At 74.5% G+C, this 226991-nt stretch carries 203 protein-coding genes and 3 pseudogenes (1 of these 206 cut by a window edge); 108 read left to right on the forward strand and 98 right to left on the reverse strand.

Going from position 1 to position 226991, the window contains the following annotated elements; translation table 11 throughout:
* Positions 1-11 precede the first annotated feature (11 nt).
* Positions 12-215 (forward strand): hypothetical protein, encoded by a 204-nt coding sequence (locus BS73_RS06315; RefSeq protein ID WP_037570353.1) that lies wholly within the window; start codon positions 12-14, stop codon positions 213-215.
* Positions 216-245: 30 nt separating this feature from the next.
* Here BS73_RS06315 and BS73_RS06320 read toward each other — a convergent pair whose 3' ends face one another.
* Both BS73_RS06320 and BS73_RS06325 read right to left on the reverse strand, forming a co-directional pair.
* Complete coding sequence (locus BS73_RS06320; protein ID WP_037570355.1) at positions 246-1424, reverse strand: site-2 protease family protein; 1179 nt, start codon at positions 1422-1424, stop codon at positions 246-248.
* Between the two features lie 6 nt (positions 1425-1430).
* Complete coding sequence (locus BS73_RS06325; protein WP_152617533.1) at positions 1431-2018, reverse strand: Rv1733c family protein; 588 nt, start codon at positions 2016-2018, stop codon at positions 1431-1433.
* Between the two features lie 309 nt (positions 2019-2327).
* On the opposite strand from BS73_RS06325, the gene BS73_RS06330 reads away from it, so the two are divergent.
* The 3 genes from BS73_RS06330 to BS73_RS06340 all read left to right on the forward strand — a co-directional run bounded on the left by BS73_RS06330 (position 2328) and on the right by BS73_RS06340 (position 3892).
* Positions 2328-2663: a hypothetical protein gene (locus BS73_RS06330; RefSeq protein WP_037570357.1), complete on the forward strand. Its 336-nt coding sequence runs from the start codon at positions 2328-2330 to the stop codon at positions 2661-2663.
* A gap of 203 nt (positions 2664-2866) precedes the next feature.
* On the forward strand, positions 2867-3214 hold the full coding sequence (locus BS73_RS06335; protein WP_037570359.1) for a hypothetical protein: 348 nt from the start codon (positions 2867-2869) through the stop codon (positions 3212-3214).
* Between the two features lie 30 nt (positions 3215-3244).
* Complete coding sequence (locus tag BS73_RS06340; protein WP_037570361.1) at positions 3245-3892, forward strand: UdgX family uracil-DNA binding protein; 648 nt, start codon at positions 3245-3247, stop codon at positions 3890-3892.
* 456 nt (positions 3893-4348) lie between these two features.
* On the opposite strand, the pseudogene BS73_RS39255 reads toward BS73_RS06340, so the two are convergent.
* A pseudogene (locus BS73_RS39255) lies at positions 4349-4792 on the reverse strand (SRPBCC family protein); the annotation flags it as partial.
* 199 nt (positions 4793-4991) lie between these two features.
* Here BS73_RS39255 and BS73_RS06350 point away from each other — a divergent pair.
* On the forward strand, positions 4992-6350 hold the full coding sequence (locus BS73_RS06350) for a dihydrolipoyl dehydrogenase family protein (protein ID WP_037570363.1): 1359 nt from the start codon (positions 4992-4994) through the stop codon (positions 6348-6350).
* A 22-nt stretch (positions 6351-6372) separates the two neighbouring features.
* Here BS73_RS06350 and BS73_RS06355 read toward each other — a convergent pair whose 3' ends face one another.
* The 3 genes from BS73_RS06355 to BS73_RS06365 form a co-directional block, all read right to left on the reverse strand.
* A complete protein-coding gene (locus BS73_RS06355; RefSeq protein ID WP_037570366.1) occupies positions 6373-6849 on the reverse strand; it encodes a DUF3291 domain-containing protein in 477 nt (158 codons plus the stop codon).
* 32 nt (positions 6850-6881) lie between these two features.
* Positions 6882-7574: a helix-turn-helix transcriptional regulator gene (locus BS73_RS06360; RefSeq protein WP_051939567.1), complete on the reverse strand. Its 693-nt coding sequence runs from the start codon at positions 7572-7574 to the stop codon at positions 6882-6884.
* 86 nt (positions 7575-7660) lie between these two features.
* The gene (locus BS73_RS06365; RefSeq protein ID WP_037570367.1) at positions 7661-8209 is read right to left on the reverse strand and encodes a TetR/AcrR family transcriptional regulator; all 549 of its coding nucleotides are present in this window, start codon (positions 8207-8209) and stop codon (positions 7661-7663) included.
* A gap of 83 nt (positions 8210-8292) precedes the next feature.
* Here BS73_RS06365 and BS73_RS06370 point away from each other — a divergent pair, with 83 nt between their 5' ends.
* The 5 genes from BS73_RS06370 to BS73_RS06390 all read left to right on the forward strand — a co-directional run bounded on the left by BS73_RS06370 (position 8293) and on the right by BS73_RS06390 (position 13435).
* Complete coding sequence (locus tag BS73_RS06370; RefSeq protein WP_037570369.1) at positions 8293-9165, forward strand: NAD(P)H-binding protein; 873 nt, start codon at positions 8293-8295, stop codon at positions 9163-9165.
* Between the two features lie 80 nt (positions 9166-9245).
* On the forward strand, positions 9246-11360 hold the full coding sequence (locus BS73_RS06375) for a 3-hydroxyacyl-CoA dehydrogenase NAD-binding domain-containing protein (RefSeq protein WP_037570372.1): 2115 nt from the start codon (positions 9246-9248) through the stop codon (positions 11358-11360).
* 82 nt (positions 11361-11442) lie between these two features.
* Complete coding sequence (locus tag BS73_RS06380; RefSeq protein ID WP_037570374.1) at positions 11443-11835, forward strand: GntR family transcriptional regulator; 393 nt, start codon at positions 11443-11445, stop codon at positions 11833-11835.
* Positions 11832-12737 (forward strand): ABC transporter ATP-binding protein, encoded by a 906-nt coding sequence (locus BS73_RS06385; protein ID WP_037570376.1) that lies wholly within the window; start codon positions 11832-11834, stop codon positions 12735-12737. The genes BS73_RS06380 and BS73_RS06385 overlap by 4 nt, the downstream gene beginning before the upstream one ends.
* Complete coding sequence (locus BS73_RS06390) at positions 12737-13435, forward strand: hypothetical protein (protein ID WP_037570377.1); 699 nt, start codon at positions 12737-12739, stop codon at positions 13433-13435. Before BS73_RS06385 ends, BS73_RS06390 begins: the two co-directional genes overlap by 1 nt.
* A gap of 59 nt (positions 13436-13494) precedes the next feature.
* On the opposite strand, the gene BS73_RS06395 is transcribed toward BS73_RS06390, so the two are convergent.
* From BS73_RS06395 to BS73_RS06415, 5 genes are read right to left on the reverse strand one after another with little or no spacing between them, the layout of a single operon-like run.
* On the reverse strand, positions 13495-15156 hold the full coding sequence (locus BS73_RS06395; protein ID WP_037570378.1) for an NAD(P)-binding protein: 1662 nt from the start codon (positions 15154-15156) through the stop codon (positions 13495-13497).
* 9 nt (positions 15157-15165) lie between these two features.
* Positions 15166-16176 carry a thiamine pyrophosphate-dependent enzyme gene (locus BS73_RS06400; RefSeq protein ID WP_037570379.1) on the reverse strand — a complete coding sequence of 337 codons (1011 nt, stop codon included), beginning with the start codon at positions 16174-16176 and terminating at the stop codon, positions 15166-15168.
* Complete coding sequence (gene porA / locus BS73_RS06405) at positions 16173-17405, reverse strand: pyruvate ferredoxin oxidoreductase (protein ID WP_051939569.1); 1233 nt, start codon at positions 17403-17405, stop codon at positions 16173-16175. The genes BS73_RS06400 and porA overlap by 4 nt, the downstream gene beginning before the upstream one ends.
* Positions 17389-17979 carry a 2-oxoacid:acceptor oxidoreductase family protein gene (locus BS73_RS06410; protein WP_051939571.1) on the reverse strand — a complete coding sequence of 197 codons (591 nt, stop codon included), beginning with the start codon at positions 17977-17979 and terminating at the stop codon, positions 17389-17391. Before BS73_RS06410 ends, porA begins: the two co-directional genes overlap by 17 nt.
* Before the next feature lie 18 nt (positions 17980-17997).
* Positions 17998-18684, reverse strand: a complete 687-nt coding sequence (locus BS73_RS06415; protein WP_063836928.1) for a flavodoxin domain-containing protein — start codon at positions 18682-18684, stop codon at positions 17998-18000.
* Positions 18685-18837: 153 nt separating this feature from the next.
* Here BS73_RS06415 and BS73_RS06420 point away from each other — a divergent pair, with 153 nt between their 5' ends.
* Positions 18838-19587 (forward strand): response regulator transcription factor, encoded by a 750-nt coding sequence (locus BS73_RS06420; RefSeq protein ID WP_235215324.1) that lies wholly within the window; start codon positions 18838-18840, stop codon positions 19585-19587.
* Positions 19584-20975 carry a sensor histidine kinase gene (locus BS73_RS06425; RefSeq protein WP_152617534.1) on the forward strand — a complete coding sequence of 464 codons (1392 nt, stop codon included), beginning with the start codon at positions 19584-19586 and terminating at the stop codon, positions 20973-20975. Before BS73_RS06420 ends, BS73_RS06425 begins: the two co-directional genes overlap by 4 nt.
* A 236-nt stretch (positions 20976-21211) precedes the next feature.
* Here BS73_RS06425 and BS73_RS06430 read toward each other — a convergent pair whose 3' ends face one another.
* The gene (locus tag BS73_RS06430; RefSeq protein WP_152617535.1) at positions 21212-21391 is read right to left on the reverse strand and encodes a hypothetical protein; all 180 of its coding nucleotides are present in this window, start codon (positions 21389-21391) and stop codon (positions 21212-21214) included.
* A 140-nt stretch (positions 21392-21531) separates the two neighbouring features.
* Here BS73_RS06430 and BS73_RS06435 point away from each other — a divergent pair, with 140 nt between their 5' ends.
* The 6 genes from BS73_RS06435 (at position 21532) to BS73_RS06460 (ending at position 26388) form a co-directional block, all read left to right on the forward strand.
* A complete protein-coding gene (locus tag BS73_RS06435; RefSeq protein WP_037570384.1) occupies positions 21532-22500 on the forward strand; it encodes an FAD:protein FMN transferase in 969 nt (322 codons plus the stop codon).
* Complete coding sequence (locus BS73_RS06440) at positions 22497-23057, forward strand: ferric reductase-like transmembrane domain-containing protein (RefSeq protein ID WP_037570386.1); 561 nt, start codon at positions 22497-22499, stop codon at positions 23055-23057. The genes BS73_RS06435 and BS73_RS06440 overlap by 4 nt, the downstream gene beginning before the upstream one ends.
* Complete coding sequence (locus BS73_RS06445) at positions 23054-24376, forward strand: NADH-ubiquinone oxidoreductase-F iron-sulfur binding region domain-containing protein (RefSeq protein WP_063836929.1); 1323 nt, start codon at positions 23054-23056, stop codon at positions 24374-24376. Before BS73_RS06440 ends, BS73_RS06445 begins: the two co-directional genes overlap by 4 nt.
* Positions 24373-24591, forward strand: a complete 219-nt coding sequence (locus BS73_RS06450) for a ferredoxin (protein ID WP_037570388.1) — start codon at positions 24373-24375, stop codon at positions 24589-24591. The genes BS73_RS06445 and BS73_RS06450 overlap by 4 nt, the downstream gene beginning before the upstream one ends.
* A gap of 58 nt (positions 24592-24649) precedes the next feature.
* Positions 24650-25300 carry a hypothetical protein gene (locus BS73_RS06455; protein ID WP_037570390.1) on the forward strand — a complete coding sequence of 217 codons (651 nt, stop codon included), beginning with the start codon at positions 24650-24652 and terminating at the stop codon, positions 25298-25300.
* Between the two features lie 137 nt (positions 25301-25437).
* Complete coding sequence (locus BS73_RS06460) at positions 25438-26388, forward strand: SDR family NAD(P)-dependent oxidoreductase (RefSeq protein ID WP_051941339.1); 951 nt, start codon at positions 25438-25440, stop codon at positions 26386-26388.
* Here BS73_RS06460 and BS73_RS06465 read toward each other — a convergent pair.
* Positions 26378-26740: an iron chaperone gene (locus BS73_RS06465; RefSeq protein WP_235215325.1), complete on the reverse strand. Its 363-nt coding sequence runs from the start codon at positions 26738-26740 to the stop codon at positions 26378-26380. The genes BS73_RS06460 and BS73_RS06465 overlap by 11 nt on opposite strands.
* A 78-nt stretch (positions 26741-26818) precedes the next feature.
* Between BS73_RS06465 and BS73_RS06470 the strand changes: the two genes are divergently transcribed.
* The 4 genes from BS73_RS06470 (at position 26819) to BS73_RS06485 (ending at position 31016) form a co-directional block, all read left to right on the forward strand.
* Complete coding sequence (locus BS73_RS06470; protein ID WP_084703842.1) at positions 26819-27145, forward strand: putative quinol monooxygenase; 327 nt, start codon at positions 26819-26821, stop codon at positions 27143-27145.
* A gap of 144 nt (positions 27146-27289) precedes the next feature.
* Entirely contained in the window at positions 27290-27877 is a 588-nt protein-coding gene (locus tag BS73_RS06475; RefSeq protein ID WP_037570394.1) for a (2Fe-2S)-binding protein, read from the forward strand.
* On the forward strand, positions 27874-28875 hold the full coding sequence (locus tag BS73_RS06480) for an FAD binding domain-containing protein (protein WP_037570395.1): 1002 nt from the start codon (positions 27874-27876) through the stop codon (positions 28873-28875). The genes BS73_RS06475 and BS73_RS06480 overlap by 4 nt, the downstream gene beginning before the upstream one ends.
* Positions 28872-31016 carry a xanthine dehydrogenase family protein molybdopterin-binding subunit gene (locus BS73_RS06485; protein ID WP_037570396.1) on the forward strand — a complete coding sequence of 715 codons (2145 nt, stop codon included), beginning with the start codon at positions 28872-28874 and terminating at the stop codon, positions 31014-31016. The genes BS73_RS06480 and BS73_RS06485 overlap by 4 nt, the downstream gene beginning before the upstream one ends.
* Positions 31017-31110: 94 nt before the next feature.
* Here BS73_RS06485 and BS73_RS06490 read toward each other — a convergent pair whose 3' ends face one another.
* A complete protein-coding gene (locus tag BS73_RS06490) occupies positions 31111-32394 on the reverse strand; it encodes a hypothetical protein (RefSeq protein WP_152617536.1) in 1284 nt (427 codons plus the stop codon).
* A gap of 210 nt (positions 32395-32604) precedes the next feature.
* Between BS73_RS06490 and BS73_RS06495 the strand changes: the two genes are divergently transcribed.
* Positions 32605-33798, forward strand: a complete 1194-nt coding sequence (locus tag BS73_RS06495; protein WP_037570398.1) for an FAD-dependent oxidoreductase — start codon at positions 32605-32607, stop codon at positions 33796-33798.
* Between the two features lie 102 nt (positions 33799-33900).
* On the opposite strand, the gene BS73_RS06500 is transcribed toward BS73_RS06495, so the two are convergent.
* Both BS73_RS06500 and BS73_RS06505 read right to left on the reverse strand, forming a co-directional pair.
* A complete protein-coding gene (locus BS73_RS06500) occupies positions 33901-37284 on the reverse strand; it encodes a pyruvate carboxylase (RefSeq protein ID WP_037570400.1) in 3384 nt (1127 codons plus the stop codon).
* A gap of 163 nt (positions 37285-37447) precedes the next feature.
* On the reverse strand, positions 37448-38401 hold the full coding sequence (locus BS73_RS06505; RefSeq protein WP_051939576.1) for a helix-turn-helix transcriptional regulator: 954 nt from the start codon (positions 38399-38401) through the stop codon (positions 37448-37450).
* Between the two features lie 158 nt (positions 38402-38559).
* Here BS73_RS06505 and BS73_RS06510 point away from each other — a divergent pair, with 158 nt between their 5' ends.
* The 3 genes from BS73_RS06510 to BS73_RS38105 are packed head-to-tail and all read left to right on the forward strand — an operon-like array spanning position 38560 to position 40543.
* The gene (locus BS73_RS06510) at positions 38560-39387 is read left to right on the forward strand and encodes a sugar phosphate isomerase/epimerase family protein (protein WP_037570402.1); all 828 of its coding nucleotides are present in this window, start codon (positions 38560-38562) and stop codon (positions 39385-39387) included.
* Between the two features lie 26 nt (positions 39388-39413).
* Positions 39414-40391, forward strand: coding sequence for a Gfo/Idh/MocA family protein (locus tag BS73_RS06515; protein ID WP_051939578.1), 978 nt, complete (start codon positions 39414-39416; stop codon positions 40389-40391).
* Positions 40388-40543 carry a hypothetical protein gene (locus BS73_RS38105; RefSeq protein ID WP_161789650.1) on the forward strand — a complete coding sequence of 52 codons (156 nt, stop codon included), beginning with the start codon at positions 40388-40390 and terminating at the stop codon, positions 40541-40543. The genes BS73_RS06515 and BS73_RS38105 overlap by 4 nt, the downstream gene beginning before the upstream one ends.
* Before the next feature lie 513 nt (positions 40544-41056).
* On the opposite strand, the gene BS73_RS06520 is transcribed toward BS73_RS38105, so the two are convergent.
* Positions 41057-41872 carry an SDR family oxidoreductase gene (locus BS73_RS06520; RefSeq protein WP_200886655.1) on the reverse strand — a complete coding sequence of 272 codons (816 nt, stop codon included), beginning with the start codon at positions 41870-41872 and terminating at the stop codon, positions 41057-41059.
* A gap of 106 nt (positions 41873-41978) precedes the next feature.
* A complete protein-coding gene (locus tag BS73_RS06525) occupies positions 41979-43031 on the reverse strand; it encodes an alcohol dehydrogenase (RefSeq protein ID WP_037570405.1) in 1053 nt (350 codons plus the stop codon).
* 120 nt (positions 43032-43151) lie between these two features.
* Here BS73_RS06525 and BS73_RS06530 point away from each other — a divergent pair, with 120 nt between their 5' ends.
* Positions 43152-43724, forward strand: coding sequence for a TetR/AcrR family transcriptional regulator (locus BS73_RS06530; RefSeq protein ID WP_037570406.1), 573 nt, complete (start codon positions 43152-43154; stop codon positions 43722-43724).
* 91 nt (positions 43725-43815) lie between these two features.
* A complete protein-coding gene (locus BS73_RS06535; RefSeq protein ID WP_084703845.1) occupies positions 43816-45306 on the forward strand; it encodes an APC family permease in 1491 nt (496 codons plus the stop codon).
* A gap of 117 nt (positions 45307-45423) precedes the next feature.
* Here BS73_RS06535 and BS73_RS06540 read toward each other — a convergent pair whose 3' ends face one another.
* The 4 genes from BS73_RS06540 to BS73_RS06555 form a co-directional block, all read right to left on the reverse strand.
* On the reverse strand, positions 45424-46605 hold the full coding sequence (locus BS73_RS06540) for an aldose epimerase family protein (protein ID WP_235215326.1): 1182 nt from the start codon (positions 46603-46605) through the stop codon (positions 45424-45426).
* A 102-nt stretch (positions 46606-46707) separates the two neighbouring features.
* A complete protein-coding gene (locus tag BS73_RS06545; RefSeq protein WP_084703846.1) occupies positions 46708-47571 on the reverse strand; it encodes an ATP-binding cassette domain-containing protein in 864 nt (287 codons plus the stop codon).
* Complete coding sequence (locus BS73_RS06550; protein ID WP_200886656.1) at positions 47568-48590, reverse strand: ABC transporter permease; 1023 nt, start codon at positions 48588-48590, stop codon at positions 47568-47570. Before BS73_RS06550 ends, BS73_RS06545 begins: the two co-directional genes overlap by 4 nt.
* On the reverse strand, positions 48587-49762 hold the full coding sequence (locus tag BS73_RS06555) for a substrate-binding domain-containing protein (RefSeq protein ID WP_063836930.1): 1176 nt from the start codon (positions 49760-49762) through the stop codon (positions 48587-48589). The genes BS73_RS06550 and BS73_RS06555 overlap by 4 nt, the downstream gene beginning before the upstream one ends.
* A 256-nt stretch (positions 49763-50018) precedes the next feature.
* Between BS73_RS06555 and BS73_RS06560 the strand changes: the two genes are divergently transcribed.
* The 5 genes from BS73_RS06560 (at position 50019) to BS73_RS06580 (ending at position 57308) form a co-directional block, all read left to right on the forward strand.
* Positions 50019-52454, forward strand: coding sequence for an ATP-binding cassette domain-containing protein (locus BS73_RS06560; protein ID WP_037570407.1), 2436 nt, complete (start codon positions 50019-50021; stop codon positions 52452-52454).
* 570 nt (positions 52455-53024) lie between these two features.
* Positions 53025-54704: a purine-cytosine permease family protein gene (locus tag BS73_RS06565; protein ID WP_037570408.1), complete on the forward strand. Its 1680-nt coding sequence runs from the start codon at positions 53025-53027 to the stop codon at positions 54702-54704.
* 122 nt (positions 54705-54826) lie between these two features.
* Complete coding sequence (locus BS73_RS06570) at positions 54827-55621, forward strand: GntR family transcriptional regulator (RefSeq protein ID WP_084703847.1); 795 nt, start codon at positions 54827-54829, stop codon at positions 55619-55621.
* On the forward strand, positions 55618-57072 hold the full coding sequence (locus BS73_RS06575; protein ID WP_037570409.1) for an amidase: 1455 nt from the start codon (positions 55618-55620) through the stop codon (positions 57070-57072). The genes BS73_RS06570 and BS73_RS06575 overlap by 4 nt, the downstream gene beginning before the upstream one ends.
* Positions 57073-57101: 29 nt before the next feature.
* The gene (locus tag BS73_RS06580) at positions 57102-57308 is read left to right on the forward strand and encodes a hypothetical protein (protein WP_037570410.1); all 207 of its coding nucleotides are present in this window, start codon (positions 57102-57104) and stop codon (positions 57306-57308) included.
* A 122-nt stretch (positions 57309-57430) separates the two neighbouring features.
* Here the strand turns inward: BS73_RS06580 and BS73_RS06585 are convergent, their stop codons facing one another.
* Positions 57431-57736, reverse strand: coding sequence for a hypothetical protein (locus BS73_RS06585; RefSeq protein ID WP_037570411.1), 306 nt, complete (start codon positions 57734-57736; stop codon positions 57431-57433).
* Positions 57737-58171: 435 nt separating this feature from the next.
* Between BS73_RS06585 and BS73_RS06590 the strand changes: the two genes are divergently transcribed.
* Positions 58172-61579: a glucodextranase DOMON-like domain-containing protein gene (locus BS73_RS06590; RefSeq protein ID WP_200886657.1), complete on the forward strand. Its 3408-nt coding sequence runs from the start codon at positions 58172-58174 to the stop codon at positions 61577-61579.
* Positions 61580-62092: 513 nt separating this feature from the next.
* Here BS73_RS06590 and BS73_RS06595 read toward each other — a convergent pair.
* The 3 genes from BS73_RS06595 to BS73_RS06605 all read right to left on the reverse strand — a co-directional run bounded on the left by BS73_RS06595 (position 62093) and on the right by BS73_RS06605 (position 65842).
* Entirely contained in the window at positions 62093-64006 is a 1914-nt protein-coding gene (locus BS73_RS06595; protein WP_152617537.1) for a S8 family serine peptidase, read from the reverse strand.
* Between the two features lie 101 nt (positions 64007-64107).
* A complete protein-coding gene (locus BS73_RS34435; protein ID WP_051939582.1) occupies positions 64108-64881 on the reverse strand; it encodes a hypothetical protein in 774 nt (257 codons plus the stop codon).
* Positions 64882-65317: 436 nt separating this feature from the next.
* A complete protein-coding gene (locus tag BS73_RS06605) occupies positions 65318-65842 on the reverse strand; it encodes a GNAT family N-acetyltransferase (RefSeq protein ID WP_037570413.1) in 525 nt (174 codons plus the stop codon).
* 123 nt (positions 65843-65965) lie between these two features.
* On the opposite strand from BS73_RS06605, the gene BS73_RS06610 reads away from it, so the two are divergent.
* Both BS73_RS06610 and BS73_RS06615 read left to right on the forward strand, forming a co-directional pair.
* Complete coding sequence (locus BS73_RS06610; RefSeq protein WP_084703848.1) at positions 65966-66685, forward strand: TetR/AcrR family transcriptional regulator; 720 nt, start codon at positions 65966-65968, stop codon at positions 66683-66685.
* A 96-nt stretch (positions 66686-66781) separates the two neighbouring features.
* The gene (locus BS73_RS06615) at positions 66782-67711 is read left to right on the forward strand and encodes a TauD/TfdA dioxygenase family protein (RefSeq protein ID WP_037570414.1); all 930 of its coding nucleotides are present in this window, start codon (positions 66782-66784) and stop codon (positions 67709-67711) included.
* Between the two features lie 281 nt (positions 67712-67992).
* Here BS73_RS06615 and BS73_RS06625 read toward each other — a convergent pair whose 3' ends face one another.
* Positions 67993-68457 (reverse strand): Lrp/AsnC family transcriptional regulator, encoded by a 465-nt coding sequence (locus BS73_RS06625; RefSeq protein WP_037570416.1) that lies wholly within the window; start codon positions 68455-68457, stop codon positions 67993-67995.
* Positions 68458-68681: 224 nt separating this feature from the next.
* On the opposite strand from BS73_RS06625, the gene BS73_RS06630 reads away from it, so the two are divergent.
* Positions 68682-72215 carry an indolepyruvate ferredoxin oxidoreductase family protein gene (locus BS73_RS06630; protein ID WP_037578490.1) on the forward strand — a complete coding sequence of 1178 codons (3534 nt, stop codon included), beginning with the start codon at positions 68682-68684 and terminating at the stop codon, positions 72213-72215.
* Here BS73_RS06630 and BS73_RS06635 read toward each other — a convergent pair.
* From BS73_RS06635 to BS73_RS06685, 10 genes are all read right to left on the reverse strand, one after another.
* Positions 72203-72994 (reverse strand): class II aldolase/adducin family protein, encoded by a 792-nt coding sequence (locus tag BS73_RS06635; RefSeq protein WP_037570417.1) that lies wholly within the window; start codon positions 72992-72994, stop codon positions 72203-72205. The two genes, BS73_RS06630 and BS73_RS06635, sit on opposite strands and share 13 nt — an antisense overlap.
* A gap of 771 nt (positions 72995-73765) precedes the next feature.
* On the reverse strand, positions 73766-74263 hold the full coding sequence (locus BS73_RS06645) for a DUF1990 family protein (protein ID WP_037570418.1): 498 nt from the start codon (positions 74261-74263) through the stop codon (positions 73766-73768).
* Positions 74264-74317: 54 nt separating this feature from the next.
* Positions 74318-75964: an APC family permease gene (locus BS73_RS06650; protein WP_037570419.1), complete on the reverse strand. Its 1647-nt coding sequence runs from the start codon at positions 75962-75964 to the stop codon at positions 74318-74320.
* A gap of 79 nt (positions 75965-76043) precedes the next feature.
* Positions 76044-76313, reverse strand: a complete 270-nt coding sequence (locus tag BS73_RS06655; protein ID WP_051939586.1) for a lipopolysaccharide assembly protein LapA domain-containing protein — start codon at positions 76311-76313, stop codon at positions 76044-76046.
* A 40-nt stretch (positions 76314-76353) separates the two neighbouring features.
* Positions 76354-76617: a hypothetical protein gene (locus BS73_RS06660; RefSeq protein WP_051939588.1), complete on the reverse strand. Its 264-nt coding sequence runs from the start codon at positions 76615-76617 to the stop codon at positions 76354-76356.
* A 104-nt stretch (positions 76618-76721) separates the two neighbouring features.
* Entirely contained in the window at positions 76722-77198 is a 477-nt protein-coding gene (locus BS73_RS06665) for a DUF7144 family membrane protein (RefSeq protein ID WP_037570421.1), read from the reverse strand.
* Positions 77199-77334: 136 nt separating this feature from the next.
* Positions 77335-78678 (reverse strand): chloride channel protein, encoded by a 1344-nt coding sequence (locus BS73_RS06670; protein ID WP_037570422.1) that lies wholly within the window; start codon positions 78676-78678, stop codon positions 77335-77337.
* 186 nt (positions 78679-78864) lie between these two features.
* Positions 78865-79761 carry a DUF3626 domain-containing protein gene (locus BS73_RS06675; RefSeq protein WP_051941345.1) on the reverse strand — a complete coding sequence of 299 codons (897 nt, stop codon included), beginning with the start codon at positions 79759-79761 and terminating at the stop codon, positions 78865-78867.
* Positions 79762-79851: 90 nt separating this feature from the next.
* Positions 79852-80568, reverse strand: coding sequence for an HAD family hydrolase (locus BS73_RS06680; RefSeq protein WP_051939590.1), 717 nt, complete (start codon positions 80566-80568; stop codon positions 79852-79854).
* Entirely contained in the window at positions 80565-81380 is an 816-nt protein-coding gene (locus BS73_RS06685) for an SDR family oxidoreductase (protein WP_037570423.1), read from the reverse strand. Before BS73_RS06685 ends, BS73_RS06680 begins: the two co-directional genes overlap by 4 nt.
* A 120-nt stretch (positions 81381-81500) precedes the next feature.
* Between BS73_RS06685 and BS73_RS06690 the strand changes: the two genes are divergently transcribed.
* On the forward strand, positions 81501-82226 hold the full coding sequence (locus tag BS73_RS06690; protein WP_235215327.1) for a TetR/AcrR family transcriptional regulator: 726 nt from the start codon (positions 81501-81503) through the stop codon (positions 82224-82226).
* A gap of 6 nt (positions 82227-82232) precedes the next feature.
* Here the strand turns inward: BS73_RS06690 and BS73_RS06695 are convergent, their stop codons facing one another.
* Together BS73_RS06695 and BS73_RS06700 are read right to left on the reverse strand one after the other, a co-directional pair.
* Positions 82233-82664, reverse strand: coding sequence for a VOC family protein (locus tag BS73_RS06695; protein ID WP_037570424.1), 432 nt, complete (start codon positions 82662-82664; stop codon positions 82233-82235).
* 14 nt (positions 82665-82678) lie between these two features.
* Entirely contained in the window at positions 82679-83134 is a 456-nt protein-coding gene (locus tag BS73_RS06700) for a nuclear transport factor 2 family protein (RefSeq protein ID WP_037570425.1), read from the reverse strand.
* Between the two features lie 168 nt (positions 83135-83302).
* Between BS73_RS06700 and BS73_RS06705 the strand changes: the two genes are divergently transcribed.
* Positions 83303-84778, forward strand: a complete 1476-nt coding sequence (locus tag BS73_RS06705; RefSeq protein ID WP_037570426.1) for an MFS transporter — start codon at positions 83303-83305, stop codon at positions 84776-84778.
* Positions 84779-84856: 78 nt separating this feature from the next.
* Here the strand turns inward: BS73_RS06705 and BS73_RS06710 are convergent, their stop codons facing one another.
* The 3 genes from BS73_RS06710 to BS73_RS06720 form a co-directional block, all read right to left on the reverse strand.
* Entirely contained in the window at positions 84857-85732 is an 876-nt protein-coding gene (locus tag BS73_RS06710; protein WP_037570431.1) for a class I SAM-dependent methyltransferase, read from the reverse strand.
* Positions 85733-85851: 119 nt separating this feature from the next.
* Entirely contained in the window at positions 85852-86433 is a 582-nt protein-coding gene (locus BS73_RS06715) for a helix-turn-helix domain-containing protein (RefSeq protein ID WP_037570432.1), read from the reverse strand.
* A 58-nt stretch (positions 86434-86491) separates the two neighbouring features.
* The gene (locus tag BS73_RS06720) at positions 86492-87352 is read right to left on the reverse strand and encodes a helix-turn-helix transcriptional regulator (protein WP_037570433.1); all 861 of its coding nucleotides are present in this window, start codon (positions 87350-87352) and stop codon (positions 86492-86494) included.
* A 141-nt stretch (positions 87353-87493) separates the two neighbouring features.
* Between BS73_RS06720 and BS73_RS06725 the strand changes: the two genes are divergently transcribed.
* From BS73_RS06725 to BS73_RS06740, 4 genes are all read left to right on the forward strand, one after another.
* Positions 87494-88204, forward strand: a complete 711-nt coding sequence (locus tag BS73_RS06725) for an SDR family oxidoreductase (protein WP_037570434.1) — start codon at positions 87494-87496, stop codon at positions 88202-88204.
* 143 nt (positions 88205-88347) lie between these two features.
* Positions 88348-88908 (forward strand): VOC family protein, encoded by a 561-nt coding sequence (locus BS73_RS06730; protein ID WP_051939592.1) that lies wholly within the window; start codon positions 88348-88350, stop codon positions 88906-88908.
* Between the two features lie 158 nt (positions 88909-89066).
* On the forward strand, positions 89067-90698 hold the full coding sequence (locus BS73_RS06735) for an AMP-binding protein (RefSeq protein ID WP_322987244.1): 1632 nt from the start codon (positions 89067-89069) through the stop codon (positions 90696-90698).
* 90 nt (positions 90699-90788) lie between these two features.
* Complete coding sequence (locus tag BS73_RS06740) at positions 90789-91610, forward strand: siderophore-interacting protein (protein WP_051939593.1); 822 nt, start codon at positions 90789-90791, stop codon at positions 91608-91610.
* Between the two features lie 84 nt (positions 91611-91694).
* Here BS73_RS06740 and BS73_RS06745 read toward each other — a convergent pair whose 3' ends face one another.
* Positions 91695-92249 (reverse strand): NUDIX hydrolase family protein, encoded by a 555-nt coding sequence (locus tag BS73_RS06745; RefSeq protein ID WP_407674970.1) that lies wholly within the window; start codon positions 92247-92249, stop codon positions 91695-91697.
* 115 nt (positions 92250-92364) lie between these two features.
* Between BS73_RS06745 and BS73_RS06750 the strand changes: the two genes are divergently transcribed.
* Positions 92365-92640, forward strand: coding sequence for a GlsB/YeaQ/YmgE family stress response membrane protein (locus BS73_RS06750; protein WP_051939595.1), 276 nt, complete (start codon positions 92365-92367; stop codon positions 92638-92640).
* 170 nt (positions 92641-92810) lie between these two features.
* Here the strand turns inward: BS73_RS06750 and BS73_RS06755 are convergent, their stop codons facing one another.
* A complete protein-coding gene (locus tag BS73_RS06755; protein ID WP_037570436.1) occupies positions 92811-93731 on the reverse strand; it encodes an NADP-dependent oxidoreductase in 921 nt (306 codons plus the stop codon).
* 243 nt (positions 93732-93974) lie between these two features.
* Here BS73_RS06755 and BS73_RS06760 point away from each other — a divergent pair, with 243 nt between their 5' ends.
* From BS73_RS06760 to BS73_RS06790, 7 genes are all read left to right on the forward strand, one after another.
* Complete coding sequence (locus BS73_RS06760; RefSeq protein ID WP_235215328.1) at positions 93975-94538, forward strand: DoxX family membrane protein; 564 nt, start codon at positions 93975-93977, stop codon at positions 94536-94538.
* Positions 94539-94626: 88 nt separating this feature from the next.
* Entirely contained in the window at positions 94627-95961 is a 1335-nt protein-coding gene (locus BS73_RS06765) for a serpin family protein (protein ID WP_051939597.1), read from the forward strand.
* Between the two features lie 45 nt (positions 95962-96006).
* Positions 96007-96270, forward strand: coding sequence for a hypothetical protein (locus BS73_RS06770; protein WP_037570437.1), 264 nt, complete (start codon positions 96007-96009; stop codon positions 96268-96270).
* 30 nt (positions 96271-96300) lie between these two features.
* On the forward strand, positions 96301-96936 hold the full coding sequence (locus tag BS73_RS06775) for an AAA family ATPase (RefSeq protein ID WP_037570438.1): 636 nt from the start codon (positions 96301-96303) through the stop codon (positions 96934-96936).
* 33 nt (positions 96937-96969) lie between these two features.
* On the forward strand, positions 96970-97470 hold the full coding sequence (locus BS73_RS06780) for a low molecular weight protein-tyrosine-phosphatase (RefSeq protein ID WP_037570439.1): 501 nt from the start codon (positions 96970-96972) through the stop codon (positions 97468-97470).
* A gap of 5 nt (positions 97471-97475) precedes the next feature.
* A complete protein-coding gene (locus BS73_RS06785) occupies positions 97476-98369 on the forward strand; it encodes a fructosamine kinase family protein (protein WP_037570442.1) in 894 nt (297 codons plus the stop codon).
* Positions 98370-98545: 176 nt separating this feature from the next.
* Positions 98546-100696, forward strand: coding sequence for a glycoside hydrolase family 31 protein (locus tag BS73_RS06790; RefSeq protein ID WP_084703850.1), 2151 nt, complete (start codon positions 98546-98548; stop codon positions 100694-100696).
* Between the two features lie 65 nt (positions 100697-100761).
* On the opposite strand, the gene BS73_RS06795 is transcribed toward BS73_RS06790, so the two are convergent.
* The gene (locus BS73_RS06795) at positions 100762-102186 is read right to left on the reverse strand and encodes an MFS transporter (RefSeq protein ID WP_051939599.1); all 1425 of its coding nucleotides are present in this window, start codon (positions 102184-102186) and stop codon (positions 100762-100764) included.
* Positions 102187-102406: 220 nt separating this feature from the next.
* Between BS73_RS06795 and BS73_RS06800 the strand changes: the two genes are divergently transcribed.
* The 5 genes from BS73_RS06800 to BS73_RS06820 all read left to right on the forward strand — a co-directional run bounded on the left by BS73_RS06800 (position 102407) and on the right by BS73_RS06820 (position 107506).
* Positions 102407-103456, forward strand: a complete 1050-nt coding sequence (locus BS73_RS06800; protein WP_037570444.1) for a trypsin-like peptidase domain-containing protein — start codon at positions 102407-102409, stop codon at positions 103454-103456.
* Positions 103457-103622: 166 nt separating this feature from the next.
* A complete protein-coding gene (locus BS73_RS06805) occupies positions 103623-104753 on the forward strand; it encodes a hypothetical protein (RefSeq protein ID WP_037570445.1) in 1131 nt (376 codons plus the stop codon).
* Entirely contained in the window at positions 104753-105370 is a 618-nt protein-coding gene (locus tag BS73_RS06810) for an Ig domain-containing protein (protein WP_037570446.1), read from the forward strand. The genes BS73_RS06805 and BS73_RS06810 overlap by 1 nt, the downstream gene beginning before the upstream one ends.
* Before the next feature lie 43 nt (positions 105371-105413).
* Complete coding sequence (locus BS73_RS34440; RefSeq protein WP_051939601.1) at positions 105414-107150, forward strand: SUMF1/EgtB/PvdO family nonheme iron enzyme; 1737 nt, start codon at positions 105414-105416, stop codon at positions 107148-107150.
* Complete coding sequence (locus BS73_RS06820) at positions 107138-107506, forward strand: CU044_2847 family protein (RefSeq protein WP_051939603.1); 369 nt, start codon at positions 107138-107140, stop codon at positions 107504-107506. Before BS73_RS34440 ends, BS73_RS06820 begins: the two co-directional genes overlap by 13 nt.
* Before the next feature lie 120 nt (positions 107507-107626).
* Here BS73_RS06820 and BS73_RS06825 read toward each other — a convergent pair whose 3' ends face one another.
* Genes BS73_RS06825 through BS73_RS06835 form a run of 3 tightly spaced genes read right to left on the reverse strand, consistent with a single transcriptional unit; the run spans position 107627 to position 111688 of the window.
* Positions 107627-108781, reverse strand: a complete 1155-nt coding sequence (locus tag BS73_RS06825; protein WP_235215329.1) for an ABC transporter permease — start codon at positions 108779-108781, stop codon at positions 107627-107629.
* Positions 108778-110457 carry a sugar ABC transporter ATP-binding protein gene (locus BS73_RS06830; RefSeq protein ID WP_084703851.1) on the reverse strand — a complete coding sequence of 560 codons (1680 nt, stop codon included), beginning with the start codon at positions 110455-110457 and terminating at the stop codon, positions 108778-108780. Before BS73_RS06830 ends, BS73_RS06825 begins: the two co-directional genes overlap by 4 nt.
* A 7-nt stretch (positions 110458-110464) precedes the next feature.
* Complete coding sequence (locus tag BS73_RS06835; RefSeq protein WP_084703852.1) at positions 110465-111688, reverse strand: substrate-binding domain-containing protein; 1224 nt, start codon at positions 111686-111688, stop codon at positions 110465-110467.
* A 624-nt stretch (positions 111689-112312) separates the two neighbouring features.
* Between BS73_RS06835 and BS73_RS06840 the strand changes: the two genes are divergently transcribed.
* The gene (locus BS73_RS06840; protein WP_037570449.1) at positions 112313-113068 is read left to right on the forward strand and encodes an HAD family hydrolase; all 756 of its coding nucleotides are present in this window, start codon (positions 112313-112315) and stop codon (positions 113066-113068) included.
* Between the two features lie 18 nt (positions 113069-113086).
* On the opposite strand, the gene BS73_RS06845 is transcribed toward BS73_RS06840, so the two are convergent.
* The 6 genes from BS73_RS06845 to BS73_RS38110 form a co-directional block, all read right to left on the reverse strand.
* Positions 113087-114094 (reverse strand): aminoglycoside phosphotransferase family protein, encoded by a 1008-nt coding sequence (locus tag BS73_RS06845; protein WP_235215330.1) that lies wholly within the window; start codon positions 114092-114094, stop codon positions 113087-113089.
* A gap of 255 nt (positions 114095-114349) precedes the next feature.
* Positions 114350-114898 (reverse strand): DUF1062 domain-containing protein, encoded by a 549-nt coding sequence (locus BS73_RS06850; protein WP_037570450.1) that lies wholly within the window; start codon positions 114896-114898, stop codon positions 114350-114352.
* 435 nt (positions 114899-115333) lie between these two features.
* A complete protein-coding gene (araA, locus tag BS73_RS06855; RefSeq protein WP_037570455.1) occupies positions 115334-116845 on the reverse strand; it encodes an L-arabinose isomerase in 1512 nt (503 codons plus the stop codon).
* Positions 116845-117636 carry an L-ribulose-5-phosphate 4-epimerase gene (locus BS73_RS06860; RefSeq protein WP_235215331.1) on the reverse strand — a complete coding sequence of 264 codons (792 nt, stop codon included), beginning with the start codon at positions 117634-117636 and terminating at the stop codon, positions 116845-116847. The genes araA and BS73_RS06860 overlap by 1 nt, the downstream gene beginning before the upstream one ends.
* Entirely contained in the window at positions 117633-119384 is a 1752-nt protein-coding gene (araB, locus tag BS73_RS06865) for a ribulokinase (protein WP_084703854.1), read from the reverse strand. The genes BS73_RS06860 and araB overlap by 4 nt, the downstream gene beginning before the upstream one ends.
* Positions 119385-119524: 140 nt before the next feature.
* On the reverse strand, positions 119525-120772 hold the full coding sequence (locus BS73_RS38110) for a LacI family DNA-binding transcriptional regulator (protein ID WP_037570457.1): 1248 nt from the start codon (positions 120770-120772) through the stop codon (positions 119525-119527).
* A gap of 490 nt (positions 120773-121262) precedes the next feature.
* Between BS73_RS38110 and BS73_RS06875 the strand changes: the two genes are divergently transcribed.
* A complete protein-coding gene (locus BS73_RS06875; RefSeq protein WP_051939607.1) occupies positions 121263-122972 on the forward strand; it encodes a sodium:solute symporter family protein in 1710 nt (569 codons plus the stop codon).
* Between the two features lie 17 nt (positions 122973-122989).
* Positions 122990-123292, forward strand: coding sequence for a hypothetical protein (locus BS73_RS06880; protein WP_037570458.1), 303 nt, complete (start codon positions 122990-122992; stop codon positions 123290-123292).
* 191 nt (positions 123293-123483) lie between these two features.
* On the opposite strand, the gene BS73_RS06885 is transcribed toward BS73_RS06880, so the two are convergent.
* The 4 genes from BS73_RS06885 to BS73_RS06900 all read right to left on the reverse strand — a co-directional run bounded on the left by BS73_RS06885 (position 123484) and on the right by BS73_RS06900 (position 127550).
* On the reverse strand, positions 123484-125124 hold the full coding sequence (locus BS73_RS06885; RefSeq protein ID WP_037570460.1) for a solute symporter family protein: 1641 nt from the start codon (positions 125122-125124) through the stop codon (positions 123484-123486).
* Positions 125121-125483 carry a DUF485 domain-containing protein gene (locus tag BS73_RS06890; RefSeq protein ID WP_051939608.1) on the reverse strand — a complete coding sequence of 121 codons (363 nt, stop codon included), beginning with the start codon at positions 125481-125483 and terminating at the stop codon, positions 125121-125123. The genes BS73_RS06885 and BS73_RS06890 overlap by 4 nt, the downstream gene beginning before the upstream one ends.
* Positions 125484-125651: 168 nt before the next feature.
* A complete protein-coding gene (locus tag BS73_RS06895) occupies positions 125652-126851 on the reverse strand; it encodes a PP2C family protein-serine/threonine phosphatase (RefSeq protein WP_084703855.1) in 1200 nt (399 codons plus the stop codon).
* A gap of 114 nt (positions 126852-126965) precedes the next feature.
* Positions 126966-127550 carry a DUF2269 domain-containing protein gene (locus BS73_RS06900; RefSeq protein ID WP_152617539.1) on the reverse strand — a complete coding sequence of 195 codons (585 nt, stop codon included), beginning with the start codon at positions 127548-127550 and terminating at the stop codon, positions 126966-126968.
* Positions 127551-128044: 494 nt separating this feature from the next.
* Here BS73_RS06900 and BS73_RS06905 point away from each other — a divergent pair, with 494 nt between their 5' ends.
* Together BS73_RS06905 and BS73_RS34445 are read left to right on the forward strand one after the other, a co-directional pair.
* Positions 128045-129013 carry a DUF4190 domain-containing protein gene (locus BS73_RS06905; RefSeq protein WP_265736882.1) on the forward strand — a complete coding sequence of 323 codons (969 nt, stop codon included), beginning with the start codon at positions 128045-128047 and terminating at the stop codon, positions 129011-129013.
* A 178-nt stretch (positions 129014-129191) separates the two neighbouring features.
* Positions 129192-129740, forward strand: coding sequence for an STAS domain-containing protein (locus BS73_RS34445; protein ID WP_051939611.1), 549 nt, complete (start codon positions 129192-129194; stop codon positions 129738-129740).
* Here the strand turns inward: BS73_RS34445 and BS73_RS39265 are convergent.
* Positions 129737-130411 (reverse strand): aggregation-promoting factor C-terminal-like domain-containing protein, encoded by a 675-nt coding sequence (locus BS73_RS39265; RefSeq protein ID WP_063836931.1) that lies wholly within the window; start codon positions 130409-130411, stop codon positions 129737-129739. The two genes, BS73_RS34445 and BS73_RS39265, sit on opposite strands and share 4 nt — an antisense overlap.
* 674 nt (positions 130412-131085) lie before the next feature.
* Here BS73_RS39265 and BS73_RS06920 point away from each other — a divergent pair.
* Positions 131086-132099 (forward strand): zinc-binding alcohol dehydrogenase family protein, encoded by a 1014-nt coding sequence (locus BS73_RS06920; protein ID WP_037578540.1) that lies wholly within the window; start codon positions 131086-131088, stop codon positions 132097-132099.
* Positions 132100-132137: 38 nt separating this feature from the next.
* On the opposite strand, the gene BS73_RS06925 is transcribed toward BS73_RS06920, so the two are convergent.
* Positions 132138-133016, reverse strand: coding sequence for an SCO6745 family protein (locus BS73_RS06925; protein ID WP_037570463.1), 879 nt, complete (start codon positions 133014-133016; stop codon positions 132138-132140).
* Positions 133017-133125: 109 nt separating this feature from the next.
* On the opposite strand from BS73_RS06925, the gene BS73_RS06930 reads away from it, so the two are divergent.
* Positions 133126-134214: an EamA family transporter gene (locus tag BS73_RS06930; RefSeq protein ID WP_051939612.1), complete on the forward strand. Its 1089-nt coding sequence runs from the start codon at positions 133126-133128 to the stop codon at positions 134212-134214.
* A 166-nt stretch (positions 134215-134380) separates the two neighbouring features.
* Here BS73_RS06930 and BS73_RS06935 read toward each other — a convergent pair.
* Positions 134381-135370, reverse strand: a pseudogene (locus tag BS73_RS06935) (LacI family DNA-binding transcriptional regulator); the annotation flags it as partial.
* Positions 135371-135660: 290 nt separating this feature from the next.
* On the opposite strand from BS73_RS06935, the gene BS73_RS06940 reads away from it, so the two are divergent.
* From BS73_RS06940 to BS73_RS06960, 5 genes are all read left to right on the forward strand, one after another.
* Complete coding sequence (locus tag BS73_RS06940; RefSeq protein WP_037578543.1) at positions 135661-136941, forward strand: extracellular solute-binding protein; 1281 nt, start codon at positions 135661-135663, stop codon at positions 136939-136941.
* A gap of 7 nt (positions 136942-136948) precedes the next feature.
* Positions 136949-137950 (forward strand): carbohydrate ABC transporter permease, encoded by a 1002-nt coding sequence (locus BS73_RS06945; RefSeq protein WP_084703858.1) that lies wholly within the window; start codon positions 136949-136951, stop codon positions 137948-137950.
* 8 nt (positions 137951-137958) lie between these two features.
* On the forward strand, positions 137959-138801 hold the full coding sequence (locus BS73_RS06950) for a carbohydrate ABC transporter permease (protein ID WP_037570464.1): 843 nt from the start codon (positions 137959-137961) through the stop codon (positions 138799-138801).
* Complete coding sequence (locus tag BS73_RS06955; protein WP_037570466.1) at positions 138798-141254, forward strand: beta-xylosidase/alpha-l-arabinosidase; 2457 nt, start codon at positions 138798-138800, stop codon at positions 141252-141254. Before BS73_RS06950 ends, BS73_RS06955 begins: the two co-directional genes overlap by 4 nt.
* A gap of 274 nt (positions 141255-141528) precedes the next feature.
* A complete protein-coding gene (locus BS73_RS06960) occupies positions 141529-142455 on the forward strand; it encodes an acyl-CoA thioesterase (protein WP_063836932.1) in 927 nt (308 codons plus the stop codon).
* 25 nt (positions 142456-142480) lie between these two features.
* Here BS73_RS06960 and BS73_RS06965 read toward each other — a convergent pair whose 3' ends face one another.
* Positions 142481-143197 carry an SAM-dependent methyltransferase gene (locus BS73_RS06965; RefSeq protein ID WP_037570467.1) on the reverse strand — a complete coding sequence of 239 codons (717 nt, stop codon included), beginning with the start codon at positions 143195-143197 and terminating at the stop codon, positions 142481-142483.
* A gap of 115 nt (positions 143198-143312) precedes the next feature.
* Between BS73_RS06965 and BS73_RS06970 the strand changes: the two genes are divergently transcribed.
* The 4 genes from BS73_RS06970 (at position 143313) to BS73_RS06985 (ending at position 148501) form a co-directional block, all read left to right on the forward strand.
* Positions 143313-143936: a helix-turn-helix domain-containing protein gene (locus tag BS73_RS06970; protein ID WP_037570468.1), complete on the forward strand. Its 624-nt coding sequence runs from the start codon at positions 143313-143315 to the stop codon at positions 143934-143936.
* Between the two features lie 204 nt (positions 143937-144140).
* Positions 144141-145943 (forward strand): glycosyl hydrolase family 18 protein, encoded by a 1803-nt coding sequence (locus BS73_RS06975; RefSeq protein ID WP_084703859.1) that lies wholly within the window; start codon positions 144141-144143, stop codon positions 145941-145943.
* 167 nt (positions 145944-146110) lie between these two features.
* Positions 146111-147277, forward strand: a complete 1167-nt coding sequence (locus BS73_RS06980) for a Gfo/Idh/MocA family protein (RefSeq protein ID WP_037570470.1) — start codon at positions 146111-146113, stop codon at positions 147275-147277.
* Positions 147278-147436: 159 nt separating this feature from the next.
* On the forward strand, positions 147437-148501 hold the full coding sequence (locus BS73_RS06985; RefSeq protein WP_037570471.1) for a sigma-70 family RNA polymerase sigma factor: 1065 nt from the start codon (positions 147437-147439) through the stop codon (positions 148499-148501).
* Here BS73_RS06985 and BS73_RS06990 read toward each other — a convergent pair.
* On the reverse strand, positions 148471-148986 hold the full coding sequence (locus tag BS73_RS06990) for a mycothiol transferase (protein WP_037570472.1): 516 nt from the start codon (positions 148984-148986) through the stop codon (positions 148471-148473). The two genes, BS73_RS06985 and BS73_RS06990, sit on opposite strands and share 31 nt — an antisense overlap.
* Positions 148987-149085: 99 nt before the next feature.
* A complete protein-coding gene (locus BS73_RS39270; RefSeq protein ID WP_235215333.1) occupies positions 149086-149592 on the reverse strand; it encodes a hypothetical protein in 507 nt (168 codons plus the stop codon).
* Positions 149593-149943: 351 nt separating this feature from the next.
* Here BS73_RS39270 and BS73_RS34455 point away from each other — a divergent pair, with 351 nt between their 5' ends.
* Positions 149944-152229, forward strand: a complete 2286-nt coding sequence (locus BS73_RS34455; RefSeq protein WP_265736883.1) for a PKD domain-containing protein — start codon at positions 149944-149946, stop codon at positions 152227-152229.
* 106 nt (positions 152230-152335) lie between these two features.
* Here BS73_RS34455 and murQ read toward each other — a convergent pair whose 3' ends face one another.
* The gene (gene murQ / locus BS73_RS07005) at positions 152336-153352 is read right to left on the reverse strand and encodes an N-acetylmuramic acid 6-phosphate etherase (protein ID WP_051939618.1); all 1017 of its coding nucleotides are present in this window, start codon (positions 153350-153352) and stop codon (positions 152336-152338) included.
* Entirely contained in the window at positions 153330-154136 is an 807-nt protein-coding gene (locus BS73_RS07010) for an N-acetylglucosamine kinase (RefSeq protein WP_051939619.1), read from the reverse strand. The genes murQ and BS73_RS07010 overlap by 23 nt, the downstream gene beginning before the upstream one ends.
* Before the next feature lie 276 nt (positions 154137-154412).
* On the opposite strand from BS73_RS07010, the gene BS73_RS07015 reads away from it, so the two are divergent.
* The 6 genes from BS73_RS07015 to BS73_RS07040 all read left to right on the forward strand — a co-directional run bounded on the left by BS73_RS07015 (position 154413) and on the right by BS73_RS07040 (position 161188).
* Positions 154413-155276 carry a MurR/RpiR family transcriptional regulator gene (locus BS73_RS07015; protein WP_051939621.1) on the forward strand — a complete coding sequence of 288 codons (864 nt, stop codon included), beginning with the start codon at positions 154413-154415 and terminating at the stop codon, positions 155274-155276.
* 21 nt (positions 155277-155297) lie between these two features.
* Positions 155298-156572 carry an exo-beta-N-acetylmuramidase NamZ family protein gene (locus BS73_RS07020; RefSeq protein ID WP_084703862.1) on the forward strand — a complete coding sequence of 425 codons (1275 nt, stop codon included), beginning with the start codon at positions 155298-155300 and terminating at the stop codon, positions 156570-156572.
* Positions 156569-157696: a serine hydrolase domain-containing protein gene (locus BS73_RS07025; RefSeq protein ID WP_051939623.1), complete on the forward strand. Its 1128-nt coding sequence runs from the start codon at positions 156569-156571 to the stop codon at positions 157694-157696. The genes BS73_RS07020 and BS73_RS07025 overlap by 4 nt, the downstream gene beginning before the upstream one ends.
* A gap of 145 nt (positions 157697-157841) precedes the next feature.
* Complete coding sequence (locus tag BS73_RS07030; RefSeq protein WP_200886660.1) at positions 157842-158723, forward strand: carbohydrate ABC transporter permease; 882 nt, start codon at positions 157842-157844, stop codon at positions 158721-158723.
* A gap of 53 nt (positions 158724-158776) precedes the next feature.
* The gene (locus BS73_RS07035) at positions 158777-160120 is read left to right on the forward strand and encodes an ABC transporter substrate-binding protein (RefSeq protein ID WP_084703863.1); all 1344 of its coding nucleotides are present in this window, start codon (positions 158777-158779) and stop codon (positions 160118-160120) included.
* Between the two features lie 195 nt (positions 160121-160315).
* Positions 160316-161188, forward strand: coding sequence for a carbohydrate ABC transporter permease (locus BS73_RS07040; protein WP_200886661.1), 873 nt, complete (start codon positions 160316-160318; stop codon positions 161186-161188).
* Between the two features lie 82 nt (positions 161189-161270).
* Here the strand turns inward: BS73_RS07040 and BS73_RS07045 are convergent, their stop codons facing one another.
* On the reverse strand, positions 161271-162287 hold the full coding sequence (locus BS73_RS07045) for a zinc-dependent alcohol dehydrogenase (RefSeq protein ID WP_037570476.1): 1017 nt from the start codon (positions 162285-162287) through the stop codon (positions 161271-161273).
* A gap of 267 nt (positions 162288-162554) precedes the next feature.
* Between BS73_RS07045 and BS73_RS07050 the strand changes: the two genes are divergently transcribed.
* From BS73_RS07050 to BS73_RS07060, 3 genes are read left to right on the forward strand one after another with little or no spacing between them, the layout of a single operon-like run.
* Positions 162555-163592 (forward strand): sugar ABC transporter substrate-binding protein, encoded by a 1038-nt coding sequence (locus BS73_RS07050; protein WP_037570478.1) that lies wholly within the window; start codon positions 162555-162557, stop codon positions 163590-163592.
* A 13-nt stretch (positions 163593-163605) separates the two neighbouring features.
* Positions 163606-164601, forward strand: a complete 996-nt coding sequence (locus BS73_RS07055) for an ABC transporter permease (protein WP_084703865.1) — start codon at positions 163606-163608, stop codon at positions 164599-164601.
* 19 nt (positions 164602-164620) lie between these two features.
* Positions 164621-165442, forward strand: coding sequence for an ATP-binding cassette domain-containing protein (locus BS73_RS07060; RefSeq protein WP_037570479.1), 822 nt, complete (start codon positions 164621-164623; stop codon positions 165440-165442).
* Between the two features lie 88 nt (positions 165443-165530).
* Here BS73_RS07060 and BS73_RS07065 read toward each other — a convergent pair whose 3' ends face one another.
* From BS73_RS07065 to BS73_RS07085, 5 genes are all read right to left on the reverse strand, one after another.
* Positions 165531-165836 carry a DUF5808 domain-containing protein gene (locus tag BS73_RS07065; RefSeq protein WP_037570480.1) on the reverse strand — a complete coding sequence of 102 codons (306 nt, stop codon included), beginning with the start codon at positions 165834-165836 and terminating at the stop codon, positions 165531-165533.
* Between the two features lie 217 nt (positions 165837-166053).
* A complete protein-coding gene (locus BS73_RS07070; protein ID WP_037578567.1) occupies positions 166054-166959 on the reverse strand; it encodes a crotonase/enoyl-CoA hydratase family protein in 906 nt (301 codons plus the stop codon).
* Complete coding sequence (locus BS73_RS07075; RefSeq protein ID WP_037578569.1) at positions 166956-167750, reverse strand: enoyl-CoA hydratase/isomerase family protein; 795 nt, start codon at positions 167748-167750, stop codon at positions 166956-166958. The genes BS73_RS07070 and BS73_RS07075 overlap by 4 nt, the downstream gene beginning before the upstream one ends.
* A 73-nt stretch (positions 167751-167823) precedes the next feature.
* Positions 167824-168966, reverse strand: coding sequence for an acyl-CoA dehydrogenase family protein (locus tag BS73_RS07080; RefSeq protein WP_037570481.1), 1143 nt, complete (start codon positions 168964-168966; stop codon positions 167824-167826).
* A gap of 3 nt (positions 168967-168969) precedes the next feature.
* Complete coding sequence (locus BS73_RS07085) at positions 168970-170262, reverse strand: acyl-CoA dehydrogenase family protein (protein ID WP_063836933.1); 1293 nt, start codon at positions 170260-170262, stop codon at positions 168970-168972.
* Positions 170263-170423: 161 nt separating this feature from the next.
* Here BS73_RS07085 and BS73_RS07090 point away from each other — a divergent pair, with 161 nt between their 5' ends.
* The 6 genes from BS73_RS07090 to BS73_RS07115 all read left to right on the forward strand — a co-directional run bounded on the left by BS73_RS07090 (position 170424) and on the right by BS73_RS07115 (position 175193).
* Complete coding sequence (locus BS73_RS07090; protein ID WP_037570483.1) at positions 170424-172079, forward strand: long-chain-fatty-acid--CoA ligase; 1656 nt, start codon at positions 170424-170426, stop codon at positions 172077-172079.
* A gap of 160 nt (positions 172080-172239) precedes the next feature.
* Complete coding sequence (locus BS73_RS07095; protein ID WP_152617542.1) at positions 172240-173019, forward strand: hypothetical protein; 780 nt, start codon at positions 172240-172242, stop codon at positions 173017-173019.
* 88 nt (positions 173020-173107) lie between these two features.
* Positions 173108-173716, forward strand: a complete 609-nt coding sequence (locus BS73_RS07100) for a putative glycolipid-binding domain-containing protein (protein WP_037570484.1) — start codon at positions 173108-173110, stop codon at positions 173714-173716.
* 94 nt (positions 173717-173810) lie between these two features.
* Positions 173811-174125 carry a nuclear transport factor 2-like protein gene (locus BS73_RS07105; RefSeq protein ID WP_037570485.1) on the forward strand — a complete coding sequence of 105 codons (315 nt, stop codon included), beginning with the start codon at positions 173811-173813 and terminating at the stop codon, positions 174123-174125.
* 54 nt (positions 174126-174179) lie between these two features.
* The gene (locus tag BS73_RS07110) at positions 174180-174689 is read left to right on the forward strand and encodes an FBP domain-containing protein (RefSeq protein ID WP_037570486.1); all 510 of its coding nucleotides are present in this window, start codon (positions 174180-174182) and stop codon (positions 174687-174689) included.
* Positions 174690-174770: 81 nt separating this feature from the next.
* Entirely contained in the window at positions 174771-175193 is a 423-nt protein-coding gene (locus BS73_RS07115) for a pyridoxamine 5'-phosphate oxidase family protein (RefSeq protein WP_037570488.1), read from the forward strand.
* A gap of 46 nt (positions 175194-175239) precedes the next feature.
* Here the strand turns inward: BS73_RS07115 and BS73_RS07120 are convergent, their stop codons facing one another.
* Complete coding sequence (locus tag BS73_RS07120; protein WP_037570489.1) at positions 175240-175932, reverse strand: TetR/AcrR family transcriptional regulator; 693 nt, start codon at positions 175930-175932, stop codon at positions 175240-175242.
* Between the two features lie 158 nt (positions 175933-176090).
* Here BS73_RS07120 and BS73_RS07125 point away from each other — a divergent pair, with 158 nt between their 5' ends.
* Both BS73_RS07125 and BS73_RS07130 read left to right on the forward strand, forming a co-directional pair.
* The gene (locus BS73_RS07125) at positions 176091-176978 is read left to right on the forward strand and encodes an AurF N-oxygenase family protein (protein WP_037570491.1); all 888 of its coding nucleotides are present in this window, start codon (positions 176091-176093) and stop codon (positions 176976-176978) included.
* 63 nt (positions 176979-177041) lie between these two features.
* Complete coding sequence (locus tag BS73_RS07130) at positions 177042-178448, forward strand: FAD-dependent oxidoreductase (protein WP_051939626.1); 1407 nt, start codon at positions 177042-177044, stop codon at positions 178446-178448.
* A 43-nt stretch (positions 178449-178491) separates the two neighbouring features.
* On the opposite strand, the gene BS73_RS40290 is transcribed toward BS73_RS07130, so the two are convergent.
* Positions 178492-178917: a hypothetical protein gene (locus BS73_RS40290; protein ID WP_152617543.1), complete on the reverse strand. Its 426-nt coding sequence runs from the start codon at positions 178915-178917 to the stop codon at positions 178492-178494.
* 35 nt (positions 178918-178952) lie between these two features.
* The gene (locus tag BS73_RS07140; RefSeq protein ID WP_037578577.1) at positions 178953-179846 is read right to left on the reverse strand and encodes an NADP-dependent oxidoreductase; all 894 of its coding nucleotides are present in this window, start codon (positions 179844-179846) and stop codon (positions 178953-178955) included.
* Between the two features lie 70 nt (positions 179847-179916).
* Between BS73_RS07140 and BS73_RS07145 the strand changes: the two genes are divergently transcribed.
* Positions 179917-180486: a TetR/AcrR family transcriptional regulator gene (locus tag BS73_RS07145; RefSeq protein ID WP_037570492.1), complete on the forward strand. Its 570-nt coding sequence runs from the start codon at positions 179917-179919 to the stop codon at positions 180484-180486.
* Between the two features lie 18 nt (positions 180487-180504).
* Here BS73_RS07145 and BS73_RS07150 read toward each other — a convergent pair whose 3' ends face one another.
* Entirely contained in the window at positions 180505-181302 is a 798-nt protein-coding gene (locus BS73_RS07150) for a class I SAM-dependent methyltransferase (RefSeq protein WP_037570493.1), read from the reverse strand.
* Positions 181303-181364: 62 nt separating this feature from the next.
* A complete protein-coding gene (locus BS73_RS07155; RefSeq protein WP_037570494.1) occupies positions 181365-183098 on the reverse strand; it encodes an IlvD/Edd family dehydratase in 1734 nt (577 codons plus the stop codon).
* A 359-nt stretch (positions 183099-183457) separates the two neighbouring features.
* Here BS73_RS07155 and BS73_RS07160 point away from each other — a divergent pair, with 359 nt between their 5' ends.
* Positions 183458-184402 carry a TauD/TfdA dioxygenase family protein gene (locus tag BS73_RS07160; protein ID WP_037570496.1) on the forward strand — a complete coding sequence of 315 codons (945 nt, stop codon included), beginning with the start codon at positions 183458-183460 and terminating at the stop codon, positions 184400-184402.
* A 33-nt stretch (positions 184403-184435) separates the two neighbouring features.
* Here BS73_RS07160 and ku read toward each other — a convergent pair whose 3' ends face one another.
* Complete coding sequence (ku, locus tag BS73_RS07165) at positions 184436-185521, reverse strand: non-homologous end joining protein Ku (protein WP_037570497.1); 1086 nt, start codon at positions 185519-185521, stop codon at positions 184436-184438.
* Positions 185522-185587: 66 nt separating this feature from the next.
* Entirely contained in the window at positions 185588-186655 is a 1068-nt protein-coding gene (locus BS73_RS07170) for a hypothetical protein (protein WP_037570498.1), read from the reverse strand.
* A 58-nt stretch (positions 186656-186713) separates the two neighbouring features.
* On the opposite strand from BS73_RS07170, the gene BS73_RS07175 reads away from it, so the two are divergent.
* Positions 186714-187229, forward strand: coding sequence for a MarR family winged helix-turn-helix transcriptional regulator (locus BS73_RS07175; protein WP_084703866.1), 516 nt, complete (start codon positions 186714-186716; stop codon positions 187227-187229).
* Here the strand turns inward: BS73_RS07175 and BS73_RS07180 are convergent, their stop codons facing one another.
* Both BS73_RS07180 and BS73_RS07185 read right to left on the reverse strand, forming a co-directional pair.
* On the reverse strand, positions 187230-188876 hold the full coding sequence (locus tag BS73_RS07180) for an MFS transporter (protein ID WP_051939631.1): 1647 nt from the start codon (positions 188874-188876) through the stop codon (positions 187230-187232). It abuts the gene before it with no gap.
* A 135-nt stretch (positions 188877-189011) separates the two neighbouring features.
* Entirely contained in the window at positions 189012-189554 is a 543-nt protein-coding gene (locus BS73_RS07185; RefSeq protein ID WP_037570499.1) for a methylated-DNA--[protein]-cysteine S-methyltransferase, read from the reverse strand.
* A 156-nt stretch (positions 189555-189710) separates the two neighbouring features.
* On the opposite strand from BS73_RS07185, the gene BS73_RS07190 reads away from it, so the two are divergent.
* A complete protein-coding gene (locus tag BS73_RS07190) occupies positions 189711-191723 on the forward strand; it encodes a heavy metal translocating P-type ATPase (RefSeq protein WP_407674971.1) in 2013 nt (670 codons plus the stop codon).
* Between the two features lie 109 nt (positions 191724-191832).
* On the forward strand, positions 191833-192543 hold the full coding sequence (locus BS73_RS07195) for an HAD-IA family hydrolase (protein ID WP_037578585.1): 711 nt from the start codon (positions 191833-191835) through the stop codon (positions 192541-192543).
* A gap of 80 nt (positions 192544-192623) precedes the next feature.
* Here the strand turns inward: BS73_RS07195 and BS73_RS07200 are convergent, their stop codons facing one another.
* From BS73_RS07200 to BS73_RS07215, 3 genes are all read right to left on the reverse strand, one after another.
* On the reverse strand, positions 192624-193502 hold the full coding sequence (locus BS73_RS07200) for a putative protein N(5)-glutamine methyltransferase (protein ID WP_037570500.1): 879 nt from the start codon (positions 193500-193502) through the stop codon (positions 192624-192626).
* 893 nt (positions 193503-194395) lie between these two features.
* Positions 194396-195070 carry a DsbA family oxidoreductase gene (locus BS73_RS07210; protein ID WP_051939633.1) on the reverse strand — a complete coding sequence of 225 codons (675 nt, stop codon included), beginning with the start codon at positions 195068-195070 and terminating at the stop codon, positions 194396-194398.
* 104 nt (positions 195071-195174) lie between these two features.
* Positions 195175-195885 (reverse strand): maleylpyruvate isomerase N-terminal domain-containing protein, encoded by a 711-nt coding sequence (locus BS73_RS07215; protein WP_037570503.1) that lies wholly within the window; start codon positions 195883-195885, stop codon positions 195175-195177.
* 108 nt (positions 195886-195993) lie between these two features.
* Between BS73_RS07215 and BS73_RS07220 the strand changes: the two genes are divergently transcribed.
* A complete protein-coding gene (locus BS73_RS07220) occupies positions 195994-196689 on the forward strand; it encodes a pentapeptide repeat-containing protein (RefSeq protein WP_051939635.1) in 696 nt (231 codons plus the stop codon).
* Between the two features lie 199 nt (positions 196690-196888).
* Here the strand turns inward: BS73_RS07220 and BS73_RS07225 are convergent, their stop codons facing one another.
* Complete coding sequence (locus tag BS73_RS07225) at positions 196889-197371, reverse strand: carboxymuconolactone decarboxylase family protein (protein ID WP_200886662.1); 483 nt, start codon at positions 197369-197371, stop codon at positions 196889-196891.
* 199 nt (positions 197372-197570) lie between these two features.
* Between BS73_RS07225 and BS73_RS07230 the strand changes: the two genes are divergently transcribed.
* From BS73_RS07230 to BS73_RS07240, 3 genes are all read left to right on the forward strand, one after another.
* Positions 197571-198335 carry a 3-hydroxyacyl-CoA dehydrogenase gene (locus BS73_RS07230; RefSeq protein WP_037570504.1) on the forward strand — a complete coding sequence of 255 codons (765 nt, stop codon included), beginning with the start codon at positions 197571-197573 and terminating at the stop codon, positions 198333-198335.
* Positions 198336-198471: 136 nt separating this feature from the next.
* Positions 198472-200265: a glycoside hydrolase family 3 protein gene (locus BS73_RS07235; RefSeq protein ID WP_037570506.1), complete on the forward strand. Its 1794-nt coding sequence runs from the start codon at positions 198472-198474 to the stop codon at positions 200263-200265.
* Positions 200266-200334: 69 nt separating this feature from the next.
* Positions 200335-201756: an MFS transporter gene (locus tag BS73_RS07240; RefSeq protein ID WP_051939638.1), complete on the forward strand. Its 1422-nt coding sequence runs from the start codon at positions 200335-200337 to the stop codon at positions 201754-201756.
* Here BS73_RS07240 and BS73_RS07245 read toward each other — a convergent pair.
* Positions 201699-202286 carry a YbaK/EbsC family protein gene (locus BS73_RS07245; RefSeq protein WP_037570508.1) on the reverse strand — a complete coding sequence of 196 codons (588 nt, stop codon included), beginning with the start codon at positions 202284-202286 and terminating at the stop codon, positions 201699-201701. The two genes, BS73_RS07240 and BS73_RS07245, sit on opposite strands and share 58 nt — an antisense overlap.
* Before the next feature lie 284 nt (positions 202287-202570).
* Here BS73_RS07245 and BS73_RS07250 point away from each other — a divergent pair, with 284 nt between their 5' ends.
* Positions 202571-203248: an Rv1733c family protein gene (locus BS73_RS07250; protein ID WP_037570509.1), complete on the forward strand. Its 678-nt coding sequence runs from the start codon at positions 202571-202573 to the stop codon at positions 203246-203248.
* Between the two features lie 88 nt (positions 203249-203336).
* On the opposite strand, the gene BS73_RS07255 is transcribed toward BS73_RS07250, so the two are convergent.
* Positions 203337-203942, reverse strand: a complete 606-nt coding sequence (locus tag BS73_RS07255; protein WP_037570511.1) for a GNAT family N-acetyltransferase — start codon at positions 203940-203942, stop codon at positions 203337-203339.
* Positions 203943-204021: 79 nt separating this feature from the next.
* Here BS73_RS07255 and BS73_RS07260 point away from each other — a divergent pair, with 79 nt between their 5' ends.
* Complete coding sequence (locus BS73_RS07260) at positions 204022-206184, forward strand: DUF5107 domain-containing protein (RefSeq protein ID WP_051939640.1); 2163 nt, start codon at positions 204022-204024, stop codon at positions 206182-206184.
* Here BS73_RS07260 and BS73_RS07265 read toward each other — a convergent pair.
* Both BS73_RS07265 and BS73_RS07270 read right to left on the reverse strand, forming a co-directional pair.
* Positions 206174-207037, reverse strand: coding sequence for an SAM-dependent methyltransferase (locus BS73_RS07265; RefSeq protein WP_051939642.1), 864 nt, complete (start codon positions 207035-207037; stop codon positions 206174-206176). The genes BS73_RS07260 and BS73_RS07265 overlap by 11 nt on opposite strands.
* Before the next feature lie 145 nt (positions 207038-207182).
* Positions 207183-207800, reverse strand: coding sequence for a TetR/AcrR family transcriptional regulator (locus BS73_RS07270; RefSeq protein ID WP_037570513.1), 618 nt, complete (start codon positions 207798-207800; stop codon positions 207183-207185).
* Between the two features lie 126 nt (positions 207801-207926).
* Here BS73_RS07270 and BS73_RS07275 point away from each other — a divergent pair, with 126 nt between their 5' ends.
* The 3 genes from BS73_RS07275 (at position 207927) to BS73_RS07285 (ending at position 210514) form a co-directional block, all read left to right on the forward strand.
* Entirely contained in the window at positions 207927-209162 is a 1236-nt protein-coding gene (locus BS73_RS07275) for a thiolase family protein (protein ID WP_235215334.1), read from the forward strand.
* Positions 209163-209237: 75 nt separating this feature from the next.
* Positions 209238-209678: a Zn-ribbon domain-containing OB-fold protein gene (locus BS73_RS34460; protein WP_235215632.1), complete on the forward strand. Its 441-nt coding sequence runs from the start codon at positions 209238-209240 to the stop codon at positions 209676-209678.
* Positions 209675-210514, forward strand: a complete 840-nt coding sequence (locus BS73_RS07285) for a TIGR03084 family metal-binding protein (protein ID WP_051939646.1) — start codon at positions 209675-209677, stop codon at positions 210512-210514. The genes BS73_RS34460 and BS73_RS07285 overlap by 4 nt, the downstream gene beginning before the upstream one ends.
* A gap of 4 nt (positions 210515-210518) precedes the next feature.
* On the opposite strand, the gene BS73_RS07290 is transcribed toward BS73_RS07285, so the two are convergent.
* The 4 genes from BS73_RS07290 to BS73_RS07305 all read right to left on the reverse strand — a co-directional run bounded on the left by BS73_RS07290 (position 210519) and on the right by BS73_RS07305 (position 214840).
* Positions 210519-211547 carry a LysR family transcriptional regulator gene (locus BS73_RS07290; protein WP_037570514.1) on the reverse strand — a complete coding sequence of 343 codons (1029 nt, stop codon included), beginning with the start codon at positions 211545-211547 and terminating at the stop codon, positions 210519-210521.
* A gap of 181 nt (positions 211548-211728) precedes the next feature.
* Positions 211729-211986, reverse strand: a complete 258-nt coding sequence (locus tag BS73_RS07295; RefSeq protein ID WP_037570515.1) for a hypothetical protein — start codon at positions 211984-211986, stop codon at positions 211729-211731.
* Between the two features lie 87 nt (positions 211987-212073).
* On the reverse strand, positions 212074-213882 hold the full coding sequence (locus BS73_RS07300; RefSeq protein ID WP_051939650.1) for a thiamine pyrophosphate-requiring protein: 1809 nt from the start codon (positions 213880-213882) through the stop codon (positions 212074-212076).
* Between the two features lie 52 nt (positions 213883-213934).
* Complete coding sequence (locus BS73_RS07305; RefSeq protein ID WP_037570517.1) at positions 213935-214840, reverse strand: alpha/beta fold hydrolase; 906 nt, start codon at positions 214838-214840, stop codon at positions 213935-213937.
* A gap of 171 nt (positions 214841-215011) precedes the next feature.
* On the opposite strand from BS73_RS07305, the gene BS73_RS07310 reads away from it, so the two are divergent.
* Positions 215012-215908 (forward strand): glycoside hydrolase family 16 protein, encoded by an 897-nt coding sequence (locus BS73_RS07310; RefSeq protein ID WP_037570519.1) that lies wholly within the window; start codon positions 215012-215014, stop codon positions 215906-215908.
* A 21-nt stretch (positions 215909-215929) separates the two neighbouring features.
* Here BS73_RS07310 and BS73_RS07315 read toward each other — a convergent pair whose 3' ends face one another.
* Positions 215930-218704 (reverse strand): glycosyl hydrolase family 65 protein, encoded by a 2775-nt coding sequence (locus BS73_RS07315; RefSeq protein ID WP_037570521.1) that lies wholly within the window; start codon positions 218702-218704, stop codon positions 215930-215932.
* A gap of 105 nt (positions 218705-218809) precedes the next feature.
* Positions 218810-219517, reverse strand: coding sequence for a TetR/AcrR family transcriptional regulator (locus BS73_RS07320; RefSeq protein ID WP_235215335.1), 708 nt, complete (start codon positions 219515-219517; stop codon positions 218810-218812).
* A 153-nt stretch (positions 219518-219670) separates the two neighbouring features.
* On the opposite strand from BS73_RS07320, the gene BS73_RS07325 reads away from it, so the two are divergent.
* The 3 genes and pseudogenes from BS73_RS07325 to BS73_RS07335 all read left to right on the forward strand — a co-directional run bounded on the left by BS73_RS07325 (position 219671) and on the right by BS73_RS07335 (position 224804).
* Positions 219671-221293, forward strand: coding sequence for an acyl-CoA mutase large subunit family protein (locus tag BS73_RS07325; RefSeq protein WP_051939652.1), 1623 nt, complete (start codon positions 219671-219673; stop codon positions 221291-221293).
* A 71-nt stretch (positions 221294-221364) separates the two neighbouring features.
* Positions 221365-222975: an acyl-CoA carboxylase subunit beta gene (locus BS73_RS07330; protein WP_037570524.1), complete on the forward strand. Its 1611-nt coding sequence runs from the start codon at positions 221365-221367 to the stop codon at positions 222973-222975.
* A gap of 54 nt (positions 222976-223029) precedes the next feature.
* Positions 223030-224804: pseudogene (locus BS73_RS07335) on the forward strand (acetyl/propionyl/methylcrotonyl-CoA carboxylase subunit alpha).
* A gap of 64 nt (positions 224805-224868) precedes the next feature.
* On the opposite strand, the gene BS73_RS07340 reads toward BS73_RS07335, so the two are convergent.
* The 3 genes from BS73_RS07340 to BS73_RS07350 all read right to left on the reverse strand — a co-directional run.
* The gene (locus tag BS73_RS07340; RefSeq protein ID WP_037570525.1) at positions 224869-225444 is read right to left on the reverse strand and encodes a hypothetical protein; all 576 of its coding nucleotides are present in this window, start codon (positions 225442-225444) and stop codon (positions 224869-224871) included.
* A 21-nt stretch (positions 225445-225465) separates the two neighbouring features.
* On the reverse strand, positions 225466-225975 hold the full coding sequence (locus BS73_RS07345; RefSeq protein WP_152617544.1) for a hypothetical protein: 510 nt from the start codon (positions 225973-225975) through the stop codon (positions 225466-225468).
* A 116-nt stretch (positions 225976-226091) separates the two neighbouring features.
* A protein-coding gene (locus BS73_RS07350) for an APC family permease (RefSeq protein ID WP_051939654.1) crosses the window boundary here: on the reverse strand, positions 226092-226991 show its 3' portion. 678 nt of this gene lie beyond the right edge of the window; 900 of the gene's 1578 nt are visible here — the last part of the coding sequence; its start codon lies off the right edge, out of view; the stop codon is at positions 226092-226094.

The following is a 226991-nucleotide window of genomic DNA, read 5'->3' on the forward strand; positions in this document are numbered from 1 at the left end:
GGGGTCCGGCCATGGACGTGATGGTCCGTCATCTGCTGGCGTGGTTGGCCGAGTCGGTGCTCTACGTGGTCGCCGTGCTGGCCCTGGTGATCGCGGTGGGGCTGGCGGTCTCGGTGATCGGCCTGCCGGCCGCGCCGTTCGTCGCGCTGTTCGCGATGCTGCTCTTCGGGCTGGCCCGGAAGATCGCCCACGCGGACCGGGCGGCCCGCGGCTGAGGCGGTCGGGTACGGCCTCCCGGCAGCCCGTCACCAGGCGTTCTCCCACCTCCGGTGGGGGGACGCCGGCACGTCCAGGGCCCGTCCGCGGAGCAGGTTCCGCACGTCGTGCTCGGTGACGATGCCGAGCAGCCGGCGGCCGGCCGCCGGTTCGTCGACCACCAGCAGCCGGGTCCCGGTCTCCGGGGTGCACCGGGCCAGGGCCGGCGCCAGCGGCTCGCCCGGGATCGCGAAGGCGCAGCGCCCGGCCGGTACGGCCAGGTCGCGGACTCGCACCAGCGCCCGCCGCTCCCCCGGTACGGCCGAGATCCGGGCCGTGGTGACCAGCCCGGAGCAGCGGCCCACCACATCGGTCAGCGGCACCGCCGAATGCCGCCGCGCGCCCGGCACCTCGGCGACGAACCGCTCCAGGTCGAACCAGTCCGGCCCGGAGTCCACCGGCGTCGACATCGCCTGGCCGACCAGGACCCCGCGCAGTGCGGCGGCCAGCGTCGCGGACCTCCGCTCGGCACCGGCCGCGCCGCTCAGGAACACCCCGATCAGCGCCAGCCAGAGCCCCTGGACCGCCGCGCCGGTGAACGTCGAGAGGAGGCCGAGGACCACCAGCGCGATGCCGAGGAACCGCCCGGCCGCGGCGGCCTGCGCGGCGCTCCGGTCGGGGTCGCCGCCGCGCGCCCACAGCACCGCCTGGAGCACCCGTCCGCCGTCCAGCGGCGCGCCCGGCAGCAGGTTGAAGCCGCCGAGCAGCAGGTCGACCCAGCCGAGCCAGGCCAGCACCGCGGCCGTCAGAGCCCCGCGGCCCCCGGTGGACCCGGCACCGATCCCGGCCGCCGCGCCGAGCGCGGCGCCGCCCACCACCAGGCTGGCCAGCGGGCCGGCGAGGGAGATCGCCAGCAGCGCCCGGGGCCGCTCGGCCCGGCCCATCCGGGTCACCCCGCCGAGCGCCCACAGCGTCACGTCCTCGACCCGGACGCCGAACCGGCGGGCGGTCAGGGCGTGCGCGAACTCATGCGCGGCCAGCGCCGGGAGCAGTGCGGCGGCGGCCACCAGGGCGGCCAGCCCGTACGCCGCGCCGGAGCGGCCGGGCGCCCAGGCCGGCAGGGTGCCCCGGCCGAGGCCGTAGCCGAGGAAGAGCACCAGCAGCGGCACCGTCCAGTGCAGCCGGAGCGGGATGCCGAACAGCCGCCCGCAGGGGATGGCCCCGTTCATCTCCGCTCACCTGAACCGCCCGCGCCCGGACCAGGAGGGCTCCACCCGCTGCCACTCCCGCTCCCACGCGCGGTCCGCGCGCCGGTTGAGACGGTGCCGGGCCAGCAGGTCGGTGGAGCCGACCAGGACGCCGGCGCCGATCCAGGCCGCGGTGCCGACCAGGATGCCGTCCAGGGTGGCGGCGGACGCCGTGGTGGGAGCGCCCACCGCGGCACCGGTTCGGTCGGTCCAGGTGTGGACGCGGCCGCCCACCGGGGTTCCGTCGGGGACGGCGATGGTGGCGGTGTGGCGGTGGCCGTCCGGGCCGGTCCAGGCGGCGGTGGCGACCGAGGCGCCGCTGCCGCCGGTGACCGGCTGCGCGCCGGCCGGATAGGCGGGAGACGTGGTCACCGCGGTGACCAGCCGGCGGGTCGCGGCCTGGTGCGCCGCCAGGCTCTGCTCGCTGTGCAGCGCCAGCAGCCCGACCAGCAGGCCGACGGCCAGTGTGCCGAGCAGCAGTACCCCGGTGATCAGTCCCAGCGCGCTGCGCGCCCGGTCGATCGGCCGGACCAGAGGGCTGCGGTCGCGGCCCGCGGCCCGGCGCAGGTCCGTCACGAAGCGCGAGCCGCGTCCGTGGTGAACGGAAGCGGAACTCGGCTCCTGGTGCCGGTGATGATGATGGGCGGCCCCGGGCATCGACACACCTCCTTCGACTCTTCGCCTTACCACTCATGGTCGGAGTAACGGTGTCTTCCGGACAGGATCCGCCGGGGCAGCGGAGGAGGGCCGGTCGGCCGTACCCGATACGGCCGACCGGTCACCGAGCGGGACCGGTGGCCCCTCCCGCGCGCGCGGGAGGGCGGGCAGGGTCGACAGTGCAAGGAAGAGCGAGAGTGATGACCGACTCCGTCGCAGGGGGCGCAGATGTACGCGTTCGGCATGACGGTGCTGCTCGGGCTGGCGATCGTGGTGATCGCCAAGATCGCCGCGCGGTACCTGTCCCTGGCCCAGGAATACTGGGCGTTCGTGCTGGTGGCGCTGGGCGTGGGCGCGTCCTGGCTGGCAGGCTTCGACCTCTTCGCGGCCTGGCACCTCGCCGTCCGGAACGGTGACATCGGGATGACGGTGACGGGCCTCGCCATCGCGGGCGCGGCCTACTTCTGGCGGGTCATCCTGGACTTCTTCTACGGGATCTCCCGCAAGTTCACCGACGAGGCAGCGAGCCTGGAGAAGTCCCAGCAGCTGCGCCGGGTCGCCTGACCGAGGAGGCGGACGGCCCCTCGGGGGCGTCCGCGGCGCGACCCGATCCGGAGAGCGGCCGGTGGAGGGAGTGCTCCCCTCCACCGGCCTCTCCTTGTGTCGTGGCCGGCGGCGGAGGGCGCCGTTTCGGGTCGGGTCGGCGTGGTATCCGCAGCAGGATCGGCGGAGACCGCCGATCCGCCTGCTTGGAGAGGAGGCCGGAGATGACCGGGCATTCCGACGATCTCCCGCTGCCCGAATACGACCAGCTCTCGGTGAGCACCATCGCGCAGCGGATCCGCCCCCTGGGCGGCGAGCAGCTGGAGGAGCTGCTCACCCACGAGGGCGACCACGCCGCCCGGCCCGCCGTCCTGGAGGTGCTGACGGCGCGGCTGCACGAGCTGGAGAGCGGGGCCGAGCCGAGCCCCGGCGGGGAGGATCCGGCGGCCGGGCCGCCCGGACGGCCGGCGGGGGGCTCGCCCGTCTCTCCGTCCACCGCCCGCACGCCGGTGCATCCGCCGCCGCACGGCAACCCGGCGCAGCCGGCCCGCCCCAAGGGCGACCGGGGGTAGCAGCAATGGAGGAAGAGGAGGTGCTCCGGGGTGCCCGGTGAGGAGTACGACGCCGGACCGTTCCTGCCGGCCGGGGGCGGCCGCAGCCTCACGGCACTCCGCCGGGCCGCGGCCGACTGCCGGGGCTGCCCGCTGCACGCCGACGCGACCCAGACCGTCTTCGGCCGGGGAAGCGCCGGCGCCCGGGTGATGCTCATCGGCGAGCAGCCGGGCGACCAGGAGGACCGGCGCGGCGAGCCGTTCGTCGGTCCGGCCGGAGGGGTGCTGCGCAAGGCCCTGGACGAGGCCGGGCTCGACCCGGACCAGGCCTATGTCACCAACGCCGTCAAGCACTTCAAGTTCAAGCTGGGCGGCAGCGGCGGCAAGCGCAGGCTCCACCAACCGCCGACGCTGCGCGAGGCGGCCGCCTGCCGCCCCTGGCTGGAGGCCGAACTGCGGCTGGTGGCCCCGGAGTTGCTGGTGGCGCTGGGCGCCACGGCCGGCCGGGCGCTGCTCGGCAGCGGCTTCCGGGTCACCCGGGACCGCGGCCGACTGCTGGAGGCGGAGGGCCGGCCGCTGATCGCGACCATCCATCCGTCCGCGGTCCTCCGCGCCGACCGGGACGCCCGCGAGGCGGCCCGCGAGGGCCTGGTGGCCGACCTCGAACTCGCCGCGAGGACCCTGGCCGGCGACGCCTGAGCCACGGCGCTCGATGAGCCCACCCCGATGAGCCCGCGAGGCCCACGGCACGCGAGCCGATCGCGCGGCACCCGAGCCGATCGCGCCCGCACGCTCCGGCCCCGGCCGCACGCCCCGTCAGGGGTGCGGCCCGGGGCCGGAGGCGGGTCAGTGGGCGGGCCGGTCCCGGTCGTCCAGGGCCTCGTCGACGTTCCCGGGGTCGCCGAGTCCGCCGGCCCCCTCCGCGGCGATCGCCTCCTCCTCGGGGGAGGTCACGTCGTCGGCGGCGGCGTGCGGCGGGCCCGGGGCCGGGCCGGGGTGCGGGGCGCCGGAAGGCTGCTCACCGGCCGGCGCCGGCGGGTAGCCCGGCGCCTGGGTGGCGTAGGGGCCGAGCGGCGGTGCGGGCTCGGGGCCGGCGTCCGCCTCCTCCTGGCGCCTGGCGCGGACTTCGTCCGGCGCCAGCTGGGTCGGCGGCTCGACGCGGCCGCGCCACGCGCCGGTCTCCTCGCCCCGGTCCTCGATGAACCGCTTGAAGTTCTTCAGGTCCCCCTCGATCCGCGAGCTGACGAAGCCGAGCTTGTCGCCCACCTGCTCCAGGACCCCCTGCGGGGCGAACTCCATCTGCACCATGATCCGCGTACGGAGGTCGTCAAGCCGGTGGAAGGTGACCACCCCGGCCTGCTCGGGGCCCTCCACCGCGTGCCAGGCGATCCGGTCGTCCGGGATCTGCTCGCTGATCTCGGTGTCGAACTCCCTGTCCACCCCGGCGATGCTGGTCACCCAGTGCATCTGGGTCGGGGTGCGCTGCTCGATCCGCTTCACCCCGCGCATGAACGCCGGAAACTCCTCGAACTGCGTCCACTGGTCGTACGCGGTACGGACCGGGACGGCGACGTCGATCGACTGCTCGACGCTGGCCACAGGTCATCACTCCCCTTCTGCGCCTGTACTGCCTGCGTCCTGTCTCGGGTACCCCCGACCCGGCCGCCCACACGACCGACCGGGGTGACCTCCTCCACCCCGCGCGCGTCGCGGGGTTGCGCTTCCGGGCGCGTATGCGAGTCTCTCGGCGGGGTAGCGGAAGAGTCGGCCGCACGAGGCGCGCGCAGGAGGCGACGGGATGTCCGAGGTTTTCGACGCGGTGGTGGTGGGCGCCGGTCCCGGCGGCGAGGTGGCGGTCAGCCGGCTCGCGGCGGGCGGCCTGCGCACGGCGCTGGTGGAGAAGGAGCTGATCGGCGGGGAGTGCGGCTACTACGGCTGCATCCCGTCGAAGACACTGCTGCGCGGGCCGGAGGCGCAGGCCCAGGCGGAGCGGGTGGCCGGGCTCTCCCGGCCGGCGCTGGACTGGCCCGCCCTCCGCGACTACCGGGACGTGATGGTGCGCCATCACGACGACTCCCGGCAGGTAGAGGAGTACCGCAAGAACGGCGTCGAGGTGGTGAAGGGCTCCGCGCGGTTCGTCGGCCGCGACCCGTGGACGCTGGCCGTCGGGGACCGGGTGCTCGCGGCCGAGCACGTGGTGCTGGCCACCGGCTCGCAGCCGGTCCGGCCGGACATCCCCGGACTCGACCGGGTCCCGGTGTGGACCAACCGGGAGGCGACCAGCCTGCGGGAGATCCCCGGGCGGGCGGCGCTGATCGGCGGCGGCCCGGTCGCCGTCGAGCTTGGGCACTTCCTGGCCCGGATGGGCTGCGAGGTGACGCTGCTGGTCCGCGGCGAGCGGCTGCTCGCGCGGGAGGACCCCAGGCTGGGCGAGGAGGCGGCCCGGCTGCTCTCCGCCGACGGCGCCACCGTGCTGACCGGACGTCAGGCCCGCTCGGCCCGCCCGTCCGGCTCGGGCGGCGCGGTGCTGGAACTCGACGACGGCCGGGAGCTGACCGTCGACGTGGTCGTCCTCGGCACCGGCCGCCGGCCGGGGACCGCCGGGCTGGGCCTGGAGGACGTCGGCGTACCGGTCGACGTCCGCGGCGCGCTGCCGGTGGACGACCGCTGCCGGGCCGCTCCCGGACTGTGGGCGGTGGGCGACGTCACCGGGCGCCCGGCCTTCACCCATCTCGCCAAGTACCACGCGCGGGTGGCCGCGGACACCATCCTGGGCAAGCGGCGGGTGCGCAACGACGCGGTGCATCCGCGGGTGGTCTTCACCGAACCGGAGATCGCCGCGGTGGGGATGACCCCCGCCGAGGCGGAGCGGGCGGGGATCGACGCCGCCGAGGCGACGGTGGACCTGGCCGCGGCGCTGGCCCGGCCGTGGACCTTCGACACCGAGCCGCACGGCCGGCTCAGCCTGCTGGCCGACCGCGAGCGGCGGGTGCTGGTGGGCGCCTGGGCGGTGGCCCCGATGGCCGGCGAGTTCATTCACTACGCGGTGCTGGCCATCCGGGCCGCCGTGCCGATCGACGTCCTCCTCGACGACATCGCCCAGTTCCCCACGTACAGCGAGGGGTTCCTGAACGCGCTGGAGCAGTTGGAACTCTGAGTGGGAACTCTGAGGCGGCGGGTCAGGCCGTCGGCGCGGGCTCGCCGCTCGGGGCGGGGAAGGGCTCGCGGAAGGTGAACGCCCGCTGGGTGGGCCCGAGTTCGCGGAGGAGGGCGAGCCGCGCGGTGGCCTCGGGGACGGTGGGGCGGTGGCCGGCCGGGACCCACCACAGGGCCTGGTGCGCCTCGACGTGCCGGACGAACCACTCGCGGCGGCGGCTGAGCACTCGCAGGTGGGCGCTCTGGTAGACGTACGCCCGCAGCGCCGCCAGGGACTCCCAGACCGAGCAGTTGAGGAGGAGCAGCCGGTCCGCGCTGTCCGGACGCAGCATGGTGTTGTCCGCGCCGCCCTCGTCCACCATCCGCCAGACGAAGCCCGGCGAGCCGTCGGCGAGGGCGTTGATCTCGGGGAGGTTCGCGACGAAGTCGGCGAGTTCCGGGGACTCCAGCGGAGCGACGATGTGCCCGACGTTCACCTGGGCGAGTTGATAGCCGGTCATGGGCCAAGCATGGCAAGGCCGTTGCTCTAACGTCAATCACTATTCGTTTTAGAGTGGAGGGCCACGCAGCAGCCGCCGGGCGCCGGGTCCATCTCGGCGGACCAGGGCGCGGCGGCCGCGCCTCCGCCGCCCGCCAGCAGGCCCCGGACCAGCGCCAGGTTCATCCCGCAGACCAGCGCGGGGAACTCCTCGGCGAGGGCGCGGAAGGGGCAGTTGTGGAGCCGGACCGCGCCTTCGCCGTCCGCGTACGGCTGATAGCCGCGCTCGCGCAGGAGCGCGAGGACGTCGGCCTCCGCGCCGGAGTCCGCGGCCCGCGCCCCCACCGCATGCGCGGCACACTGCAACTCCCGGTCCAGGCCCGCCTGTTCGACCACCTCGGCGAGGAGGCGGCCGGCGTCGCCGTAGCTGCGGGGCGGAACCGTCACGGCGTGCTCGCCCGCCGCCCGCCGGTACAGCTTGGCCGGGCGGCCGGCGCCGGGGCCGGAACGGCCGGAGAGGCGGCGGTAGGAGACCTCCAGCAGGCCCGCCTCGACCAGCTTGTCCAGGTGGAAGGCGGCCAGCGAGCGGGACACCCCGGCCGCCTCCGCCGCCGCCTCCCGGCCGCTCTCCCCCGGGCGCCCCGCGACGAAGCGGTACAGGGCCCGGCGCACCGGATCGCCCAGCACGCCCAGCGTCGTGAACTCCTCGTCCTCGCCCCCGACTTGGGGTTCCACCGCGTCAGCCATCCAGGAATTCTATGACCAACGGGTGTTGACCGGCACGCATCCGGGCGAGCCCTGCGCACGGTCGGCGCGCGCCCGCGCGGCGCGGGTCATCCCGGGGAGCGCAGGCCCGCGACGGCGATCTCCAGACCCAGGCCGCGGCGGGCGGGGGGCAGCCGGCCCTCGGCGGCCAGCACCCCGGAGAGGATGGCGTGCAGCTCGGCGGCGGTGACGTCGCGGCGGACGCCCCCGGCCCGCTGGGCGGCCGCGAGGAGGGACTCCAGGGCGGCGGCGAGGCGGGCGGCGGAGGCCTCGCCCTCGGTGCCGAAGGTCCCGTCCAGCGCGGAGGCGAGCGCGAGGTTGTCCCGGGCGGAGTCGGTCAGCTCGGCGAGGAAGGCGAAGAAGTCCCCGACCGGGTCGGCGCCGTCGAACTCGGCCGCGCGGTCCGCCAGCCGGTCGAGGCGATCCGCGATCACCGCCGTCACCAGGGCCTCCTTGGTCGGGAAGTGGCGATGGACGGTGCCGGCGCCGACACCGGCCCGCTCGGCCACGGCGTCCAGCGGGACGTCGACCCCGTCGTGGGCGAAGGCCTCACGGGCCGCGGCCAGGATCCGTGCCCGATTGCGGAGCGCGTCCGCGCGGGGGGCCCGTGGAGCCATCTTCTTTCCCTCCCTGTTAAGCGGGGCGCGCGCCCCGTATAGTAACCGGGGTCATCGCCCCGCTTACAGTCTAGGAGTAGCGGATGACCATCGCAGTCACCGGCGGCAACGGCGCGTTCGGATCGGCCGTGCTCGCCCATCTCCGCCACCGCACCGATGAGAGGCTCGTGGCCACCGTGCGGGACGTCGCCGGGTCGGCGGCCCACCCGCCGCGCCACGAGGACGTCGCCTACCGGTTCGGCGACTTCGACGACCCGGCGGCCCTGCGGACGGCCCTCGCGGACGTGGACACCGTCCTGCTGAACGCCACCTTCTTCGGCCCCGACCCCGGCCTGCGGCTGCCCCGGGTCACCGCCGCCGTCGGCGCGGCCGCGGACGCCGGGGTCCGCCGGATCGTCCTCACCAGCTGGCCCGATCTGCCCAATGCCACAGTGCCGGTCGTCCAGGACTACCACCGCCTGGAGGCGGCAGTGCGGGAGGCCGGGCCGGACTGGACCGTCCTCCGGCTCAGTGCGGGCATCGCCGACGCGATCGCCCGGGACGTGGTGTGGGGCCGGAGCAGCGGAGAGGTGGTGGCGCCCGCGGCGGGCGCCCGGGCCACCCCGGCCGCCGCCGACGACCTCGGCGACGCGGCCGCGGCCGTCCTCGCGGAGCCGGAGCGGCACCGCGGCCGGATCCTCGAACTGACCGGCCCGGACGCGATCGGCTGGGAGGAGGTGGCGAAGGCGGCGGGCGTACCGTTCCGCGCCGTCGGCGAGGAGGAGTACCTCCGCCATGTGCGGGAGAGGTTCGGCGTCCCCGAGTCGACCGCCCGGCAGCTGGTGGAGCTCTACAGAGACTTCCGGGGCCCGTGGGGCAGCACCCCGACGGCCACCCTCACCGAGCTGACCGGGCGGCCGGCACTGCCCGCGATCGAGGCGGTGCGGCAGCGGGTGGCAGCCTTCCCGGCCGGCTGAGCGCCGCAGCCGGGCGGCCCGCCCCCCCGGAACCGGTCCGGCCTTGACCCGCGGGTGGTCGAGGCGGATTACTGAACCGCATGACGACCCAGAAGACCGAGTACCGAGTGGACGGACGCGCAGCGATCATCCGCATCGACAATCCGCCCGTCAACGGGCTGGGACACGCCACCCGCAGCGGGATCCTGGCGGGCCTGGAACGCGCCCTGGCGGACGACGCGGTGGAGGCCGTGGTGCTGACCGGCGGGGGCGGGGTGTTCTCGGCCGGTGCCGACATCACCGAGTTCGGGACGGCCAGGTCCACCGCCTCGCCGAACCTCGGCGAGGTGATCGCCGCCGTCGAGGACGCGGCGAAGCCGGTCGTGGCCGCCGTCGGCGGCACCTGCCTGGGCGGCGGCCTCGAGCTCGCGCTCGGCGCCCACTACCGGGTGGCGACCGCCGGCAGCCGGATCGGCCTTCCCGAGGTCGGCCTCGGGCTGGTGCCGGGCGCCGGCGGCACCCAGCGGCTGCCGCGCGCCCTCGGCGGGGGCACCGCCCGGGAGATGATCACGGGCGGCGCCCCGCGCACCGCCCGGGCGCTGGCCGCGGAGGACGGGCAGCGGCTGCTGGACCTGGTGGTGGAGGACGGCGAGGACGTGGTCGCCGCGGCGGTGGCGTTCGCCGGCCGGATCGCCGGGAACCGGCCGCTCCCCCGGCTGCGGGACCTGACCGCCCGCCCGGAGGACCCGGCGGCCCTCGGCGCCGCGCGCGAGCGGCTGCGGCGCCGCAGCCGCGGGTTCCGCGCCCCGCTCGCGGCCCTCGACCTGGTCGAGGCGGCGGCCACCTCGCCGTTCGAGGAGGGGCTGGCCGAGGAGCGCCGGACCTTCCTGGAACTGGTGGCGAGCGAGCAGTCGGCGGCGCTGCGGCACGCCTTCTTCGCGGAGCGGGCGGCCCGCCGGGTCCCGGACATCGCGGAGGACACCGCGGCCCGGCCGGTCGAGCGGGTCGGGGTGATCGGCGCCGGCACCATGGGCGGCGGGATCGCGATGAACTTCCTCGACGCAGGGATCCCGGTGACCATCGTGGAGACCGGCAAGGAGGCGCTGGACCGCGGGCTCGGGGTGATCCGCCGCAACTACCGGATCCAGGTCGAGCGCGGGAAGCTGACGGCCGATCAGCTCGAACAGCGGATGGCGCTGCTCACCCCGGCCGTCGAGTTCGCCGACCTCGCCGACGCGGACCTGGTGATCGAGGCCGTCTTCGAGGAGATGGCCGTCAAGCGGGAGGTCTTCGGCCGGCTGGACGCGATCGCCAAGCCCGGCGCGGTGCTCGCCTCCAACACCTCGACGCTGGACGTGGACGAGATCGCCGGCGCCACCGGCCGCCCGGCCGACGTGGTCGGGATGCACTTCTTCAGCCCCGCGAACGTGATGAGGCTGCTGGAGGTGGTGCGCGGACCGCGGACCGCGGACGACGTGCTGGTCACGGCGATGGCGGTGGGCCGGAGGATCGGCAAGACGGCGGTGGTGGCCGGGGTCTGCGACGGGTTCATCGGCAACCGGATGCTGGCCGGGTACCGGGAGGCCGCGGCGGTGCTGCTGCGCGCCGGCGCGGCCCCGGCCGAGATCGACTCGGCGGTCGAGGGCTTCGGCTTCGCCATGGGCCCGTACCGGATGGGCGACCTGGCCGGCCTGGACATCAGCTGGGCGATCCGCAAGCGGCGCTACGCCGAGGACCCGGAGGCGCCCCGGGACGAACTGGCCGATGCCCTCTGCGAGTTGGGCCGATTCGGGCAGAAGACCGGCGGCGGCTGGTACGACTACCCGGAGGGCGGCCGGGAGGCGCGGCCGAGCCCGGTGGTGGAGGAGCTGCTGGCCGAGTACCGGCGGCGGAACGGGATCGAGCGGCGCGCCTTCGACCCCGAGGAGATCGCGAACCGGCTGGTCTTCGCGCTGGCCGACGAGGGGGCGCGGATCCTGGAGGAGGGGATCGCGCTCCGCGCCTCCGACATCGACGTGGTCTACCTCTCCGGCTACGGCTTCCCGCGGCACCGCGGCGGCCCGATGTTCCACGCCGAGGCGGTCGGCCTGCCGGCGGTGCGGGACGCCCTGCTGCGCTACCACGCCGAGGCGGGCGACCCGGACTGGCGCCCGGCACCGCTGCTGACCCGACTGGCGCGGTCCGGCGAGGGCTTCGCCACGGCCGGACGCGGCTGAACCCGGGCTTCGGCGGCGCACCCCTTGCCTGCCTCGTTGGTTCATTAGTAAAGTAAGGAACCAACGAGGCAGGGGAGGGTCGATGTCGCAGTTGGATGGCGGTTCGCCGATCTTCGTCCAGATCGCGGACGAGCTTGCGAACCAGATCGCCGACGGGAGTGTCGGGGAGGGGGAACGGGTCGCGTCCAGCAATGAGCTGGCGGCGTACTACCGGGTGAATCCGGCGACGGCCGCGCGCGGGCTGACCGTGCTGCTGGACGAGGGGCTGGTGGAGAAGCGGCGGGGGGTCGGGATGTTCGTCGCGCCCGGGGCGCGGGAGAAGCTGGTGCGCGCCCGGCGGCAGCGGTTCACCGAGCGGTATGTGCGGCCGCTGGTGGTCGAGGCGGCGCGGCTCGGGATCCGGCGGGAGGAACTCCTCGGGATCGTCCGCGAGGAGCAGGACTCGGCCGAGGTCACGACGGGGGCGAAGGCGTGACGCCGCCGACGGTCGCCCTCGACGGGGTCGAGCGCCGCTACCGCGACCACCAGGCCCTGGCCGGCGTCGGATTCGAGCTCGACGGGCCCTGCGTCGCCGGACTCCTCGGCCGCAACGGCGCCGGGAAGACCACACTGCTGCGGCTGCTCTCCGGCCAGGAGTTCGCCACCGCCGGGCGGGTGCGGGTCTTCGGCGACGATCCCCGGGAGAGCGGCGCCGCACTGCGCCGTACGGTGCTGATCCGGGAGGACCAGACCTACCCCGACCTGCGGGTGCGGCAGGCGGTCCGGGCCGCCGCACTGCTCTACCCGAACTGGGACGAGAAGCTGGCCGGCACCCTGCTGGACGCGTACGAGCTGCCGCCGTGCCGGCAGGTCAAGAAGCTCTCCCGCGGGATGCGGACCGCCCTCGGCATCGTCATCGGGCTGGCCGCCCGCGCCGAGCTCACCCTCTTCGACGAGCCGTACTCGGGCCTGGACGCGGTCGCCCGCACCTTCTTCTACGACCAGCTGCTGGCCGACTACGCCGCCCATCCGCGCTGCATCCTCCTCTCCACCCACCTCATCGACGAGGCCGCCGACCTCCTGGAGCGGGTGCTGGTGCTGGACCGCGGCCGGCTGGTCCTCGACGCGCCCGCCGACGACCTGCGCGGCAGCGCCACCGCCGTGTCCGGCCCGGCCGACGGGGTGGAACGGTTCGTCGCCGGGCGGACCACGCTGAGCCGGCGCGCGATCGGCGCCCGGGCCAGCGTGGTGATGGCCGGCCGGCTGGACGAGCGGGACCGCGAGCTCGCCGGCCACCTGCGGCTGCGGCTGGAGCCGGTCACCCTCCAGCAGCTCGCCGTGTACGCGGCCGAGCGGGCCGACGACCCGTCCGGACTCCTGACAGCGAGGGCCTCCTGATGCGTTCCACTTCTGTCGTCCCGGTCGTGCGCTATCTGCTCCTGGACCGCTTCACCTATCTGGTGCTGCCCTGGGAGTGGGCCGGATTCGGGTTCGTCCTCGACGCGGTGATCCTGCGGCTCACCCCGGCCGGCGACGGCGGCCAGCGCTGGGTGGGCGGGCTGGCCGCGGCGTTCCTGGTGGTCTTCGTCATCGGCCTGCAGTCGGTGGCCAAGGCGCTGCCGTTCGCGATGGCCCTCGGCGTCGGCCGGCGTACCTACCACCTCGCCGCCGGGGCGGTGGCGGTCGGGCTCGGGGTGTGCTTCGGGCTGGTCGTCACCCTCGGCCGGCTGGTCGAACGGGCCACCGGCGGCTGGGGGTTGCGGATGGCGTACTTCCGCGTCCCGTTCCTCCTGGACGGGCCCTGGTACCTCGCCTGGCTCACCGCCTCGGTCTCCTTCGTCCTCCTCTTCGCCTACGGCATGGCGTACGGGTTGGTGCACCGCCGGGCCGGGCTGACCGGGACGATGATCTTCGGGGCGGGGCAGCTCGCGGTCCTGACGCTGGCCGCGGTCGTCACGACCTGGCTGCACGGCTGGGCGGACGTCGGCCGCTTCCTGACCGGTCTGACGGCCGCCGGGCTCACCGCCGTGCTGGCCGCGGTCGCCGCCCTCCTCCTCGCCGGAGGCTACGCCGGCATGCGGCGGCTGACGGTGTGAGCCCGCCCGGCGGGAGGCCGGGGCCGGCGCCGGCCGTGTTCTCGGCCGCCCTCGGCGCGCTACGCCCGCGGCTCCGGGATCATCTCGATCGCGCCGCAGGGGCATTCCTCGGCGCAGAGGCCGCAGCCCTTGCAGTAGTCGAGGTCGACCGAGAAGCCCCGGCCGGGGCCCAGCTTGCGGATGGCGTTGTCGGGGCAGACCGCGTAGCAGTTGTCGCACTCGAAGCAGTTGCCGCAGGAGAGGCAGCGCCGAGCCTCGTAGAGGGCGGTGCTCTCGTCCAGGCCCTGGGCGATCTCGTCGAAGGTGCCGGTGCGCCGGGCGAGTTCGAGCCGGGGCCGGACCGCGGCCGGGGCGTCCGAGTAGTACCAGGTGTTGAGGCGGTCGTACTCGGCCGGCGGCCGGTCCGCGGGGGCCGCCCGGTGCGGCACCGGCCCCGCCAGCCGCTCGTGGATGGCACGGGCGGCCCGCGCGCCGTGGCCCACGGCGTGGGCGGCGGTGCGCTCGCCGGGGATCATGTCGCCGCCGGCGAAGACGCCCGGCAGCCCGGTCCCGAGGTCCGCGCCGACCTGGAGGACCCCGTCCCGGACCGTGAGCCCGGCATCGTCGCCCAGCAGCGAGAGGTCGCTCTGCTGGCCGAGGGCGAGGATCACGCTGTCCGCCTCCAGCGTCTCCAACTCGCCGGTGGGCTGAGGGAATCCGGTCTCGTCGAGGGCCATCCGCTCGACGGTGATCCGGCCCTCGTCGGCGTGGGCGATGGTGGAGAGCCAGCGCATCCGCACGCCCTCCTCCAGCGCCTCCTCCAGCTCGCTGTCCTGGGCCGGCATCCGGTCCCTGGTCCTGCGGTAGACGACGACCGCGTCGCTCGCGCCGAGCCGGCGGGCCGTACGGGCGGCGTCCATCGCGGTGTTGCCACCGCCGTAGACCGCGACCCGGCGGCCGAGCAGTGGGGGCTCGCCGTCGGCGGTGCTGTGCAGCAGGCGGACCGCGTCCAGGATCCGCGCGCTGTCCCCCGCCGGAAGGTACGCGCGGCGGCCGAGGCCGGCGCCGACGGCCAGGAAGACCGCGTCGTAGCCGCCGTCCTCCTGGCGGGCGGCGGCCAGGTCGGCGACCCGGTCGTCGGTGCGCAGCACGATGCCCAGGCCGAGCAGCCGCTCGATCTCGGCGTCCAGCACCACCCGGGGCAGCCGGTAGGCGGGGATGCCGTAGCGGAGCATCCCGCCGGGGCGGTGCTCGGCCTCCCGGATCGTCACCTCATGGCCGAGCAGCCGCAGCTGGTAGGCGGCGGAGAGCCCGGCCGGACCGGAGCCGACCACCAGCACCCGCCGGCCGGAGTCCGGGCGGCTGGGCCGGGGCAGCTGCCAGCCGTGCCGGATGGCCTCGTCGCCGAGGAAGCGCTCGATCGAGGAGATCCCGACCGCCTGGTCGAGCCGCGCCCGGTTGCAGGCGGTCTCGCAGGGCCGGTAGCAGATCCGGCCGAGGACGGCGGGCAGCGGATCGGCGGTGGCCAGGATCCGCCAGGCGCGCTCGTAGTCCCCGCTCTCGGCGTGGTACAGCCACTGCTGGATGTCCTGCCCGGCCGGGCAGGCGCCGTTGCAGGGCGGCTGCAGGCTCACATAGCGCGGGCGCTCGGTGCGCCAGGCGCCGGTGAGGTTGGCGGTGCTGGAACCGGGCCCGAGGGTGGTGGCGAAGGGCAGCCGGCCGGGACGGGACGTGTCGGTCATGACGGCTCATCAACTTCCTTGCGCGGCTTGCTCGTCAGGGTCCAGGAGGTGGTAGCGGACGATATTGCGGTCCGCGGCCTGCTGGATGCGGGCGATCACGTCGGGCCGCGGCTCCGGCTTGAAGAGGTGGGCGTAGCGGCGCTGCGGTCGCAGGTACTCCTCGACCGGGACCGGCCGCCGGATCCGCTCGACTCCGGTGATCTCGCCGTCCACGGCCTCGAAGACCGGGAAGACCCCGGACTCCACGGCCAGCCGGGCGATCCGGACCGCCTCCCCCGAGCCGGTCCCCCAGCCGAGCGGGCAGGGCGAGAGGACGTGGAGGTAGCGGGCGCCGTGGAGGTCCATCGCCCGGGCCGCCTTGGCCTCCAGATCGCGCAGTCCGGCCACGGTGGCGGTGGCCACGTACGGGATGCCGTGCGCCAGGGCGATCCGCGGCAGGTCCTTGCCCTGGCCGAAGGGGGCTCCGGGGTCCCCGCCGACCGGCAGGGTGGTGGCGGTGCGGGCGGCCGGCGGGGTGGCGCCGGAGCGCTGCACCCCGGTGTTCATGTAGGCCTGGTTGTCGTAGCAGACGTAGAGGACGTCGTCGTTGCGCTCGAACATGCCGGAGAGGCAGCCGAACCCGATGTCCACCGTGCCGCCGTCGCCGCCCTGGCCGATCACCCGCACCTCCGTGCGCCCCTGGGCCCGCAGCGCGGCGGCCACCCCGGCGGCCACCGCCGGAGCGTTGCCGAAGAGCGAGTGGAGCCACGGCAGCCGCCAGGCCGACTCCGGGTAGGGCGTGGAGAAGACCTCCAGGCAGCCGGTGGCGTTGACGGTGACGATCCGGCCGCCGGTGGCGCGTTCGGCGGCGTCCAGCACATAGCGGGCGGCCAGCGCCTCGCCGCAGCCGCGGCAGGCGCGGTGGCCCATGGTCAGGCTGTTCGGCCGGCCGGCCCTGGACTGCTCCGCCCGGCTCGCCGGGTCCAGCAGCCGGTTTCCGGCGGCGTAGCTGCCCACCTGGTAGAACCTGGTCCCGGTCACGTCGCGCCCTCCTCGTCCGGCGCCTTCTCCAGCAGCCCCGACTCCCGTTCCACCACGTCCCGTTCGAGATCGAGGAAGAGCAGTTCGGGCAGTCGCCCGGCGGTCGCGTCGGCCAGCATCCGGCAGAGCGACGCCTTGGTGATCGGCCGCCCGCCGAGGCCGGCGATCACGGTGCGGATCTCCGGCGGGTCGGGCAGCCCGTGCAGCGCGGCGGCCAGGTCGGCGCTGACGATCCCGCCCACGCCGGGGGCGAGCGCGCGTTCCAGCACCACCACCCGGCCCGCCCGGGCCAGCGCGAGACGCAGCGCCTCGGCCGGGAACGGCCGGTACAGGGTCAGCCCGAGCAAGCCCACCGGCAGCCCCTCTGCCCGCAGTTCGTCGACCGCGTCGGCCAGCGTGCCCAGCACGGAGCCCATGGCCAGCACGACGGTGCCGCCCGGTTCCAGGTGGGCTTCGCCGAGGACGGCGTGCGGGTCGCGGCCGAAGGCCGCCCGGAACTCCTCCGCCAGCCGGGGCAGTACGGTCAGCGCCCGCAGATGCCGGGTGTGGGCGAGATAGCGGACCTCGGTGAAGGCCTCAGGACCGACCATCGCCCCGATGGTCATCGGCTGCTCCGGGGCCAGCAGCTGGGCCGGCCGGAAGGGCGGCAGGAAGGCGTCGACGGCCTCCTGTCCGGGGAGCTCGACCCGCTCGACGGCGTGGGTGAGGACGAAGCCGTCCATGCACACCATCACCGGCAGCGAGAGCTCCTCGGCCAGCCGGAAGGCCAGCGGGTGGAGGTCCACGGCCTGCTGGTTGTCCCGCGCGTAGAGCTGGATCCAGCCGGAGTCGCGCTGGGAGAGCGAGTCGCTGTGGTCGTTCCAGATGTTGATCGGCGCGCCCAGCGCCCGGTTGGCCACCGTCAGCACGATCGGCAGGCCGAGGCCGGAGGCGTTGAAGAGCGCCTCCGCCATGAAGAGCAGCCCCTGGCTGGCCGTCGCGGTGTAGGCCCGGGAGCCGGCCGCGGAGGCCCCGATGCACATCGACATGGCGGCGAACTCGGACTCCACGTTGACGTACTGACAGGGCGTCAGCTCACCGGTCCGGACCAGCCGGCTGACCTCCTCGACGATGTGGGTCTGCGGCGAGATCGGGTACGCGGCCACCACCTGCGGCCGGCAGGCGGCGACGGCCCGCGCCACGGCCTTGGACCCCTCGATCTGCTCGATCCGCTCAACTCGCGAAGCCACCGCGGGCCTCCCCCACCCGTACCGCCGCGTGGTCGCGCCCGCGGGCCCGCTCGCGCACCCAGGCGTAGGCCTCCCGGGCCGCCGCCACGTTGCCCTCGAGCGCCGGCCCCTCGAACCGCTCCGAGATCGCGGTGACCAGCGAGGCCAGCGAGACGCAGCCGGTCTGCGCGGAGAGCGCGCCCAGCAGCGCGGTGTTGGGCAGCGGCCGCCCCAGGCAGCGCAGGGCGATCCGGCTGGCCGGCACCGCGACGCTCCGGTGGGCGGCGTCGGCCGGCGCGGACTCGCCGTCGATCAGCGCGCAGCCGTCCGGGCGCAGCCCGGCGAGGACGTCCACCCGGCCGAGCAGCGTCGGGTCCTGGACGATCACCGCGTCCGGTTCGCTGACCGGCTCGCGGGAGCGGATCGGGCGCGCGTCGATCCGGCAGAACGCGGCGACCGGTGCCCCGGTGCGCTCCGAGCCGAAGCTCGGGAACGCGAGGGCGTAGCGGCCGTCGTGGAAGGCCGCGATGGAGAGGAGATCGGCCGCGGTGACCGCGCCCTGCCCGCCTCTGCCGTGGATCCGCACCTCGAACATCTCGCTCTCCCCGCCCTCTCAGGCCCCGCTGTCCTGCGCCCCGCGCGCCCCGCCGTCCTTCGCCCCGCCGTCCTTCGCCCCGCCGTCCTTCGCCCCGCCGTCCTTCGCCCCGCGGTCCGGGCCGGCCGCGGACTCCTTCGCGAGGGTCCTGGCGATCTCGTGGCCCCAGGCGCGGATCTGCTCGGGGTTGCGGTAGTCGCCCTCGACGCCGCGCCGGGCCATGTTGCGCCCGATCCGCCCGGCGTCCTCGGAGTTCAGCCGCCCGCCGAAGGTCCGGTGGCCGCGGGCGTGCAGCCGGCTCATGATCCGCAGCACCCCGGCGATCGGCGGGATGTCCTTCTCCTCCGCGCTCCGGTCCAGCGGCCCGCTGCTGAAGATCCACACCGGCATCCGGCGCAGCTCGGCGGAGTGCCGGCGGGCGAACCTGCGGGCGTCCCGGTGCCAGCGGTACATGTACAGGGCCCCGCCGAGGACCACCGCGTCGTACGCCTTGAGCTCGCCCACCACGGTGGCCGGCAGCACGTCGACGGCCAGACCGTCCTCGCGGAAGGCCTCCCCCAGCTCCACGGCGATCCCCCGGGTCCCGCCGCGCCGGGTGCCGTACGCGACCAGGATCCGTCCTCCGCCCTGGTCGGCCGCCGGGTCGGTGCCGCGCTCGGGGCCGGGCTCGGGCTCGGTGCCGCGCTCGGGCTGACGATCGTTCATGGGTCACTCCTCACCGGGAGTCGGAGGCGCCCCCGCGCTGTCCCTGCCAGCCTCGCCGCCGGCGGCCCGGCGGGGGCAGGGTCCGTTGGGCTCCGGGACCGGGTCCGGTGGGCCCTGCCCGCAGGACCCGCTCGCGGGCCCTACGATGGCGGCGTGCACGTGCTGGTGGTGGAGGACGACAAGGGCATCGCCGACTCGCTGGTGCGCGGGTTGGAGCGGGACGGCTACCGCGCGCGGACGGTGGGCACCGGGCAGGAGGCGCTGGAGGCCTCGGGCGAGGCGGACGTCGTCCTCCTCGACCTCGGCCTGCCCGACCTGGACGGGGTGGAGGTCTGCCGGCGGATCCGCACCCGCTCGGACGCCGCGATCATCGTGGTGACCGCGCGCGGCGAGGAGGCCGACCGGGTCGCGGCACTGGACGAGGGCGCCGACGACTACCTGGTCAAGCCCTTCGGCCTGGCCGAGCTGCTGGCCCGGATCCGGGCCGTGCTGCGCCGCACCCGCCCGGCCGAACCGGAGCTGCTGCGGCACGGGCCGCTCGCGGTCGACCTCCGCACCCGCAAGGTGCTGGTCGACGACCGCGAGATCGCCCTCACCCCCAAGGAGTTCGACATCCTGGAATGCCTGGCCACCGACCCCGGAAGGGTGGTCACCAGGCAGGAGATCCTGGAGCGCGCCTGGGACGCCCACTGGTACGGGCCGACCAAGGTGCTCGACGTCCACATCGCCGCCCTGCGCCGGAAGCTGGGCGTCCCCGGCCTGGTCGAGACGGTGTACGGGCGCGGCTTCCGGCTCGGCGACCGCGACCAGTGGCCCGACTCCGGCTCCGGACCCGACTCCCGCTCCGGCTCCGGGCCCGCCTCGCGGCCGGGCTCCGCGGGTTCGACCTCCGAGCCGCGATGACCCGCCGGATCGCGCTGGTCGTCCTGGCGCTCATCGCGGTGCTCCTCACCGCCGCCGTGGTCCCCCTCGGCCTGTCGCTGAGCGGGCGCGAGCGGACCTCCTTCCGGGACGAGACGGCCGGCACCGCCCGCTCCATCTCCTCGGCCGCCGAGGAGCATCTCTCCGACCATCAGAACGCCCCCTCCCTCCACGAGACCCTCGCCGAGGCGGAGGAGCACGGCCAGTGCGCGGTGGTCTACGACACCCGGATGCGCCTGGACGCCGCGACCGCCTGCCCGTCCTCCGCCGACGGCGGACCCGGCCAGTCCGACCGGCTGGAGGACCTCTCCCGCCAGGTGCTCGCCCACCCGGAGACGGCCTTCGCCCAGTACGGCGACCGGCTGCTGGTGGCGGTGCCGGTCGGCGACGAGACCCGTCCGGTCGGCGCGGTCGCGCTCTCCCGCTCCGCCGACCCGCTGGACGACCGGATCGGCGCGATGTGGATGCGGCTCGCCCTGATCGGCGCCCTCGGCCTGGTCGCCGGGGCGCTGGTCTCGGTGGCGCTGGCCCGCTGGGTCGGCCGCCCGCTGCTCGCCGTGGACGCCGCCGCGGACCGGCTCGGCGAGGGCGACCTGGAGGCGCGCGCCCCGGACGACCACGGGCCGGCCGAGGTGCGGCGGCTCGGCAGCACCTTCAACACCATGGCCGCCCGGCTGGAGGCCCTGGTGCACGGCCACCGGGCGGTCGTCGCCGACGTCGCCCACCAGCTGCGCACCCCGCTGGCCGCGCTGCGGCTGCGGTTGGACCTGCTGGCCGCCGACGCCGAGCCGGGCGCCGACGCCGAGCGCGAGCTGACCGCCGCCCAGGAGGAGATCGCCCGGCTCTCCCGGCTGGTGGACGGCTTGCTCGCGGTCGAGCGGGCGGAGAACGCCGTGCCGCGGCCGGTCACCGTCCGGGTCGACCGGGTGATCATGGACCGGGTGAGCGCCTGGGAGCCGGTCGCCCAGGAGCGCTCGGTGGCCCTCGAGGTACGCCGCCGGGAACCCCGGCTGGCCGCCCGGATGGGCGAGGGCGACCTGGAGCAGATCCTGGACAACCTGATCGCCAACGCCCTGGACGCGCTCCCGGAGGGCGCCCACGTCCGGATCGGCGCCGAGGCGCTGCCCCGCCGGGGCGCGGTGGTGGTCCGGGTGGTGGACGACGGGCCGGGGATGAGCGCCGAGGCCCGGAGCACGGCCTTCCACCGGTTCGGCAATCCGGAGGCCTCCGGCAGCGGCCTCGGCCTGGCCATCGTCCACCGCCTGGCCACCGCCAACGGTGGCCGGGTCCGACTGGCCGACACGCCCGGCGGCGGGCTCACCGCGGTGATCGAACTTCCCGCGGAGCGCGGAATCTTTACCGGTTCTTAGGAGGTCCCGAACGGGATCCCGAGGAGCTCCCTCGCAGGCTGTAACTCGGATCGGCAGGACGAGAGCCGTGCCGGTCCGAGCCCTGGCAGCCTCTCGGAAGGAGCCTCCGTGACCAGCGAGCACGCCCCCTTCGGCCAGGCCGTCCGCAGACGCGACCGCGGACTGCGCCGAGTCCGCGGCACCACCCGTCTCGCGGCCCTCGCGGCCGCCGCGGGGACCGCGGCGCTGGGTGTGGGCTACGCGCAGGCCGTCCCCGGCAAGACCGGCGGATCCGGCAGCACGACCGGCACCACGAGCACCAGCAGCCCCACCCCGTCGGCCGCGCCGAGCAGCGCCCCCGCCTCCGCCCCTGCGAGCAGGCACCCGAGCCCCTCGCGGACGGCCGGCACCCGGCACCACTCGACGAGGACGTCCACGGGCACCTCGTCCGGGAGCGGCCTGCGGGCCCCGACCCACGCGCCGACGGCCGCCCCCACCACGCAGGCCCCGCGCCCGCACCGACCACGCAGGCCCCGGCGCCCGCACCGGCGCCGACCCACACCCGCTCGGGGGCCTCGTGACGGCCGCGGTCTTCCGCGCCCTGGGCACGAACGCCGAGGTCCACACCGCCCTCCCGGACCGCCGGGCGCTGGCGGCGGCGGAGGCGGAGGCACGCGCCGAACTGTCCGCGATCGACCTGGCCTGCAGCCGGTTCCGCGCGGACTCCGAGCTCTCCTGGGCGAACGCCGCCGCCGGCGGCGGCCCGGTCTCCGTCGGCCCGGTGCTGGCGGAGGCGCTGGACGCGGCCTGGCGGGCGGCCGAGCTGACCGGCGGAGCGGTCGACCCCACGGTCGGCCGGTCCGTCGCCGCCCTCGGCTACGACCGGGACTTCTCCCTGGTCGCCGCCCGCCGCCCGGAGGAGTTCGGCCCGCTGACGGCGGCCCGTCCGGCCCCCGGGATCGCCTCGGTGGACTGGGACCCCGCGTCCCGCACCCTCACCCTCCCCGCCGGCACGGCGCTCGACCTGGGCGCCACCGCCAAGGCCCTGGCCGCCGACCGCTGCGCCCGGCGCGCGGCCCGCGCGGCCGGCTGCGGGGTCATGGTCAACCTCGGCGGGGACCTGTCCATCGCCGGGGAGCCGCCGGAGGGCGGCTGGCGGGTGGAGATCGCCGACGACCACGCCGCGCCGGACCCCGAGCCCGGCCCGGTGGTGGTGCTCCGCGACGGCGGGCTGGCCACCTCCGGCACGGCGGTACGCCGCTGGCAGCGCGCCGGCGGCGGCACCGTCCACCACATCGTCGACCCCCGCACCGGCCGCACCCCGCCAGCGGTCTGGCGCACCGTCAGCATCGCCGCCGCCGACTGCGTGGACGCCAACACGGCGGCCACCGCGGCCCTGGTGCTCGGCGAGGACGCGGCCGACTGGCTGCGCGGCACGGGGCTGCCGGCCCGGCTGGTCCAGGAGGACGGCGCCGTCCTCCGTCTCGGTGACTGGCCGGAGCCCGAGCGGCTGTTGGAGCAACACACGAAGGGAGGCCGCGGATGACCTGGCTCTGGTATGCCACCCGCGCGGGCGGAACCGTCGCCCTGGTGCTGCTCACCGCGACCGTGGTACTCGGGATCGCCGCCGGAGGGCGGTACGCCCCGCGCAGGATCGCCCGCTTCGAGGTCTCGGCGCTGCACCGCAACCTGTCGGTGCTGTCGCTGGTCTTCCTGGCCCTCCACATCACCACCGCGATCGCGGACAGCTTCGTCCCGATGACCTGGACGGACGCCTTCCTGCCGTTCACCTCCGCGTACCGCTCGTTCTGGGTCGGGCTGGGGGCGGTGGCCCTGGACCTGCTGCTGGCGGTCGCGCTGACCAGCGCGGTCCGGCTGCGGCTCGGCCGCCGCCGCTGGAAGGCCGTCCACTGGCTGGCGTACGGCGCCTGGCCGGTGGCCATGCTCCATGGCTACGGCATCGGCACCGACAGCAAGCTCGGCCCGCAGCTGGTGCTCTACCTGATCTGCGCGGCGGCCGTCGGCTTCGCCGGTGTGCTGCGGCTGCGCCGGGCCCGCCCGGCCCGGCAGCGGAGCCGGTCCACCGAAGGGAGCCGGGCATGACCTCCTACGCCCAGACCGCGCGCCCGAACGGCGGGCAGCCGAGGCCCGCCGACGGCCCGTACGGCTCCCGGCTGCTCGCCGGCTGGTACGAGACCGGGCGCAGCGCGGACCTGACCGAGCATCTGCGCCGGCACGGCGCGCCGCCCCGCTACCCCGCCGAGGTCCTGCTGGACGCCGTCGAGCGCTCCGGGCTGACCGGGCGCGGCGGCGGCGGCTTCCCCACCGGCCGCAAGCTGCGCACCGTCGCGGCGGCCGGCGCGCGCCGCCGCCGCGGGGTGCCGGTGGTGGTCGGCAACGGCATGGAGAGCGAGCCGGCCAGCCGCAAGGACGACACCCTGCTGGCCATCGCCCCGCACCTGGTGCTGGACGGGCTGGTGCTGGCCGCCGCCGCGGTCGGCGCCGACGAGGCCCATCTGTGCCTGCCGCGGACCGAGCCGGAGCGGATAGCCCAGCTGGAGGCCGCCGTGGCCGAGCGCGAGCGCCGCCGGGTGGACCCGTCGGGCCTGTCCGTCCAGGTGCACGCGCTGCCGCACCACTTCGTCTCCAGCGAGGAGACCTCGCTGGTGCGCTGGCTGAACGGCGGCGAGGCCCGTCCGCTGGCCACTCCCCCGCGCCCGTTCGAACGCGGGGTCGGCAAGCGGCCCACGCTGATCGACAACGTGGAGACCCTCGCCCAGCTCGCCCTGATAGCCCGTCACGGACCGGACTGGTTCCGGGCCGTGGGCACCGCCGAGGACCCCGGCACCGCACTGGTGACGGTCTCCGGAGCGGTCGCCGTGCCCGGCGTCTACGAGGCGCCGCTGGGGACCCCGGTGGCCGGGCTCCTCCAGCTGGCCGGCGGGGTGACCGCCGCTCCGCTGGCGCTGCTGGCCGGCGGCAGCTTCGGCACCTGGCTGCCCGCGGACACCCCGCAGGCCACCGGCCGGCGCGGGGCGGGCATCCTGACCGCGCTGCCGCAGGGCGCCTGCGGCCTGTCCGAGACCGCGGCCATGCTGCGCTATCTCGCCGGGCAGAGCGCCCGGCAGTGCGGGCCGTGCCGCCTCGGGCTGCCCGCGGCGGCCGAGGACTTCGCCCAACTGGCCTGGGGCTCGGCCGATCCCGAGCTGCCGTACCGGCTGCGCGAGCGGCTGGGGCTGCTGCCCGGGCGGGGCGCCTGCCGGCATCCGGACGGCGCCTCCCGGCTGGCCGCGTCCGCGCTCGAGCTGTTCGCCGAGGACGCCCAGCGGCACCTGTACCACGGCCCCTGCCCGGGGGCGCACCGTCCGATCACGGTGCCGCTGCCCGAGGTGGCGGTCCCCGGAGAGGATGAGTGGCGATGAGCCAGTCCACCGGATACCGGCTGACCCTCGATCAGGTCGCCTGCGAGGGCCACGGGCTCTGCGCCGAGCTGCTGCCCGAGCTGATCGACCTGGACGAGTGGGGCTACCCGGTGTTCCGCGGCACCGAGGTGCCCGCGGAGCTGCTGGCGCACGCCCGGCGTGCGACCGCGGCCTGCCCCGTCCTGGCCCTGCGCCTGGACCAGGCCCGGTCCTGACGGAGGGTCGGCCGGCCTGAAGAAGTTCTTAACCACCGCTACGGGAGACTGCCCGATCGTGATCACCAGTTCGACCAGGGACGCCCGGGAGACGGAGCCGGCACCCGCCGGGGGAAGCGGCACGGCGGGGCCCGAGGGGAACGAGCGGCTCACCGCGCTCACCGGTGCCGTGCTGCTCGTCCTCTTCGCCGCCCAGGGCGTCACCCTCCTCTCCATCAGCTCCCTGCTCACCGAGCACTTCTTCATCGGCCTGCTGCTGGTCGGCCCGGTCTGCCTGAAACTCGGCAGCACCTGCTACCGGGCGGTGCGCTACTACACCGGCCATGCCCCGTACCGCCGCAAGGGGCCGCCGGCCCCGCTGCTGCGGCTGGTGGGGCCGCTGGTCGCGCTGCTCAGCATCGCGGTGCTGGGCAGCGGCCTGCTGCTGGCCTTCGGCTGGCGGGAGATCGGCCCGTTCCCGGTGCTCTTCCTCCACAAGGCGAGCTTCTGGGCCTGGGCCGCCGTGATGGCCGTGCATGTGCTGGCGTACATCTGGCGGCTGCCCCGGCTGATCGCCGCCGACCTGGGCCGGCGCCGCGGCTCGCGGCACGGGGCCCCGGGACCCGGCCGGGCGGGGCTGCGCTGGTCGCTGGTGGCCGCCTCGCTGGCCGCGGGGACACTGCTGGCCATGGCCGAGGTGCACCTGGTCACCACCTGGCGGCAGGGCTAGGGCCGCGGGCGGGGCGGGCGGACGACGGCCGCGGCCGGCTGTCGGCGATCCGTCGGCGATCCGTCGGCGTCATGTCGGCGGCCGCCGGCACTCTCGCCCTGAACAGCGAGAACGCCAGCAAGAGGAGCGCCGCCGCCATGTCGTCCGCATCCCCCGTCCCGCCCTGGGACGTCCACCGCCCGCCGGCCGCCGAGGGCAGGGTCTTCCTGGTCACCGGCGGCAACGCCGGCATCGGGTACTTCACCGCCGAGCAGCTGGCGGCGACCGGGGCGACCGTCGTGCTCGGCAGCCGGAGTCCGGCCCGGGCCGAGGCCGCCGAGTCCTCGATCCGGTCCCGCGTCCCCGGGGCGCGGGTGCGCTCGGTACGGCTGGACCTCGCCGACCTGTCCTCGCTGCCGGGGGCGGTGGAGTCGCTGGGGGTGGCACGCCTGGACGCGGTGGTGCACAACGCCGGCGTGGCCCTCGACCACCCGCCCCGCCGGGAGACCGCGGACGGCCACGAGCTGATGTTCGGCACCAACCACCTCGGACACTTCGCGCTCACCCGGTGGCTGATGCCGCTGCTCTCGGCCGCGCCCGCGGCCCGGGTGGTGACCGTGGGCAGCTTCGCGGCCAAGTCGGAGCGGCTCGACCTGGACGACCTGCAGTCCCGGCGGGGGTACCGGCCCAAGCGCGGCTACGGCCGCTCCAAGCTGGCGCAGATGTACTTCGGGCTGGAGCTCGACCGCCGCCTCCGCGCCGCCGGCAGCACCGTGAGCAGCGTGGTGGTCCATCCCGGCGGGGCGCTGGACGGCCTCGCCCCGGCCCGGCCGCCGCTGCACCGGCCCACCGCCGGCGCGCGGCTGCGGGCGGCCCCCGCGGCCCTCCTCGTCCAGGGGAAGCAGGCGGGCGCGTGGCCGGCGGTCCGGGCGGTGCTGGACCCCGCGGTGCGCGGCGGCCGGTTGTGGGGCCCGCGGGTCCTCGGGCTGCGCGGCCGGCCGCGAGCCGAACCGCTGTGGGCCCAGCTGACCGAGTACTTCGTCGCGGAGCGGCTGTGGGCGGCCTCCCGCGAGCTGACCGGGGAGGACCCGGGGGCCGTCACGGTTTGAGCAACTCCCGGAAGAGCTCCCGCAGTTCGTCGTCCGGGATGCCCTCGGCGTCCCGGTCCCGCAGCCGCAGGGTGGCCTTTCCCGACAGCAGCTCCGGATGCCGCCCGGCGAATCCGCCGTCCCGGCCCTGCCAGCCGTAGAGGGACACCCCGTGCGCCCACACCCCGAGGTGGAACCGGCGCGGGCCGGCGGTGTAGGTCGGCATCCGGTAGGCCAGGGTGACGGCGGCCTCCGGATGGACCTCCAGGATCAGCCGGTGGATCCGCTCGAAGAGCGCCCGCTGCTCGGGGGCGATGCCCTCGATGTAGGCGCGTACCTCGTCGTCCGGGTCGCGCATGCCGTCCGTCTCCACCCCCATATTCTGCGCCCCCACGCGGCCGGCGGCCGGGTAGGCTCGCAGGCGGATCGCGGCGGCGAAGGGGGAGCGCACGTGTCCGACCAGGAAATGTTCAGCGTCTACGGGCGGATGACCGCCCTGCCGGGGCGGCGCGAGGAGCTGGTCGACCGGCTTCTCGACGGGTTCCGCGCCGGGGGCACCGACAGCGGGCTGCTCGCCTTCAGCATCAACACCGCCCCCGACGACCCGGACACGGTCTGGCTGACCCAGCTGTGGAAGGACAGGGCGGCGCACGACGCCGTCACCCGTTCCGAGCCGGTCGCGGCGGCCACCCGCCGGGTGCTCCCGCTCCTGGCCCAGCCGCCCGAGGGCTCGTACGGCCATGCCCTCCACGTCCACGGCTGGGTGCCCGGGGCCTGACGGAACGTCAGCCGCCGGTCCCGCCGCACTCGGCCGCCCGGCCGTCGTGCGCGGTGGTTACGATGCCGACGAGCGATCTCAAGAGCAGGACCGGGACCGGCATCCGGAACCCCGGGGACCCCGGAACACCAGAGAAGGACGAGCATGCCCCTGCCGAGTGAATCCGGCGGCATCACCATCACCCTGACCATCAACGGCGAGAAGCGCACCCTTCCCGTCGACTCCCGCAGCACCCTCCTTGACGTGCTGCGCGAGCGGCTCGACCTGACCGGCAGCAAGAAGGGCTGCGACCAGGGCCAGTGCGGCGCCTGCACGGTGCTGCTTGACGGCCGGCGGGCGCTGTCCTGCCTGCAGCTGGCGGTCGCGGCCGAGGGCCGCGAGATCACCACCATCGAGGGCGTCGCCGACGGCGACACCCTCCACCCGGTGCAGCAGGCCTTCCTCGAACTCGACGGCTACCAGTGCGGATACTGCACTCCCGGGCAGATCTGCTCGGCGATAGCCGTCCTCGACGAGCACGCGGCCGGCTGGCCCTCCGCGGCCACCGAGGACGTCCGCCCGGAGGCCGGACCGCCACCGCTGACCGCCGAGGAGATCCGCGAGCGGATGAGCGGGAACCTCTGCCGCTGCGGGGCGTATGTGTCGATCGTCAAGGCCGTGCAGCAGGCGGCGGGCGCCGGCGGCGGCAAGGACGGTAAGGACGGCAAGGGCGTCAAGGAGGCCTCCGCGTGAGGGAGTTCGCATACCGCAGGGCCACCGACCTGGACGGCGCCCTGGCGCTGCTGGCGGAGGCGCCGGACCCGGCCGAGGCGCGGTTCCTCGGTGGGGGCACCAATCTGGTGGATCTGATGAAGTCCGGGGTGGAGCGGCCGTCGCTGCTGGTGGATGTGCGGGAACTGCCGTTGGGCGGGATCGAGTCGACCGCGGAGGGCGGATTGCGGATCGGGGCCACGGTCAGCAACAGCGACCTGGCCGCAGATGGGGAGGTGCGGCGGCGCTATCCGCTGCTGGCGCAGGCGGTGCTGGCCGGGGCCTCGGGCCAGCTGCGCAACATGGCCACGGTCGGCGGCAACCTGCTGCAGCGCACCCGCTGCGGCTACTTCGCCGACGTCAGCCGCCCGTGCAACAAGCGGGTCCCGGGCAGCGGCTGCCCGGCCATCCAGGGCGAGCACCACAACCACGCCATCCTGGGCGCCTCCCCGCACTGCGTGGCCGTCCACCCCTCCGACATGGGGGTGGCGCTGGCCGCGCTGGACGCCGTGGTGACCTACCGCACCGCGCAGGGCGAGGGGCGGCTCCCGCTCACCGACTTCTACCTCCCGGTCGGGGACTCCCCGCACCGGGAGACCGCGCTGCCGCCGGGCGCCCTGATCACCGGTGTGGTCCTGCCGCCGGCCCCGGTCGCCGCCCACTCGCGCTACCGCAAGGTGCGCGAGCGCGCCTCCTACGCCTTCGCGATCGGCTCGGTGGCGGCCGCCCTGGCGGTCGAGGGGGGCACGGTGCGGCAGGTGCGCCTGGCCCTGGGCGCGGTCGCCTCCCACCCCTGGCGGGCCCGGGCCGCCGAGGCGGCGCTGACCGGCCGCCCGGCCACCCCCGCCTCCTTCGCGGCCGCCGCCGAGGCCGAACTGGCCACCGCCGCACCCCTGCCCCACAACGGCTACAAGGTCACCCTCCTCCACAACCTCATGGTCGCCGTCCTGACCGAACTCACCCAGGAGGCCACCCGATGACCGTCAGCACCGGTGTCACCGGCACCGCCGCCACCCGCCTCCGGGAGGTCGGCGCGGCCCGCACCCGGGTCGAGGGCCTGGCCAAGGTGACCGGCGCGGCCCGCTACGCCGGCGAGCACGAGTTCGCCGAACTCGCCCACGGCTGGCTGGCGCTGTCCACCATCGCGCGCGGCCGGATCACCGCCCTGGACGACGGGCCGATCCTCGCCATGCCCGGCGTGCTCACCGTCCTCCACCACGGCAACGCCCCGCACCTGGAGCCGACCGAGAACCGGTTCGGCACCGACCCGACGCTGATGCTGCTGCAGAACGACCGGGTGCCGCACGCCGGCTGGCCGGTCGCGCTGGTCGTGGCGGAGACCTCGGAGCAGGCCCGGGAGGCCGCCGAGGCGCTGGCCGCCCACATCGAGTACGAGGAGGAGCCGCACGACACGGTCCTCACCGCGGACCACCCCGGCCTGCGCTCCGACGACTCGCGGCAGACCGAGAAGGGCGACGTGGAGGCCGGGCTCGCGGCCTCGGCGGTGGTCGTGGACGAGGAGTACACCACCCCCGAGGAGCACCACAACGCGATGGAGCCGCACGCCAGCACGGCCCGCTGGGAGGGCGGCCGGCTGGAGGTGGTGGACTCCAACCAGGGCTCCTTCCTGGTCGCCCAGGACCTGGCGAAGATCTTCTCGCTGGACGCCGCCTCGGTCCGGGTCCGCGCCGAGCACGTCGGCGGCGCCTTCGGCTCCAAGGGCTCGACCCGCCCGCAGGCGGTGCTGGCGGCCATGGCCGCGACGGTCCTCCAGCGTCCGGTACGGGTGGTGCTGACCAGGCGTCAGATGTTCTCGCTGGTCGGCTACCGCAGCCCCACCGTGCAGCGGGTCCGGCTCGGCGCCGACGCCGACGGGCGGCTGCGCGCCTTCGACCACACCTCGTCCTGCCTGACCTCCTCCGTCTACGAGTTCGTCGAGCAGTGCTCGGCCTTCGGCCGGGTGATGTACGACGCGTCGGACGGCCACCGCACGGCGGACCGGGTGGTGCCGCTGGACGTCCCCACCCCGCGCTGGATGCGGGGCCCCGCCCAGGCGCCCGGCTCCTTCGCGGTGGAGTCGGCGCTCGACGAGCTGGCCGAGAAGTGCGGGATCGACCCGGTCGAGCTGCGGGTGCGCAACGACCCGGCCGCCGGGCCGGTCTCCGGACTGCCGTTCAGCACCCGGCGGCTGCCGGAGTGCTTCCGGGAGGGTGCCCGCCGCTTCGGCTGGGCGGACCGGGACCCGCGCCCGGGCGTCCGCCGGGACGGCCGCTGGCTGCTCGGCACCGGCACCGCCGCGGCCGTCTACCACTCCAGCGCGGCCCCCTCGACGGCCTCGGTGACGGCGGAGCCGGACGGCGGCTTCACCGTCCGGATCACCGCCGCCGACATCGGCACCGGCGCGCGCACGGCGCTCACCCAGATCGCCGCCGACGCGCTGGAGGTGGCGCCGGGCCGGATCCGGATGCGGATCGCGGACAGCGACTTCGGCCCGGCGATGATCGCCGGCGGCTCGATGGGCACCCGCTCCTGGGCCTGGGCGATCACCGCGGCCGCGGCTGAGCTGCGCGAGCGGCTGGCGCTGCTGGGCCCCGGCGGAGCGGTGCCGCCGGAGGGGATCACCGTCCGCTCGGACACCACGGACGCCATCCGCGCCCTCGCCCAGCGCGAACGGCACACCTTCGGCGCCCAGTTCGCGGAGGTGGCGGTGGACCCGCTGACCGGCGAGGTGCGGGTGCGGCGGATGCTCGGGATGTTCGCGGCCGGCCAGGTGGTCAACCCGCTGACCGCCCGCAACCAGCTGGTCGGCGGAATGATCTGGGGCATCTCGATGGCGCTCCACGAGGAGGCCGTCCGCGACCCGGCCACCGGCGCGCTGGCCAACGGCGATCTGGCGGGCTACCACGTGGCGGCCAACGCCGACGTCCCGCTGGTCGAGGCGGACTGGGTGGACGACCCGGACCCGGAGGACCCGGTGGGGGTGAAGGGCGTCGGCGAGGTCGGCATCGTCGGAGTGGCGGCGGCCATCGCCAACGCCGTGTGGCATGCGACCGGCGTCCGGCACCGGCGGCTTCCGCTGCGCCCGGACCGGATCCTGACGGCGGGCACCGCCGTCGGCTGACCGGTCGCGGCCCGTTCCGCTCCCGGGGTCGACGCGAGGTCGACGCCGGGAGCGGGCCGGCCGCCGGTCGGGGGCGAGCGGCCGGAACCGGCGGTCAGCCCTGCCGGCCGTCGATCGAGCGGAACTCGTCGAACCAGGTGAGGTTCCGGCCGGGCAGCCCGTCCGAGCCCTGCTGGACGGTGTGCGGGCAGAAGACGCTGTTCAGCACCCACGGCGTCTTGTGCGGCCCGAACTGCGAGGACATCGCGGCGTCCTGGCTGATCCCGTAGCCGGCCACGGCCAGCTTGCCGGTCTTGCGGAACCGCGCCATCTGCGCGGTCAGGAAGCTCCGGTGGGCCTGGAACCAGTCGCAGGAGTCGACGAACTCGTTCCACTTCTGCTCGCTGAACGGCTGCTTCAGGGCGTCCTGGATCACCTGCCAGACGAGGGTGCCGGCGGGCAGCCCGTAGCGCTTGGCGAAGTCGCTCGGCGCCGGGTCGGAGAGGTGCGCCTTCCAGAGCTGCACCAGGGAGAACTCGGTGGCCAGGAACCGCTGGTCGTCGCGGAGGTAGGGACGGACGTAGTCCACGTACTCCTGCGCCTCGGCGGCGCTGGCCACGTGCGGGTGGATGTCCACCCCTGAGATCGCGCGGTTCTGCGCGACGAAGGTCATCCAGCGCTTGGTCTGCGGGGTGCGCTGCTCGGGCTTGTCGAGCCCGGTGAGCGCGCCCATGTAGATCCGCGTCCGGGAGCCCGAACCGAAGTGGGCGTCCCGGTACTGGATGACGTGCTGGGCGAGGGACTCGTAGAACTCGTTGATCCGGCTGCTCTCGCGGTCGGCCTTGGCGGTCTCGTAGAAGGGCTCGTTGCCCACGCCCAGGATCGAGACCTTGTCCATGGCCACCGCGAGCACCTTGTCCAGGCGGTCCAGGGCGGTCCGCATCTCCGGGCTGCCGGGGGCGGGGAGGCCGCTGTCGTAGTTGAACTTCAGGGTCAGCACCGTGCCGTAGCCGCGGTCGACGGCCTCCAGCAGCTTCCGCATGCCGGTCTGCCCGGCGACCGTGCCGTGGTCGGCGTCCTGCATCAGGTAGAAGCAGCGCACCCAGGTCGCCGAGACGGCCTCCAGCTCACTGAAGTCGATCGCGTCCAGGCTCTGGTTGTAGTTGGCCGCCAGCACGCCGGTCGCGGCGGGCGCGGAGACCCTCGCCGTCGCGTCCGCCCCCGTGCTCGCGCTCGCGGAGGGCGAGCCGCCGGCGCCTCCGCCCTGCGCCGAGGCGCAGCCGGCCGCGCCGAGGGCGACCGCCGCCCCCGCTCCCGCCGACCATCCGAACACCCGCCGCCGCGAGGGCCGTCGCATCGCCGACCCGATCGGGCCCTCGCCCGACTCGCCGTCTCCCACCGCTACCGTTTCCTCTCCGCCTCCGACTCAAGAACGCGGTCACTCAACCGCGCCCGGTGCCCGGCGGACCGGGCGACACGCGGAGCGCGGCCGCGGCGTGACGCCGCTCACGTCGAGTTCCGACCTTTCCGCGGGGAGGGCATGGCGGCCCCTCGAAGATCCTGCGAAGCCCTAAGCTGGCGGGCATCGACGAGGGTGAGGGGGCCCGGGGTGGGCGATGTGCTGGTGATCGGCGGGGGGATCGCGGGGCCGGCCACCGCGCTCGCCCTGCAGCGGGCCGGCCTCGACGGGATCGAGGTCTTCGAGGCGCAGCCGGAGGGCGGGGCGGACGCCGGCGCCTTCCTCACCCTGGCCGGCAACGGGGTGTTCGCCCTGGACCAGTTCGGAGCCGCCGGGCTGCTGGACCCGCTGGGCTTTCCGGTGCTGCGGATGAGCGTCCTCGGCGCGGACGGCTCGGCGCTCGCCGAGGACGTCCCGCTCGGCGACGCCGGTGACCCGCTCACCCACTACCGCTGCCTCCGCCGCGCCGAGCTGGCCCGGGCGCTGCGCGAGGAGGCGGTCCGGCGCGGCATCCCCGTCCGGCACGGCGCCCGGCTGACCGGGATCGCCCCGGACGACTCCGGAGAGAGCGTCACCGCCCTTTTCGCGGACGGCGGTTCGGCGACCGGACGGCTGCTGGTCGGCGCGGACGGGCTGCGCTCCGCCGTCCGCGCGGCGCTCTCCCCGGACGCGCCGGACGCGGCTCCGGCCTACGCCGGCCAGCAGGTCTACTACGGCTACACCGACCAGGCCGATCCCCCGCACCGGGACTCGGCGCGGATCACCATGGTCCGGGGCAGCGGCGCCGCCTTCGGCTACCTCGTCTCGCCGGCCGGCGAGGCGCTGTGGTTCGCCAGGGTGCCGGGCCCGCCGCTCGGCCCGGAGGAGCTGGCCGGGAACGGACCCGACGACTGGCGCCGCCGGCTGCTGCCGCTGCTCGCCGGCGACCGCACTCCGGCGGCCGGCCTGGTGGCCGCGACCGGTGCGGAGCTGATGGCCACCAACGCCTGGCAGCTCACCCCTGGCCTGGTCTGGCGCGGTCCGCGCACGGTGCTGATCGGGGACGCCGCCCACGCCGCCTCCCCGGCCACCGGCCAGGGCGCCTCGATGGCCCTGGAGGACGCGGTGGTGCTCGCCAAGGCGCTGCGCGAGCTGCCCGTCCGGCAGGCGCTGCCGCGCTTCGAGGAGCTGCGCCGGCCGCGGGTGGAACGCAATATCGAGGTGAGCGGCGCCCTGACGGCACGGCGGCCCGCCGACCGCGGCCCGGTGGCCGACGCCGAGCGCGGTTCCCGCGGCCCGGTCACCCGGCTCGATCCGGAGCTGCGCGAACTCCTGGACTGGGGCCGGCAGTTGCCGACCCGCTGAGCGGTCCCGCGGGCTCCCGGCCGGGCCGCCGGCAGCGGCCAGGAGAGCCCGCGGTCAGGACAGCCGGCCGTCAGGACAACCGGCGGTCAGGACAGCCCGCCGTCAGGACAGCTCGATCAGCAGGTCGCCGCCCTCCACCTGCTGGATCCTGGTGATCGCCAGCCGGCCCACGGTGCCGGCCTGCTGGGCGGTGATGCCGGCCTCCATCTTCATCGCCTCGATGGTGCCCACGGTCTGGCCCGCCTCCACCCGGTCGCCCTCGGCGACGTTGAGGGTGACCACGCCCGCGAACGGGGCCGCGACCTGCCGGGGGTTCCCCGGGTCGGCCTTCTCGGTGGCCGGGATGTCGGCCGCCGCCGAGCGGTCCACCACCTGGATCGGCCGCAGCTGGCCGTTGAGGGTGGCCATCACGGTCCGCTCGCCGCGCTCGTCGGCCTCGCCGATCGCCTGCAGGCCGATCAGCAGTCGCACCCCGGGCTCCAGGTCCACGGCGTACTCGGTGTCCGGGGCGAGACCGTAGAAGAACTCCAGCGACTCCAGCACGCCGGTGTCGCCGAACTCCTGGCGGCGGGCCAGGAACTCCTTGTTCGGGCCGGGGAAGAGCAGCCGGTTGAGGGTGCCGCGGGGGTCCTTCTCCAGGCCCTCCCGGTCCTCGTCGGTGAGCTCGCGCATCGGCTTGGCCTCGGCCCGGCCGCGCAGCGCCCTGGTCCGGAACGGCTCCGGCCAGCCACCGGGCGGGGTGCCCAGCTCGCCGCGGAGGAAGCCGATCACCGAGTCCGGGATGTCGAAGCGGTCCGGCTCCCGCTCGAAGTCCTCGGGTGCCACCCCGGCCCCGACCAGGTGGAGCGCGAGGTCGCCGACCACCTTGGAGGACGGGGTGACCTTGACCAGCCGGCCGAGCATCCGGTCGGCCGCCTCGTACATCGCCTCGATCTCCTCGAAGCGGTCGCCCAGGCCCAGCGCCTTGGCCTGGGTGCGCAGGTTGGAGAGCTGCCCGCCGGGGATCTCGTGGTGGTAGACCCGCCCGGTGGGCGCGGCGAGACCGGCCTCGAAGGGCGCGTACACCTTGCGGACGCTCTCCCAGTACGGCTCCAGGTCCTCCACCGCAGCCAGGCTGAGCCCGGTCGGCCGCTCGGAGTGGTCGGTGGCGGCGACCAGCGCGGTCAGCGAGGGCTGCGAGGTGGTGCCGGCCATCGAGGCGACCGCCCCGTCCACCGCGTCCGCCCCGGCCTGGATCGCGGCCAGGTAGGTGGCCAGCTGGCCGCCCGCGGTGTCGTGGGTGTGGATGTGGACGGGCAGGCCGAACTCCCGGCGCAGCGCCGAGACCAGCTTGGTCGCGGCGGGCGCGCGGAGCAGCCCGGCCATGTCCTTGACCGCCAGCACATGCGCGCCGGCCTGGACGATCCGCTCGGCCAGACGCAGGTAGTAGTCCAGGGTGTAGAGCCGCTCGGAGGGGTCGGAGAGGTCCGAGGTGTAGCAGAGGGCGACCTCGGCGACGGCCTTGCCGGTGCCGCGCACGGCCTCGATCGCCGGGCGCATCTGCTCGACGTCGTTCAGCGCGTCGAAGATCCGGAAGATGTCGATGCCGGTGGCGGCGGCCTCCGCCACGAAGGCGTCCGTCACCTCGGTCGGGTACGGGGTGTAGCCGACGGTGTTGCGGCCGCGCAGCAGCATCTGCAGGCAGATGTTGGGCACCGCCTCGCGCAGCGCGGCCAGCCGCTCCCAGGGGTCCTCGGCCAGGAAGCGCAGCGCCACGTCGTAGGTCGCGCCGCCCCAGCACTCCAGCGAGAGGAGCTCGGGGAGGGTGCGGGCGACCACCGGGGCGACCGCCAGCAGGTCCTTCGTCCGCACCCGGGTGGCCAGCAGGGACTGGTGGGCGTCCCGGAAGGTGGTGTCGGTGACGCCGACGGTCGGCGACTCGCGGAGCATCCGGGCGAAGCCCTCCGGCCCGAGCTCCACCAGCCGCTGCCGGGAGCCGGCGGGCGGCTCCGAGCCGTCCCCGCCCGCGACCGCCGGCAGCTTGGCGGTCGGCGCCAGCAGCTGCGGCCGGCGGCCGTGCGGCTGATTGACCGTCATGTCGGCCAGGTAGGTCAGCAGCTTGGTGCCGCGGTCGGCGGAGTGCCGGGCGGTCAGCAGCTGCGGCCGCTGCTCGATGAAGGAGGTGGTGACCCGCCCGGCCTGGAAGTCCGGGTCGTCCAGCACGGCCTGGAGGAACGGGATGTTGGTGGCCACCCCGCGGATCCGGAACTCGGCGACGGCGCGGCGGGCCCGGCCGATGGCCGCCCGCAGGTCGCTGCCCCGGCAGGTGAGCTTCACCAGCATCGAGTCGAAGTGGGCGTTGATCTCCGTGCCGGCGTGGGTGGTGCCGCCGTCCAGGCGGATGCCGGAGCCGCCCGGCGAGCGGTAGGCGCTGATCCGGCCGGTGTCCGGGCGGAAGCCGTTGGCCGGGTCCTCGGTGGTGATCCGGCACTGCAGCGCGGCCCCGCGCAGCCGCACGGTGTCCTGGCTCAGGCCGAGGTCGGCGAGGGTCTCGCCGGAGGCGATCCGCATCTGCGCCTGCACCAGGTCGACATCGGTGACCTCCTCGGTGACCGTGTGCTCGACCTGGATCCGCGGGTTCATCTCGATGAAGACGTGGTTGCCGTCCCGGTCGACCAGGAACTCCACGGTCCCGGCGTTGCGGTAGCCGATCTCCTTCGCGAACCGCACCGCGTCCCCGCAGATCCGCTCGCGCAGCGCCGGGTCCAGGTTGGGGGCCGGCGCCAGCTCGATGACCTTCTGGTGGCGGCGCTGCACCGAGCAGTCCCGCTCGAACAGGTGGATGACGTTCCCCTCGCCGTCGGCGAGGATCTGCACCTCGATGTGGCGCGGCTCGACCACGGCCTTCTCGATGAAGACGGTCGGGTCGCCGAAGGCCGAGGCGGCCTCGCGCGAGGCCGCCTCGATCGACTCGCGGAGCACCGCCGGGTCCTCCACCCGGCGCATCCCGCGGCCGCCGCCACCCGCGACCGCCTTCACGAACACCGGGAAGCCCAGCTCCTCGGCGGCCCTGGCCAGCTCGTCCACGTCGTCCGAGGGCTCCGAGGAGCCGAGCACCGGAACCCCGGCCGCCCGGGCGGCGGCCACCGCCCGGGCCTTGTTGCCGGTCAGCTCCAGGGTGCCGGCGTCCGGCCCGACGAAGGTGATGCCGGCCTCCTCGCAGGCCCGGGCCAGCCCCGGGTTCTCGGAGAGGAAGCCGTATCCGGGGTAGACGGCGTCCGCGCCGGCCCGGCGGGCCGCGCCGACGATCTCCTCCGCCGACAGGTACGCCCGCACGGGGTGGCCCGGCTCGCCGATCTCGTAGGCCTGGTCGGCCTTCAACCGGTGCAGCGAGTTGCGGTCCTCGTGCGGGAAGACCGCGACGGTGCGCGTGCCGAGCTCGTAGGCGGCGCGGAAGGCGCGAATCGCGATCTCACCGCGGTTCGCGACCAGTACCTTGCGGAACATGGCTCATCGGCCCCTTCTGTCGATGGGCGGCATCCGTCACACGACGTGAGCTGCGGCGGACGGCCGCCCGGCTGCGGGCCCGCCGGGCCGCTCCCGGCGCCGCCATCCCGGAAATTGACTGCCCGGGATGTCTACACGTAAGCCCGGACCGTCGAAACGTGGGTCAGGACACACCGGTATCCGGTACATCGGGGTTCGCTCCGGTGAGCCGGCGCTCGGCGGACCGCTCGGCGGCCGCCCGCCGGCCCGCCCCCCAGGCCCGGCGGCGGTACTCGCGCGGCGGCAGCCCGTAGGCGGCCGCGAAGCAGCGGGAGAGGTAGGTGTGGCTGGCGAAGCCGCACCGCTGGGCGATCGCGGTCACCGGCTGCCGCGTGGCGCAGAGCAGCCGGGCCGCGTGTTCCAGCCGCAGCACCCGGACGTACTCGGTCGGCGTGGTGCCGTAGTGCTCGCGCATCGAGCGGGAGAGGTGGGCGGGGCTGACCGCAGCCAGGCGCCGCAGCCGCGGCACGCCGTCGCGCAGCGCCTCCTCGGTCCGCATCGCCGCGCAGGCACGGGTGAGCCACTCCGGCCGCCGCACCTCGGCGGGGCGCAGGCCCGCCGCGGCCTCCTCGGCGTACGGGGCGGTCAGCTCGGCCAGCTCGGTCCAGAACCCGACCAGGTCCAGGGCGCTCGCCCCGCGTTCGTACCGGCCCAGGTACTTGCGGAACACCCGCTCGGCGCGCCGGGCCGGACGCCCCGTCAGATGCCAGCAGGGCGGCAGGGCGCCGCCCTCCCAGCGGTACGGCTCCGGGAGGTCGGCCAGCTCGATGAAGCCGCGCCAGGCCGCCGCCGGAAAGGCCAGGTTGACGTAGAGCATCCCCTCCGTGCCGGTGCCCCGCAGGGCGTGCCGGTCGCCGGGGCCGACCAGCACCACGTCGCCGGCCCGGAGCCGCTGCACCCCGTGCGACAGCAGCTGGACCCCGGTTCCGCGCAGCACCCCGACGAACTCGAAGTAGTCCGCGTGCCCGTGGATCTCGGGCGCCGCCGCCCGCGCCGACCGCCCGACCAGCGCCGCGTGGTACGGGCCGCCCTGGGCCTGGTCCGCGATGCGCAGCAGGGGGACGGGACTGGGTGCCATGGCCGCCAGTAGATCAACACAGTGCACAAACCTGCAATCCCCTGACTAGTGCCCGTTCCCTCCGCGCGGTGACCATGGCTGCCGTTGCCGCCGGTGGGCGCCCGTGCCGTGCACAGCGGGTCGAACCACGCCTCCGTCACCACCAAGGAGCGACCTCCATGTGGACCCTCTCCGGCTTCGCCGACGAGATCTCCCCCGACCTCGACGAGCAGTGCCGGGTGCTGCGCGAACTCGGCATCGGCTACGTCGAGTTCCGCAGCGCCTGGGACACCAACGTCCTGGACCTGGACGACGGGCAGCTCGAACTGGTGGCCAAGACCCTCGGCGACAGCGGGCTGCGCACCTCCTCGGTCGGCTCACCGATCGGCAAGATCGACATCACCGGCGACTTCGACGAGCACCTCCGCCGCTTCGACCGGGCCCTGCGGGTGGCCGAGCGCCTGGAGGCGCCGTACATCCGGCTCTTCTCCTTCTTCCTGCCCGAGGAGGACGACCCGGCCGCGCACCGCACCGAGGTGCTGCGCCGGATGTCCGCCCTGGCCGAGCGCGCCCGCGGGCACGAGGTCGTCCTGCTGCACGAGAACGAGAAGCGGATCTACGGCGACACCCCGGAGCGCTGCCTCGACCTGGTCGAGTCGGTCGGCTCCGAGCAGCTCCGACTCGCCTGGGACGCGGCCAACTTCGTGCAGTGCGGAGTCCGGCCCTTCACCGAGGCGTACCCGATGCTCCGCCCGCACCTGGAGTACATCCAGATCAAGGACGCCGATCGGAGCAGCAGCGAGCCGGTGCCGGCCGGCGAGGGTGACGGCGAGATCAGGGAGACGCTGCGCGCGCTGCACGAGGACGGCTTCGACGGCTTCTTCTCCCTCGAACCGCATCTGGTCGCGGCCGGGCCGATGGGCGGGTTCAGCGGGGCCGAGCTGTTCGGCACCGCGCACCGCGCTTTCACCGGGCTGCTCGACGAAGCGCGTCTGGAGTACAAGTGAGCACCGCGGCACAGCGGGGAGAGCCGATGCGATTCGCGATCATCGGCGCGGGCGTGATCGGCGGCACCCACGCCGCCGCCGTCCGCTCCCTCGGCGAGCGGGCTGAACTGGCCCTGGTCGTGGACCGGCTGCCGGACCGGGCCCGCAAGCTGGCGGCCGAGCACGGGGCGGAGCATGCCGACTCGGCCGAGGCGGCCTTCGCCCGGGAGGACATCGACGCCGTGGCCGTCTGCACGCCGAGCGGCCACCACGCCGACCTCGCGGTGGCCGCGCTGGACGCCGGGAAGCACGTGGTGGTGGAGAAGCCGCTGGACGTGAGCCTGAAGGCGGCCTTCCGGGTGGCCGAGGCGGAGCGCCGCAGCGGCCGCACGGTGACGGTGATCAGCCAGCACCGCTTCGACCTGGCGAGTCGGCTGGTCCGCCGGGCGGTGGAGGACGGCCGCTTCGGCCGGCTGACCTCGGCGGTGGCCAGCCTGGCCTGGTGGCGCAGCCAGGGCTACTACGACTCCGGTGACTGGCGCGGAAGTTGGGCGCTGGACGGCGGCGGGGCGCTGATGAACCAGGGCGTCCACACCATCGACCTGCTGGTCTGGATGCTGGGCGACCCGGTCGAGGTGTACGCGCAGACCGGCTGCCTGGCGCACGAGCGGATCGAGGTGGAGGACACCGCGGTGGCCACGGTCCGGTTCGCCGGCGGCGCGCTGGCGGTGATCCACGGCACCACGGCGGCCTACCCGGGCCTCACCGCCCGTCTGCAGATCCACGGCGACCGCGGATCCGCGGTCATCGACGACGACCGGCTGGCGTACTTCCACTCCGCCGACGACGCCGCCGGCGGCGAGTCCCCCGCCTACGGGGCGGGCGAGTCCGCGAACCAGGCCGCGGACCTCCTCGCCGCGCACGGCGGCGGCGCGCCGGCGGCCCCGGCGGGGCCGCGGCCGCGGCCGGCCTCGCGAGCGCGGGCGCCCACGCCGACCAGTACCGCGACTTCGCGGACGCCGTGACCGAGGGCCGCCCCCCGGTCGTCACCGTCGCCGAGGCCACCAAGACCCTGGCGGTGGTCCGCGCGATCTACGACTCCGCCCGGAGCGGCCGCCCCGAGCCGGTGACCTGGCGGGACGCCCCGCTGGACGGGCCGGAGCAGGCTCACTCCTGAGCCGTGCGGCCGCGGCCGGCCGGCCTGCTCCCGCCCCGGCCGCGGTCCCCCTCTTGGCGCCGGCTGGGGCGGCCCCAGCGTTCCGCCGACAGCCGGGGCCGTGCGGGCGTCGCGTCGGCCGTGCGGGCGTCGCGTCGGCCGCGCAAACCGGTCAGCTCAGCCCCAGTTCGGCCAGCACCTCCTCGGTGTGCCGGCCAGGGGCCGGGACCGGGCCGCTGCCGTCGCCGCGGCCGTATGCGCGGCTGCGCCGGGATCGCGAAGGACTCGCCCTCGGCGGTGGCGGACCGGGTGAAGGTCTCGTTGGCGAGGACGTCCGGCGACTCCAGCACCTGGTCCTAGCCGCGTACCGCGCCGGTGACCAGGCCGGCCCCGGAGAGCTCGGCGACGCACTGATCGGTCGTCAGGTGGCCCAGCCCGGCGGCGATCCGCTCCTCCACGTCCGCTCTCCCCTCCCCGCCATCCCGGACGGCGGCTCACGCGGGCCCGCCGCCGGACGTCCGCCGCGCCGGGCGGTCAGCGCCCGCCGGAGACCGTGACCGTGGTGCCGGTGACGAAGGAGGCGGCCGGCGAGGCCAGCCAGGAGACCGCCTCGGCGATCTCCTCCGGCTCGCCGATCCTCCGCATCGGGACCTGGGTGCGCGCGGCCTCCTCGGCGAACTCGGTGGTCATCTCGCTCCGCACCACCCCCGGGGCCACTCCCACCACCCGGACGCCCTCAGCGGCCACCTCGTTGGAGAGCCCGTGGACGAAGCTGTCCAGGGCGCCCTTGGTGGCGGCGTAGGAGACCAGCCCGTCCAGGCCGCCGGTGCGCGCGGCCACCGAGGAGATCAGCACGATGGTGCCGCCGCGGCCGCCGTGCCGGGTGGACATCCGCAGGACGGCCTCCCGGGCGCAGAGGATGGTGCCCAGGACGTTGACCGCGACCAGCCGGCGGATCCCCTCCGGGGTCTGCGCGTCCACCCGGTTCTTCTCGCCCAGCACCCCGGCGTTGCCGACCAGCAGCCCGGGTGTCCCCAACTCGCCCTCCACGGCGGCGAAGAGCGCCTGCACCTCGGCCGGCTCGGCCTGGTCCGCCCGGTAGGCGCGGGCCGTGCCGCCGGCCGCCTCGATCTCCGCGACGGTCCGCTGTGCGCCCTCGGCCCCGCTCGCGTAGCCGACCGCGACGGCGTAGCCGTCCGCCGCCAGCCGGCGGCAGATCCGCCGGCCGATCCCCCGGGAGCCGCCGGTCACCAGCGCCACCCGCCGCTCGTCGCCCATCAGCGCCAGCCCTCCCGCACCGTCCGCACCGTCCGCACCGTCCGCGCCGTCCGCGCCGTCCGCACCCGCCATCGCCGGAACGGGGGACAGCCTCCGCCCCGGCGGCGTGGTCTGGCAAGGAGGCGCGGCGGGCTGAGCCGGGACCCGCGGTCGGGGGGCCGGTGGCCGGGGGCCCGGGTCAGGTGGCCGCGGTCAGCACGATCCGGCCCGGTACCGCCCCCCTGGCGAGGTCGTCCAGCGAGTCGTTGACGGACTCGGCGGTCAGCGGCCGGCTGATGATCGGGGTCCGGGGCAGCCGGCCCGAGCGGGCCAGCTCCACCACCGCGCGCAGCTCCTCCAGGGTGCCGACGTAACTGCCCTGCAGAGTCAGCCGCTTGAGCGGCATCAGGTTGGTCGGCAGGGCCATCTCGCCGCCGAACAGGCCGACCTGGACCAGCTTGCCGTCCCGGGCCAGCGAGTCGAGGGCGAACCGGGCGGTGGCGCCGCTGTTCACGAAGTCCACGATGCCCGCGGCCCCGCCCCCGGTGACCGCGCGCAGCCGCTTGCGGGCGGCGTCGGTCGAGCCGTCGACCGGCGAGCTGTCGACGGTGTCGGCCGCGCCCAGTTCGCGGGCCGTGGCCAGCCGGTCCCGGTCGACGTCCACGGCGGTGATCCGGCGGTGGCCGAGGGCCTTGAGCACCGCGACCGCCATCAGCCCGACCCCGCCGGTGCCGAGGACCACGATCTCGTCGTCCGGGCGGCCCTCCCGCAGCACCTTGCGCACCGCGGAGTACGCGGTCAGCCCCGAGCAGGCGAGGGTGGCCGCCCAGGCGGTGTCCACCCCCGCGACGTCCAGCAGGTAGCGCTCGTGCGGGACGTGCACCATCTCGGCGTAGCCGCCGAACCGGCGGACGCCCAGGTTGCGCTGGTCCGGGCAGCGTTCGTCGTGCCCGGCCAGGCAGTCCTCGCACTCGGCGCAGCCGGTCCACGGGAAGACCAGCCGCACGTCGCCGACGGCGACGCCGGTGACGGCCTCGCCGACCGCGACCACCTCGCCGGCCATCTCGTGCCCGGCGACCACCGGCTCGTCGCCGAGGGAGGCGCCGAGCTGCCCGTCCCGGATGTGGACGTCGCTGTGGCAGACCCCGCTGTGCGTCAGCCGCAGCAGCACCTCGTGCCCGACCGGGGCCGGCGTCGGGATCTCCCGCTCGCGTGCCTGACCGCCCGCTCCCTCGAAGGCGTAGATCTTCACGGTGACCCCTCGTCCTCTCCTGCGCCGCCCTGGACTCCCGAACCGCCCGGTCCGGGTCCGGCGCACGCTACTCCCGGACCAACTGGTTCGGCAACGGTCCCGCTGGCTACACTCCGCCGCATGCGCCGAGCCGGTCACGCCACCCGCAGCCGCCTGCTGGCGGCCGCCCGCCGGGAGTTCGCCGAGCACGGCCCGGCCGGGGCCCGGATCAACCGGATCGCGGCCGAGGCCCATGCCAGCAAGGACCGGCTGTACGCGTACTTCCCCAGCAAGGAGGAGCTCTTCGGGGAGGTGATCCGGCAGTGGCTGCTGGAGTTGGAGGCCGCGGCCCAGCCCTCCCCGGACGACATGCCGGGCTACGTCGGCCGGCTCTTCGACCACTTCGTCGAGCACCCGCGGGACGGCCGGCTCGCCGCCTGGGCCCAGTTGGAGGCCGAACAGCACCTCCTCGGACCGGACTTCGACATCCTCGGCAGCGCCGTCGAGGCCGTCCGGGAGGGCCAGCGCGGCGGCACCGTCGACCGCGCCTGGGCCCCCCGCGACCTGGTGCTGCTGCTGATCGGCATCGCCCGCGGGATGAGCGTCCCCGGCTGGTCGCACCCGCCGTCCGGCGCCGGGCGGCAGCCCACCGTCGACCGGCGCCGGGCGGCGGCGGTGGAGGCCGCGCGGCGGCTGATCACGGCGGCGCCGTAAGCCGCACGGTCGGCGTTCTGGCGCGCCGGGCGGGTGCTCCCTACTCTGCTCCCATAGTTGCCGTCACCAGTGGCGCCGGGGGCCTAAGAGAATGACTGACGAAACGTCAGGCGCCGTGGGCGCCAAGCCGATCGGCACGGCCTCCGGCCCCGCCGCGCGCGGACTGCGCCGGGACGCGGTGGGGCTGCGCGAGGTCCTCTTCCAGTCGATCACCGCGATGGCGCCCGGCGCCGCGGTGGCCGCCTCCATCCCGGCCGGCGCCGCCTGGGCCGGCGGCAGCCTTCCGCTCGCCGTGCTGGCCGCACTGGTGGCCTGCCTCTTCACCGCCAACTCGGTGGCCGAGCTGGCCCGGCACATGCCGGCCGCCGGCTCCGTGGCCACCTACTCCGCACAGGGCCTCCACCCCGCCGTCGGCTTCCTGGTCGCCTGGGGCTACGTGGCCGTACAGGCGATGATCCCGACCCTGCTGCTGCTCCAGCTCGGCTTCACCACCGCGGGCACCCTCAGCACCGAGTGGCACGGCTACCCGGCCGGCCTGTGGTGGCCGTGGGCGCTGGCCGGCGCGGTGGTGATCGGCCTCGCCGGGGTGTACGGGATCCGCGGTTCGGCTCGGCTCGGCACCGTGCTCGGCGCCTTCGAGATCGCCGTCTTCGTGGTCTTCGCCGTCCTGCTGATCGTCGACGCCGGCGGCCACAACACCCTCTCGGTCTTCGGCACCGGCCACACCCCGGCCGCCCACCACGGGCTGAGCGGCGTGATCGCCGGATCGGTCTACACCGTGCTGGCCTTCGCGGGCTTCGAGGCCGCCGCCCCGCTCGCCGAAGAGGCCGCGGACCCCCGGCGGACGGTACGCCGGGCGGTGCTGGGGGCGGCGGTCGCGATCGGCGCGGTGTACGTCCTCACCACGTACGCCATGGACGTCTACTTCGGCCCCGGCCGGTTCTCCGGCTTCGGCACCGACGGGCCCGCCTCCTGGGGCGGGGTGGCCCGCGCCTCGTACGGGCTGCTGTGGCTCTTCGTCTTCCTGGCCGTGGTCAACTCGACCATCGCCAACGCCAACGCGGGGGCCAACGTCTCCACCAGGACCGGCTTCGCGCTGGGGCGGATCGGCGTGCTGCCGCGCGGCTTCGCCTACGTCTCCGAGCGGCACCGCTCGCCGCTGGTCGCGGTCGGCGTGCAGTTCGCGATCGCGGTGGGCGCGACGCTGGCGATCGGGCTGGGATTCGGCCCGGTGAACGGCTTCCTGCTGGTGGCCACGGCGATCGTGGTGGTCGTGGTCTCGGTCTACATCGTGGTGAACCTGGCCTGCGTCGGCTACTTCCTGCGCCGCCGGCGGTCGGACTTCCGGGTGCTGCGGCATCTGGTGCTGCCGGTCCTCGGCGTGCTGGTGCTGATACCGGCGCTGCTCACCGCGGCCGGCATCCCGGCCTTCTCCTTCATCGCCCGGCTCACCGCCCCGGTCTCCTACGCCGGTCCGGCGGTGCTGGTCTGGATGGCCCTCGGCGTGCTGCTCCTGGCCTGGCTGTGGGCCCGTCACCGGCAGTCCGTGCTGGACACCGCCCGGGTGCACGCCGAGGAGTGACGGCCGGCGCCGACGACGGACGCCCGTCGAGCCACGCGGCAGCGGGCCCGGCCCCCGTGGTCAGCCTGTGGGGACCGGGCCCTGACGTTGCGTCACCGATGGTTGTTCAGCCGGCGCTCAGCCCGCGCTCAGTCCGAAGACCGTGGTCTGGTCGTAGACCTGGCCCGGCCGCAGTTCGGTGGACGGGAAGTTGCCGTGGTTCGGGGAGTCCGGGTAGTGCTGGGTCTCCAGCGCGAACCCGTCGCCCTGCCGGTAGGTGTGGCCGCTGATCCCCACCAGTGACCCGGTGAGGAAGTTGCCCGAGTAGAACTGGACGCCCGGCTGGGTGGTCCAGATCGTCAACCGCCGCCCGGAGGACGGGTCCGACGCCTTCGCGGCCAGCGAGAGCCCGCCGCCGGAGCGGTTGAGCACCCAGTTGAGGTCGTAGCCCTGACCCGTCAGCATCTGCGGGTCGCTGGAGTTGATCCGGGCACCGATCGCGGTGGGCGAGGTGAAGTCCATCGGGGTGCCCTTGACCGTGGCGATCTGCCCGGTCGGGATCTGCGTCGTGTCGGTCGGGGTGTACTTGTCGGCGTTGAGGTACAGCCGCTGGTCGTAGACGTCGCCGGAGGCCTCGCCCGCCAGGTTCCAGTAGGTGTGGTTGGTCAGGTTGACCACCGTCGGCTTGTCGGTGGTCGCCTGGTAGTGGACGGTCAGCTTGTTGTCCTGGCCCAGGGTGTAGGTCACCTCGCTCTTGAGCGTCCCCGGGTAGCCCATCTCGCCGTCCGGACTGGTGTAGTCGAGCTTCAGGCCGACCGAGCCGTCCTTGCCCTTGACCTCGGTCGCGGACCAGATCTTCTTGTCGAAGCCCACCGTCCCGCCGTGGAGGCTGTTGCCGTTGTTGTTGACCGGGACGTGGTAGGTCTTGCCGTCCAGGGTGAAGGTGCCCTTGGCGATGCGGTTGGCGTACCGGCCGATGAGCGCGCCGAAGTACACCCCGCCGCCCGCGGTCGGGCTGTTGTACTTCACGTAGTCGTCAAGGGTGCGGAAGCCCAGCACGACGTCGGCCTCCCGGCCGTGCCGGTCCGGCGCGTCCAACTGCTGGATGATCCCGCCGTAGGTCAGGATCCTGACGGTGACCCCGTGCCCGCTGTCCAGCGTGTAGCGGTACACGGACTGCCCGCCCGTGCTGCCGAAGTACTGCTTGCCGATGGAGGCCGGGCCACCGCCCCCGTGGCCCTCACCTCCCCTGTGCGCGGCGGTCGGTGTGGTGGCCGCCGTGGCGCCGACCACGGCGGCCACCGCCGCCGGCAACGCCACGGCGGCGACCAGGCCCCGCCGCCCCCTCGGCAGTCTCGCTGTCCGGAGAAGTCGTACCCGCACTGCCCCCTCCTCAGATAGGTCGCTAGCTTCTCTGCCCTCTCAGTCGTCCACCCGGTACTCGGCGTGGACGAGCTCCAGCAGTTCGGCCACCGAGGTCTCCTTGGTCGGCCGATCGAAGGTGATCTCTCCGTGCTGGAGCAGGTTGACCCGGTCGCAGATGTCCACGACCTGGGCGTAGTTGTGGGCGATCAGGATGATCGCCAGGTCCCCGCGCTCCTTGAGCCGGCGCAGTAGCCGCAGGATCAGGCCGGCCTCCTTGGCGCCCATCGCCGCCAGCGGCTCGTCGAGCAGCAGCAGCTTGGCGCCCTCCGCGTACACCGAGCGGGCCACCGCGATCGCCTGCCGCTGGCCGCCGGAGAGCTGGCCGACCTCGGTGCTGACGTTGGGGATGCGGATCCCGATCGAGTCCAGTGCCTGCCGGGACTGGCGGCGCATCTCGGCCCGGCGCAGGAACGGCAGCGGACGGTAGGTCAGCTCCCGGTTGAGGAACAGGTTCAGATACACCGGCAGGTCGTTGACCATGGCCAGGTCCTGGTACACGGTCTCGACCCCCATCGAGCGGGCGTGCACCACGGACCGGAAGGAGGCCGGCCGCCCCTCGAAGCGGATCGTTCCCGAGTCCGGCTGGTGGAAGCCGGAGAGGATCTTGATCAGGGTGGACTTGCCCGCGCCGTTGTCGCCGATCAGGCCCAGGATCTCGCCCCGGTGGGCGCGCAAGGTGATGTCGTGCAGCGCCTCGACCGGGCCGAAGCGCTTGGACACGTGCTCGACCGCGATCACCTCGGGGCCGAACTCCTCCGTCCCCTCCGGACGCTGGTCCGGGATCCGGCCCTCGGCCCGGCCGTGCTCTCGTGCCTGGTCCTGGTCCTGGCCCTGGTCCTGCTCCTGTGCGTTGTCGCTCATCTGCTCGCCCGCTTCCGCGCGATGCTCAGGTACACGTTGAGAAGCATGGCCACCACGATCGCGACTCCCAGCACCACGTCGAAGGCGTTGGCGTTGACGCCGGTGAGGTTGAACCCGTCGTAGACGATCCCCAGCAGCAGCGCGCCGAGCAGCGCGCCGACCACGGTCCCGGAGCCGCCGAGGAGGGCGGTCCCGCCGATCACGGCGGAGGCGACGGCCAGGAACATCGTCTCGTTGCCGCCGTTGGTCGGGTCGAAGGAGCCGACCCGGATTCCGTCCAGGATTCCGCCGAAGCCGGCCAGCGTGCTGGCCATGATGAAATTGATGATCTTAATTCGGTTGATCCGGATTCCGCTTTCCGCGGCCCCGATCGGATTGCTGCCCACCGCCTGACTGCCGATTCCGAACCGGGTCGCGGAGAGCACGACCTGCATCACGGCCACGATCGCCAGCGCCCAGATCAGCTCCGACCACCGGGCCTTGCCGAGCACCTGGACCAGCCAGCCGCTGGCCGGCGCCGCCACCGGCTGGGCGTTGGAGGCGATCAGCGACATCCCCTCCAGGAAGAAGCCCATCCCCAGGGTGACGATGAACGAGGCCAAGTTGAAGATCGTGTGCACCAGCCCGTTCACCAGGCCCACCCCGGCGCACAGCAGCAGTGCCACGATCAGCGCGGCCAGCAGCGGCAGCCCGTCCCCGGTGAAGGTGGTGACCAGGAACGGGGCCAGGGTGAAGACGAACCCGGCCGAGAGGTCGATCTGCCCGCAGACCAGCAGCATCGTCTCGCCGCAGGCGACGATGATCCACGGCGCCACGTACTGCGCGATGGTGTGGTAGTTGCCGGTGCTGGTGAATCCGGTACTGGTCACCGCGAAGTACACCGCGGCGGCCAGGCACACCACGAAGATGCTGAGCTCGCGGCGGCGGACCAGCCCCCGGCCGGTCGCCGCCGCGATCTCCCGCACCCGGTCGGTTCCCCGTGCCCGTTCGGTTCCCCGGGCCTCGTCGACCCGGGTCACAGCTGGACGGTGGACGCGGGCGGCAGCGGGAGCGTACTCGGCATGTTGATGATCCCCTTGCTGCTCCCGCCCTCGAAGGCGCTGTTGGCGCTGGCGTAGATCCCGGCATTGGCCTTGGTCACGAAGGTGAGGCCGGTGTCGGTGGCCGGCGGCGTGACCAGTGTCCCGGACAGCCGGTAGAGGTAGAGGTAGAGCACCGGCAGGAAGCCCTGGAGGTACGCGGACTGGTCGATGGTGAAGTCCATGGCCCCGGACTTCACGCCGTTGATGGTGTCGGTGAGGGTGTCGAAGCCCCCCGCGTGCACCTTGCCGATCAGGTTGTGGGTGGTGATCAGCTGGGCGATGGAGGCGGTGCTTCCGGCGTCCACCGCGTACAGCCCCTTGGCCCCGGGGTGGCCGGAGTACGCCGCCGTCATCGCGTTCAGCTCGCCGGCCTGCGCGGCGCCGGTGTTGATCGAGGTGATCTTGACCCCCGGGGCCTTCTGCTTGAGGGCCGCGGTGAGACCGTTCAGCCGGGGCTGGACGTTGTTGCCGCCCGGCTGCGAGATCCCGACCAGGATCTCCCCCGAGGTGATGGACTCCGCGATCCGCAGGCCCATCTGGAAGCCGGACTGGTAGAGGTCCTGCCCCACATAGGTCAGCGGGTAGTTGTTCGGCGCCGTGGCGTTGTAGGCGATGACCGGGATGCCCTTCTGGAAGGCCGCCTTGGTCGGCCCCACGAAGGCGTTGTTGTCGGTGAGCGAGATGGCGATGCCGTGGGCGCCGCTGTCGATGGCGGTCTGCATGGCGTTGGCCATCTGCGAGACGTCACCGCTCTCCGAACCGGTCCACTGCGGGGTGGGCAGCCCGAGCAGTGCCGCCGCGTCGGCCAGGCCGGTGCGGGTCGGGCTGAAGAAGGAGTTGGTGGTGACGTGGTTGACGAAGACGAACTTCCACTTCGGGGTGGACGGGAAGTTGCCGGCGCCGCCGCCTCCGGAGGAGCTCGCCCCCCCACCGCCGCCGCCGCCCGAGCTGGTGCATGCCGAGAGGAGTCCGGCGGCGCCGGCCGCCGCGGCGCTTCCGCCGAGCCAGGCGAGCGCCCTGCGGCGCGCTATACCCCTGCTCTCCGGCTCCTCCGCCGCGTCGAGTCTTTCGAGCTCAACGGGTTCCTGGGAATTCTGATGATCTCTCATCTCGCCGCCCCCAAAAGGGAGTTGTCGTGTTAGCGCTCACAATTTGGCACTGAGCCCCCGGGGCGTCAAGACACATGACGACTACCGTGCGGCAACAGATGAGAAGTCGTAAGCGGGCCCCCGGATATCGCCTGCCGCCTCCGCTGCCTCCCGGGGCCGCCGAAGCGGTCAGGATCGGAGAAGCGCCCTCCGCCCGCCCCACCTAGCATGGGAGCGCTTCCAGGCGTACGGGTGGACGGACGGAGACGCGAGGGTCATGGCAGGTAGGGCGGACAGAACGGACAGGGCCGGCGACCGGGACGGGACGGCCGGCGGGGCGCCCGCTCGGCAGGCCGCCGACAGCCACGACCTCATCCGGGTGCACGGCGCCCGGGTGAACAACCTCAAGGACGTGGACATCGAGATCCCGAAGCGCCGGCTGACGGTCTTCACCGGGGTCTCCGGCTCCGGCAAGAGCTCGCTGGTCTTCGGCACCATCGCCGCCGAGTCCCAGCGGCTGATCAACGAGACCTACAGCGCCTTCGTCCAGGGCTTCATGCCGACCGTCGCCCGCCCCGAGGTAGACGTGCTGGACGGCCTGACCACCGCCATCCTGGTCGACCAGGAGCGGCTGGGCACCGACCCCCGCTCCACCGTCGGCACGGCCACCGACGCCAACGCCATGCTGCGGATCCTCTTCAGCCGCCTCGGCAAGCCCTACGTCGGCGCCCCGCAGGCCTTCTCCTTCAACGTCCCCTCCGTCAAGGCCAGCGGCGCGATCACGGTGGAGAAGGGCGGCCGCACGGCGCAGCGGGTGTCCTTCTCCCGCACCGGCGGGATGTGCCCCCGCTGCGAGGGCATGGGCACCGTCTCCGACCTCGACCTCACCCAGCTCTTCGACGAGTCCAAGTCGCTCGCCGAGGGGGCGATCATCGTCCCCGGCTGGACGGTGGACAACTTCTTCGTGGTCAAGCCCTATCTGGAGGGCGGCTTCCTCGACCCGGACAAGCCGATCCGGAAGTACAGCAGGAAGGAGCGGCAGGACTTCCTCTACCACGAGCCGACCAAGGTCAAGGTCAACGGCGTCAACGTGACCTACGAGGGCCTGGTGCTCCAGGTCCAGCGCCGGTTCCTGGCCAAGGACCGGGACTCCCTCCAGCCGAAGGTCAGGGAGTTCGTGGAGCGGGCGGCGACCTTCGCGGTCTGCCCGGAGTGCGCGGGCACCCGGCTCAGCGAGCCGGCCCGGACGTCGAAGATCGAGGGGATCCACATCGGCGAGGCCTGCGCGATGCAGATCACCGATCTGGCCGCATGGGTCTCCGCGCTCGAGGAGCCCTCGGTGGCCCCGCTGCTGGACTCCCTCCGGCACAGCCTGGACTCCTTCGTCGAGATCGGCCTCGGCTACCTGTCGCTCGACCGGCCCTCGGGCACCCTCTCGGGCGGCGAGGCGCAGCGGGTGAAGATGATCCGCCAGCTCGGCTCCTCGCTCACCGACGTCACCTACGTCTTCGACGAGCCGACGGTGGGCCTCCACCCGCACGACATCCGGCGGATGAACGACCTGCTGCTGCGGCTGCGGGACAAGGGCAACACCGTGCTGGTGGTGGAGCACAAGCCGGAGGCGATCGCGATCGCCGACCACGTCGTCGACCTGGGCCCGGGCGCAGGCTCCGAGGGCGGCACGGTCTGCTTCGAGGGCACCGTCGAGGGCCTGCGGGCCAGCGGCACGGTCACCGGCCGGCATCTGGACGACCGGGCCGCCCTCAAGGCCGAGACCCGCCCACCGTCCGGCGTCCTGGAGATCCGCGGCGCCGACACCCACAACCTGCGGAACGTGGACGTGGACATCCCCCTCGGGGTGCTGACCGTGGTGACCGGCGTGGCGGGCTCCGGCAAGAGCTCCCTCGTGCAGGGCTCCCTCCTCAAGGGCCCGGTGGCGGCCGAGGCCGGGGTGGTATCGGTCGACCAGAGCGCCATCCGCGGCTCCCGGCGCAGCAACCCGGCCACCTACACCGGTCTCCTCGATCCGATCCGCAGGGCCTTCGCCAAGGCGAACGGCGTGAAGCCGGCCCTGTTCAGCGCCAACTCCGAGGGGGCCTGCCCGAACTGCGACGGGGTCGGCGTGGTCTACACGGACCTGGCCATGATGGCCGGCGTGGCCACCCCCTGCGAGGTCTGCGGCGGCAAGCGGTTCGACGCCGGCGTCCTCGAATACCGCCTGGGCGGCCGGGACATCAGCGAGGTGCTGGACATGTCGGTGACCGAGGCGGCGGGGTTCTTCGCCGCGGGCGAGGCGGCCACCCCCGCCGCCCACCGGATCCTGGAGCGGCTCTCCGACGTCGGGCTGGGCTACCTGACCATCGGCCAGCCCCTCACCACCCTCTCCGGCGGCGAGCGGCAGCGGCTCAAGCTGGCCACCCACATGGGCGAGAAGGGCGGCGTCTACGTGCTGGACGAGCCGACCTCCGGCCTCCACCTGGCCGACGTCGAACAGCTGCTGGCCCTCCTCGACCGCCTGGTGGACGCCGGCAAGTCGGTGATCGTCGTCGAGCACCACCAGGCGGTGATGGCGCACGCCGACTGGATCATCGACCTGGGCCCGGGCGCCGGCCACGACGGCGGCCTGGTCGTCTTCGAGGGCACCCCGTCCCAACTGGTCGCCGCCCGCTCGACGCTGACGGGCGAGCACCTCGCGGAGTACGTGGGCGCCTGACGGGCCCCGGCGCGGACGTCAGCCGCCGTCCGGGCCGCCGGTGTCGGTGCGGGCCAGGTGACCAGCCAGGCCGGCACGCCGAGCGGTGAGCCCAGCGTCAGCCACCGACGGGTCGCCGGCCGAGTGGGCCGGAACGCGACCCGGCCGCGCGCCTCGTCCTCGCCGTCCTCCTCGCCGCCCCCGAGGCCGGCTCCCCCGGTCGTTCGATCCACCCGGAACCCACTCCCTCCGACGTGTCCGCTGCCAGGCACATCGGACATCGCCACCGTATTGCCCGGCACCTGTGGATTTCCAGGAGGAAAGCCCTGGATTCGGGCTTTCGGGATTCTCGATCCGATTCCCACTCATCCTGCCTTCGGCCCTCGCGCGCCTTCCGCCCGCGCAATTCCGCGCGAGCCCGCGCAGCCTCCGCGCCCTCCGGCGAATTCACAGGTCAGCCCCGCGCCACCGGCCCCCCGCCCCGCGTAACCCGGCGGAAAGACCCGGGTGACCGGGCGGCAATCGCCGATTTCTAACGTCTCGCCCGGTTCGACGAGACCTGAGGCGAGACGAGAGGAGGGGGTGGGGCGGATGGGACTTGCCGACAACCCGGCGATGGAGGACTGCTCACTGCGCTACGCACCCAGAGCCCAACGGAGCTGGTCCCCCGGCATGATCTTCCTGAGCTGCCTGGTGGGCCTCTCCGCGATGGCCGGGTACGCATTGGACGCCGCCTTCGTCGGAGAGTACGGATTCGGGAACGCGCTCGGCGGCTTCGCCGTGGCGACACTGATCTGCGTACCGCTCACGGTGGTGATCGCCTTCCACATCGCCCGCGAGCACATCGACATCGACCTGCTGACCCGCGGCTCCGGCTTCGGCTATCTGGGTTCGACGGTGACCTCGCTGGTGTACGCGAGCTACACGCTGATCTTCCTCGCCTACGAGGGCGCCATCATGGCGCAGGCGGTCACCGCGCTGACCGGCGGCGCGCTCGACGTCCGCCTCTCCTACGCCGTGGTGTCGGTGGCGATGGTGCCGCTGACCCTCTACGGGATGTCCTTCAGCACCCGCTTCCAGGCCTGGACCTGGCCGCTGTGGGCGGCACTGATCGTGCTGGCAGTGGTCTCCGCGGTCAGCGCCCCGCACGCCTGGCACGCGATGACCGCACTGCACGGCCCGGCCACCGGCGCGATCGGCCTCTCCACGGTGGCGGTCTTCGCCATCGCCGCCGCCCAGCTCTCCACCGCCGCGCAGATCGGCGAGCAGGGCGACTACCTGCGGTTCATGCCGGACCCCGAGCCGACCCGCCGCTCCCGCAGGATCTGGCGGCTGGCCGTGGTCTTCGGCGGACCGGGGCTCTCGCTCTTCTTCATCGTGGTCTTCTTCGCCTCCACCCTGCTGGTGGGCTACGCGCAGCCGCGGATCGGCGCGACCGGCGCGATGGTGCCGGTGGACCTCTTCACCTCGGTCTACCAGCGGGTGACGGGCAGTCACACGCTGGCCCTGATCCTCTCCGGGGTCCTGGTGCTGGTCTCGCAGATCAAGATCAACATCATGAACACCTACTCCGGCTCGCTCTCCTGGTCCAACTTCTTCTCCCGGCTGCTGCACCGCCACCCCGGGCGGGCGGCCTGGGTCTTCCTCCAGGTCGGCCTCTCCCTGGTGCTGATGGAGAGCGGCATCTTCGCCCACATCACCACAGTGCTGGCCTGGTACGCCAACATCGGCATCGCCTGGATCGGCGCGATGACCTCCGACCTGGTGGTCAACAAGCGCTGGCTGCGGCTGAGCCCGCCAGGGATCGAGTTCAAGCGGGCGCACCTCTACCACGTCAACCCGGTCGGCTTCGGCTCGATGGTGCTGTCCGGGAGCGTCGCGATGGCCGCCTACTACGGTGCCTTCGGGCACACCGCCGCCGCGCTCTCCGCCTTCGTCGCGCTGATCCTGGCCCTGGTGCTGCCGCCACTGCTGGCGCTGGCCACCCGCGGCCGCTGGTACCTGGCGCGGACCAGCACCCTGCCGGCCGGAGAGGCCGAACTCCGGTGCGCGGTCTGCGAGGAGACCTTCGACGTTCCCGACATGGCCGCCTGCCCGGTGCACGAGGGGGCGATCTGCTCGCTCTGCTGCTCCACCGATGCCACCTGCCACGACGCCTGCAAGCCCAGCCCCTGGCGGCCGGTGGGCGGGGGACCGCCGCCGACGGTCGTCCTGCCCTGGCCGACGGCACGGACCGCCGAGCGGCTGCCCGCCGAGGAGCCCGCCGGATGAGCACCGCGCCGCGGCCGCCGGCCGCTCCCCCCGCACGCCGGACCCGCTTCCGCCACCCCGGTAACCTCCCGCACACGCTCCCGCCACGCCTGCGAAACCGCCCGCCCGCAGCGTCGGAGGGCATGAGCGGCACCGCTTCCCCCTCCCCCTCCCCCTCGTCCGGCAGACCCGCCTCCGCCGACGCCCGGCGGCTGCGCGACCTGCTGCGCTCGCACATCCTCCACGGCGGCCACCCCGACGGCCGACTCCCCTCCGAGCCGGAGCTGATGCGCCGGCACAGCGCCAGCCGGACCGCCGTCCGCGAGGCGCTGGCCCTGCTCCGCGACGAGGGCCTGGTCGAGCGGCTGCGCGGGGTCGGCACCCACGCGGTCTGCCACTCCGTCACCACCCGGCTGGCCGAGGCGCACGGCGTCGCCGCGCCCGACCCCCGGCAGGCGCGGGCGCACGAGGTGCGGGTGCGGGTGCTCGACCGCTCCGCGCTGCCCGCCCCGGACGCGGTGGCCGAGCGGCTGGGCGTGCCGGTCGGCAGCCCGTGCATCCGCTACGAGTACCTCTCGCTCCGGGACGGCCGGCCGGTCTTCGTCGCCACCAACTACGCCCTGGCCCCCGAGGGCGAGCGGCTGCTCGGCGTCCCCTTCCGCACCGACTGGTACCGGCTGCTCGGGGACGCCGGGCTGACGGTGGGACAGTCCGAGTTCCTGATCGGCTCCGGGCTGGCCGATTCGACCAACGCGCCGCTGCTGGGGCTCGAACCCGGCAGCCCCGTGATGCTGCTCGAACAGATCATCCGCGATCCGGAGGGACGGCCCTGGGACCTCGCCTTCGTGGTGATCCGCTCCGACCGCTTCCTCTTCCTCTCCCAGGAGTTCGCCGAGTTCGCCCAGTCCGCCCCCTTGCCCACCCGGAGGAACCCATGACCGACACCCCCGCCGACGGCCTGCCGTCGACCGTCACGGCGGCCGCCGCGGCACTCCGCGCCGGCACCGTCACCAGCACCGCACTGGTCGAGCACGCGGTGCGCACCGCCGACCGGCTGGACCCGCGGGTGGGCAGCTTCATCTCGCGCTACCGCGAGGAGTCGCTGGCCGCCGCCGCCCGGGCGGACGCCGACTTCGCGGCCGGCACCGACCGCGGCCCTCTGCAGGGCATCCCCTTCGGCGTCAAGGACATCATCGCCAGCACGGACGGCCCGACCACCGCGCAGAGCCTGGTCCTCGACCCGGCCTGGGGGGAGGAGACCGGGGACGCGGTCGTCGTCTCCCGGCTCAGGGCGGCCGGCGCGATCGTCGTCGGCAAGGCCTCCACCATGGAGTTCGCCATCGGCTCGCCCGATCCGGAGAAGCCCTTCCCGATCCCGGCCAACCCCTGGGACCTGGAGCGCTGGGCGGGCGGATCGAGTTCGGGCACCGGCAGCGGGGTGGCGGCCGGGATGTTCCTGGCCGGACTCGGCACCGACACCGCGGGCAGCATCCGCATCCCGTCCGCGTACTGCGGGATCACCGGGCTGAAGCCCACCTTCGGCCGGGTGCCCAAGTCCGGTTGCGTACCGCTGGGTTACACCCTGGACAACATCGGCCCGATGGCCCGCAGCGCGGCGGACTGCGCCCTGCTGCTCGGGTTGATCGCCGGTCCGGACGCGAGCGACCACTACAGCGCGGACGTCCAGGTGGACGACTACAGCGGTGCGCTGGCGGACGGTGCCGGCGACCTCTCCGGCCTCACCATCGGCGTGGACGACCTGGTGGCGGCCTCCGACGGGCACGTCGACCCCGCGTTCCGCGCCCGCTTCGACGCGGCCCTCGGCGAACTGGCCGCCGCCGGGGCGCGGATCGTCCCGCTCTCGCTGCCGCTGTACGCCGAACTCACCGCCGCCGACATGGTGGTGATGCTCAGTGAGGCGCTCGCCTACCACCAGGGCGACCTGTCGAGGCGCTGGGCGGACTACGGGGCCGGCACCCGGATGACGGTCGGCTCCGGCTTCGCCTTCACCGGCGCCGACTACGTGCAGGCGCAGCGGGTCCGGCGGGTCGGACAGCGGATGGTGGCCGGACTGCTGGAGGGGGTGGACGCGATCGTCACGCCGACCAGCACGCTGCCCGCCCCCAGGCTGGACGAGTTCGCCGACCGCGTGCCGCTGCTCTCCTTCGGCGGACTCCACACCCCGTACTGGAACTCGGTCGGCAATCCGACCCTGGCGGTGCCGATCGGCCCGGCCGCAGACGGACTGCCACTGTCGATGCAGATCTCCACCCGGCCGTTCGCGGAGGCGCTGGCGCTGCGCGTCGGCGACGCCTACCAGCGCCGGACCGCGCACCATCTGTCGGTCCCGCCGCTGGCCCTGGCGGAGCCCGTCGCCGCCGTCAACTGACCGTCCCCGCCCACCGATTGGAGCCCGTCATGCTCGACGCCGACGCCACCGGTCAGACCGCCGACCGCGCCACCGCCGAGGCCCTGCTCGCCGCGAGCGGCCTCTCCCCCGCCCCCGCAGAGACCGACGCCCTCGCCGCCGCCTACCCGGCGCTGCGCGCGATGGCCGCCGTACTGCACGCCGTCCCGGAGGCCCGCTACGAGGCCCCGGCGGTCAACTGGACGCCGGCGCTCTGAGCCGGCCTGCCGCCGCCGTTCGCTCAGGACTCCGCCACCGGCGGTTCCTGGACGAACGGCGGCGACGTGCCGGCGGCGGCCGGGCCCCCGCGCGGCCCGGCGGACCGGCGGAGGGCCCCCGGTCAGGCGATCGGCTTGCCTTCGCTGGTGGGCCAGTTGGCCATCAGCTCGTTGGACGGGAGGGTCTTGTCCAGCAGCTTGCGGCTCTGCTCGGCGCCGCTGACCGGGAGTCCGGCCGGGTCGAGGAGGCCGATCTGGACGAGGACCGAGGCCTGGTCCCAGTAGATGTGCTCGTTGTACAGCTTGTCGCCGCGCATGGTGACCACGGCGACCAGCGGGACCTCCACGTAGCGGCCGGTGGGCGGGACCCCCGGGAGCATCCAGTCGATCTCCCGGTCGTGGGTGAAGCAGAAGAGCATCTCGTCCACGATCCGGTCGGTGCCGATCGTGCGGGAGAGCGGGACGGTGCGGGTGACTGGTCGTCGACGCCGAAGATCTCCTGGAGGAGGGCCAGTCCGGGCCCTGAGCCCTGCGCGGGTTCGGCCAGGTAGGCCGCGAAGGTCTCGCCGCCGTCCTTGCCGATGTCGATGTACCGACCCATGTCGCTGCGCTTCCCTTCCTCGGCGGCCCCGGAGTCACCGGATCCGGGCAGCCTGCCAGACCGGCGGCGGGCGGGGACAGCGGTGTCCGCGGGGCGGAACACCGCCGCGTTCACTTCTCGAAGCCGCGGCGGCGGTCTTCACGAAAGGTCCGTACAGACCCTGGTCCTGAGTGGACGCCGTCACTAGATTGACTGGCCGTCATCTGGCTTGCGCGATGAGGCTCCCCGCTCTGCGGGGGCCGATGTCCATTCAGGAGCCGTTTTGAGTCCTCTGACCATGCTGGGCCGCCTGCGGCGAGCACCGTGGACGGCTGCGGCCGCCGCCCTCTCGGCCTGCGCCCTCCTCACCCTCGGCGGGGCCCCGGCGCACGCGGCCGCCGCCCCCGACCCGGGCGCGGGCGGCGCCGCCACCGGCGGTCCCGGCGTCGCCTCCCGGTTCGACCTGGCCCGGAAGGACTGCCTGGGCACCGCCAGGAACACCGCCTCCAAGGTCTGGTACACGGTCGCGGACGGAGTGCTCTCCGACGTCTACGAGCCGACCATCGACAACACCGACGTGCAGACCCTGCAGTACGTCGTCACGGACGGGTCCGGCTTCACCGACCTGCAGAGCCGCGACATGACGTACACCGCCCGGGCCGACGCCACCGGCATGGTCTGCACGGTGACCTCGACCGACGCCGCGCACGGCTTCCGGCTCACCACCACCTACCTCACCGACCCCGCCCGGGACACCGTGCTGATGCGCACCGCCCTCGGCCCCCTCCCCGGCTCGGCCCACCGGGCCGACCTCTCCCGGCTGCACGTCTACGCCCGCCTGGACTCCCACGCCAACGGCAACGGGGGCGGCGGCAGCGCCAACGGCGGCGGCAACACCGGCGCCGTCGACCCGGCGACCGGGACCCCGGTGGTGTACTCCGCCAACACCGCCAGCACGGCGGCCAACCGGGACTACGCGGTGCCCACCGCGATGGCCCTGGACGCCGATTCGGCCGGCGCGGCCTCGGTCGGCTACGCCGGAACCGGCTCCGACGGCCTCACCGCGCTGGACGCCACCCACCGGCTGCCCGGCACCACCTCGGCGGCGGACGGCCACATCACCGCCACCGAGGAGGTGACCCCCCGTCACCTCGGCGCCGCCGGCGGCTCGTTCACCCTCGCCCTCGGCTTCGGCCGGAGCGGCGCGCAGGCCCTGAGCACCGCCTCGGCCTCGCTCGCCACGCCGTTCCCGGCCGCCCTCGGCCGCTACACCGCCGGCTGGCTCGGCTACGACGCCCGGCTGAAGCAGCCCGGCACCGGGCTCTCGGCCACCGACCGGCGCACCTACCTCCTCGACGCCAACGTGCTGAAGGCCAGCGAGGACAAGACCTATCCGGGCGCCGTCGTCGCCTCGCTGGCCTCCCCGTGGGGCCAGGCCGTGGACGCCGGGGCGGTCTCCGGCGGCAAGCCGGTCTACTTCGGCTCCTACCGCGAGGTCTTCTCCCGTGACCTGTACGAGGCGTTCACCGGCCTGATGGCGGACGGCGACACGGCCACCGCGCGGGCCGCGACCCGCTTCCTCCTCGAACGCCAGCAGCTGCCCAGCGGCGAACTGCCGCGCAACTCCCTGGTGAACGGGAAGAGCGCCCCGGACACCGGCGGCGACCAGCTGGACGAGACGGCCTACCCGATCCTGATGGCCTACCTCTCCGGCCTGGGCGGCGACTCCGCCCTGTGGTCCCAGCACCTCAAGTCGGCCGCGGACTTCCTCGTCTCGCACGGCCCCTCGTACGGGGTGGAGCGCTGGGAGGAGCAGTCCGGCTACTCGCCGTCCACCATCGCGGCCGAGATCGCCGGCCTGACCGCCGCCTCGGCGATCGCCGAACGGCACGGCGACCAGGCCGACGCTCAGCTCTACCAGGCCACCGCGGACGACTTCCAGCGCAACGTCAAGAAGTGGACGGTGACCACCGACGGGCCGGACAGCTCCCGGCCCTACTTCATCCGGCTGTCCAAGAACGGCGACCCGAACGCGGCCACCAGCTACGGCCTCGGCAACGGCGGCCCCACCCTGGACCAGCGGACCGTCCTGGACGGCGGCTTCCAGGAGCTCGTCCGGCTGGGCGAACTCCCGGCCGGCGACCCGGTGTTCGCCGACTCGCTGAAGGTCCTCGACCAGCATCTCTCGGTCGCCACCCCGACCGGCACCGGCTACTACCGGTACGGCGACTCGGCGAGCGCGGGCAGCGCGGACGGCTACGGCGACTGCTCGACCACCGACAGCCAGACCTCCTGCCGCACCCCGGGCGAGCCGTGGCCCACCACCGACACCGGGACCGGCCACCTGTGGCCGGTGCTCTCCGGCGAACGCGCCCAGTCCGCACTGGACCTCGGCGACCCGGGCACGGCCAGGGCGATGCTCTCCTTCATGGAGCGCTCGGCCTCCGGCGTCGGCCTGGTGCCAGAACAGGTCTGGGAGGACCCGGACCTGGCCGCCTCGCCGTACGGCTCGGACCCGACCACCGCGTCGATCGGCTTCCAGGACGGCCATCCGGCCGGCTCGGCCGCCCCGCTGACCTGGGCCCAGGCCCAGGAACTGCGGCTGATCGGCGAGTTGGGCACCGGACGGGCCGGCGACCGGCCGGACATCACCACCGCCCGGTACGTCACCCACAAGGCGCCCGACGCGGCCGCGCTCACCATCGACTCGCCGAGCGGCGGATCGACGGTCAGCCCCGGCTCGGACGGGACCATCGCGGTCAGCGGCCGCACCGCCCCCGGCGCCGAGGTCGTGGTCGGCGCCGAGGACACGGACAACGGCAAGGCCGCGCCCACGGTGAGCACCACCGCGGACGCGGGCGGGGCGTACGCGGTGCGGGTCGCGACGGGATTCGGCACCAACGTGATCACGGCCACCGCGAGCACCGCCTCGGGCGCCACCGGGTACGCGCAGACCGCGGTGGTCGCGGACGTCTCCGGCGGCACCACGGTGCTGGACACCGCCGACGCCACCGGCGACGACGACGGCCCGGGCACCTACCGGTACCCGACCGCGTCCGACTTCACCGCAGGCTCCTTCGACCTGACCCGCTTCCAGGTGATCACCAGCGGCGGCACGGTGTACCTCCGCACCACCCTGCGGGCGCTGGCGCCGACCTTCGGCAACACCATGGGCGCGCAGATGCTCGACGTGTACGTCCACGACCCGGGCGCGGCGGCGGCCGACACCTCCACGGCGGCCGCGGACCCCTCGCGGAACTACACCATCGCGAGCGGGGACGCCTGGAGCCAGCGGCTGGAGGTGCAGGGCTTCGCCTCCCCGGTGTGGGTGAACGCCAAGGGCGACCAGGTCGGCACGCCGACCGCGGTGGTCGCCTCCACGGTCAGCCGGACCATCACCATCGCCCTCCCGGAGTCCGCCTTCGGCACCCCCGGCCAGGGCTGGTCCTTCGCCGTCGCGCTGACCGGCCAGGACGGCAACTCGCCCTACCAGGTACGGCAGTTCACGCCGACGCCGGGTTCCTACACCTTCGGCGTCTGCGCGGCGGGCGACTCCGCGCCGCTGTGCGCGGTGGCGCCGGGGTCCGTGCCGAAGGTGATGGACACCCTCACCCCGCCGGGAGTGGACCAGTCCACCGAACTGAACCCGCTGTCCGGACCGGTGAGCCTGCGGGGGGTGGCGGTGCCCTGAGACGGCCGCCGCGCGACGCCTGCGCCGCGCTCTCGGCGACGGCCACCGGGTGTCACCCCGGAGCCCGTCGCCGAGCGCGGCCGAGCGAAGCCGCCGACCGGGCGCGCCCGTCCCCCCGCACCCCTGCCTTGCGCCGCCTTCGGCGCTGCGCTGGGGCCGGCGGCCGGCGGCGACGGCCCGGTCGGCGCTGGGCGCCATGAGCGCTCGGCGCCATGAGCGCTCAGCCCGGTCGGCGCTCGGCGCCGTGGCCGCTCGGCGCCGTGGCCGCTCGGCGCCATGAGCGCTCGGCGCCGTGGGCGCTCGGCCCGGTCGGCGCTCGGCCCGGTCGGCGCTCGGCGCCAAGAGCGCTCGGCCCGGTCAGCGCTCAGCGCCGTGGCCGCTCGGCGCCATGGCCGCTCGGCGCCATGGCCGCTCGGCGCCATGGCCGCTCGGCGCCGTGGCCGCTCGGCGCCATGAGCGCTCGGCGCCGTGGGCGCTCGGCGCCGTGGGCGCTCGGCGCCGTGGGCGTTGCGGTCAGCCGCCCCGCACGGCCGATCGCGCGTCCGGGACGCCGGCGCCCGTGCGGCCCAGGTGGTCGCCCGGGACGGGGACGCAGCTGCCCAGCAGCTGGGCCACCACCTGGTCGACCCGCCACTCCGACCGCTGCGTCGGCGTGGGCGTCGCCATCGGCGGCTGGATCGGCGACTGCGGCTGCGGCTGCGCCTGCACCTGGGCGAGCGCCAGCGCCGCCAGCCCGGTGACATGCGCCGCCGCCAGCGCCGTGCCCTCGGCGACCGCGTACGAGCCGGTGACCGCCGTGGTGAGGATCCCCTCCCCCGGCGCGGCCAGGTCGACCCCGGGCCCGAAGGCCGTGAACCCCGGCGCGTACAGCCCCGGCCGGGCCATGGCGCCGGCTGCCTCATGGGCCTCGTGGAGCGTCCCCGGCGGGTATACCCCGGGCACCCCGACCGCCCCGACCGACAGCACGCCCGGCAGCCCCGCCGGCAGCGCGACCCCGGTGCCGGAGTCCCCCGCGGGCGCGATGCACAGCACCCCGGCCCGCCGGACGTCCTGCAGCTTCAGCGCGACCGCCGCGGACGGCTCCGGGTAGCTGAGGTCGATCTGCGCGATGTCCACGCCCTGCGCGACGCACCAGTCCAGTGCCTCGATCAGATGGCTGAGCCGCCCGTGCGGGAAGAGCCCGCAGGAGTAGAGCTCCGCCTCGGCGGCGATGCCGGCGATCCCGGCCCTGTTGTCCGCCGCCGCGATCACCCCCGCACACCAGGTCGCCCGCCCGGTCGGGTCGACGTCCGGGATCCGGTCGGAGTCGGCGACGAAGTCCCGGCCGCCGTGCACGGCGTTCTTGAGGTCCGGGTGGGCCGGGTTGATCCCGGAGTCCAGCAGGGCGATCCGCACCCCGTGGCCGCGGAGGGTCGGCGGCAACTCGTGGAGCCTCAGCGCCTGCTGGCCCCAGCCGAGGATCGAGCGGTCCGGGAAGCCGGTGAAGGTCTCGGCCAGCGGCCGCAGTTCGACCATCGCCTCCTCCTCGCCGCCCTGCGCCGGCTGCGGCCGCCGCACCAGCGCGGACCAGTAGTCGGCGATCGGGCGGACGGCCAGGGCCAGCACCGTCTCCGGGGTGTCGCCGTAGAGCTGGAGGACGGCCCGGCCGCCGGAGTCGGTGACCGCGTGGGCGGGCCCGGTCCGGCCGACCGCCCAGACGTGGGCGCCGCCGACCGGGGCGCCCTCGGTGCCGCGCACCCGGACCCTCATCGGGACGGGCTCGTCCAGCACCGGGGCCAGCGCCGGGTCGGCCACCGGTAGCGCGGCCGTGATCGGGCTCGCCGCGGTGTAGACCAGCGGCTGGTCCGGTTCGACCAGCAGCTGCGGGTCGCCGGCCAGAGCCCGGGCCCGGTCGGCCGGCATCTCGACCACGATCACCGGCGGGCAGGCCCGCGGCTGCAGTCCGGGCGGCTGGAGTCCATGCGGCTGGAGTCCAGAGGGCGTCAGGCCGCCCGCCGTGGCGGCCCCTCGGCCCTGGCCGGCGTCGATCTGCCGGACCACCCGCACCTGGCTGTCCTCGTCCAGCGCCTTCAGAAGTGCGGCGGCGTCCACCAGGGGCACCGCCGGCCGGCCCGGCGGGGACGGCGGGAACGGACTGGGCAGCACCAGGTACCGGCCCCACTCCGCTCCCTCCTGCCCCCGCTGCCCGCCGGGGGCCCGCTGCGCGGCCGCGCCGCTCTGGCCGGGCCGGCCACTCTGGCCACCCGCGCCGCTCTGCCCGCTCTGGCCGGGCTGGCCACTCTGCCCGCTCTGGCCGGGCTCCGGGCCCGGCGCGCCGGTCGACGCCTGCTCCGCGGCCTCGCGCCCGGCCGCCGCCTTCCTGCTCGTCCTGGGAGGGACCTTGCCGCCGCGCTCACCAGGCGGGACCGTCCCACCGGTCTCACTCATCGCTGCCACCCGCTCTCGCAGTCGTCACGGATCACCGACGGGCCGGCCGACGTGGTGGCGCCGACCGGCCCTCGCTCATCTCCTGCGGTTCCCGGCGCCGGTCAGACACCGATCCCGATCTGCTGGCCGAACGGCTGCCCCTGCTGCTGCCCGAACGGGCCGCTCTGGCCAGGCTGGCCGATCTGGCCGAGCTGGCCGCTCTGACCGATCTGGCCGGCCAGGTGGGACTGCGCGACGTACTGGGCGATCTGCTGGGCGTGCCGGCCGACGGAGACCAGCGTCGCGTGCAGCACCGGCGCGGTCCGCCGAGCGGACTCCACCAGTACGTTGCCCCACGCGTACTGCGGGAGCTGGCCCTGCTGCTGAATCGCCATCAGTGCCTGCGGGTCCATCCGCAGCTGCTCGGTCACCGCCGACAGCGCCGCTTCGGCGGTGCGCAGCGACACGTCGGTGACCACCTGCGGCAGCAGCTGGCCGAGCTGGTGCTGGATCTGGTGGCTGATCTGCTGCTGGATCTGCTGCACGATCTGCTGTGCCTGGCTCGCCTGGTGCGCGCTGTACGGCTGCTGCTGCATGCCGAACGGCTGCATCTGCTGCTGCCCGTAAGGCTGCTGCCCGAAGGACTGCGGCCCGAACGGCTGGTGCCCGTACGGCTGCTGCTGGCCGAACGGCTGCTGCTGCCCGAACTGCTGGCCGAACGGCTGCTGCCCGACCCCCTGCTGGTGGATCAGATGCTGCGACTGCGGCTGCTGGCCGTACTGCTGCTGGCCGAAGGGCTGCTGCTGCGGCTGCTGGCCGAACTGCTGCGGCCCGAACGGCTGCTGGCCGAACGACTGCTGCTGACCGTACTGCTGCTGGGGGGTGTAGACCGACATCGAGCTCCTCCTCGCGTCCCGGGGACGAATCGGCAGGCCCGGATTGGGTCCGTCGCCAGACACCTAAGCACCAACCGCGGATGCCGCCTACACCGTGGAACGCCCGCCCACTGGGGGAATCTTTGACCGATGGCGAGCACGCTCCGCCGCTGCCGCCCGCCCCTCCGGCGACAGTGCCGGGCCCCCTGTGGCGGCCGTGGTGGGCGTTGCCCGTCCGGCAGCGTTGTCGGGCGGCCGGGAACTGCGCGGGTCACTCCGCGCGACCGGCGCCGCCCCGGCCGGCCCGCCGTTCGCCCCGATGCCGACGGGGCGTCACCGGCCCGGTCGCCGCGCTCGGATTCCCTTCACCCGCCGGGCCCAAATCTCCACGCGGCACCCGAAAGCGGATCCGCCGTACGCCGGTTCCGCTTGCCGTCGCCGACGGGGGTCCGGCCGGTCAGCCGCCGACGGCCGTCTGCCAGCGGCGTTCTCCGTCGTGGAAGCGGTCCGTCGGCCGGAGACCGACCGCGGCGGCCACGGCGGCGGAGGCCGCGTGCTCGGGGTCGATGTGCGCGACCAGCTCGGCGACGCCCTCGTCGGCGAGCCGGCCGGCCAGCGCGCGGGCGGCCTCGGTGGCGTAGCCCCGGCCCTGCCAGGCCGTGCCGATCACCCAGGCCAGCTCGGCGGTGCGCGGGCCGCGCCCGCTCGCCCCGCTGACGGTGGCCTGGACCGTGCCGGCCAGCCGGCCCTCCGCGCGGACCCGGACGACCCAGTTCCACCAGACGACGTCCGGGTCCGGAGATCCGGCGGTCAGCCGCCGGTAGCGGGCCAGCAACTCCTCGGGGGTGTCCGGCCGGCCGCCGGTGAACTGGTGGAGCGCCTGGTCGGAGAGGACCTCCGCCATCTCCGGGGCGTGCCCGACCGCCAGCGGCAGCAGGTCGAGCCGGGGGGTGGCCATCGGCCGGGACCGGAGCTGCGTCATCGCGCCGACGATACGCCCCCGGCCCCGACCCGGCCCCGCCCCCGGCCCCGCCCCCGGCGTCGGCGTCGGAGTCCGGGCGTCGAGCCAGGTCGGCCGGGCCCTCCGGGCGTATAGGCTCGTCGCGTGGCGAGGACGGCGAGCACCGCGGGCACGACGGGCACGGCAGGTACGGCGGGCACGCCAGGTACCGCGGGCACGCCAGGTACCGCGGGCACGCCAGGTACCGCGAGCGCGGATCAGCAGACGGTACGGCGCGGCCCCGGCCGCCCTCGGGAGCAGCGGGTCGACCGGGTGGTGCTGGCCGCCGTCCTCGAACTGGTCACCGAGCAGGGCATGGACGCCGTGACGATGGACGCCGTCGCGGCCCGCGCGGGCGTCAGCAAGCCCACCATCTACCGCCGCTGGCCCACCAAGCAGGACCTGATCGTGGCCGCGGCGGAGACCCGGGTCGGCCCGCTGGACATCCCGGACGCCGGCGACTTCCGGTCCGAGCTGAGGGCGCTGCTGGAGTCCCGGCTGCGGGTCTACCGCGCGGCGGGGACCGACCGCCTCCTCGCCGAGCTGATCGGCACTGCCGGTCGCGGCGGCCCCGAGCGCTCGGCCTATGCCGGCTACGCCCAGCGGGTCACCGAGCAGACCCGGCTGATCCTGGAGCGCGGGATCCGCCGCGGCGACGTCCGGGAGGACGTGGACGTGGCGACGGCGGCCACCATGGTGGCCGCCCCGATGGTGTTCCGCCTGGTAGGCGAGCGGCTGCCGCTGAACCAGCGCTTCGTGGACGAGCTGCTGGAACTCCTGACCCACGCGTTCGGCGCGGGCGGCACGGCAGCCGCGGCGGACTGACGCCGAATCTCCCCTTGCCCCGCCCTTGCGGCAGCCCGGGCTGATATCGATACTTCCAGTAACGAAACAAAGCCGCCCCTCACCGCGGAGGACGCCATGACCACCGTTCCGGCACCGGCGACACCGGCCCCCGTGCTCGACAAGCCGCTGATGCGCTACGGACGGCGCACCCTGGAGCGCAACGCCCCCGGCCGCGAGCCCGTCGAGTACCAGCTGCTCACCGTCCACCCGATGACCCCGCACCTCGGCGCCGAACTCGGCGGCGTCGACCTCTCCCAACCGATCGGCGCCGAGCTCGCCGACGAGATCCGCGCGGCACTGCTGGAGTGGAAGGTGGTCTTCTTCCGCGACCAGCACTCCTTCGCCCCCGAGCACCAGCGGGCACTGGCCGCCCTGTGGGGCGAACCGGAGGAGAACCCCTTCTTCCCCAAGGGCCAGGGAGTCGGCGTCTCGCGCCTCGCCAAGGACGCGACGGCGGTCGGCAATGAGAACATCTGGCACAGCGACCACTCCTTCATGGCCAACCCGGCACTGGGCTCGGTGCTGCGCGCCGTGGAGGTCCCGCCGGCCGGCGGCGACACCATGTGGGCCGACATGGGCGCCGCCTACGACAACCTGCCGGACGAACTGAAGCAGCGGATCGAGGGGCTCCGCGCCGAGCACGACTGGGTGCCCAGCTGGGGTTCGATGATGACGGAGGAGCAGATCGCGAAGCTGCGCGAACGGCTGCCCGCCGTCCAGCACCCGGTGGTGGTCCGCCACCCGGTCACCGGCCGCCGCCTTCTCTACGTCAACGAGCCGTTCACCACCCGGATCGTCGGCCTCTCCGCGGAGGAGAGCCGCGAGCTGCTGGACGAGCTGGTGCTGCAGGCCCGCATCCCCGAGTACCAGGTGCGGTTCCGCTGGCGGGCCGACTCGGTGGCGATCTGGGACAACATCGCCGTCCAGCACTACGCGATCAGCGACTACTACCCGGCCCGCCGGGTGATGGAGCGGATCGCCATCGCGGGCGTCCCGCTGTCCTGAGCCGTGCAGCGCCGCAGGTCCGCGCCCGGATCGCCGCCTGCAAGTACCCGCGCGAGCTCCGGCTCGCCGACGCCCTGCCCAAGGGCGCCACCGGCAAGACCCTCATGCGTGAGATCGCGGGCGACGAAGCCGCCGGGACCGGCGGGCGCCATGGACTCCCCCTCCGGCACGCCGGCTCCCCCACCGCCCCCTGCGGCACTCCCCGAGCAGACGTCAAGCACCGTAACAGCGGCCACTGACAACCGGGAGGCAGCCGAACGGCCGCCGCGGGGCCCTCGGCCTCAGCCCTCGCCGACCGGGAGGTCTCCGCGGTTCCAGGAGCCCAGCACCATCAGGGTCCGGGTGCCGATCACCATCCCGGAGCCGCGCAGCCGGTCGACCACCCGCTGGAGGTGGTCGAGGTCCCTGACCCGCATGTGGACGAGAGCGTCCAGGTCCCCGGCGATGGTGAACACCGCCTGCACCTCCGGGAGTTGGCCGGTGATCCGGTGGATGTCCCGGATGCTGGTGCTGCCCGCGCAGCGGACCTCGGTGAAGGCCTCCACGCCCCAGCCGAGCTTGGCGTGGTCCACCTCCACGGTGAAGCCGGTGATCACGCCGTTCGCCCGCAGCCGGTCCACCCGCCGCTTCACCGCGGCCACCGAGAGGCCGACCTCAGGGGCCATCTCGGAGTAGGTGCGCCGGCCGTCCGCCTTGAGCAGGCGCAGCAGTCGGCGGTCCGTCGCGTCCAGCTCGTCCGCCGCCACCGGCTCCCCCTCCGCAGACCATGCGACCTCACGCAATCAAAGCGAGCGATGCGGCCGCTGTCCATCGGTTCTTTGCGTCTTTCCGTTGACCGGCGGCGGACTCCTTGCGTGCGTCCCCGCCGATTGGTGTGCTGAGGATCATCGGGATCCCGCGCCCGGCCCGCGAACGACCACGCCCCCCGGCCGACCCCGCCCCACGACCGTCCACGCCCGTGGAGGAACTGATGCCCGCCCACACCGGCTCCCCTTCGCTCGACGACCGCTACACCGCCTCGGCCGGCCGCGCCGTCCTCACCGGGGTGCAGGCGCTGGTCCGGCTCACCCTGGAGCAGCGGCGGCTGGACCGGGCGCGCGGCCTGGACACCCGCGGCTTCGTCACCGGCTACCAGGGCTCCCCGCTGGCCGGGGTGGACCGGGAGATGGCCCGGGCGGCGCGCTTCCTGGACGAGGACGGGGTGGTCTTCCAGGCCGGCCTGAACGAGGAGCTGGCCGCGACGGCGGTCGGCGGCACCCAGCTCCTCCCCCGTCTCCCCGGCCGCCGCCACGAGGGCGTCACCGGCTACTGGTACGGCAAGAACCCGGGCCTGGACCGGGCCGCCGACGCCATCCGGCACGCCAACACGGCCGGCACCGCCCCCCTCGGCGGCGCGGTGGCCTGGATCGGCGACGACCCGGAGTGCAAGTCCTCCACCCTGCCCAGCTCCTGCGAGCAGCTGTGCCGCAGCCTCAACCTCCCGCTCTTCGCCCCCGGTTCGGTCCGCGAGGTGATCGAGTACGGGCTGCACGCGGTCGCCCTCTCCCGGGCCTCCGGCCTGTGGACCGGGATGAAGATCGTCGCCGACGTGGCGGACGCCTCCGCCACCGTCGACCTGGCCGGCCTCGCCCGCGGCGTCCCCGAACCGGACCGCTCCGCCGCCGGGCGGTCCCATCTGCTGGTCGGCGCCTCGGCGCTGGACGCCGAGGAGGACCTTCTGGTCCGCCGGACGGCGATCGCCCGCGGCTACGCCCGAGAGCACGGCCTGAACCGGATCACCGCCTCGGCCCGCCGCCCCACCCTCGGTGTGATCGCCTCCGGCACCTCCTTCGCGGTGGTCCTCCGCGCCCTCCAGGACCTGGGCGTCGGCGAGGCCGAGATCGAGGGCCTCGGCCTCCGGCTGATCTCCCTCGGCCTGCCCCACCCCCTGGACCCGGACCACCTGGCCGAGTTGACGGAGGGCGTGGACCGGCTGCTGGTGGTCGAGGACAAGACGGCCTTCCTGGAGTCGTCCGTCAAGGAGGCCCTGTACGGCCGCGCCGGGGCACCCACCGTCCTCGGCCGCCGGGACGCCGAGGGCCGCCCGCTGCTGCCGGTCCGCGGCACCCTCGGGGGCGAGGACGTGGCCAGGGCCCTGGCCGGACTCCTCGGCGCCGACCGGCTGCCGGCCCGGGCGGCGGCGGTGCTGGAGCGCCCGCGCCGGTCCGGCGGCGGCCCGCGGCTGCTGCCGGTGGTCGCCGCCCGCACCCCGTACTTCTGCTCCGGCTGCCCGCACAACACCTCCACCCGCACCGATCCGGACACCCTGGTCGGCGTCGGGATCGGCTGCCACGCCATGGTCACCATGGACACCACCGGCAACCGCGGGAACCAGATCGGCCTCACCCAGATGGGCGGCGAGGGCGCCCAGTGGTTCGGTCTGGCCCCCTTCACCGACGACCGCCGTTTCGTGCAGAACCTGGGCGACGGCACCTTCCACCACTCCGGCTCGCTGGCCGTCCGCGCGGCCGTCGCCGCCGGGGTGACCATGACCTTCAAGCTGCTGTACAACGACGCGGTGGCGATGACCGGCGGCCAGACGATCGAGGGCCGGCTGGACGTCCCCGCCCTCACCCGGCTGCTGGCCCTGGAGGGGGTGCGCCGGGTGGTGGTCACCACGCCGGAGCCGGAGAAGTACCGCGGCATCCGCCTGGACCCCCGCGCCTCGGTCCGCCACCGGGACGGACTCAACGCCGCCGAGCGCGAGTTGGCCCAGGTCGAGGGCGTCACCGTGCTGATCCACGACGACCGCTGCGCGGCCGAGGAGCGGCGGCTGCGCAAGCGCGGCCGGCTGCCCGCGCCCCGGGCGAAGGTGGTGGTCAACGAGCGGGTCTGCGAGGGCTGCGGGGACTGCGGCGACCAGTCCTCCTGCCTCTCCGTGCAGCCGGTGGAGACCGAGTTCGGCCGCAAGACCCGCATCCACCAGCCGTCCTGCAACTCGGACCTGAGCTGCCTGAAGGGCGACTGCCCGTCCTTCCTGCTGGTCGAGCCGGGCCGGGCGGCGGGGGCGGCGGCGAAGCCCGGCTCCGCCACCGCCCGGGCCGACGGCTTCCCCGAACCGCCGGTCGAGCTCCGCGAGCCCGAGTACGGGGCCGCGGGCGGCGCCGCCGGCCGCGAGGTGCTGGTGCGGATGCCCGGCATCGGCGGCACCGGCGTGGTGACGGTCTCCCAGATCCTGCAGACCGCCGCCCACCTGGACGGACTGCACGCGGCCGGACTTGACCAGACCGGACTCGCCCAGAAGGGCGGCCCGGTGGTCAGCGACGTCCGGATCGGCAAGGACCCGATCACCGGCGCGGTCCGCGCCTCCGGCGCCACCGTCGACCTACTGATCGGCTTCGATCTCCTCGGCGCCGCCGCCGAGGCCAACCTCGCGGTCTGCCACCCGGAGCGGACGGTCGCCGTGGTGAACACCGCCCTGGTGCCCACCGCCGCCATGGTCACCGGCCGGACCGCCGTCCCCGGTGGACCGGGGGACGCGCTGGCCCGGATCGCGGACGCCACCCGCGCCGACGCCCTCACCCCGATCGACGCCCAGGCCCTGGCCGAGGAGCTCTTCGGCGACCATATGCCGGCCAACCTGCTGCTGCTCGGTGCCGCCTACCAGCGCGGCCGGCTGCCGGTGAGCGCCGAGGCGATCGAGCGCGCGGTCCGCCTCAACGGCGCTTCGGTGGAGGCCAATCTGACCGCCTTCCGCTGGGGCCGGGCGGCCGTGCTGGACCCGGAGGCGGTGGCCGCCGCCCGCCGCGCGGACACCCGCGAGGAGGCGGCCGGCGGGCCGACCGACTCCCTGGAGGAGGCCGTCGCCCTCCGCACCGCCGATCTGACGGAGTATCAGGACGCCCGCTACGCCGAGCGCTACGCCCAGGCCGTCGGCCGGGTCGAGGCGCTGGCCACGGAGCGGGCCGGGGCCGAACCCGGGCGGCGGATCGCCCTCGCCTTCGCCCGCTCCCTCCACCGGCTGATGGCCTACAAGGACGAGTACGAGGTCGCCAGACTCCACCTCGACCAGGCCGAACAGGCCCGGCTCCGCGGCGAGTTCGGACCGGACGCCCGGGTGTCGGTGCTCCTCCACCCGCCGGTGCTGCGCGCCCTGGGGATGAAGCGGAAGATCCGGCTGCGCCGCACCGCCGTCCCGGCCTTCCGCGCCCTGCGGGCCGCCCGCGGCCTCCGCGGCACCCCGCTCGACCCCTTCGGCCGTACCGGACTCCGCCGTAGCGAACGCGAGTTGGCCGCCGAGTACCAGCGGCAGCTGCGCACCGCTCTGGGCCGGCTCACCCCAGAGACCGCCGAGGCGGTGCTGCGGATCGCCGAACTGCCGCAGCAGATCCGCGGCTACGAGCAGCTCAAGGAGACCCGGATCGCCGAGTACCGCGAGCGCACCCGGGCCGCGTTGGCGGAGCTGGCGGAGCCGGCGGAGCCGTCCGAGACGGCCGCCCCCGCCGAGCCGGCTCAGTCCTTGTAGTCCGGCGCCACCCGCTCGACCAGTCGCAGGAGGGCGCCCCAGGCCAGGTCGTAGCCGATGTCGTCCTGGAGGTCGGCGTCGGCCCGGCCGTCCCCGGTGAGCTGCCGGGCGGTGTACTCGCAGACCTCCGGCGAGGGCACCGCCAGGGGGACGCCCCCGGCCTGCGCGGTCACCTGGATCTCACAGGCCTTCTCCAGGTAGTACATCCGCAGGAAGGCGCGGCCCGCCGTCTCCCCCGTGGTCAGCAGGCCGTGGTTGCGCAGGATCAGGGCGTGCCGTTCGCCCAGGTCCCGGACCAGCCGCCGCTGCTCGTCCAGGTTGAGGGCGAGGCCCTCGTAGTCGTGGTAGCCGACCCGGTCGTAGAACTCCATCGACATCTGGTTGAGCGGCAGCAGCCCGTCCCGCTGGGCGGCCACCGCGCAGCCGGCCCTGGTGTGGGTGTGGAGGACGCAGTGGGCGTCCGGGCGGGCCCGGTGGATCGCGCTGTGGATGACGAACCCGGCCGGGTTGACCGGATGCGGGGTCGGCTCGACCGGATTGCCGTCCAGGTCGATCTTGACCAGGCTGGAGGCGGTGATCTCCTCGAAGAACAGCCCGTAGGGGTTGATCAGGAAGTGGTTCTCCGGGCCGGACAGCCGCTGCGAGATATGGGTGAAGATCAGGTCGGTCATCCGGAAGTGCGCCACCAGCCGGTACACCGCGGCGAGTTCGCGACGCAGCCGCGACTCCTCGGCGGCGTCGGCCGCCGCCGGCCCGCCCTGGGCGAGGACTTCGGTCATGACGTGACTCCTTCGAAGAGGACGACGGATCCGGGCGGCCCACCTCCGGCGCCCCTCGGCAGTCTCCCCACGGGCGCCGCCCTCCAGTCCCGCGAGTCTCGGCGGCAGGCCGTCGGCGGCGAGCCGACCCGAGTCGGGGGACGGACCTCGGGGGACGGACCTCGGGGGCGGACGACAAGGGGCCGTCATATCTCCCGGATCCGCTGCCTCCACCACGCGGCGGCATGCCAGGAACTCGCGGACGCGGCCCAGGGGTTGGGCAGGGTACGACGAAGGAACTCCTCATCGAGTCGGGCGACGATCCCGCGCAGTTCGCCCCGCGCCCTCGGCGGCAGTCGGCGGAGGGCGCCCTCAAGGATGTCCCGGGCTTCCGTCGGGTCGCAGCAGGGGCAGTCATTCCACGGCAGGAAGAGGTACCGGCCGGGCTTTCGGAGGAAGTCCGCGTATCGGCGCAGAGCCTCGGCGACCGCCCCAGGCCCCGGATACCGGGCTTCGACCTGGTCGATGGCCGCCTGCGTCCGGCGCGTGACGCCCGGAACCCGGCGGACGGAACGGGACGTGCTGCGGGCCGGCCACTCTCGAGCGCGGACGGCGCCGGGCGGCCTACGCGCCATCGGCCTTTCGGGTACGCGTCATGGCGCCCATCATGCCAGGACCCGCTACCGCGGTCAGCGGGGTTTCGGGCCTCACGTCCGCGTGCGCTCCTCGCTGCCCGCGCGGCCGGTCGCCGGGCCGTGATCGGCGCGTGGAGCCGCTCCCCGGTGACCCGTCCTACCGATGCCTGAGCACCCAGGCGCAGCGCCGTGCGTACAGCCGCTGGAAGACCGGGACGAGCGGGCCGGCGGCGCGGGTGTACCAGGCTGCCGGGCGGCTGAACGCGGTGAGGGTGAACCAGCAGGTGCCGTCGGGGTCCAGTTCGGCGACGAAGGACTCCTCACCGCACTCCGGGTGGCCGGGGAGGGTGCCGTAGGCGAAGCCGACGCGGTTCGGCTCCCGCAGCGTCCAGACCACCTCGCAGGGGGCGGTGACGCCGAACCGGCCGCGGCCGAGGAGGATCTCCAGGCGGACGCCGGGGGCCGCCCGGTCCGCGGTGGCGCGGACGCCGACGCCGACGGCCCGGTGCATCCGCCAGTCCAGTATCCGCTCCCCGACCTCCTCGAACCGCTCCCGGCCGCGGCCCACCGGGGAGCGATGGGCCAGCCACCGGTAGCCGCCGGGAAGCTCGCCCCGGGTGGCCCCCACCTCCGGATAGGTCAGTCCGCCCGCCATCGCCGTCCTCCGCCCCCGCGGTCACTGCCGCTGTCGCTGCCGCCGCCGTCGGCGCTATTGTCCGCCCGCCGGAGCCGCGGCCGACGCCCGGCCTCCCCGGTCGGCGGCCGCCTCGGCGCGGAGCGCCGCCGTCCGGTCCGGGTCGGCCCGCATGTGCGCCACGCCGCTGCGGACGCCCCACACGTAGAAGGCCAGGGAGACCGCCGCCACCAGCACGCTGTCCCAGGGCGCGGGGATCAGGCGGTGGCCGCCGAAGGTGCCGAGCAGCGACAGCGCGTACATCGCCGCGAGGTACGCCGGCAGCCAGATCCCGGCCCTGAGGTCCACCGTGCGGTCCCGGCGCCGGAGGTAGCCGAGGGCGAAGACGACCAGTCCGACCACCACGATCGGGATCGTCTTCAACAGCGTCGTCCACCCCGCCCAGAAGATGACCAGTGAGGAGATGGCGAACGCCGCCGGGGCGATCCAGCCCATCCCGGTGAGCCGGGCGTCCCGTCCGGCGATCTCCAGCCGGCGGAAGGCCGTCACGGAGACCGACCCGATGGCGAAGGTGAAGACCGCCAGCGTGCCGGTCACCCCGATGATGGCGTGCCAACTCGGCAGCGGCAGCAGGAAGGCGAGCCCGACCACGAAGTTCACCGCGAGCGCCCGGGCCGGCACGCCCCACCGGGAGTGCACCCGCACCGTCCACTGGGGGAAGAAGCCGTTCTTGGCCAGGCCGAAGGTGTTCCGCGCGTTGGAGGCGGTGTACACGATCGCAGAACCGGACGGCGAGACCATCGAGTCGGCGATCAGAATCCAGTACAGCCAGGTCATGTTGAGCATCATGGCCAGGTCGGCGAACGGCGAGTCGAGGTTGACCCCGTGCCAGCCGTGGCCGAGGAGACGCCCCGGCACCGCGCCCAGGAACGCGGTCTGCAGGGCCAGGTAGAGCACGATGCACACGACGATGGTGGTGATCAGCGCCCGCGGCACGGTCCGCCGCGGATCCCGGGCCTCACCGGACAGCTCGATCACGTTGCGGAACCCGGTGTAGGCGAAGACCATCCCGGCGGTGGCGATCGTGGACAGCGCCGCGGACCAGCCGTAGGGGGCCGGGCCGCCGTGCGCGGAGCCGAAGTTGCCGCCCTGGAACCCGCTGACGATCAGCGCCACCACGGTGAGGGTGGGCACGAACACCTTGATCGCGGTGATGAGGTTGTTGGTGCGGGCGAAGAGCGCCACCCCGAAGTAGTTGACCACCACGAAGACCAGCATCAGCCCGATCGCGGCGAGCACGCCGAGACCGGTCAGCTGGGTGCCGCTGTAGAGACCCGGCAGATAGGCGCTGGCGTACTGGAGGACCCCCGCGGCCTCGGTGGGCGGGTTGCCCACGTACGCCACCCACATCGACCAGCCGACCACCGCGGCGGCCAACCGCCCGTTGGAGTACAGCGGGTAGCGCACCAGCCCGCCCGACTCCGGCTTCACCATGCCGAGTTCCGCGAAGACCAGGGCGACCAGCAGCATCACCAGGCCGCCGATCACCCAGGCGAGCAGCGCCGCCGGGCCGGCCGCCTGCGCCGCGTACATCGAGGCCAGCAGCCAGCCGGAGCCGATCACGCTGCCCACGCCGGTGGCCAGCAGCGACCAGAAACCCAGCCGCCTGCGCAGCAGTTCGTCCTGTCTCGTGGGCACTGCGGAGTCGGTGTCCGTGGCCATCCGCGTGGCCTCCCCCTCTGATCGCCGGGCCTTCGTCATCTCCCGACTACCCAGGGGCGGTGAGGTCAGTCCGGGTCGGCTACCGCCTGCCGTCGGCCCGGCGGCCGCGCCGCATGAAGCCGTAGGCCAGCAGCATCCCGACGGCCGCCATGATCAGCAGCAGCAGCCACAGCGGGCAGCTCAACGAGGCGGTGAAGAAGTCGATGCTGACCCGCTCGCGGTTCTGCGCGATGAACACGATGGCCAGGATGGCGATCACCGCGGCGATGATCTGCTTGGCGCCGGGGCGCGGCCTGGACGACCTGTGGGCCGAGCCGCCGCCCGAAGTCGCCTGGGGTGAGGCTGACATGGTGCACCGTCCTCTGCTGTCCGAACCGACCGCCGACCGCTCAGGACGACCGGCGGCGCGCCCCCGCCCCCCAGGACGACACGTCGACCAGGAGGCCGAGGAGGACGAACACCCAGCCCCAGCCGGTGACGCCGAAGAGCGGCGAGTAGGCCAGCGCGTACATCAGGGTGGTGAGCGGCAGGAACACCAGCCCGGCCAGCGGGATGAGCAGGGAGTCGTGGAACGCCAGGTGCACCCGCGTGGTGAAGAGCCAGGTGAGGAGCAGCGCGAGCCGTGGGAACGATCCCGCCAGCAGCAGGAGCACACACCCGCAGCCCATTCCGCCCTCCAGTCCCCGCCGCGGCGATCGCCGCTGCGCGTGATCACCACAATATCCGACAAAAGGACTGATAGCGGACATTGATGACGTCACGCGTCCGGCTCGGCAAAGACGCGGGAGCAGAGAGCCCAGATGAGGAAGACCCCGATGCCGATGTTGATCACCGCCCAGAACGGCTGGTACGGCAGCCACATGAACTGGGCCGGCACCATCAGCGCGGTGATCACCACACCGAGCACCCGGCCCCAGGCCTGCCCCAGCAGGACGCCGACGCCGGCCGCGACCAGCAGCACACCGATGGCCAGATGGATCCAGCCCCAGGCGATCAGGTCGAACCGGAAGACGTACCGGCCGACGTTCGCGTAGACGTCGTCCTGGGCGATCCCGGCGATGCCCTGCAGCACGCCGAGGATGCCGTAGATCAGCATCAGCACGCCGCCGAAGAACCGCCCGCCGGAGAGGAGGCCCTCTCCCGCACCGGGGTCGGGATCCGGATCGGACCAGGACGAGGACGACGAGGACGAGGACGAGGACGACGACGGGGACGGGGACGAGGGATCGGTCATGAGCGCTCCCGTGGAAGGCCGCCCACCCGGGCGCCCCGCGCCCGACGGCGTGGCTGGTTCATCCCTCCACCATCCGTGCGCCCTCGTCCGGACCGCCGCATGGACCGGCCTTCCGGGTGAACACCCCTCAGAGGGCTCAGCCCGCCGAGTGGTTCGGCCCCCGCGCGTCCTCCCCGACGGGCCGCGTCAGCAGCTGGCCGACGCCGAAGGCCACCACCGCGGCGACCACGATCAGCGGCATCTGGTTGTGCGCGTCCGGTCCGAGGAGCAGCACGGAGAGCACCGTGCTGGAGAACGGCAGCCCGGTGAGCACCGCCGCGGCCGCGGTCATCCCCACCGCGAGCGCCGGGGTGACGCCGAGTCCGGGCAGCCCCGCGCAGGCCACCCCTACCGCGGCGCCGACCAGCACCGCCGGGAAGATCGGCCCGCCGCGCAGGGCGCCCAGGCTGATCCCCCAGGCCAGTCCCTTGCACAGGACCAGCGCCACCAGCGCCGCCAGCGACCAGGCATGCGGGTCCGCCGCCAGCTCGACCAGGGTCTCCTCGCCGGACAGCGCCGCCTGCCCCGGCGGACGACCGGTGAGCAGCCCGAACACGGCCAGGCAGGCGCCGACCGCGAGGGCGCAGGCGAGGGTGCGCGGGGCGGTCCGCCGCCCGGTCCAGTCATGGGTGCGGAGGCCCAGACTCCTGGCCCCCGTGACCACCGCCGCCACCAGCGCGGCGATCAGCACTCCCCAGAGGAAGTCCCCGGCGTCCGGGGTGGTGTCCGGCGGGACGTGCGGCAGCGAGAGCGCCCCGATGCTCAGCCCCGTCCAGTGCCCGAAGCCGGTGAAGACCAGTGCCCCGGTCGCGCTGGCCAGCAGGGCCGGCAGCAGCAGCGCGGTCAGCCGCCCGCCGGCCAGCCCGGCCGACTCCACCACCAGCACCGCGGCCACCAGCGGGCCGCCGAGGATGGTGGAGATGGCCGCCGTCGACCCGGCGCCGGCCAGGATCGCGCCGGCCCGCGGATCGCCGCCCTGCCCGGTGAGCGCCCGCATCCGGCCCAGGGCCAGCAGCGCCAGGCCGCTGCCCAGTCCCATCAGGGGGCTCTCCGGGCCGAGGCAGACGCCCAGCGGCAGGGTCGTCAGCGCCGCGAGCACCACGCCCGGGAGTTCGCGCGGCCCGATCGGCTCGCCCCCGCCGAGCCCGAAGACCGGGGCGTGCCCGCCGCCGCCCGGCATCCGCGTGACGATCGGCACCAGGATCAGTCCGGCCAGCGCCAGCGCGGGCAGCGGCCACCACCACGGCGCCTGGTGGAATCCGACCGCGAGCGGCAGCTGCTGCCAGACCTGCCGGGACAGCCAGTTCTGCAGTCCGACGAAGAAGAAGCAGGCCAGCGCGATGGGCACGCCGAGCACCCCGCTGAGGAGCAGCAGCCTCAGATAGCCAGGGCTGAGCAGCACACCGCGCAGCTCGATCTCCGGTCCGGCCCCGGCCGCCACGGACCGCTCCTCCCTGCCTCCCCCGCGCGCAGCACACGCGTGCGGACGCGCCTCCGGGCGCCGCGGACGCGGTGTCCCTGGACGCAAGCCTGCCGCCGAAGCCACCAGCGCCCCCGCATCCACGCGGCACCACCGGGCACACCCATCCGAACGGCCCAAGGGCGACCGCCCCAGGCCCGCGGGGCGTCACGCGCGGGTGGCGGGCTCCGGCGCGCCGAAGCGGGCCAGGCAGTGCCAGACCTTCTTCAGGTCCTGCGGGTCGTATCGGCCGCTGCGGACGGCGTCGCCGATGATCCGCGGATCGAGCAGCCCGTCCACCGCGATCGCGGCGCCGAGCTCGACGAACCGCGGGCCGCGGAACCCCGGACGGCGGCGCAGCTCGGCCACCGTGAGCCGGTAGCCCGGGTGCCACTCCACCGGGCAGGGCAGCCGCCGGGCGGCCTCCTCCACCTCGGTGCCCCGGTAGGCGGGGTCCAGCACCAGGGCCTCCACGTCGCGGTCGATCCGGACCGGGCCGTGGACGTGCGCCTCGACGTACGAGTCGATCGGGTCCCGCAGCCCGGCGGCCGCGTCGGCCTCGGCCGCCTCGATCAGAGCGCAGCGCTCGGCGGTGCCGAAGTCGGTCGGCTCGTCGACGCTGTCCGGGTAGCAGAAGGTGGTCCGGCCGAGGGTCCCGGCGCTCAGCCTCAGGCAGGAGGAGCCGAACCTCGGTGCGGCGCCCGCGACTCGGCGGCGGAAGTCCAGCGCCCCGTAGACCGGGCGCTGCTCGGCGGAAGCGCTGTCGTACGCGCCGGCGAACATCCGGCTCTCCCAGCGCCAGCGGTCTCCTCCGGGGTGGGCGGTGAGGCCGCCGTTGCTGGTCCCGGTGCTGAACTGGGAGCGGTAGCGGCCGTCCTCGGCCAGTGCGGCCAGGATCGGCCGGCCGTCGGGGCCGGCGCGGTCCGGGTGGAAGTTCAGGGTCACCCGCAGCGCCGGGTCCAGCGGCCCGCCGCGCGCCCGGCGGGCGACCGCGAGGAGGGCCCGCCGGTGGGCCTCCGCCGGACGGTCCCTGCCGTCTGCCGCCGCCGCTGCCGTCGCTGTCATCTCAGCAGTGTCGCCCACCGAGCGGGCCTGCCGCACGGGCTTTCCGTACCGGCCCGCCCCACGGGCCCGCCGCCCGGAGCCCGGGCCGGATCAGCCCTGCTGACCGGTCGGGGCCCCGCCGGGCAGGCCGAGCAGCCGGCGGAGTTCCCGGCCAGTCCGGCCGGCTTCGCGGTGGAGGACGCCGGCGATGCCGATCCGCTCCGCGCCGACCAGGTTCTGCGGCAGGTCGTCGACCATCACGGTCGCCTCCGGCCGAACGCCCAGCCGCTCGCAGGCGATCCGGTACGCCCGCCGGGACGGCTTGCGGGCGCCGATCTTCCCCGAGACGGCCACCGCGTCGAAGAGCGAGGGCAGGTCGTAGCCCCGGTAGCCGTCGTCGCCGAGCGAGTTGGAGAGCAGCCCGACCGGCACGCCGGCCGACCGCACCTCCTGGACCAGCTCCAGCATCGCCGGGTCCGGCCGCAGCCCGGCGAGGATCCGCTCCAGCAGACCGTCCGCCTCGGCCGCGGGTCCCGCGGCGCCGTGGGCGCGCAGCCGCTCGGCGAAGCCGGTCTCGAACTCCCGCTGGGAGAGCCGGCCCTCCTCGTGGCCGGCCAGCAGCCGGCGGCTCGGCTCGTCCTCGGCCAGCAGTCGCAGCGGCAGCCGGGGATCGGCGTCCGGGCCGAGGGTCGCCCCGAACGCCCCGAAGGCCTCGCCGATGCTGCTGGTCAGCACCCCGCCGAAGTCGAAGAGGACGGCGCCGCGCGGAGCGGCGCCCGCGGCGTCGCCTCCGGCCGTGGGCGTCCGAGGGGCCGTCCCGGGGCTCACTGGAGCGAGTCCTGGTAGCGGCGCATTCCGCGCAGCCACCGCTCGTAGTCGGTGGCCTTGCGCCGGAAGAACTCGCCGACCTCCGGGTGCGGCAGGATCAGGAACGGCTCCTCGCCGCCGACCGCCTCGGCCACCCGTTCGGCGACCTCCTCCGGCTCCAGCACCGCACCCGCCTCGGTGACCGCCCTGTTGCCGGTCCGGCGGTCCTTGTCGTCCGAGGCCGCACCGGAGTTGAGCATCTCGGTGTTGACGCCCATCGGGCACAGGCAGCTCACCCGGATCCCGCGGTTGCCGTAGGTGACGGAGAGCCATTCCGCGAAGCCCACCGCCCCGTGCTTGGAGACCGCGTACGGCGCCGAGCCGATCTGGGTGAGGAGTCCGGCGGCGGAGGCGGTGGCCACGAAGTAGCCCCGGCCGCGCTCCAGCCAGCCCGGCACCAGCAGCCGCGCGGCCCGGACATGGCCCAGTACGTTGACCTCCAGCGCCTGCCGCCACTGCTCGTCGGTGGCGTCGAGTCCCGGGCCGCCGCCGACCCCGGCGTTGGCGAAGAAGACGTCCACCGGGCCGAAGGCCGACTCGGCGGAGTCGATCAGGGCCCGCAGATGCTTCTCCGAGGCGGCGTCACCCGCCAGTCCCAGCAGGCGGTCCGCCCGCCCCTCGGCGGAGAGCCGCTCGACGACCGCGTCCAGCCGCTCCGCGTTCAGGTCGGTCAGCACCACCCGGGCGCCGCCCGCCAGCAGCCGCTCCGCGAGGGCCGCGCCGATACCGCCCGCGGCCCCCGTCACCACCGCCGTACTGCCGCTGATCTGCATCCCATCCACTCCCTTGTGACCGGACCCGGCCGTGGACGCTACGTGAACCCGGTCTCAAGTTCAATGGCGTACGCTTCGGGACCCGCCCCTCCCGACCACCCGCCGATGGGAGCGCCAGCCGTGGCCGATCCGGACTCCGACACCCACTCCGACGCCGACACCGGCACCGCCCGCCGGGTCAACCCGCGCAGCGCGCGCGGGATGCGGACCCGGGCCGCCCTCGTCCGGGCCGCCCGCGAGGTCTTCGAGCGGGACGGCTACCTGGACGCCCGAATCGCCGACATCACCACGACCGCGGGTGTGGCGGCCGGCTCCTTCTACACCTACTTCGTCAACAAGGAGGAGATCTTCACCGCGGTCGTCGCCCAGGTCCAGGAGGAGATGCTGCATCCGAACCTGCGGCAGCGCACCGGGATCACCGACCCGCGCGAGCTGATCAGCGCGGCCAACCGCGAGTACCTGCGGGCCTATCGGAAGAACGCCCGGCTGATGGCGGTCTTCGAGCAGGTCGCCCAGATCGACGAGGACTTCCGCGCGCTGCGGGTGAAGCGCGGCGACGCCTTCGCGCAGCGCAACGCGCGGATGATCCGCGAGCTGCAGCGCGCCGGGCTGGCGGACGCCGCCCTCGATCCGCTGGTCACCGCGCACGCGCTGTCCTCGATGGTGAGCCGGATGGCCTACCTGGTCTACGTGTCGGGGCAGCGCATCCCGTTCGAGCGGCTGGCCGGCACCCTGGACCGGCTGTGGGAGAACGGCCTCCGGCTGCGGCCGCCGGACACCGGCCCGGAGGAAGCCGGCCCGGACGAAGCCGGCCCGGAGGATGCCGGTCCGGCGGGCGGCCGCTGATCGGGCTCAGGTCGCGAAGACCTGGGCGTCGTCCGCGAAGGCCTTGAACTCCAGCGCGTTGCCCGCCGGGTCGTGGAGGAACATCGTCCACTGCTCCCCCGGCTGCCCCTCGAACCGCAGATACGGCTCGATCACGAACTCGGTCCCGGCCTCCCGCAGCCGCCCCGCCAGCCGGTGGAACTCCGGCACCGGGAGCAGCAGCCCGAAGTGCGGCACCGGCACGTCGTGCCCGTCCACCCCGTTGCTGATCCGCGGGATCGGCTCCTTCGACAGGTGGGTGACGAACTGGTGGCCGTGGAGGTTCCAGTCCACCCAGGTGTCCGAGCTGCGCCCCTCGGCGAGGCCGAGCACCCCGCCGTAGAAGCGGCGCGCCCGGTCGAGGTCGTCCACCGGCATGGCGAGATGGAAGCGCGGTATCGGCATCGGGGTCTCAGACATGGCGGCATGCTACGTCACGAAGATCCGCTCGCCGGGGCGGGCGCGGAGTACATGTAGGACTTCTCCTCGACCCGCTCCCGGATCCGCCAGGCCCCGTCCACCCGGACGAACCGGTCGAGGTACCAGAGCCCGCAGAACAGCACCCCGCCCCCGGCCGTGCCGTCCGCGCCGGGCAGCACGAGCGGGTTGTGGCACATGGTCCGCCCGGTCGCGGTGTCGCCGTCCACCGTCAGGGCGCTGTTGGCGATGAGGTGCTGGAAGGCGGGGATCCCGCCCATCGCGGCGGCCAGGAAGACCTTGGTCTCGGCGAGCCCGCCGCGGGGCCCGCCCATCGCGGTGTAGTCGATCACCGCGTCCGGTGTGAAGACCTCGTCCAGCAGATCCCACTGGCGGGTGTCCACGGCGTGGCTGTAACGGACCATCAGATCCTGGATCTCCAGCCGGTCCGAGACTTCCTGCAACGACAGCATGGCAGCGGAAGCTACGCCGGTGGGCGCGAGTCCGGAAGGGCTTCGCGGACAGGCCGTTCGGGTGGCGGCGTGCCGGGCGGTGGCGCAGGCTGTCCTGGTGGTGGTGACCAGCGGACGCAGGGCGAGGCGAAGGCACGGATTCCCGCCGTCGGAAGGGCCGGGGACACGATGAGTTCAGCGCAGCAGCCCGCGGGGCGGCCGAAGCGCTCGGCGGAGGAGTCGAGGCGCTGGCGGGCGCTCGGGGTGTGTCTGACGGCGGCGTTCATGACGCTGCTGGACACCTCGATCGTCAACGTCGCGCTGCCGTCCATCGAGCGCGGGCTGCACGCCTCGCAGGCGGACCTCTCCTGGGTGCTGTCCGGCTACGCGCTGACCTTCGGCCTCGCCCTGGTGCCGGCCGGCCGGCTGGGCGACCTGCGCGGACGGCGGAACTCCTTCCTGATCGGCATGGCGCTCTTCACCGTCTTCTCCATGGGCTGCGGACTGGCCCCCGGCTCCGCCTGGCTGGTGGTCTTCCGGCTGGCCCAGGGCGCCGCAGCCGGACTGGTCTCGCCGCAGGTCTCCGGGCTGATCCAGCAGATGTTCAGCGGGGCGGAGCGGGCCCGGGCGTTCGGGATGATGGGCAGCATCATCGGGATCTCCACCGCGATCGGCCCGCTGGTCGGCGGACTGCTGATCCAGGCCTTCGGCGAGGCGGACGGCTGGCGGTGGGTCTTCTTCGTCAACCTGCCGATCGGCCTCGGCTGCCTGGCCGCCGCCTGGCGGCTGCTGCCGCGCCGGGATCCGCAGGCCGGCCGGCGCCAGAGCTTCGACCCGGTCGGCGTCCTGCTGCTCGGACTCGGCGTGGTCACGGTGATGCTGCCGCTGGTCCAGGAGCAGCAGTGGCACGGGGCCGCCAAGTGGCTGCTGCTGCCGGCCGGCGCGCTGCTGCTGGGCGGCTTCTGGTGGTGGGAGGGCCGGCAGGACCGGGTGGGGCGCAGCCCGCTGTTCCAGCTGAGCCTCTTCCGGATGCGGTCCTACGCGCTGGGCGCGCTGCTGGCCATGGTGTACTTCGCCGGTTTCACCCCGCTCTTCTTCGTCTACACCCTCTTTCTGCAGACCGGGCTGGGCTACTCGGCCTTCCAGGCCGGCCTGGCCTCGCTGCCGTTCGCCCTCGGCTCCGCCGTCTCCGCCCGGCTGGGCGGCCGGCTGGTGGTGCGGTACGGGCGGAAGGTGGTGGTGCTGGGGCTCGGCTGGGTGGCGGTGGGCCTGGCCGGGACGGTGCTCGCCGTCCACCTCACCCCCGGGCAGTCGGCCGCCTGGGCCGCGGCCGTACCGCTGCTCGCGGCCGGGTTCGGTTCCGGGCTGAGCATCGCCCCGAACACCACCCTGACCCTGGCCGCCGTCCCGGTGCGGCTGGCCGGGGCGGCCGGCGGGATGCTGCAGACCGCGCAGCGGATCGGGTCGGCCGCGGGCATCGCCCTGGTCGGGGCGGTCTACTTCGCCCATCTGGCGAGCAGTCACAGCTGGCCCGGGGCGCTGCAGTTGGGCCTCCTCACCGCCCTCGGGCTGGTCCTCCTGGCGATCGTCGCCGCCGTCGCCGACCTCGGCACGGACCGCGGCGACCAGCCGGTCGGCGGCAACCGCTCCGAGGCGGGCGGCTGAGCGACGGGCCCGGCGGCCGACTCCGCCGGGCGGCTCCCCGCTCAGGCCCGCCGGGCGGCTCCGCCGACGGCTCCCCGCTCAGGCCCGCCGGGCGGCCCAGAGCGAGCGCTCGGTGCGTACCACCAGGTCGTCCCGGTGGGCGATGCTCTGCGGTCCGCCGGCGCCCAGCAGCCGGTCGAGGGCGGCGAGGTCCTCGGCGGAGAGCGCCTCGGCGGCGGCGCCGCGCAGCCGCCGCAGGCTGGCGAGGGCGTAGCGGCCGATCGTCGCGGCGCGCCCGCTGCCGGCGGCCTCGATGTTCACGGTGACCGTGCGCTCGGCCTCCAGCGCGAACCCCGCGGCGGTCAGCATCGGCCCCCAGTCGGCGCCGCGGTGCGGCACGTGCTCGGCGTGGAAGCGGTCGGCGGCGGCGTGGCAGCGCTCCTCCAGCCCGGGCCGGTCGGCGGGGGCGTCCTCGGGCAGGAAGCGGGGCAGGCCCGCCAGCTCGACGACGGCGAAGAGGCCGCCGGGGGCCACGAGGTCGTGGACGCCGCGCAGGGCGCGGGGCGGGTCGGCCATGTGGTGCATCGAGGCGGAGGCCCAGACCAGCTCCGGCGAGCCGAGGTCGGGCCAGGCCGGCTCGTCCAGGTCGGCCCGCACCGTGCGCACCCGGTCGGCCAGTCCGCGGGCGCGGGCCTTCTCGCGCAGCCGCTCAAGGTGCTCGGAGGAGGTGTCGACGGCGGTGACGTGGGCTCCGGGGAAGCGGTCGAGGAGGGCGAAGGTGCCCGCTCCGGTGCCGCACCCCAGGTCCACGATCCGCCGGGGCTCGGCGGTGAGCGGAAGCCAGGCGGTGATGTCGGCGATCTGCTCGGCGAGCACCTCCGCGTCCAGGTCGAGCAGCTCCGCCAGGGCGGCGTCCCCGTCGGGGTCGTGGGGGGCGGGAGTGTGATGGTGCTGGGGCTGGTGCGCTTGGGTCATGGGCCCACGGTAGGCAGCCAGTGCCCCTGGGGCAAAGCCTCTTGCTTAATACGCAAGAAGGCAGCTCCGCACGCTGCCGTTCGCGCAAATTCGGGAGCGAACCGCCCGCCCCCGGACGCTCAGTCGCCCTTCCCCGCGTCCCGCTGGTGCCCCCGGCGGGCGTCGCGGTCGAAGATGCCGAGGACCTCGCAGGGGCCGCTCTCGACACCGATCGCGTGCGGCATCATCGTGGGGAACTCGGCGGCCTGGTTGGTGTCCAGCCGGATGCGCTTGTGGCCGAGCATGAGGATCGCGACGCCGGAGAGCACCACCAGCCATTCGCGGCCGGGGTGGGCGCGCATCCGGGCGGGGTCGTCGGGCGGCGGCTCGGTCAGCCGCTGGCGCAGCACGCTGACGCCCGGCTCGCCCTTGACCGGCCAGCGCAGCCGGCCGCGCGCGGCGTCCACCGTCGGGCTGGTCACCACGTCGTCGGCGGCGGTCTCGACGAGCTGGTCCAGGGAGGTGTCCAGGGCGCGGGCCAGGGTGACCAGCTGGTCCAGGGCGAGGCGGCGCTGACCGTTCTCGATCCGGCTCAGTGAGGACTGGCTCAGCCCGGCCCGCGAGGCGAGCTCCTCCAGCGACCACCCCTGCGCCACCCGCAGCGCCCGAAGCCTCTTCCGTACCAGGCCGTCCAGCCCCTCGTCCTCATCGCCTTGCGTCATGGGCAACAGGCTATGCGAGCCCTGCAAAGCCGGCATCCGGCGCCGCGCTGACGGCGCGTCAGCCCCGGGCGCCGACGGGACCGGACTCCGTGACGGCCGCCAGCAGTTCGGCGTCCCGGCTGCCCGGCTCGGCCGTGTACAGCATGATGCGGAGGTCGGGGCCCGAGACGGCGAGGATGTCGCAGTCCAGGGTGATCGGGCCGGCCTCCGGGTGGTCGATGGTCTTGCGCGCGGCCTCGTGCCTGCCGACCGCGCCGGAGTCCCACAGGTCCGCGAAACGCCCGCTGCGGGAGTGGAGTTCGGCGATCAGCTCGCCCAGCCCGCGGTCCGCGGGGTAGCGCTCGGCGGCGGTGCGGAGGTCGGCGACCATCGCCCGCTCGAACGCGTCCCGCTCCTCCGGGGACTGGCGGGCCCGGCTGCCGGGACCGGCGAAGTGCCGCCAGACGCCGTTGCGCTCCAGGCCGCGCCACTCCGCGGGGTCGCCCATCAGGGCCGCGTACGGGCGGTTGACCAGCAGCAGCGTCCAGCTCGCGTCGTAGACCGCGACCGGGGTGCCGGACAGCCGGTCGAGGAGGCGGTGGACGCCCGGTGTGATCCGCTGCGGGAGGCTGCCGGCGCTCGGCGGGGCGAGGCCGGCCAGCCGGTGGAGGTGAGCGCGCTCCTCGTCGTCCAGGCGCAGCGCCCTGGCCAGCGCCTCGACGATCTGGGCCGAGGGGTGGCCGGCGCGACCCTGCTCCAGTCGGACCACATAGTCGGCGGAGATCCCGGCGAGCCCGGCGAGCTCCTCCCGCCGCAGCCCGGGGGCGCGCCGGCGGCCGCCCGCCGGCAGCCCGGCGTCCTGCGGGCGGACGCGGTCGCGCCAGCGGCGCAGCGCCAGGCCGAACTCGCTCCGCGCGCCGCCGTCCCCGGGACTCGTCATGGTGATCAGTCTGCCTCGCCCGGCCCGCGCCGTGCCTGGTATCCGCGTTCCCAGGAAAAGCGGCCACTGGCTGCCACCGGCCGCCGACCGCAGGCTTGAGGCATGACCGAGACACAGAACGCAGAGCAGGAGGCGTCGGCCGTGAGCACGATTCTGGTGACCGGAGGCAACAAGGGGATCGGCTTCGCCACCGCCCGCCGGCTGGTGGACGCCGGGCACCGGGTCTACATCGGCAGCCGGGACCCGGAGCGCGGACGGGCCGCGGCGCAGGAGCTCGGCGCCCGCGCGGTCCAGCTCGACGTCACCGACGACGCCTCGGTGAACGCCGCCGCCAAGGCGATCGGGGAGGCCGAGGGCAGGCTCGACGTCCTGGTGAACAACGCCGGGATCGAGGCCCGGAAGCCCGGGGGCGGCATCGTCGGCGCCGCCGAGACCACCGCCGACCACATGCGGGAGATGTTCGAGACCAACGTCTTCGGCACGGTCCGGGTCACCCACGCCTTCCTGCCGCTGCTGCAGCGGTCCGAGGCGCCGGTGATCGTCAACGTCAGCAGCGGTCTGGCCTCGCTCACCGCGCTCTCCGACCCGGAGCACCCGGCGGCCTTCTACCCCGGCGTGGCCTACCCGGCGTCCAAGGCCGCGGTGAACATGGTCACCGTGCAGTTCGCCAAGGCCTTCCCGAAGCTGCGGATCAACGCGGTCGAGCCGGGCTTCACCAAGACCGCGCTGAACAACCACACCGGCACGCAGACCCCCGAGGAGGCCGCCGAGGTGATCGTGCGGATGGCCGAGGTCGGCCCGGACGGGCCCACCGGCGGCTACTTCGACGTCAACGGCCCCCTGAAGTGGTGACGGCGGCGGGAACCGGCACCGCCCGCGGAACCCGCCTTCCACAGGCTGGATGAGGGGCTGGACGGGGCCCGCCCGGCCGCGCAGAATCCCGGCGTGGCGCGCCCCGCGCCGCGATCCCCCATCCCCCGAGGGGAGATGACCCCGTGTCGGATTCCACCGCGGCCGCGGCGGCGACCGCCGCCGACCTGCCGAGCCGGCTCCACCACAACGCGTACCTCACCGAGGACCAGGAGGCCACCCGCGCCTTCTACGAGGACCTGATAGGCCTGCCGCTGATCGCGACCTGGAAGGAGCAGGACGAGCTCTTCGGGGCGGTGCGCACCTACTGCCACACCTTCTTCGGCCTCGGCGACGGCAGCGCGCTGGCGTTCTTCCAGTTCGCCGACCCGGCGGACCAGGAGCGCTTCGGCCCGGCGCTCACCCCGTCCCCCTTCCGGCACATCGCGCTGAAGGTGAGCGACCAGGTGCAGGAGGCCATCGCGCAGCGGCTGGAGAAGGCCGGCTGGAAGCCCGAGGAGACCTACGTCCTGGAGCACGGCTACTGCCGCTCCCTCTACACCGCGGACCCCAACGGCCTGCTGCTGGAGTTCACCGCCGACGCCCCCGGCATCGAGAGGACCGACGCCCAGCGCCGGGCCACCGCCCACGAGGAGCTCCGCGCCTGGCTGGCGGGCGACCACAGCAGCAACAACCACTACCGCTGAACAGCGCGGCCCGCCGGGAGCGCCCCCGGGGCGAAGTCCTGCCGGTGGGCCCGGCCGGCGGGGGCTCTTCCCCCGGCGGGGGCGGAGGCCTCAGGATGGCGCTGAAGCCGGGCGGGCCCGTCCGGACGGCAGCGGACGTCAACGGGAGGGCGGTCCCCGTGGGGGAAGGCACGCAGCTGGAGACGGAGCTCTCGTACACGAGCGGGGTGGCGGGGGTTCCGCTGCTGGGGGACACCATCGGGCGCAATCTGGCGCGGACGGTCGCCCGCTTCCCGGACCGGGAGGCGCTGGTGGACCTGCCGAGCGGGCGGCGGTGGACCTACCGGGAGTTCGCCCGGGACGTGGCCGTGGTCGCCCGGGGCCTGCTGGCCCGGGGCGTCGCCCGCGGCGACCGGGTCGGGATCTGGGCGGTGAACTGCCCGGAATGGGTGCTGGCGCAGTACGCGACGGCGCGGATCGGCGCGATCCTGGTGAACGTCAACCCGGCCTACCGCACCCATGAACTCGCCTACGCGCTGAGGCAGTCCGGGGTCTCCCTGCTGATCGCCTCGACCGTCCACAAGTCCAGCGACTACCGGGTGATGGCCCGTCAGGTGCGGCCGGAGTGCCCGGAGCTGCTGGACGTCGTGCACATCGGCGAGGACTCCTGGAACGCGCTGCTGGAGGCCGGCGCCGAGGTCACCGAGGAGGAGCTGCTCGCCGCGGAGGAGGAGCTCGGCTGCGACGACCCGATCAACATCCAGTACACCTCGGGCACCACCGGATTCCCGAAGGGCGCCACCCTCTCCCACCACAACATCCTCAACAACGGCTTCTTCGTCGGCGAGTTGCTGGCCTACACGGACCAGGACCGGATCTGCGCACCGGTGCCTTTCTACCACTGCTTCGGCATGGTGATGGTCAACCTCGCCGCCACCTCCCACGGGTCCTGCATCGTCATCCCCGCGCCCTCCTTCGAGCCGGAGGCCACCCTGCGGGCGGTGGAGGAGGAGCGCTGCACCTCGCTCTACGGAGTGCCGACGATGTTCATCGCCGAACTCGGCCTGCCCGGCTTCGGCAAGTTCGACCTCGGCACCCTCCGCACCGGGATCATGGCCGGCTCGCCCTGCCCAGCCGAGGTGATGCGGCGGGTGATGGCGGAGATGCACATGGCCGAGGTGGCGATCTGCTACGGGATGACGGAGACCTCGCCGGTCTCCACCCAGACCCGCCGCGGCGACGACATCGAGCGGCGCACCGGCACGGTCGGCCGGGTGCTGCCGCACCTGGAGGTGAAGCTGGTCGACACGGCGAGCGGCGCCACCGTCCCGCGCGGCGAGCCGGGCGAACTCTGCACCCGGGGCTACTCGGTGATGCTCGGCTACTGGAACGATCCCGAGCGGACGGCCGAGGTGGTGGACGCGGCCCGCTGGATGCACACCGGCGACCTCGCGGTGATGCGCGACGACGGCTACATCGAGATCACCGGCCGGATCAAGGACATGGTGATCCGCGGCGGCGAGAACATCTACCCGCGCGAGATCGAGGAGTTCCTCTACACCCATCCCAAGATCGCCGACGTCCAGGTGGTCGGGATTCCGGATCCCCACTACGGGGAGGAGATCCTGGCCTGCGTGATCCCGCGCGATCCGGCCGACCCGCCCTCCCTGGAGGAGCTGGCCGCGTTCTGCCGGGGCCGGCTGGCGCACTTCAAGATCCCGCGGCGGCTGGAGATCGTCGGCGACTTCCCGATGACGGTCAGCGGGAAGGTCCGGAAGGTCGAGCTGCGGGAGCGCTACGGGGAGGGGTGACGCCGTCCCCGGCCGGGCCTGGCCGTCCCTGCACAGAAACCCTTGTTAGGCTTGCCTAACCAAATGGCCGACGAAGGGGCAGGGGCAGCCATGGCGAAGGAGCCTGAGCCGGTGCGACAGGGCGGCGGGCGCGGCGGCGGGCGCGGGCGCCCCCGACTGCGCCTCGAGGTGCTGCGCACCTCGCTGATCACCCCGCACATGGTGCGGATCGTCCTCGGCCGCGGGGACATCGCGGCCTTCACCGACAACGGACACGCGGACCACTACGTCAAGCTGGCCTTCCCGCAGCCGGAGGCCGAAGGCGGCGGCGAGGTGGTCCGCACCTACACCGTCCGCCGGTACGACGCCGAGGCCGGCGAGCTCACCATCGACTTCGTCCACCACGGCGCCGAGGGAACGGCCGGGCCGTGGGCGGCCGCCGCCCGGCCCGGGGACGAGCTGCTGCTCTCCGGTCCCGGCGGGAAGTACTCCCCGCTCCCCCGCCCGGAGGCCGACTGGCATCTGCTGGCGGGCGACGAGAGCGCGCTGCCGGCCATCGGCTCCGCGCTGGAGCGGATGGCCCCGGGGACCAGGGCGGTCGCGCTGGTCGAGGTGGCCGGACCGGAGGAGGAGCAGAAGCTCGACTCCCCGGCCGACCTCGATCTGGTCTACCTCCACCGGAGTCACGGCCAGGCACCGGGCGAGGCGCTGGAGGCGGCGGTGCGCGCACTCGACTTCCCGGCGGGCCGGGTGCAGGCCTTCGTCCACGGCGAGGCGACCGCCGTGATGAAGGGGCTGCGCCCGCACCTCCTCAAGGACCGCGGCCTCGACCGCGGACTCCTCTCCATCTCCGGCTACTGGCGGAGGGGGGACACCGAGGAGTCCTTCCGCCGCTGGAAGCAGCAGGAGGCGGCGGCCGAATCGGCGGACTGACGCCGCCGCGGCCGCGCCGGGCGGTCACGGCAGGCGCGGCCACGGCGGGCGCGGTTACGGCGGGCGCGGTTACGGCAGGCGCGGTTACGGCAGGCAGCCCACGTGGGCCAGCGCCTGGCGCAGCAGGACGCCCTGCCCGCCCGGCATCTCGCTCTGCACGGAGCCGGAGGCGGCCTCCTGCGGGGTGAGCCACACCAGGTCGAGGGCGTCCTGCCGGGGCCGGCAGTCCCCCGTCACCGGCACCACATAGGCCAGCGACACGGCGTGCTGCCGCGGGTCGTGGAAGGGGGTGACGCCCGGCGTGGGGAAGTACTCCGCGATCGTGAACGGCTGCAGGGAGGGCGGCACCTTGGGGAGGGCCACCGGACCGAGGTCCTTCTCCAGGTGCCGCAGCAGCGCGTCCCGCACCCGCTCGTGGTAGAGGACCCGCCCGGAGACCAGGGTGCGGCTGACGGTGCCGTCCGGCCCGATCCGCAGCAGCAGCCCGACGGCGGTGACCTCTCCGCTGTCGTCGACCCGGACCGGGACGGCGTCCACGTAGAGAATGGGCATCTGCGCGCGGGCGATCTCCAGATCGCCGGCGCTCAGCCAGCCGGGAGAGGTCCCGGTGGCGTCGGTGGTGTCAGCCATGTCAGCCATTCGCTGATCGTACGTTGATCGGCGGCCCCGGCGCTCAGCGCGCTGAAATCGGCCGTTTCCCGGAGTTCAGCGCTGCCGGGGGGATGCGCCGCCCACGCCGGGGCAGGAAGGCGGTATGGCCATGCACATCGTGTACCTGCTGATCGTCGGCTTCCTGGCCGGCGCGCTCGCCCGGTTCCTGCTTCCGGGCAAGGACCCGTTCAGCCTCTTCGGCACCCTGATCGTCGGTGTCGCCGGCTCGCTGGTCGGCGGCTTCATCAGCGACGAGATCTTCTACCACCACTGGACCCACACCTTCCACACCAGTGGGTTCATCGGATCCGTCGTCGGCTCGCTGATCATCCTGATCATCGCGCGGATCGCGCGCAGCGGGAGCCGCGGCCGCGCATGACGCGGCCTCAGCCCCGCCCGTGCTCCCGGGGATCGGGCGAATCCCGGAGCGCCGCGGAGCGCGAGGGAACCGATTCGCCCGCTGCTCCCTCCAATCCACGAGACCCCCGGCCGGAAGGGGAAGCCGGCCGGGGGTCCTGAGCCGACGGCCCCCCGGCGACCGGCCGCGGTTCAGGGCGTGACCACCAGTTTTCCGCGGGTGTGCGAGGAGCGGCTGGCGTCGAAGGCCTCGCCGACCCGCTCCAGCGGGAAGGTCTCCGCCACCTCCACGGTCAGCGCCCCGCGCTCGGCCAGGTCGGCGAGTTCGGCCAGCTTGGCGCCGTCCGGCCGGACCCACACCCAGGCGCCGCCGTGCTCCTCCACCGACGGATCCGCGACCGAGACGTGCCGCCCGCCCTTGGCCAGCACCGCCAGCGTGGTCTCCAGCTGACCGCCGGCGAAGTCGGCCACCGCGGTCACCCCGTCCGGGATCATCTCCCGTACCCGGTCCGCCAACCCGTCGCCGTAGACGACCGGTTCGGCGCCGAGGCCCTGCACGTACTCGAGGTTGCGCTCGGAGCAGGTGCCGATGATCCGGACCCCGCGCTCCCGGGCGATCTGCACGGCGAAGCCGCCCACCCCGCCCGAGGCGCCGTGGATCAGCAGCACGTCCCGCTCGCCGACCGCCAGCCGGTCCAGGCAGCGCAGCGCGGTCATCCCGGCCAGTGGCAGCCCACCCGCTTGCGTCCAGTCCAGCGCGGCCGGCTTGCGCGCGCAGTGGACGGCGGCGACCGCGACCAGTTCGGCGAAGGTGCCGTCGCGCACCACGTCCTTGCGGGCGTAGGCCATCACCTCGTCGCCGACGGAGAACTCGGGGGTGTCCGGACCGGCCCCGACCACCTCGCCGGCCACGTCCCAGCCGGGGATGACCGGGAAGACGCCGAGCAGCATCCCGTCCAGGCCGCCCGCCATCACCTTCCAGTCGACCGGGTTGACCCCGGCCGCCCGCACCCGGACCAGGACCTGCCCGGGGCCGACCCGGGGATCGGGGAGGTCTCCGCAACTCAGCCGGGAGTTGTCGGGCGCGTAGGCGTCATAGCTGACTGCACGCATCGTCAGAAGCCTTTCCGGAAGCGGAGGGAACGGTTCTCACCCGCCTCCGCCCAGGCTAGGGCAGTCGCCGCCGCCCGGCCGGGCGTGGCGCGCGGCGGCGGCCTCCCGGGTGGCCGCGGCCCCGGCGGCCCCGAACGATCATCGGCTTCCTATCATGGCGTCAACCGATGACCCGCCCCCATGAGTTGGCGGGCCGCTGGGCCATCTGGACAACCTGGACACCTGAGGACGGAGGCCGCCCGAATGGCCGGTCGTGATCTTGGAATGCTGGTACTGCGGGTCGGGGTCGGAGGTGTGCTCACCGCCCACGGCACGCAGAAGCTCCTCGGCTGGTTCGGCGGGCCGGGTCTGGAGGGCGCCGCCCAGGGCTTCCACGCCATGGGCTTCCGGCCGGGCCGGACCAATGCGATAGCCGCCGGCCTCGGCGAGGCGGGCGCGGGCGCGCTGCTGGTGGCCGGGCTCGGCACCGGGGCCGCCGGCGCGGCGGCGGCCGGCACGATGGCGGTCGCCGCCACGGTCCACGCCGACAAGGGCTTCTTCGCCCAGCAGGGCGGCTACGAGTACCCGGCGGTGCTGGGCGCCTGCGCGGCCGGGCTGGCGCTGGCCGGCCCGGGCCGGTTCTCCCTGGACCGGGCGATCGGCCACCGGCTGGACCGCCCCTGGCAGCGCCGCCTCGCGCTGGTCGCGGCGGGTGCCGCGGCGTACTCCGTGGTCTCGCGGCGCAGGCGCGCGCTGGCCGCGGCGGCCGCCGCGGCGCCCGAGCCCGTGCAGGAGGAGGTCCCGGAGGCGGAGTCCACCGAGGCCTGAGGCTCCGCCGCGCGCGTCCGCCGCGGTCGTCGGCGCCGGCTGGCACGATGGGGGTTCGGGAGCACCCGCGGCAGCGAGGGAGGGTTCCATGCCGGACACCCCGCAGGACGTCCACGGCGGCGCGACGACCGCCCGGTCCGTCAACCGGCTCGGCGCCGCCTGGGCCGGGCGGCTGGACACCCCGCCGGGCGGCCAGGACGGCACGGTCTTCGCCCCGGTCGGCGTCTGGCCGCTGCTCGGCCTGCTGGCCGTCGGCGCCGAGCCGCAGGTCGCCGCCGAGCTCGAGGAGGCCGTCGGCCTGCCGGCCGGGCGTGCGGCCTCGGCGGCCCGCGTGCTGATCGAGGCGCTGGAGAAGCGGGACGGCATGTCCGCCGCCCTCGGCCTGTGGACCGCTGGCTCGGTGGGCCTCGACGCCGACTGGCTCTCCGCCCTCCCCGCCGGCACCCACGGCGAGCTCACCGGCGACAGCGCGGCCGACAAGGCCCGGCTGGACGGCTGGGCGCGGGACCGGACGGACGGTCAGATCCCGGCCATGCCGGTCCGGCTGGACCCCACCACCCTGCTGGTGCTCGCCTCCGCGTTCACCGCGCGGGACGACTGGGCGCAGCGCTTCACCGAGCGCCCGCTGCGCCCCGGGAGCGGCCCGTGGTCCGGCCGCGAGCGCCCCGGACTCCACCGGGACTCGGCCCTGGACGACGACTCGGTGGGCGTGCTGGTCCCCGACTCCACCGACCTCGACACCGGCACCGACGCGGGCGCGGGCACCGGCACGAGCGCGGGCGCGGGCGCGCCCGTCACCGAGGTCCGGATCGCCGGCGAGCGCACCCTCGACGTCCATCTGCTGCTCGGAGCCGAGGACGCCGCCCCGGCCCAGGTGCTGCGCACCGGGATCGCCGCGCTGGAGACCGCCGGAGGCCGAGCGGCCGGCGTCCGCCGGATCGGGGCCGAGGATCTGACGGAGGAGACCGCCGGCCCGGGGATGACCGTCGGCACGACCACCACCACCGACCGCCTGGCCCGCCCCCGCCTCGATCTGAGCACGGTCCCCTTCGAGGTCTCGGCCACCCACGACCTCCTCCGGCTCGCGGAGGTCTTCGGCCTGGCCACCGCCGCCGATTCGGGGCGGAACCGGTTCCCCGGGGTGAGCACCGACACCCCGCTCGCCGTCCAGTCCGCCGGCCAGTCGGCGACCGCCGAGTTCAGCGCCACCGGTTTCCGCACCGCGGCGGTGACCGCGATCGGGATGATGCGGGCCGCCGCGGTGCTGCAGACCCCGCCGGAGCAGCGGGTACGGCAGGTGGCGGTGCGGTTCGAGCGGCCGTTCGGCTTCCTCGCGCTGCTGCGCCCGGAGCGCGGGGAGGGGGCGGAGGAGGGCCCGCCGCTGCTGCTCTCCGCGGGGTGGGTCGGCAGCCCCTCGGACTGACCGGCCGGCTTGCGGGGCCGCGGCCGGTGGCCAAGATTCGAGGGCATGGACAAGAACCAGGGCCCGGGCCCCGGCGAGCCGCAGGACGCCCACGGCTCCCACGACTCCGGCGAGGCGGGCGAGCGCGGCCGGCGCCGCTCCGAGTACATCCGCCGCCTGCTGCGCGAGCTCGACGGCTACGAGGACACCGCCGGCGGCGAGATCCGCGCCGAACTCCACGAGCTGGACCGGCTGCGGCAGACCGGCGAGATCACCCAGGAGGAGTGGGAGCGGCACCGGGCGGAGATCATCCGGCAGAGCGAGGACTGATCCGCCGGCGGAGGGCGTAGGGTCGGCCGGATGCTGGTGTGGATCAACGGCCCCTTCGGCGGCGGCAAGACGCAGACCGCGTACGAGCTCCACCGGCGGCTGCCCGGCAGCGTCGTCTGCGATCCGGAGCACGTCGGCTTCGGCCTCCACCGGATGACGCCGCGGGAGCTCCGCCGCGACTTCCAGGACCTGCCGGCCTGGCGGCAGGGCGTCCGCCAGGTGCTGGAGCGGGTCCTCACCGCGCAGCCGGAGCGGACCGTCCTCGCCCCGATGACCCTGGTGCGGGCGGAGTACTTCGACGAGATCGTCGGCGCCCTGCGCGCGGAGGGCCACCAGGTGCGGCACTTCGCGCTGCTGGCCGAGCGGGAGACGGTGCTGAAGCGGCTGCGCGAACGCGGCCTCGGGCACCTGGTGCGGATCGCCGGCGGAAGGGACGCGCCGCTGCGGCGGGAGAGCTTCGCGGTGGCCCGGCTGGACGACTGCCTGGAGCGGCTGCGGGACGAGCGCTTCGCCGAGCACATCCGCACCGACCGGCTGAGCGTCGCCCAGGTCGCCGAGAAGATCGCCGCCTCCGCCGGACTGCCGATCTCCCCGGACCGGGACGGGCCGGTCCGCGGCCCCCTCCGGCGCGCCTGGACCGGCCTGCGCCACATCCGCCTCGACTGACCCGGCCGCCCGTCCCCGGTTAGCCTGGCCTTCGTGCACATCACCTTCGTCTGCAGCGGGAACATCTGCCGCTCGCCCTCCGCCGAACTGGTCCTCCGCGAGCGCCTGGCCGAGGCCGGGCTCGCCGACGGGGTGGAGGTGAGCAGCGCCGGGATCGGCCCCTGGCACGTCGGGGACCCGATCGACCCGCGCGCCGCCGAGGTCCTGGCCGGCCACGGCTACCCCACCGGCCACATCGCCGAGCAGGTCGGGCCCCGCCACCTCAAGGCGGACCTGCTGCTGGCGATGGACGCCGGCCACGAGACGGCGCTCCGCCGGCTGCTCCACCGCGAGTACGGCAGCGGCGCGGAGGGCGATCCGGCCGCCCGGGTCCGCCTGCTGCGCTCCTTCGACCCGCGCGCGGTGGCCGCCGGAGAGCTGGACGTGCCCGACCCCTACTACGGCGGGGACGAGGGCTTCCAGGAGATGCTGGAGATGATCGAGGCGGCGATGCCCGGCCTGCTGGACTGGGTGCGCGAGCAGCCGGAGGGGTGAGCGCCATGCCAGAGGACCGGACCAGAGCGGCCGCGGCGGCCGCGGAGCGGCTGACCGGAAGGGCCGTGTCGGACCCCCGGCCGATGCCGGGCGGGGACGGCGGCTCGGCCCTCACCCGGGTCCGGCTGGCGGACGGCGGGGCCGCGGTGGTGAAGCGCGGGCAGGCGCCCCGGGCGGTGCCCGCCGAGGCGGCCGGGCTGCGCTGGCTGGCCGAGGCCGGCGCCCCGACCCCCGCCGTCCTGGGCGCGGACGAGGAGTGGCTGGTCATCGAGGCGGTGCCGGAAGGCTCCGCCGGTCCGGCCGAGGCCGAGGAGCTGGGCCGCCGGCTGGCCCGGACCCATGCGGCCGGCGCCCCGGCCTTCGGCTCGCCGCCGCCCGGCGGCCCGGCGGACGCCTGGATCGGCCGGGCGCCGATGCGCAACCGCGAGGGCCGGGACTGGCCCGCCTGGTACGCAGAGCACCGCCTCCTCCCCTATCTCAGGACGGCCGTGGACCGGGGCTCGATCGAGCCGGGGGCCGAGGCGGGCGCGATCGAGGAGGTCTGCTCCCGCCTCCCCCGGCTGGCCGGTCCGCCCGAGCCGCCGGCCCGGCTGCACGGCGACCTGTGGAGCGGCAACGTCCTGTGGGCCGGCGCGGCCTCCGGCGACGCCCGGCTGATCGATCCGGCGGCGCACGGCGGGCACCGCGAGACCGACCTCGCCATGCTGCGCCTCTTCGGCTGCCCGCAGCTGGACCGGATCCTGACGGCCTATCAGGAGGAGACGCCACTGGCCGACGGATGGGCGGAGCGGGTGCCGCTGCACCAGCTCTTCCCGCTCCTGGTGCACGCGGCCCTCTTCGGCGGGGGTTACGGCGGCCAGGCGGTCGCGGCCGCGCGGACGGCGCTCGCGCGGGGCTGAGGCCGACGGGGCTGAGGCCGACGGGGCTGAGCCCGCCAGGGCCCCGTGCGCGGAACTGCTCGCTGACACGCCGTCACACGCAGTCTTGCGCACGGCCGTTCACAGCTTCTACCGTTCTCCCCAGCGTCTCCGGTACCGCATCCGCACCGTTCGAGACCCCAGGGAAGGACCGCCGCATGCGCCGCGTCCCTCGTACCCTCCACACCCTCCGCATCCGACGCAGACTCTCCGCGGCCGGGCTGCTGCTCCTCGCCGCGGCCGTACTGCCGGGCGTCACCCCCGGCCCGGCGGCGGCCGCGGCCGGGCCGGCAGCGGCCGCCGCAGCCTCCGCGCCCTCCGCGCCCTCCGCGACCTTCCGGGACGCCGGGTCCTCCCTGGACCTCACCGTCGCGGCGGCCTCCGGCGCCCCCGGTTACACCCTCCGGATCGACCGGTCGCCGTTCCGGATCACCACCCTGCGCGGCGGCGACGCCGGGCCGACCGTCATGGCCACCACCGCCGGCCAGGCCGGCTCCTCCGGCCCGGCGGACTTCCTCACCGCCTCCGGCTGGGCCACCGCCACCGCCGTGCGGCAGGCGCGCTGGGCCGACGGCGTGTTGGACCTGACCCTCGCCACCACCGCCGCCGGCGACACCGTCGACTACCGGATCACCCCGGCCGCCGACCGCTACCGCACCACCTGGTCGATCGCCGGGCCGGCGCCCGCGACCCAGGTCGCCGCCCACTACACCACCGCCTCCGCCGGCCACTGGTACGGGCAGGGCGAGACGCCGAACAGCTACCAGCCCTGGCCGCTGGACACCGGCAGCGTCCGGGACACCTCGATGGCCCCGGCCGAGTACCTGATGACCGAGCCGTTCTGGTTCACCCAGCGCGGCAGCGGGCTGTGGGTCGACACCCACGACGTCATGGACGTCTCGATGAACTCGCTCACCCCCGGCGTCTTCGGCTACGCCCTCACCGGCAGCTCCGCGATGGACGCCACCGTCTTCGTCGAGCGCACCGCCCGCGACGTCTACCAGGACTACCTGGGCATCACCGGCCCGCCCGCCCAGGTCCGGGCCACCAAGCAGGAGTTCGCCCAGCCGCTGTGGAACACCTGGGCGCAGTTCTACACCTCGGTCACCGAGGACGGCGTCCTCTCCTACGCCCAGGGCCTCCACGACGCCGGCGTCCCGGCCCAGGCGATCCAGGTGGACGACGGCTGGATGACCCACTACGGGGACTTCGCCTTCAACAGCAAGTTCCCCAGCCCGAAGACCCTCTCCGACCGGATCCACGCGCTGGGCGACAAGTTCGGCCTGTGGGTGACCCTGTGGATCAACAACGACGCGGACGACTACGCCTACGCCGCCCAGCACGGCTATCTGCTGCGGTCCAAGTCCGACCCGTCCAAGCCCTGCTCGGTGAGCTGGTGGAACGGCACCGCCGGGATCGTCGACCTGGCCAACCCGGCCGCCCGGGCCTGGTACACCGGGCAGTTGACGAACCTTCAGCAGACCTACGGCGTCGACGGGTTCAAGTTCGACACCCGGTTCTTCGACGAGTCCTGCGCCGCCTACCCCGGCTACTCCGCGCTGGACTACCTCACCCTGGGCGCACAGCTCACCTCGCAGTTCGACCAGCAGGGCGCGGGGGTGCGGATCCACTGGACCGGCTCGCAGAAGTACGGCTTCGTCACCCGCCAGGTGGACAAGGGCACCGGCTGGCCGTACCTCCGCTCGGCGGTCGCGCAGAACCTGGCGATCTCCACCGTCGGCTACCCGTTCATCGAGACCGACATGATCGGCGGCTCGCTCGGCCAGCCGCCCGCCACCAAGGACGTCCTGGTCCGCTGGGCGCAGGCGGCCTCGGCGATGCCGCTGATGTACTCCTCCACCTCGCCGCTTGGGGTCAGCAACCCGTACGGGAGCCAGTCCTACGACCGCCAGACGGTGGCGCTGTACACGGCGGCGGTCAAGCTCCACGAGCGGCTGGCGCCGTATGTGCAGAAGCAGGTGGCGCGGGCGGAGAGGAGCGGTGAGCCGATCATGAAGCCGCTCTTCTTCGACTTCCCGGGCGACCAGGCCGGCTACACCGTCAGCGACGAGTGGCTGCTCGGCGACGACCTGCTGGCCGCCCCGGTCCTCGCGGACTCGGCCACCCGCGCCGTCCACCTCCCGCCGGGCCGCTGGTACGACACGGTCCACCACCGGGTGCTGACCGGACCGGCCGACCTCCCGTCCTTCTCCGCCGATCTGGACCAGACCCCGCTCTTCGTCCGGCTCGGCACCCCGGACACCGGCGCGCTGATCTCCGCGCTCGCCCCCGCCGCCACCCGGCCCTGAGCGCCGGGGGCGGAGGGAAGCGGAGGGAAGCACCGCCCGCCGCCCGGCCGTGCCGGGCGGCGGGTTCAGTCCGGCAGGGTCTCGCCGCGGGTCTCCGGGGCCAGGCGGACCAGCAGGATGCCGACCGCGAAGACGACCGCGGTGAGGGTGAGCGGCAGGGTGAGCGAACCGGTGGCGTGGATGCCGTAGCCGATCAGGAAGGTGCCGGCCGCCGCCACCCAGCGGGAGAAGGTGGTGGTGAAGGCGAAGGCGGTGGCCCGCATCCGGGTCGGGTACTGCTCGGGCAGCCACAGCGTGAAGACCGCGAAGCTGGCGCCGCCGAGCCCGAGCAGCGGCAGGAAGCAGAAGGTGACCGCGATCGAGTGCATCGGGTACGCGATCCCGTAGGCGCCCACGGTACCGACGATCATCAGGCCGAACATGCAGGCCAGCGCGGATCGGCGGCCCCAGCGCTGGGCGAGCCGGGGCACCGCGAAGCAGCCGAGGACGGTGAAGGCGGCCACCGTCATCGAGGAGAGGCCGGCCAGCCGGACGATGTCGCCCTTGGTCCAACCGCCCTGGGTGGCCAGGTTGCTGACGGCGGTGGGGACGTAGGTCGAGCCGGCCCACAGGCCGATCACGCAGACCACCAGCAGCACCAGGTTGCCGAGGGTGCGGGAGCGGTAGCCGGGTGAGAAGACCTCCTTGGCCGGCTCCCAGAACGAGCGCCTGCGGGCCTCCGCGCTCTTCTCCTCCCACTTGTCCGGCTCCGGCATGGTCCGGCGGAGGAAGAAGACCGCGATCGCCGGGATCGCCCCGACCGCGAACATCCCGCGCCAGCCCAGCGAGGTGCCGAAGAGGAGGTAGATCGCGGAGACCACGATCACGCCGAGGTAGGCGGCGGAGTGCATCAGCCCGGAGAACCGCTCGCGGGAGCGCTCCGGCAGCGCCTCGGCGAGCAGCGTCCCGGCCATCGCCCACTCGCCGCCGACGCCGACCGCCGCCAGGAAGCGGAAGGCGTTCCACTCCCACAGGTCGGTGGAGATCCCGGCGAGGGCGGTGAAGACGCCGTACATCAGGATGGAGGCCATCATCGCGGGCCTGCGGCCGAACCGGTCCGCGACCGGCCCCCAGAGGAAGGAGAAGCCCCAGCCGAGGAGGAAGACCGCGGCGCTGATCTGGCCGTACCAGCCGACCGCGGCGGGGGTGTCGGCGATTCCGGAGCGCGGCAGCAGCACGGCCATGGTCGGGGCGAGCACCAGGCCGAAGATCGTCCAGTTGAAGCCGTCCATCGCCCAGCCGCTGAACGAGCCCCAGAACGCCCGGGACTGATCCCGGGTCAGCCGGGGGCGCTGCCCGTCGGCCGGATCGGGACCGCTGCCGTCGGCGTCGGCGTTGGCGGCAGCGGTGGCAGCGGCGGCGGTGGCGGTCGCAGAGGCCGGGGCCGAGACCGGGCCGGTGCCGGCCCCGGCGCCGCGGCCTGTGTCTCCGGCTGGTTCGTCGATGGTCATCGGGCGGCCCCTTCGTCGCGGTCGTCTCGATTCGGCGAGATCGTTCAACGGAATTCAGCGAACAGGTCCAGTGGCTGGACCACTGGGCCGTCAGAGTGCCAGAGATCACGGAGGGCCTGTCAAGGGGTAGGCCGGGCCGCCCCCGGACTTCACACCTTCACCACCGGCAGGGGAACGGTTCGCCCGCACCCCGCCCGCCGCGCACGGTACCGTGCGGGCCATGAGCGAGGTTGATCGCCGCTGCCAGGCGCGCATCCTCGGGCCCGACGGCCGGCGGGTGGTCGGCGGAGGACTGCTGTACCGCCCCGACGCGGTGGTGACCTGCGCGCACGTGGTGGGCCCCGAGCCGGTGCCGGTGCTGGTGGACTTCCCCTTCCTGCCGGAGGTACCGCCGGTCACCGCCGAGGTGTCCTCCTGGCATCCGCTCACCCCGGAGGGGCGCGGCGACGTCGCCGTCCTCTCGCTGTCCGCCACCCCGCCCGGCGCGGCACCGCCCCCGCTCGGCGATCCGGACGCCGGCGCGGGTTCCGGCGCCGGCGCCGGCTACCGGGTGTACGGCTTTCCGGCCGGATACCCGGACGGCCTCTGGGCCCGCGGCACCGTCAGCGGGCGGACCGCCGGCGGCCTCCTCCAACTGGACGGGCGGACCGGCCAGGGCGCCCGGCTCGCCCGGGGCTTCAGCGGCTCCCCGGTGTGGGACGAGGAGCAGGAGGCGGTGATCGGCATCGTCGCCGCCGTGGAGCGGGATCCGGCCACCGCGCTCGGCTTCGCCCTCCCGGTCGGCACCCCGCCGGGTGCCTGGCCAGCGCCCGCCCGGGCCCCGCTGCCCGCGACCCGGTTGACCGTGCGGGCGCCGGACGGCACGGTGATCCGCGTCGTGCCGCTCAGCCACCAGCCGGACGGGACGGGCGAGTTGTGGGTCGGCCGGGAGACCCCGGCCGGGGCCCGGCCGCCGATCGCCGTGCCGGACCGGGAGCGGGTGGTGAGCCGCTTCCACTGCCTGCTGGTCTGCGTACGCGGCCGCTGGCATGTCGAGCCGGCCCCGGACACCGTCGGCACCTTCCTCCGCCGCTCCGGGCAGCGCGGCGGGCCGGACCGGATCGACGGGCGAACGCAGCTGTGGCACGGGGACGCGGTGTGGCTGCGCGCCGACCGCTCGCCGGCCGGCACCGGGCGGCACCGGTACTGGTCCCTGGAGTTCGCCGACGACCAATCGACCTGGCGGCCGGCGCCCCGGGACGCCGGTTCGGGAGCGGAGAGCCGGAGTTGAGGCCCCGTCCGATCCGCCGCCCGTGCAACCGCGGAACTCGGCAGGCCCGTCCTCCCCCGTGAGAGGACGGGGCCGATCCGGTTCACCGCCGGCCCGTATGACCCGTCCGGTCGCAGACCCGACCGGTGACAACCGCAGACTCGGAAGAGACGGGGGACGTCTACTCATGAGCAGCCGCGCCGAACCGCGCTACCGGTCCCAACTCCTCGCCACCGGCCTGGCCGCCGCGGCCGCGGCCGGCCTGCTGGTCGCCACGGGCGCCGTCGACCCGCTCCCGGCCATCGGCCGGCTCGTGGAGCAGAGCACCGCCTCCGCGGTGCTGGCCGCGGTCATCCTCGGCGACGCCCTGTGGGTGCTGCTGCTGATCGCCCTGCGGCTGCGCGGCACCGCCCGGCAGCGGACCCCGGCCCCGCTCTTCAGAAGCGGCGACGGCCTGGACCTGGCGGCGGCCTGCTCGGCCCTGACGGCCGCCCGCGCCGAGACCCCGTACGCCCCCGTCCGGGCGCTGGTCTGGGCGATGCCCGCGCTCGGCTTCATCGGCACGGCCAGCGAGATGTCCCGGGCGATCGGCGGGCTCGGGCAGGCGATCGGCGGCACCGGTGGCTACGACGCCCTCACCCGGGTGCTGGTCGGGCGGGTGATCCCGCCGCTCGCCGGGGCCTTCGGGGTCACCCTGTTCGCCCTCGGCTGCAGCGTGGTCTGCCATGTGCTGCTGCAGTTCGCCCACACCCACGAGCAGCGGGTGCTGCTGCGCCGGGACGAGGCCGTGCTCGCGGACCTCCGCAGGTCCGCCGGGCGGACCGATCCGGCCCGTGAACTCCGCTCCGCCGCACAGGAGTTGCGTACCGCCGCGCATGAGCAGAGCCGGGCCGCGCGGATCTCCCCGTCCGCTCTCACCGGCACCTCGGAGGCGCTGTCCTCGGTGGACGCCGGGGCCAGGATCGCCGCCAGCTCGCTCGGCGAGCTCAAGCGGCAGCTGGACGCCGTCAACCGCCGCACCGGACAGGGCCGCGACGGGCTGCGGTCCGGCCCGACCGGGCCGAACCCCGGCGGCGCGACCGGCTTCGGGGCTGAGGACCGGAGCGGGCAGGAGGTCCGGACCCTGCTGCTGACCATCAGCGGGCAGCTGGCGCAGCTGGAGAAGGCGCTCGACCGCTCGTACCTGATCCGCGAGGAGAAGGCCCGCTCGCGCTGGCTCCCCTGGCGGCGGCAGCCGCTGCGGGTGGAGCCGCTGCCGGGCACCCCGGCCGCCCGCCGCCCGGCGTCGGGCCGCCCCTACCAGCGGGCGGGGCGCTGATGCAGAGCTTCGGACGGTCGTCACCCTGGAGCGGGGCGCGCGCAGAGGGCGAGAGCGTCCCGCTGGAGCTCCGGTTCATCGACCTGCTGATGATCGTCATCGCGGCACTGCTGCTGGTCGCCGTGCTGCTCAGCGTGGTCAGCGCGCATCTGCCGGCGCACAGCGGCAGCGGGGCGGTCGCCCGGCCCCCGCTGCGGGTGGCCACGGCTCAGCTGCCGGACGCCACCGCCGGACGGTCGTACACCCTGACCCTCGCGGCCACCGGCGGGGACGGCACCGACCGCTGGACCGCCGCCGGGCCACTGCCGGCCGGGCTGCGGCTGGACGGCTCGGGGGTGCTCTCCGGAACGCCCTCGGCGGCCGGCGGCACCTCGTTCCGGGTCACCGTCGCCGACGGCACCGGCGCCTCCTCGACCCGGACGCTCGCCCTGCGGGTGGCCGCCGCCCCGGCGGCGGCTACCGGGCCGCGCGCGGCGCCGGCCCACCACGGCACCGGGATCAGCTGGTGGGTGGCACTGCTACTGTCCCTGCTGGCACTGCGCGGTCTGTATGGGGTGTACCGATGGATCAAGTGGATGCGGCTGCCGCCGGGTACGTACACGGTGACCAAGCGCTAGCGGTCGGACGCCGGGGGCGGCGGGGGCCGGAAGGGGGACGCGGATGGGCTTCGCCACGGGGCAGCGGCTGTCCACCGGGCACCGGGTCGAGGAGGTGCGCCTGGGCGGCCTCTCCGAGGTGGCCGTGGTGCGCGACCAGAACGACGACTGGCAGGCGGTGAAACGGGTCCGCGACGACATGGACGCGCGGACCGGGGGCCGGGCCGGCGCGGTCTTCCTCGCCGAGTGCCGGACCGCCGCCGCCCGGCTGCGCGAGGTCCCGTTCACCGCCCGGCCGCTGCTCGTCCTGGAGCAGTTGGACGGGCTGGGCCCGGTGATGTTCATGGAGTACGTGGCCGGCCCCTCGCTGGCCGGCCTGCTGCGGGACGGGCCGCTGGCGCTCTCCGAGGCGACCCGGCTGTGCGGGGAGGCCGCCCGCGCCCTCGCCGGGGCGCACGCCCGCGGGATCCGGCACCGCGACCTCAAGCCCAGCAACCTGCTGGTCGACTCGGACGGCGGCGCCCGGCTGATCGACTGGGGGCTGAGCGAGCTCCACGAGCTCTCCGAGCTCACCGTGCGGGTCGACTACCTCTCCCCGCAGCGCGCCGCGGACCCGGCGCTGGACGATCCGCGGGACGACGTCCACATGCTCGGCATGCTGCTCCACCAGTGCCTGACCGGGCGGATCCCGGACGGCCTGCCGGGCGCGGGCCTCGGCGGCGGCTCCGGTGGTGGCCCCGGCGGTGAGGGCGACCCGTTCCTGGTGCGGCTGCGGCTGGACCGCCCGGAGGTCACCGACACGGCGGCGGAACTCCTCACCGCGATGCTCTCGCCGGACCCCGAACCGCGCCCCACCGCCCAGGAGGTGGCCGACCGGCTGCTCGCTCCCGAGCACACCGCGGAGGCCCGGCTCCGCGACACCTACCGCCCGTACTGCCCGGGATGCGGGCGGGTCGGCGCCGAGCAGCCGGCCGATCCGCACTGCCCGCTCTGCGGAAAGGGGCTGATCCGCCGGCGCGACCGGCCCGCCCGGGAGGGCACCGTGCGGATCGCCGCCGGCCCCTTCACCCGCGGGCTCAGCCCGGCGCAGGCCCGGGAGGCACTGGTCAACGCCCAGTACCCGCCGGACGAGGCGAACGTCCGGGCGCTCTCCCCCAAGGGCCGGTACCAGGCATACTCGCTCGCCTTCGACATGGACGAGACACCGGTGACCTACGCCGCGTACGCGAGGTTCGCGGAGGCGGTGAACTACCCGCTGCCGGAGGACTTCGCGCGGCTCGCCGAGCAACGGCCGGACCATCCGGTGACCGGGGTGACCTGGCGGGACGCGCTGTGCTACGCCCTGTGGGCGGGCAAGCGGCTGCCGACCGCGGCCGAGTGGGAGCGCGCCGCCAGGGGGCCGGACGACGCCCGGATGTACCCGTGGGGCTCCGACTGGGACCCCGGCCGCTGCACCCACTACCCCTCCCCCGGCACCACCCCGGTCCGCGCCCACCCCGGGGGCCGGTCGCCGGAGGGGGTGTGGGACATGGCCGGCAACGTCCACGAGTGGCTGGCCGCGGGCAACCGGCCGGACACCCGCGGCCTGCGCGGCGGGAGTTGGAGCGCACGGGTCGAGCTCGAGGGGGTGGTCACCATGCAGAGCGAGGGTCCGCTCTCGCTGGCCGACGGGTACATCGGCTTCCGCTGCGCGGCCGACGCCCGCTACGACCTCGTGCCGCTGGCCGACGAGTCGGCGAGCGCGGAGACCGCGTCCGCTGCGGAGACCGATGAGAGGGGAGCCCGGCGATGGCCGATCTGATGCGCTTCGCACTGGCGGACGGCGGGACCGTCCTGGTCGAGGCACGGGAGGACGAGGCCGGCATGGTCCCGGCCGGCCGGGCCGAGCAGGTGGTGTCCGCCGGGGCCGCCTCCTTCGGCAAGGCGCTGTCCAGCGTGCGGGACGCCGCAGGGGAGGCGCTGGCCCGCTTCCGCGAGCTGCCGCACGCCCCCGACGAGGTCCGCATCGAGTTCGGGGTGCGGCTCAACGCCGATGCGGGGGCGGTGATCGCCCGCACCGGCGTCGAGGGCCATCTCAAGGTGAGCGTGGTGTGGCGGAGCGGCCGGGCGGACGGCGGGGACGGCGGGGACGGCGGCGGTCCGGAGGACGGGGACTGACACCGGCCCCGGCCCCGGACCCGGCCACTGCCGGGCCGCCGTGGGGCCCCTCCTGGGCCGCCGTCGGGACGGCCCGCCGTACGCCCGTGCGCCTGTACGCCCCTGCGCCCGTACCCCCCGTCAGCTCGGCCCGGAGGCGCCCCGGGCCGAGGCCCGCTTCGCTCGCAGCCGGTCCGCGGTGATCGCCACCGCCAGGACGCAGCCGAGGACGATGTTGGTGTAGTCGGCGTTGATCTGAAGGGTCGTCAGGCCGTTGTTGATCAGCTCCAGCAGGATCGCGCCGGCCACGATGCCGAGGATCCGGCCCTGGCCGCCGACCAGGCTCACCCCGCCGATCACCGCCGCCGCGATCGCGGACAGCTCCCAGCCCACGCCGACGCCGCTCGCCGAGCCGACGCCCATCCGGCCCAGCACCATGATCGCGGCGAAGCCGGACAGCAGCGAACTGGTCACGTACATCGACACCACCCGGCGGTCGCCGCGGATGCCGGCCAGCCGGGCCGCCTCCGGATTGCCGCCCACCGCGTACACCTGCCGGCCCGCGTACGTCCGCTCCAGGAAGAACCAGGCGGCGACGGCGACGATGGCGAAGAGCACCAGCGGCACCGGGATCTGCGCCAGATAGGTCTGGCCCACGTTGCTGAAGAAGCCCGAGATGCCGGTGATCGAGGTGCCCTGGGTGATCGCCAGGGTGACGCCCTGGGCCACCGTGTAGGTCACCAGGGTCACCACGAACGGGGCCATCTTCAGCCGGGTCACGGCCATTCCGTGCACCCAGCCGATCGCCCCGCAGATCGCCAGCGTCAGCAGCACCGCCACCCCGGCGGGCAGCCCGGCCCGGACGTTGAACCAGGACATCAGGATCACCGCGGTGCCCAGCAGCGCGCCGACCGACAGGTCGATCCCGCCGGTGAGGATCACCAGCGACTCGCCGATCGCGATCAGCCCGTACTGCGCCAGGTCCGCGCCCATCCCCTGGAGGTTGACCGCCCCGGCGAAGGAGGACTTGGCCAGCGTCAGCGCGAGGAAGACCACCACGCAGGCGGCCACCACGCCGATCTCCGGCGTCTCCACGATCCGCCGCCAGCGGCCCGGCCGGCCGGCCGAGTCCTCGGCGACCCGGGCCGGGGCGCCGGCCGGCGACCCGGCCCCGGTGTCCGCCATGCCGGCTGACGCCCCGTCAGCCGCGGCCTCCGCCGTGGCCGTGGCCTGGGGCGTGGCCGTGGCCTGGGGCGTGCCGGGGTGTTCCTCGGCACCCCTGCCCTGAGCGCTCATCCGCCGTTCCTCCCGCTCTTCGCGTACCCGGGCTCGGGCGCGCGCCCGGACCCGTTCCCGTTGCCGTCCCCGTGTCCGTCCTGCTCGGCGCGGACCGCGCTGCCCGCCGCCGCGGTCATGATCAGCTCCTTGCTGAACCGCTCCCGCGGGATGTCGGCGACCACCCGGCCGCCCGCCATCACCACGATCCGGTGGCAGATCCACAGCAGCTCCTCCAGCTCGGAGGAGGCCGCCAGCACCGCGAGGCCGTCCTTCGCCGCCTCGTCGATCAGGCGGTAGATCTCCGCCTTGGCGCCGACGTCCACCCCCCGGGTGGGCTCGTCGAGGAGCAGCAGCCTCGGTCGCGCGGCCAGCCAGCGGCCGAAGACGACCTTCTGCTGGTTGCCCCCGGACAGTCCGCTGATCGGCTGCTCCGCCGAGTGGAGGCGGACGCCGAGGTCGCCGACGATCCGGCGGGCGTGCGCCCGGTCGGCCCGCGGGGTCAGGACCCCTCGCGGCGAGATCCGGCGCAGGGTGGCCAGGGTGGCGTTCCAGCGCACCGGATGGTCCGGCAGCAGCGACTGCAGCTTGCGGTCCTCGGGCACCAGACCGACCCCCGCCGCCACCGCCTCCGCCGGATGCCCCGGCGTGAACTCCCGCCCGGCCAGCCGGATCCGGCCGCCCGTGCGGGGCTGCGCCCCGAAGACGGTGTGCAGCAGCCGGCTGCGTCCCGAGCCCATCAGTCCGGCCACCCCGACGATCTCGCCGGCCCGCACGTCCAGGTCGACCGGGCCGAGGCCGTCCGCGGTCAGCCCGCGCACCTGGAGGACGGCGCCGTCGGTCCCGTCCTCCGCCACCGAGGGCGGCGGGCTGATGTCCACCGCCGCCAGTTCGCTGCCGACCATCTCCCGGATCAGCCGCTCCTCGGTCGCCTCCTCCGGCGTCAGGTCGGCCACCAGACGGCCGCTGCGCAGCACCAGCACCCGGTCGGAGATCGCCTGCACCTCGTCCAGCCGGTGCCCGATGAAGAGCACCGCCCCGCCGTCGGCGGCGTGCCGCCGGGCGAGCGCGAGCACCCGCTCGGCCTCCACCGGCCCCAGCGAGGAGGTCGGCTCGTCCAGGATCAGCACCAGCGGCGAGCGCCCCCAGGCCTTGGCGATCTCCACCATCTGCCGCAGCGGCACGGAGAGCCGCTCCACCGGCCGGTCCACGTCGACCCCGGTCACCCCGACGTCCCCGAGCAGCCGCCTGGCCTCCCGGCGGGTGCCGGCCCGGTCGAAGAGCCAGCGGCGGAGACCGCCGGTCCGGGCTTCCGCACCGTCCTCCCGCTGCTCGGCCGCCTCCCGCTGCGGGCGCCGGCCCAGCAGCAGGTTCTCCGCCACGCTCATCCGGCCGACGAGCGGGAACTCCTGGGCGACCAGGGCGACCCCCAACTGCTGGGCGTGGTCCGGCCGTCCGGCGTGGAGCCGCCGCCCGGAGACGGTGATCTCGCCGGTGGTGGGGGTCACGGTGCCGGACAGCACACCCATCAGGGTGGACTTCCCGGCCCCGTTCTCCCCGACCACGCCGACGATCTGACCGTGCCTCAGCTCCAGCTCGGGCAGGTCGAGCACCTTGACCGGGCCGTAGCTCTTGCTGATCCCGCGCAGCGAGACGGCGACCGCGCCGTCGTTCCTCGGACCGTTCTCGTCGGCCACCGGTGGGTCACCCGATCCCGAGCGCGGACTGCTTGGACTGGTACTGCGCCAGGTTGTCCCCGGTCACCACGCCGACACCGGAGCTCAGCGTCGAGCCGTCGGACTCCAGGTACGGCTTCACCAGGTCCAGGGTGGCCTGCTTGCCCAGCACCTTGAGCGCGGCCAGCAGGCACGCCCCGGTGTAGCCCTGCTGGTAGGGCTCCTGGACGACGGTCGCCTGGATCACGCCGGACTTGATGAACTGCAGGGTCTGGCTGTCGGTGTCGTCCGAGATCACCTTGATCGCGCCGGTCTTGCCGGCCGACTGCACGGCGGTCGCCGCCGCCGGGCCGTCGTACGAGTACACCCCGTACAGGCCGTTCACACTGGCGTCGGTCTGGATCGCGGTCTCCGCGTTCGACAGTGCCTTGGACGAGTCCATGTTGTCGCTGAGCTTGTTGACGACCTTGACCTGCGAGCCCTTCAGAGCGTCCTGGAAGCCCTGGATCCGCTGCACGGCGTTGGAGGTGGTCAGCGAGCCGACCAGGACCACCACCTGGCCCTTGCCGCCGAGCGCGGCCTTCATCGCCTCGCCGGCCTTGTAGCCGGCCTGGTAGTTGGGCGTGCCCAGGTACAGCGCGGCGCCGTCCTGCGGCGGCAGCGGGGAGTCGATGGCGAGCACCGGGACGCCGGCCGCGTTGGCGGAGGAGATCGGCGCCTTGATCGCGGTCGGGTCGATGGCGGAGACCTCGAAGGCGCTGACGCCCTGGCCGCGGATGGTCTGGATGAGGGAGAGCTGCTGGTCGAGGCGGCCGTTGGCGGGGGCGAGGTACTGGCCCTTCACCCCGAGGTCCTTCAGGCCCTTGTTGAAGCCGACCTTGCCCGCGTTCCAGTAGTCGACGGCGACATTGACCACCATGTCGAGGTTCAGCTTGGACAGGTCCTTGCCCTTGAGTGCGTTCTTCAGCGCAGCGTCGACCTTGGCGAGGTTCGCGTCGTTGAAGGCGATGTCGCCCTTGATGGCGGACGCCGCAGACGAGGAACTGCCGGCGGTGGCACCCGCGTTGACGGCGGCGCCGGCCCCCTGCTTGCTGCAGGACGCGGCGCTCAGCGCGACGGCGACAGCGGCGGCCACAAGCGCGACACGGCGAGTGCGGCGGTGCCGCGATGTGGGGGCGGAGGCGGAGAAGGTGGCAGAGGTGGACGAGGACGGTCCGGGGCGGCGGCCGTGGGAGCCGGTCGGGGAAGGCATCGTTGCGATCCTCTCGGAGGAGAAGCGTCCGAGTCGGCGGGACCGCCGAACTCTCTTGTTATCGCTAACAGTTCGCGCGCCGCGAGGCCGGTGCGCAAAGGCCGCACGGCATCGCGCCACCGCGCGCCGGACGCGTGGGGCGTGCGGTGCGCCTGTGGTGCACTGGCAGTTCTGGGGTGGTGCAGGAGTGGTACTCGGTGCCGCTGGTGGTGGTACTCACTTGCTGCGGAGGTGCCGCGTGGCGGCAGGGCGAGGATGCGCACCGGCCACCGCACGGGGACGCCGGCGTTTCGCCAGCGTTTCCGATGGTGAATTGTTAGCGCTCACATTGCAGTGGGTCAAGACATCGGACAGGTCACTTTTCGGCATCGCCGCTCTCCGACCCGGCATCACCGCAGGCCACCAACTCCCGCACGCCGGCAGCCGCCTGACGCGGAGCTCGCCGGGGGCGGCGGCGCGGGGGCGGCGGGCCGACGGCGCGGGGGCGCCGGGGCGGCGGCGCGGGGGCGCCGGGCCGGCGGGCCGGAGCCGTCACCCGGCGCATGGAATCCTCGTCCCTGGCTCAGCGGGATCGCGCCCGTAGGGCGCGCAGAGGCGCCCGCCCGCTGCCGGAAAGGTGCTGCCATGCCGCGCATCCGAGGCGTCCTCTTCGATCTGGACGACACCCTCCACGACTACACCGCCTCGGACCGGGCCGGGCTGATCGAGCACCTCCGCGTGGAGGGCCTCCTCGAACGCTTCGCCGATCCCGCCGAGGCGTACGCCCTCTGGCGCCGCATCATGGACGAGGAGTACGCCCGCTTCCTCGCCGGCGAGCTCACCTTCACCGCCCAGCGGGCCACCCGGACCAGGCGCTTCCTCGCCCGGGCCGACCCCGCCCGCCGGGAGGTCCCGGAGGCGGACGCCCTCGACTGGTTCGCCCGCTACGCCGCCCTCCGCGACGCCGCCTGGCGCGCCTTCCCCGACGCCGAGCCCGCCCTCCGCGCCCTCACCGCCGGCCACCGCCTGGGCGTGGTCTCCAACTCCTCCACCGCCCACCAGCTCGGCAACCTGCGGGCCACCGGCCTGCTGCGGTACTTCGCGGACGGAACGGTGGTCTGCTCGGCCGAACACGGCGCGGCCAAGCCCGCCGAGAGCATCTTCCACGCCGGCTGCGCCGCCCTCGGCCTGCCCCCGCACCAGGTGGCCTACGTCGGCGACCGCTACGACCTCGACGCCGTGGGCGCCCGCGACGCCGGCCTCCACGCGTACTGGCTCGACCGATCGGGCGCCGGCCCGGACGGGGGCGCCGACGCGGCTGCGGGGAACGCCGCCATCCAGGTGATCCGCAGCCTCGCCGAACTTCCGACCGCCCTCAGGGCTCTCGGCGACGCCGGCTAGACCACGGCTGGACGACGGCTAGCCGGCGGCTCCGGCGGCTCCGGCGGCCAGCCCGACCAGGAACCGGGTGTGGGCGTCCTCCCGTCGCGCGCGGACCCGCGGCAGCGCGTTGAACACGGCGAGCGCCCGGCACCAACCGAGCACCCGCTCCGGGGAGAGCCCGGGAACCAGCTCGGCAAGCGCCCCGATCGCCCGTTCAAGACCCGCGAGGTCCTCCGCCCCCTCCAGCACCCAGTCCACCGCGTCGAAATCGGGGTCCCCCCAGCACGGCCGGGGATCGATGGCCACCGGCCGGCCGCCGGGGCCGGTCAGCACGTTGCCGGGGTGGAGGTCTCCGTGGACCAGCGCCACCGGTCCGGCCGACCCGCCGCCGGCCAGTTCGCCCGCCACCGCCCGCGCCCGGTCGAGCACCCGCGCGCCGGCCCGCCCGAACGCCTCCGCCGTCCCGTCCGCGGCCATCCTCCGCTCGGCCAGCCCGAAGAGGAACTCCACCCGGTCGGCCAGCGGCCGCAGCGACGAGCGCGCCTCCGTCCCCGGCGCCGTACCCGTCTCCGGCACCGGCGCCGGCACCGGCGAGCAGCTCCTCAACTCACGCAGCAGGCTGCCCACTTCCGCCGGATCCCAGCCCGCCTCCCGCAGCGGGGCTCCGGGCTGCACGCCGTCCAGCAGCAGCGCCCCGGCCTCCGCGTCCTCCGCCAGCAGGCCGACCACGGACGGCGTTCCCGCCCAGCGGCGCAGCGCCTCGGCCTCCTCCCGGGCGACCGCCGGGTCCGGGGTGAGCTTCAACCACGCCACCCCGCCGCCATCGGCTCTCCGGCAGCGGAACACCCGCGAGGTGCCCCCGCCGCCCGCCGCCACCACGTCGAGCTCCCAGCGTTCCGCGAACTCCCGCACCAGAGCGGGCAGTGCCTCGCACCAGACCGACACCGCCGCCCCGAACCGGACCGCGAACCGCTCCCGGACCGCCGGCTCCACCACCGCGAGGAGCCCGGCGTCCGGGCCCCGGCCCGGCTCCAGGCCCGTCACGACCGCACCGCCCGGCCGAGTCGCCCCACGGCGCCGCACTCGACCCGCTCGCGCGCCTCGCGCATGGAGACCGACATGCGGAGACTCTAGCCGCGCTGTTCGCCCGGGCCGCCCCCCACCACCCCGCTTGGACCTCACGCAGCGGACAACTCCGGCCCCTGCCCGGCTACTTGGCACGGGTCCGGGCCGCCCCGCCCAGCCGCCCGCCTGACCGGCGGGGCATGGGCGCGGGGGTCCCGGACCCGGCCGGCCGGGTCAGCGTTTCAGCGTGAAGGTGAAGTCGCCGGAGAGCTTGCCGGTCAGGCGGACAGCCGCGACGAGCACCCCTTTCTCGTTCAGTCGCCCGGCCTCGGCCCGGGAGAGGCCGAAGCCCTCGGCTATCAGGCGCATCGGCCGGACCGGGATCCGGGCCGCGAAGCGCACCGAGACGTCGACCACCTCGCCGTCCAGGTGGTCGGCGCCGCCGGTGTCGAGGCGCCAGGCGCCGCCCCAGTCGAGGGCGATCCGGTTGCGGCGCAGGACCGCGGGGTCCGACAGCAGCTCGGCCGCCAGGCCGGGGTCGTTGCCGTGGAGACGGTCCAGCAGTTCGGGACGGACGGAGCGGACGCAGGCCCGCTCGAAGACGGTCAGCTTGGCCGTCTCCCCGCAGTACGCGCAGAGGACGAGGAGCCAGGCGTCGAGGCGCTTGTGGTGGGCGTTCACGCGGAACCGCCCGTCCGCCCGGAAGCGGTCGAAGTCGCAGACGTGGCAGCGGCGGAGGACGGTCGGAAGGCAGGTGGGCATGACCACCCAGCGATTGAGCACAGGTGTACACCGGTTTCAGTGAGAAGTCCGCAGCAGGAAGCAGCGCGCGGCGCGGATGGCGCGGCGCGCGACGAATCAGCTCTCGGGAGGTCTCACAGGGTGTACAAGGGCGTGTCCTCGACTGGGCGGCATGGCAGGCGCCCGTCGGCGCACGCCGATCGGGCTCGGCAGCACGGTAGCGACGCACCGCGCTACCGCGCCACGGCCTTTCGAACCGGAAGGCCGGAAGCCCGGAAGGCCGGAAGGCCGGAAGGCCGGAAGGCCGGAAGGCCGGAAGGCCGATGGGCCGGGCGCCCGGTGTCGGGGAATGGCGCGCCCCGCGGGCGGCCCCAGGGCCGGTCCGGCGCGCTCAGAAGGACCGCCGGCCCGGCCCGGGGCAGCGACGCAGGGGCCGCCTCGGGCCGGGCAGGCCGGCAGCGGAGGACTGACTGGGCGTCAGAAGCCCTGCGCCAGGCGGTGGTACGCCTGGTTCCAGCGGAGCTCCTTGGTGAACTGGCGGGTGCTGGAGGCGCCGTCGATCAGCGCCAGCTCGGTGCCGGTCATCTCGGCGAAGTCGGCCAGCTCCTCGGCGGTGATCTGCGAGGAGAGGACGGTGTGGTGCGGGCCCCCGGCGGTCAGCCAGCACTCGGTCGAGGTGCGGAGCGAGGGCCGCGGCTTCCAGACCGCCCGGGCCACCGGCAGCGCCGGCAGCGGTTCCAGCGGCTCGACGACGTCGATCTCGTTGGCCACCAGCCGGAAGCGCTCGCCCATGTCGGCCATCCCGACCACGACCGCCTCGCCCGGCTGGGCGTCGAAGACCAGGCGGACCGGGTCCTCCCGGCCGCCGATGGACAGCGGGTGGATCTCGCAGCTCGGCGTCCCCACCGCGATGCTGGGGCAGACCTCCAGCATGTGGGCGCCGAGGATCAACTCCTGCCCGGGCTCCAGGTTGTAGGTGTAGTCCTCCATGAAGGAGGTGCCGCCGGGCCGGCCCGCGCCCATCACCTTCAGGCCGCGCAGCAGCACCGAGGTCTTCCAGTCGCCCTCGCCGCCGAAGCCGTAGCCGTCGGCCATCAGCCGCTGGACGGCGATGCCGGGCAGCTGCCGGAGCCCGCCCAGGTCCTCGAAGTTGGTGGTGAAGGCGCGGAAGCCGCCCTCGTCCAGGAAGGCGCGCAGGCCGGCCTCGATCCGGGCGGCGTAGCGCAGCGAGTCGTGCCGCTCCCCGCCGGTGCGCAGCTCGGGGGCGACCGCGTAGGCCTCCTCGTACTCCTTGACGATCGCGTCCACGGCCGCGTCGCTCACCGCGTCCACGACCTCCACCAGGTCGTTGACGCCGTAGGTGTTGACGGAGGTGCCGAACTTCAGCTCGGCCTCGACCTTGTCGCCCTCGGTGACGGCGACGTCCCGCATGTTGTCGCCGAACCGGGCCAGCCGCAGCGAGCGCAGCTCGGCGCGGCCGAGGGCGGCCCTGGCCCAGCGGTCGATCCGCAGCCGGACGGCCGGGTCGGTGACATGGCCCGCCACGGTGGTCCGCGGGACGCCCAGCCGGGCCTGGATGTAGCCGAACTCCCGGTCGCCGTGGGCGGCCTGGTTGAGGTTCATGAAGTCCATGTCGAGGGTGGACCACGGAACCCGGACGTGCGACTGGGTGTGGAGGTGGAGCAGCGGCTTGTGGAGGGCGTCCAGGCCGGAGATCCACATCTTGGCCGGGGAGAAGGTGTGCATCCAGGCGATGACGCCGACCACCGAGTCGTCCCGATCGGCCTCCAGCATCGTCCGGCGGATGGCGGCGGCGTCGGTGAGCACCTCCTTCCACTCCAGCCGGACCGGCAGCCCGCCGTCGGCGGCGAGCCGCTCGGCGATCTCCCGGGACTGGTCGGCGACCTGACGGAGCGTCTCCTCGCCGTACAGGTGCTGGCTCCCGGTGAGGAACCAGACCTGCCGCTGCTGCGCTGCCGCGCTGCCCATCACTTGGCTCCCTCGGAGTTCTCGTTCGCCTTGTCGTTCTGGCTCTGGCCGTAGACGTTCTGGTACCGGTCGTACAGCGCGTCGATGTCGTCCTGGGGCAGCCGGACGACCGGGCCCAGCTGGCGGGCCAGGTGGACGGTCCGGGCCACGTCCTCGGTCATCACCGCCGCCTTGACTGCGGCCTTGGCGTCCTTGCCGATGGTGAAGACGCCGTGCTGCCGCATCAGCACCGCCGGGGAGCGGCGGCCCTCCAGGGTGGCGACGATGCCGCGGCCGATCTCGTCGCCGCCGATCCGGGCGAACGGGCCGACCGGTATGTCGTCGCCGAACTCGTCGCCCATCGCGGTGATCGCGCAGGGCACGTCCTCGCCGACGGCCGCCCAGGCGGTGGCGTACGGCGAGTGGGTGTGGACCACCCCGCCGACGTCCGCGCGGTGGCGGTAGACGTAGGCGTGGGCGGCGGTGTCGCTGGACGGGGAGTAGGCGTTGCCGAAGCCGTCCAGCGGGGTGCCGTGGAGGTCGGTGACGATCATCGACTCGGGGGTCAGGTCGTCGTAGGAGACCCCGCTGGGCTTGATCACCATGAGGTCGGCGCCGGGCAGCCGGCCGCTGATGTTCCCGCTGGTCCAGGTGACCAGGCCCCAGCGGAGGAGTTCACTGTGCAGCGCGCAGACCCGCTCGCGCAGCCCGGCCACCTCCTCCTGCTGTGCGGGGGTCAGCTGGTCGGCGTGGGTGATCCGGGCAGGCCCGGCAGCGCCGGACGCACTGGTCGCGCTGGTTGCGGCGGTCACTTGGCGGCCTCCGTGGGAGTGGCGGTGCTGGTGATGGCGTTGGCGGTGGTGGCGTTGGCGGTGGCGTGGGTGGCGCCGGCCGCGCCGCGGGCCCGCGCCCGCAGGTCGCGCAGCCGGTGCATGGCGTCCGAGGCGCCGCGGCCGAAGTGGTCGTGGAGCTCCCGGTACTCCCGGTAGAGCGCGTCGTAGGCGTCCGCGCGCTCCGGGTCGGGGGTGTAGACGTCGCGCTGGACGGAGCCCATCGCGGCCGAGGCGGCGCGGATGTCCGGGTAGACGCCGGCGGCGACGGCGGCGTGGATCGCCGAGCCGAGCGCCGGGCCCTGCTCGGAGTCGGCGACGTCGATCGGCCGGCGCAGCACATCCGAGTAGACCTGCATCAGGAAACGGTTCTTGGGCAGCCCGCCGGACACCACGAAGCGGGTGACCGGGACCCCGGCGGCCTCGAAGGCCTCGATGATGGTGCGGGTGCCGAAGGCGGTGGACTCCAGCAGGGCGCGGTAGATCTCCTCCGGGCGGGTGTCCAGGGTGAGGCCGAGGATCAGCCCGGAGAGGTGGTGGTCGACCAGCACCGAGCGGTTGCCCGAGTGCCAGTCCAGGGCGACCAGCCCGTGGGCGCCGACCGGCTGCCCGGCGGCCTTCTCGGTGAGCAGCTCGTGCGGGGAGATCCCGCGTTCGCGCGCCTCGGCGGCGTACGACTCGGGCAGGGCGGTGCGGACGGCCCAGGCGAAGATGTCGCCGACGCCGCTCTGGCCGGCCTCGTAACCGTAGAGGCCGGGCACCACACCGTCCTCGACCACCCCGCACATCCCGGGGACCTCGGCGAGGACGTCGGAGTTCATGATGTGGCAGGTGCTGGTGCCCATGATGGCCAGCATCTGGCCGGGCTCGAGGGCCCGGGCGGCGGCGTTGGTGACATGGGCGTCCACGTTGCCGACCGAGACCGGGGTGCCCTCGGGGAGTCCGGTCAGCTCCGCGGCCCGGGCGGAGATCCCGCCGGCGCGGCCGCCCAGCGGGCTGAGCGGGAAGTCCAGCTTGGAGGTGAAGCCGGTGAACTCCGGGTTGAGCTTGCCCAGGTACTCCGGGCCCGGGCGGCGGCCGTCCTGGTGGATGCCCTTGTAGCCGGCGGTGCAGACGTTGCGGTTCTCGGCGCCGGTGAGCTCCCAGACGATCCAGTCGGCGGCCTCGATCCAGCGCTCGGTGGCCGCGTAGACCTCGGGGTCCTCCTCCAGCAGCTGGAGGCCCTTGGCGTACTCCCACTCGCTGGAGATCTTCCCGCCGTACCGGGCCAGCCAGCTCTCGCCGAGCTCCTCGGCCAAGGCGTTGATCCGGTCGGCCTGCGGCTGGGCGGAGTGGTGCTTCCACAGCTTGGGGTAGGCGTGCGGGCGGTCCGCGAAGCGGTCCAGCTCGCAGAGCGGGGTGCCGTCCGCCGTGGTGGGCAGGACGGTGCAGGCGGTGAAGTCGGTGCCGATCCCGGCCACCTGATCCGGCGCCACCCCGGCGGCGGCCAGCGCCTCCGGCACGGCGTGGGCCAGCACGTCCCGCCAGTCCTGGGGTATCTGCAGCGCCCAGTCCGGCGGCAGCTCGCGGCCGGCCCCGGGGCCGTCCGCACCCGGCCGGGCCCCGGTCGGCAGGCGGTGCTCGACCGCCCCATGCCGGTACTCGTGGACGGCGCTGCCCAGTTCCGCGCCGTCCGCGACGGAGACCACGACCGCCCGGCCGGAGAGCGTCCCGAAGTCCACTCCCACCACGACCTGACGGTCAATCTTGTTAGCGCTCACAACCGGTCCACTCTCCGACTCAGTCCCATGTCTTTCTCTGGCAACCCCCCGCCCACCCCTGCCGCCCCGCCGCCCCGCCGCCCGGCGGGCGTGGCGTGGCGTCGCGTGCGTCAGCCGCGACCGCGGCCGGTGCTGCTGGCCCGCACGATCAGCTGCGGTTCGATCACCACGTGCGGGCTGGCGCCCCGCGCGGCGGCCGGGCCGCCCGCACCGCGCGCCCCGTGTTCGTGGTCGTGCTCGATCTGCTCCAGCAGCAACTGGATCGAGCGCTTGCCCACCGCCCCGAAGTCCTGCCGGACGGTGGTCAGCGGCGGGGCGTAGAACTCGGCCTCCGGCACGTCGTCGAAGCCGACCAGCGCGACGTCCTCGGGGACCCGGACGCCCGCCTCCCGGAAGGCCCGCAGCACCCCCAGCGCCATCTGGTCGTTGGCGACGAAGACGGCGGTGACCGCCCCCGAGCCGCCGGCGGAGCCGTTCCCCGCTCCCCCGGCGCCGTTCGCCGCTCCCCCGGCTCCGCCGCCCGCCCCGGCTCCGCCGCCCGGCGCCGAGCCTCCGCCCGGCGGCCGGCGGTTCCCGCCCGGGGCCGGGCTCCCGTTGGCCGAGGAGCGCCGGTGGGCGACCCGTCCGGCCAGCTCCTGCCCGGCACGGTAGCCGGAGAGCGGGGACCAGTCGCCGGTCAGCGGCTCGAAGACCGGCGCGCCGGCCTCCTCTAGCACCGTGCGCCAGCCGGTCCGCCGGGCCTCGGCCTCCAGCCAGTCGAGTGGTCCCGACACATGCCAGACCGTCTCATGGCCGCCGGCCAGCAGGTGCTCGGTCGCGAGCCGGGCGCCCAGCGCCTGGTCCACGCTCACCCCGGGGATCTCCAGATCGTGGCCGCCCTCGACGGTCACCACCGGGAACTGGCGCGGGAGTTCGGCCACCGCGGCGACCGCGGCCCGGTGCGGGGCGATCACCACGACACCCTCCACGCCGCCCTGGCTCAGATGTTCCAGGGCCTCGCGCAGGGTGTCCCGGCTGACCCGGCGCAGGCCGACGGTCGAGACGAAGTAGCCCTCCGCGCGGGCCGCCTCCTCCAGCGAGAAGAGGGTGCTGGCGGGACCGTAGAGGGTGGTGTCGCAGGCGATCACGCCCAGCGTCCGGGTGCGCCGGGTGACCAGCGCGCGGGCCGAGGCGTTGCGGCGGTAGCCGAGCTCGGCCATCGCCTCCATCACCACGGCCCGGGTGCTCTCCCGGACGTGCGGGTGCTCGGAGAGCACCCGGGACACGGTCTGGTGGGACACCCCGGCGACCCTGGCCACGTCGGCCATGGTGGGAGGGCGCCGGTCGTGGTCCCGTCCGGCGGGATCCGCTCGCCGCATCACCCCTCCCTTCCTTACGGAGGCCCTTCGGCATCGTTGCCAGTCCGGATCACTCCGGTTTGTCGCATTTGTTGCATCTGTCGAACTCGGTCCGACATTGCCCCGATCCACCCGCACAGCAGGCCCGTTGGGCCCGCTCACGCCCTTGCGAACGTCGGCGATCGTGGCGATCATCGTGGCACGTGGGACCGGCAAACCGGCGCCAGGGCGCGCCACCGGGTCAATTGTTAGCGATAACATTGACATCCAGTCAAGCCCTGGGGCCCAGGTTTCCCCGACATGTGGGATACCCCTCGACCGGTTGACGCGGACACCGGAACGGGATCTATTGTGAGCGCTCACATAAGCACTTCCGTACCACGAGCAATCCCGTAGTCGGTCCCGCCCGCGCCAGGCCAAGCGGCCCGCGCCCGGCGACCGGCGGCAGCGCTCCCCCGGGGAGGCGGCCCGCCAGTCCGACTGCGCGCCGTCGCAAGGAAACTGATCCCATATGCAAGGTTCACCGTCGCACCTCGCCCACGGCCTGACGCCACTGGCGTCCACCCTGCGCCTGGATGCACGACCGGTCGACTACGCGCTGGTCGCCGTCTACTTCGTGCTCGTCCTGGGCATCGGCCTGCTGGCCCGGCGTCAGGTCTCGTCCAGTCTGGACTTCCTCCTCTCCGGAAGATCCCTGCCCGCCTGGATCACCGGGCTGGCGTTCATGTCCGCCAACCTCGGCGCCACCGAGCTGCTCGGCCAGAGCGCGAACGGCGCCCAGTACGGCACCCAGGCGTTCCACTACTACTGGATCGGCGCCATCCCCGCGATGGTCTTCCTGGGCCTGTTCATGATGCCGTTCTACTACGGCTCCAAGGTCCGCAGCGTCCCGGAGTTCCTCCGCCGCCGGTTCAACCCCACCACCCAGCGGATCCAGGCGATCCTCTTCTCGGTCGCCAACGTCCTGATCGCGGGCGTCAACCTGTTCGCCATGGCGCTGGTGGTCAACACCCTGCTGGGCTGGCCGCTGTGGGCCGCCATCGTCGGCGCCGGCGTGGTCGTCCTCGCCTACACCCTCCTCGGCGGCCTCTCGGCAGCGATCTACAACGAGGTCCTGCAGTTCTTCGTGATCGTCGCCGCGATGGTGCCACTGACCATCGTCGGCCTCCACCGGGTGGGCGGCTGGCACGGCCTCACCACCAAGGTGGCGCAGCTGCCGCAGGGCCACTCCACGCTGCACCCGTTCCCCGGCTCGGAGCTGACCGGCATCACCAACTCCAGCGTCAGCCTGATCGGTGTCGTCCTCGGCCTGGGCTTCCTGACCTCCTTCGGCTACTGGACCACCAACTTCGCCGAGGTGCAGCGGGCCTTCTCGGCCTCCTCGCCCTCCGCGGCCGCGCGCACCCCGCTGATCGCCGCGATCCCCAAGGCGCTGATCGCGCTGGTCATCATCATCCCCGGCATGATCGCCACGGTGCTGGTGCCGGAGATCGCCAAGCTGCGCTCGGGGGCGAACGTCTCCGGCGTCTCGTACAACGACGTGGTCCCGCTGATGCTGCGCGACCTGCTGCCGAACGGCTTCCTCGGGGTCGCCCTGGCCGGTCTGCTGGCCTCCTTCATGGCGGGTGTGGCGGCCAACATCTCCTCCTTCAACACCGTGGTCTCCTACGACCTGATGGAGGGCTGGATCAAGCCGGGGAAGGACGACAAGTACTACCTCAGGGCCGGCCGCTGGGCGACCGTCATCGCCACCCTGATCGCCATCGGCTCCGCGTTCCTGGCCTCCGGGTTCAGCAACCTGATGGACTACATCCAGACCCTGTTCTCGTTCTTCAACGTGCCGCTCTTCGCCATCTTCATGATGGGCCTGCTGTGGAAGCGGATGACCGGGACGGCCGGCTGGGTCTCGCTGATCACCGGCACCGCCGGCGCGGTCGGGGTCTTCATCCTCAACCAGACCGGGGTCACCCACTTCTCCGGGCAGGGCTCCAGCTTCGTGGGCGGCGGCGTGGCCACCGTGCTGGCGCTGATCGTCGGCATCGCGGTCTCCTACGCCTCCAAGCCCAAGGAGGAGCGCGAACTCGTCGGCCTGGTGCGGTCGCTGACGCCGAAGGCGCAGCGTGAGATCCCGCGCGAGCCGGGCTGGTACCGCTCGCCCGTGCTGCTCAGCGTCGTCGCCCTGGTCCTGTGCGTGGCCGGCTACGTCGTCTTCCAGGTCTGAGAGGCAGGAGTTCACCGATGGCTACCCAGTCGACACCGGGCAACGCGCCCCAGCCGCGGCAGCGCCGCGGCGCCCTGGAGATCCTCTTCGACCTCCGGGTCATCATCGCCATGCTGTTCGCCGTGTACGGCCTGGTCTGCCTGATCTGCGGACTGGTCGACGACTCGGCGGCGGAGCTGCAGAAGACCGGCGGCATCCACCTCAACCTGTGGGCGGGGGTGGGGATGCTGATCGGAGCGGCGCTCTTCGCCCTCTGGTCCTTCGCCCGCCCGCTGACCCGTCCGGTACCGCAGCACGAGGACGCCGCCGCGGAGTCCTGACCCGCCGTCAGCCCGCGTGCGGCGCCGAGAGGGCGCACTCGCGCGGACGGACGGGCGCGCGGCCGACCGAAGACACGGCGCCGCACTCGACGACGGCCACCGGGCCGCAACCCGGTCTCCGTCGGCGAGTGCGGCGCCGTCGCGCTCGGCGCCGTCGCGCTCGGCACCGTCGCGCTCGGTGCCGCGCCCGTTCAGGCCGAGCCCGCCCCCGTGAGGGCGCGGACCTCCACCTCCGCATGGCGGGCCCGGTCCGGCCGCTCGGGGTCGGTGACCGCGCCGTACCAGCCGGCCAGGAAGCCCATCGGGATGGAGACCACCCCCGGGTTCTCCAGCGGGAACCAGTGGAAGTCCATCCCCGGCACCAGTGACGTCGGCTCGCCGGAGACCACCGGAGAGAAGACCACCAGCACGAGCGCCGGCAGCAGCCCCCCGTAGATCGCCCAGACCGTCCCCCGCGCGGTGAACCTCGGCCAGAAGAGGTTGAAGAGCAGCGCGGGCAGATTGGACGAGGCCGCCAGCGCGAAGGCCAGACCCACCAGGAAGGCCACGTTGAGCTTGGACGCGGCCAGGCTGAGGAGGATCGCCAGCACTCCCACCCCGACCGCGGCGATCTTCGCCACCCGGACCTCCCGGGCCTCCCGCGCGGACCGCGGTTCGCGCTGCGCCGGCAGCCGTCCGGCCCGCAGCCGCCGGCGGCGGAGGGACAGCTCCACCGCCGGGTAGAGGTCGTGGGCCACCGCCGAGGCGGCGGCCAGCGTCAGCCCGGCGACCACGGCCAGGATGGTGGCGAAGGCGATCGCGCAGACCACGGCGAAGAGGAGGGTGCCGCCGAGGGTCCCCGCACCCCCGCCGAGTTCCCGGGCGAGGAGGGTGACGGCGGTGTTCCCGGCCTCGTTTGAGGCCTTGATCCGGTCGCCGCCGACGATGGCCGCGGCGCCGAACCCGAGCACCACGGTGAGGAGGTAGAACACCCCGATGAAGCCGATCGCCCAGACCACCGAGCGCCGGGCCATCCGGGCGGTGGGCACGGTGTAGAAGTGCGAGACCACATGCGGCAGTCCGGCCGTGCCGAGCACCAGCGCCATGCCGAGGCTGACGAAGTCCAGCTTGGTGGCCCAGCTCTTGCCGTACTTCAGCCCGGGGCTGAGGAAGGCGTCGCCGTGCCCGCTGCGGGCGGCGGCGGAGCGCAGCAGCTCGCCGAAGTCTCCGCCGTAGCGGGCGAGGACGAGCCCGGCCAGGACCAGGGTGCCGACGCTGAGCAGCACCGCCTTGACGATCTGGATCCACTGCGCGGCCCGCATCCCGCCGAAGGCGATGTACGCCGACATCAGCACCCCGACGCCGACCACCGCCCAGGCCTTGACCGCCTCGCCGTCCCCGCCGAGCAGCAGGCTGAGCAGGCTGCCCGCGCCGACCATCTGCGCGACCAGGTACATCAGCTCGATGACCACCGAGGCGATGCCGGAGGCGCGGCGGACCGCGGGGTCCCGCATCCGGGTGCCGAGGACGTCGGCCAGGGTGTACCGCCCGGTGTTCCGGACCAGTTCGGCGACCACCATCAGCACCAGCAGCCAGGCCACCAGGAAGCCCACCGAGTAGAGCAGCCCGTCGTAGCCGACCAGCGAGATCAGCCCGCAGATGCCGAGGAAGGACGCGGCGGAGAGGTAACCGCCGGTCAGCGCCAGCCCGTTCTCCAGCGGGAAGAAGTTGCGGTCGGCGGAGTAGAAGTCGGCCGCCCGGCCGGTGGAGCGGCGGGAGGCCCACCAGGTGATGGCGAGGGTGGCCGCGGCGAAGACGCAGACCAGGACGAGGGCGGCGGCGGAGTCGGTCATCGGGTGCGCTCCTGGGTCTCCCAGCGGAGGTCGAGCGCGGCCCGGTCCCGGTTGCGGTGGGCGTCCCGCACATAGGCGGCGGTGATCAGCCCGGCCGCGGCGAACTGCCCGAAGAAGAGGGCCATCGCCAGGTTCACCGGGCCGAGCAGCCGGAGGCCCATCGGCCCGGGGGCGTACACGGCGAGCAGCAGATAGCCGAAGTACCAGGCGAGGAAGGCGGCGCAGGCCGGCACGACGAACCGGCGGTAGCGCTCGCGCACGACCCGGAAGGCGGCGCTGCGCTGCACCTCGAGGTAGACCTCGGCGGGGTCCGGCGCCTCGTCCGCGCTGCGGCGGGGCCGGGGGGCGGTCTGGGTCATCCACCGCTCCTTAACTCGCTTGTAGGAACAACCCGTTGCGAGCCAAACGAGGGCGGTGGCCACCGAGGATGCGCGTCCCCACGCGCGTTCACGCCAAAGAGCGACGCCTGCCGCACGCCTGCACGCCCCCCCCGGGCGCGGGGGGGCGGTCGCGATCCCGCCGGACCCCTACCGGGCCTCGACGCAGAGCCGTGGCGTCTCGCCCTCGGCGCCGACGGGCTTGGCCGTCCTGCGCAGCGTCAGCACGGCCACGTCGTCCCGCCGGACACCGCCGGTGAACCGGTCGATGTCGGTGCGGACGGCGGCCAGCAGATCCGCGGGCGGCAGCTCGTGCCAGCCGCGCAGCCGCTCGCCGAGCGGGTAGAACTCGCCGGACCGGTCCCGGGCCTCGACCACCCCGTCGGTACAGAGGAGCAGCGTCGCGTCGGCCGGGTGGTCGAACCACTGGACGGTGCGCACCGAGTCGGTGAGCGCGGCCATCCCCAGCGGGACGGCGGTCTCGCCCAGCCGCACCGGCTCGGCGCCGCTCCCCGGCCGGATCAGGTACGGCGGCAGATGACCGCAGTTGATCGCCTGGGTCTGGCCGCCGTCCTGGCCGCCGGCCCGTCCGTCCCCGTCGATGGAGAGCACCAGCGCGGTGACGAAGCGCTCGGGCTGGCCGCTCTGCGCCGCCAGGGCGTTGTGCCGGACGACGGCCTCCTCCAGCGCCTGGACCACGTCGGTGAGCGCCGGTTCGCGGTACGCGGCCTCGCGGAAGGCGCCGAGGACGGCGAAGCCGGCTCCGATCGCCGGCAGCCCCTTCCCCTGCACGTCGCCGATGAGCACCCGGGTGCCGTACGGCGATTCGACGGCCTCGTAGATGTCGCCGCCGACCAGCCGGTCCTCCTCTATCGGCAGGTACATCCCCTCGACCAGGACGTCGCCGGTGACCAGCGGCAGGGGCTGGAGGATCTGCCGCTGCAGGGCAACCGCGGTGTTGCGCAGCCGGGCCAGCTCCCGGTCCCGGCGCTCCCGCCACACGCTCGCGGTCACCGCGCAGCCCTCGAAGACCAGGGCGAGCAGCATCTCGTAGACGCCGTCGACGAGGTGCACCCCGGGCTGCGCGATCAGTGAGAGCAGCAGCGTGAAGAGCACCCACACCGAGGCGCCCACGGTCTGCCGGACCGTGCCCAGCCCGGCGAGCAGCGCCGGAATGAAGATCATCAGGGGCGAGAGCCGCAGCACGGTGCCGTCCATGGCGCCCGCCAGGCAGACCAGTCCGGTGATCACCACCAGCCAGACCAGGACGGTGGCGGTGCGGATCCGCAGCGGTCCCCGGGGCAGGGCGCTGTCGCCGGCCGGGTGAGGGGTCTCACTGGCTGGATTCACGCTGTGTTCTCTCCTCCGGTCGTACGGATTCTCGGCCGGTCCTCGCCGGTTACGACGAATCGGGCGTCCGGAATGTTTCCCGCGGAGGGCCGGAAACGGGTTTTGCGACGATCGTCACCCGTCCGAGGTGACCCGGGTCACCGGCCGGCGGATCCGGCCGAGCGGTTTCAGATAGGAGAGGAAGACGGTCGCGGTCAGTACCGCGCAGGCGCTCGCCGAGGCCCGCACCACCCCGCCCGGGTCGGCCACCGCCTGCCCCGCGGCCGCCGCGTGGGCGGCCCCGCGCAGCCCCGGCAGCAGGGCGAACCAGGCGAGGAGGGTGCCGCCGGTGTTCACCACCAGGCTGATCGCCACCCACCAGTACCGGAACAGCCCCCACTGGGTGCCGAGTCCGAGGAGCACCCCGGTGGCCAGCGAGAGGAGCGCGAGCGGCAGCAGCAGCCAGTCCCCCAGCAGCAGCGCCGCCGGGTAGACCGCGGCGGCGGTCGCCGCCCGCCGCCAGCCGGCCACCACCAGCGCCAGCACCCCGGCGTCCGAGCCGAGGAGGCCGACGGCGAAGACCACATGGAGGGCGACCAGCGCCCGCCGGGCGCGGGGCCGGAACCTGGGGGTCCGGGAGACCTTTGAGGCCCGGGAGGCCCGGGCGGGCCCAGAGGCCCGGGCGGTGGAGGCGGTCGAAGGAGACGGAGTGCCGCTCATGCCGCCAGCCTGCCGGGCGGACCGGCCGCCGCGCGTCCCCTGCCGGGAGACGCCGCGGGTACCCCGGAGGGAGTACGGCGCAGGTCCGGGCGCCGGCCGGAGGGCAACCGGTGCCGAACCGTGATCACCGATCAGGTACAGGTGTGCGAGTGGGAGTTGGCCTTTCCGCTAGGGTGCGGTTCTCGCCGAGGAGACACACATGACCGACACAACTCCGGGCCAGGTGCCCCGCCGGTGCCGGAGAGGCCGGACCAGCCCGCATCCCCGCCGCCGTACCCGTCCCCGTCCCCGTACCCGTCGTCCCCTGGGCCCTACGCCCAGCCCGGCCCGTATCCCCAGCCGGCGCCCTACCCCCAGCCGGGCCCCTACCCCCAGCCGGGCCCCTACCCCCAGGCCCCCGGCCAGCCCCCGCGGGCGCCGCGTGGCCCGGATACGGCGGCTACCCGCCGCAGGCGCAGATACCGGTCCCGGAGCGGAGGTTCAACGGGCAGGCCATCGCGGCCTTCGTCCTCGGCCTCTTCGCGATCTGGCCGGGCGCGGTGGCCTGCGGCGTGATCGCCCTGGTGCGGATACGCCGGTACGGGCAGCGCGGCAAGGGGCTGGCGGTGGCCGGCCTGGTGCTGGCCGCGCTCTGGGTGCTGGGCGGGGTGACGACGCTCACCCTCGGCGGTGCCTACCTGGCCGACCATCCGCAGGCGACCGGACTGCCCGGCGCCGACTACCACTCGGTCACCACCCTCTCCCCCGGTACCTGCTACGACCCGGGCCCGTCCAGCTCGCCGGGCGCGGTGAAGGTGCTCGACTGCGCCAAGGCGCACCATCGCGAACTGCTGGCCACGCCCGCGCTGGCCGGCAGCGGGCCCTATCCCGGCCAGGCCGCAGCCAAGCAGCTCGCCGAACTCGCCTGCGTGCAGCAGGAGTTCAAGCTTCTGGTGGACCCGGAGGCGCTGCGCGCCAAGGCGCAGCTGCGCTACTTCTACCCCAGCCCGCTCAGCTGGCAGGCCGGCCGGCCGCGGGCCTTCTGCGATCTGGCGCGGCGGGACGGCTCGGCGAGCACCGGCAGCCTCCTCCAGCGGCCCGGCGACTTCACCGCCGAGCAGCTCCGCTTCCTCCGGGCCACCAACCGCACCGCGCTGCTGCGGCACGAGATCGAGGCCGACATCAGCACCGCGCTGTGGAAGCCCGGCCCTGCGGTGGCCGGGCAGTTGGCGCAGGCGGACCGCACCGAGGCCGAGGCGCTCACCGGCTCCGCCGCGCCCGCCGACTCCTCGGCCCGGCGGTTCGCCGCCGGCCTGGCCAGCGCGGACCGCTCCGAGGCGGCGCTGGCCGAGGAACTGTCCCGGGTCGGCGACCAGTCCGGGTGGAAGACCGTCCTGGCCCGGTTCCGTACCGGCGCCGAACGGACCGCGGTGCGCTACTGGGAGGTCCGGGATGCGCTCGGCCTCCAGCTCAGGACCGGCTGACCCAGCGAAATATGACAAGTCGGCAACTACACACGGTCATTCGTTTGTTGTCCACCGACCTCTGGGCACCCTGATAGAACAGGCATATTGTGTTTTCAGCGCCCATTGCGGCCTCTCCTCTGCATGACGCAGAGTGAGACCCTGGCGGGGCGCCCTCCGGTCCGGGAGGGGGCTCGGGATGACGGGAGAGCAGAACGGCCGGCCGTTCGCCGCCGTACGGTTCGGGGTGGAGATCCGCCAGATCGGCGGTGAGTCGCTGATCGCCTTTCGCGGCGAGCTGGATGTGCTCGCCTGGCTCCGGCTCTCCCCCGTGGTGGCGGAGGCGCTGCGGGGGCGCTCCCGCTTCGTGGTGGACCTGCGGCGGGTGGAGTTCATGGACGCCTGCGGGCTGCGGCTGCTGGTGCCGATCCACCGGCAGGCGGCGGTGCACGGCCGACTGCCGCGGCTGGTGCCCGGACCCGCGCGGGTGATGCGGGTGCTCCGGCTGGTCGGCGTCGACCGCCTCTTCGCGGGGGCCGACGGCGCGGGGCGCGAACCTCCGGCCCGCGCCGGGCCGGAGGCCCCGGGGCGCAGGGGGCCGCGTTCCTGCGACCCGGTGGCCGCACGGCTGCGGCGGCGCGCAGGGAGGCGGACGGCGACGGAGAGGAAAGGCCGGCGGCCCGCCGCCGATCCCCCTGGTGGGGGTCGGTGGCGGGCCGTGTGCCGGGTATGGCTGGCTGGGGTTTAGTACCAGCCGTTGGCCTGCCAGGAGGCCCAGGCGGCGTTGGGGGAGCCGTAGCGGTCGTTCATGTAGGACAGGGCCCACTTGATCTGGGTGGCGGCGCTGTTCTGCCAGTCGGCGCCGGCGGAGGCCATCTTGGAGCCGGGCAGGGCCTGGCCCAGGCCGTAGGCGCCGGAGGAGGCGTTGGTGGCGTGGACGTTCCAGCCGCTCTCGTGGGAGATGATCTGCTCGAAGGAGGCCAGCTGGTCGGCCGGCACCAACTGCGCGGCGATCTGCTGCGGGGAGCCGGAGGGGGCCGAGGTGGTGGCGCTCACGGCCCGGGTGCTCACACCGGTGGACGCGGTCGCGGCCGGCGCGGCGGCGGCAGCCGCGTGGCTGCTGTGGGCGAGGTGGGCCAGGTGGTCCTGGTGGGCCGAGACGGCCGCGGCGTGGTTCAGGTGGCCCTGGTGGGTCAGGTGCCGCTGGTGCGCGGAGACGGTCGCGGCGTGGTTCAGGTGGTTCAGGTGGGCCTGGTGCGCGACGTGCTGCTGGTGCGCGGACACCTGCGCACTCGCCTGCCCCGGGGTCGCGGCGCTGGCGACCGAGGTCAGCCCGCCGAGGGCGGTGAGGCCGGCGGCGCCGGCGACGATCGCGGCGGGGAGACGGAGACGGGCGGTGGTGCGGGTGGAACGAGACATACGGGCGAAACCTCAATCGGTAGTCGGGGCGCCGGAAGGGGATTCCGGTCGGCCGCTTCGTCGGCGGCCATCGGATTTCCGGGCGCCGGGGCACACCGTGGGATCGGTGCCCTGCGGAACAGGACCGCGGTTCGTTTCCACCGCGGCGATTGCGATGAGTCATTGATAGCCAGAAAGCCCGGCATGTCCCAAATGCCCCACCTACGGAGATCCCCGTAGACCGACCCGATAACCTTCGTTCTCCAGGCTCAGTGGGGCCCCAACCTTCGACTATCCGGGTTCGTGTTCCCCAGGGCCCTGTGGGCGGCCTCACCTCCAAGGCCCCGGAAATGGCTCCGAAAAGTGACCTGGCGCACTTCACGGCCCCGCCCCGGCTACCGCAATCCGGCAGAAGAGGCAAAAACAATAGGGGCGATCCAGCTCACAAAGCCGGCCCTGCCGAACCCGCCCGCGGAATGGCGGCGCGCGGGCCGCAGGCTTGCGGGCACCGGTGCGCCACCGCACGCTGAGGAACGCGCGCCCACGCGCGCGGGCCCGCGAGGGTCGGTCGCGGTCGAGGAGGACTTGCTGTGGTGAAGGGCGCGGACGGTTCAGGCGGCGCGGGCGGCTCCGACGACCCGGGCGGCGCGGGCGCCCCGGGCGGCGGGCGCGCGCCCGGCGGGATCCCGGCCACCATGCGGGCCTGGGAGGTGGCCGAGCCGGGGCCGATCGAGAAGGGGCCTCTCCGGCTGGTCGAGCGGCCGGTCCCCGCACCCGGCCCGGACGAGCTGCTGGTCCGGGTGCTGGCCTGCGGGGTCTGCCGGACCGATCTGCACGTCAGCGAGGGCGACCTGCCGGTCCACCGGCCCCACGTGGTGCCGGGGCACGAGGTGGTCGGGACGGTCGCGGCGGCCGGTTCCCTGGTGCGCGGCTTCCCGCCCGGCACCCCCGTCGGCGTCGCCTGGCTGCGCCGTACCGACGGCGACTGCGTCCACTGCCGGCGCGGGGCGGAGAACCTCTGCCCGCGCTCCGAGTACACCGGCTGGGACGCGGACGGCGGCTACGCCGAGTTCACCACCGTCCCGGCCGACTTCGCCTACCGCCTGCCGATCGATCCCGCCTCCGGGGCCGACCCGGCCGACTTCGCCCCGCTGCTCTGCGCCGGGATCATCGGCTATCGCGCGCTGCGCCGGGCGAGCCTGCCGCCCGGCGGCCGGCTGGGCCTCTACGGGTTCGGCGGCAGCGCCCACCTGTGCGCCCAGCTCGCCCTGGCCGAGGGCGCGGAGGTGCACGTCCTCACCCGCGGCGAGGCCGCCCGGCGGCTGGCGCTGGAGCTCGGCGCCGCCTCCGCCCGCGGCGCCTACGACCGGCCGCCGGTGCCGCTGGACGCGGCGGTGCTCTTCGCGCCGGTCGGCGAGCTGGTACCGGTGGCGCTGCAGGCCCTGGACCGGGGCGGAGTGCTGTGCGTCGCCGGGATCCACCTCTCCGACCTCCCGCCGCTGGTCTACCAGCGGGACCTGTTCTACGAGCGCGAACTGCGCAGCGTGACCTCCAACACCCGGGCGGACGGCCGCGCCTTCCTGGAGCTCGCGGCCCGCTACGGGGTGCGGGCGACGGTGCACCGCTATCCGCTGGCCGAGGCCCAGCAGGCGCTGCGCGACCTCAAGGCCGGCCGCTTCGACGGGGCGGCGGTGCTGGACTGCGCCTGACCGCGCGCCCGCCGCGCCGCCGGGTCGGGACCGAGCGGCTAGCGCTTGCCGATCAGGTCCCCCGGGAACACCCCGCCCGCGGCGAGCCGCTCGACCAGCGCGCCGGTCAGCTCGGTCAGCCGGGCCACCCCTTCGGCCCCCAGATGCTCGTACGGGGCGCGGTCCAGGCGGTCCGTCTCCTCCTCCAGGCGGGTCCGCAGCGCGGCGCCCTCCTCGGTCAGCTCGCCGTCCGCGTCCAGCAGTCCGCGCGAGCGGAGCCGCTCGGTGGCGGCCGCCCAGTCCTCGTCGTTCCAGCCACGGGTCAGCGCGACCCACTTGCGGGACATCCCGCGTCCGCTCGCGGTGTGCGAGACCTGCGCGTCCAGCCCGGTCAGCTCGGCGTCCTGAAGCACCGCGATGTGGCCGTCGCCGCGGTACTCGCGCAGCAGGGTGGCCGCGTGCCAGAGCGCCAGGTGCGGGGATTCGTCCAGCAGCGGCACCGGCAGGTCCGCGTGCGCGGCGTACAGCGGGCGCCCGTACGGCGCGCAGGCCTCCACCGCGCGCAGGGCCAGGCCGGCCGCCTCGGCGGTCTCCGCCGAGAGCGCCCGCTCCTCCCCCAGCACCCGCCGCAGCAGCCGGTCCACCGCGCGGTAGCGGGCGTCGACCGCCTCGTCGGGGGCGACCGTGCGCCACACCTCGGGGACGTACTCCTCGATGAACTCCGGCTTGTACGAGTTGAAGACGGCGGCGACGGTGCTCGGGCCGACCGGTCCCAGGGCGCCCGCGCGGTGGGCGAAGTTGACCGCGGGCCGCTCGGTCACGCCGAGCTTCGCGAACTCCTCGGCGCACTCGGAGGAGAAGTACACGGAGGCGTGCAGCGTGTTCAGCAGGCTCTGGCAGCGGCGGCCGGCGCGGGGCGGCAGCGGGGTGGTCGTCATGGCGGCAGCGTAGGGGAGCGGACGGGCGAGCGGTAGCCGCGGTCCGGGGGCTCCGGTAAGCAGTCACAAGGGATTTGGACGCTGTCGGAGCGGCTGGAAGACTGGCGCGGTGACCGACCCCGACAGCCCCGCCCTGGTGCCGCCCGCTCCCGCCGTCCGGCCCGCCCCGGCCGGCGACTCCCCCGCCCGCGGCGGGATGACGGAGCGGTCCCGCGCCGGGCGATCGGGCCCGCCAGCGGCCGGCGGGCCGCGGGGCCTGGCCGGTTTGGCCGGCCTGGCCGGCCTGGTCGGCCGGGTGCCCACCCCCTGCTACGCGCTGGCCTCGATGGTGCTGCTCCAGCTCGGCATCGCGGCCTCCCAGCCGCTCTTCGGGCCGCTCGGCGCGACCGGCACCACCAGTCTGCGGATGATCGTCGCGGCGGGCGTGCTGATCGCCGCCACCCGGCCCCGGCTGCGCGGCAGGACGCCCCGCCAGCTGGCCGCCGCGGTCCTGCTGGGCGTGGTCTCCGGGTTCATGACGCTCACCTTCGCGGCCTCGGTGGCCCGGATCCCGATGGGGGTCACCTCCACCATCGAGTACCTCGGCCCGCTGGTGGTCGCGCTGGCCGGCAGCCGCCGGGCGCCGGACGCGGCCTGGGCGCTCCTCGCGGCCGGCGGCGTCGCGCTGATCACCCTCACCGAGGGCGGCGGACCGGGTACCGGAGGCCGCGGGCTGGATCCCCTCGGCCTCCTCTTCGCGGCGGCCGCGGCGGTCTGCTGGGGGCTGTATCTGGTGCTCACCAAGCGGGTGGGCAACAGCTTCCAGGGCTTCCAGGGGCTGGCGGTGTCGATCTCGGTGGGGGCCCTGACGGTGGCCCCGATCGGTCTCGGCCGCGGCCTCCACGGCCTCCTCACCGCCGGCGGCGCGGGCGGGACGGCCGGCGGCGGCCCCGGGGCCGGCTGGAGCTGGTGGCTGCTGCTGCTCGCGGTGGCCGGCGCCGCGCTGCTCTTCCCGGTGCTGCCCTACGCGCTGGAGATGGCGGCGCTCCGCCGGATCCAGCCCCGGCTGCTGGGGATCCTGTTCAGCCTGGAGCCGGCGGTGGCCGCGCTGATCGGGCTGCTGGTGCTCGGCCAGGCGCTGAGCTGGGGCCAGGTGGGCGGGATGGCCTGCGTGGTCGGCGCCAGCCTGGCCGCCACCCTCAGCGCTCGGAACGGCTGAGCGGCGAGGACTGGGCGGGCAGCCCGGCTTCCGCGGTGCCGGCGGCGCCGGCGGGGTCGGCGGTGTCGTCGGCCGCCGAGGACCGGCCCGCCCCCGCGGACTGGCCGGACTGGGCGGATTGGCCAGGCTGGGCGCCCCGGGCGGTCGCGGAGGTCCGGCCGGCCGACGCCGGCGGCGCGGAACTGCCGCGCTCCACAAGACTGGTGGCCAGGTCGATCCGCGGGCTGGCCACCGGCCGCCCGTTGGCCAGGTCGAGGACCAGCCGGGCGGCGGTCTCGGCCATCTCGATCAGCGGCTGCCGCACGGTGGTCAGCGGCGGCCCGACCCAACGGGCCAGCGGCAGGTCGTCGAAGCCGACCACGCTCAGCTCGTCCGGGATCCGCAGGCCGAGCTCCCGGGCCGCCTCGTAGAGGCCGAGGGCCTGGAGGTCGTTGCCGGTGAAGACGGCGGTCGGCCGCTCCGGCAGCCGCAGCAGCTGCAGCCCGGCCCGGTAGCCGGCCTCGTGGTGGAAGTCCCCGGCCCGCACCAGGCCCGGCTCGAAGGCCACCCCGGCGGTCTCCAGCGCGGCCCGGTAGCCGTCCACCCGGGCCCGGCTGCACATCATCCCCTCCGGCCCGCTGATCACCCCGATCCTGCGGTGGCCGAGCTCCAGCAGGTGGCGGGTGGCCGCCAGGCCGCCCTGCCAGTTGGTGGCGCCGATGGCCGGGACCGCCTCGCCCGGGTCGCCGGCCGGGTCCATCACCACGAACGGGATGTCCCGGCGGGCGAGTTGCTCGCGCTGGCCGGGTTCGAGCCCGGAGAGCACCAGGATCGCCCCCACCGGCCGCCGGGCCAGCACCCCGTCCACCCAGGACTGGCCGACGCTCAGCCGCCCGGCCGCGTCCGAGAGGACGAGGCTGAGGCCCTCCGCCCGGGCCACGTTCTCCGCGCCCCGGATCACCTCGAGCGCCCAGGCGCTCTCCAGCTCGTTGAAGACCACCTCGAGCAGCGGGGCCGGCTGCTGGGCACCGGTGCGGCGGCGCCGGTAGCCGCGGCGGCGGAGCAGCTGCTCGACCCGCTCCCGGGTCTCGGGGGCGACGTCGGTGCGCCCGTTGAGCACCTTGGACACGGTCGGCGTGGACACACCCGCCTCGCGGGCGATCTCGGTGAGCGTCACCGGAGCCGCCTGGGGCGCCGAGGGCGCGGGGAACGCGGAGTCGTCGTGGGTCGGCTTCACGGGGGGATCGTAGCGCCTGGGGCCGATCACGCCTACTGTCGCGCAGCCGAAACTTTCGCCCCGTCAATCTGCAAGAAAATCCACGCAGATGGCTTGACTGGGCCCAAGTCCCCACCTACGTTTCCCGACAGATTTTCGAGACTTCGACTGAAACAGTCGAACCCCCACCCGATACCCGACTGCCCCGAGGAGGGCACGTGCCCAGACGGACCCGGGTCATCACCGGTGCCATGGCCGCGAGTTGCGCCGTCGCACTGAGTCTGTCTCTGACGGCCTGCGGCGGCAGCAGCCCGTCCGCAGGCTCCGGCGGCAACAGCTTCACCGTGCTGGTGTACGGAGACGCCGGCAACAAGGTGGAGCGCCAGATCGTCGACGAGTTCAACAAGACCTCGTCGGTGAAGGCCAAGCTCTCCACCATCCCCGGCGCGGACTACCAGCAGAAGCTGCAGACGATCATCGGCACCAGCCAGGCGCCGGACGTCTTCTTCAACTGGGGCGGCGGCAGTATCCAGCCGTTCGTCAAGGCGGGTCTGCTGATGCCGCTGGACGACATGATCCAGAAGAACCCGAAGCTGAAGTCCTCCTTCCTCCCCTCGGTCTTCAACACGGCGGAGATCGGCGGCAAGGCGTACGGCATCCCGATGCGCGGCACCCAGCCGGTGCTGCTCTTCAACAACAAGAGCGTGCTGAAGCAGGCGGGGATCACCTCCTCCCCGGCCACCTGGAACGACCTGCTGACCGACGTCGGCAAGCTGAAGGCGAAGGGCGTCACGCCGATCGCCCTCGGCGGCGGCGACCAGTGGCCCACCCTGATGTGGTTCGAGTACCTCTACGACCGGATCGCCGGCCCCGGCCTCTTCCAGAAGGCGCTGGCCGGCGACAAGAGCCAGTGGTCGAGCCCGGACAGCCGCAAGGCGCTGTCGATGCTCCAGCAGCTCAAGGCGGCGGGGGCGTTCGGCTCCAACTTCGACTCGGTGAAGTTCACCGACAACGGCTCCACCAAGCTGCTGGCCACCGGCAAGGCCGGGTTCGAGCTGATGGGCTCCTGGGAGTACTCCACGGCGCAGAGCATCGACCCCACCTTCGCCAAGAGCGGCCTCGGCTACGCGGCCTTCCCGACCGTGCCCGGGGGCAAGGGCGACACCGCGAACCTGGTCGGCAACACCAACAACTTCTACTCGGTGCTGAAGTCCACCAAGCACGCGGATGCCATCGCCAAGTTCCTGACCCTGATGTACTCGGACGAGTTCGTGAAGGCGCAGCTGTCCATCGGCAACCTGCCGACCACGACCAACACGCCGCAGTTCCTCAGCCAGGCGGACGACCCGGCGTACGACCAGTACCAGTACGGCCTGGTGAAGCAGGCGCCGGCGTTCCAGCTCTCCTGGGACCAGGCCTATCCGCCGAACGACATCACGCCGATCCACACCGCGGTCGGCCAGTTCCTGGACGGGCAGATCGACGCGAACGGCTTCATCAGCGCGATGCAGAACCTCTCGACGGCGGGGTGATCGAACCATGGCAGCGACGCTGACCGGCGAGCCGGGTCGGGGGGGAGCCGTCGCCCCGGGCGACGGCAGCCACGGCAAGGGCGGCAAGCGCAGCGCCCGGCAGCGCCGGTTCGGCCCGTCGCGGCGGGACGTCGGGGACCGGGCCAGTCGGCCCGGCTTCCTCTGGGCAGTACCCGGAGCACTGTTCTTCACGGTGTTCGCGGTGGTGCCGCTCGGCCTGGTGGCCGTGCTCTCCTTCTACAGCTGGGGCGGGCTCGGCTCGCCGCAGTGGGCGGGCACGGCCAACTGGACCAAGCTGCTCCACGACCCGGTGATGCTCCGGTCGCTGTGGCTGAGCGTGCTGCTGACCCTCCTCGGGGTGGTGGTGCAGACTCCGCTCAGCCTCCTCCTCGGGGTGTGGGCGGCCGGACCGCAGCGCAACCGGGCGGTGCTCTCGGCGATCTACTTCGTGCCGCTGCTCCTCTCGGCCACCGCGATCTCGGTGCTCTGGCGGGCCCTCCTCGACCCCAACTTCGGGATCCCGTCCCAGCTCACCTGGCTCTTCGGGAACGGCAACCTGTTCGGGCACCAGAACACCGCGATCGGGGTGCTGGTCTGGGTCGCGGCCTGGCAGTACACCCCGTTCCACACCCTGATCTACCAGGGCGCGGCCCGGGCGGTGCCCGAGGTGCTGTACCAGGCGGCCGAGATCGACGGGGCCGGGCGGGTCCGCAAGTTCTTCCACATCACCATCCCGCAGCTGCGGAACGCGATGGTCACCTCGGTGATCCTGATGGTGGTCGGCGGCCTCACCACCTTCGACACGGTGCTGATCCTCACCCAGGGCGGGCCCGGCACGGACACCACCATCACCGCGTACTACATGTACCAGCAGGCGTTCAAGAGCTTCGACTTCGGCACCGGGGCGGCGATCGCGCTGCTGCTGGTGGTGGTCTCCACGATCATCTCGCTGATCGTCGTCCGCGCCTCCGGTTACGACAAGATGCGCAGCGTCAACGAGGGGCTCTGATCAGCGAGATGCGCTATCCGACGACTGTCCGGGCGCTCCGGAGGGCCAACTGGGGAGCCGGATTCGGCTCGCTGGTCTGGCTGTTCCTGGTCGGGCTGCCGGTCTACGTGGTGGTCGCGGCCTCGCTGCAGACCACCTCGGACTTCACCCGCGGCGGCCCGCTCTCCTGGCCCCGGCATCTCACCTTCGCCAACTTCAGCGCGGACTTCAGCACCGGCTTCGGACGGTACTTCCTCAACACGGTGCTGCTGACCGCGGCCGTGGTGGCGATCGTGCTGCTGCTGGTGCCGCCGCTGGCGTACGCCATCGTGCGGGCCCGCGGGCGGGTGGCCGGGACGGTGTTCCGGATGCTGCTGGTGGGCCTGGCCATCCCGGCCCAGGCGGTGATCGTGCCGGTCTTCTACCTGATCAGCAAGGCCGGCCTGTACGACAACCTGATCGGGGTGATCCTGCCGACCGCGGCCTTCGCGCTGCCGGTGTGCACCCTGGTGCTCTCCGGGGTGATGCGGGACATCACCCCGGACCTCTACGAGGCGATGACGCTGGACGGGGCCGGGTCTTTCCGGACCTTCTTCACCCTGGTGGTGCCGCTGTCCAGGACCGGGCTCTCCACGATCGTGGTGTTCTCCGCCCTCCAGGCCTGGAACGGCTTCCTCTTCCCGCTGGTGCTCACCCAGTCCGACTCCAGCAAGGTGATCACCCTCGGCCTGTACGACTTCCAGACCGCCTACGGGGTCAACGTCCCCGGACTGCTGGCGGCGGTGCTGATGTCGATGATCCCTGTTCTGCTCGTCTACCTGTTCGCCCGGAAGGCCCTGGTCCAGGGCCTGATGGGAGTAGGAGGGAAATGACCGACGCGACCGACTCCGCGCTCCCGCAGGATCCGCCCGGGCAGGATCCGCCCGGGCAGGACGCGCCCCGGCAGGACGCCCCCTGGCGGGACCCGGCGCTGACCGCGGACGCCCGGGCCGACGCCCTGCTCGCCGAGATGACGCTGCGGGAGAAGGCGGCCCAGCTGCAATCGCTGTGGGTCGGCGCCTCCGACGGAGACGACGGCGACGCGGACGTGGCCCCCCACCAGCACGAGAACCTCGACGGCACACCACCCCTGGAGGCCCTTCTCCCCTACGGGCTCGGCCAGTTGACCCGCCCGTTCGGCACCGCCCCGGTCGACCCGGCGGTGGGCGCCGGGTCGCTGGCCCGCGCCCAGCGCCGGATCATGGCCGGCAACCGCTTCGGCATCCCGGCGATCGCCCACGAGGAGTGCCTGGCCGGCTTCACCGCCTGGGGCGCCACCATCTATCCGGTGCCGCTCTCCTGGGGCGCCACCTTCGACCCGGCACTGGTGGCCGAGATGGCCGCGGCGATCGGCCGCGACCTCCGCCGGGTGGGCGTCCACCAGGGCCTGGCCCCGGTCCTCGACGTGGTGCGGGACGTGCGCTGGGGGCGGGTCGAGGAGACCATCGGCGAGGACCCCTACCTGGTCGGCAGTGTGGGCACGGCGTACGTCCGCGGCCTCCGGTCGGCCGGGGTGGTGGCCACCCTCAAGCACTTCGCCGGGTACTCGGCCTCCCGGGCCGGGCGCAACCTGGCGCCGGTGTCCATGGGCCTGCGGGAGCGCGCCGACGTGATCCTCCCGCCGTTCGAGATGGCGATCCGGGAGGGCGAGCCCGGTTCGGTGATGCAGGCCTACACCGACACCGACGGCGTCCCCTCCGCCGCCGACCGCCGGCTGCTCACCGAACTCCTGCGGGAGGTCTGGGGCTTCGACGGGACGGTGGTCTCGGACTACTTCGGCGTCGCCTTCCTCCACAGCCAGCACGGCATCGCCGCGGACCTGGCGGGGGCGGCCGCGGCCGCGCTGTCGGCCGGCGTCGACGTCGAACTGCCCAGCCTCCAGGCGTACGCAGAACCGCTGCTGACGGCGGTTCAGGACGGTCGGCTGTCCGAGGAGACGGTGGACATCGCGGTCCGCCGGGTGCTCCGGCAGAAGATCGAGCTGGGCCTCCTCGACCCCGACTACGCCCCGGAACCCCCGGGGATCTCGCCGCGGGTGCCGGCCCAGCGCCACGCGATCGACCTCGACCCGCCGGAGAACCGCGCGCTGGCCCGCCGGATCGCCGAGGAGGCGGTGGTGCTGCTCGCCAACGACGGGACGCTGCCGCTGACCGGCCCCGGGCGGACGGCGCCCGGCCGGGTGGCGCTGGTCGGCCCCACCGCGGACGAGCCGAGCGCCCTGCTGGGCTGCTACTCCTTCCCGATGCACGTCGGCCCGCAGCACCCGGGCACTCCCCCGGGGGTCGAGCTGCCCACCTTGCGCTCGGCACTCACCGCCGAACTGCCGGACAGCGCTGTGGCGTTCGCGCCCGGTCTGCCCGCCGCGGACGCCACCGCCGTCGACGGGTTCGCCGCCGCGGTGGACGCGGTGCGCGGGGCCGAGGTCGCGGTGCTGGCGCTGGGCGACCGCGCCGGGCTCTTCGGACGCGGCACCAGCGGCGAGGGCTGCGACGCGGAGGACCTGGAACTGCCGGGCGCCCAGCGGCAGTTGCTGGAGGCGGTGCTGGACGCGGCCGCCGAGGCCGGCACCCGGGTGGTGGTGGTCGTCCTCTCCGGGCGGCCGTACGCGCTGGGCCGAGCGGTGGGCGAGGCCGCGGCGATCGTGCAGGCCTTCTTCCCCGGCGAGGAGGGCGCGAACGCGGTGGCCGGTGTGCTCGGCGGGCGGGTCGCGCCGTCCGGACGGCTTCCGGTGGGCGTGCCCGGGCGGCCCGGCGGCCAGCCCGGCGGATACCTCAGCAGCCGGCTGGCGCTGGCCGGCGACTCCTCCAACCAGGATCCCACCCCGGCCTTCCCGTTCGGCCACGGGCTGACCTACACCCGGTTCGGCTGGGAGGAGCTGTCCGCGGAGACGCCCTCCGCGCCCACCGACGGGGAGCTGCGGTTCTCCTTCACCCTCCGCAACACCGGGGAGCGGGCCGGCACCGAGGTGGTGCAGGTCTACCTCCACGACCCGGTGGCCTCGGTGGTCCGGCCGGTGCAGCGGCTGGTCGGGTACCGCAGGGTGGCGCTTGAGCCGCGCGAGTCGTGCCGGATCGAGGTCGCGGTACCGGCCGATCTGGCCGCCTTCACCGGGCTCGACGGGCGGCGGATCGTCGAGCCGGGCGAGCTGGAGCTGCGCTTCGGCGACTCCAGCGCCGGCGCCCGGCTGGTCGGCAAGGCCGAACTCACCGGGCCGGTGCGGACGGTGGACCACACCCGGCGGCTGCACGCGGAGTTCCGGGAGTTCCGGGAGGGCCGATCGGGCTGACAGCTGGCGGGAGCTGGCGGGGGCCCGGGAACGGGCGGGGCCGGGAACGGGCGGGCCCGGGAACGGGCGGGGCCGGGAACGGGCGGGGCCCGGGAACGGGCCCGGGACGGGAGCGAGCCGCGAGCCCGGCACCGGCACCGGCACCGGCACCGATGCCGGTGCCCAGGCCGGGGCCGGTGCCGGGGCGGTCCACGCGCGCGGCACGGCCGGCGGGCCCGGGCCCGTGATCGGGACCGCCTTCCGGGGCCTCCGCCGGCCTCCGTAACCTGCGGGTATGACGATCCAGCCGCCGCAGCCGACCCGGCCGCCGACCGAGACCGGTTCCGAGACGTCCAGCCCTCCGCCGTCCCTCGCCGATCTGCTCACCCTGGAGCGGATCGGCGAGGGCGCCTTCCGCAGCGGCCGCCATCCCGGCCGGGGACCGCGGATGTTCGGCGGGGAGCTCGCCGGCCAGGCGCTGGTGGCGGCCGGACGGACGGCCCCGGCGGACCGGCCGGTGCATTCGGCGCACGCGTACTTCCTGCGCGCAGGCGACCCCGACACGCCGGTGGAGTTCGAGGTGCGGCCGGTGCGGGACGGCGGCTCGTTCTCGCTGCGCCAGGTGACGGCCCGTCAGCACGGCCGTGCGGTCTTCGAGTTGGTCGCCTCGTTCCACCGCCTGGAGAGCGGCCCGGCGCACCAGGTGCCGAAGCTGCGGGCGCCCGATCCGGAGTCGCTGCCGAGCGCCCCCGCCAACCTGGAGGGCGCCACCCCCGCCGAGAGGGCCTGGCTGAACCGGATCCGGGTGGAGCGAAACATGGACTTCCGGTTCCCGGAGTCGCTGCCGCCGTTCTCGCTGCCGGAGCGCGGCGAGAGCACCCGGCAGCGCACCTGGATGCGGACGGTCTCGGCGCTGCCGCCACTGGCCGAGGACCCGGTGCTGCATGCCGGCGCCGTGATGTACGTGTCCGACCTGCTGCTGCTCCCGACCGCGCTGGGCCCGCACGGCTCGGCGTTCGCCCACACCGACACCATGCTGGCCAGCCTCGACCACGCGGTGTGGTTCCACGCCGGGTACCCCATGGACGGCTGGGTGCTCTACGAGCAGGAGTCCGCCTGGGCGGACGCCGGGCGGGCGCTCTGCACCGGCCGGATGCTGGGGCAGGACGGGCGGCTGGTGGCGTCGGTCGCCCAGGAGGGACTGGTCCGGCTGCGCTCCTGAACGCCGGCCTCCCGTCGGGCCGCCCTCAGTCCACGGGGAGACGGCGGAGCTTCACGGTGGAGTCGATCCGGGTGGTGGGGTTGCCGTCCGGGTCGTTCTGCAGCCGCTCGTGCTCCTCGGCGCGGAGGACCTCCCAGTCGCCCTCCGGCAGTTGGAGGTCGCGGATCACCTCGTCGGGGGTGGGGAAGTACATGTCCGCGTGGGAGTGGGCGTGCGGCCAGAACTTGGCGTTCGGGTCGGCGGCCTCGGACCCGCCGTCGGTCTCGGCCCCGGCCTCGGCCTCGGTCTCCCAGGCCGGGAGGCTCGCGTGGCCCTCGATCAGCAGCACCCCGCCGGGGGCGACCGCGGCGGCGGCCCGGCGCAGCACCTCCTCCCGCGGCAGCTCCCCCCGGGAGTGCAGGAACTGGGCGCTCACCAGGTCGTACTCCCCCGCCGGGAACTCGGTGGCGAGGTCCACCCGCCGGAACTCCACCCGGTCCGCGACCCCGCGCTCCACCGCGTGGGCGGCGGCCCGCTCCAGGGCGACCCGGCTGAGGTCGACGGCGGTCACCCGCCAGCCGCGCCCGGCCAGCCAGATCGCGTCCGCGCCCTCTCCGCAGCCCAGGTCGAGGGCGCGGCCCGGCGGCAGCTCGTCGACCTCCCGGACCAGGGCGACATTGGGGTTGCCGCTCCAGATCCGCTCCTTCTCCGCGTACTTGGCGTCCCAGGCGGCGGCCTCGGCCGCGCGCTCCTCGGTGGTCATCTCGGTACTCCCGTCTCCGCTGCCCGACGGCGGGGATATCCATGCCGGCCGGCTCTGGGCACGAGGCTGCGGCACGGCGCGTACCGAGCGCAAACACCGTTGCCGATCCGGCAAGATGTGCCCTGTGAGCAGTGCGGACGAGAACCCTGACGAGGAGCTGCTGGCGGGCGTCGGCCCGCGGCTGCGGTCCCTGCGCAAGGAGCGGAGGACCACCCTGGCCGCCCTCTCCGAGCGCACCGGCATCTCCCAGAGCACCCTCTCCCGGCTGGAGTCCGGGCAGCGCAGGCCGACCCTGGAACTGCTGCTGCCGCTGGCCCGGGCGTACGGGGTGGGCCTGGACGAGCTGGTCGGCCTGCCCGCCCCGAAGGACCCCCGGGTGGAGCCGGAGCCGTTCACCCACCACGGCCGGACCTGGGTGCCGCTCACCCGGTATCTCGGCGGGCTGCACGCCTTCAAGCAGATCATCCCGCCGGACGCGCCCGGGGCGGACGACTGCGGCAAGCCCCTCGACCCGCGCACCCACGAGGGCTACGAGTGGCTGTACGTGCTGAGCGGGCGCCTGCGGCTGCTCCTCGGCGACCGGCGGCTGGAGCTGAAGGCCGGCGAGGCCGCGGAGTTCGACACCCGCACCCCGCACGCCTTCGGCAACGCCGGCACCCGGCCGGTGGAGTTCCTCGCCATCTTCGGCCCGCAGGGCGAGCGGATCCATGTCCGGGCCAGGCCAAGGAAGTTGGACTGAGGGGACGCGGGGCGGCACGGTTCCGCCGGAGGGCCGCCGGAAGTCCGCCGGGGCCCCGCCGGTGGTCTGTCGGGGTCTTGACACGGAACTGGTCTAGTCCAACTATGGGCGGTGCTCAACCCTCGGCTCAACCGTGTTCTCGTACCACTGCGCGCCCCGTCGCGCGCAGCCCCCACTCGCTGACTTCCCCCACCGGGAGCACCCATGAGACGCAAGGGACGGCTCCGGCGCGGACTCGCCGCGCTGGCCTCCTTCACCGCCGCCACCGGGCTCGCCCTGGCCGGCGCGGCCACCGCCCAGGCGCACACCCCCGGGACGGCGAACGCCCACCGGCACGGATCGGCGTCCCCCGCGGCGAGTTCGCTGCCCTCCCAGCTCTTCGCCCCGTACTTCGAGGCCTGGACCGGCGGCGACCCGTCCGCGCTGGCGACCCAGTCCGGCAACAAGTACCTGACCATGGCCTTCCTGCAGACCGCGAGCTCCGGCTCGTGCACCGCGCTGTGGAACGGCGACACCTCGATGCCGATCGCCTCCTCCACCTTCGGCAGTGCCATCTCCGCGATCCAGGCCGCGGGCGGGGACGTCATCCCCTCCTTCGGCGGCTACACCGCGGACACCACCAACACCGACATAGCGGACAGCTGCACCGATGTGTCCTCCATCGCGGCGGCCTACGAGTCCCTGGTCACCACCTACCACATCCACCGGATCGACCTGGACGTGGAGGCCAACGCCGAGACCGACACGGCCGGGCTCACCCGCCGCTCGCAGGCGATCAAGCAGGTGGAGGACTGGGCCGCGGCGAACGGCCAGAGCGTGCAGTTCTCGCTGACCCTGCCGACCACCACCTCCGGCCTGGACTCCACCGGCAAGGCGGTGGTCCAGAACGCGATCGCCAACGGCGCGCGGATCGACGTGGTCAACCTGATGACCTTCGACTACTACGACGGCGCCACGCACGAGATGGCCACCGACGCCGAGAACGCGGCACAGGCGCTCTACAGCCAACTGGCCGCGCTGTACCCGTCCAGGAGCTCCGCCCAGCTGTGGAACATGGTCGGCATCACCCTGATGCCGGGCATCGACGACTACGGCGCCGCCGAGACCACCACCGTCGCGGACGCGGCGAACGTGGAGAGCTGGGCGGCCGGCAAGGGCGTCAACACCCTCTCGATGTGGGCACTGCAGCGCGACAACGGCGGCTGCCCCGGCACCGGCGGGTCCGACAGCTGCTCCGGCATCAGCCAGAACACCTGGGACTTCAGCCACGCCCTGGAGAAGATCAACGGCGGCGGCTCCACCGGCAGCAGCGACTTCTCGCTCTCGGTCAGCCCGGCCTCGGCCACCGTGGCGGCGGGCGGCTCCACCACGGCGACCGTCTCGACGGCGGTCTCGTCCGGCTCCGCCGAATCGGTCGCCCTCTCCGCGAGCGGGGCGCCGAGCGGGGTGACGGTCTCGTTCAGCCCGGCCTCGGTCACCTCCGGCGGCTCCTCGACGATGACCGTCTCCGCCTCCTCCTCGGCGGCGGCGGGCAGCTATCCGATCACCGTGCGGGGAACCGCCTCCTCGGGGAGCCACAGCTCCACCTACACCCTGACCGTCGGCGGCGGCGGGAGCGGCGGGGGCGGCAGCCTGGCCAACGCCGGCTTCGAGTCCGGCTCGCTCTCCCCGTGGACCTGCCAGTCCGGCTCCACGGTCGTCAACTCGCCCGTGCACAGCGGGAGTCACGCCCTCCAGGTGACGACGAGCGGTTCGCAGACCGGCGAGTGCGACCAGAGCGTCACCCTCAAGCCGAACACCTCCTACACGCTGACCGGCTGGGTGGAGGGCTCCTACGCCTTCATCGGCGTCAGCGGTGGCGCGACCGCCTCGACCTGGGCCAGCTCCAGCGGCTGGACCCAGCTCAAGGTGCCCTTCACCACCGGCTCCTCGGGCACCGTCACCGTCTACGCCCACGGCTGGTACGGCCAGGGCAACGTCTACGCCGACGACTTCGCCCTGAACTGATCCGCACCACCGCCCTCCGGCCGCGCCTCCTGCGCGGCGGCCTTCGGCCTCCCGGGCCGATCCGCCGGACCACCGTCGCCGATCGTGATCTTTTGCGGTCGGCGATGGTCTGTTTGACTGCGGGTTCGGTGCACGGTTGCACCGTTGCCGAGATGGGAGGCCGTCGGGTGGAGGATCTGCGGATCGGGGTGCTGGGGCTGGGGATCCGGGCCTCGCTGGGGCGGCACGCCCATCGGCCGGGCCAGGGCTCCCGGGTGGTGGCGGTGTGCGACACCGACCGGCGGGCCCTGGAGCGGGGAGCGGAGAAGCTCGGGTTCGAGGAGGGATGGCAGGCGGAGGGGGTGCTCGCCACCACCGAGCGGCGCGACCTCCTGGCCGCCGGGCTGGACGCGGTGCTGGTGCTCACCCCCGATCACACCCACGCCGAGCTGGCGGTGGAGCTGCTGGAGGCGGGGACACCGGTCTATCTGGAGAAGCCGCTGGCGATCAGCGTCGAGGACTGCGACCGGATCCTCCTCGCCGCCCGGCGCACCGGCACCCGGCTCTACGTCGGCCACAACATGCGGCACATGCCGGTGGTGCTGCTGCTGCGCGAGCTGATCGACCGCGGCGAGATCGGCCGGGTGGAGGCCGTGTGGTGCCGGCACTTCGTCGGCCACGGCGGGGACTTCTACTTCAAGGACTGGCACGCCGACCGCCGGCTCAGCGGCGGGCTGCTGCTGCAGAAGGGCGCCCACGACCTGGACGTGATCCACTGGCTGACCGGCGGCTACACCCGCCGGGTCAGCGCGATGGGCGGACTCAAGGTCTACGGCTCGATCACCGACCGCCGGGACAACCGGGACCGGCAGATGTGGGACTGGTTCTCCGAGGACAACTGGCCGCCGACGGCCCAGCGGGAGCTCAACCCGGTGGTCGACGTCGAGGACCTGTCGATGATGCTGATGGAGCTGGACAACGGCGTCCACGCCAGCTACCAGCAGTGCCATTTCACCCCCGACTACTGGCGGAACTACACGGTGATCGGCACCGAGGGGCGGCTGGAGAACTTCGGCGACGGGCCGGGAGGGGTCGTCCGGCTGTGGAACCGCCGGACCGGTTACCGGCCGGACGGGGACGCCTCCTTCGCCATCCCCGAGGGCGAGGGCGGCCACGCCGGCGCGGACACCGCGATCATGGCCGAGTTCCTCCGGTACGTGCGGGACGGCGGGGAGACCCTGACCTCGCCGGTGGCCGCCCGGCAGGCGGTCGCGGCAGGCGTCACGGCGACCAGGTCGCTCCGCGAGGGCGGCACGCCGCTGGAGGTCCCGCCGCTGCCGGACGGGCTGACCTGACCGCGGCAGCACGCCGGCACGCCGGCACGCCGGGGCCGGCCGCCGCCCGGCCGGAGGGACCGGCCCGTCCCCGGGCGGCGTGGTGTCACAACCCCGGCGGCCGATCCGTCAGCCTGATGACCGGGTAATCCACTGTGATCGGACGGGGACGGGACGAGGATGACGAGGGACGACGACCAGCGGCTGCTCGCCGAGGGCTTCCAGCGGCACCGGGCGCACCTCCGCGCTGTCGCGTACCGCATGCTGGGCTCGCTGGCCGAGGCCGAGGACGCCGTGCAGGAGTCGTGGCTGCGGCTGAGCCGCACCGACAGCGACGCCATCGAGAACCTCGGCGGCTGGCTGACCACCGTCGTCGGACGGGTCTGCCTGGACATGCTGCGCAGCCGGGCCGCCCGCCGGGAGGAGCCGCTGGAGGCGGCGATGGGACCGCGGCTGCCCGACCCGGTGGTGCTCCCCGACCCCGGCGCGAGCGGCATCGGCGGCCCGGGCGCCTCCGGCTCCGGTTCCGGCGGCCGGGGCGGGGTGGCCGGGGTCCTCCACGGCGGCGACGAGGCGGCCGGCGATCCCGAGCGGCAGGCGCTGCTCGCCGACTCGGTCGGGCTGGCCATGCTGGTGGTACTGGACGCCCTCTCCCCCGCCGAGCGCCTGGCCTTCGTCCTCCGCGACATGTTCGCGGTGCCGTTCGAGGAGATCGCCAGGATGCTGGACAAGTCCCCGGCCGCCACCCGCCAGCTGGCCAGCCGGGCCCGCCGCCGGGTCCAGGGCCTGGCGCCGGACCCGGAGGCGCTGGAGACCGACCCGCAGGACCTGCCGCGCCGCAGGGCCGTCGTGGACGCCTTCGAACGGGCCGCCCGCAAGGGCGACTTCGAGGCGCTGGTGGCCGTCCTCGATCCGGCCGTGGTGCTCCACGCCGCCCTCCCGCAGGGCACCGCCGTGGTCCGGGGCGCGGCCGCGGTGGCCGGCCGGGCCAGGCTGTTCTCTCGGACCGGGACAGCCGTCTCCACCCAGCGGGTGCTGGTCAACGGCGCGCCGGGGATCCTGGCCACGCAGGAGGGGCGCCCGTACTCGCTGCTGGCCTTCACCGTCGACCCCGAGCGCGGGCTGATCGTCGAGCTGGACATCATCACCGACCCGGAGCGGCTGGCCGGGCTCGACCTCTCCGGGCTCGCCGGGCCCGACGCCGGGCCGGCGGCTCACCTGCGTTCGAGGATCCCCCGGACGTAGGCGGCCTGGCCGACATGCTGGTGGTCCTCGGCGAGCACGCTGACCAGGCGGACGGCGAGGGTCACCGGCGGGTCCCAGGAGTCGTCGACGATCCGCTGGTAGTCGGCGTCGGAGAGGGTGCGGAGGTACTCGACCGTCCGGGCGTGGACCGCGTCGTGGTAGTCGGCCAGCTGTTTGGCCGTCACCCCGCCGAAGGATCCCACCTGGGCGGTGGAGTGCCCGTAGCCGTGGTCGGCGGTGTGGTACGGCAGCCCGAAGTCCTGGTGGTACCCCGCCTCCGTCCAGGCCTGCTCGCGGCCGGCGACCTCGGCGATGTGGTCGTCCTGGACCCGCGTCAGATGCCAGACCAGCCAGCCGATCGGGTTGGCGTCCTGGTCCAGCCGGGCCGTCAGCTGCTCCTCGCCGAGGCCCTCCAGCACGTCGTGGACGCTCTCCTGCACCCGGTTGAACCCGTCGACCAGCAGCTCGACACTCGCCGTCGCCATACCGCACTCCTCCTGTCGCCCTTCGGGACCTCTCCTGCCCATCCTTCGCAGGGTACGTCCGGGGACTGACACTCGCTCAGCCACCGATGTAAATCGTCTTCACGAGTACGCCGGAAGATATTGCTTTTCTTCACCGGCATTCGCCAGCATGCTCATGTTCACCTGAGTGACCGTCAACCCGCGTACCGGCAGGGCCCATCGGGAGGCGTTCGTGGCACGACCCAGATCAGCAGGAAGATCGTGGCGCGGCGGAACCGCGGCGGGGAGGCGCGCGCCGCTGGCGGCGCTCGCCGCGGCCGCCACCGCCGTGGGCATCGCGATGGCGGGGGCGCCACCGGCCTCCGCCGCGGCACCGCCCGGCCCCGGGCCGGCACCCACCCAGCAGCGGGACCAGGCGCAGGCCCAGACGGAGGCGCGGGACCAGACGGAGGCGCGGGCCCAGGCGCAGGCGTTCGCGGACAGCGCCGGCCTTCCGGCCGACGCGGTCGGCGCCGCCAGGCCCGGCCTCCCGGCCGAGGCCACCGACCCCGCGACCGGTCGGGACTGGGCGATCACCTCGTTCACGCCGGCCGCGGCGGCCGCGCCGGCCCCGGCCCGGAGCAGCACCGGCTTCCAGGACGGCGCCGCCACCGCCGTCCTCACCCGGACCCCCGGCGGGGCCTGGCGGGTCGTCCATCGTGGCGGTCCGCTGGACTGCGGGTACGGGGTGCCCGCGGACATCCGGACGGCCCTCGGCCTGCCGGCGTCCGCGCCGGCCGCCTGCTCCGCCCACACCGCCGCCCAGCGCCGCGCCGCGCACACCGCGGCGGCCGCCCCGCCGCCCCCGCCGACAGCGCCGCCGGCGCCGGCACCGATCGCGGCGCGGACATCGCCCGGATCGCCCTCGGGCAGGTCGGCACGGCCACCACCCCCTCCGAGACCAGCTTCGCGGGCGTCGACTGCGACCCCTACACCACGCTGGTCGGCGCGTTCTCCCCGAACTCCAACGGCTGCGGAGGCGACGCCGGCTTCGGGGTCCGCGACGAGAACGAGGCCTGGTGCTCGGACTTCGCCAAATGGGTCTGGGAGCAGGCCGGGGTGACCGCGGACGTGGACACCGTCAACGCCGGGGCGACCTCCTTCTACGCCTGGGCGCAGGAGCAGGGCCAGACCCCCGTGGTGGACTCGGGCACCCCCGAGCCCGGCGACGCGGTGGTCTTCTACCCGCCCGGCGCGGTCGACGCGAACCGCTACGCCGACCACGTCGGCATCGTCACCGCGGTCCATCCCGACGGCACGGTGGACCTGGTCAACGGGGACTTCCTGGGCGCGGACGGGATCACCGTCGAGTACGACCCCGGCGTCTCGCTGACCCCCTGGGCGGCCGGGGTGTGGGGGGCCGGCGAGCAGTGGGTGCTGGTCGCGCCCCCGGCGGGCGCCCAGCCGGCGGCCCCGCGGACCGCCGTCTCCGGCCCGCACAGCGCCGCGGCCGGCACGGCGGTGCGGCTGACCGCGGCCGCGCCCAGCGCGCCGGGGGCTCCCGCCCCCCGGTACGCCTGGACCTTCGGCGACGGCCGGGACACCGACGCCGCCACCGCCGCCGTGGACCACGTCTTCCCCGGTCCCGGCCGCTACAGCGTCACGCTGACCGCCACCGCCGCCACCGGCGCTGCCGCGACCGGCACCTTCGAGGTGGACGTGGCGGCCTCCTCCGGGGCCGCGGTGTCGGTTCCTGACACCTCGGTCTGGTACTCGGCCCGGCCGATCGACCAGTACCTCTTCCAGCCGGCCGCCGACGGGGGGCTCGCCGCGGAGGTCTCGGACGGGGTCGACTGGCTGCGCCGGGAGCCACCGGGCCGGCCCGCGCCCGGCACCGCCGTCACCGCGCTCGCCTATCCCGACCCGCGGGCCGCCGACGCCACCGTCCCGCACGCCTACTACCGCTCCGCCGACGGAACCCTGGCGGAGACCGCCCGGGACGGGGCCGGGGCCACCTGGTCGACGCGCGACCTGGCCGGCTCGCCGGCTCCGGGCAGCGCCCTCACCGCGGTCGCCACCGCGGCCGGCCCCGAGGTCTTCTTCTTCGACGGGTCCGGACGGCTCACCGAGTCCGCCGAGCGGGGCGGGACCTGGTCCGCCTCGGAGGTGGGCGGACCGCCCGTGCCGGCCGCCGACCGGGGAGCGCTCGCGGCCGTGCCGATCGGCGCCGGCGGCGACCCCGACGCCGTCGCGCTCTTCCAGCGCGACCGGGCAGGTGGCCTGACGGTACGTCAACTCATCGGGGGCCACTGGCTTTCCGGGCACGTGCCGGGTGCGCTCGGCGCCCCGTCGAGCGGGCCGGCCGCGCTGGCCACCCCCGGCGGCGGTGCCGCGGTGTTCTCCACCGACGCCCACGGCAGGCTGTACGAGGCGGTGGCCGGGCGCACGGCCGCGGGCCTGAGCGGCTGGCGGGTGCACCTCCTCCCCGGCTCGCCGGCCGCCGGCGGACCGCTGGCGGCAACCACGTTCCTGCCGGGCACGGGCGCTGGCGGCTCCGGCGGCTCCGGCGGCTCGGGCGACACCGCCCCGCCGCTCGGCCAGGAGGTCTTCTACCTCGGCGGCGACGGCGTTCCCGCGGTCACCGCGGACGACGGCTCCGGCTGGCGGACCGGCACGCTGCCCGGCTCGGGCGGCACCGTCCTGGCCGCCGACGCCTACCCGCGCGCCGGCCTGCCGCAGCAGCTGTTCCTCTCCGGCCCCGACGGCCCCGGCAGCCTGACCCTGGACAGCACGGACGCCGCCGGAACCACCTGGTCGGCCACCCCCCTGCCGACCCGGACGACCGCCTACCCGGACACCGTCCTCCTCTACGCCGCGACGCCGGCCGACGAGGAGAGCGCGCTGGCCGCCGCCCGGTCCGCGGGGCTGCCGGACGGCCAGGTCACCACCTCCTTCGCGCGGGCCTGGGCGGCCGCCCTCACCGGGGACTACCTGGTGGTCGCGGTGGGCCGGCCGGCCCTCGACGCCCTCTACTACAACCCCTGCGGCTGGGCGAACCCCTCCGTCGAGGACGGCGGCTCGACGCCGTTCTTCCTCGCCCGCGGCCCGCTGAACGCCCCACCCGCGGCCGACGGCTTCGAGAACTCCGCCGCCGCCGACGACGCCCAGACCCCGGCCCTGGCCGCCGGCCTCGCCTTCTACGCGGTCCACGGCACCCTGCCGCCGGGAGCGACCCTGCCTCCCGCGGCCGCCCCGGCCCGCGTCTGCGCGGGCGCCGCCGGCTGACCCCGTCCGGCCACGCGACCGAGCGCGCGGCCCCGGAGCCCCTGCGGCCCCGGGGCCGCCGCGCCTCCCCGGGCGGCGCCCGGCCGGCGATCGCGCGGGGCCGGCCTCAGCCGCGCCCCTCCGCGGCGGCGGCCAGGGCCCGGCGGAGGTGGCCGTCGTGCTCGGCCAGGGCGGTGTGCGCCCGCGCTGCGGGGGCGCCGGTGAGGAGGGCGTAGACGGCCTCCTTCACCGAGCCGCCGGACGCCCGGAGGGCGGCCGAAGCGGTCGCCGCGTCCACCGCGGTGACCCGCATGACGGTGCGTTCGGCCCGGGCCATCAGCTTGTCGTTGGTGGCCTGGAGGTCGACCATGACGTTCCCGTAGGTCTTGCCGAGCCGCACCATGGTCAGCGTGGAGAGCATATTGAGCACCAGCTTCTGCGCGGTGCCGGCCTTCAGCCGGGTCGAGCCCGCGATCAGCTCAGGACCGGTGTCCGCCTCGATGGCGATCTCCGCCGCCGCGCCGATCCGGGAGCCGGTGTTGCAGGCCACCGCGACGGTCAGCGCGCCGGCCGCGGCGGCCGTCCGCAGCGCCCCCAGCACATAGGGGGTGCGGCCGGAGGCGGAGAGGCCGACCAGGCTGTCGGAGGCGCCCAGGCCCAGCGCGGCGACATCGGCGGCGCCCGCGTCCTGGTCGTCCTCCGCGCCCTCCACGGCGGTGCGGATCGCGGTGTCCCCGCCGGCGATCAGCCCGACGACCAGGTCCGGAGAGACGCCGAAGGTCGGCGGGCACTCGCTGGCGTCCAGCACGCCCATCCGGCCGGAGGTGCCGGCCCCGGCGTACACCAGGCGGCCGCCGCGGCGCATCCGCTCGGCGATCGCGTCCACCGCCTGGACGATCCTGGGGGCCGCCGCGCCGACCGCGGCCACCGCCGCCCGGTCGCAGGCGTGCATGGCGGCCACCAGGCCGCCGGTGTCCAGGAGGTCGAGCTGTTCGTGGTCGGCCTCGACGGCCTCGGTGGCGAGCCCGGCGAGCTCGGCGCGGAGCGCCGCGTGCGGATCGGCGGCGGGCCCGGCAGCGGGCCCCTCGGCGGCCTCGGCGGCGGGCTCGGCGGCCTGCGGGTCAGTGGCGGGGTGGTCGGACACGGAACACCTGCTTCTCGTGCGGGAGATCGGCTCGGGCGGTGAGGAGGGCGGCGCCGTCCAGGGCGTCGCCGAGCGGGGCGGCCGGACGCAGTCCGGCGGTGCTGAGGGCCTCGTGGAGGGCCTTGGCGAAGGCGGCGTCGCCGGTGAGCCCGCCGACCACGGCGACCGGAGCTCCCCCCGTCGCCACCGCGCACGCGGTCTCGACCAGCCGGTCCAGCGCCTCGGCCGCGATCCGCCGGGCGACCGCGTCGCCGTCCCGCGCGGCGGCGAGGACCGCGGGGGCGAAGGAGGCCAGCCGCCGTTCGGGGGCCGGGTCGCCGCCGACCACCGCCGGCAGGCGGGTGAGGGGGTCGGCGAGGGCGCGCGCGGCGTCCAGCAGTGCGGTGGCCGGTCCGCGCCCGTCCCAAGCGCGCAGCGCGGCGGTGAGTCCGCGCTGTCCGATCCATCGCCCGCTGCCGTCGTCGCCGAGCCAGATGCCCCAGCCGTCGGCGCGACGCAGCTCGCCGCCCTCGTCGAGGCCGGCGGCGACCGCGCCGGTGCCCGCGATCAGCACCACTCCCGGGCCGCCGGCCAGCGCGCCGGCGTGCGCGGTGACCAGGTCGCTGGTGACGAGCGCCGGACAGTGGTGGCGTTCGGCCAGCAGCGCGGCCAACCGTTCTGCCCCTTCCGGAGCCGCGCCGGCGCCGGCCGCGCCGACGGCCAGCGCGCCGATCGAGAGCCCGCCGACCACCGGCGGATCGAGGCGGGCCAGCACCGCGCCGACGGCCTCGGCCGCCCGCTGCACGCCGATCCGCTCGGCCAGCCCGGAAGCGCCGGGCCCTCCGCCCCGCCGGCCCGCCCGTCCGGCTCCGGCGTACCGAGACGGTTCGGCCGGGTGGTCCAACTACGGGCCCGGCAACGGGTCTTGCCCAGGTCGACGGCGACCAGGCCGACCCTCGCGGCGCCTGCCGGCATCGCCCACCTCCGCAGTGTCACTTCTCAGCGGTCGGTAAATTACCTGTATCGGCGCGGGAATGAAAAGCATTGACGCATTCGGGGGGTCTGGCTAGGCTCACCGGCCGTGAGCATCAGGACGAGTATCCAGTCCCAGGTGAACGACTATCCACCGTCCCTGCGCCGGGTCGCGGACGCGGTGCTGACGCGGCCTCAGATCGTTCTCGACCAGACGATCACCGAGCTCGCCCGCACCTGCGAGACCTCGGAGACCAGCGTGGTGCGGTTCTGCCGCACCCTCGGCTTCAAGGGCTACGCCCCGCTCCGCCTCCGGATGGCGACCGAACTGGCCAGCGAGACCGCCAAGTTCGGCATGGAGGCGGGCTACGGCTCGGACATCACCCCGACCGACACCCTCGCCGACGCGGTCGCCAAGATCAGCACCGCCGAGATCGTGGGCATCCAGGAGACCGCCGCCAGCATCGACATCGCGGTCCTCGGGGAGATCGTCGACCGGGTGACGGCCGCCCGCCGGGTGCTCACCTTCGGCGTCGCGGCCAGCAACGTCGGGGCCCGCGACCTGGCCCAGAAGCTGCTGCGGATCGACATGGACGCCCTCTCCTTCACCGACGCCCACGAGGCGCTGGTGCCGGCCTCGCTGCTCGGCCCGCAGGGGGTGGCGATCGGCTTCTCCCACGGCGGACGCACCCGGGAGACCGTGGAGTTCCTGCGCGAGGCCCGGAAGAGCGGCGCGTACACGGTGGCGGTGACCAACGCCCAGTCCACTCCGCTGGAGGCGGAGGCGGACGCGACCCTCCGCACCGCGGTCCGGGAGATCCGCTTCCGGTCCGGGGCGATGGCCAGCCGGATCGCCCAACTGACCGTCGTGGACTACCTGTTCGTCGGGATCGCCCGTTCCGACTACGACCGCAGCGTCTCCGCGCTGGAGCGTACCTACGCCGCAACCCGCGCGCTGCGCGACGATCGCTGACCGGCCCCAGAGGAGGCCCGCGTGCAGAACGCGCCCCACACGCCACATCCGCAGCAACCGCAGCAACCGCAGCAACCGCAGCAACCGCAACAGCCCCCCACCGCCGTCGCCGGACTGGACCGGCTGCTCGCCGATCCGGGCCTGCTGCCCGCCCGCCGGATAGCCCTGGCCACCAACGCCACCGGGCTCACCGCCGACCTCCGCCGCGGCGTGGACGCGCTGGGCGAGGCGGGCTTCACCGTCTCCGTGCTGCTCACCCCGGAGCACGGCCTCCACGGCACGGCCCAGGCCGGCGAGTCCGAGGGCCCCGGCAGCGACCCGGCCACCGGCATCCCGGTCGTGGACACCTACGAACTCCCGGCCGCCGAGCTGGACGCCGCGATCCGGGCGGCCGATCCGGAGGCCGTCGTCTTCGACATGCAGGACGTCGGCACCCGCTACTGGACCTACACCTCGACCATGCTGGACTGCATGGCCGCGGCGGCCCGCACCGACGTCCCGTTCGCCGTGCTGGACCGCCCCGACCCGATCGGCGGCACCGCGGTCGAGGGCCCCGGACTCGATCCGGAGTACGCGAGCTTCGTCGGGCGGATCGACATCCCCCTGCGGCACGGCCTCACCGCCGGCGAGATCGCCCGGCTGGCCGCGCTCCGCTCCCGGACCGGCGGGTTCGGCGGATCGCCGCTGCCCGAGCCGACGGTGGTCGCCGTCGAGGGCTGGTCGGACCGGGCCCCCGGCGCCTGCGGCCCCTTCGTGCCGCCCTCCCCCAACCTCCCCACCCTGCCCTCGGCACTGGCCTTCCCCGCCACCGGGCTGGTCGAGGGCCTCAACGTCAGTGAGGGGCGCGGCACCACCAGGCCCTTCGAGACCATCGGCGCGCCCTTCGTCGACGCCCGGCTGCTGCCACTGCTCCGCGCCCAGGAACTGCCCGGGGTGCTGTGGCGGGAGACCTGGTTCCGCCCGGTGTTCCACAAGTACGCCGGAACCGTGCTGCGCGGGGTGGCGCTGCACATCACCGACGCCGAGGCCTTCGTACCGGTCCGCACCGGGCTGACGCTGCTGTGGGCGCTGGCCGAGCTCTACCCGGACGACCTCCGGGTGCTGCCGCGCTCGCCGGACACCCCCGCCGGGGAGCCGGGCTGCGCGCTGGACCGGCTGTGGGGCTCGGACGCCCTGCGCCGCCGGCTGGAGGCGGGCGCGGATCCGCGGGACCTGGTCGGGCCGCCGTCCACCGTCCGGGAGACCTATCCGGCGGCCCTCTTCGGGCCGGCGCGCCGTACCGCGGTGGCCCGGTGAGCGCGGCACTGCGGCGCATCGCCGCCCTGGTGGACCAGGCCGTGGCGGACGGGGTCTGCTCCGCCGCGGCGGTGGCGGTGGACGTCGACGGCGCGCCGGCACTGCGGCACTGGGCGGGGGTGCTGCAGCGGATCGGCGACGACGGCGCGGAGCTGCCGGCCGCCGAGCGGCCGCCGGTTCGCCCGGACACCTGCTTCGACCTGGCCTCGGTGACCAAGGTCTACTCCGCCCACACCCTCCTCGGCCTGGTCGCCGAGGGCGTCCTCGCGCTGGACGCGCCGGTGGCGCGATGGCTGCCGGAGTACCGGGAGGGCGCCCGCTCCGAGGTCACCCTCCGCCACCTCCTCACCCACACCTCGGGGCTGCCCGCCGTCTGGGACGGCTGGCGGGAGGCCGTAAGGCGGCGAGCTCCGGACGGCGCGCCGCCATCCGCGCCGGACCGCCGCGCGCTCACCGCCGATCTGGCCGCCGTGCCGCTGGCGGCGCCGCCCGGCACCCGCTGGGTGTACGCCTGCACCGGGTACCTCACCGCGATGCTGCTGGCCGAGCGGGCCACCGGGCGGCCCTGGGCGGAGCTGGTCCGCCGGCACACCCTGGACCCCCTCGGGCTGGCCGCGACCACCTTCCGCCCCGACCGGGAGCGCACCGCGGCCACCGAGTACCAGCCCGAGTTCGGCCGGGGCACCGTCCGCGGGGTGGTCCACGACGAGGCGGCCTGGTCGCTGGGCGGGACGGCGGCCAACGCCGGGCTGTTCGCGCCGCTGGAGGACGTGCTGCGGTTCGCCGAGGCGATCCGCCGCGGCGAGGAGGAGCGGACGGCGGTGTGGATGTGGGACGACCAGTTGCCCTCGGTGCTGCGCCCGGAGGCCCAGCGGCCCCCGCACGGCGTCTCGTTGGGGCTGCGCATCGGCGAGACGGCCTGGATGGGCCCGGAGGGCTCGGCCTGCCGCGGCCACACCGGTTTCACCGGCACCTCGCTGCAGATCGACCGGGCGCGCGGGGTCAGCGTCGTGCTCCTCACCAACCGGGTGCACCCCACCCGGGAGGGCCGTCCCGTGCATCCGCTGCGCGCCGCCACGGCTACCGCCGCCCTTGCCGACTTCCCTGCTCAGCAGCATTTCTGATGAATCATCAGGAAACCCCGGAGGCGGCCGGGTCGCGATTGGACATCGGCTCGCCGTAAACCATTGACGTAAATTTCCTTGCATCGGTAACCTTCCGACGACCTTCGGACGCCGGGGCGAACCCACAAAGGGAAGGACCCGCCACGTGACCGCCATCGACCAGCCCGCCGGAGCGCCGCGGCGCGGCGCCGGGCGCCGGAGAGGACGGGCCGGCGCCGCACCCGTCGTCGGCCACACCGTGCTCGCCATCGCCTCCGCCGTGGTGCTGGTGCCGCTGCTCTTCGTGGTCTACCTGTCGCTGAAGGACGTCGCCGGGATCCTCGGCACCCCGCTCTCCCCGCCGCATCCGGTGCACTGGGGCAACTACGGGCAGTCCTGGTCGGAGGGCGACCTCGGCCGCTTCCTGCTGAACACCCTGGTGGTGGCGGTGGTGACGGTGGCGGTGATCCTGCTGGTGTCCTCGCTGGCGGCGTTCGTCATCGCGCGCTACCGCTTCCGCGGCAACCAGCTGCTCTACCTGTTCTTCGTCTCCGGCCTGGCACTGCCGATCCAGATCATCGCGCTGCCGGTGTTCATCCTGATCGAGAACCTCGGCCTGCTGAACACACTGCCCGCGCTGATCCTGGTCTTCGCCTCCGGCGGCATCTCCTACAGCGTCTTCATCCTGGTCAACTACATGCGCTCGATCCCGTTCGAGCTCCAGGAGGCCGCGGTGATGGACGGCGCGGGCCCGCTGCGGATCTACTGGCACGTGGTGCTGCCGCTGGTCCGCCCGGCGCTCGGCATTGTGGCCGTCTTCCAGTTCCTGACCGCCTGGAAGGAGTTCTTCCTTCCGCTGCTGCTCATCCAGGACCCGCAGAACATGACGGTGGCGGTCGGCATCCTCTCCTTCGTCGGCGAGCACACCACGCAGTGGCAGCTGCTGCTGGCCGGCCTGGTGATGGTGTCACTGCCCACGATCATCGGATTCCTGCTGGTGGCACGGCAGTTCCGGCGCAACCTGATCAGCGGCGGCATCAAGATGTGAGCCGCCGCGCTCCGCCCCCGGCATCGCCCTGTTCCCGCGAAAGGACGCCTCCCATGGCCCCGACTCCCGGCTTCCGGCGCCGTCAGCGCCGTACCGGCACCGCCCTGCTCGCCTGCGCGGTGAGCGCTGCCGCCCTCGGCCTCACCGGCTGCGGGACCTCCGCGGGCTCGTCCGCGGAGCCGACCGTCACCGTGTGGTCCTGGCGCGCCCAGGACGCGCCGGTCTGGAAGACCGTCCAGGACGACCTGGCGAAGCAGGGCACCAACGTCCGGATCCAGTTCCGCGCCATCAACGCGACCTCGTACGACTCGGTGCTGCAGACCGCGATGAACGGCGGCTCCGGGCCGGACATCTACTACGACCGGGCCGGCGAGGGGACCGAGAAGTACGCCGCCGCCGGGATGGCCGCCCCGCTCGACGGCTCGGTGGACACCTCGGCCATCGGCAAGGACGCGCTCGCCGCCGCGCAGTACCGGGGGAAGACCTACGGCGTGCCGTTCGCCGTGCAGTCGATGGAGCTCTTCTACAACAAGAAGCTGCTCGCCGACAACGGCGTGCAGGTGCCGCAGACCTGGACGCAGCTGATCTCGGCGATGAAGACGCTGAAGTCCAAGGGCGTGACGCCGATGTACGTGATGGGCGTGCAGCAGTGGCTGCTGGCCCTGCAGATCGACGCGATCGGCGCCTCCACACTGGACGACTCCACCGCCCAGGCCATCACCGACAAGAAGGCCACCTACTCCGATCCGCAGTTCGTCCGGACGCTGGCCGCCTTCCAGCAGCTCTCCCCCTACCTGGAGAAGAACTGGCAGGCCACCGGCTCGGCCGGGAACGAGCAGGAGACCCAGTTCGCGCTCGGCAAGACCGCCTTCATCATCGACGGCATCTTCGACACCGCGACCATCGACCAGGTCAACCCCTCCCTGCAGTACGGGCAGATCCTGGTCCCCTCGCCGGACGGCAAGCAGCCCCGGCTGGACTGGTACATAGACGGCGACTTCTCGCTCAACTCCCACATCAGGTCGAGCGCCGAGTCGACGGCCGCCGAGAAGGTGCTCGGCTTCACCGCCACCAAGACCTTCGGCGACGCCTTCTCCCAGGTGGCCGGCGAGATCTCGCCGATCCAGGGGGTCCAGGTGCCGGCCAAGTACCCGCTGAGCGTGGAGGCCGCCCACTGGTACCAGACCCAGGCCGTCAAGCCGGTCTTCGGCATCCGCTCGCCGATGGACAACCCGCCGGTGAGCCCCTCGGACATCAAGAAGAAGTCCGCGGCGACCACGCCGGGCATCTTCACCGCCGAGCAGAACATCGCGACCCCGCTGCTGAACGGGAAGCTGACGCCGCAGCAGGCCGCCGCGAAGATCGACTCGCAGCTCTCCTGGTACTTCGGCAAGTAGCGGCGCCATGGAACTCCCCACCTCCGCCTCCGCCCGCAGGGGCACGGGCACCGGCACGGACACGAGCCCCGGCGCGGACACCGGCAGCGGGACGGCCGCCGCGGCCGAGCCGGGGCCCGCCCCGGACCGGCCGCGCCCCGGCGCCGCGCCGGCCGCCGGGTCCCGCGCCGCCAGGGCCTGGTCCTCGGCGGCCTGGTGCTGCCCTGCCTGCTGCTCTTCGCCGTCTTCGTGGTCTATCCGCTGGTCTCCGGCGTCCGGTACAGCTTCTACAACTGGAACGGCACAGGCCCGCTGATCGACTTCGTCGGGCTGCGCAACTACACCTACACCCTCTTCGACTCGCAGTTCGCGCCGCAGTTCTGGCACGCCGTCGAGCACAACCTGTACTTCTTCGCGATCTCGATGGTGCTCACCCTGGTGATCGGCATCGGCCTCGCCTACCTGCTGCTCCTCCAGAACGAGCGGGCGTCCCGCCGGTACTCGGTGATCCTGATGCTGCCGTTCACCCTGCCGCCGGTGGCGATCGCCTATGTGTGGACGGTCTATCTGGAGCCCAACACGGGGGTGCTCTACTCCGCCCTCAACACCCTCCACCTGGACGCGCTGGCGGCGCCCTTCCTGGGCTCCACCACCCTGGCCCTGCCCACCATCGCGGTGATCACCGCCTGGGCCGGGATGGGCTTCCCGGTGCTCCTCTTCCTCGCCTCGCTGACCGACATCCCGCAGGACATGCTGGACGCGGCGGCCCTGGACGGGGCCGGACGGCTGCGCACCCTGTGGTCGGTGCTCATCCCGGCGATCAGGCCGACCATCCTGATGGTCACCACGATGAACTTCATCGGGGCCTTCGGCACCTTCGACCTGATCTACATCCTGGAGGGCACCCAGGCGGGCCCCGACTACTCCACCGACGTCCTGGGCACCCTCTTCTACCGCACCGGTTTCGGCGGGTTCGGCAGCACCGCGCAGTCGATGGGCCTGGCCACCGCGCTGGCCCTGCTCGGCTTCGTGATCGTGGTCGCCGTCTCGGCGGTGCTGCTGCGGCTGCAGAAGCGGTTCGCGGACTGACGGCGCCGGGACGAGGCGCCAGGCGTCCGGGGAGCGCCGGGGCCGGGAGCGCCGCGGCCGGGAGCGCCGACGTCGGCTGCGGCTAGCCGTTCGGGGCGATGGTGATGTGCACCTTGGGCGCGCCGCCGGCCTGGGTGCGGGCGAGTTCCAGGGCCTTGGGCACCTGCTCCAGCTCGCAGCGGGCGCGCAGGCAGTGGTCGACGGCTATCGCCCCGGTGCGGATCAGGGTCAGCGCCTCCCGGAAGGAGGCGAGTCCCGGTTCGAACTGGGCGCCGCTGCACCACTCCACGGCCACCGTGTCGCGGAACGCCCGGTCCACCGGGAACGGCGAGAGACCGGGGAGCTCCGGGTAGCCGAAGCAGCCGACCGTCCCGCGCTTGCGGACCGCCGCGACCGCCTGCGCCCGGGTGGCGTCGAACCCGGCCGCCTCGATCACCAGGTCGGCCCCGCGTCCGCCGGTCGCCTCCAGCACCGCCTCGGTGAAGTCCTCGCCGGGCGCCCGCACGGTGCGGGCCGCGCCCAGCCGGGCGGCCTCGGCCAGCCGGCCCTCGTCCAGATCGGAGACGGCGACCACGTCGTAGCCGCGGCGGAGCAGCAGTTGGAGGAGAAAGAGCCCGGCGGAGCCCGCCCCGATGACGGCGGCGGTGCCGCCCTCCCCGTCCCTCGCGCCCGGGGCGGAGCGGAGGAAGCGCTTCAGCGCGAAGACCGTGGTGCCCAACTGCTGGGCCAGCAGCAGCCGTTCGATGCCCGTCTCGGCGACGGCCGCGGCCGGCAGCGGGATCAGCCAGCGCCGCTCGACGGCCTGGTACTCGGCGAAGCAGCAGCCGAGCCGCCCGGAGGGCACGGTCAGCACCGGGGTGCCGGGCGGAAGGCCGGCGTCCCCGCTGCTCTCGTCGATCACCCCGACGCCCTCGTGCCCGGGGTACCCCGGCACGCCGAGGAACTCCTCGTCGTGGAAGCCGTGGTGGACGACGTGGATGTCGGACCCGCAGACGGAGGCGTGCCGCATCCGCACCAGCAACTGGTCCGGACGCGGCCTGGGAACGGGGAAGTCGGCCACCTCGACGCGGCCGGGCTCGGGCACGAAGGCTGCGCGCATACGGGTCCCTCCGAGGGGCTGCCTGGCACGGAACGCTCCTGCCCGACCAGCTTGCCGCATTGCATACAAATGATCGAGAGTGCGCCCACCGGGACGGAAGGTGCCGTGTGCGGGGTATTGCCCCTCCTGTCACGCGGACTTAACCTGGCGAAATTCGGCGGCGCCCGGTTCTCCACCCGAATCCGCCGTACCCACCGGCACATCGTGATCGCCCGCTTCCCCCCGTACGTTCCACGGCTTACGGCGCAGGAGAGGTGACGGTTCATCATGCTCAGTCGGCACGGATTCCGGATCGGCGCGCTGACGGTCGCGCTGGTCGCAGCGGCGGCCGGCTGCGGCCGCGGCGGCACCGCCCACAGCTCCTCGTCCGGCGGCGCCGGCGGGGGCCTGAAGGTCGCCATCGTCACCCGCGACTTCAGCAACCCGTACTGGGCGGCCCTACGGGACGGCGCCCTGGCGCAGGGGAGGAAGCTGGGCGTGCGGGTCAACGTCCAGGCCGGCGCCGACGAGACCGATTCGGACGGCGAGAACGCCAAGATCTCCACCCTGGCGGGCCAGGGGTACAACTGCTTCGGCGTGGTCCCGGTGAACGCCACCAACGTGATCACCCCGCTAGTGCCGGTGGCGCAGAAGAAGATCCCGATCCTCGACCTGGACACCCAGATCAGCCCGTCCGCCGCCTCCGCCGCCGGGGTCTCCTTCGCCACCTTCATCGGCTCGGACAACTCCGACGCGGGCCGGATCGCCGGCCAGAGGATGCTCCAGGTCCTGGGCGGCACGGGCAAGGTGGCCGTGCTCCAGGGCATCGCGGGCGAGCAGAACGGCATCAACCGGGTGAACGCCTTCTCCCAAACCGTGGCCGGCAAGCTGACCATCGTGCAGAAGGCGCCCGCCGACTACGAGCAGGACAAGGCGCTCACCGTCACCGAGGCCGTCCTCCGCGCCCACCCGGACATCACCGGGATCTTCGCCGCCAACGACACCATGGGCCTGGGGGCCGCCCAGGCGATCACCAACGCCGGCAGGTCCGGCCGGATCAAGGTCATCTCGGTGGACGGCATCCAGGACGCCCTGCAGTCCGTGCAGTCCGGCACCCTCTCCGGCACCGTCACCCAGTACCCGTACGCCGAGGGCCAGTTGGCGGTCTCCGCCTGTCTGGCGCTGGCCGAGCACAAGACCGTCCCGGCCCGGGTGGTCTCCCCGATCAAGCTGATCACCTCGCAGAACGTGCAGCAGGCCCGATCGGCCTTCCCCAAGCCGTACTTCGCCTACTCCGACCCGATCACCCCGCTGGTGGCGAAGTGAGCGCGGTGGCCGGATGAGCGTCACCACCGGGACCGGCGAGCGCGGGGACCACGTGAGCGCGGAACCCTTCGAACCGAGCCGCTGGCGGCGCTGGTCGCCGGCGCTGGCCCGGCATGCCGCGGCGATCGGGCTGCTCGGGGTGTTCGTGGTGTTCTTCATCGCCACCCCGGACTTCCTGACCGTCGGCAACATCACCGACCTGCTGGTCTCGGCGGCGATCCTGGTCGTGCTGGCCCTGGGCCAGCAGGTGGTGATCGTCGCCGCCGGGATCGACCTGTCGGTCGGCGCCAACCTGCCCTGGGCCGCGGTGCTCTTCGGCGAGGGGATGTCGCACGGCTGGGGGGTGACCGCCTCGACGCTGCTCTCGATCGCCGGGGCGGGCGCGGTCGGCCTGGTCAACGGGCTGGTCACGGCGGTGGCCGGGGTCACCGACTTCATCGCCACCCTGGGTTCGCTGAGCGTGGTCAGCGGCATCTCGCTGCTGCTGACCGCGGGCAACACCACCCCGGTCTCCTCCCCCTTCCTCCGCCGTCTCGCGCTGGACGGGATCGGCCCGGTGCGGTGGTTCTGGCTGGTGGCGGCGGTGGTCGCGGCCGCCGTCTGGCTCGGCATCGCGCGCACCAGGACCGGCACCCACCTGCTGGCCACCGGCGGAAACCTGGAGGCGGCACGGGAGGCCGGCATCCCGGTGGCCCGGATGCGGGTGCTGGCCTACACGGCGTCCGGGCTCCTCTGCGGACTGGCCGGGGTGCTGTACGTGGCGCGCACCGGCGGGGCGGACCCGACGCTGCAGACCGACTTCCTCCTCAGCTCGATCGCCGCCGTGGTGCTCGGCGGGTCGAGCCTCTTCGGCGGGCAGAGCGCGGTGCTGGGCACGGTGGCCGGCGCGGTGCTGCTGACCGCACTGGTCAACGGGTTCACCATCCTCGGTATCTCGCAGTACTACCAGCCGATCGCGGTGGGCGGGGTGGTGGTCGCGGCCGCCGTCCTGTCCCGCTTCAAGCGGTAGGAGCAGAAGGGGGATTGACATGGCGTCGGTGTCCGAGCGGGCGGGCGCGCCCGGCGGCGGCCCGGCCGTCCCGGCCGACTCGCTGGTCGAGGCGCGCGGCCTGGTGAAGACCTTCGACGCGGTACGCGCCCTCCAGGGCCTGACCGTCACCGTCCCGCGCGGCGAGATCACCGCGCTGGTCGGCGACAACGGCGCCGGGAAGTCCACGCTGATCCGCTGCCTGACGGGGGTGGACGCGCCGGACGCGGGCGAGATCGTCTTCGACGGCTCGCCGATCCATCTGGACTCCCCCGCCCGTGCCCGCCGGCGCGGCATCGAGACCGTCTACCAGGACCTGGCCCTGGTGGAGGACCTGCGGGTGTGGCAGAACCTCTTCCTCAACCGGGAGTTGAGGTACGGACCGCTCCGGCTCGGCCTCCTCGACCGGCGGCGGATGATCGAGGAGAGCCGGCAGATCCTGGCCCGGCTGGAGGTGGACGTCCCCTCGGTGCGGGCCACCGTCCGCCGGATGTCCGGCGGCCAGCGCCAGTGCGTGGCCATCGCCCGCGCGGTGACCTGGGGCCGCTCGCTGGTCATCATGGACGAGCCGACGGCCGCGCTGGGCGTCCGGGAGACCCACGCGGTGGAGAGGCTGGTGCTGCGGCTGAAGGAGCGCGGGGTCACCGTGCTGATCATCAGCCACGACCTGGACCAGGTGCTGCGGATCGCGGACGGGGTGTGGGTGCTCCGGCGCGGGCGCGCGGTCGGCTACCGCCGGATCGCGGCCACCGGCGGAGACGAGCTCGTCGGCCTGATCACCGGCGCGATCGCCGGCGACGGCGGCGCGACCGCACCGGCCTGAGAGCGCGGCCCACGACTCAGCAGGAGCCGACCCGCGGCCCGCGGCCCAGCGGCAGCGGCCTGCGGCTCAGCGAGACCAGGCCCGCGGCTCAGCGGCAGCGGACCGCCCCGGCCGCGCGGCGGGCGAGCGCGCCCACCCGGGCCAGGTTGACGCCGTATCCGATGCCGAAGGAGTGCGGAGTGAAGAGGGCCGGGTTCTCCGGATCCCAGTACTCCCGGCGGACCTTGCCGACCGTGGGGCGCCGCAGGTCGTACGGCACGCCGACGACCCGCCCCGTCCAGGTGCGCTCGGCGGCGGGCTGCCGCAGCTCCTTGACCACCGCCGCACCCAGGAGCCCCAGCACGGCCAGTCCGATCAGCCGGTTCCGGCCGCCCTTCCCGCCGTTCCCACCCATGCCGCCCCCCTCCCGGCCTCCGCGCGCATTGGTTCCGCTCCGCTGTCAGCGCGGCGGAGGCCTCCGCCGAATCGCCCTCCCCAGCTTAGACACCACCGCCGAACCGCCGAACCGCCGAACCACCCAACCGCCGAACCGCAGGCCCGGCAGGCACCCACCCCGCGCGGCGCCGCAGCCGCAAGCGGGGGCGAGCGCGCTCGCGCGGGCCCGCCCCGCCTCAGTACTCGTCAGGACGGGCCGGCCACGCCGGGACGCCCTCGGGGTAGTCCTTGGTGACCGTCCCCGGATAGCGCGGCGGGCGCTTCTCCAGGAAGGCCGTGATCCCCTCGGCCGCGTCGGGGCCCCGACCGAGCTCGAACATCGCGCGCGAGTCGTAGCGATGCGCGGCCCACGGCGTGGGCTCGCTCAGCATCCCCCACATCATCTGCCGGGCCACCGCCACCGACACCGCCGAGGTGTTCTCGGCGATCTCGCGGGCGATCCCGCGGGCCGCGCCCATCAGCTCGCCGGCCGGCACCACCCGGGAGACCAGCCGCCCGGCCCGCGCCTCCTCCGCGTCGAAGACCCGGCCGGTGGCCACCCACTCCATCGCCTGGGAGATCCCGACCACCCGCGGCAGGAACCAGCTGGACGCCGCCTCCGGCACGATCCCGCGCCGGGCGAAGACGAAGCCGAAGCGCGCGGTGTCGGCCGCGATCCGGATGTCCATCGGCAGCGTCATGGTGACCCCGACGCCGACCGCCGGCCCGTTGAAGGCCGCGATCACCGGCTTGCGGCAGGCGGCGATCCGCAGCGCGACCGTGCCGCCGCCGTCCCTCGGCACCCCGTCGATCTCTCCGTGCGCCGCCCGCCGGGCGTCCCCGGTCGCGGTCCCGTCGAAGGTGGCGGCGCCGCCGCCGAGGTCGGCGCCGGCGCAGAAGGCGCGGCCCGCGCCGGTGACGATCACCGCGCGCACCCCGTCGTCCGCGTCCACCCGGTCGAAGGCGGCGATCAGCTCGCGGGCCATGGTGAGGGTGAAGGCGTTCAGCCGGTCCGGCCGGTGGAGCGTGATGGTCGCGATCCGGTCCTCGACGGTGTACCGGATCTCCTCGAAGTCTGCGGACTCCCGCTCGGCGGCACTCACCGTCGCACCGCCCACCGGCCGGTGAAGACCGGCGTCGTCTTGGCCAGGAAGGCCTCCTTCGCCGCCTGGGCGTCCTCGGTGGCGAAGTTGACGACCTGCGCCCGGGCCTCGTTCTCCAGCGCCTCCCGCAGCGAGGCTTGGACGCCCTCGTGGAGCAGCGCCTTGGACTGGGCGATGGCCACCGGCGGCTGCGCGGCCAGCCGGGCGGCCTGCTCGGCGACGAATCCGTCCAGCTCCGGGTCCTCCCTGACCCAGGTGACCAGGCCCAGCGAGCGGGCCTCCGGCGCGTCGACGAAGTCGCCGAACAGCGCCAGCCGCTTGGCCTGCTGCATCCCGACCAGCCGGGGCAGCAGCCAGGAGCCGCCGCAGTCCAGGGAGAGTCCGCGCCTGGCGAATATCTGGCTGAACCGCGCGTCCGGCGCGGCCGCCACCAGATCGCAGGCCAGGGCCAGGCTCCAGCCCGCGCCGACCGCCACCCCGCGGACCTTGGCGATGGTCGGCTTGGGCAGCTCGTGGAGGGCCAGGGCCACCTCGTTCACCCGGCGCATGGCCTCCAGCGGATGGCCGGGCCGCTCGCCGGACAGGTCGGCCCCGGCACAGAAGTCGCCCTCCGCGCCGGTGAGGACGACCGCCCGGACCTCCGGGTCGCGGCCGGCGTCCACCAGGGCCGCGTGCAGCAGCCGCCAGGTGGGGTGGTCCAGGGCGTTCTTGCGGCGCGGGCGGTTGATGGTGATCGTGGCCACCGCTCCCTCCCGGCCGACCAGGAGGGACTGCTGCTCGACGGTAGTCATGCGTTCCTTTCCGGACACTGCGTCCTGCGGGGTCGTACCGGCCGGGGGCCGGCGCGCGGCCGGCGCGGCCGGCTCAGGCCGGGCGCCGGTCCAGGAGGTCGGCGAGCCGGTCGAGTCGGGCCGGCCCCTCGCCGAGGAGCAGCTCATCAGACTTCGCGCGCTTGTAGTAGAGGTGGGCGTCGTGCTCCCAGGTGTAGCCGATGCCGCCGTGCAGCTGGACGCCCTTGGCGGCGGCCTCGAAGGCGGCCGGCGCGGCCAGCACGATCGCCGTGGCGGCGGCGACCGGGAAGCGCTCCGGCGACTCGTCGCCGGCCCAGGCCGCGTAGCGGACGGCGGAGAGCGCCTGCTCGCGGGCCGAGTAGAGGTCCGCGAGGGGGTGCTTGACGCCCTGGTAGGAGCCGATCGCCCGGCCGAACTGCATCCGCACCTTGGCGTACTCGGCGGTGGTCTCCAGCACCTTGCCCATCACGCCCACCTGCCCTGCGGCGAGGGCGAGTTCGGCCCGCGAGCGGAGCTCCTCCAGCGCGGCGGCCGGTTCGGCGCCGCCCTCCGCGCGGCGGGCCGGGGTGCGGTCGAGGCCGAGCCGGGAGAAGCGGCGGGTGGGGTCCGTCCCGGCGAGGTCCCGCGCGGTGAGGCCCCGGGCGCCGGCTCCGCCCGCGTCCACCGCGAACCAGGCCGGCCCTTCCGGCGTCCCCGCCCACACCAGCAGGGTGTCGGCGACCGCGCCGGAGAGCACATGGCTCGCCGTGCCGGTCAACTCCCAGGAGCCGTCGCCGTCCTGAGCCCGCGTCGCCCGGACGGTACCGGCCGAGGAGCCCCAGGAGCCGTCCGGTCCCGAGACCGCGAGCGCCCCGGTCCGCTCCCCGGACGCGAGCCCCGGCAGCAGGTCGGCCTGGAGCGCCGGATCCCCGGCGGCCAGCAGCGCGTCCACCGCGAGCACGGCCGAGGCGAGGTAGGGCACGGGCGCCAGCGAGCGCCCCAACTCCTCCAGTACCACCGCCCGTTCGACCTGTCCGGCGCCCGCCCCGCCGTGCTCCTCGGGGACGGTGAGACCGGCCAGGCCCAGCTCGGCCGCGATCCGCCGCCACAGGGCGGGATCATGGCCGCTCTCGCTCTCCATCGCCGCCCGCACCCGCTCGGAGGAGGCCTGCTCGTCGAGGAGTTTGCGCAGCCCGGTCCGCAGTTGCTCCTGTTCGCTGTCGAGGATCAGACGCACGGCTCAGCCCTCCCGCTTCCCGATGTCCTGCTTCCCGTTGTCCTGCTTCCGCGTGTCCTGCTGCTGGTCGTCCTGCCGCTGGGTGCCGACCCGGAGCCGGCGGAACGGCACGTCCCGGTCCGCCGCCGGGTCCTTCGGCAGGCCGAGGATCCGCTCACCGATGATGTTGCGCTGGATCTGGTTGGTGCCGCCGGCGATGCTGGACGCGGGCACCGAGTTGATCGAGGTGACGAGCTCGGCCATGGCCTCCGCCCCCGGCTCCTCCGGGTCCCACGCGGTGAGCCGCGGACCGGCGATCACGCTCGCGGCCTCCACGGCCTGCCACAGGAGTTCCGCCCCGGCCAGCTTGCCGACCGAGCCCCGGGCACCGGGCGCCTCCCCGGCGTCGGCCTCCTGGCGCAGCCGGGCGGTGAAGAGGGAGAGCCCGCGCCCGCCGGCGTAGAGCGCGGCGAGCCGGCGGCGGACCTCCGGGTCGCGGTGCCGGCCGAGCTCCTGGGCCAGCGCGGCCAGCCGGCCGCGGCCGAGGGGCTCGTCCCGGGAGCGGGCGGCGGAGCCGATGGAGACCCGCTCGTGGCCGAGCATCAGCACGGCCGCGGGCCAGCCGCGGCCGATCTGCTCGTCGCCGCCGAGCACCGCGTCCGCCGGGAGCCGCACCCCGTCCAGGTAGACCTCGTTGAACGGGGCCCGGCCGGACATGTCGCGCAGCGGGCGGACGGTCACCCCGGGGGCGTGGAGGTCCACGATGAACATGGTCAGGCCCTGGTGCTTGGGCACGTCCGGGTCGGTGCGGGCGACCAGGCAGCCGAAGTCGGAGTGCTGGGCGCCGGAGGTCCACACCTTCTGCCCGTCGACGATCCACTCGCCGCTGCCGTCCTCCGCGCGCACGGCCCTGGTCTGCAGTCCGGCCACGTCGGAGCCGGCGCCGGGCTCGGAGAACAGCTGGCACCAGACCTCCTCACCGCGCAGCAGCCTGGGGAGGTACCGGCGCTTCTGCTCCTCGGTGCCGAGGTCGACGATGGTCGGCCCGCACATCCCCATGCTGATCATGAAGAGGCCGATGGGCAGCTCGTAGCGGGCCGCCTCCTCCTGGAAGACCTGCTGCTCGGCTCCGGTGAGGCCCTGGCCGCCGTACGCCCTGGGCCACGTCAGGCCCGCCAGGCCGGCGTCGAAGAGGGCGGCCTGGAAGCTCTTGGCGGTGGCGACCAGGGTCCGCGCGTCCGCGCCCGGCGCCGGTGGCGGCGGCACGTTGTCGGCCAGCCAGCGGCGCACCACGGCGCGGAAGTCAGCGGTGTCCATGCGCGCTCCTCCCGAATTCTGATTGAACGTTCGTTAAATCTAGCCTTCCGGGGCCCACTGCGGTACCCGTTGACGGAGACCGTCCGGCGGGTCAGCATGGCGCCACCCGCACCTGCTCGTTCCCGGCCGAGACCCCACCCCCGACGGCACAGAGGTGACGCATGCCCTCTTCCGGGTATCCCCGGCTGATCGGACGCGGAATGACGCTGTCCGACCAACTCGCCCGCCACGCAAGGACGGCGGGCGACCGTCCGGCCTTCACCCTGGACGACACCACCCGCGACTACCGCACCATGGAGGAACGGGTGTCGCGCCTGGCCAACGCCCTGCGCGAGCGCGGTGTCGGCACCGGCGACCGGGTGCTGGTGCTGTCCCACAACCGGCTGGAGGTCTTCGAGGCCTTCATCGCCACGACCCGCCTCGGAGCGATCGGAGTGCCGGTCAACTTCCGCCTGGTGGCCGACGAGATCGCCTACCTCCTCGGCGACTGCACCCCGCGCGCGGCGGTCGTCCAGGCCGAGTTGGCGCCCCGGCTGGCCGAGGCCGCCGCCCGAACGTCCGCTCAGGCGGCGGCCGGGTCGCCGGTGCTGACCGCCCGCCTGGTCTTCGGCGGGGAGGCCTCCGCGGCCTGGCCGGGCGCCGAGGCGTACGAGGAGGCGCTGTCCGCCGCCTCCCCGGAATGGGACGAGGCCGCCGAGGAGGTGGACGAGAACCTCGAGAACACGGCCGCCTTCATCATGTACACCTCGGGCACCACCGGGCGGCCCAAGGGCGCCGTACTGACCCACCGCAACCTGCTGATGCACACCTTCAGCGGGATCGCCCACAACAGCACCGCCCCGGGCGAGCGGGTGATGCTGGTGGTGGCCCCGCTCTTCCACATCGCCGGCCTCTCCGGCTTCCTGCCGGTGGTGCTCCTCGGCGGCCACGTCGTCCTGCTGCCCTCCGGCGGCTTCGACCCGGAGGGGACGGTACGGCTGCTCGCCCGGCACGGCGTCACCACCTGCTTCATGGTGCCCGCCCAGTGGCAGGCGATCTGCGACCTGCCGGACATCAGGGAGCGCTCGCGGCGCGAACTCTCCGCGCTGACCCGGATCTCCTGGGGCGCCGCGCCGGCCTCCACCACCCTGCTGCGCAGGCTGATCGACACCTTTCCGCAGGCGGAGGTCTCCACCGCGTTCGGCCAGACCGAGTGCTCCCCGGTCACCACCACGCTGCGCGGAGAGGACGCGATCCGCAAGATCGGCTCGGTCGGCACCCCCGTCCTCAACGTCGAATGCCGGGTGGTGGACGAGGACATGAACGACGTCGAGCCCGGCCAGGTCGGCGAGATCGTCTACCGCGGCCCGATGGTGATGAAGGAGTACTGGAACAAGCCGGAGGCCACCGCCGAGGCCTTCCGCGGCGGCTGGTTCCACTCCGGCGACCTGGTCCGTGAGGACGAGGACGGCTACTACTACGTGGTGGACCGCAAGAAGGACATGATCATCTCGGGCGGGGAGAACATCTACTGCGCCGAGGTGGAGAACGTGCTGGCGGCCCACCCGGCGGTGGCCGAGGTCGCGGTGATCGGCATGCCGGACGAGAAGTGGGGCGAGACACCGCTGGCCGTGGTCGTCCCCCGGGACCCCGGGCGCCCGCCGACCGCGGCCGAGCTCTCCGCCTGGTGCGCGGAGCGGATGGCCGGCTACAAGCGGCCCCGCAACCTGACCCTGCTGGACGCGCTGCCGCGGAATCCGAGCGGCAAGGTGCTGAAGACCGAACTGCGCACCGAGCAGGCCGCCGGCCGGCTGGAGGTCCAGCGGGCGGACGGCTGACCCGCCGGACCGAAGGCGGCCCGACGGCGGCCCGACGGCTGACCCGTCGGGCCGCCGCCTCGCAGGCCGCGAAAGACAGCCTGTGAACGCCATCTGACCTTCTGTCACTCCTGCGTGCTAATGTCTGCGCCCTGATGGACTCCTGAGGACGGGGACGAGCATGGCGATCCTTCGCGCCACCCAGAAAGCACAGGTCATAGCCAAGTTGGCGGAGGTCGCCCCGCCCGGGGAGACGGTGGAGGCGGTGATCCACACCGAGACCGGCCCCAGCCCCTGGCTGAACGCCGTCTTCGACCGGATCCCGTTCGTCGGCCTGGTGGTCGCGTTCAGCCGGAAGTTCTACTTCATCACGCTGACCAACACCTCGGTCGTGGTCAACACCGCCAGCCGGTGGTCCAACCGGCCCGGCGAGGTGGTGGGCGCCTATCCGCGGGAGAACCTGCCGGTCTCGGACGTCAAGCGGGGCACCGTCTGGTCCAAGATGCGTCTCGTCCTCCCGGGCCACCAGGCGCCGACCCGGCTGAACATCCACCGCTACTGGCGGAACGAGCTCGACCAGCTGCTGGCGGTCGTCCCGGGCGCGGGCGCGGGCGCGCCGGCGGGGGCACCGCAGCCGGCGATGGCGGCCGCCCCCGGGCAGCAGTTCCCGCCGCAGCAGTTCCCGCCGCAGCAGGCCGCCCCGCAGCTGCCGCCGCAGCAGGTCGCGCCCCAGCAGGTCCCGCAGCAGGCCCAGTTCGGCGCCCCGCAGGGCCAGTTCGGCGGGCCCCAGGGCCAGTTCGGCCAGCCGCAGCAGGCTCCGATGCCCCCGCAGCAGGGCTTCGGCGCCCCGCAGCAGGCCCCGCAACCACAGCCGGGCTTCGGCCCGCCGCAGGGCGGCGGCTTCGGCGCCCCGCAGCAGACCCCGCCGCAGCAGCCGGGCTTCGGTCCTCCGCAGGCCTGACGGGTTCGCCCGCCGCCCAGCGGCGCACGCCACACCGCACAGCAGCCGCCGAGCACGCCCCCGAGGAGCCCCGAGGAGCCGGCCGCCCATGACGGACCCGCGCGTACTGACCTGGCAGGTGAGCGAGACCCGGGGCATCGAGACCGCCTGGGTGGAACACGCCGGCGAGGGCGCCCTGCGGGCCCGCGGCCGGGCGGTCGGCACCGTCCCCGAGCCGTACTGGCTGGAGTACCGGCTGGACGCCGGCCCGGACGCCGGGTCCGGCTACGTCACCCGCAGCCTCCGGGTGCTCCTGGAAACCGCCGACCAGCGGCGGGAGTTGGACCTCCGCCGCGCCGACGGCGGCGAGTGGACCGCCAACGGCGCGGCGCTGCCCGCGCTCGCCGGCGCACTGGACTGCGATCTGGGGCTGTGCCCGCTGACCAACACCATGCCGGTGCTGCGGCACGGACTCCACCGGCACCGCTCCCCCGCGCCCGGCGCCGAGCTGCGGTTCCGCATGGCCTTCATCCAGGTACCCGAGCTCACGGTGCGGCCGGCCGAGCAGTCCTACACCCCTTTCACCCGCACCGCGGAGGGCGGCGCCCGGATCCGCTACGCCTCCGGAACCTTCAACCGCTATGTGGAGTTCGACGCGGACGGTTTCGTGGTGAACTACCCCGGCATGGCCCATCGGCTGCGCCCGAACTCGCGATAGCCCCGAGCGGATCGGAGTAGCCCGCCGCGCGCGCCGGGCGGGCGGGGGCTTGACTCGGGACGAGACCCGCAGTCCAGCGAGGAGCAGTGCCGCCATGTCCACACCGACCGACTCGACCGTCCGCAAGCTCGTCCGCGCCGTCAACTCCGGCGACCGGGAGGGCTTCCTCGCCCTGCTGGCCCCGGACGCCACGATGTCCGACGACGGCAGCGAACGCGATCTCCAGGAGTGGATCGACAAGGAGATCTTCACCGTCCACGGCCGGATGGACGTGCTGAACGAGGCCGACGGCGGCCGCCGGCTGGTGGCCAGGTTCAGCAACGACACCTGGGGCGAGATGCGCACCAAGTGGGCCTTCGAGATCGACGGCGCCGGCCGGATCACCCACTTCGAGACCGGTCAGGCCTGAGCCGCGGGAAATCCGCTTGGCCGGGCTCCCGCGTCCCGGTTACCGTCGCTGACCATGCACCCACCATCCGAGCGGGACATCCGCGACAGCTTCGTCAACTGCTCGCAGGGAGAGGCCAAGCGGCTCTCGCTCCCCCGGGACCTCGGCGAACGCCCCTGGGATGACCTGGACTTCCTCGGCTGGCAGGACATCTCCGCCCCCGACCGCTGCTACCTGGTCGCCGAGCGCGAGGACGGCGGCCTGACCGGCGTCGCCCTGCGGCTGCCCGCCAAGCGCCGCCGGAGCTTCCTCCACCGCAACCTCTGCTCGCTCTGCCTGACCACCCACCCGGGCAGCGGCGTGGCGCTGATGACCGCCCGCCGGGCCGGGGCCGCAGGACGCAAGGGCGACTCGGTCGGCGACTACATCTGCACCGACCTGGACTGCTCCCTCTACACCCGCGGCCGCAAGGCGCCGGCCCCTGGTGGCCGGATCGAGGAGTCGCTCAGCGTCGAGGAGCAGATCGCCCGCACCCGCGCCAACCTCTTCGCCTTCCTGGACAAGGTCCTGGCGACCGCCGGCTGACCCCCGGCGCGGCGTACCGCCGGACGGCCCCCGGCGGCCTAGGCTCGGAACGTCGCAGGCCTTTCGTATGCGGAGGTTCCCTTGCCGCTCAAGCCGGAGGAGCGCGCCCGGCTCCTCGACGAACCGCTGATCGCCGTCCTCTCGGTGGCGTCCGGCGAGCCCGGTCGCGGGCCGATCGGCGTCCCCGTCTGGTACCTGGCGGAGGAGTCCGGCGACCTGGTGCTGGTCACCGGCCGTTCCTCGCGGAAGGCCCGGCTGCTGGAGGCCGCCGGCCGGGCCACCCTGACGGTGCAGCGCGAGGAGCCGACCTACCGCTGGGCCTCGGCCGAGGGCCCGGTGGAGTTCGTGCCGGCCGACGCCGCTCTGGTGGCCCGGATCGCCGCCCGCTACCTTCCGCCCGGCGCCGCCGAGTCGTACGCCGCCGGCACCGACCCGGCCGCCACCGTCGGCATCCGCCTGCGTCCTGAGCGCTGGGCCGGGGCCGACCTCGGCAGCGTCTCCTGAGCCGGGGCCGCGCTCGGCCGCGGCGCCAGGGGGTGGAGGCGGCCCTCTAGGCCTCCGCGTCCTCGCGGCCCATCGCGATCAGGTCCAGCTCCCGGTCCGGCTCCAGGACGTAGCCCTGCGCGCGCAGGGCGCCGTCCAGCATGTTCCAGATGGCGCGGGCCAGGAGCTCCGACAGCTGCTCGGGCGGCAGCCCGCCGGGCTGGTCCAGCCAGTGGAGGGTGGCCGCGTCGACGAGGCCGACGATGCCGTAGCCGAGCGGATCGGCCGGGCCCGGCTCGCCGCCGACCGCGGTGAGGTAGCCGGCGAACAGGTCGCCGAGGTGGCCGCCGATGGCGCTCTTGATGTCGGCGACCGCCTCCTGCCCGCGCATGTTGCGGCTGAGGTAGCGGTACAGGTCGGCGTTGCGCCGCAGCCAGCCGAAGTACGCGCCGACGCCGTTCCTGATCATCTCCATCGGGGTGCCGTGCGGCTGCCAGACCGGCTCCAGGGCCGCCGCGACCGAGGCCGCCGCCCGCCCGGCGACCGCCCGCTGCAGATCGGCCGCGTCCGCGAAGTGCTTGTAGAGCCTGGTCCTGGCGACGCCGGCGGCGTCCGCGATCTGGGCCGTGGAGACCTCTGGCCCGTGCTCGGCGATCGCGTCGAGGGCGGCGTCCACGAACTGCTCGCGCCGGCGTTCGTGCTGGCCGGCCCAGCGCGCACGCCGTCCGTCGACTTTCTCCGCTCTCTCCCCGGCCGGCATGGCCCCGAGTCTATCCACCGGCCCGGGCGCGGAATCCCCTCGGATTTCCCCCTGCCCCACCCCTGTCGCACCGTCGCGTTCTGACGTAGCCTCAGCGGCTGTCGGGTACACGATGTACCCGTAAAAATCCCCGAAGCCAAGCGCTAGGGAGGCACCGCATGAGCACCACCGCAGGCACCGAGGAGATCTCCCGCGGACTGCTCGGCTCCTCGGCCGCGCTCTCCTACGATCCGGAGACCGAGGTCGACTGGTCCGCCCCGCTCCCCGCGGACAAGCACGGGCTCAACCCCGAGTGGAGCGTCCTCTACGGCACCCCGCTGTGGCGGGAGATGACGGAGGAGCAGCGGGTCACCCTGACCCGGCACGAGGTCTGCTCGATCATGAGCACCGGGATCTGGTTCGAGATGATCCTCCAGCAGCTGATCCTCCGCGACCAGTACGTCAAGGACCACGCCTCGGCCGAGTTCCGCTTCGCCCTCACCGAGATCGCGGACGAGTGCCGGCACTCCCTCATGTTCGCCCGCGCCTGCGAGGCGATGGGGGTGCCCGCGTACTTCCCCCGGCGGCCGGTGGTCGAGGCGGCCCGGCTCTTCAAGGCCGTCGGCACCGCCGAGGCCGCGTACGGCGGGATCCTCGTGGCCGAGGAGGTGCTGGACGTGATGCAGCGGGACGCCATGCGCGACGAGCGGGTGCTCGACCTGGTCCGCACCACCAGCCGGATCCATGTGGTGGAGGAGTCCCGGCACATGCGGTTCGCCCGCGCGGAGATCCGCGACCGGGTGGCCGGCACCGGCCGGCTGCGCCGCCAGGCCGCCGCGATGTCCATCGCCGTGGTCGCCTACGTCATCGTCACCAGCCTGGTCAACGACGGGGTCTTCGCCGCGGCGGGACTCGACCCGGCCCGCGCCCGGGAGGAGGCCCGGCGCAACCCCCACCACCACGCCATGATGCGCAGCAGCGGCGCCCCGCTGATGCGCTTCCTCGGCGGCGCCGGACTGCTGACCCGCCCGGCCTCCGCCCTCTACCAGCGCGTCCACCTGCTCTGACCGATCCGGCGGCGGGGCGTCGGCACGGCCCCGCGCCCACCAGTTGAGGAAGCCACCCCGCCCATGGCCTACGCGATCACCCAGCCCTGCTGCGCCGACGCCTCGTGCGTCGCGGTCTGCCCGGTCAACTGCATCCACCCCGCCCCCGGGGAGCCGGACTTCGGGTCCACCGACCTCCTCTACATCGACCCGCGCACCTGCATCGACTGCGGCGCCTGCACCGACGCCTGCCCGGTGGAGGCGATCGTCCCGGTGGAGCGGCTGACCGGCGCGGACACCGAGTACGCCGAGCAGAGCGCCGCGTACTACCGCGGGCGGACCGCCGAGCCCGCCTGGCCGCAGCCGGAGATCCCGTCCTCGCTCCCATGGGCCGGAAAGCGCGGCGGAGCGCGCGCCCCCCGGGTGGCGATCGTCGGCACCGGCCCCGCCGCCTGCTACACCGCAGAGGCGCTGCTGCACTCCACGGGCGCCAGGATCACCCTCTACGAGCGGTTGCCGGTCCCCGGTGGGCTGCTCCGCTTCGGGGTCGCCCCGGACCACCCGGCCACCCGGCGGATGCTGGACTCCTTCGCCCCGCTGCTCCGCCACCCGCGGATCGAACTGCGGCTCGACACCGAGGTCGGACGGGACGTCAGCCACCGGGAACTGACCGACCGGTACGACGCCGTCGTCTACGCGGTGGGCGCGGCCTCCTCGCGCGCGCTGGCGGTGCCCGGGGCCGGCCGGCTGCCCGGCAGCCTGACCGCGGGCCGCCTGGTGGCCTGGTACAACGGCCATCCGGACGTCCCCGGCAATGCCGTCGACCTCCGCGAGGTGCGCCGCGCGGTGGTGGTCGGCACCGGCAATGTCGCCCTGGACGCGGCCCGGATGCTGGCCACCGCCCCGGAGCGGCTGGCGGACACCGAGATCGCCGCCCACGCCCTGGCCGCACTCCGCTCCTCGGCCCTGCGCGAGGTGGTCGTCCTCGGCCGGCGCGGCCCCGAGCACGCCGCCTGGACCTGGCCCGAGCTGCACGCCATCCGCCACCACCCGGACTTCGACCTGCTGCTGGACGAGGAGGGCCGAGTCGACCTGACCGCCCCGCCGGCCGACTCGGGCCGGCGCCGGGTCGTGGTCCGCTTCTCCACCGCCATCGAGGCCGCCGAGCCCCGCCCGGAGGGCCGGGACCGCCTCGGCGCGGTGCGCGCCACCGGCGCCGGCACCATCCCGGCCGAACTGCTGGTCGCCGCGATCGGCCAGCGCGGGGCCCCCGTCCCCGGCCTGCCGTTCGATCCGGCGGCGGCCGTGGTGCCGAACCAGCGCGGCCGGGTGGACGGGCTCCCCCGCACCTATGTGGCGGGCTGGATCAAGCGCGGCCCGAACGGCGGGATCGGCGCCAACCGGGGCTGCGCCCAGGAGACCGTGGACGCCCTGATCGAGGATCTCGCCGCGGCCGCCGCGGCCGCCGCCCCGGTACCGGCCCTCGGCTGAGGCTCGATCGAGCCGCCCTAGGCCGGCCCTCGCGGGCCCTCCTTCAGCCCCCGGGCCGCCAGCGGACTCCGACGAGCGCGTCGGCGACCAGCTGGACGGCCCGGGCGAGCTCCTTGCTGCGCTCGCCCTCGGCGGTGTAGACGGCGAGGAGCTCGGCGAGGGTGGGCGGCTCGGCGGCGCCGCGGAGGTCGACCCGCGCGGTGCGGTAGCCCCGGCGCAGCTCCTCCAGCCGCGCCTGGAGGGTGTGCCGGACCAGCCGCGCGAGCAGCGCGGGGTGGGCCCGGAAGAAGTCCTCGTGGCTCCGCCACCCCGGGGCGGCCTGCTCCAGCAGCCAGGCCACGGCCTCCTCGGACCACCCCTCCCGTCCCGGCGCCGGCAGTCCCGCCGGCCAGCCCGGCGGCGTGGCGATCCGCCGCCCCGACCGGAGCGGCGGGACCTCCGTCGCGCGCACCTCTCCCGTTTCGCTCATGCGTTCGATTCTAGGGCCTCATGGCCCCGCCGTCCTCAGACCACCAGCACGCGTCGCCCGCGGGTGTGCCCCGCCTTGCTGTCGGCGTGCGCCGCCGCGGCCTCGGCCAGCGGGTAGGACTTCTCGACCGGGATGCGGAGCCGGCCCCGCGCGATGAGATCGACGGCCACCGCCAGCGCCTCCGGCACGCTCCCGGCCGTCCCGGAGAACCGGACGCCGTGCCGCGGCGCGTCCAGATCGGCGATCGAGACCACCCGCCGCGGATCCCCGGTCAGCTCGACGAGCTCGCGGACCACCCCCGAGCCGGCCAGATCGAGGGCGGCGTCGACCCGGCCGATCCGCCGCACCCGTTCGACCCAGCCCTCGCCGTAGGTGGTGGCGAGGGCGCCCAGGCTGCGCAGATAGTCCTGGTTGGCGGCTCCGGCGGTGCCGATCACCGCGATCCCGCGGTCCCGGGCGATCTGCAGCACCGCCGAGCCCACTCCCCCGGACGCACCGCTGACCAGCAGCGTCTGGCCGGGTTTCACAGCGGCCTCGCGGATGATCCGCACCGCGGTCTCCACCACCGACGGGTAGCCGGCCGCCTCCTCGAAGGTCAGCCCCTCGGGCATCAGGGCCCAGGCGGACAGCACGGCGTACTCGGCGTAGGTGCTGGAGCCCTCGCCGAACACCCGGTCGCCGACCCGGACCCCCTCGACGCCCTCGCCCACCTCGTCCACCACCCCGGCGGCGTCCAGGCCGACCCCGGCGGGCAGCTCGATCGGATGCGCCTGGAGCACCTGCCCCTCCCGGATCCTCCAGTCGACGGGGTTCACCCCGGCCGCCCCCACGGCCACGCGTATCCGGCCGGGGCCCGCGTGGGGCTCCTCGGCGTCCACCAGCCGCAGCACTTCCGGACCACCGAACTCGGCGAAGCTCACTTTTCTCATGCCCCGGAACATAACACTAACGGTTAGCGTTTTGAACCAGCGAGGTTTTTGCACCTGATAGCCTCAGGTCATGACCTCGCCGCCCGGGCGCCGTGAGCGCAAGAAGGCCGCCACCCGCCAGAAGATCGCCGACACCGCCCTGCGGCTCTTCCTGGAGCGCGGATACGACCCGGTGGGCATCCGCGAGGTGGCCGCCGAGGCCGACGTGGCCGTCACCACGCTGTTCTCCCACTTCGCCTCGAAAGAGGCCCTGGTCTTCGAGCGGGACGACGACTTCGAGCGGCGCCTCCGCAGCGCCGTCACCGACCTGGCGCCGGACTCGCCGCTGATCCCCGCGCTGCGCCGCGAGGTCGAGGCCCTGGTGCGGCACTGCACCTCGGAGGACGCCGCACCGGTCTGGCGGCTGATCGCCGCGACCCCCGCCCTGCGGGAGTACGAGGAGTCGATGCGGCTGCGGCACGCCGAGTCGCTGGCGGTCGCCATCGCCGCCGGCCCCGGCCGGACGCGGACCGCGACGGCCTGCCGGACGATCGCGAGGTTCGTGATCGACGGCTACTCGCTGGCCCGGGAGGCCGCCGATCCGCAGGCCGCGCTGGACGAGATCTTCCGGATGGTCGAGGCCGCCTGGGAGACCGCCTGACCCCCGCTCAGCCCCGGCTCAGCTTCGGCCGGCCCGAGCCGGCCGGCGGGCCTCGAACAGGGTGCGGGAGGAGTACGCGGTGAAGCGGCCGTCGCGGCGGAGCACCGCGTCCAGGGCGCGCAGCCGCTCCTCGTACCGCTCCACGGTGAAGCCGGGGACCCACCAGACCAGCTTGCGCAGGAGGTAGACCACCGCGCCGATGTCGAAGACCTCGATCCGGGTGCGCTCGCAGCGCGGCGGCCCGGTGAGTTCGAGACCGGCCGCGCGGGCCTCCTCGGCCTCCACCTCGGGACTGCGGGAGCGGCGGTGCTCCTCGCCCAGCGGACCGAGGAGGAACTCGATCAGCTCGAAGCCGCTCGCCGGTCCGACGTGCTGGGCCAGGTAGTGCCCGCCGGGCCGGAGCACCCGGGCGATCTCGTCCCACGGGATCCGCGCCGGATGGCGGCTGGTCACCAGGTCGAAGGCGGCGTCCGGGAACGGCAGCGGACCCGTCTCGGGGGCGCCGACCACCACCACCCCGCGCGGGATCAGCAGTTCGCCGGCCCTGGCCAGGTTGGGCGGCCAGGCCTCGGTGGCCGCCATCGCCGGCGGGTAGCGGTCCGCGCCAGCCAGCACCTCGCCGCCGCCGGTCTGCAGGTCCAGCGCCGACCGCAGGGCCGGGTCGGCCAGGCGCCCGGCCATCAGCCGCTGGTACCCCCAGGAGGGGCGGGCCTCGGTGGCCCTGCCCTCCAGCCACGAGAAGTCCCAGCCGTCCACGGGGACCGCCGCGGCCTCCTCGACCAGCTCCTCGAAGCTCCTGTCACCGTGATCGCCCATGCTCCGATGCTGACAGGGGCGACCCCGGCCGGGCCATCGAATTCCCCCGGAAGGCCCCTCCGTCAGTGTGAGTCGCGGGAGACCGCCGAGCCGCTGCGGCCGACCAGGAAGTCGAGGTCGGCCCCGGTGTCCGCCTGGCGGACGTGGTCCACGTAGAGCCGCTCCCAGCCGCGGACCGGCGCCGCGTAGCCGGCCGCCGCCTCGGTGCTGGGCTTGCGGGCGGCCAGCTCCTCCGCCGGCAGGTCGACGTTCAACGTCCTTGCCGCTACGTCGAGTTCGATCCAGTCGCCGGTGCGGATCAGCGCCAGCGGGCCGCCGGCCGCCGCCTCCGGGGCGACGTGCAGCACCACCGTGCCGTAGGCCGTGCCGCTCATCCGGCCGTCGCAGATCCGCACCATGTCGCGGACGCCCTGGCGGAGGAGCTTGGGCGGCAGCGGCAGGTTGGACACCTCCGGCATGCCGGGGTAGCCCTTCGGTCCGCAGCCGCGCAGCACCAGCACCGTGTCCGCGTCCACGTCCAGGTCCGGGTCGTCGACCCGGGCGCGGAAGTCCTCGATGCTGTCGAAGACCATCGCCCGGCCGCGGTGGCTGAGCAGCTCCGGGGTGGCCGCGGCGGGCTTGATCACCGCGCCGTCCGGGGCCAGGTTGCCGCGCAGCACGGCGATCCCGGCGTCCGGCTGGAGCGGCCGCTCGCGCTCCCGGATCACCTCGGTGTCCCAGATCCGGGCGTCGTCCAGGTAGCCGGCGAGCGGGCGGCCGGTGACCGTCAGCGCCTCCGGGTCCAGCAGGTCGCGCACCTCGCGCAGCACGGCGTGCAGGCCGCCGGCCCGGTGGAGGTCCTCCATCAGATACCGGCCGGCCGGCTGAAGGTCCGTCAGCAGCGGTACGCCGGAGCCGATCCGGTCGAAGTCGTCCAGGGAGAGCGGTATGCCGAGGCGGCCGGCTATGGCCAGCAGGTGGACCACCGCGTTGGTGGAACCGCCGAGGGCGGCCAGCGCGACGATCGCGTTCCGGAACGAGCCCTCGGTGAGGAGCGTCGAGGGGCGGCGGTCCGCGCGGACCATCTCCACCGCGAGCCTGCCGGACTCGCGGGCCGCGCGCAGCAGCCGGCTGTCCGGGGCCGGGATCCCGGCGGTGCCGGGCAGGACGGTGCCGAGGGCCTCGGCGAGGAGGCCCATGGTGGAGGCGGTGCCCATGGTGTTGCAGTGCCCGCGGCTGCGAATCATCGCCGACTCGGAGGCGGTGAAGTCCTCGGCGCTCAGCTCGCCGCTGCGGACCTCCTCGCTGAGCCGCCAGACGTCCGTGCCGCAGCCCAGCGGGCGGCCGCGGAAGGTGCCGGTCAGCATCGGCCCGCCGGGCACCACCACCGAGGGGAGGTCCACCGAGGCGGCGGCCATCAGCAGCGAGGGGATGGTCTTGTCGCAGCCGCCGAGGAGCACCGCGCCGTCGACCGGATTGCCGCGCAGCATCTCCTCGGTGGACATCGCCGCCATGTTCCGCCAGAGCATCGCGGTGGGCTTGAGGAGCGTCTCGCCGAGCGAGACGACGGGGAGGTTCAGCGCGATGCCGCCGGCCTCGTGGACGCCGTCCCGGACCGCGGCGGCGACCTCGTCGAGATGCGAGTTGCAGGGCGTCAGATCCGAGGCGGTGTTGGCGATGGCGATCTGCGGACGGCCGGTGAAGGCGTCGTCCGGCAGTCCGCGCCGCATCCAGGCCCGGTGGATGTACCCGCTCCGCTCCTCGTCCCCGCTCGACCCCGCGTACCAGCTCTGGCTGCGCAATCCGTTCGTCGGCATACGAGATCCCTACCACGGGCGGCGGACACCGCGGCAGGGGGCGGGCACGGCCGGTTCGGTCCGCATACGGCCGTCTTGACCAGGGCTCCGCGCGGGCCGCAGAATGCTGTCGTGATCAATCACCGCGTACCGACCGCCGTCCGGGGCTGTTCCGTCCCGGAGCGCTGCGGGTGTACGCGCAGCGGCCTCTGACGCGCTTCCCGCGATCGGCGCAGCCGCCGCCGAAACCCCTTGCACAGCAGCCGAGTCGACTCGGCGCCAGGCTCTCCCGCAGCCCCGCTCCACCGTCTCCGCGCGCTCCGCGCCCCCCAGTGGGGCCCTGTCCGCGACCGCCCGTTCCCCGTTCCCAGGAGGAGCCCATGACCACCGCCCTGCCCGCACTGCCGGCGCCGCCTGCACTGCGTTCCTGGCGGATCCCCGACGACGGCCTGTACGAGGGGGCGCGGGTGCTGCGCCGCCTGCCTGAGGGTCAACGCCCGCTTACGTACCAGTCGTTCGAGCTCACCCCGCTCGGTGCGGTGATCGGCGCGGAGATCCGCGGTGTGGACCTCTCCCGGCCACTGCCGGAGCCGGTGCGCGCGGAGCTGGACCGGGCACTGCTGGAGTGGAAGGCGCTGTTCTTCCGCGGCCAGCACCTGACCTCGGCCCAGCAGCGCGCCTTCGCACGCAACTGGGGCGAGTTGGAGACCAACCCGCTGCTGGCCGCGGGCGACAGCGCGGAGGTGGTGCGGTTCGACAAGTCCGCTTCGGCGGTGCCGACCTTCGAGAACGTCTGGCACGCCGACGTGACCTTCCGGGAGCGGCCGGCGCTGGGCGCGGTGCTCCAGCTGCGGGAGGTGCCGCCGCGCGGGGGCGACACCCTGTGGGCCGACATGGCCGCGGCCTACGACAACCTGCCGGAGCGGGTGCGGGAGCGGATCGACGGGGCCCGGGCGGTGCACGACTTCATCCCCGGCTTCGCCCGCTTCTACCCGCCCGAGCGGCTGGCCGCCCTCCAGGACCGCTTCCCGCCGGTGGAGCACCCCGTGGTACGGACCCATCCGCGGACCGGGCGGCGGACGCTCTTCGTCAACGCCTCCTTCACCACCCACATCGTGGGAATGGCGAGCGCCGAGAGCGACCGGCTGCTGCGGCTGCTCTTCCAGCAGGCGCACGTCCCGGAGTTCCAGGTGCGGTTCAGCTGGCGGGCGGGCGACGTCGCGCTCTGGGACAACCGGGCCACCCAGCACTACGCGGTCGCGGACTACGGCACCCATCGGCGGGTCGCCGAGCGGGTGGCGATCGCCGGCGACCGCCCGTACTGACCGGACCGCTCGCGGCAGCGCGCCGACGGACCGTCAGGAAGCGCGGCGGCGCGAGGACTTGGCCGCCGTCTTCTTGGCGGCGGTCTTCTTCGCGGGGGACCTTCCGGTCGTGGTCTTCTTCGCGGCGGTCTTCTTGGCGGCGGGCTTCCCACTCGCGGACTTCCCACCCGCGGTCTTCTCACTCGCGGACTTCTCACCCGCGGTCTTCTTCGCCGGGGCCCGCTTCGTCCCGGTGGACTTCCGGGAGGAGGCCCTGGCCTCGGACGCCTTCTCCGCCGCGGACTTCCTGGCCGGCGCCTCCTTCGAGTCCGCCTCCCCCTCGCCGCCGCGGCCGCCCCTGGCCGCCTCGACGCTGCTGCGCAGGGCGTCCATCAGGTCGATCACCTGCGCCCCGCCGGCGCGCTCCGCGCCCTCCTCCTCCGTGGGCGGCTCCACCCCCTCCAGTTTGGCGGTGATCACCCGTTCGAGCGCCTCGGCGTACTCGTCGTACTGCTCGTCCAGATCGAAGCCCTCGGACAGGGTGTCCATCAGCGACCTGGCCATCTTCAGCTCCTGCGGCCGGACCTGGTCCTTGCCGCCGGGGGCGATCCCGGCCGGGTCGCGGATCTCGTCCGGCCACAGCATGGTCTGGAGCACCAGCAGGTCGCCCTGGACGCGCAGCACGGCCAGCGACTCCCGGGTCCGCAGGGTCACCTTGGCCACCGCCATCCGCCCCGACTCGACCAGCGCGTCCCGCAGCAGCTGGTACGGCTTGACCGGCGACTTCTCGGCCGGGCCGACGTAGTACGGGGTGGAGTAGCGCACCGGGTCGACCGACTCCGCGTCCACGAAGGCCAGCACGTCGATCACCTTGCGGCTGGGCACCGGGAGCTCGGCGAAGTCCTGGTCCTCGAGGACGACGGTCCGCCCGTCCGGGGACTCGTACCCCTTGGCGATCTCGCGGTACGGGACCTCCTTGCCCTCCTCCTCGCAGATGCGCTTCAGCCTGATCCGGGCGCCGTCCTTGCGGTGCACCTGGTGGAGGGCCGGGCCGGAGTGCTGCGAAGTGGCGGCGAAGAGCGAGACGGGGACGGTGACCAGCCCGAAGGTGATGGCCCCCGTCCAGGTGGCCTGCGGCATGGTGCGCGCCTTTCGTCCGCTTTCGGGTGTTTCACCACGCTAAGCGAGGGCGCGCGCTCGGGCGCGTCAGCGGGCTCCGCGCCCACCTCCGCCGTCTCCGCGGCGGACGCCGGGCGGAACCCGCTCCAGGGCGGCGCGGATCCGGTCGCGCAGGCCGGGCGGGAAGGGCAGGCCGAGGATCTCGTCGCCCACCCCGACCAGCAGGTCGCGGCGGTCGCAGAGCTCCGTCCGGATCCGGGTCCGGTCCACCAGCACCGTCCGCGGGCCGAACCGCAGCAGCAGCTCACGGGGGGTCACGGTGAGGGCGAACGGCGCCCGGGGCAGCGGCCAGGGCGGGCGGAGCGGGCCCTCCCCCCGCACCACCTCCGCGGCGGCCGGGCTCTCCGGCCCGGCACCGGCGGCGAGGCCGTCCTCGACGGGCGCCTGGGCGTGCGCCCGGTCCCATACCCGCTCGGCGAACGGGCGGACCAGCGGTCCGCCCAGCGGGTGATAGCGGAGGGTCAGCTCCCGCCCGGGGGCGAAGAGGGTCAGCGAGGCGGCACCGGCGCCGCCCGGGCCGCGGTCGTCCTCGGCCTCGTCGCTCCGGTCCAGCAGACACAGCCGGTCCAGCGGGATCTCCGCACCGACCCCGAGCAGCTCGATCCAGAGCAGCAGCCGGCGGCTGCCGAGCGCCACCACCTGGGAGGGGGTGCAGGCCAGGGCGAGCAGCCCGCGCCGGTGGATCGGCCGGGTGACGGCGGGGAAGGCGAGGCAGTCCGGCTCCTCGTGATCGCCGGAGGCCGCCAGCGCGTCGCGCAGCTCCGCGCGGGCGCGCGGCCAGATGCCGCTGCTCCAGCCCGGCCCGGGGGACCGCGCCCCGGCGGCCGGACCGTCCGGGGCCGCCGCGCCCGGAGCAGCCGGGCCGTGCGCACCGAGGCCGGGCAGTCCGTCGCAGCCGCGCGGGTCGGCCGGGTCGGCCAGGTCCGCCGGGCCGCCGGGACCGTCCGCGCCGCCCCGGCCGTCGGCGGAGCCCCGGGCGGACCGGTCCGCCCGCAGGTCGAGGCCCTCACCGGCGGCCAGCCGGCCCAGCTCGGGCGAGACCGGGAACTCCCAGTCCTCCACCGGGCGCTCACGCCCGCGCCGCTCCGGACCCATTCCCGCTCACCTCCAACACTCCAGGGCGGAAAGTGTTGTCGCCTGCAATACTCTTCCCATGTCGAGGGCTACCACAAGGCAGCACGCAGCGAATCCGCACGACGCACCGGATCCGACCGAGGCCGACATCGCGGCCTTCCAGGCGGCTACCCGCGATCTGGTCGGAATCGCCCTGCGGAGCCTGGAGGTGACGGGCGGTCAGGTCTCGCTGCCGCAGCTGCGCCTGCTGCTGGCCCTGGACGAGCTCGGACGCAGCCCCTCCTCGGCGATCGCCCGCGCGCTGGGCCTCGGCGCCTCCTCGGTGACCCGGCTGGCCGACCGGCTGGTGGAGTCCGGGCATGTGGTGCGCGGCACCGAGCCCTCGCATCGCAGCGTGGTCACCCTGGAGCTCACCGAACGCGGCGCCGGCCTGGTCGGGGCCGTGCTCGAGCACCGCCGGGAGCACTTCCGGCGCGCGCTGCGGGGTCTCACCCCGGCCCAGCGGAAGGCCACCGCCGAGGGCCTCCGCGCCCTCCACGCGGTCCTCGCCGCCGACCCGGAGCACCACTCGCCGATCGCCCCGCTCAGTCTCTGATCACTCTCTGATCCCGTTCTCCCCCGCGGGTCCTGAGGGTCCGGCGGGGTCGGCGGGGTTCGCGGGGTCCGCCGGCTCAGGCCCGCTCAGGGGACGCCGCGGGCGGGCGGGCAGCGCGAGGAGGACGAGGGCGGCCCCGGCGGCGGCCACCACCGCGCCCACCCCGAGGCCCAGCACCATCCCGCTGCCGAAGGCGGAGCGGGCCAGCCCGGCGAGCAGCCGCCCGGTGCCGCCGCCGACCCGGGCGGCCAGCCCCAGCGCACCGCCGAGCGAGCCGAGGACGGTGTCCGAGACACCCGCCGGGAGGTGGTACGGCGCCAGCGGCGGCCGCATCCGGCCCTGGTAACGGGTCGTCAGCAGGCTGCCGATGACCGCCACCCCGAGCGCCCCGCCCAGTTGGACCGACACGCCGTTGGTCGCCGAACCGACCCCGGTGTCCCCCGGCGGCAGGGTGCCCATCAGGGAGTCCAGCGCGGCCGGGACGACGAGACCGGCGCCGAGCCCCAGCAGCAGGAACCCGGGCAGGACCTTCGGATAGGTGGCACCGCCCCCGGCCGCGGCGACCTGCCACAGCCCGCCGGAGATCGCCAGCAGCCCGCTGCCGACCGCCGCCTTGCTGCCCGCCCAGCGGACCAGGACCGGGCTCAGCGGCGCGACCAGCGCCAGCAGCCCGGCCACCGGCACCATCCGGAGACCGGTCTGCAGAGCGCTGTAGCCGAGGTCGAACTGGAGGAACTGGGTCAGCACGAAGAGCGCCCCGAAGAGCCCGAACATGGCCAGCGAGACCGCAGCGGTGGCGACCGAGAACCGGCGCTCGCGGAAGAAGTCCAGGTTCAGCATGGGATGGTCGCTGCGCCGCTCCCAGAGGACGAAGCAGGCCAGCGCCAGCAGCCCGCCGCTGATCGCGCCGAGCGCGAGGGGCGACGTCCAGCCGCGGACCGGCGCCTCGATCACCCCCCACAGCAGCAGGCCGAGGGCGAGGATGGACAGCAGCGAGCCGACCGGGTCGAGCCGCAGCGGCGCCGGGTTGCGGGACTCCGGCACCAGCAGCGGCGCGCAGACCAGCCCGGCCGCCGCGAAGGGGAGGTTGACCCAGAACACCGAGCCCCACCAGAAGTGCTCCAGCAGCAGCCCGCCGGCCACCGGTCCGATCGCGATGCCCAGGCCGCTGGCGGCGGCCCAGACGCCGATCGCGCGGCGCCGCTCCACCGGCTCGCGGAAGACGTCGGTGATGATCGACAGCGTGGCCGGCATCATCATCGACGCGCCGAGGCCCATCGCGGCCCGGGCGGCGATCAGCATGCCGACCGAGCCGGAGTAGGCGGCCCAGGTCGAGGCGGAGCCGAAGACGGCCAGCCCGGTGATGAAGACCCGCCGCCGCCCGAAGCGGTCCGCGCTGCGGCCGGAGACCAGCATCACCCCGGCGAAGACCAGCGCGTAGGCGTCGACGATCCACTGGAGCTGGGTGGTGGTCGCGCCGAGCTCCCGGACCAGGGTGGGCAGCGCGACGTTCAGGATCGTGTTGTCCAGCGTCACCATCAGCAGCGACACGCAGAGCACCACGAGGGCGGTCCAGCGTCTCCCGGCGCCGCGGCCCCGCGGCGCGGGGGCCGCGGCCGTCGGCAGCGATTCGCGTACGTCGGCCATGCCTCCATACAGCGACCGCGCGTCCGGCGCCGGGCAGGTGCCCAACGGCCCCGGGAGGGGGCCGCCCGGCTGCCTGCCGGCTGCCTTTCGGCTGGCCTGGCTACCGTCCGCCGGGCCTTCCGGATTCTTCGCTCCTCAGACGGGGAAGGCGAGTTGCGACTGCCCCGGATCGCCCGCGGGCCCGGCGGGCAGGGCGTGCTCGAGGGCGAGGAGGGTGCGCTTGCGCGGGAGGCCGCCGCCGTAGCCGGTGAGGCTGCCGTCGGCGCCGATGACCCGGTGGCAGGGGACGATGATGCTGATCGGGTTGCGGCCGTTGGCCAGGCCGACCGCGCGGGACGCGCCGGGCCTGCCCAGGTGCTCGGCCAGCCGGCCGTAGCTCCAGGTCTCGCCGTAGGGGATCTCGCGGAGCGCCGCCCAGACCGACTTCTGGAACTCGGTGCCCTGCGGCGCCAGCGGCAGGTCGAAGTCGCGCCGGTCGCCGGCGAAGTACTCGGCCAGCTGGCGGGCCGCCTCGGGCAGCGGGTCCGGCGCCCCGGCGGGCGGCCCGGCGTACTCGCCGAACTCCTCGGGCCGGGGGGCGTGCCGGCCGTCCTCCATCCAGAGGCCGACCAGGGCGCCGTCCTCGGCGGCCAGGGTGAGCGGCCCGCAGGGGCTCTCGACAACGGTGTGGCTGCGCATGCCCCAAGCATCGCCCATCCGGCGGGGCGTCCGCTGGCGGAAAAACGACATGAAGGGCGGTCCGCGCGGGCGGCGACCCGCGGGCGCGGGTCAGGGGGACCGTCCGGACATGAACGCATGAAGGCTTGTTCATTCTTTCCGGTAAGGTGGCTGCCCGTGACCGACACGATCCTCCGCCACCGGCCCGACTCCGACGCCCCGTCCGGAGGGGCGGCCGGAACGTCCGGCCCGCCGCCCGCCCGGAGAACCGCCGCCCTCTCGCTGCCGGAGGCGCGCTGGGCGCTGGCCGCCCTGGTGCTCTTCCTGGTCGCGCTGCCGCTCCAGCTGACCGGCGCGCCGGCCTGGTCCTGGGGCCCCCTCTACGCCCTCTGCTACGCGGCGGGCGGCTGGGAGCCCGGCTGGGCCGGCCTCCAGGCGCTGCGCGAGAAGACCCTGGACGTCGACCTGCTGATGGTGGTCGCGGCGATCGGCGCCGCGGCCATCGGCCAGGTGCTGGACGGCGCGCTGCTGATCGTGATCTTCGCGACCTCGGGCGCGCTGGAGGCGATCGCCACCGCGCGGACCGAGGACTCCGTACGAGGGCTGCTCGACCTGGCGCCGGCCACCGCGACCCGGCTGCGCTCCGGGGATCCCGCCGGGGAGCGCGGCGGCGAGCGCGCCGAGGAGACCGTGCCCACCGCCGAGCTGGCCGTAGGCGACCTCGTGCTGGTCAGGCCCGGCGAACGGGTCGGCGCGGACGGCCGGGTCGTCGACGGCTCCTCCGAGGTGGACCAGTCCACCATCACCGGCGAGCCGCTGCCGGTCCCGCGCGCCGCCGGGGACGAGGTCTTCGCCGGCACCCTCAACGGCACCGGCGCCCTCACCGTCCGCGTCGAACGGGACCCGGCCGACTCCGTGCTGGCCCGGATCGTCGCCATGGTCGAGGAGGCCTCCCGTACCAAGGCGCCCACCCAGCTCTTCGTGGAGCGGATCGAGCAGCGGTACTCGATCGGGATGGTGGCCGCGACGCTGCTGCTCTTCGCGCTGCCGCTGCTCTTCGGCGACGGGCTCTCGGACTCGCTGCTGCGGGCGATGACGTTCATGATCGTGGCCTCGCCGTGCGCGGTCGTCCTCGCGACCATGCCGCCGCTGCTGTCCGCGATCGCCAACGCGGGGCGGCACGGCGTACTGGTCAAGTCGGCCGTAGCGATGGAGCAGCTGGGGCAGGTGGACGCGGTCGCGCTGGACAAGACCGGGACGCTGACCGAGGGCACCCCCCGGGTGGCCGAGGCCGTGCCGCTGGCCCCCGGGCTGACCGAGGAGGAGCTGCTGGCGCCGGCCGCCGCAGCCGAACTGCCCAGCGAGCACCCGCTGGCCCGGGCGGTGGTCGAGGCCGCCAGGGCGCGCGGGATCGAGCCGCCGGAGGCATCGGACTTCTCCTCCGAGCCGGGGCGCGGGGTCACCGCGCGGGTCGGCGGAAGGCTGGTCCGGGTGGGCGCGCCGAGCCGGCTGCTGGAGGCCGGCCCGAGCCCGGAGGTCGCCGCGGCGGTGGGCGAGCTGGAGGCGCGCGGACGGACCGCCGTGGTCGTGCTGCGCGACGGGGAGCCGATCGGGCTGCTCGGCATCTCCGACCGGCTCCGCCCGGACGCCGCCGAGGCCGTGGCCGGGCTGACCGCGCTCGCCACCGCCGCCCCGCCGATGGTGCTCACCGGCGACAACGCGGCCGCGGCCGCGCGGATCGCCGCCGAGGCCGGGATCTCAGCGGACGCGGTCCGCGCGGGTCTGCTGCCGGAGGACAAGGCGCGGACGGTCGCGGAGCTCTCCGCGGCCGGCCGGCGAGTGCTGGTGATCGGTGACGGCGTCAACGACGCGCCCGCGCTGGCCGCCGCCCACACCGGGATCGCGATGGGCCGGGCCGGCTCCGACCTGGCGCTGGAGACCGCGGACGCGGTGGTGGTCCGGGACGAGCTGGCGGCGGTGCCGCGGGTGCTGCGGCTCTCCCGGCGGGCCCGGCGGCTGGTGCTGCAGAACCTGGTGATCGCGGCGGTGTTCATCACCGGCCTGGTGGCCTGGGACCTCGCGGGCCATCTGCCGCTGCCGCTCGGCGTCGCCGGGCACGAGGGCTCCACGGTGATCGTCGGCCTGAACGGGCTGCGGCTGCTGCGGGCGTCGGCCTGGCGGCGAGGCTGACGCCGCTCCCCCGGAGCATCGGCCCACCGCCACCGCCGCGTCAGGCACGGCTCGCCGCCCACCGCGTGACGCGGCGAACCTGGGCCGACCCGGCACTAGAGTGCCGATCATGCACGCCGAATGCGACGCCCTCCTCTTCGACATCGACGGCACGCTGGTGGACTCCTCCGCCGTGGCCGAACGGGCCTGGCGCCGCTGGGCGGCGGAGTACGGGCAGGACGCGGACGCGGTGCTGGACGCCTCGCACGGCGTGCGGACCGAGGACGTGGCGGCCAGGTTCCTGCCCGGGGACCGGGTCGCCGCAGCGGCCCGGCGGCTGACCGAACTCGAGGCGGAGGAGGGGGCGGACGCCTCGGCGGGCGTCGTGGCGGTCCGGGGCGCCGCCGAGCTGCTGCACACCATGGACGCCCTCGGCGACGGGACCGGCCGGGCGCGCTGGGCGGCGGTCACCTCCGGGGAGCGCGAGCTGATGCTCGAACGGCTGGCCGCGGTCGGCCTCCCCACCCCTCCGGTGCTGGTCGGCGCGGCCGACGTGGCGGCCGGCAAGCCCGACCCGGAGGGTTACCGCACGGCGGCGGCGCGGCTGGGCGCGGACCCGGAGCGCTGCGTCGTCGTCGAGGACTCGCCCAACGGCATCGCCGCGGCGCGCGCCGCCGGCGCCCGGGTGGTCGCGGTCGCCGGCACCTACCCGCCGCAGGACCTCGTCGACCTCCCGCCGGCCGCCGCCCCGGACGCGGTGGTCCCGGACCTCACCGCCGTCCACGTCACCCGCGAGCCGGACGGCGGCCTGGTCGTCCGGCTGACCCCGACGGCGGACTGACCGCGACCCGCGGTCAGCGGCGGGGCGCGGTCGGGGCGACTCGCGGTCGGGGGCGGGGCGCGGTCAACGGCGGATGGCGGTCAGCGGCGGATGGCGGTCAGGACATTGGCGGCGGTGTCCTCGTCCGTCGTGTGGGTGACCGCCAGCGCCGCCCCGCCCAGGACCTCCAGGGCGCTGGGGACCTGACCGGAGCTGGTCTCCACGAACAGCCGGCCGCCGGGGGCGAGCCAGTCGGGGGCCGCCGCGGCCACCCGGCGGAGGACGTCGAGGCCGTCGGCGCCGCCGTCCAGCGCCTGCAGCGGCTCGTGGTCGCGGGCCTCCGCGGGCAGCAGCGGGACCTCGTCCGAGGGCACGTAGGGCACGTTGGCCAGCAGGACGTCTATCCGGCCCCGGACCGCAGGCGGCAGCGCGGCGAAGAGATCGCCGAGGAAGACCCGGCCGTCAGGGAGGTTGCGGCGGGCGCAGTCCACCGCGGCGGGGTCGATGTCCGCCGCCAGCAGTTCGATTCCGGCCGGTGGCGCGGAGGCGGAGAGCTCGGCGGTGAGGGCGAGGCCGAGGGCGCCGGTGCCGCAGCAGAGGTCGACGACGACCAGCGGCCGGGCGTCGCCGAGCGCGGCGCAGCGGGCGCGCGCGTAGGCGGCGGCCTCGCGCAGCATGAACTCGCTGCGGCGGCGCGGGATGAACACCCCTGGTGCGACGGCCACCCGCAGCCCTCCGAACTCGGCCCAGCCGAGCACGAGTTCGAGCGGTTCGCCGGCGACCCGGCGGCGGATCATCGCCTCCAGGCGGTCGGCGGCATCCGCCTCCGCCGCCACGGCGGCGAGCAGGAGTGCGGCCTCCTCCTCGGCGAACACGCAGCCGGCGGCGCGCAGTCGGGCCGCGACCTCGGCCGGGACGCCGGATGCGGAGGAAGGATGGAAAGCGGGGGAATCAGGGGAAGCGGTGGGTTCAGCAGGCATCGTGCGAGTCCTCCGGGATCGCGCGGGACCTCCGGCGCCCGGTCCGTGAGCGGACTCAGGCCCCGATGGGAGGTGTCCCCGCGGGCCGTTCGTTCCTGGTGATGGGACTCACCTCCCCGATCCGGGCGCGCGGCCCCGCCGCACGCGTTCGCTGCCGACTGCGTCACTTTACCGGACGCACGCGACCGTCCGTGGAGATGATCGGGCTATCCGCTCGGCCGATCGGAGGATCTGCGGACCCGCGTGGGGTGAATCCGCAGGGCGAGCCGTCCCGCCCCGGCCGAACGCCCGTTGGGCAGGGCATGGATCACGGCTGGGACCGCGAGACACCCATCTTCAACGCGCTCCTCCGGGAGTGGCGCGGCCATCATCGCTCCGTGCCCGCGATCGAGCCCGGGCCGCCGGTCCCGGGCGCGCTGCCCGCGGCCGGGCGGTCCCGGGCCGATCGGGTCGGGGGCGAGCGGGTCGGGGGCGAGCCGCCGATCAGCGCGCTCACCCGCCTGCTGCCGCCGACGGCGCCCGGGGCGGGGGCTGGGGCCCCGGCTGGGGCCGGGCAGACCGGGCACTTCCGTATCGACGGGCGTCCCGCCCAGGGCGGATCGGCCGGGCAGGGCGGGCAGGGCGGACAGCCCGCGCAGGGCGCGCACGGTGGGCAACGCGGTCCGGGCGGCGGTCATCCCGCGCCCCCCGCGCGCCCTGCGCCGCATCCGCCCGGCGCGCCGGGCGCGCCGCCGGCTCCCGGGGCGCCCGGTTCCAGCGGCCCGGGCAACCCCGAAGGCCCCGGCGGCGGCCCCGATGGCTCCGGCGACCCGAGGGACAACGCCCTCCACCGGCTGCTGCACCCGCCCAGGCGGCCGTGAACCGCCGCCCTACCCACGGCAGGTGACACCCCGTCAGGAAGCCGGGCTCGCCTCCGCCGCGGCCCAGGCCTGGTCGAGCGCCTGCGCGAAGACCTCGACCGGCTGTGCGCCGGAGACGCCGAACCGCCGGTCCAGCACGAAGAACGGCACGCCGGTCGCGCCGAGCTGCGCGGCCTCGCGCTCGTCGGCGCGCACGGCCTCGGCGTACGCCGCCGGGTCGGCCAGCACCGCGCGGACCCCGTCCGCGTCGAGGCCGGCCTCCACGGCGAGGGCGACCAGCCGCTCGTCGTCGTTGTAGACCGACTCCTCCTCGGCGAAGTTGCCGCGGAAGAAGGCGTCGAGGAGCGCGGCCTGCCGCTCCGGCCCGTGGGCGCCCTGGTCGGCGGCGTAGTGCAGCAGCCGGTGGAGATCGAAGGTGGAGCCGTGGTCGCGGCCCTCCGTGCGGTAGCCGAGGCCGAGCTCGGCGGCCTGCTCACCGATGCCGCGCTCGTTGGCGGCGGCCTGCTCCGGGCTGATGCCGTACTTGCCGACCAGCATGTCCAGGACGGGGGCGACGTCCCCCTTGTCGCGCCCGGGGTCGAGCTCGAAGGAGCGGAACACCACCTCGACCCGGTCGCGCTGCGGAAACCCGGCCAGTGCCCGCTCGAAGCGGGACTTGCCGAGGTAGCAGAACGGGCAGGCGATGTCCGACCAGATTTCCACGCGCATGGGTTGCCGTCTCTCCTTCGTACTCGCGTCCCCGGTCCCAGCACCGGCCGCGGCCTGCGCATTCCCGGCCGCCCTAGCCGTCGCCCTCGCCCTCGCCCTCGCCTTCAGCCGAAGAGCGGGAAGCGGTCGGCATCCGGGCCGAGGGCCCTGCGCTCGGCGTCGGTGAGCGGGACGCGGCCGGTGCCGGCCAGGGCGTAGGCGGTGTCGTCCCAGTCGACCGCCGGCGGGTGGCCGAGCAGCCCGTCCAGCACCCGGTGGACGGCGGCCAGGCCCTCCGGCGCGGGCGCGGGGGCCTCGGGAAGGCCGGCCAGCAGGTCGAGGTGGTGGACGGCGGCCTCCACGGCGAGGGTGTCCAGCAGGTCGTCCACGGTGATGAGGTGCCCCTGGGTGCGGACCACTTCCGTGCCCGGCAGGCGCGCCGCCAGGGCGAGGACCGCGCGGGCGGTCTCGGTGTAGAGGTCGGCGAGCGGGCGGATGCCGCTCCAGACCGAGGCCATGATCCGGGTGTTGCGCAGCTGGCGCTCCGCCTGCCGGGCCAGCTCCGCCTCCTCGGGGCCGCGGGCCGGGTGCCACTCCTTCCAGTAGCCGACCGCGTCCGTGCCGGCGGCGGCGCCGGCGGCGGCCGGGCTGCCGAAGGCGACCAGGGCGCGCTGGGCGTCCGCGAGAAGATGGAAGATCAGGTCGCCCGCCATCCAGCCGGTGCAGCGGGTGGGGCGCCAGGCCTGCTCGTCGGTCAGGCCGCCGACGGTGTCGAGCAGCGGTTCGTAGGCGGCCGCGAGGAGGGCCGCCCCGCTCTGGGTGTGCCGTGTCGTCATGGCCTCCCTTCTACCCGCCTGCTACCCGGCGGGGCGGATTGTCAGTGGGGCGTGCCAGGGTGATCACGTGGCGAGCACGCAGGGAGTCGCGGACTGGAGGAGGCGCTGATGGCCGCGGGACGAGGAAGGACCGGCTGGCCGCCGGCCGCACGGGAGCTGGCGGACCTGCCCTGGGCGCCGCATCTCACCGGCTTCTCCGGCGAGTTGGAGCGCGAGGGGGACTACGACACGGTCCTCTTCGAAGGCGGCGAGCACACCGGCGCGGACTGCGGGAACGCGCGGTTCGTGGAGACGGCCTTCGAGTCGACCGGGTTCGACGCGGTGCGGTTCCGGCGCGCCCGGTTCAACGACGTCTGGCTGCACCAGGTGCGGATGGTCGGGTGCGACCTGGCCGAGACGAACTGGCTGGACGCGGAGTGGTCCGGCGGGCTGCTGGCCGGGCTCGAGTTCTACGGCGCGCCCCTGCGCCGGGTGGTCTTCCGCAACTGCAAGCTGGACTCGGTGAACCTGCGGACGGCCGAACTGCGGGAGGTCGCCTTCGTGGACTGCCTGCTGCGCGAGGTGGACTTCGGCGGGGCGACGCTCACCGACGTCTCCTTCCCGGGGAGCACGCTGGAGCGGGCGCTCTTCCAGCGGGCCCGGCTGAAACGGGTGGACCTGCGGGAGGCGGCCGCGCTGGGGATCACCTCCGGCTGGGAGGACCTCCGCGGCGCCACGATCAGCAGCCCGCAACTGCTGGACCTGGCGCCCGCCCTGGCCGACTCCCTGGGCCTCCTCGTCCAGGACGAGGGCCAGCCGACCTGAGCGCGGGGGCAGCCGACCTGAGCGCGGGGGCAGCCGACCTGAGCGCGGGGCGCCGACTCAGCGTCGGGGCAGCCGACGCCGGCAAGGGGCTCCCACGGCCCGGCCGCCCGGGGGCCTCAAACCGGGCCGGCCCGACCGGGCGTCCGCGACGCGTCGGCGCAGGGGCGGTGGGCCGTGGGCGCTGGGCCGTAGGGGTGGTTCAGGAGGACTGCTCCCAGGGCTGGGGGCCGGCGAGCTGGCGGGTGGTGGCGTTGACTCGGTTGAACATGTTGGTCATGGCGATCATCAGCACGATTCCGCTGATCTGGCGCTCGTCGAAGTGCTTGGCGGCGGCGTCCCACACCTCGTCTCGCACGCCGTCCGGCTGGTCGGCGAGCCGGGTGGCCGCCTCGGCGAGGGCGATCGCGGACCGCTCGGCCTCCGTGTAGTAGGGGGCTTCCCGCCAGGCCGCTACGGCGTGCAACCGCTCCTCGCTCATCCCGGCGCGGCGGGCCGAGCGCGCGCCCCCGTCCACGCAGACGCTGCAGCCGTTGATCTGGCTGGCCCTGAGGTGGACCAGCTCCATCGTCTCCTGCGGCACGCCGGAGGCGTACAGCGACTTCATGATGGCCTGGATGTGGCCGGTCGCCTCGGGGAAGTGCGAGACGGGGTTCTTGACGCGGGGCTGCAGGGTGTCGCTCATGGTGTGACTCCGTTTCGGTGGTTCGGTATGCCTGATCGGCCGACACAGCACTGACGGGCCGGCCGGCGGAGTTGTGACAGCCGCGACCGGAACTCCCCGCAGGGGGCGGTGCTTGACGCCCTCTCGGCGGCCGACCTACGGTGAGCTCGAGTCACGTGAGTGACCGTTAACCTCGGCGCGGGTGAAAGGCGAAACGAGCATGAAGATCGCGGGCAGCACCGCTGTCATCACCGGCGGGGCCTCCGGCCTCGGCCGGGCCACCGCAGAGCGGCTGCTGGCCGCGGGCGGCAACGTCCTGCTGCTCGACCTGCCGTCCTCGGACGGCGAGGCGGTCGCCGCCAAGCTCGGCGAGCGCGCGGCCTTCGCCCCGGCGGACGTCCGCGACGAGGCCCAGGTCTCGGCAGCGCTGGACGCCGCCCAGGCGCTCGGCGGAGACCTGCGGATCGCCGTCAACTGCGCGGGGATCGGCACCCCCGCGCGGGTGCTGGGGAAGAACGGCCCGTTCCCGCTGGACGTGTTCACCCGGGTCGTCGAGATCAACCTGATCGGCACCTTCAACGTGATCCGCCTGGCCGCCGAGCGGATGGCCGCCAACGAGCCGCTGGACGGCGACCGCGGGGTGATCGTGAACACCGCCTCGGTGGCCGCCTTCGACGGGCAGATCGGGCAGGCCGCGTACTCCGCGTCCAAGGGCGGCGTGGTCGGCATGACGCTGCCGATCGCCCGCGACCTGGCCGGCCGGTCGATCCGGGTGATGACCATCGCCCCGGGCCTGTTCGCCACCCCGATGCTGGCCGGGCTGCCGCAGGAGGCGCAGGACTCGCTGGGCGAGCAGGTGCCGCACCCGCCGCGGCTGGGCAACCCGGTGGAGTACGCCGCCCTGGCCCAGCACATCGTCGAGAACCCCATGCTGAACGGCGAGGTGATCCGCCTGGACGGGGCGATCCGGATGGCGCCGAGGTAGCCGGGCGGGTCTCCTGGGTCGCGGCTTGTGCGTGGGACTGTTGACACGACGTCAGTTACGCGTTGCACTGGCGAATCGAGTCGCACAACGTGTTCACAGCACGCTCACCTCGGCCCTGCCCCCTGGAGGCTGCTCGATGCGCGGACGACGTACGGCCACCCTTGGTTCTCTTCTGCTCGCCGCGGCGGTGGCGGTGGCCGCCGCGCCGGCGGCGAGCGCCGCCCCGACGGCCCCGCGCGCGGGCGCGGGCGCCCCGGTGGACGCCCGGGTGGACGCCGTGCTGGCGGGGATGACCCTGCCGGAGAAGGTCGGCCAGATGTTCGTGGACTACGTCTACGGCCAGAGCGCCACCACCACCGATCCGACCGACGTCGCCGCCAACCACACGATGTACGGCGCGGACGTGGACAACGGCGCAGAGGCCGTCGCCAAGTACCACCTGGGCGGCGTCATCTACTTCGCCTGGAGCGACAACCTCGCCTCGCCGGCCCAGATCGCCGGCCTCTCCAACGGCCTCCAGCAGGCCGCCGCCACCTCGGGCGCCGACGTCCCGGTGCAGATCAGCACCGACCAGGAGGGCGGCGTGGTGAACCGGATCGGGGCGCCGCTCGCGGTCTCCCCCGGCAACATGGCGATCGGCGCCACCGGTGACCCGGCCAACGCCCGGGCGGCGGCCCGGGTCACCGGGGAGCAGCTGCGGGCGATGGGCATCAACACCGACGACGCCCCCGTCTCGGACGTCAACACCAACCCGCGGAACGCGGCGGACGGCCCGCGCTCCTTCGGCGACCGCCCGGCGATCGTCGCCCGGTACGCCGCCGACGCGGTCCGGGGCTTCGCCGACGCCGGGGTCGGCGCCCAGGCCAAGCACTTCCCCGGGCTCGGCGACACGACCGTCAACACCGACAACGGGGTGGCGGTCAGCAACGAGACCAGGGCCCAGTTCCTGGCCCGGGACATCCCGCCGTTCCGGGCTGCGATCGCGGCCGGGGTGCCCTCGGTGATGGCGGCGCACATCGTCGCGCCCCATCTGGACCCCTCCGGGACCCCGGCCAGCCTCTCCGAGCCGATCGTCACCGGGCTGCTGCGCGGCACCCTCCACTACGACGGCGTGGTGATCACCGACGCGCTGGGCGCGGGTGCCCTCGGCAACCTGACGGAGCAGCAGATCATCCTCGGCGCCGTGCGGGCCGGCGACGACCAGCTGCTGATGCCCACCGACCTGCCGCAGGCCGAGCAGATCCTGCTGGACGCGGTGCGGAACGGCACCGTCAGCCAGGCCAGGATCGACCAGTCGGTGCGCCGGATCCTGCGGATGAAGGCCGGACTGGGCCTCCTCGGCGGCGGCGCGCCCAAGCCGGTGGACGGGTCCGGGGTCGGCACCGCCGAGCAGCTGGCCACCATGGCGGGCATCGCCCGGCGGTCCGTCACCCTGCTGCGCAACGAGGCGGGCGCGCTGCCGCTCTCCGCCTCCTCGCATCAGCATGTGCTGGTCACCGGCTGGGGCGCGGGCACCACGCAGAACCTGTCGGACGCGCTGGCCCAGCGCGGGCTGGTCACCACCCGGCTGTGGACCGGCTCCCCGGACCAGGCCGCCATCGACCAGGCGGTCGCCGCCGCCGAGCAGAACGACGTCACGGTGGTGACCACCTACAACGCCTGGAACGACAGCACCCAGCAGAGCCTGGTCAAGCAGCTGCTGGCGACCGGCAAGCCGGTGGTCGTCGTGTCGGTCGGCGGCCCGTACGACCTCTCCGCGTTCCCCTCCGCGCCGACCTATCTGGCCGCCTACGGCTACCAGCCGGTGACCACCACCGCGCTGGCCGACGTGCTGCTGGGCGGCCGGCCGCTCGGCCGGCTGCCCGTCACCGTGCCGAGCGCGGACGGGAGTTCGGTGCTGCTGCGGTGGGGCAGCGGGCTGCGGTACTGAGCGGTGTAAGGGAGTCGAACCGGGTCCGGGGCTGGGATAGCGTCGTCCGCCAGGCCGCCGAAGCTCCTCATGGACGTCCGCCCGCTGCGCGAGTCGCCGGACTTCCGGCGGCTGTGGTGGGGGACGGCGCTCTCCCAGCTCGGTTCCCGGATGACCGACTTCGCGGTGGCGCTGCAGATCTTCCGGCTCACCGGATCCTCGCTTGCGGTCGGCGCGGTGGGCCTCGCCTCGGCGCTGCCGAGCCTCGTCTTCGGGCTCTTCGGCGGTGCGCTGGTGGACACCGTCGACCGGCGGAAGGCGGTGCTGTTCTGCACCAGCGGGCAGGCCGGGCTGTCGGCGGTGTTCGCCGTGCAGGCCTTCTTCGGGACGGGGGCGGGGCCGGGGACGGGGCTGGGGGCCGGCGGCGACGGCCGGCTGTGGCTGCTGTACGCGCTGGTGGTGCTGAAGTCCACGCTGGGCTCGGTGAACGCCCCGGCCCGGCGTACCTTCATGCCCCGGCTGCTGCGGGCGGAGCAGATCCCGGCGGGGGCCGCGCTCACGATGTTCGCCATGCACAGCGCGATGACCGCGGGACCGCTGCTGGCCGGTCTGGTCGCCGGGCCGGCCGGCCTGAAGGGCTGCTACCTCGCCGACCTGGTCAGCTTCTCCGCGGCGCTGTACGGGGTGGGGCGGCTGCCGGCGATGCTGCCGGAGGCGGTCGCGACCGGGCGACGGCCGGGCGATGACAGCGGCAGCGGCGATGGCAGCGGCAGCGGCAGCGGCCGCAGCGGTGGGAACGGCGGCGCCCGGCGGCCCGGGCTGCGTGCCATCGGCGAGGCCCTGCGGTTCCTGACGGTCGGTCAAGTGCTGCGCGGGGCGCTGCTCGCCGACGTCTCGGCCTGCGTGCTGGCGATGCCGACCGCCCTCTTCCCGCAGATCAACGCGGAGCGCTTCGGCGGGGGCAGCCTCACCCTGGGGGTGCTCAGCTCCTCGCTGGCGATCGGCGGAGTGCTGGGCTCGACGCTCTCCGGGCACGTCGGCCGGATCACCAGGCCGGGGCGCGGGATGCTGGTGGGCGGCGCGGTCTGGGGGCTCGCGCTGGCGGGCTTCGGGATGCCCGGTCCGCTCTGGGCGGCCGTCCTGCTGCTGGTGGTGGCCGGCGCGGCGGACGCCAACTCGGTGGTCTTCCGCACCTCGATCATCCAGGCCGCGGTCCCGGACCGGATGCGCGGGCGGGTCAACTCGGTGGAGTACATGGTCGGCGCCGGCACCCCGCAGCTGGGCGACTTCCGGGCCGGCGCGGTCGCCTCGGTCAGCTCGCCCGGCGTCTCCGCGGTGACCGGCGGGCTGGCCGAGGTGATCGCGGTCGGGCTGATGTGGCTGCTGCTGCCCGGGCTGGTGCGCTACCGCGCGGCGGTCGGCAGCGGGCAGGCCGGAGCGGCGGCGATGCCGGCTCAGGCCGCCGGCACGGGTGCCGCCAGCCCCGAGACCACCTCGACGCCGGGGAGTTGAGCCACCGCGGCGCCCGGCAGGATCAGCTTGCCGCGCCGGCGGCCGCTGCCGATCAGCACGTGCGCGGTCTCGGCCACGGCCTCGTCCACGAGCAGCGGCCAGTCGGCGGGCAGGCCGATCGGGGTGATGCCGCCGTACTCCATGCCGGTCTCCTGGACGGCGGTGTCCATCGGCGCGAAAGAGGCCTTGCGCGCCCCGAGCCGCTTCCGCACCACCTTGTTGACGTCCAGCCGGGTGTCGGCCCGGACCAGGCAGCCGGCCAGGGTGGTCTCCTGCCCCCGCTTCGCGGCCACCACCACGCAGTTCGCCCCGCAGTCCAGCGGCACCCCGTAGGCCTCGGCGAAGGCGGCGGTGTCCGCCTTCGCCGGGTCGGTGTCCACGAACAGCACCGACTCGGCGGCCGCGCGGTCGGCCCAGCCGCGCAGTGCCTCGGCCACCGGGTCCGGCAGCAGGTCCAGCCGCTCCAGCGCGGGCGCCCAGGAGTCGAATCGGCCGAAGGGAGGGGTGCTTGAGGTGGCTGCGGTACTCATGCCCGCACTCTAGTCGGCATGCCGCGGGGGCCTGGGCGGCGGCCCTGACGGACGGGTCCGGCGGTGACCGGGCGGACGGTTGGGCGGACGGCTGGGCGGACGGCCGGGAAGCGCCCCCGAGGCCGGGTTTGGGACGGAGTCCGCCGAAGGGCTTCTGAGCGCTGCCGGGCGCGCGTACCGTCGACGTGGAGACCCGGAGCTCGACCCGGTCCGGGCGCGGGGTACCTCATCGGCACGACGCCGCGCGCCGACCGCCGGTCGGCTCCGCCGCGGGGAGGCGCAGCATGTCCGACACCGCCGATCGCAGACGCGGGGCGGCTCCGGAAGCCGGTCCGCCGCCCCGTAACGGCCTGCGCGAGCGGGTGGCGCGGAATCTGCGCCGGGCCCTCGGCCGCGACCCCAACCCGCTGGTGCGCGAGCTGGACCGGACCCGCAGCCGGCTGCTGGTGCTCCTGGGGATGCTGCTGGCCGCGGTGTTCGTCGCCGCCTGGTGCGTCGGCCTGATCACCCTGCGCGTCAGCATGGCCGAGTTCCACCGGCAGCACGCCACCCGGCACCGGGTGGTGGCGGTCACCACCGCGCCCGCGTATCCGCGCGCCGGCGCCGAGCCCACCGGCGGGGTCTCCGACGGGAACTCGGTCGCCGCGGCGGTCTGGGCGGACTCCGGCGGGCAGCGGCACAGCGGCCTGCTGCGCGCGCCGGACGGCGCCCCGCCCGGGACCCCCATACCGACCTGGGTGGACGCCTCCGGCGCACCGGTGGCCGCGCCCTCCCCGATGGCGCTCGCCGTGGGCAACGCGCTGATCGCGGGCGGCGGGACGCTGTGCGGGGCCATCGGCATCGCGGTGGGCGTCACGGGGCTGACCGCTCGGCTGCTGGACCGGCGGGCCGGCCGGGTGTGGGAGCGCGAGTGGGCCCGGGTCGAGCCCGAGTGGTCCAGGCGGCACCGGAACGGCGGCTGACGGGGTGCCGGGGGCAGGCCGGCCGGCGTCCGGCTTCCCGGCGTCGGCCCAGCCGAGGTCAGGCCCGCCAGCGCCGGCCCCGCCGGTGTCAGGCGCCGTCGCGGCGCTCGCCCGCGCCGAACTCCTTAACCAGGCGCTCGAATCGGAGGTCCGGGCGCCGGGGCAGCCCGAAGCGCTCGTCGCCGTACGGGAACGGCTCGAACTCGCCGGTACGGCGGTAACCCCGCCGCTCATACCAGGCGATCAGGTCGGCGCGCTGCTCGATGACGGTCATCTCCATCCGCTCGGCGCCCCACTCCTCGCGGGCGTAGCTCTCGGCGCGGGCGAGGAGGGCACGGCCGAGGCCGGCGCCCTGGCTGCCCGGATCGACGGCGAACATGCCGAAGTAGGCGGTGGCGCCCCGGTCCTCGAGCTGGCAGGAGGCGGCGATCGCGCGGCCGCCGGGCCCGGCGGACTCCACCTCGGCGACGAGGATCAGCCCGCCCTCGGCGGTGATGATCTCCGAGACCTGCTCCCGGTCGGTGCGCTGCCCGTCGATCAGATGCGCCTCCGTGGTCCAGCCGCCCGCGCCGGGGCCCCCGCGGTAGGCCGACTCGACCAGGTCGACCAGGGCCGGCACGTCGTCGAGGTCCGCGATCCGGAAATCCGGCGCCGCGGCGGGGATGGAGGGAGCGGTCAGGGATGCGTCGGTCATGCGGGGCTCCGGGGATCGGTCCGGCGATGCAGAAGGGTAAGGCGGGACTGACCATGGTCGCACGCCCGGAAGGCCGCCGATGAGCAGCCTCGGCCTCGGCGCCCTCACCCTCCCGACCGCCGAGCTCGGCCCGCTGAACCCGCTGCCGCCGCTGCCGGGGCTCCCTGCGCTCCACGGGCTCCCTGGGCACGCGGGGTATCCGGCGAGCCCGGAGGGCCCGGGGTGGCCGGACGGCCCGGCCGGCGGCCCGGCCTGGGACGGCGCCCCCTCGGAGCCCGAGGACGGCTTCGACGCCGAGCTCCTCCGCGACCTCCGCTACGGCCGGGTGGACTCGGTGCTGCCGTACCTCCTCCGGGACGGCTACGGCCGCGAGCGGCGGCCGCGCCGGCATCCGGCCGCGGTGCTGGAGAACGACCGGCTGCGGGCGGTCTTCCTGCCCGGCACCGGAGGCCGGCTGTGGTCGCTGACCCACCTTCCGACCGGCCGCGAGCTCCTCCACGCCAACCCCGTCCACCAGCCGGCCGCCCTGGCCCTGCGGGACGCCTGGGTGGCCGGAGGGGTGGAGTGGAACATCGGCACCACCGGCCACTCCCCCACCACCTGCGAGCCGCTGCACACCGTCCGCGCCCGCCGCCCGGACGGGCAGCCGGTGCTGCGGATGTACGAGTACGAGCGGCTGCGGCGGGTGGTGTTCCGGATCGACGCCTGGCTCCCGGACGGCTCCGAGCTGCTGCTCGTCCACGTCCGGATCGTCAATCCGAACGACCGGCCGGTGCCGATGTACTGGTGGTCCAACGCCGCCGTGCCCGAGACCGAGGGGACCCGGGTGCTGACCCCGGCCACGGCGGCCTGGCGCTTCGACCCCGGGCGGCGACTGGCCCGGGTCCGCTTCCCGGACGATCCCGGGGACCCGCACGACTCCAGCTACCCGGCACTCGGCCGCTGCTCCGCCGACCACTTCTTCGACCTCGCGGGCTCCGCGACCGCCTCTGCGACCGCCTCCGCGAACGCGTCCCCGCCGGCCCGCCCGTGGATCGCCGCGCTCGGCGCGGACGGCAGCGGCCTGGTGCAGGCCTCCACCGCGCGGCTGCGCGGCCGGAAGCTGTTCCGCTGGGGCCGGCACCCCGGCGGCCGCAACTGGCAGGAGTGGCTCAACGGCGGTACCGGGCGGCCGTATCTGGAGATCCAGGCCGGACTGGCCAGGACCCAGCTGGAGCATCTGCCGATGCCGCCGCGCGCCGCCTGGTCCTGGCTGGAGGCGTACGGCCGGCTGGCCGCGGACCCGCTGGAGGTCCACTCCCCGGACTGGGGGCGGGCGGTGGCGGCGGCCGGCTCCGCGCTGGACGCGCTGCTGCCCGAGGACCGGCTGAACGCCGAACTCGCCGACGCGCAGGCCTGGTTGGGCGGCCCGCCGACCGCGGTACTGCACCGCGGCAGCGGCTGGGGGGCGCTCGAACGCCATCTGCGGGCCCGGAGCGGCGATCCCTGCCCCGCCCTCCACGATCCGGCGACGCCGTTCCCCGACGACACTCTGGGGCCCGAGGAGGAGCCCTGGCTGACGCTGCTCTCCACGGGCCGGATGACCGGCGCCGCACCCGTCTCCTACCAGGCCGACCAGGACTGGGCCCCGCTGCTCGCGGACGCCGGCCGCTGGCTGGCCGAGCTGCTGCTCGGCGTGGTGCACGCCGCCCAAGGCCGCCCCGAGTCCGCCGCGGCGGCCTGGCGGCGCTCCCTCGCGGACGCGCCGAACGGCTGGGCCTGGCGCGATCTCGGCGTGCTGGCGGCCGCCCGCGGCGACCGGGCGGAGGCCGCGGACGCTTTGCTGGCGGCCTGGGAGCTGATGCCGCATCAGCAGCCGCTGCTCCTTGAGGCGGTGGCGGCGCTGCTGGCGGCCGAACGGCCGCGGGACGCGCTCGGCCTCGTCGAGCGGGCGGGCGGCCGTCCGGCCGGCGCGACGAGCTTGACGGGCGCGGCGCCGGAGGGCCGGCTCCGGCTGCTGGAGGCCCGGGCCGCGCTGGAGTCCGGCGATCCCGACCGCTGCGGCGCGCTGCTGCGGGCCGGGATCGTGCTGCCGAACATCCGCGAGGGCGAGCTCTCCCTGGCCGAACTCTGGGAGCTGTATCGCGCCGCCCGACCGGAGGCCGGACCGCTCCCGCCCGACTACGACTTCGCCATGCGGCCGCCGGACTCCTGTCGGCCCCAGGACGCGAAGGACGCCAAGGACGAGAGCCCTAGGGCTTGACCGCCACGACCCCGTACCCGGCGGCCTCCGCCGGCGACAGCGCGAGATCCTCCGGATTGCCGTCCGCGCGCCACCGGTTGACCGGCGCCACGCCCGGCTCGACGAGTTCCCAGCCCGGGAAGAAACGCTCCACCTCGGCCTTGGTCCGGGACACCATCTTCAGCCCGACCTCGGCGTAGGTGCGCATCACGGACTCGGCCACCGCCGGGTCCATGGTCTCGCCGGTGCCGTGGGAGAGGATGTGCACGCTGCCCGAGGGCAGCGCCGACTGGTAGCGCCGGACCAGCTCGTACGGGCCGTCGGCGTCCTGGAAGAAGTGCAGCAGGGCCACCGTGAGGAGCGCCACCGGCTGGTCGAAGTCGAGGATGTCGCGGACGGCCGGGGCGGCGAGCACCGCGTCCGGATCGCGGAAGTCCGCGTCCACATAGGCGGTGCGGCCCTGCGGGGAGCTGGTGAGCAGCGCGCGGGCGTGGGCCAGCACGATCGGGTCGTTGTCGACGTAGACCACCCGCGCCTCGGGGGCCGCGGCCTGGGCGACCTCGTGGGTGTTGTCGGCGGTCGGGATGCCGGTGCCGATGTCCAGGAACTGGCGGATCCCGCGGTCGACCGCGAGGCGCACCGCCCGGCCGAGGAAGCGCCGGTTGGCGCGGCAGCCGGCGGGCGTGCTCGGCAGCAGCTTCACCACCTGGGCGGCGGCCGCGCGGTCGGAGGGGAAGTTGTCCTTGCCGCCGAGGTAGTAGTCGTACATCCGGGCCGGATGCGGCAGATCCGTCCGCAGATCGAGCGACGGCGGCCGCTGCTCCCCTGCAAGGTCCGTCACGACATCCCCGCCCTGCTGCTGACGCTCCGACATCTCTCAGTCCCCTCCTGCCACTTGAGCGGGATGCTACCCCGCCGTAGCCCTTCACACCGGACTTACGGATCTTCCGCCGACCGTCCCGGCTGTCCGTACCCGATCCAGGCGTTCGCCATCCCGTGGCAGCGTCGCCCGCCCCCGGCTAAGGACCGCTGACGCCCTTGACGCCGGCCAGGATGGTGTCGACCAGCTCGTCGAGGTAGCTCTGCGAGCGGGCACGGGCGGTGTCGCGGAGGGGGGCCGGGGTGACCGTGGCGTGCATCATGGCGGCTCCGAAGAGGAGGTCCATCAGGACGGTGGGGCTGGTCCCGGGCGGCAGGTCGCCGCGGGCGACGGCGTTGCGGACCAGGCGGCGGGCGGCGAGGACGGTCGGGCTGCCGTCGCGGTGCCTGGTGCCGAAGAACTCCGGGTGGACGGCGGCGTCCACGTTCCGCCGCAGATAGGCCAGTCCGGCGTCGGTCCAGAAGAGGCCGAGCATCTGCTCCGCCAGCCGGCGGAGGTCGGCGCGGAGGTCGCCGGTGTCGATGTGGGTGTCCAGCACGATCCGCGCCTCCAGCGCGTCCAGCAGCAGAGACTGCTTGTCCGGCCAGCGCAGGTAGAGGGAGGCCTTGCCGACCCGCGCCTCGCGGGCGACCGCGCCGATGCTCACCACGTCCAGGCCGCCGTGGGCGTAGAGGGCGATGGCGGCGTCGAAGACCCGGTCCTCGAAGCCGGGGTCGCGCGGTCGGCCGCGGGTGCTCTCGACTGCCTTGTCGGCCATGGCGCCTGCGTCGCCCTTCTCGTCCTGCCGCTCCGGTCGGGCCCTTGCCCGGCGGTGGATCCGGGAGCAATGATGGCACCGGATTTTCAGACCGCCTAGGTCTGTTATTGAGTCGAGGAGGCCGCGGTGCCGGACCCGCTGAGCAGCGACAGCAACTCCCCGGCGCCGCCTGCCGCCTCGGCGACGTTCCGGGCGAACCCGGCCCTCTCCCCCGCCGTGGTGGGCCTCGGGATCACCGAGATGGGCAAGGTGTACGGCCGCACCGCCCCGGACTTCGCCGCCGACGCCGTCCGCCGGGCGGTCGCCGACGCCGGACTGCGGACCGCCGACCTGGACGGGCTGCTGATCAACTCCGGGGTCCGCAACGACCTCGGGCTCGAACTCGCCCGCGACCTCGACCTCCGCGACCTGCGGCTGCTGGACTACCTCCAGGGCTACGGCTCCTCGGCCGGCGCCATGGTCTCGTTCGCCTCACTGGCCGTCTCCTCCGGCCTGGCCACCACCGTGGCCTGCGTCTTCGCCGACGCCCCGCTCCGCGAGGGCCGCGGCACCGGGGCCGCGTACGCCGCCCGCAAACCGCCGTCCGGCTTCGACGGGCTGCTCGTCGACGCCGGTCTGGCCAGCGTCAACGCCCGCTACGCGCTGGCCGCCCGCCGGCACATGACCACCTACGGCACCACCTCCGAGCAGCTCGGCGCGGTGGCCGTGGCCCAGCGCGGATGGGCGGTACGGAACCCGCTGGCCCAGCTGCGCACCCCGATCACCCTCGCCGACCACCAGGCCTCCCGGATGATCGCCGACCCGCTGCACCTGCTGGACTGCTGCCTGGTCAGCAACGGCGGGATCGCGGTGGTCGTCACCACCGCCGAGCGCGCCCGCGACCTGGCCCAACCCCCCGTCCACGTAAAGGGGTTCGCTCAGGCCCACCCCGGCTACCCGGACGCGGGGGACAGCGCCTTCGGACTGGTCTCCGGCGCCGCCCGGTCCGGCCCGGCCGCGCTGGCGATGGCGGGCGCGTCGATCGAGGACGTGGACGTCGCGGAGCTCTACGACTGCTACACCTTCACCGCCCTGCTGAGCGTCGAGGACTACGGCTTCTGCGCCAAGGGCGAGGGCGGTGCCTTCGCGGAGAGCGGCGCGCTGGGCCCCGGCGGCGGCCGGACCGCCTTCAACACCGGTGGCGGGCAGCTCTCCTCGTACTACATGTGGGGGATGACCCCGCTCTCCGAGGCGGTGATCCAGGCCCGCGGGCAGGGCGGCGAACGCCAGGCGCCGCGCAACGACCTGGTGCTGGTCAGCGGCAACGGCGGGGTGCTGGACCACCACTCCACGCTGCTGCTCAGCCCGCACGCCGGTTCCTGACGCTCCGTCAACCCAACTGACTCGTCGACCCACTGGATTCGTCAACCCACCGGAGAGGAGGGCCTCGTGCCCACCATGCCGATCGCCCGGGACGCGGCCTCCGCCGAGTTCTTCGACGGCACCGCCCGCGGCGAACTGCTGCTGCGCCGCTGCACCGGCTGCGGGCGGATCTCCGCGCCGCAGGCCCGGCAGTGCCCGGACTGCGCGGCGACGGAGTTCACGCCCGCGCCCGCCTCGGGCGCCGCCACGCTGGTGAGTTGGGCGGTGCCACATGACCGCGAGGGGCGTCCGCTGACCGTGGCCGCGCTGGTCGAACTGGCCGAGGGGCCGTGGCTGCGGCTGCGGCTCACCGGCGTGGCGGAGCCGGCGGCGGACCTCTCCGCGGGGCTGCCGCTGACCGTCTCCTTCGAGGCGGTGGCGGACGGCGAGACCGTGCCGGTGGTCTCCGTCGCCCGGGAGGGTCGCCATGAGACGGTGGACCGGATCCCGGCCCCCCAGGAAGGCCCGACGCCATGACCACCACCCCCGACCGCGAGGACCGCCGAACGGCCGTCCTCCACGCACTGCTGGCGGACCTCCGGGCGGAGAACGCCGAGCTGGACGCCCTGGTCGCGGGGCTGCCCGCGGAGGCCTGGGCGACCCCGACCCCGGCCGAGGGCTGGACGGTCGCCCACCAGATCGCCCATCTCGCCTGGACCGACCGGTGGGCCGTGCTCTCCGCCGACTGCGCCGACGATCCCGAGCGGTTCCACGCCCCCCTGCGCGAGGCGCTCACGGCGGCCGAGGCGGCCGGCCGGGAGGCCACCGACATCGGCGCCGACGAGGGCGCGGCACAGCCGCCGGAGCGGCTGCTCGCCGAGTGGCGGGAGGCCCGGGACGGCGCGGCGGCGGCGCTGTCCGCCGCGCCCGCGGACCGGAAGCTGCCGTGGTTCGGCCCGCCGATGAAGCCCGCCTCCATGGTCACCTCCCGGCTGATGGAGACCTGGGCGCACGGCCAGGACGTGGCGGACGCGCTGGGGGCGGTCCGCACCCCGACCGCGCGGCTGCGGCATATCGCCCATCTCGCCCACGCCACCGTCGGCTGGTCCTTCCAGGTCCACCGGCAGACCCCGCCGGCCGTCCCCGTCCGCTTCGCACTCACGGCTCCCGGCGGCGAGTCGTGGCACTTCGGCCCCGCCGATGCGGAGAACGTGGTCACCGGACCCGCCCTCGACCTCTGCCTGCTGGCCACCCGGCGGCGCCACCCGGACGACCTGGACCTCACCGCGCACGGCGAGGCCGCGATCGCCTGGCTCGGCGTCGCCCAGGCCTTCGCGGGGGCTCCGGGCCCCGGCCGCCGCCCGTCCGCCTGACGACTCAGGAGTCGGCGCCGGCCGCCGCCCCCGCCGGGAAGAACTCGCGGTCGGGGTCCGGCAGCCACAGATCCGGCCCGACGGTCACCCGGGGGGCGGGTGCCGGGCGCCCGCCCCCCACGCCCCGCACGTGGTCGATGAACCGCGGCAGCAGCGGGTGCCGGTTGGCCTCGTGCCACAGCAGCGACCACGGATAGACCGGGGTGGGATCGACCACGGGGATCTGCACCACGCCCGGGTGGCCGCCGAACTGCCGCTGCGCCGCGAACATCAGCCGGTCCGGCGCTGCGGCGATCGTCTCCAGCATGTGCTCGGCGCCGAAGACCGGGCCCGAGCTGTCGATCTCGACGGCGAACTCGGCGCTCAGATAGCGGTAGTACTCCGCCCACTCGCTGTCCCGGTTGTTGCCCGGCATCCACGCGGTGAGCCCCGCCAGGTCCGCCGGACGCACCCGCCGGCGCCGCGCCAGCGGATGCCTGCGGCCGACGAAGATCGGAATCGGCTCCAGCGCGGCGGGGACGGCCCTGATCCCGGGGCCGCGGGTCCAGGCGGCCCGCCCGAAGGCCGCGTCCACGGAGCCCTCCGCCAGGGCGGTGGCCGCGGGGTGGTTCCCCCGCGAGATCACCATGTCGACATCGACATCGACATCCACGTCTGCGTCTGCGTCGCCGTCGCCGGAACCGCCGTCCGCGCCGCCCGACTCGTAGAAGGCGCGCACGAGGTCGACGGGTTGGGCGTCACGCGCCAGGACGTCCACCCGCAGCGGCCGCCGCCGGCCCCGCAGCATCGCGGCGGCCTGGTCGGCGAGGGCGATCAGCGCCCGGGCGCTGGGCAGGAAGGCGCCCCCGTCCTCGGTCGGCCGGGCGCCGGTCCGGGAGCGGCTGAGCAGCTGGACGCCGAGGTCGGTCTCCAGCTTGGCGATCCGCTTGGAGACCGCCTGCTGGGTCATCCCGAGCAGCCCGGCCGCGTCGGTGAACTGCCCCTCGTCCACCACGGCGAGGAACGCCCGCACGGCGCTGAGGTCCAGATCCATCCACAACCCCTGGTTGTCGCCCGTCGACAGGTCCCGCCACCCTGACGGCCGCAACGGCGCATCAGGACAACCGGAGGGAGTGTAGGCGAAGAGCTGGGGAGTGCGCTGCGGCGGCGTCTGGGGGACCCCGCCGGGGCTCCTCCCCCCCGCGTCCCAGGCGTCCTGCCCGCGCCAAGGCGCCCTAGGCGCCCTGCGCGCGCCAGGCGTCCCGGCCGGCCTGGGCGGCGAGCTGGGCCTGGCGGAGCCTGCGGTTGGCCATCTCGGACGGGGGGACGTCCCAGCGGCCGACCCAGTCGCGGCCCGCGCGGGCCACGCTGACCAGGAAGAGGGCGGTGCCGGCCGCCCAGATCAGCCCACCGGCGCCGGCGACCGCGGCCCCGATGGTGAGCATCCGGGTGTCCGCCTGGAACTCCCGCCACGGAATCTGAGTATTCGCCATGGTGCCCAGCCTGCGGGGCGCACCGGGGCCCCGCATGCCGGATGGGCCGCCCGGGGTGTGCCGCTACCGCACCCGGGTGACGCCCCGTCACATCGGACGGTCCGGCACCGCCTCCGGGATGTGCACGGAGAGCACCGCGCTCCGGCCCCCGTCCACTGCGTCCAGCGCCTCGCGGACGGCCTCCGGCAGCTCGTCCGGCTTGGTGACGGTGCGCCCCCAGGCTCCCCCGGCCGCCGCCGCGACGCCCGGCAGGTCGGCCTCCTCCGGGCCGAAGCCGACGGGGAAGGCGCCGCTGCGGGCGGCGTGGCCGTCGGGGTGCAGAGCGAGGGTGGACAGCCTGGGCGCCTGCCACCCCTGGTTGTCGAGGACGACGACCAGGTGCGGGGTGCCGTAGCGGCGCGCGGTCCACTGCGCGGAGGCGGGCACGCCGAAGAGGTACGAGCCGTCGCCGACCACCGCGACCACCCTCCGCGCCGGGTCGGCGAGCTTGGCGCCGATCGCCGCGCCCGCGTACCAGCCGAGCGAGCTGCCGCCGGACGCCAGATAGCCGCCGGGGCGGTCGATCCGCAGGTGCTCGCTGACCACGTGGTAGTGGGAGACGGCCTCGGAGAGGACCAGGGTGTCGCCGCCGCGCCGGGCCAGCTCCTCGCGGAGGGCGGCGGCGGTCAGCTCGGGGGTGATCCGGCCGTCGGCGTCCGGCCGCTCGCGGCCGGCCAGCTCGGCGGTGCGGGCGGCGTGGGCGGCCCGGGCCGCGTCCAGCCGCAGAGCGGTCCGGCGGGCCGGCAGCCGCTCGGTGCGGTCGGCCAGCTGGCGGATCGCCGTCCCGAGGTGGGCGCGGGCGTAGAGCTCGGCGGGGAGGTGCCAGAGCGGCGTCTGCTCCTTGAGCGGGTCGGGGTCGACGACGAGGATCCGGGCCCGGGGCCCCGGCCGGTTCACCGTCGGGATCCAGGGCACATCGCTGCCGAGCACCAGCACCACGTCCGCCTCGGCCAGCGCCGGATGCCGCCGGGGCTGGTTCCACTGGTAGCCGGCGTGCAGCGGATGGCTCGCGGGGAAGTTGAGGTAGGCCGGGACGGATTCCAGCACCCGGATCGCCGCCGACTCGGCCAGCCGCACCAGTTCGGGCACCGCCGCCGGGTCGCGGCCGGCGTTGCCGGTGACGATCAGCGGGTGCTCGGCGCCGGCCAGCGCCTGGGCGATCCGGTCGGCGGTGGCCCCGTCCAGGGCGGCCGGGGCGACCGGGGTGAAGTGCGCCGGATCGACCGGGACCACGGCCCCGCCGCCGGGGACCGGTTCCTCCATCACCTCGCGCGGGCCCGTCAGGTAGACCGGGCCGGCCGGCTCGCTGCGGGCGATCTGCAGCGCCCGGTGGGTCAGTTGGGCCACCTGCCGCCCGGTGCGGAACTCGTTGTCGTACTTCACGTAGCCGCGGACGATCCCGCGCTGGTCCCGGACGTCCTGCAGCCAGTGGATGAACTCGTTGCGGCTGCCCGGCAGTTCGCCGTGCTGGGTGTACGGCGAGGCGCCCGCGTAGATCAGCACGGGGACCCGTCCCCGTGCGGCGTTGTGGAGCATCCCGCCGAGGTTCTGGGTCCCGCACTCCACGTGCACCACCACGGCCTGCGGCCGGCCGCTGACCTGGGCGTGCCCCTGGGCGGCGGAGAGCGCGACGCTCTCGTGCGGGCAGACCACCAGCCGGGGCAGACGGTCGGCGTCGCCGGTGGCGCCGGCCCTGGCGTAGGCCTCGATCAGCCCGGGGTGATCGCTGCCCAGATTGGCGAAGACGTACTCGACGCCGGCCGCCGCCAGCGCGTCCAGGAATGCCTCGCTCGCCGTGGAAGGAAACGGTGCCAACGGTGCCGCCGCGTCGTCGCGGGCGGAGTCGGAGTCAGCCATCCCCCAACGGAACACCAGCCCCGCCCGGGCGTACAGGCCCCGCGCGGGCGGATCAGTCGGTTTCCGGCGCGGCCGCCCGCTCGTCGGCGGCCGACTCCCCGGTGCCGGGGCGCGGGACGAACTCGCGGAGGGCGGTCACCAGGGCATCCGGACGGTCCTCGGGGACCAGGGTGTAGCTGTCGGAGACCCAGACCAGGCGGGCGTCCTTGCAGAGGGCGGCCAGCCGGGGCCCGTGCTCGTGCGGCATCATCCGGTCCTCCTCGGCCCAGACGACCAGCACCCGGCCCGGGAAGTCGGCGAGCCTGCCGGTCCAGCTCAGCAGTTCCCGGTGGGACGGCACCGACCGGGTGTACTTGAGGAGGTCGCGGCGGATCAGCCCGGCCTGCGCACCGCGCGAACCGGAGTGGAACCAGCCGTCCGCGACCTCGCGCGGCACCGGCCGCTTGGAGAGCCAGCCGAAGCCGCCGGGCGCCCGCCGGACCGCCGGCACCGAGGCGAACAGCCACAGCGCTCCGGCCAGTCCGAGCCCGCGCGGCACCCGGCTCACCACGTCCACGATCCGCCCGGGGACGCCCGGCGGGTAGTTGTCGAAGGCCTCGCAGGCGACCAGGCCGAGCCGGGCCACCCGGTCCAGCAGCCCCTGCTCGGCCATCGCGGGCGCCCCGTTCCAGTCGTTGAAGACCAGGGTGACGTCGCGCAGGTCGAGGCGCTCCAGGAACTCGCCGATCAGCCGGGCGAGTCCGGGCATCGACAGGTCGGCGTCCGGCCTCATCGGCCGGCGGTGCGCGCCGAGCGGCAGGGTGGGCAGGATGCAGCGGTACTCCCCGCGGAGTTCGGCCACCACCTTCCGCCAGACCGTGCCGTCCATGAAGAGTCCGTGCAGCAGGACCAGGACCGGCCCGTCGCCACCGGTGTCCTGGTATTCGACGGTACCCGGCGTGAGTTCGACCTCGGGCATGGTGCACTCCCTCCCCCGCATGGCGGTGGTGTGGACGGTCCCCTCGGGTGAGAATCTAACGCAGCTTCAGAGGACTGGCTGTGATGCGGTGATGACGCCGGGTCAGGTTGGCCGGATCGGCCGATGGGGGGAGAGGACCATGGAGGTCGGCGAGGTCCCGGGAGGGGTCCGATGAGCACGGGGTTCCGCCTGAGGTCGAGGGCGGGCGCGGCGGTGGCCGTCGCGGTCTGCGCGGTGGCGGCCGCGGTGGCCCTGACGCTGCTGCTGTCGGCCGGCCGTACCGGCGGCGACGGCGGCGGGGGAACCGCCGCTCCGCCGCCCCCGCCCACCACCACCCATCTGAACGTCGCGGGACCGGCCGGGCTCGGCGGGAGGTGGAAGCTGGCCTTCGACGACGAGTTCGACACCGGCCGGCTGGACACCTCCAAGTGGACCTCCGCCTGGGGCCGGGTCTCCGGCGTCAGCCAGCCGGTCAACGGCAGCGAGCTGGAGTGCTACGACTCCTCGCAGGCGGCGGTCTCGGGCGGGGAGTTGCACCTCACCGTCGTCCAGCGGGACAGCGACTGCGGCGGCACCACCCGCCCGTACACCTCGGGGATCGTCACCACCGACCCGGAGGTGCTGGGGGCCGGGCGGGGCTTCCAGTTCACCCACGGGGTGGTCGAGGTGCGGGCGTATGTGCCGCCGGGCAGCGGGCAGTGCACCAACTGGCCGGCGATCTGGACGGACGGCCGGAACTGGCCGAAGGACGGCGAGATCGACGTCTACGAGTGCCTGTCCGGCAAGGCCAGTTGGCACCTGGTCTCGGGCTCGCACGGGGCCGAGGCGAACGCCCCCGGCGCCTACCCGCCGGCCTCGGCGTACACCGGCTGGCACACCTTCGCGGCCGACTGGGAGCCCGGCGAGGTCACCTTCTACTACGACGGCGTGAACGTCGGCAGCCACTCCTACCGCCCGTCCTCCCCCAACTACGTCATCCTCAACAACGCGGTGGGCGCGGAGGGCGGCCAGGCCTCGGCGCCCGCCGACTTCCGGGTCGACTGGGTGCGGGTCTGGCAGCGCCCGTAGCGGCTGCGGCGGCGGGCGGTCTCAGTCGACGGTCAGTTCCTCGATCGAGGCCGGACGGCCGCCGCTCAGCAGCAGGCGGAGGGCCGGCGTCCGGGTCGGCCGCCAGGAGACGCTGAGGTCGCTCCGCCCGGGCACGGCACCGGAGGCGAGGGTGGTCCAGCGGCCGGGAGCGGTCTCGGCCTGGACGGTGTAGCGGGCCGGGCGGCCGGCGCCCCACCGCACCCGGGCGTCGCGGGTGCCCACCGGGCTTCGACCGGGCGCGCTCAGCTCCACCGTGAAACGCGAGCGGGCGCCGGTGGCGGTCCACGGGGTGGCGGTGTCGCCGTCGACCGCAGCCTCGGCGGGAGCGACCGCGCCCGCGGAGCTCGCGGTCGCCGGGCGGCACCGGGCGAGGTCGGCGGTCGGCGTCAGGTCCGGTCGTGCGGTGGGGAGTTCGAGGGTGCCGACCAGGAGCCGGGAGCCGGCCGGGGTCCTGACCTCGACCGGCGCTCCGGAGTCCAGCCGCACCCGGGTGGTGCGCGGACCGATCGCCACGGTGATCCGCCGGCCCTGGTAGCTCAGGCCGTGGACGGTGATCCCCCGGGACAGCTGCGGCGGCAGCGTGGGGTCGAGGCGCAGCGCGTCCGCGTCCCAGCGGAGTCCGGCGAACCCGTAGACGAAGGTCTGCAGGAAGCCGCCGGCCCCGGTGGCGAAGGCGAAGGCCGGGTCGTCCTGGCCACCGGAGGGGGTGAGGTACTGGGTCTCGTTGAACTGCCGGAAGGAGCCGCGGAGGAAGGGCCGGTAGGAGTTCTCGAAGAGGCTGTGGTCCAGGCAGCCGGGCGGGCGCACCTGGGCGGCGATGACGGCCTCCACGGAGGCGGTCATGGCCGGGCCGCCGGTGTCCGTCAGGGGCAGGTAGCGGTGGAGGTCGGCGGCGGCCGAGCGGGGGTCGGCGACGTACTGGAAGGGGTAGGTCAGCAGGACCGTGTCGGCCTGCTTGAGCTTCTGGTTCCGGTAGCCGGCGTACTCCGGGTGGCTGCCGGCCGGGTCGGCGGCGACCCGGATCCGGTCGGCGATCCGGGACCAGGCCGGGTCGGGGACCGCGCCGATCCGCTGGGCGGCCTGGACCGCGTCGCGCAGCGCGACCACCGCCCCGCCGTTGGTCGCCGCCTCGTCGTCGACCCCGGCGGTGTACTCGTCGGGGCCGGTCACATGGTCGATGTGGTACTCGCCGTCCCCGCCGAGGCGGACCCGGCTGGCCCAGAACCGGGCGACGTCCGCCAGCACCGGGTAGCCGTACCGGCGCAGCCAGGCCAGGTCGCCGGTGGCCTGGTAGTACTGCCACTGGGCGAGGGCGATGTCGCTCTGCAGATGGTCCTCGTAGCCGCGGCAGGGGGCGAGGCCGCCGCAGCGGCCGGACGGCCCGTCGTCCCACGGCCAGGCGCCGCCTCGGTAGCCGGCGCCGGCCGCGTCCGCCTCGGCGGCGCGCCGGGTGTCGTAGCGGAACTGCACGATGGGGCGGGCGAGTTCGGGGTGGAGGGCGAGGAGGGCCGGGAACATCCAGGTGTCCGCGTCCCAGAAGATCGCGCCCGCGTAGCCGTCGCTGGAGAGGCCGGTCGGCGGAATGCTGAAGTCCACACCGGCCCGGAGGCTGGAGTAGAGGAGGTAGAAGGACGTGTCGGCGGCGGTCTGCGCGGAACGGTCGCCGACGGTGAGGTGCGGGGCCCAGAGGGCGGCCCAGGCGCGGGTGTGCTCGCGGAGGAGGCGCCGCCAGCCGGTGGCGGCGGCGCGGGCGGCGGTGTCCGCGGCGACGGCGGCGGGGTCTCCCCCGCTCGCGTCCGTTCGAGAGGCCGGGAAAGGGGCGCCGGGGTCGTTGGAGGAGGAGATCCCGACGTACTTGTCCACGGTGTAGTGGCGGCCGGCGGTGACCGGGATGGTCCACCGCACGCCCGCGGTGCCGAGCGCGCCACGCGGTTCGACCGCCGTAGCGCGGCGGACGGTGGTGCCGGGGCCCGGCACCAGCCGTTCGGACTCCGCGGCCACGGTGCCCCGGCCGGGGGTGCGGAGGCGGACGCCGGCGGTGCCGGCGGCCGGGTCGGCCGAGCGCGAGACGGGGGTGATCCGCTCGGCGCCGCGGCCGTCCAGCAGGCCGGTGAGGGAGAGGTCGCCGCTCCAGGCCGGGGTGATCTCCACCCGCACCTGCCCGAGGTGCATCCGCTCGCGGTTGGCGAGCACCTGGTAGGTCACCCGGGTGGCGCGGCCGGGGGCCGGGGTCCAGAGGTACGAGGTGGTGACGGTGGCGCGCCGGATGTCCAGCCGCTGGCGGTAGTGGCTGATCCTGGAGGGCGACACCCCCGGGTCGAGGACGGCCCGGCCCACCCCCAGGCTCATCCCGGACCAGGTGGGCAGCGCGGAGATGTAGTCGTTGGGGCCGGTGGCGCCGCTGGTGCCGTTCGCGATCCGGAGCTTGGCCCGCTCGTAGACGCCGGCCACCAGCGCGGTGGTGTAGCGGTCGTTCTTCAGCGGCCAGCCGGACCGGCCGAGGACGCCGCCGCCTTCGTATCCGGCGCCGGAGGCGGGGAGCCGGAGGCCCAGGTAGCCGTTGCCGACGAAGGGCATCTCGGTGTGGTCGGCGGGGCGGTAGGCGGTGGCGACGAGCGCCTCCGGGGCGCCGCCGCGGGGCGCGGGCGCGGCGGGCGCGGCGAGTGGGTACGCGGCGTGCGCGGCCTGCGCGGCGGTCGGGGGTACGGCCGCCGTCCCCGCGAGCAGCAGGGCGGCGGCGAGGACCGCGCGCCCTCCGGAACCGAACCTGAGCATGCGCCACCACCGCGTTCCCACGCCGACAGACCGACCGCCCACGCTAGGCCCGAGGGGCGGGGAACCGGCGTTCCCTCACCCGGACGGGTGTGTCGGAGCTCGGGTTCAGCGGCCGTCCGACAGCAGCTTGCGCAGTTCGGGGATGAGGGTGTCGAGGTCCTCGCCCGAGCGGAAGGCGACGACCGTCGCACCGCCCCCGGCAGCCCCCTCTCGCGGCGAGAACAGCGCGACGACCTCGCTCATCGCCTCGTCCACCTCCGCCGTCGGGTCCTCGCACTCGCCACGCAGCCAGCGCCGCAGCACATGGTTGTGGGCGGAGACCACCGCGCCCGCCATCAGCTCGGCCCGCAGCGAGATCATCGACTCGGACTCGCCCGTCCCCGCCTCGCCGCGCATCCACTGCGAGATGAACTCCCGGAACAGCCGCTGGTACTGCGCCTGGCTGGCGATCTCCCGGTCCCGCAGCACCGCGACCCTGCTGGTCAGCTTGTACCGCCGGCGGGCCAGCTCCCCCTCCTCCAGGTAGTGCAGCAGCACCAGCCGCACCGCCTCGGAGACCGCGATCAGCGCGGTCGCATGGCTCGACGTGGCGAGTCGGTCCCGGATCGCCTCGAGCAGTCGGGCATGCTCGGGGAAGATCACGTCCTCCTTGGAGCGGTAGTGCCGGAAGAAGGTGGTCCGTCCGACCCCCGCCCGCTCGGCGATCTCGTCGACCGTCGTCCGCTCGTAGCCCTGCTCGTCGAACAGCGTGAGGGCGGCGTCGGCGAGTCGTTCCCGTACCGACATGGCGGGGGACCCCTGCGAGCTGGCCATCCTGCACACCGTCCGTTTCGTGGTCTCGGTCCGGGCGCCGGGGAGGCGCCATGTAGCGCTGATCACGTGCCGGGTCGCGCCGGCGACCCTTGCCTCTCAGTATGGAACTGAGTACCGTCCTTGTGGAATCCAGTTCCAGTCAAGGAGTAGCCGATGGGCTCCGCAGGCCCCAGTTCCTCAGACCCGCGCTCCGCCGCATCCGAGTCGGGCCTGCCGATCAAGGCGGTCTACGACGCGGCCGATCTGAGCGGGTTCGATCCGGCGGAGAAGCTGGGGGCGCCCGGCAGCTATCCGTACACCCGCGGCGTGTACCCCAGCATGTACACCGGCCGCCCCTGGACGATGCGCCAGTACGCGGGCTTCGGCACCGCGAAGGAGTCCAACGAGCGGTACCACGAACTGGTCGCCGCCGGCACCGGCGGCCTCTCCGTCGCCTTCGACCTGCCCACCCAGATGGGCTACGACTCGGACGAGGCGATCGCCCACGGCGAGGTCGGCAAGGTCGGCGTGGCCATCGACTCCATCGACGACATGCGGGTGCTCTTCGACGACCTGCCGCTGGACAAGGTGTCCACGTCGATGACGATCAACGCCCCGGCGGCCACCCTGCTGCTGATGTACCAGCTGGTCGCCGAGGAGCAGGGGGTCTCCGGCAAGCAGCTCACCGGCACGATCCAGAACGACGTGCTGAAGGAGTACATCGCCCGCGGCACCTACATCTACCCGCCGCAGCAGTCGCTCCGCCTGATCAGCGACATCTTCGCGTACTGCCACCGCGACCTGCCGCGCTGGAACACCATCTCGATCTCCGGCTACCACATGGCCGAGGCCGGGGCGACGCCCGTCCAGGAGATCGCCTTCACCCTGGCCAACGCCAAGGAGTACGTCCGCGCGGCGATCGCCGCCGGTCTCGACGTGGACGACTTCGCGCCGCGGCTGTCCTTCTTCTTCGTGGCCCGCACCACCCTCCTGGAGGAGGTGGCCAAGTTCCGTGCCGCGCGCCGGATCTGGGCCCGGATCATGCGGGAGGAGTTCGGGGCGAAGAACCCGAAGTCGCAGATGCTGCGGTTCCACACGCAGACCGCGGGCGTGCAGCTGACCGCCCAGCAGCCCGAGGTCAACCTGGTACGGGTCGCCCTCCAGGGCCTCGGCGCGGTGCTCGGCGGCACCCAGTCCCTCCACACCAACTCCTTCGACGAGGCCATCGCCCTGCCCACGCAGAAGGCCGCCCGGCTCGCCCTGCGCACCCAGCAGGTGATCGCCTACGAGACGGACGTCACCAAGACCGTCGACCCGTTCGCCGGCTCGTACGTGGTCGAGGCGATGACGGACGAGATCGAGCAGGCGGCCACCGAGCTGATCCAGGCGGTGGAGGATCGCGGCGGCGCGGTGCACGCCATCGAGCAGGGCTTCCAGAAGTCCGAGATCGAGCGCTCCGCGTACAGGACCGCGATGGAGATCGACGACGGCAGCCGCACCGTGGTCGGGATGAACAGGTTCACCCTCGACGAGGAGGAGCCCTACACCCCGCTCCGCGTCGACCCGCAGATCGAGATCGACCAGTGCCGGCGCCTGGAGCGGCTGCGCGCCGAGCGGGACGGGGAGGCCGTGCGGCGGGCGCTGGACGAGCTGCGCCGGGCCGCCGAGGGCACGGGCGCCGAGTCCAACGTCCTGCCGCCGATGCGGGAGGCCCTGCGGCTGCGCGCCACCGGCGGCGAGGTCGCCCACGCGCTGCGCGACGTCTGGGGCACCCACGTCCCGGTCGACCCGTTCTGACCGACCCTCAACCACCCGACGCCACCAGCCACTTGCCCGATGACCCCCCAGCAAGGACGGACACACAAGCCATGAGCGGGGAGACCCCGACCTCTACGACCGCAGACGTCCACACCACCGCCGGCAAGATCGCCGACCTGCGGCGGCGGATCGACGAGGCCAAGCACGCCGGTTCCGCGCGCGCCGTGGAGAAGCAGCACGCCAAGGGCAAGATGACCGCCCGCGAGCGGATCGAGCTGCTGCTCGACGAGGACTCGTTCGTGGAGTTCGACGAGTTCGCCCGGCACCGCTCCACCAACTTCGGCCTGGACGCCACCCGCCCGTACGGCGACGGCGTGGTCACCGGGCACGGCACGGTGGAGGGCCGCCCGGTCGCCGTCTTCTCGCAGGACTTCACCGTCTTCGGCGGGGCGCTCGGCGAGGTCTACGGCCAGAAGATCGTCAAGGTGATGGACTTCGCGCTGAAGACCGGCTGCCCGATGATCGGCATCAACGACTCCGGCGGCGCCCGGATCCAGGAGGGCGTCTCGGCGCTCGGCCTGTACGGCGAGATCTTCCGCCGCAACACCCTGGCCAGCGGCGTCATCCCGCAGATCTCGCTGATCATGGGCCCGTGCGCGGGCGGCGCGGTCTACTCCCCCGCCATCACCGACTTCACCGTGATGGTCGACCAGACCAGCCACATGTTCATCACGGGGCCCGACGTCATCAAGACCGTCACCGGCGAGGACGTCGGCTTCGAGGAGCTGGGCGGCGCCCGGGCGCACAACTCCCGCTCCGGCGTGGCCCACCACATGTCGGGCGACGAGAAGGACGCCATCGAGTACGTCAAGGCGCTCCTCTCCTACCTGCCCTCCAACAACCTCGAGGAGCCGCCTGTCGAGCCCGGCGCCGAGGCCGACCTCGCGGTCAGCGAGCAGGACGAGGAGCTGGACGCCCTCGTCCCGGACTCGGCCAACCAGCCGTACGACATCCACACCGTGATCGAGCACATCCTGGACGAGGGCGAGTTCCTGGAGACCCAGGAGCTGTACGCGCCGAACATCGTCACCGGCTTCGGCCGGGTCGAGGGCCGGCCGGTCGGCATCGTCGCCAACCAGCCGATGCAGTTCGCCGGCTGCCTGGACATCCACGCCAGCGAGAAGGCCGCGCGCTTCGTGCGCAGCTGCGACGCCTTCAACGTGCCGGTGCTGACGCTGGTAGACGTGCCGGGCTTCCTGCCGGGCACGGAGCAGGAGTGGGAGGGGATCATCCGGCGCGGCGCCAAGCTGATCTTCGCCTACGCCGAGGCCACCGTCCCGCTGGTCACCCTGATCACCCGCAAGGCCTTCGGCGGGGCGTACGACGTCATGGGCTCCAAGCACCTCGGCGCGGACATCAACCTGGCCTGGCCGACCGCGCAGATCGCGGTGATGGGCGCGCAGGGCGCGGTCAACATCCTCCACCGGCGGACGCTGGCGGAGGCCGCCGAGTCGGGCGGCGACGTCGAGGCCGAGCGCGCCCGGCTGATCACGGAGTACGAGGACGCCCTCCTCAACCCGTACGAGGCCGCCGAGCGCGGCTACATCGACGCCGTGATCGAGCCCTCGCGGACCCGGCAGCACGTGGTCAAGGCGCTGCGCGCACTCCGCAACAAGCGGGAGTCGCTGCCGCCGAAGAAGCACGGCAACATTCCGCTGTGACCCCTCCCCGCTGACGACCCGTCACCCCCTCAAGCCATTACGCAGGAGCAGACGTTGAACAAGGTGCTGATCGCCAACCGCGGGGAGATCGCGGTCCGGGTCGCGAGGGCGTGCCGGGATGCCGGGATCGCCTCCGTGGCGGTGTATGCCGAGCCGGACCGGGACGCGGTACACGTCCGGGCCGCCGACGAGGCCTACGCGCTGGGCGGCGACACCCCCGCCACCAGCTACCTGGACATGGACAAGGTCCTGGCCGCGGCCGCCGAGTCGGGCGCGGACGCCGTCCACCCCGGCTACGGCTTCCTGTCGGAGAACGCCGAGTTCGCCCAGCGGGTCCTGGACGCGGGCCTGACCTGGATCGGCCCCCCGCCCTCGGCCATCCGCGACCTGGGCGACAAGGTCGCCGCCCGGCACATCGCCCAGCGCGCCGGCGCGCCCCTGGTCGCCGGCACCCCCGACCCGGTCGCGGACGCGCAGGAGGTGGTCGCCTTCGCCCGCGAACACGGCCTGCCCATCGCCATCAAGGCCGCGTTCGGCGGCGGCGGGCGCGGCCTGAAGGTGGCCCGCACCCTGGAGGAGATCCCCGAACTGTTCGACTCCGCGGTGCGCGAGGCCATCGCCGCCTTCGGCCGCGGCGAGTGCTTCGTGGAGCGCTACCTGGACAAGCCCCGGCACGTGGAGACCCAGTGCCTGGCCGACACCCACGGCAACGTCGTGGTCGTCTCCACCCGCGACTGCTCCCTGCAGCGCCGCCACCAAAAACTCGTCGAGGAGGCCCCCGCCCCCTTCCTGACCCAGGCCCAGACCACCGAGCTCTACCGCGCCTCCAAGGCCATCCTCAAGGAGGCCGGCTACGTCGGCGCCGGCACCTGCGAGTTCCTCATCGGCCAGGACGGCACCGTCTCCTTCCTGGAGGTCAACACCCGCCTCCAGGTCGAACACCCGGTCACCGAGGAGGTCGCCGGCATCGACCTGGTGCGGGAGATGTTCCGCATCGCCGACGGCGAACCCCTGGGCTACGACGACCCCCAGCTGCGCGGCCACTCCTTCGAGTTCCGCATCAACGGCGAGGACCCCGGCCGCGGCTTCCTGCCCGCCCCCGGCACCGTCACCGCCTGGAACCCGCCCAGCGGCCCCGGCGTGCGCCTGGACGCCGGAGTGGAGGCCGGCTCCGTGATCGGACCGGCCTGGGACTCCCTGCTGGCCAAGCTCATCGTCACCGGCGCCACCCGCCGACAGGCCCTCCAGCGCGCCGCCCGCGCCCTGGCCGAGTTCCAGGTCGAGGGGATGGCCACCGCCCTGCCCTTCCACCGCGCCGTGGTCGTCGACCCCGCCTTCGCCCCCGAACTGACCGGCTCCACCCAGCCCTTCACCGTCCACACCCGCTGGATGGAGACCGAGTTCGACAACACCATCCCGCCCTTCCAGCCTCCTGCGGGCGCGGAGGCGGAGGAGCCGAGCGGACGCGAGACGGTGGTGGTGGAGGTCGGCGGCAAGCGCGTGGAGGTCACCCTGCCGGCCGGCTTCGGCGCGCCGGCGCCGGGGCGGCGGCCCCGGCGGCCAAGTCCCGCCGGCGCGCGGGGGGTTCGCGCAAGGCCGCCTCGGCGGTCTCGGGTGACACCCTGGCCTCCCCGATGCAGGGCACCGTCGTCAAGGTCGCCGTCGAGGACGGGCAGAGCGTGAGCCAGGGCGAGTTGATCATCGTCCTGGAGGCGATGAAGATGGAACAGCCCATCAACGCCCACAAGTCCGGCACCATCGTCGACCTCAAGGCCACCATCGGCGCCTCCCTCACCTCCGGCGCGCCGATCTGCGAGATCAAGGACTGACAGCTCCCCGTCAGCCGCCGGGCCGCCTCCCCACGGGAGGCGGCCCTCGCCGTCACCGCACCGGCTACTGCGCCGACGGGTCGGGAGAGAACGACGGCGTGGCGATCGGGGTCCCGGGCAGGCAGGGCGGGACGCCCATCAGCTGAACGCTGCCGTCTCTGGCGGTGTCCAGCACCGTGACCGTGTAGCCGGCGCGGTGTCCGCGCGCGAGCTTCACGCTGCCTTCCGACTGCCAACCCCCGAACCGCCAACCCCGCGCCTCCAGCCAATTCCTGGCGCGGAGGCCGATGTCCGGTGTCGACCCCGGCGGCCCCGCACTCATCATCGCGATGCTCACTTCGTGCTGTACCCGTCCCGGGGTGCCGCACCGCCCCTTCGGCAGTCCGGTCGACGCGGCCGACAGCATCTCCCCCTGATGGAAGTCCCCGACCTTGGGCCGCACCGCCCCGAGAACCTCCGTGAGCAGCTGGTGCACCTGCGCATCGGCACCGGCCGCCGTCGTCGCGGAGAGGACGGCTTCGCCGGAAGCGGACGGGGTGCTCGAACCAGCCGCCGATGCGCTCGAGCCGCCCTCCCCCGCACAACCGGCCGTCAACAGCAGTGCGCTCGCGCCGAGCAGCGCCAGGGCGTTGCGCCTCAAGTCCTTTTCCTCACGTTTCGTTCAGCCTTTCGGCAGGGTCTTCTCGGAGCCCACGGACAGTTGGGACACCGGTGTTCCGGTAAGCCAGGGCGGGGCGGCCATAAGGGCGACGTCTCCGTGGACGGACTTGTAGAGGAGCGTCACCGTGTAGCCGGCGCGGTGCCCGGTCGTCGTTTCGGTCCCGGGCGAGATTCGGGACTTCGCCCACGGCGAGAAGGCCCAGCCCCGCTGCTGGAGGAAGCCCCTGACCCGCGGCCCGGCCTCGTGAACGGTGCCCCGCTCGTTGACGTCCGACAGCACGCTCATCACCTGGTGCCGCGCCTGACCGGCCTTCGCGCACGGGGCCGCGAGCGGCACCGGACCGACCGACTCCGCCACCACGAGGCCCGCCGGGCGAGGCCCCTGGACGGCGGGCCGGCTGTGCGCGGCGGAGGCCGATCCTGCGGAGCAGCCGGCCGCCAGCAGCGCGGCCGCCGCTGCGAGTGCCGGCAGAACGATGCGCTGCACGACTCCCCCGATCCCTTCGCTCATGATCGCTGGCAGCGTATCGATCCGCGCGGGGGCCAGGAGGCCCGAAAGGGGCACAGAATCATCACAGTTGCCGCAGAGAAGGCGGGGAGGGCGCCGGCCTGCGCCCTCCACCGGGTTCAGCGTTGCGGCGTGGCCGCCGCCTCGCGGGCGGGCTCCGCGACGTCGGGGCCGCGCCCGGGCCGGCGCAGCAGGAAGCAGACCAGGCCGACGAGCGCGACCGCGGCCATCACCAGGAGGGTGATCCAGTCCAGGTTGAAGTAGCCGCGGGGGCTGGTGAGGCCGGTGGGGGCGACGACGTTGACCAGCATCGCGACCAGATACGCGGCGGCGACGACGGTCACCGGCCAGCCCCATCGGCCGAGGCGGAACCTGCCCTCCGGGATCCAGCCGCGCGCCCGCGCGACCATCGCGCCGACGACGGCGAGGAGGAAGGAGAGGTAGATGCCGCTCACGCCGAAGGAGACCAGGGAGACCAGGGCGTTGGTGTGGGCGGGATAGGTGAGGAAGCCGAGCTTGATGTCATGGGTGGGCGAGGCGAATTCGAGGAGTACGAAGAGCGCGGTCACCACCGAGCCGGCGAGGAGGGCGTTGACGGGGGTGCGGAAACGGCGGTGGACCCGTGCCACCCAGGCCGAGCCGGGCAGCGCGCCGTCCCGCGCGTAGGAGAACATCAGGCGGCTGCCGGCGCCCTGCACCGAGGTGCCGCAGGAGAAGAAGGCGAAGACGATCAGCAGCAGCAGCACGTCCTGGAGCCAGCTGGGGAGTTGGCCGAGGATGAACGGCACTCCCCCGCCCTTGACCGTCGCGCCCACCGGGTTCGCCCCGCCCGGCATGGCCATCAGCAGCGCCGCCACCAGGACGAAGGAGGCGACCCCGCCGCCCAGCAGGGCCATCCGCATCGAACGCGGCACCTGCCGGCCGGCGTCCGAGGTCTCCTCGGAGATGTCCCCGGCGGACTCGAAGCCGTAGAAGATGTACACCGGCGCGAGGACGGAGATCAGCGCGGCCCCGGTGAT

The organism is Phaeacidiphilus oryzae TH49, from assembly GCF_000744815.1.
Lineage (GTDB): Bacteria > Actinomycetota > Actinomycetes > Streptomycetales > Streptomycetaceae > Phaeacidiphilus > Phaeacidiphilus oryzae.

Coding starts and splice junctions, on each gene's coding strand:
- BS73_RS06315 (WP_037570353.1), top strand. CDS start 12: ATGGACGTGATGGTCCGTCATCTGCTGGCGTGGTTGGCCGAGTCGGTG.
- BS73_RS06320 (WP_037570355.1), bottom strand. CDS start 1,424: ATGAACGGGGCCATCCCCTGCGGGCGGCTGTTCGGCATCCCGCTCCGG.
- BS73_RS06330 (WP_037570357.1), top strand. CDS start 2,328: ATGTACGCGTTCGGCATGACGGTGCTGCTCGGGCTGGCGATCGTGGTG.
- BS73_RS06335 (WP_037570359.1), top strand. CDS start 2,867: ATGACCGGGCATTCCGACGATCTCCCGCTGCCCGAATACGACCAGCTC.
- BS73_RS06350 (WP_037570363.1), top strand. CDS start 4,992: ATGTCCGAGGTTTTCGACGCGGTGGTGGTGGGCGCCGGTCCCGGCGGC.
- BS73_RS06355 (WP_037570366.1), bottom strand. CDS start 6,849: ATGACCGGCTATCAACTCGCCCAGGTGAACGTCGGGCACATCGTCGCT.
- BS73_RS06360 (WP_051939567.1), bottom strand. CDS start 7,574: ATGGCTGACGCGGTGGAACCCCAAGTCGGGGGCGAGGACGAGGAGTTC.
- BS73_RS06365 (WP_037570367.1), bottom strand. CDS start 8,209: ATGGCTCCACGGGCCCCCCGCGCGGACGCGCTCCGCAATCGGGCACGG.
- BS73_RS06370 (WP_037570369.1), top strand. CDS start 8,293: ATGACCATCGCAGTCACCGGCGGCAACGGCGCGTTCGGATCGGCCGTG.
- BS73_RS06375 (WP_037570372.1), top strand. CDS start 9,246: ATGACGACCCAGAAGACCGAGTACCGAGTGGACGGACGCGCAGCGATC.
- BS73_RS06380 (WP_037570374.1), top strand. CDS start 11,443: ATGTCGCAGTTGGATGGCGGTTCGCCGATCTTCGTCCAGATCGCGGAC.
- BS73_RS06390 (WP_037570377.1), top strand. CDS start 12,737: ATGCGTTCCACTTCTGTCGTCCCGGTCGTGCGCTATCTGCTCCTGGAC.
- BS73_RS06395 (WP_037570378.1), bottom strand. CDS start 15,156: ATGACCGACACGTCCCGTCCCGGCCGGCTGCCCTTCGCCACCACCCTC.
- BS73_RS06410 (WP_051939571.1), bottom strand. CDS start 17,979: ATGTTCGAGGTGCGGATCCACGGCAGAGGCGGGCAGGGCGCGGTCACC.
- BS73_RS06415 (WP_063836928.1), bottom strand. CDS start 18,684: ATGAACGATCGTCAGCCCGAGCGCGGCACCGAGCCCGAGCCCGGCCCC.
- BS73_RS06425 (WP_152617534.1), top strand. CDS start 19,584: ATGACCCGCCGGATCGCGCTGGTCGTCCTGGCGCTCATCGCGGTGCTC.
- BS73_RS06440 (WP_037570386.1), top strand. CDS start 22,497: ATGACCTGGCTCTGGTATGCCACCCGCGCGGGCGGAACCGTCGCCCTG.
- BS73_RS06445 (WP_063836929.1), top strand. CDS start 23,054: ATGACCTCCTACGCCCAGACCGCGCGCCCGAACGGCGGGCAGCCGAGG.
- BS73_RS06450 (WP_037570388.1), top strand. CDS start 24,373: ATGAGCCAGTCCACCGGATACCGGCTGACCCTCGATCAGGTCGCCTGC.
- BS73_RS06460 (WP_051941339.1), top strand. CDS start 25,438: ATGTCGTCCGCATCCCCCGTCCCGCCCTGGGACGTCCACCGCCCGCCG.
- BS73_RS06475 (WP_037570394.1), top strand. CDS start 27,290: ATGCCCCTGCCGAGTGAATCCGGCGGCATCACCATCACCCTGACCATC.
- BS73_RS06485 (WP_037570396.1), top strand. CDS start 28,872: ATGACCGTCAGCACCGGTGTCACCGGCACCGCCGCCACCCGCCTCCGG.
- BS73_RS06500 (WP_037570400.1), bottom strand. CDS start 37,284: ATGTTCCGCAAGGTACTGGTCGCGAACCGCGGTGAGATCGCGATTCGC.
- BS73_RS06505 (WP_051939576.1), bottom strand. CDS start 38,401: ATGGCACCCAGTCCCGTCCCCCTGCTGCGCATCGCGGACCAGGCCCAG.
- BS73_RS06510 (WP_037570402.1), top strand. CDS start 38,560: ATGTGGACCCTCTCCGGCTTCGCCGACGAGATCTCCCCCGACCTCGAC.
- BS73_RS06515 (WP_051939578.1), top strand. CDS start 39,414: ATGCGATTCGCGATCATCGGCGCGGGCGTGATCGGCGGCACCCACGCC.
- BS73_RS06520 (WP_200886655.1), bottom strand. CDS start 41,872: ATGGCGGGTGCGGACGGCGCGGACGGCGCGGACGGTGCGGACGGTGCG.
- BS73_RS06530 (WP_037570406.1), top strand. CDS start 43,152: ATGCGCCGAGCCGGTCACGCCACCCGCAGCCGCCTGCTGGCGGCCGCC.
- BS73_RS06535 (WP_084703845.1), top strand. CDS start 43,816: ATGACTGACGAAACGTCAGGCGCCGTGGGCGCCAAGCCGATCGGCACG.
- BS73_RS06545 (WP_084703846.1), bottom strand. CDS start 47,571: ATGAGCGACAACGCACAGGAGCAGGACCAGGGCCAGGACCAGGACCAG.
- BS73_RS06555 (WP_063836930.1), bottom strand. CDS start 49,762: ATGAGAGATCATCAGAATTCCCAGGAACCCGTTGAGCTCGAAAGACTC.
- BS73_RS06560 (WP_037570407.1), top strand. CDS start 50,019: ATGGCAGGTAGGGCGGACAGAACGGACAGGGCCGGCGACCGGGACGGG.
- BS73_RS06565 (WP_037570408.1), top strand. CDS start 53,025: ATGGGACTTGCCGACAACCCGGCGATGGAGGACTGCTCACTGCGCTAC.
- BS73_RS06570 (WP_084703847.1), top strand. CDS start 54,827: ATGAGCGGCACCGCTTCCCCCTCCCCCTCCCCCTCGTCCGGCAGACCC.
- BS73_RS06575 (WP_037570409.1), top strand. CDS start 55,618: ATGACCGACACCCCCGCCGACGGCCTGCCGTCGACCGTCACGGCGGCC.
- BS73_RS06580 (WP_037570410.1), top strand. CDS start 57,102: ATGCTCGACGCCGACGCCACCGGTCAGACCGCCGACCGCGCCACCGCC.
- BS73_RS06595 (WP_152617537.1), bottom strand. CDS start 64,006: ATGAGTGAGACCGGTGGGACGGTCCCGCCTGGTGAGCGCGGCGGCAAG.
- BS73_RS34435 (WP_051939582.1), bottom strand. CDS start 64,881: ATGTCGGTCTACACCCCCCAGCAGCAGTACGGTCAGCAGCAGTCGTTC.
- BS73_RS06605 (WP_037570413.1), bottom strand. CDS start 65,842: ATGACGCAGCTCCGGTCCCGGCCGATGGCCACCCCCCGGCTCGACCTG.
- BS73_RS06615 (WP_037570414.1), top strand. CDS start 66,782: ATGACCACCGTTCCGGCACCGGCGACACCGGCCCCCGTGCTCGACAAG.
- BS73_RS06630 (WP_037578490.1), top strand. CDS start 68,682: ATGCCCGCCCACACCGGCTCCCCTTCGCTCGACGACCGCTACACCGCC.
- BS73_RS06635 (WP_037570417.1), bottom strand. CDS start 72,994: ATGACCGAAGTCCTCGCCCAGGGCGGGCCGGCGGCGGCCGACGCCGCC.
- BS73_RS06645 (WP_037570418.1), bottom strand. CDS start 74,263: ATGGCGGGCGGACTGACCTATCCGGAGGTGGGGGCCACCCGGGGCGAG.
- BS73_RS06650 (WP_037570419.1), bottom strand. CDS start 75,964: ATGGCCACGGACACCGACTCCGCAGTGCCCACGAGACAGGACGAACTG.
- BS73_RS06655 (WP_051939586.1), bottom strand. CDS start 76,313: ATGTCAGCCTCACCCCAGGCGACTTCGGGCGGCGGCTCGGCCCACAGG.
- BS73_RS06665 (WP_037570421.1), bottom strand. CDS start 77,198: ATGACCGATCCCTCGTCCCCGTCCCCGTCGTCGTCCTCGTCCTCGTCC.
- BS73_RS06675 (WP_051941345.1), bottom strand. CDS start 79,761: ATGACAGCGACGGCAGCGGCGGCGGCAGACGGCAGGGACCGTCCGGCG.
- BS73_RS06685 (WP_037570423.1), bottom strand. CDS start 81,380: ATGCAGATCAGCGGCAGTACGGCGGTGGTGACGGGGGCCGCGGGCGGT.
- BS73_RS06695 (WP_037570424.1), bottom strand. CDS start 82,664: ATGTCTGAGACCCCGATGCCGATACCGCGCTTCCATCTCGCCATGCCG.
- BS73_RS06700 (WP_037570425.1), bottom strand. CDS start 83,134: ATGCTGTCGTTGCAGGAAGTCTCGGACCGGCTGGAGATCCAGGATCTG.
- BS73_RS06705 (WP_037570426.1), top strand. CDS start 83,303: ATGAGTTCAGCGCAGCAGCCCGCGGGGCGGCCGAAGCGCTCGGCGGAG.
- BS73_RS06710 (WP_037570431.1), bottom strand. CDS start 85,732: ATGACCCAAGCGCACCAGCCCCAGCACCATCACACTCCCGCCCCCCAC.
- BS73_RS06715 (WP_037570432.1), bottom strand. CDS start 86,433: ATGACGCAAGGCGATGAGGACGAGGGGCTGGACGGCCTGGTACGGAAG.
- BS73_RS06720 (WP_037570433.1), bottom strand. CDS start 87,352: ATGACGAGTCCCGGGGACGGCGGCGCGCGGAGCGAGTTCGGCCTGGCG.
- BS73_RS06740 (WP_051939593.1), top strand. CDS start 90,789: ATGGCGAAGGAGCCTGAGCCGGTGCGACAGGGCGGCGGGCGCGGCGGC.
- BS73_RS06745 (WP_407674970.1), bottom strand. CDS start 92,249: ATGGCTGACATGGCTGACACCACCGACGCCACCGGGACCTCTCCCGGC.
- BS73_RS06750 (WP_051939595.1), top strand. CDS start 92,365: ATGGCCATGCACATCGTGTACCTGCTGATCGTCGGCTTCCTGGCCGGC.
- BS73_RS06755 (WP_037570436.1), bottom strand. CDS start 93,731: ATGCGTGCAGTCAGCTATGACGCCTACGCGCCCGACAACTCCCGGCTG.
- BS73_RS06760 (WP_235215328.1), top strand. CDS start 93,975: ATGGCCGGTCGTGATCTTGGAATGCTGGTACTGCGGGTCGGGGTCGGA.
- BS73_RS06765 (WP_051939597.1), top strand. CDS start 94,627: ATGCCGGACACCCCGCAGGACGTCCACGGCGGCGCGACGACCGCCCGG.
- BS73_RS06770 (WP_037570437.1), top strand. CDS start 96,007: ATGGACAAGAACCAGGGCCCGGGCCCCGGCGAGCCGCAGGACGCCCAC.
- BS73_RS06775 (WP_037570438.1), top strand. CDS start 96,301: ATGCTGGTGTGGATCAACGGCCCCTTCGGCGGCGGCAAGACGCAGACC.
- BS73_RS06785 (WP_037570442.1), top strand. CDS start 97,476: ATGCCAGAGGACCGGACCAGAGCGGCCGCGGCGGCCGCGGAGCGGCTG.
- BS73_RS06790 (WP_084703850.1), top strand. CDS start 98,546: ATGCGCCGCGTCCCTCGTACCCTCCACACCCTCCGCATCCGACGCAGA.
- BS73_RS06795 (WP_051939599.1), bottom strand. CDS start 102,186: ATGACCATCGACGAACCAGCCGGAGACACAGGCCGCGGCGCCGGGGCC.
- BS73_RS06800 (WP_037570444.1), top strand. CDS start 102,407: ATGAGCGAGGTTGATCGCCGCTGCCAGGCGCGCATCCTCGGGCCCGAC.
- BS73_RS06805 (WP_037570445.1), top strand. CDS start 103,623: ATGAGCAGCCGCGCCGAACCGCGCTACCGGTCCCAACTCCTCGCCACC.
- BS73_RS06810 (WP_037570446.1), top strand. CDS start 104,753: ATGCAGAGCTTCGGACGGTCGTCACCCTGGAGCGGGGCGCGCGCAGAG.
- BS73_RS34440 (WP_051939601.1), top strand. CDS start 105,414: ATGGGCTTCGCCACGGGGCAGCGGCTGTCCACCGGGCACCGGGTCGAG.
- BS73_RS06820 (WP_051939603.1), top strand. CDS start 107,138: ATGGCCGATCTGATGCGCTTCGCACTGGCGGACGGCGGGACCGTCCTG.
- BS73_RS06825 (WP_235215329.1), bottom strand. CDS start 108,781: ATGAGCGCTCAGGGCAGGGGTGCCGAGGAACACCCCGGCACGCCCCAG.
- BS73_RS06835 (WP_084703852.1), bottom strand. CDS start 111,688: ATGCCTTCCCCGACCGGCTCCCACGGCCGCCGCCCCGGACCGTCCTCG.
- BS73_RS06840 (WP_037570449.1), top strand. CDS start 112,313: ATGCCGCGCATCCGAGGCGTCCTCTTCGATCTGGACGACACCCTCCAC.
- araA (WP_037570455.1), bottom strand. CDS start 116,845: ATGGGCAGCGCGGCAGCGCAGCAGCGGCAGGTCTGGTTCCTCACCGGG.
- BS73_RS38110 (WP_037570457.1), bottom strand. CDS start 120,772: ATGCGGCGAGCGGATCCCGCCGGACGGGACCACGACCGGCGCCCTCCC.
- BS73_RS06875 (WP_051939607.1), top strand. CDS start 121,263: ATGCAAGGTTCACCGTCGCACCTCGCCCACGGCCTGACGCCACTGGCG.
- BS73_RS06880 (WP_037570458.1), top strand. CDS start 122,990: ATGGCTACCCAGTCGACACCGGGCAACGCGCCCCAGCCGCGGCAGCGC.
- BS73_RS06885 (WP_037570460.1), bottom strand. CDS start 125,124: ATGACCGACTCCGCCGCCGCCCTCGTCCTGGTCTGCGTCTTCGCCGCG.
- BS73_RS06890 (WP_051939608.1), bottom strand. CDS start 125,483: ATGACCCAGACCGCCCCCCGGCCCCGCCGCAGCGCGGACGAGGCGCCG.
- BS73_RS06900 (WP_152617539.1), bottom strand. CDS start 127,550: ATGAGCGGCACTCCGTCTCCTTCGACCGCCTCCACCGCCCGGGCCTCT.
- BS73_RS34445 (WP_051939611.1), top strand. CDS start 129,192: ATGACGGGAGAGCAGAACGGCCGGCCGTTCGCCGCCGTACGGTTCGGG.
- BS73_RS39265 (WP_063836931.1), bottom strand. CDS start 130,411: ATGTCTCGTTCCACCCGCACCACCGCCCGTCTCCGTCTCCCCGCCGCG.
- BS73_RS06920 (WP_037578540.1), top strand. CDS start 131,086: ATGCGGGCCTGGGAGGTGGCCGAGCCGGGGCCGATCGAGAAGGGGCCT.
- BS73_RS06925 (WP_037570463.1), bottom strand. CDS start 133,016: ATGACGACCACCCCGCTGCCGCCCCGCGCCGGCCGCCGCTGCCAGAGC.
- BS73_RS06940 (WP_037578543.1), top strand. CDS start 135,661: ATGGCCGCGAGTTGCGCCGTCGCACTGAGTCTGTCTCTGACGGCCTGC.
- BS73_RS06945 (WP_084703858.1), top strand. CDS start 136,949: ATGGCAGCGACGCTGACCGGCGAGCCGGGTCGGGGGGGAGCCGTCGCC.
- BS73_RS06950 (WP_037570464.1), top strand. CDS start 137,959: ATGCGCTATCCGACGACTGTCCGGGCGCTCCGGAGGGCCAACTGGGGA.
- BS73_RS06955 (WP_037570466.1), top strand. CDS start 138,798: ATGACCGACGCGACCGACTCCGCGCTCCCGCAGGATCCGCCCGGGCAG.
- BS73_RS06960 (WP_063836932.1), top strand. CDS start 141,529: ATGACGATCCAGCCGCCGCAGCCGACCCGGCCGCCGACCGAGACCGGT.
- BS73_RS06965 (WP_037570467.1), bottom strand. CDS start 143,197: ATGACCACCGAGGAGCGCGCGGCCGAGGCCGCCGCCTGGGACGCCAAG.
- BS73_RS06970 (WP_037570468.1), top strand. CDS start 143,313: ATGTGCCCTGTGAGCAGTGCGGACGAGAACCCTGACGAGGAGCTGCTG.
- BS73_RS06975 (WP_084703859.1), top strand. CDS start 144,141: ATGAGACGCAAGGGACGGCTCCGGCGCGGACTCGCCGCGCTGGCCTCC.
- BS73_RS06985 (WP_037570471.1), top strand. CDS start 147,437: ATGACGAGGGACGACGACCAGCGGCTGCTCGCCGAGGGCTTCCAGCGG.
- BS73_RS06990 (WP_037570472.1), bottom strand. CDS start 148,986: ATGGCGACGGCGAGTGTCGAGCTGCTGGTCGACGGGTTCAACCGGGTG.
- BS73_RS07035 (WP_084703863.1), top strand. CDS start 158,777: ATGGCCCCGACTCCCGGCTTCCGGCGCCGTCAGCGCCGTACCGGCACC.
- BS73_RS07045 (WP_037570476.1), bottom strand. CDS start 162,287: ATGCGCGCAGCCTTCGTGCCCGAGCCCGGCCGCGTCGAGGTGGCCGAC.
- BS73_RS07050 (WP_037570478.1), top strand. CDS start 162,555: ATGCTCAGTCGGCACGGATTCCGGATCGGCGCGCTGACGGTCGCGCTG.
- BS73_RS07055 (WP_084703865.1), top strand. CDS start 163,606: ATGAGCGTCACCACCGGGACCGGCGAGCGCGGGGACCACGTGAGCGCG.
- BS73_RS07060 (WP_037570479.1), top strand. CDS start 164,621: ATGGCGTCGGTGTCCGAGCGGGCGGGCGCGCCCGGCGGCGGCCCGGCC.
- BS73_RS07065 (WP_037570480.1), bottom strand. CDS start 165,836: ATGGGTGGGAACGGCGGGAAGGGCGGCCGGAACCGGCTGATCGGACTG.
- BS73_RS07075 (WP_037578569.1), bottom strand. CDS start 167,750: ATGACTACCGTCGAGCAGCAGTCCCTCCTGGTCGGCCGGGAGGGAGCG.
- BS73_RS07085 (WP_063836933.1), bottom strand. CDS start 170,262: ATGGACACCGCTGACTTCCGCGCCGTGGTGCGCCGCTGGCTGGCCGAC.
- BS73_RS07090 (WP_037570483.1), top strand. CDS start 170,424: ATGCCCTCTTCCGGGTATCCCCGGCTGATCGGACGCGGAATGACGCTG.
- BS73_RS07095 (WP_152617542.1), top strand. CDS start 172,240: ATGGCGATCCTTCGCGCCACCCAGAAAGCACAGGTCATAGCCAAGTTG.
- BS73_RS07100 (WP_037570484.1), top strand. CDS start 173,108: ATGACGGACCCGCGCGTACTGACCTGGCAGGTGAGCGAGACCCGGGGC.
- BS73_RS07105 (WP_037570485.1), top strand. CDS start 173,811: ATGTCCACACCGACCGACTCGACCGTCCGCAAGCTCGTCCGCGCCGTC.
- BS73_RS07110 (WP_037570486.1), top strand. CDS start 174,180: ATGCACCCACCATCCGAGCGGGACATCCGCGACAGCTTCGTCAACTGC.
- BS73_RS07120 (WP_037570489.1), bottom strand. CDS start 175,932: ATGCCGGCCGGGGAGAGAGCGGAGAAAGTCGACGGACGGCGTGCGCGC.
- BS73_RS07125 (WP_037570491.1), top strand. CDS start 176,091: ATGAGCACCACCGCAGGCACCGAGGAGATCTCCCGCGGACTGCTCGGC.
- BS73_RS07130 (WP_051939626.1), top strand. CDS start 177,042: ATGGCCTACGCGATCACCCAGCCCTGCTGCGCCGACGCCTCGTGCGTC.
- BS73_RS40290 (WP_152617543.1), bottom strand. CDS start 178,917: ATGAGCGAAACGGGAGAGGTGCGCGCGACGGAGGTCCCGCCGCTCCGG.
- BS73_RS07140 (WP_037578577.1), bottom strand. CDS start 179,846: ATGAGAAAAGTGAGCTTCGCCGAGTTCGGTGGTCCGGAAGTGCTGCGG.
- BS73_RS07145 (WP_037570492.1), top strand. CDS start 179,917: ATGACCTCGCCGCCCGGGCGCCGTGAGCGCAAGAAGGCCGCCACCCGC.
- BS73_RS07150 (WP_037570493.1), bottom strand. CDS start 181,302: ATGGGCGATCACGGTGACAGGAGCTTCGAGGAGCTGGTCGAGGAGGCC.
- BS73_RS07155 (WP_037570494.1), bottom strand. CDS start 183,098: ATGCCGACGAACGGATTGCGCAGCCAGAGCTGGTACGCGGGGTCGAGC.
- BS73_RS07160 (WP_037570496.1), top strand. CDS start 183,458: ATGACCACCGCCCTGCCCGCACTGCCGGCGCCGCCTGCACTGCGTTCC.
- ku (WP_037570497.1), bottom strand. CDS start 185,521: ATGCCGCAGGCCACCTGGACGGGGGCCATCACCTTCGGGCTGGTCACC.
- BS73_RS07170 (WP_037570498.1), bottom strand. CDS start 186,655: ATGGGTCCGGAGCGGCGCGGGCGTGAGCGCCCGGTGGAGGACTGGGAG.
- BS73_RS07175 (WP_084703866.1), top strand. CDS start 186,714: ATGTCGAGGGCTACCACAAGGCAGCACGCAGCGAATCCGCACGACGCA.
- BS73_RS07180 (WP_051939631.1), bottom strand. CDS start 188,876: ATGGCCGACGTACGCGAATCGCTGCCGACGGCCGCGGCCCCCGCGCCG.
- BS73_RS07185 (WP_037570499.1), bottom strand. CDS start 189,554: ATGCGCAGCCACACCGTTGTCGAGAGCCCCTGCGGGCCGCTCACCCTG.
- BS73_RS07195 (WP_037578585.1), top strand. CDS start 191,833: ATGCACGCCGAATGCGACGCCCTCCTCTTCGACATCGACGGCACGCTG.
- BS73_RS07200 (WP_037570500.1), bottom strand. CDS start 193,502: ATGCCTGCTGAACCCACCGCTTCCCCTGATTCCCCCGCTTTCCATCCT.
- BS73_RS07210 (WP_051939633.1), bottom strand. CDS start 195,070: ATGCGCGTGGAAATCTGGTCGGACATCGCCTGCCCGTTCTGCTACCTC.
- BS73_RS07215 (WP_037570503.1), bottom strand. CDS start 195,885: ATGACGACACGGCACACCCAGAGCGGGGCGGCCCTCCTCGCGGCCGCC.
- BS73_RS07220 (WP_051939635.1), top strand. CDS start 195,994: ATGGCCGCGGGACGAGGAAGGACCGGCTGGCCGCCGGCCGCACGGGAG.
- BS73_RS07225 (WP_200886662.1), bottom strand. CDS start 197,371: ATGAGCGACACCCTGCAGCCCCGCGTCAAGAACCCCGTCTCGCACTTC.
- BS73_RS07230 (WP_037570504.1), top strand. CDS start 197,571: ATGAAGATCGCGGGCAGCACCGCTGTCATCACCGGCGGGGCCTCCGGC.
- BS73_RS07235 (WP_037570506.1), top strand. CDS start 198,472: ATGCGCGGACGACGTACGGCCACCCTTGGTTCTCTTCTGCTCGCCGCG.
- BS73_RS07240 (WP_051939638.1), top strand. CDS start 200,335: ATGGACGTCCGCCCGCTGCGCGAGTCGCCGGACTTCCGGCGGCTGTGG.
- BS73_RS07245 (WP_037570508.1), bottom strand. CDS start 202,286: ATGAGTACCGCAGCCACCTCAAGCACCCCTCCCTTCGGCCGATTCGAC.
- BS73_RS07250 (WP_037570509.1), top strand. CDS start 202,571: ATGTCCGACACCGCCGATCGCAGACGCGGGGCGGCTCCGGAAGCCGGT.
- BS73_RS07255 (WP_037570511.1), bottom strand. CDS start 203,942: ATGACCGACGCATCCCTGACCGCTCCCTCCATCCCCGCCGCGGCGCCG.
- BS73_RS07260 (WP_051939640.1), top strand. CDS start 204,022: ATGAGCAGCCTCGGCCTCGGCGCCCTCACCCTCCCGACCGCCGAGCTC.
- BS73_RS07265 (WP_051939642.1), bottom strand. CDS start 207,037: ATGTCGGAGCGTCAGCAGCAGGGCGGGGATGTCGTGACGGACCTTGCA.
- BS73_RS07270 (WP_037570513.1), bottom strand. CDS start 207,800: ATGGCCGACAAGGCAGTCGAGAGCACCCGCGGCCGACCGCGCGACCCC.
- BS73_RS34460 (WP_235215632.1), top strand. CDS start 209,238: ATGCCGATCGCCCGGGACGCGGCCTCCGCCGAGTTCTTCGACGGCACC.
- BS73_RS07285 (WP_051939646.1), top strand. CDS start 209,675: ATGACCACCACCCCCGACCGCGAGGACCGCCGAACGGCCGTCCTCCAC.
- BS73_RS07290 (WP_037570514.1), bottom strand. CDS start 211,547: ATGGATCTGGACCTCAGCGCCGTGCGGGCGTTCCTCGCCGTGGTGGAC.
- BS73_RS07295 (WP_037570515.1), bottom strand. CDS start 211,986: ATGGCGAATACTCAGATTCCGTGGCGGGAGTTCCAGGCGGACACCCGG.
- BS73_RS07300 (WP_051939650.1), bottom strand. CDS start 213,882: ATGGCTGACTCCGACTCCGCCCGCGACGACGCGGCGGCACCGTTGGCA.
- BS73_RS07305 (WP_037570517.1), bottom strand. CDS start 214,840: ATGCCCGAGGTCGAACTCACGCCGGGTACCGTCGAATACCAGGACACC.
- BS73_RS07310 (WP_037570519.1), top strand. CDS start 215,012: ATGAGCACGGGGTTCCGCCTGAGGTCGAGGGCGGGCGCGGCGGTGGCC.
- BS73_RS07315 (WP_037570521.1), bottom strand. CDS start 218,704: ATGCTCAGGTTCGGTTCCGGAGGGCGCGCGGTCCTCGCCGCCGCCCTG.
- BS73_RS07320 (WP_235215335.1), bottom strand. CDS start 219,517: ATGGCCAGCTCGCAGGGGTCCCCCGCCATGTCGGTACGGGAACGACTC.
- BS73_RS07325 (WP_051939652.1), top strand. CDS start 219,671: ATGGGCTCCGCAGGCCCCAGTTCCTCAGACCCGCGCTCCGCCGCATCC.
- BS73_RS07330 (WP_037570524.1), top strand. CDS start 221,365: ATGAGCGGGGAGACCCCGACCTCTACGACCGCAGACGTCCACACCACC.
- BS73_RS07345 (WP_152617544.1), bottom strand. CDS start 225,975: ATGAGCGAAGGGATCGGGGGAGTCGTGCAGCGCATCGTTCTGCCGGCA.